Origin of the sequence: Pandoraea pneumonica (assembly GCF_902459645.1) — a bacterium.
GTDB classification, from domain to species: domain Bacteria; phylum Pseudomonadota; class Gammaproteobacteria; order Burkholderiales; family Burkholderiaceae; genus Pandoraea; species Pandoraea pneumonica.
The window spans coordinates 1,437,604-1,668,289 of sequence record NZ_CABPSK010000001.1 but is presented as its reverse complement, the minus strand read 5'-3'; the positions used below and the strand labels follow the sequence as shown (position 1 = coordinate 1,668,289).

General features: G+C 62.4%; 203 protein-coding genes, 6 tRNA genes, 1 other RNA gene and 2 pseudogenes (2 of these 212 running past the window's edge). 129 read left to right on the top strand and 83 right to left on the bottom strand.

All coding sequences use genetic code 11. From position 1 onward, the window contains the following. Positions 1–337, bottom strand: the start of a protein-coding gene (locus PPN31114_RS07270) for a dermonecrotic toxin domain-containing protein (protein WP_150678738.1). Its footprint begins 4,340 nt before the window's first position; only the first 337 of its 4,677 coding nucleotides appear in the window; the start codon lies at positions 335–337; the stop codon falls past the left edge of the window. A gap of 270 nt (positions 338–607) precedes the next feature. On the opposite strand from PPN31114_RS07270, the gene PPN31114_RS07265 reads away from it, so the two are divergent. The 5 genes from PPN31114_RS07265 to PPN31114_RS07245 all read left to right on the top strand — a co-directional run bounded on the left by PPN31114_RS07265 (position 608) and on the right by PPN31114_RS07245 (position 9,149). Next, positions 608–1,063, top strand: a complete 456-nt coding sequence (locus PPN31114_RS07265) for a MaoC family dehydratase (RefSeq protein WP_150678737.1) — start codon at positions 608–610, stop codon at positions 1,061–1,063. Between the two features lie 115 nt (positions 1,064–1,178). Further along, entirely contained in the window at positions 1,179–2,141 is a 963-nt protein-coding gene (locus PPN31114_RS07260; protein WP_150678736.1) for a hypothetical protein, read from the top strand. A gap of 30 nt (positions 2,142–2,171) precedes the next feature. Continuing rightward, positions 2,172–7,079, top strand: coding sequence for an RHS repeat-associated core domain-containing protein (locus PPN31114_RS07255; protein WP_150678735.1), 4,908 nt, complete (start codon positions 2,172–2,174; stop codon positions 7,077–7,079). Positions 7,080–7,116: 37 nt separating this feature from the next. Beyond that, on the top strand, positions 7,117–8,208 hold the full coding sequence (locus PPN31114_RS07250; protein ID WP_150678734.1) for a hypothetical protein: 1,092 nt from the start codon (positions 7,117–7,119) through the stop codon (positions 8,206–8,208). Then, positions 8,205–9,149 (top strand): hypothetical protein, encoded by a 945-nt coding sequence (locus tag PPN31114_RS07245; protein WP_150678733.1) that lies wholly within the window; start codon positions 8,205–8,207, stop codon positions 9,147–9,149. Before PPN31114_RS07250 ends, PPN31114_RS07245 begins: the two co-directional genes overlap by 4 nt. A 57-nt stretch (positions 9,150–9,206) precedes the next feature. Here the strand turns inward: PPN31114_RS07245 and PPN31114_RS07240 are convergent, their stop codons facing one another. The 9 genes from PPN31114_RS07240 to PPN31114_RS07200 form a co-directional block, all read right to left on the bottom strand. Beyond that, positions 9,207–9,542, bottom strand: a complete 336-nt coding sequence (locus PPN31114_RS07240) for a YegP family protein (RefSeq protein WP_150678732.1) — start codon at positions 9,540–9,542, stop codon at positions 9,207–9,209. 218 nt (positions 9,543–9,760) lie between these two features. Next, entirely contained in the window at positions 9,761–10,453 is a 693-nt protein-coding gene (locus tag PPN31114_RS07235) for a glutathione binding-like protein (protein ID WP_150678731.1), read from the bottom strand. A gap of 159 nt (positions 10,454–10,612) precedes the next feature. After that, positions 10,613–11,836 (bottom strand): acyl-CoA dehydrogenase family protein, encoded by a 1,224-nt coding sequence (locus PPN31114_RS07230; protein WP_150678730.1) that lies wholly within the window; start codon positions 11,834–11,836, stop codon positions 10,613–10,615. Positions 11,837–11,862: 26 nt separating this feature from the next. After that, positions 11,863–12,960 (bottom strand): phosphotransferase, encoded by a 1,098-nt coding sequence (locus PPN31114_RS07225; protein WP_150678729.1) that lies wholly within the window; start codon positions 12,958–12,960, stop codon positions 11,863–11,865. Between the two features lie 88 nt (positions 12,961–13,048). Next, positions 13,049–13,804 carry a histidine phosphatase family protein gene (locus PPN31114_RS07220; protein WP_150678728.1) on the bottom strand — a complete coding sequence of 252 codons (756 nt, stop codon included), beginning with the start codon at positions 13,802–13,804 and terminating at the stop codon, positions 13,049–13,051. A 58-nt stretch (positions 13,805–13,862) separates the two neighbouring features. Continuing rightward, positions 13,863–14,642, bottom strand: a complete 780-nt coding sequence (locus PPN31114_RS07215; RefSeq protein WP_150678727.1) for an oxepin-CoA hydrolase, alternative type — start codon at positions 14,640–14,642, stop codon at positions 13,863–13,865. 15 nt (positions 14,643–14,657) lie between these two features. Next, positions 14,658–16,223: a 3-hydroxyacyl-CoA dehydrogenase gene (locus PPN31114_RS07210; protein ID WP_150678726.1), complete on the bottom strand. Its 1,566-nt coding sequence runs from the start codon at positions 16,221–16,223 to the stop codon at positions 14,658–14,660. Between the two features lie 332 nt (positions 16,224–16,555). Continuing rightward, complete coding sequence (locus tag PPN31114_RS07205; RefSeq protein WP_246182426.1) at positions 16,556–17,752, bottom strand: MFS transporter; 1,197 nt, start codon at positions 17,750–17,752, stop codon at positions 16,556–16,558. An 8-nt stretch (positions 17,753–17,760) separates the two neighbouring features. Then, positions 17,761–18,786 carry a zinc-dependent alcohol dehydrogenase family protein gene (locus PPN31114_RS07200; protein ID WP_150678725.1) on the bottom strand — a complete coding sequence of 342 codons (1,026 nt, stop codon included), beginning with the start codon at positions 18,784–18,786 and terminating at the stop codon, positions 17,761–17,763. A 199-nt stretch (positions 18,787–18,985) separates the two neighbouring features. Between PPN31114_RS07200 and PPN31114_RS07195 the strand changes: the two genes are divergently transcribed. Next, positions 18,986–19,888, top strand: a complete 903-nt coding sequence (locus PPN31114_RS07195; protein ID WP_150678724.1) for a LysR family transcriptional regulator — start codon at positions 18,986–18,988, stop codon at positions 19,886–19,888. Between the two features lie 103 nt (positions 19,889–19,991). Continuing rightward, on the top strand, positions 19,992–20,651 hold the full coding sequence (locus tag PPN31114_RS07190; RefSeq protein ID WP_150678723.1) for a glutathione S-transferase family protein: 660 nt from the start codon (positions 19,992–19,994) through the stop codon (positions 20,649–20,651). A 136-nt stretch (positions 20,652–20,787) separates the two neighbouring features. Here PPN31114_RS07190 and PPN31114_RS07185 read toward each other — a convergent pair whose 3' ends face one another. Continuing rightward, complete coding sequence (locus tag PPN31114_RS07185; RefSeq protein ID WP_150678722.1) at positions 20,788–21,978, bottom strand: pyridoxal phosphate-dependent aminotransferase; 1,191 nt, start codon at positions 21,976–21,978, stop codon at positions 20,788–20,790. Between the two features lie 115 nt (positions 21,979–22,093). Continuing rightward, positions 22,094–22,606 (bottom strand): putative toxin-antitoxin system toxin component, PIN family, encoded by a 513-nt coding sequence (locus PPN31114_RS07180; protein WP_150678721.1) that lies wholly within the window; start codon positions 22,604–22,606, stop codon positions 22,094–22,096. A gap of 46 nt (positions 22,607–22,652) precedes the next feature. On the opposite strand from PPN31114_RS07180, the gene yaaA reads away from it, so the two are divergent. Both yaaA and PPN31114_RS07170 read left to right on the top strand, forming a co-directional pair. Then, positions 22,653–23,432: a peroxide stress protein YaaA gene (gene yaaA / locus PPN31114_RS07175; protein ID WP_150678720.1), complete on the top strand. Its 780-nt coding sequence runs from the start codon at positions 22,653–22,655 to the stop codon at positions 23,430–23,432. A 66-nt stretch (positions 23,433–23,498) separates the two neighbouring features. Next, on the top strand, positions 23,499–24,662 hold the full coding sequence (locus PPN31114_RS07170; RefSeq protein ID WP_150678719.1) for a M14 family metallopeptidase: 1,164 nt from the start codon (positions 23,499–23,501) through the stop codon (positions 24,660–24,662). Positions 24,663–24,766: 104 nt separating this feature from the next. On the opposite strand, the gene PPN31114_RS07165 is transcribed toward PPN31114_RS07170, so the two are convergent. Further along, a complete protein-coding gene (locus PPN31114_RS07165) occupies positions 24,767–25,405 on the bottom strand; it encodes a BspC domain-containing protein (RefSeq protein WP_150678718.1) in 639 nt (212 codons plus the stop codon). 603 nt (positions 25,406–26,008) lie between these two features. Between PPN31114_RS07165 and trmB the strand changes: the two genes are divergently transcribed. Further along, positions 26,009–26,734 carry a tRNA (guanine(46)-N(7))-methyltransferase TrmB gene (trmB, locus tag PPN31114_RS07160; protein WP_150678717.1) on the top strand — a complete coding sequence of 242 codons (726 nt, stop codon included), beginning with the start codon at positions 26,009–26,011 and terminating at the stop codon, positions 26,732–26,734. Positions 26,735–26,843: 109 nt separating this feature from the next. On the opposite strand, the gene PPN31114_RS07155 is transcribed toward trmB, so the two are convergent. The 6 genes from PPN31114_RS07155 to PPN31114_RS07130 form a co-directional block, all read right to left on the bottom strand. Further along, positions 26,844–28,022, bottom strand: coding sequence for a DUF2863 family protein (locus tag PPN31114_RS07155; protein ID WP_150678716.1), 1,179 nt, complete (start codon positions 28,020–28,022; stop codon positions 26,844–26,846). Positions 28,023–28,188: 166 nt separating this feature from the next. Beyond that, entirely contained in the window at positions 28,189–28,764 is a 576-nt protein-coding gene (locus PPN31114_RS07150; RefSeq protein ID WP_150678715.1) for a methylated-DNA--[protein]-cysteine S-methyltransferase, read from the bottom strand. Beyond that, entirely contained in the window at positions 28,761–30,248 is a 1,488-nt protein-coding gene (locus PPN31114_RS07145) for a DNA-3-methyladenine glycosylase 2 (RefSeq protein ID WP_150679202.1), read from the bottom strand. Before PPN31114_RS07145 ends, PPN31114_RS07150 begins: the two co-directional genes overlap by 4 nt. Positions 30,249–30,427: 179 nt before the next feature. Next, positions 30,428–33,136 carry an aconitate hydratase AcnA gene (gene acnA, locus PPN31114_RS07140; protein ID WP_150678714.1) on the bottom strand — a complete coding sequence of 903 codons (2,709 nt, stop codon included), beginning with the start codon at positions 33,134–33,136 and terminating at the stop codon, positions 30,428–30,430. A 177-nt stretch (positions 33,137–33,313) separates the two neighbouring features. Continuing rightward, positions 33,314–33,790 carry a hypothetical protein gene (locus PPN31114_RS07135; protein WP_150678713.1) on the bottom strand — a complete coding sequence of 159 codons (477 nt, stop codon included), beginning with the start codon at positions 33,788–33,790 and terminating at the stop codon, positions 33,314–33,316. 537 nt (positions 33,791–34,327) lie between these two features. Beyond that, positions 34,328–35,311, bottom strand: coding sequence for a malate dehydrogenase (locus tag PPN31114_RS07130; protein WP_150678712.1), 984 nt, complete (start codon positions 35,309–35,311; stop codon positions 34,328–34,330). Positions 35,312–35,652: 341 nt separating this feature from the next. On the opposite strand from PPN31114_RS07130, the gene PPN31114_RS07125 reads away from it, so the two are divergent. From PPN31114_RS07125 to PPN31114_RS07000, 26 genes are all read left to right on the top strand, one after another. Then, positions 35,653–36,495, top strand: a complete 843-nt coding sequence (locus tag PPN31114_RS07125; RefSeq protein WP_150678711.1) for a GntR family transcriptional regulator — start codon at positions 35,653–35,655, stop codon at positions 36,493–36,495. A 186-nt stretch (positions 36,496–36,681) separates the two neighbouring features. Next, complete coding sequence (gene sdhC / locus PPN31114_RS07120) at positions 36,682–37,095, top strand: succinate dehydrogenase, cytochrome b556 subunit (protein ID WP_150678710.1); 414 nt, start codon at positions 36,682–36,684, stop codon at positions 37,093–37,095. Between the two features lies 1 nt (position 37,096). Next, positions 37,097–37,462 (top strand): succinate dehydrogenase, hydrophobic membrane anchor protein, encoded by a 366-nt coding sequence (gene sdhD / locus PPN31114_RS07115; protein ID WP_150678709.1) that lies wholly within the window; start codon positions 37,097–37,099, stop codon positions 37,460–37,462. Positions 37,463–37,465: 3 nt separating this feature from the next. Then, complete coding sequence (gene sdhA, locus PPN31114_RS07110) at positions 37,466–39,241, top strand: succinate dehydrogenase flavoprotein subunit (RefSeq protein ID WP_150678708.1); 1,776 nt, start codon at positions 37,466–37,468, stop codon at positions 39,239–39,241. A 12-nt stretch (positions 39,242–39,253) separates the two neighbouring features. After that, complete coding sequence (locus PPN31114_RS07105) at positions 39,254–39,958, top strand: succinate dehydrogenase iron-sulfur subunit (protein ID WP_064675097.1); 705 nt, start codon at positions 39,254–39,256, stop codon at positions 39,956–39,958. Between the two features lie 9 nt (positions 39,959–39,967). Next, positions 39,968–40,240 carry an FAD assembly factor SdhE gene (locus PPN31114_RS07100; protein WP_058379326.1) on the top strand — a complete coding sequence of 91 codons (273 nt, stop codon included), beginning with the start codon at positions 39,968–39,970 and terminating at the stop codon, positions 40,238–40,240. Positions 40,241–40,269: 29 nt separating this feature from the next. Further along, positions 40,270–41,571 (top strand): citrate synthase, encoded by a 1,302-nt coding sequence (gene gltA, locus PPN31114_RS07095; protein WP_150678707.1) that lies wholly within the window; start codon positions 40,270–40,272, stop codon positions 41,569–41,571. Positions 41,572–41,850: 279 nt separating this feature from the next. Next, the gene (gene leuC / locus PPN31114_RS07090) at positions 41,851–43,260 is read left to right on the top strand and encodes a 3-isopropylmalate dehydratase large subunit (protein WP_150678706.1); all 1,410 of its coding nucleotides are present in this window, start codon (positions 41,851–41,853) and stop codon (positions 43,258–43,260) included. A gap of 55 nt (positions 43,261–43,315) precedes the next feature. Then, a complete protein-coding gene (locus PPN31114_RS07085) occupies positions 43,316–43,444 on the top strand; it encodes an entericidin A/B family lipoprotein (protein ID WP_058379323.1) in 129 nt (42 codons plus the stop codon). A 133-nt stretch (positions 43,445–43,577) separates the two neighbouring features. Further along, positions 43,578–44,228, top strand: coding sequence for a 3-isopropylmalate dehydratase small subunit (gene leuD, locus PPN31114_RS07080; RefSeq protein WP_150678705.1), 651 nt, complete (start codon positions 43,578–43,580; stop codon positions 44,226–44,228). Positions 44,229–44,252: 24 nt separating this feature from the next. After that, entirely contained in the window at positions 44,253–45,320 is a 1,068-nt protein-coding gene (gene leuB, locus PPN31114_RS07075) for a 3-isopropylmalate dehydrogenase (protein ID WP_150678704.1), read from the top strand. Positions 45,321–45,380: 60 nt separating this feature from the next. Continuing rightward, a complete protein-coding gene (gene asd / locus PPN31114_RS07070; RefSeq protein ID WP_150678703.1) occupies positions 45,381–46,511 on the top strand; it encodes an aspartate-semialdehyde dehydrogenase in 1,131 nt (376 codons plus the stop codon). A 222-nt stretch (positions 46,512–46,733) separates the two neighbouring features. After that, positions 46,734–49,922 carry a motility hub landmark protein FimV gene (locus PPN31114_RS07065; RefSeq protein WP_150678702.1) on the top strand — a complete coding sequence of 1,063 codons (3,189 nt, stop codon included), beginning with the start codon at positions 46,734–46,736 and terminating at the stop codon, positions 49,920–49,922. A gap of 192 nt (positions 49,923–50,114) precedes the next feature. Further along, positions 50,115–50,927, top strand: a complete 813-nt coding sequence (gene truA / locus PPN31114_RS07060) for a tRNA pseudouridine(38-40) synthase TruA (protein ID WP_150678701.1) — start codon at positions 50,115–50,117, stop codon at positions 50,925–50,927. After that, entirely contained in the window at positions 50,924–51,580 is a 657-nt protein-coding gene (locus PPN31114_RS07055; RefSeq protein WP_150678700.1) for a phosphoribosylanthranilate isomerase, read from the top strand. Before truA ends, PPN31114_RS07055 begins: the two co-directional genes overlap by 4 nt. 56 nt (positions 51,581–51,636) lie before the next feature. Beyond that, positions 51,637–52,836 carry a tryptophan synthase subunit beta gene (gene trpB, locus PPN31114_RS07050; protein ID WP_150678699.1) on the top strand — a complete coding sequence of 400 codons (1,200 nt, stop codon included), beginning with the start codon at positions 51,637–51,639 and terminating at the stop codon, positions 52,834–52,836. A gap of 175 nt (positions 52,837–53,011) precedes the next feature. Next, the gene (locus PPN31114_RS07045) at positions 53,012–53,845 is read left to right on the top strand and encodes a DNA-methyltransferase (protein ID WP_150679201.1); all 834 of its coding nucleotides are present in this window, start codon (positions 53,012–53,014) and stop codon (positions 53,843–53,845) included. Beyond that, positions 53,799–54,623 (top strand): tryptophan synthase subunit alpha, encoded by an 825-nt coding sequence (gene trpA / locus PPN31114_RS07040; RefSeq protein WP_150678698.1) that lies wholly within the window; start codon positions 53,799–53,801, stop codon positions 54,621–54,623. Before PPN31114_RS07045 ends, trpA begins: the two co-directional genes overlap by 47 nt. A 101-nt stretch (positions 54,624–54,724) precedes the next feature. Continuing rightward, on the top strand, positions 54,725–55,600 hold the full coding sequence (gene accD, locus PPN31114_RS07035; RefSeq protein ID WP_150678697.1) for an acetyl-CoA carboxylase, carboxyltransferase subunit beta: 876 nt from the start codon (positions 54,725–54,727) through the stop codon (positions 55,598–55,600). Positions 55,601–55,803: 203 nt separating this feature from the next. After that, positions 55,804–57,102 (top strand): bifunctional tetrahydrofolate synthase/dihydrofolate synthase, encoded by a 1,299-nt coding sequence (folC, locus tag PPN31114_RS07030; protein ID WP_150678696.1) that lies wholly within the window; start codon positions 55,804–55,806, stop codon positions 57,100–57,102. 45 nt (positions 57,103–57,147) lie between these two features. Continuing rightward, positions 57,148–58,218: an SPOR domain-containing protein gene (locus PPN31114_RS07025; RefSeq protein ID WP_246182425.1), complete on the top strand. Its 1,071-nt coding sequence runs from the start codon at positions 57,148–57,150 to the stop codon at positions 58,216–58,218. 10 nt (positions 58,219–58,228) lie between these two features. Beyond that, entirely contained in the window at positions 58,229–58,975 is a 747-nt protein-coding gene (locus tag PPN31114_RS07020; RefSeq protein WP_246182474.1) for a CvpA family protein, read from the top strand. 59 nt (positions 58,976–59,034) lie between these two features. Then, positions 59,035–60,576, top strand: a complete 1,542-nt coding sequence (purF, locus tag PPN31114_RS07015; protein ID WP_150678694.1) for an amidophosphoribosyltransferase — start codon at positions 59,035–59,037, stop codon at positions 60,574–60,576. A gap of 205 nt (positions 60,577–60,781) precedes the next feature. Further along, positions 60,782–61,978 carry an O-succinylhomoserine sulfhydrylase gene (locus PPN31114_RS07010; RefSeq protein WP_150678693.1) on the top strand — a complete coding sequence of 399 codons (1,197 nt, stop codon included), beginning with the start codon at positions 60,782–60,784 and terminating at the stop codon, positions 61,976–61,978. Between the two features lie 16 nt (positions 61,979–61,994). Then, on the top strand, positions 61,995–63,065 hold the full coding sequence (gene hisC / locus PPN31114_RS07005) for a histidinol-phosphate transaminase (RefSeq protein ID WP_150678692.1): 1,071 nt from the start codon (positions 61,995–61,997) through the stop codon (positions 63,063–63,065). A gap of 148 nt (positions 63,066–63,213) precedes the next feature. Continuing rightward, positions 63,214–63,600, top strand: coding sequence for a hypothetical protein (locus PPN31114_RS07000; protein ID WP_150678691.1), 387 nt, complete (start codon positions 63,214–63,216; stop codon positions 63,598–63,600). Between the two features lie 48 nt (positions 63,601–63,648). Here the strand turns inward: PPN31114_RS07000 and PPN31114_RS06995 are convergent, their stop codons facing one another. After that, the gene (locus tag PPN31114_RS06995) at positions 63,649–64,884 is read right to left on the bottom strand and encodes an NHL repeat-containing protein (protein WP_150678690.1); all 1,236 of its coding nucleotides are present in this window, start codon (positions 64,882–64,884) and stop codon (positions 63,649–63,651) included. A 183-nt stretch (positions 64,885–65,067) separates the two neighbouring features. On the opposite strand from PPN31114_RS06995, the gene PPN31114_RS06990 reads away from it, so the two are divergent. Next, on the top strand, positions 65,068–66,501 hold the full coding sequence (locus tag PPN31114_RS06990; protein WP_150678689.1) for an NAD-dependent succinate-semialdehyde dehydrogenase: 1,434 nt from the start codon (positions 65,068–65,070) through the stop codon (positions 66,499–66,501). Positions 66,502–66,620: 119 nt separating this feature from the next. Here PPN31114_RS06990 and PPN31114_RS06985 read toward each other — a convergent pair whose 3' ends face one another. The 3 genes from PPN31114_RS06985 to PPN31114_RS06975 form a co-directional block, all read right to left on the bottom strand. Continuing rightward, positions 66,621–67,859 (bottom strand): MFS transporter, encoded by a 1,239-nt coding sequence (locus tag PPN31114_RS06985; RefSeq protein WP_246182424.1) that lies wholly within the window; start codon positions 67,857–67,859, stop codon positions 66,621–66,623. Positions 67,860–68,028: 169 nt separating this feature from the next. After that, complete coding sequence (locus PPN31114_RS06980) at positions 68,029–69,669, bottom strand: phosphoethanolamine transferase (RefSeq protein WP_150678687.1); 1,641 nt, start codon at positions 69,667–69,669, stop codon at positions 68,029–68,031. A 144-nt stretch (positions 69,670–69,813) separates the two neighbouring features. Further along, positions 69,814–70,476: an ankyrin repeat domain-containing protein gene (locus tag PPN31114_RS06975; RefSeq protein WP_174987760.1), complete on the bottom strand. Its 663-nt coding sequence runs from the start codon at positions 70,474–70,476 to the stop codon at positions 69,814–69,816. Between the two features lie 139 nt (positions 70,477–70,615). On the opposite strand from PPN31114_RS06975, the gene PPN31114_RS06970 reads away from it, so the two are divergent. Further along, on the top strand, positions 70,616–71,158 hold the full coding sequence (locus PPN31114_RS06970) for a peptide deformylase (RefSeq protein ID WP_150678685.1): 543 nt from the start codon (positions 70,616–70,618) through the stop codon (positions 71,156–71,158). A gap of 20 nt (positions 71,159–71,178) precedes the next feature. Here the strand turns inward: PPN31114_RS06970 and PPN31114_RS06965 are convergent, their stop codons facing one another. Both PPN31114_RS06965 and PPN31114_RS06960 read right to left on the bottom strand, forming a co-directional pair. Next, the gene (locus PPN31114_RS06965) at positions 71,179–71,517 is read right to left on the bottom strand and encodes a tRNA-binding protein (RefSeq protein WP_150678684.1); all 339 of its coding nucleotides are present in this window, start codon (positions 71,515–71,517) and stop codon (positions 71,179–71,181) included. A 109-nt stretch (positions 71,518–71,626) separates the two neighbouring features. After that, positions 71,627–72,421: a helix-turn-helix domain-containing protein gene (locus PPN31114_RS06960; protein ID WP_174987757.1), complete on the bottom strand. Its 795-nt coding sequence runs from the start codon at positions 72,419–72,421 to the stop codon at positions 71,627–71,629. Positions 72,422–72,633: 212 nt separating this feature from the next. On the opposite strand from PPN31114_RS06960, the gene ssuE reads away from it, so the two are divergent. The 6 genes from ssuE (at position 72,634) to gltX (ending at position 78,121) form a co-directional block, all read left to right on the top strand. Continuing rightward, complete coding sequence (gene ssuE, locus PPN31114_RS06955; RefSeq protein WP_150678682.1) at positions 72,634–73,227, top strand: NADPH-dependent FMN reductase; 594 nt, start codon at positions 72,634–72,636, stop codon at positions 73,225–73,227. Between the two features lie 16 nt (positions 73,228–73,243). Further along, positions 73,244–74,395: an FMNH2-dependent alkanesulfonate monooxygenase gene (ssuD, locus tag PPN31114_RS06950; RefSeq protein ID WP_150678681.1), complete on the top strand. Its 1,152-nt coding sequence runs from the start codon at positions 73,244–73,246 to the stop codon at positions 74,393–74,395. A 58-nt stretch (positions 74,396–74,453) separates the two neighbouring features. Further along, the gene (gene ssuC / locus PPN31114_RS06945; RefSeq protein ID WP_150678680.1) at positions 74,454–75,344 is read left to right on the top strand and encodes an aliphatic sulfonate ABC transporter permease SsuC; all 891 of its coding nucleotides are present in this window, start codon (positions 74,454–74,456) and stop codon (positions 75,342–75,344) included. Next, positions 75,341–76,282, top strand: a complete 942-nt coding sequence (locus PPN31114_RS06940; RefSeq protein WP_150678679.1) for an ATP-binding cassette domain-containing protein — start codon at positions 75,341–75,343, stop codon at positions 76,280–76,282. Before ssuC ends, PPN31114_RS06940 begins: the two co-directional genes overlap by 4 nt. A 32-nt stretch (positions 76,283–76,314) precedes the next feature. Further along, positions 76,315–76,530, top strand: a complete 216-nt coding sequence (locus PPN31114_RS06935) for a TOBE domain-containing protein (protein WP_010807342.1) — start codon at positions 76,315–76,317, stop codon at positions 76,528–76,530. 199 nt (positions 76,531–76,729) lie between these two features. Next, entirely contained in the window at positions 76,730–78,121 is a 1,392-nt protein-coding gene (gene gltX / locus PPN31114_RS06930) for a glutamate--tRNA ligase (RefSeq protein ID WP_150678678.1), read from the top strand. A gap of 115 nt (positions 78,122–78,236) precedes the next feature. Here the strand turns inward: gltX and PPN31114_RS06925 are convergent, their stop codons facing one another. Beyond that, entirely contained in the window at positions 78,237–79,103 is an 867-nt protein-coding gene (locus tag PPN31114_RS06925) for an inositol monophosphatase family protein (RefSeq protein ID WP_150678677.1), read from the bottom strand. A 299-nt stretch (positions 79,104–79,402) separates the two neighbouring features. Between PPN31114_RS06925 and PPN31114_RS06920 the strand changes: the two genes are divergently transcribed. Both PPN31114_RS06920 and cysE read left to right on the top strand, forming a co-directional pair. Continuing rightward, complete coding sequence (locus PPN31114_RS06920; RefSeq protein ID WP_150678676.1) at positions 79,403–80,227, top strand: RNA methyltransferase; 825 nt, start codon at positions 79,403–79,405, stop codon at positions 80,225–80,227. Between the two features lie 369 nt (positions 80,228–80,596). Further along, positions 80,597–81,376: a serine O-acetyltransferase gene (gene cysE, locus PPN31114_RS06915; protein WP_150678675.1), complete on the top strand. Its 780-nt coding sequence runs from the start codon at positions 80,597–80,599 to the stop codon at positions 81,374–81,376. Between the two features lie 81 nt (positions 81,377–81,457). Here cysE and PPN31114_RS06910 read toward each other — a convergent pair whose 3' ends face one another. The 4 genes from PPN31114_RS06910 to PPN31114_RS06895 are packed head-to-tail and all read right to left on the bottom strand — an operon-like array spanning position 81,458 to position 84,199. Then, positions 81,458–82,297 carry a UDP-2,3-diacylglucosamine diphosphatase gene (locus tag PPN31114_RS06910; RefSeq protein ID WP_281350947.1) on the bottom strand — a complete coding sequence of 280 codons (840 nt, stop codon included), beginning with the start codon at positions 82,295–82,297 and terminating at the stop codon, positions 81,458–81,460. A 28-nt stretch (positions 82,298–82,325) separates the two neighbouring features. Next, the gene (locus tag PPN31114_RS06905; protein ID WP_150678673.1) at positions 82,326–82,820 is read right to left on the bottom strand and encodes a peptidylprolyl isomerase; all 495 of its coding nucleotides are present in this window, start codon (positions 82,818–82,820) and stop codon (positions 82,326–82,328) included. A gap of 57 nt (positions 82,821–82,877) precedes the next feature. Beyond that, positions 82,878–83,480 carry a peptidylprolyl isomerase gene (locus PPN31114_RS06900; protein WP_150678672.1) on the bottom strand — a complete coding sequence of 201 codons (603 nt, stop codon included), beginning with the start codon at positions 83,478–83,480 and terminating at the stop codon, positions 82,878–82,880. Positions 83,481–83,533: 53 nt separating this feature from the next. Next, positions 83,534–84,199 carry a tetratricopeptide repeat protein gene (locus PPN31114_RS06895; RefSeq protein ID WP_174987753.1) on the bottom strand — a complete coding sequence of 222 codons (666 nt, stop codon included), beginning with the start codon at positions 84,197–84,199 and terminating at the stop codon, positions 83,534–83,536. 321 nt (positions 84,200–84,520) lie between these two features. On the opposite strand from PPN31114_RS06895, the gene cysS reads away from it, so the two are divergent. The 8 genes from cysS to PPN31114_RS06855 all read left to right on the top strand — a co-directional run bounded on the left by cysS (position 84,521) and on the right by PPN31114_RS06855 (position 93,559). Further along, entirely contained in the window at positions 84,521–85,924 is a 1,404-nt protein-coding gene (gene cysS, locus PPN31114_RS06890) for a cysteine--tRNA ligase (RefSeq protein WP_150678670.1), read from the top strand. Positions 85,925–85,948: 24 nt separating this feature from the next. Then, a complete protein-coding gene (locus PPN31114_RS06885; RefSeq protein ID WP_150678669.1) occupies positions 85,949–87,139 on the top strand; it encodes a DNA-3-methyladenine glycosylase family protein in 1,191 nt (396 codons plus the stop codon). A 154-nt stretch (positions 87,140–87,293) separates the two neighbouring features. After that, a complete protein-coding gene (locus PPN31114_RS06880; protein ID WP_150678668.1) occupies positions 87,294–88,262 on the top strand; it encodes an acetyl-CoA carboxylase carboxyltransferase subunit alpha in 969 nt (322 codons plus the stop codon). A gap of 124 nt (positions 88,263–88,386) precedes the next feature. Beyond that, complete coding sequence (gene tilS / locus PPN31114_RS06875; protein ID WP_174987750.1) at positions 88,387–89,790, top strand: tRNA lysidine(34) synthetase TilS; 1,404 nt, start codon at positions 88,387–88,389, stop codon at positions 89,788–89,790. Positions 89,791–90,069: 279 nt separating this feature from the next. Further along, positions 90,070–91,320, top strand: coding sequence for an aspartate kinase (locus tag PPN31114_RS06870; RefSeq protein WP_150678666.1), 1,251 nt, complete (start codon positions 90,070–90,072; stop codon positions 91,318–91,320). 314 nt (positions 91,321–91,634) lie between these two features. Then, a tRNA-Ser gene (locus PPN31114_RS06865) sits at positions 91,635–91,728 on the top strand. Between the two features lie 124 nt (positions 91,729–91,852). Beyond that, complete coding sequence (locus PPN31114_RS06860) at positions 91,853–92,194, top strand: FKBP-type peptidyl-prolyl cis-trans isomerase (RefSeq protein WP_150678665.1); 342 nt, start codon at positions 91,853–91,855, stop codon at positions 92,192–92,194. Between the two features lie 132 nt (positions 92,195–92,326). After that, complete coding sequence (locus PPN31114_RS06855) at positions 92,327–93,559, top strand: MFS transporter (protein WP_174987747.1); 1,233 nt, start codon at positions 92,327–92,329, stop codon at positions 93,557–93,559. 248 nt (positions 93,560–93,807) lie between these two features. Here PPN31114_RS06855 and PPN31114_RS06850 read toward each other — a convergent pair. After that, positions 93,808–94,518 (bottom strand): annotated as a pseudogene (locus PPN31114_RS06850) (aspartyl/asparaginyl beta-hydroxylase domain-containing protein); the annotation flags it as partial. A 329-nt stretch (positions 94,519–94,847) separates the two neighbouring features. Here PPN31114_RS06850 and PPN31114_RS06845 point away from each other — a divergent pair. The 5 genes from PPN31114_RS06845 to PPN31114_RS06825 all read left to right on the top strand — a co-directional run bounded on the left by PPN31114_RS06845 (position 94,848) and on the right by PPN31114_RS06825 (position 101,626). Further along, the gene (locus PPN31114_RS06845; protein WP_150678663.1) at positions 94,848–96,782 is read left to right on the top strand and encodes an extracellular solute-binding protein; all 1,935 of its coding nucleotides are present in this window, start codon (positions 94,848–94,850) and stop codon (positions 96,780–96,782) included. Between the two features lie 32 nt (positions 96,783–96,814). Next, the gene (locus PPN31114_RS06840) at positions 96,815–97,870 is read left to right on the top strand and encodes a microcin C ABC transporter permease YejB (RefSeq protein ID WP_150678662.1); all 1,056 of its coding nucleotides are present in this window, start codon (positions 96,815–96,817) and stop codon (positions 97,868–97,870) included. A 37-nt stretch (positions 97,871–97,907) separates the two neighbouring features. Next, a complete protein-coding gene (locus PPN31114_RS06835; RefSeq protein WP_150679199.1) occupies positions 97,908–98,993 on the top strand; it encodes an ABC transporter permease in 1,086 nt (361 codons plus the stop codon). After that, positions 98,990–100,585, top strand: coding sequence for an ABC transporter ATP-binding protein (locus tag PPN31114_RS06830; RefSeq protein ID WP_150678661.1), 1,596 nt, complete (start codon positions 98,990–98,992; stop codon positions 100,583–100,585). Before PPN31114_RS06835 ends, PPN31114_RS06830 begins: the two co-directional genes overlap by 4 nt. A gap of 309 nt (positions 100,586–100,894) precedes the next feature. Further along, complete coding sequence (locus tag PPN31114_RS06825; RefSeq protein WP_246182421.1) at positions 100,895–101,626, top strand: C40 family peptidase; 732 nt, start codon at positions 100,895–100,897, stop codon at positions 101,624–101,626. Between the two features lie 158 nt (positions 101,627–101,784). Here the strand turns inward: PPN31114_RS06825 and PPN31114_RS06820 are convergent, their stop codons facing one another. Beyond that, positions 101,785–102,825, bottom strand: coding sequence for a patatin-like phospholipase family protein (locus PPN31114_RS06820; RefSeq protein ID WP_370865838.1), 1,041 nt, complete (start codon positions 102,823–102,825; stop codon positions 101,785–101,787). Between the two features lie 409 nt (positions 102,826–103,234). On the opposite strand from PPN31114_RS06820, the gene PPN31114_RS06815 reads away from it, so the two are divergent. Next, the gene (locus tag PPN31114_RS06815; protein WP_150678660.1) at positions 103,235–104,290 is read left to right on the top strand and encodes a Fe(3+) ABC transporter substrate-binding protein; all 1,056 of its coding nucleotides are present in this window, start codon (positions 103,235–103,237) and stop codon (positions 104,288–104,290) included. A gap of 134 nt (positions 104,291–104,424) precedes the next feature. Here the strand turns inward: PPN31114_RS06815 and PPN31114_RS06810 are convergent, their stop codons facing one another. From PPN31114_RS06810 to trxA, 3 genes are all read right to left on the bottom strand, one after another. Continuing rightward, a complete protein-coding gene (locus PPN31114_RS06810) occupies positions 104,425–105,459 on the bottom strand; it encodes a tetratricopeptide repeat protein (RefSeq protein WP_150678659.1) in 1,035 nt (344 codons plus the stop codon). A 151-nt stretch (positions 105,460–105,610) separates the two neighbouring features. Further along, on the bottom strand, positions 105,611–106,873 hold the full coding sequence (gene rho, locus PPN31114_RS06805) for a transcription termination factor Rho (protein WP_150678658.1): 1,263 nt from the start codon (positions 106,871–106,873) through the stop codon (positions 105,611–105,613). A 193-nt stretch (positions 106,874–107,066) separates the two neighbouring features. Next, positions 107,067–107,393 carry a thioredoxin TrxA gene (gene trxA / locus PPN31114_RS06800; RefSeq protein WP_150678657.1) on the bottom strand — a complete coding sequence of 109 codons (327 nt, stop codon included), beginning with the start codon at positions 107,391–107,393 and terminating at the stop codon, positions 107,067–107,069. Between the two features lie 306 nt (positions 107,394–107,699). Between trxA and ffs the strand changes: the two genes are divergently transcribed. From ffs to PPN31114_RS06740, 12 genes are all read left to right on the top strand, one after another. Then, an RNA gene (gene ffs / locus PPN31114_RS06795) (signal recognition particle sRNA small type) lies at positions 107,700–107,798 on the top strand. A gap of 333 nt (positions 107,799–108,131) precedes the next feature. After that, positions 108,132–110,054 (top strand): DNA polymerase III subunit gamma/tau, encoded by a 1,923-nt coding sequence (gene dnaX / locus PPN31114_RS06790; RefSeq protein WP_150678656.1) that lies wholly within the window; start codon positions 108,132–108,134, stop codon positions 110,052–110,054. Positions 110,055–110,150: 96 nt separating this feature from the next. Continuing rightward, positions 110,151–110,477: a YbaB/EbfC family nucleoid-associated protein gene (locus PPN31114_RS06785; protein WP_150678655.1), complete on the top strand. Its 327-nt coding sequence runs from the start codon at positions 110,151–110,153 to the stop codon at positions 110,475–110,477. Between the two features lie 47 nt (positions 110,478–110,524). Beyond that, on the top strand, positions 110,525–111,121 hold the full coding sequence (recR, locus tag PPN31114_RS06780) for a recombination mediator RecR (RefSeq protein WP_150678654.1): 597 nt from the start codon (positions 110,525–110,527) through the stop codon (positions 111,119–111,121). Between the two features lie 249 nt (positions 111,122–111,370). Further along, on the top strand, positions 111,371–112,732 hold the full coding sequence (locus PPN31114_RS06775) for a sigma-54 dependent transcriptional regulator (protein ID WP_150678653.1): 1,362 nt from the start codon (positions 111,371–111,373) through the stop codon (positions 112,730–112,732). An 865-nt stretch (positions 112,733–113,597) separates the two neighbouring features. Beyond that, a complete protein-coding gene (locus tag PPN31114_RS06770; protein WP_150678652.1) occupies positions 113,598–114,218 on the top strand; it encodes a hypothetical protein in 621 nt (206 codons plus the stop codon). 5 nt (positions 114,219–114,223) lie between these two features. Next, on the top strand, positions 114,224–114,724 hold the full coding sequence (locus PPN31114_RS06765) for a hypothetical protein (protein ID WP_150678651.1): 501 nt from the start codon (positions 114,224–114,226) through the stop codon (positions 114,722–114,724). Beyond that, complete coding sequence (locus PPN31114_RS06760; protein ID WP_150678650.1) at positions 114,721–115,371, top strand: hypothetical protein; 651 nt, start codon at positions 114,721–114,723, stop codon at positions 115,369–115,371. The genes PPN31114_RS06765 and PPN31114_RS06760 overlap by 4 nt, the downstream gene beginning before the upstream one ends. A 30-nt stretch (positions 115,372–115,401) precedes the next feature. Further along, positions 115,402–116,781 carry a cell wall anchor protein gene (locus PPN31114_RS06755; protein ID WP_150678649.1) on the top strand — a complete coding sequence of 460 codons (1,380 nt, stop codon included), beginning with the start codon at positions 115,402–115,404 and terminating at the stop codon, positions 116,779–116,781. A gap of 52 nt (positions 116,782–116,833) precedes the next feature. Continuing rightward, on the top strand, positions 116,834–117,544 hold the full coding sequence (locus tag PPN31114_RS06750; RefSeq protein ID WP_246182420.1) for a C39 family peptidase: 711 nt from the start codon (positions 116,834–116,836) through the stop codon (positions 117,542–117,544). A 12-nt stretch (positions 117,545–117,556) separates the two neighbouring features. Continuing rightward, complete coding sequence (locus PPN31114_RS06745; RefSeq protein ID WP_150678648.1) at positions 117,557–118,324, top strand: peptidase C39; 768 nt, start codon at positions 117,557–117,559, stop codon at positions 118,322–118,324. Positions 118,325–118,708: 384 nt separating this feature from the next. Next, on the top strand, positions 118,709–120,040 hold the full coding sequence (locus tag PPN31114_RS06740; protein WP_150678647.1) for a hypothetical protein: 1,332 nt from the start codon (positions 118,709–118,711) through the stop codon (positions 120,038–120,040). Between the two features lie 86 nt (positions 120,041–120,126). On the opposite strand, the gene PPN31114_RS06735 is transcribed toward PPN31114_RS06740, so the two are convergent. Continuing rightward, the gene (locus PPN31114_RS06735; RefSeq protein ID WP_150678646.1) at positions 120,127–120,522 is read right to left on the bottom strand and encodes a hypothetical protein; all 396 of its coding nucleotides are present in this window, start codon (positions 120,520–120,522) and stop codon (positions 120,127–120,129) included. A 404-nt stretch (positions 120,523–120,926) separates the two neighbouring features. Here PPN31114_RS06735 and PPN31114_RS06730 point away from each other — a divergent pair, with 404 nt between their 5' ends. From PPN31114_RS06730 to rlmD, 11 genes are all read left to right on the top strand, one after another. Beyond that, positions 120,927–121,652: a helix-turn-helix transcriptional regulator gene (locus PPN31114_RS06730; RefSeq protein WP_246182419.1), complete on the top strand. Its 726-nt coding sequence runs from the start codon at positions 120,927–120,929 to the stop codon at positions 121,650–121,652. A gap of 193 nt (positions 121,653–121,845) precedes the next feature. Further along, entirely contained in the window at positions 121,846–123,180 is a 1,335-nt protein-coding gene (locus PPN31114_RS06725) for a CaiB/BaiF CoA transferase family protein (RefSeq protein WP_246182418.1), read from the top strand. 82 nt (positions 123,181–123,262) lie between these two features. After that, positions 123,263–124,294, top strand: coding sequence for an ABC transporter substrate-binding protein (locus PPN31114_RS06720; protein WP_150678645.1), 1,032 nt, complete (start codon positions 123,263–123,265; stop codon positions 124,292–124,294). Next, on the top strand, positions 124,294–125,106 hold the full coding sequence (locus PPN31114_RS06715) for an ABC transporter ATP-binding protein (protein WP_150679193.1): 813 nt from the start codon (positions 124,294–124,296) through the stop codon (positions 125,104–125,106). The genes PPN31114_RS06720 and PPN31114_RS06715 overlap by 1 nt, the downstream gene beginning before the upstream one ends. Positions 125,107–125,245: 139 nt before the next feature. Next, entirely contained in the window at positions 125,246–126,064 is an 819-nt protein-coding gene (locus PPN31114_RS06710; protein ID WP_150678644.1) for an ABC transporter permease, read from the top strand. Between the two features lie 95 nt (positions 126,065–126,159). Continuing rightward, positions 126,160–126,921: a 5'/3'-nucleotidase SurE gene (gene surE / locus PPN31114_RS06705; RefSeq protein WP_150678643.1), complete on the top strand. Its 762-nt coding sequence runs from the start codon at positions 126,160–126,162 to the stop codon at positions 126,919–126,921. A 41-nt stretch (positions 126,922–126,962) separates the two neighbouring features. Beyond that, the gene (locus PPN31114_RS06700; protein ID WP_370865837.1) at positions 126,963–128,045 is read left to right on the top strand and encodes a protein-L-isoaspartate(D-aspartate) O-methyltransferase; all 1,083 of its coding nucleotides are present in this window, start codon (positions 126,963–126,965) and stop codon (positions 128,043–128,045) included. Between the two features lie 85 nt (positions 128,046–128,130). Next, the gene (locus PPN31114_RS06695) at positions 128,131–128,919 is read left to right on the top strand and encodes a peptidoglycan DD-metalloendopeptidase family protein (RefSeq protein ID WP_150679192.1); all 789 of its coding nucleotides are present in this window, start codon (positions 128,131–128,133) and stop codon (positions 128,917–128,919) included. A 15-nt stretch (positions 128,920–128,934) separates the two neighbouring features. Next, positions 128,935–130,038: an RNA polymerase sigma factor RpoS gene (gene rpoS / locus PPN31114_RS06690; RefSeq protein ID WP_150678641.1), complete on the top strand. Its 1,104-nt coding sequence runs from the start codon at positions 128,935–128,937 to the stop codon at positions 130,036–130,038. Positions 130,039–130,157: 119 nt separating this feature from the next. Beyond that, on the top strand, positions 130,158–130,934 hold the full coding sequence (locus PPN31114_RS06685) for a 3'-5' exonuclease (protein ID WP_150678640.1): 777 nt from the start codon (positions 130,158–130,160) through the stop codon (positions 130,932–130,934). 112 nt (positions 130,935–131,046) lie between these two features. Beyond that, a complete protein-coding gene (gene rlmD / locus PPN31114_RS06680) occupies positions 131,047–132,579 on the top strand; it encodes a 23S rRNA (uracil(1939)-C(5))-methyltransferase RlmD (protein WP_174987743.1) in 1,533 nt (510 codons plus the stop codon). A gap of 127 nt (positions 132,580–132,706) precedes the next feature. On the opposite strand, the gene PPN31114_RS06675 is transcribed toward rlmD, so the two are convergent. Then, positions 132,707–133,405 (bottom strand): Bax inhibitor-1/YccA family protein, encoded by a 699-nt coding sequence (locus PPN31114_RS06675; protein ID WP_150678639.1) that lies wholly within the window; start codon positions 133,403–133,405, stop codon positions 132,707–132,709. A 408-nt stretch (positions 133,406–133,813) separates the two neighbouring features. On the opposite strand from PPN31114_RS06675, the gene ndk reads away from it, so the two are divergent. The 17 genes and pseudogenes from ndk to PPN31114_RS06590 all read left to right on the top strand — a co-directional run bounded on the left by ndk (position 133,814) and on the right by PPN31114_RS06590 (position 151,349). After that, positions 133,814–134,239 (top strand): nucleoside-diphosphate kinase, encoded by a 426-nt coding sequence (gene ndk / locus PPN31114_RS06670; protein ID WP_150678638.1) that lies wholly within the window; start codon positions 133,814–133,816, stop codon positions 134,237–134,239. 59 nt (positions 134,240–134,298) lie between these two features. After that, on the top strand, positions 134,299–135,420 hold the full coding sequence (gene rlmN, locus PPN31114_RS06665; RefSeq protein ID WP_150678637.1) for a dual-specificity RNA methyltransferase RlmN: 1,122 nt from the start codon (positions 134,299–134,301) through the stop codon (positions 135,418–135,420). 261 nt (positions 135,421–135,681) lie between these two features. Then, entirely contained in the window at positions 135,682–136,764 is a 1,083-nt protein-coding gene (locus tag PPN31114_RS06660; protein WP_174987740.1) for a helix-turn-helix domain-containing protein, read from the top strand. A gap of 18 nt (positions 136,765–136,782) precedes the next feature. Next, the gene (gene ispG, locus PPN31114_RS06655; RefSeq protein WP_150678635.1) at positions 136,783–138,063 is read left to right on the top strand and encodes a flavodoxin-dependent (E)-4-hydroxy-3-methylbut-2-enyl-diphosphate synthase; all 1,281 of its coding nucleotides are present in this window, start codon (positions 136,783–136,785) and stop codon (positions 138,061–138,063) included. 64 nt (positions 138,064–138,127) lie between these two features. Then, positions 138,128–139,504 carry a histidine--tRNA ligase gene (gene hisS / locus PPN31114_RS06650; RefSeq protein ID WP_150678634.1) on the top strand — a complete coding sequence of 459 codons (1,377 nt, stop codon included), beginning with the start codon at positions 138,128–138,130 and terminating at the stop codon, positions 139,502–139,504. A 32-nt stretch (positions 139,505–139,536) separates the two neighbouring features. After that, positions 139,537–140,166 (top strand): YfgM family protein, encoded by a 630-nt coding sequence (locus PPN31114_RS06645; protein ID WP_150678633.1) that lies wholly within the window; start codon positions 139,537–139,539, stop codon positions 140,164–140,166. Between the two features lie 85 nt (positions 140,167–140,251). Further along, on the top strand, positions 140,252–141,439 hold the full coding sequence (gene bamB, locus PPN31114_RS06640; protein ID WP_174987863.1) for an outer membrane protein assembly factor BamB: 1,188 nt from the start codon (positions 140,252–140,254) through the stop codon (positions 141,437–141,439). Between the two features lie 78 nt (positions 141,440–141,517). Continuing rightward, positions 141,518–142,855 (top strand): ribosome biogenesis GTPase Der, encoded by a 1,338-nt coding sequence (gene der / locus PPN31114_RS06635; protein ID WP_150678631.1) that lies wholly within the window; start codon positions 141,518–141,520, stop codon positions 142,853–142,855. A 126-nt stretch (positions 142,856–142,981) separates the two neighbouring features. After that, entirely contained in the window at positions 142,982–143,218 is a 237-nt protein-coding gene (gene hfq, locus PPN31114_RS06630; protein ID WP_010807283.1) for an RNA chaperone Hfq, read from the top strand. A gap of 100 nt (positions 143,219–143,318) precedes the next feature. Then, positions 143,319–144,398, top strand: a pseudogene (gene hflX / locus PPN31114_RS06625) (GTPase HflX); the annotation flags it as partial. Positions 144,399–144,708: 310 nt separating this feature from the next. Further along, entirely contained in the window at positions 144,709–146,064 is a 1,356-nt protein-coding gene (hflK, locus tag PPN31114_RS06620) for an FtsH protease activity modulator HflK (RefSeq protein ID WP_150678629.1), read from the top strand. Positions 146,065–146,076: 12 nt separating this feature from the next. After that, on the top strand, positions 146,077–146,976 hold the full coding sequence (hflC, locus tag PPN31114_RS06615) for a protease modulator HflC (RefSeq protein ID WP_150678628.1): 900 nt from the start codon (positions 146,077–146,079) through the stop codon (positions 146,974–146,976). A gap of 72 nt (positions 146,977–147,048) precedes the next feature. Further along, positions 147,049–147,240, top strand: a complete 192-nt coding sequence (locus PPN31114_RS06610) for a DUF2065 domain-containing protein (RefSeq protein ID WP_058379249.1) — start codon at positions 147,049–147,051, stop codon at positions 147,238–147,240. Positions 147,241–147,279: 39 nt separating this feature from the next. Beyond that, a complete protein-coding gene (locus tag PPN31114_RS06605) occupies positions 147,280–148,440 on the top strand; it encodes an ATP phosphoribosyltransferase regulatory subunit (protein WP_150678627.1) in 1,161 nt (386 codons plus the stop codon). Positions 148,441–148,514: 74 nt separating this feature from the next. Further along, positions 148,515–149,855, top strand: coding sequence for an adenylosuccinate synthase (locus PPN31114_RS06600; protein WP_150678626.1), 1,341 nt, complete (start codon positions 148,515–148,517; stop codon positions 149,853–149,855). A 27-nt stretch (positions 149,856–149,882) separates the two neighbouring features. Next, complete coding sequence (locus PPN31114_RS06595) at positions 149,883–150,419, top strand: phosphoribosyltransferase (RefSeq protein WP_039374700.1); 537 nt, start codon at positions 149,883–149,885, stop codon at positions 150,417–150,419. Positions 150,420–150,713: 294 nt separating this feature from the next. After that, positions 150,714–151,349, top strand: coding sequence for a DUF4189 domain-containing protein (locus PPN31114_RS06590; protein WP_174987737.1), 636 nt, complete (start codon positions 150,714–150,716; stop codon positions 151,347–151,349). Between the two features lie 116 nt (positions 151,350–151,465). Here PPN31114_RS06590 and PPN31114_RS06585 read toward each other — a convergent pair whose 3' ends face one another. The 4 genes from PPN31114_RS06585 to PPN31114_RS06570 form a co-directional block, all read right to left on the bottom strand. Then, a complete protein-coding gene (locus PPN31114_RS06585; protein ID WP_150678624.1) occupies positions 151,466–153,544 on the bottom strand; it encodes a M3 family metallopeptidase in 2,079 nt (692 codons plus the stop codon). A gap of 229 nt (positions 153,545–153,773) precedes the next feature. After that, the gene (folD, locus tag PPN31114_RS06580) at positions 153,774–154,628 is read right to left on the bottom strand and encodes a bifunctional methylenetetrahydrofolate dehydrogenase/methenyltetrahydrofolate cyclohydrolase FolD (RefSeq protein ID WP_150678623.1); all 855 of its coding nucleotides are present in this window, start codon (positions 154,626–154,628) and stop codon (positions 153,774–153,776) included. 240 nt (positions 154,629–154,868) lie between these two features. Beyond that, complete coding sequence (locus tag PPN31114_RS06575) at positions 154,869–155,495, bottom strand: response regulator transcription factor (RefSeq protein WP_150678622.1); 627 nt, start codon at positions 155,493–155,495, stop codon at positions 154,869–154,871. Next, positions 155,492–157,975 (bottom strand): PAS domain-containing sensor histidine kinase, encoded by a 2,484-nt coding sequence (locus tag PPN31114_RS06570; protein ID WP_281350944.1) that lies wholly within the window; start codon positions 157,973–157,975, stop codon positions 155,492–155,494. Before PPN31114_RS06570 ends, PPN31114_RS06575 begins: the two co-directional genes overlap by 4 nt. A gap of 342 nt (positions 157,976–158,317) precedes the next feature. Here PPN31114_RS06570 and aceE point away from each other — a divergent pair, with 342 nt between their 5' ends. From aceE to lpdA, 4 genes are all read left to right on the top strand, one after another. Continuing rightward, positions 158,318–161,005, top strand: a complete 2,688-nt coding sequence (aceE, locus tag PPN31114_RS06565; protein WP_150678621.1) for a pyruvate dehydrogenase (acetyl-transferring), homodimeric type — start codon at positions 158,318–158,320, stop codon at positions 161,003–161,005. 97 nt (positions 161,006–161,102) lie between these two features. Beyond that, the gene (aceF, locus tag PPN31114_RS06560; RefSeq protein ID WP_150678620.1) at positions 161,103–162,773 is read left to right on the top strand and encodes a dihydrolipoyllysine-residue acetyltransferase; all 1,671 of its coding nucleotides are present in this window, start codon (positions 161,103–161,105) and stop codon (positions 162,771–162,773) included. 61 nt (positions 162,774–162,834) lie between these two features. Continuing rightward, positions 162,835–163,416, top strand: a complete 582-nt coding sequence (locus PPN31114_RS06555; protein WP_150678619.1) for an Ntn hydrolase family protein — start codon at positions 162,835–162,837, stop codon at positions 163,414–163,416. Between the two features lie 20 nt (positions 163,417–163,436). Continuing rightward, positions 163,437–165,212, top strand: coding sequence for a dihydrolipoyl dehydrogenase (lpdA, locus tag PPN31114_RS06550; RefSeq protein ID WP_150678618.1), 1,776 nt, complete (start codon positions 163,437–163,439; stop codon positions 165,210–165,212). A gap of 262 nt (positions 165,213–165,474) precedes the next feature. Here the strand turns inward: lpdA and PPN31114_RS06545 are convergent, their stop codons facing one another. Further along, the gene (locus tag PPN31114_RS06545) at positions 165,475–166,035 is read right to left on the bottom strand and encodes a phasin family protein (RefSeq protein WP_150678617.1); all 561 of its coding nucleotides are present in this window, start codon (positions 166,033–166,035) and stop codon (positions 165,475–165,477) included. Positions 166,036–166,518: 483 nt separating this feature from the next. Here PPN31114_RS06545 and PPN31114_RS06540 point away from each other — a divergent pair, with 483 nt between their 5' ends. From PPN31114_RS06540 to PPN31114_RS06520, 5 genes are all read left to right on the top strand, one after another. Beyond that, positions 166,519–167,460, top strand: coding sequence for a histone deacetylase family protein (locus tag PPN31114_RS06540; RefSeq protein WP_150678616.1), 942 nt, complete (start codon positions 166,519–166,521; stop codon positions 167,458–167,460). 137 nt (positions 167,461–167,597) lie between these two features. Further along, the gene (locus PPN31114_RS06535) at positions 167,598–168,536 is read left to right on the top strand and encodes a DMT family transporter (protein WP_150678615.1); all 939 of its coding nucleotides are present in this window, start codon (positions 167,598–167,600) and stop codon (positions 168,534–168,536) included. 57 nt (positions 168,537–168,593) lie between these two features. Then, positions 168,594–169,442: a nitroreductase gene (locus PPN31114_RS06530; RefSeq protein ID WP_150678614.1), complete on the top strand. Its 849-nt coding sequence runs from the start codon at positions 168,594–168,596 to the stop codon at positions 169,440–169,442. Between the two features lie 188 nt (positions 169,443–169,630). Then, positions 169,631–170,899: a D-alanyl-D-alanine endopeptidase gene (gene pbpG, locus PPN31114_RS06525; RefSeq protein WP_150678613.1), complete on the top strand. Its 1,269-nt coding sequence runs from the start codon at positions 169,631–169,633 to the stop codon at positions 170,897–170,899. Between the two features lie 379 nt (positions 170,900–171,278). After that, positions 171,279–171,875 carry a hypothetical protein gene (locus PPN31114_RS06520; RefSeq protein ID WP_150678612.1) on the top strand — a complete coding sequence of 199 codons (597 nt, stop codon included), beginning with the start codon at positions 171,279–171,281 and terminating at the stop codon, positions 171,873–171,875. Here the strand turns inward: PPN31114_RS06520 and PPN31114_RS06515 are convergent, their stop codons facing one another. Further along, on the bottom strand, positions 171,876–172,703 hold the full coding sequence (locus PPN31114_RS06515; RefSeq protein ID WP_150678611.1) for an IclR family transcriptional regulator: 828 nt from the start codon (positions 172,701–172,703) through the stop codon (positions 171,876–171,878). A 317-nt stretch (positions 172,704–173,020) separates the two neighbouring features. Here PPN31114_RS06515 and PPN31114_RS06510 point away from each other — a divergent pair, with 317 nt between their 5' ends. The 4 genes from PPN31114_RS06510 (at position 173,021) to PPN31114_RS06495 (ending at position 177,475) form a co-directional block, all read left to right on the top strand. After that, complete coding sequence (locus PPN31114_RS06510; RefSeq protein ID WP_150678610.1) at positions 173,021–173,617, top strand: hypothetical protein; 597 nt, start codon at positions 173,021–173,023, stop codon at positions 173,615–173,617. Positions 173,618–173,823: 206 nt separating this feature from the next. Then, on the top strand, positions 173,824–175,164 hold the full coding sequence (locus PPN31114_RS06505; protein WP_150678609.1) for a hypothetical protein: 1,341 nt from the start codon (positions 173,824–173,826) through the stop codon (positions 175,162–175,164). Between the two features lie 93 nt (positions 175,165–175,257). Further along, a complete protein-coding gene (locus PPN31114_RS06500; protein ID WP_150678608.1) occupies positions 175,258–175,983 on the top strand; it encodes a (Fe-S)-binding protein in 726 nt (241 codons plus the stop codon). A gap of 82 nt (positions 175,984–176,065) precedes the next feature. Then, on the top strand, positions 176,066–177,475 hold the full coding sequence (locus PPN31114_RS06495; protein WP_150678607.1) for a lactate utilization protein B: 1,410 nt from the start codon (positions 176,066–176,068) through the stop codon (positions 177,473–177,475). Between the two features lie 109 nt (positions 177,476–177,584). On the opposite strand, the gene PPN31114_RS06490 is transcribed toward PPN31114_RS06495, so the two are convergent. The 6 genes from PPN31114_RS06490 to PPN31114_RS06465 all read right to left on the bottom strand — a co-directional run bounded on the left by PPN31114_RS06490 (position 177,585) and on the right by PPN31114_RS06465 (position 182,627). Beyond that, positions 177,585–178,244 (bottom strand): amino acid ABC transporter permease, encoded by a 660-nt coding sequence (locus tag PPN31114_RS06490; protein ID WP_150678606.1) that lies wholly within the window; start codon positions 178,242–178,244, stop codon positions 177,585–177,587. A 135-nt stretch (positions 178,245–178,379) separates the two neighbouring features. Further along, on the bottom strand, positions 178,380–179,177 hold the full coding sequence (locus PPN31114_RS06485) for a transporter substrate-binding domain-containing protein (RefSeq protein WP_150678605.1): 798 nt from the start codon (positions 179,175–179,177) through the stop codon (positions 178,380–178,382). Between the two features lie 86 nt (positions 179,178–179,263). After that, positions 179,264–180,292, bottom strand: coding sequence for a quinone-dependent dihydroorotate dehydrogenase (locus tag PPN31114_RS06480; protein WP_150678604.1), 1,029 nt, complete (start codon positions 180,290–180,292; stop codon positions 179,264–179,266). A gap of 112 nt (positions 180,293–180,404) precedes the next feature. Further along, positions 180,405–181,217 (bottom strand): arginyltransferase, encoded by an 813-nt coding sequence (locus tag PPN31114_RS06475; protein WP_150678603.1) that lies wholly within the window; start codon positions 181,215–181,217, stop codon positions 180,405–180,407. A gap of 2 nt (positions 181,218–181,219) precedes the next feature. Next, entirely contained in the window at positions 181,220–181,978 is a 759-nt protein-coding gene (gene aat / locus PPN31114_RS06470) for a leucyl/phenylalanyl-tRNA--protein transferase (RefSeq protein WP_150678602.1), read from the bottom strand. 34 nt (positions 181,979–182,012) lie between these two features. Next, the gene (locus PPN31114_RS06465; protein ID WP_246182470.1) at positions 182,013–182,627 is read right to left on the bottom strand and encodes an NUDIX hydrolase; all 615 of its coding nucleotides are present in this window, start codon (positions 182,625–182,627) and stop codon (positions 182,013–182,015) included. A 210-nt stretch (positions 182,628–182,837) separates the two neighbouring features. On the opposite strand from PPN31114_RS06465, the gene PPN31114_RS06460 reads away from it, so the two are divergent. Both PPN31114_RS06460 and PPN31114_RS06455 read left to right on the top strand, forming a co-directional pair. After that, positions 182,838–182,914 (top strand) — tRNA-Met (locus tag PPN31114_RS06460). A gap of 122 nt (positions 182,915–183,036) precedes the next feature. Further along, on the top strand, positions 183,037–183,501 hold the full coding sequence (locus PPN31114_RS06455; protein WP_150678601.1) for a GNAT family N-acetyltransferase: 465 nt from the start codon (positions 183,037–183,039) through the stop codon (positions 183,499–183,501). Here PPN31114_RS06455 and PPN31114_RS06450 read toward each other — a convergent pair. After that, positions 183,470–184,354, bottom strand: a complete 885-nt coding sequence (locus tag PPN31114_RS06450) for an EamA family transporter (RefSeq protein WP_150678600.1) — start codon at positions 184,352–184,354, stop codon at positions 183,470–183,472. The genes PPN31114_RS06455 and PPN31114_RS06450 overlap by 32 nt on opposite strands. Before the next feature lie 240 nt (positions 184,355–184,594). Here PPN31114_RS06450 and dusA point away from each other — a divergent pair, with 240 nt between their 5' ends. After that, positions 184,595–185,632 (top strand): tRNA dihydrouridine(20/20a) synthase DusA, encoded by a 1,038-nt coding sequence (gene dusA, locus PPN31114_RS06445; RefSeq protein WP_150678599.1) that lies wholly within the window; start codon positions 184,595–184,597, stop codon positions 185,630–185,632. Positions 185,633–185,806: 174 nt separating this feature from the next. After that, positions 185,807–185,882, top strand: a tRNA-His gene (locus tag PPN31114_RS06440). Positions 185,883–186,124: 242 nt separating this feature from the next. On the opposite strand, the gene PPN31114_RS06435 is transcribed toward PPN31114_RS06440, so the two are convergent. Further along, the gene (locus tag PPN31114_RS06435; protein ID WP_150678598.1) at positions 186,125–187,288 is read right to left on the bottom strand and encodes a hypothetical protein; all 1,164 of its coding nucleotides are present in this window, start codon (positions 187,286–187,288) and stop codon (positions 186,125–186,127) included. 149 nt (positions 187,289–187,437) lie between these two features. Beyond that, positions 187,438–188,679, bottom strand: a complete 1,242-nt coding sequence (locus PPN31114_RS06430) for a hypothetical protein (RefSeq protein WP_150678597.1) — start codon at positions 188,677–188,679, stop codon at positions 187,438–187,440. Between the two features lie 476 nt (positions 188,680–189,155). On the opposite strand from PPN31114_RS06430, the gene PPN31114_RS06425 reads away from it, so the two are divergent. Together PPN31114_RS06425 and PPN31114_RS06420 are read left to right on the top strand one after the other, a co-directional pair. Next, complete coding sequence (locus PPN31114_RS06425; RefSeq protein ID WP_150678596.1) at positions 189,156–189,413, top strand: DUF1488 family protein; 258 nt, start codon at positions 189,156–189,158, stop codon at positions 189,411–189,413. A gap of 74 nt (positions 189,414–189,487) precedes the next feature. Then, a complete protein-coding gene (locus PPN31114_RS06420) occupies positions 189,488–189,733 on the top strand; it encodes a hypothetical protein (protein ID WP_150678595.1) in 246 nt (81 codons plus the stop codon). Between the two features lie 43 nt (positions 189,734–189,776). On the opposite strand, the gene PPN31114_RS06415 is transcribed toward PPN31114_RS06420, so the two are convergent. The 4 genes from PPN31114_RS06415 to PPN31114_RS06400 form a co-directional block, all read right to left on the bottom strand. Then, positions 189,777–191,468 (bottom strand): MBL fold metallo-hydrolase, encoded by a 1,692-nt coding sequence (locus PPN31114_RS06415; protein ID WP_150678594.1) that lies wholly within the window; start codon positions 191,466–191,468, stop codon positions 189,777–189,779. A gap of 128 nt (positions 191,469–191,596) precedes the next feature. Beyond that, a complete protein-coding gene (locus PPN31114_RS06410) occupies positions 191,597–192,661 on the bottom strand; it encodes an alpha/beta fold hydrolase (RefSeq protein ID WP_246182417.1) in 1,065 nt (354 codons plus the stop codon). A 69-nt stretch (positions 192,662–192,730) separates the two neighbouring features. Then, entirely contained in the window at positions 192,731–194,314 is a 1,584-nt protein-coding gene (locus PPN31114_RS06405) for a flavin-containing monooxygenase (RefSeq protein WP_150678593.1), read from the bottom strand. Further along, positions 194,311–195,252 carry an SDR family NAD(P)-dependent oxidoreductase gene (locus PPN31114_RS06400; RefSeq protein ID WP_150678592.1) on the bottom strand — a complete coding sequence of 314 codons (942 nt, stop codon included), beginning with the start codon at positions 195,250–195,252 and terminating at the stop codon, positions 194,311–194,313. The genes PPN31114_RS06405 and PPN31114_RS06400 overlap by 4 nt, the downstream gene beginning before the upstream one ends. A 154-nt stretch (positions 195,253–195,406) precedes the next feature. Between PPN31114_RS06400 and PPN31114_RS06395 the strand changes: the two genes are divergently transcribed. Both PPN31114_RS06395 and purT read left to right on the top strand, forming a co-directional pair. Next, complete coding sequence (locus tag PPN31114_RS06395; RefSeq protein WP_370865836.1) at positions 195,407–196,129, top strand: TetR/AcrR family transcriptional regulator; 723 nt, start codon at positions 195,407–195,409, stop codon at positions 196,127–196,129. A 190-nt stretch (positions 196,130–196,319) separates the two neighbouring features. Continuing rightward, a complete protein-coding gene (gene purT / locus PPN31114_RS06390; protein WP_150678590.1) occupies positions 196,320–197,522 on the top strand; it encodes a formate-dependent phosphoribosylglycinamide formyltransferase in 1,203 nt (400 codons plus the stop codon). 16 nt (positions 197,523–197,538) lie between these two features. Here the strand turns inward: purT and PPN31114_RS06385 are convergent, their stop codons facing one another. From PPN31114_RS06385 to PPN31114_RS06370, 4 genes are all read right to left on the bottom strand, one after another. Next, positions 197,539–198,552, bottom strand: a complete 1,014-nt coding sequence (locus PPN31114_RS06385) for a glutathione S-transferase family protein (RefSeq protein WP_150678589.1) — start codon at positions 198,550–198,552, stop codon at positions 197,539–197,541. A gap of 151 nt (positions 198,553–198,703) precedes the next feature. Next, on the bottom strand, positions 198,704–198,907 hold the full coding sequence (locus PPN31114_RS06380) for a cold-shock protein (RefSeq protein WP_010807210.1): 204 nt from the start codon (positions 198,905–198,907) through the stop codon (positions 198,704–198,706). A gap of 313 nt (positions 198,908–199,220) precedes the next feature. Further along, positions 199,221–199,772, bottom strand: coding sequence for a GNAT family N-acetyltransferase (locus tag PPN31114_RS06375; RefSeq protein ID WP_150678588.1), 552 nt, complete (start codon positions 199,770–199,772; stop codon positions 199,221–199,223). 211 nt (positions 199,773–199,983) lie between these two features. Beyond that, positions 199,984–200,550, bottom strand: coding sequence for a hypothetical protein (locus PPN31114_RS06370; protein WP_150678587.1), 567 nt, complete (start codon positions 200,548–200,550; stop codon positions 199,984–199,986). Positions 200,551–200,898: 348 nt separating this feature from the next. On the opposite strand from PPN31114_RS06370, the gene PPN31114_RS06365 reads away from it, so the two are divergent. After that, on the top strand, positions 200,899–201,981 hold the full coding sequence (locus PPN31114_RS06365; protein ID WP_246182416.1) for a GGDEF domain-containing protein: 1,083 nt from the start codon (positions 200,899–200,901) through the stop codon (positions 201,979–201,981). A gap of 7 nt (positions 201,982–201,988) precedes the next feature. On the opposite strand, the gene PPN31114_RS06360 is transcribed toward PPN31114_RS06365, so the two are convergent. Both PPN31114_RS06360 and PPN31114_RS06355 read right to left on the bottom strand, forming a co-directional pair. Then, positions 201,989–203,449 carry an amidase gene (locus PPN31114_RS06360; RefSeq protein ID WP_246182415.1) on the bottom strand — a complete coding sequence of 487 codons (1,461 nt, stop codon included), beginning with the start codon at positions 203,447–203,449 and terminating at the stop codon, positions 201,989–201,991. A 69-nt stretch (positions 203,450–203,518) separates the two neighbouring features. After that, complete coding sequence (locus PPN31114_RS06355) at positions 203,519–204,811, bottom strand: MFS transporter (RefSeq protein ID WP_150678585.1); 1,293 nt, start codon at positions 204,809–204,811, stop codon at positions 203,519–203,521. A 108-nt stretch (positions 204,812–204,919) separates the two neighbouring features. Here PPN31114_RS06355 and PPN31114_RS06350 point away from each other — a divergent pair, with 108 nt between their 5' ends. Next, a complete protein-coding gene (locus tag PPN31114_RS06350; RefSeq protein WP_246182414.1) occupies positions 204,920–205,897 on the top strand; it encodes an Lrp/AsnC family transcriptional regulator in 978 nt (325 codons plus the stop codon). A 16-nt stretch (positions 205,898–205,913) separates the two neighbouring features. Here the strand turns inward: PPN31114_RS06350 and PPN31114_RS06345 are convergent, their stop codons facing one another. The 8 genes from PPN31114_RS06345 to PPN31114_RS26145 all read right to left on the bottom strand — a co-directional run bounded on the left by PPN31114_RS06345 (position 205,914) and on the right by PPN31114_RS26145 (position 212,310). Then, on the bottom strand, positions 205,914–206,861 hold the full coding sequence (locus PPN31114_RS06345) for an AEC family transporter (RefSeq protein WP_150678583.1): 948 nt from the start codon (positions 206,859–206,861) through the stop codon (positions 205,914–205,916). Between the two features lie 2 nt (positions 206,862–206,863). After that, positions 206,864–207,598, bottom strand: coding sequence for a GntR family transcriptional regulator (locus PPN31114_RS06340; RefSeq protein ID WP_246182413.1), 735 nt, complete (start codon positions 207,596–207,598; stop codon positions 206,864–206,866). A gap of 186 nt (positions 207,599–207,784) precedes the next feature. Further along, the gene (locus tag PPN31114_RS06335) at positions 207,785–208,078 is read right to left on the bottom strand and encodes a hypothetical protein (RefSeq protein WP_150678582.1); all 294 of its coding nucleotides are present in this window, start codon (positions 208,076–208,078) and stop codon (positions 207,785–207,787) included. Positions 208,079–208,370: 292 nt separating this feature from the next. Next, a complete protein-coding gene (locus PPN31114_RS06330) occupies positions 208,371–208,559 on the bottom strand; it encodes a hypothetical protein (RefSeq protein ID WP_150678581.1) in 189 nt (62 codons plus the stop codon). 178 nt (positions 208,560–208,737) lie between these two features. Then, positions 208,738–208,944: a hypothetical protein gene (locus PPN31114_RS06325; RefSeq protein ID WP_150678580.1), complete on the bottom strand. Its 207-nt coding sequence runs from the start codon at positions 208,942–208,944 to the stop codon at positions 208,738–208,740. A 485-nt stretch (positions 208,945–209,429) separates the two neighbouring features. Beyond that, on the bottom strand, positions 209,430–209,639 hold the full coding sequence (locus PPN31114_RS06320) for a hypothetical protein (RefSeq protein WP_150678579.1): 210 nt from the start codon (positions 209,637–209,639) through the stop codon (positions 209,430–209,432). A 2-nt stretch (positions 209,640–209,641) separates the two neighbouring features. Next, positions 209,642–211,234 (bottom strand): glycoside hydrolase family 18 protein, encoded by a 1,593-nt coding sequence (locus PPN31114_RS06315; RefSeq protein WP_150678578.1) that lies wholly within the window; start codon positions 211,232–211,234, stop codon positions 209,642–209,644. A gap of 86 nt (positions 211,235–211,320) precedes the next feature. Continuing rightward, complete coding sequence (locus PPN31114_RS26145) at positions 211,321–212,310, bottom strand: helix-turn-helix domain-containing protein (protein WP_174987733.1); 990 nt, start codon at positions 212,308–212,310, stop codon at positions 211,321–211,323. 256 nt (positions 212,311–212,566) lie between these two features. Between PPN31114_RS26145 and fghA the strand changes: the two genes are divergently transcribed. Next, positions 212,567–213,421 (top strand): S-formylglutathione hydrolase, encoded by an 855-nt coding sequence (gene fghA / locus PPN31114_RS06305; protein ID WP_150679186.1) that lies wholly within the window; start codon positions 212,567–212,569, stop codon positions 213,419–213,421. A 91-nt stretch (positions 213,422–213,512) separates the two neighbouring features. Here fghA and pdxY read toward each other — a convergent pair whose 3' ends face one another. Then, a complete protein-coding gene (pdxY, locus tag PPN31114_RS06300; protein WP_150678577.1) occupies positions 213,513–214,370 on the bottom strand; it encodes a pyridoxal kinase PdxY in 858 nt (285 codons plus the stop codon). Between the two features lie 184 nt (positions 214,371–214,554). On the opposite strand from pdxY, the gene PPN31114_RS06295 reads away from it, so the two are divergent. Continuing rightward, the gene (locus PPN31114_RS06295) at positions 214,555–215,916 is read left to right on the top strand and encodes a glycosyltransferase family 32 protein (protein WP_150678576.1); all 1,362 of its coding nucleotides are present in this window, start codon (positions 214,555–214,557) and stop codon (positions 215,914–215,916) included. A 79-nt stretch (positions 215,917–215,995) separates the two neighbouring features. Here PPN31114_RS06295 and fusA read toward each other — a convergent pair whose 3' ends face one another. The 4 genes from fusA to PPN31114_RS06275 form a co-directional block, all read right to left on the bottom strand. Further along, the gene (gene fusA, locus PPN31114_RS06290; protein WP_150678575.1) at positions 215,996–218,095 is read right to left on the bottom strand and encodes an elongation factor G; all 2,100 of its coding nucleotides are present in this window, start codon (positions 218,093–218,095) and stop codon (positions 215,996–215,998) included. Positions 218,096–218,391: 296 nt separating this feature from the next. Next, entirely contained in the window at positions 218,392–220,041 is a 1,650-nt protein-coding gene (locus PPN31114_RS06285) for a methyl-accepting chemotaxis protein (protein WP_150678574.1), read from the bottom strand. Between the two features lie 296 nt (positions 220,042–220,337). Then, complete coding sequence (locus PPN31114_RS06280) at positions 220,338–221,519, bottom strand: WD40/YVTN/BNR-like repeat-containing protein (RefSeq protein WP_150678573.1); 1,182 nt, start codon at positions 221,517–221,519, stop codon at positions 220,338–220,340. A gap of 154 nt (positions 221,520–221,673) precedes the next feature. Next, positions 221,674–221,943, bottom strand: coding sequence for a MoaD/ThiS family protein (locus PPN31114_RS06275; protein ID WP_150678572.1), 270 nt, complete (start codon positions 221,941–221,943; stop codon positions 221,674–221,676). Between the two features lie 298 nt (positions 221,944–222,241). On the opposite strand from PPN31114_RS06275, the gene PPN31114_RS06270 reads away from it, so the two are divergent. Beyond that, positions 222,242–222,649 (top strand): hypothetical protein, encoded by a 408-nt coding sequence (locus PPN31114_RS06270; RefSeq protein WP_150678571.1) that lies wholly within the window; start codon positions 222,242–222,244, stop codon positions 222,647–222,649. A 267-nt stretch (positions 222,650–222,916) separates the two neighbouring features. Here PPN31114_RS06270 and PPN31114_RS06265 read toward each other — a convergent pair whose 3' ends face one another. The 8 genes from PPN31114_RS06265 to PPN31114_RS06230 form a co-directional block, all read right to left on the bottom strand. Further along, positions 222,917–223,105 carry a glycine zipper 2TM domain-containing protein gene (locus tag PPN31114_RS06265; protein ID WP_150678570.1) on the bottom strand — a complete coding sequence of 63 codons (189 nt, stop codon included), beginning with the start codon at positions 223,103–223,105 and terminating at the stop codon, positions 222,917–222,919. Positions 223,106–223,355: 250 nt separating this feature from the next. Next, positions 223,356–223,431: transfer RNA gene (locus tag PPN31114_RS06260), tRNA-Lys, on the bottom strand. Positions 223,432–223,485: 54 nt separating this feature from the next. After that, positions 223,486–223,561 (bottom strand) — tRNA-Lys (locus PPN31114_RS06255). 58 nt (positions 223,562–223,619) lie between these two features. Beyond that, positions 223,620–223,695 (bottom strand) — tRNA-Lys (locus PPN31114_RS06250). A gap of 72 nt (positions 223,696–223,767) precedes the next feature. After that, positions 223,768–223,953: a hypothetical protein gene (locus tag PPN31114_RS06245; RefSeq protein ID WP_150678569.1), complete on the bottom strand. Its 186-nt coding sequence runs from the start codon at positions 223,951–223,953 to the stop codon at positions 223,768–223,770. Between the two features lie 165 nt (positions 223,954–224,118). After that, entirely contained in the window at positions 224,119–224,358 is a 240-nt protein-coding gene (locus PPN31114_RS06240) for a DNA-binding protein (protein WP_150678568.1), read from the bottom strand. A gap of 631 nt (positions 224,359–224,989) precedes the next feature. Then, complete coding sequence (locus tag PPN31114_RS06235; RefSeq protein WP_150678567.1) at positions 224,990–225,607, bottom strand: LysE family translocator; 618 nt, start codon at positions 225,605–225,607, stop codon at positions 224,990–224,992. 129 nt (positions 225,608–225,736) lie between these two features. Next, the gene (locus PPN31114_RS06230) at positions 225,737–226,204 is read right to left on the bottom strand and encodes a rhodanese-like domain-containing protein (protein WP_150678566.1); all 468 of its coding nucleotides are present in this window, start codon (positions 226,202–226,204) and stop codon (positions 225,737–225,739) included. Between the two features lie 486 nt (positions 226,205–226,690). Between PPN31114_RS06230 and glnA the strand changes: the two genes are divergently transcribed. The 3 genes from glnA to ntrC all read left to right on the top strand — a co-directional run. After that, positions 226,691–228,106 carry a type I glutamate--ammonia ligase gene (gene glnA, locus PPN31114_RS06225; protein WP_150678565.1) on the top strand — a complete coding sequence of 472 codons (1,416 nt, stop codon included), beginning with the start codon at positions 226,691–226,693 and terminating at the stop codon, positions 228,104–228,106. Between the two features lie 254 nt (positions 228,107–228,360). Then, the gene (glnL, locus tag PPN31114_RS06220; protein ID WP_150679185.1) at positions 228,361–229,467 is read left to right on the top strand and encodes a nitrogen regulation protein NR(II); all 1,107 of its coding nucleotides are present in this window, start codon (positions 228,361–228,363) and stop codon (positions 229,465–229,467) included. 62 nt (positions 229,468–229,529) lie between these two features. Then, a protein-coding gene (gene ntrC, locus PPN31114_RS06215) for a nitrogen regulation protein NR(I) (protein ID WP_150678564.1) crosses the window boundary here: on the top strand, positions 229,530–230,686 show its 5' portion. The gene runs 433 nt beyond the window's last position; only the first 1,157 of its 1,590 coding nucleotides appear in the window; the start codon lies at positions 229,530–229,532; its stop codon lies beyond the right edge, outside the window.

Genomic DNA, 230,686 nt, shown 5'->3' with positions numbered 1-230,686 from the left:
TTTCGGCCAATGTCTCGTATGGACGGCGTTCCACCAGCGCGCGCTCAAGCGACGCGAGAATGCCGGGGGCGAGATCGGCGTGATCGTTGAGTGCCTGAACGATGGGGTCGTTCTCCTGGCTCAAGAACTCGGCGACTTCGGCCAGCGGCGTGCCGGTGAGCGTGAGCAGCAAACTGACGCGAAGCTCTGGATGACGAGCGCAGGCGTGCTCCATGCTGCTGGCCCACAGCGCCGTGTCCTCGGCGTGCAGCTTGGCAAGCAGGGTTTGGAACGTCTGTCGATCGACGGGAGCGGCAGCGGGAAGCGTGAGTTGCGGTGTGCGTTGTGGCGTGGGCACAGGCGTCGCCGTCGAGGCAGGGATTAAGGTGGTTTTCGTAGCACTAATGTTAGTATTGCTAATCATTTTGACGGGAGCAGCGAAAAGAACGTCGAGAGGATGAGGCGGCGGGGTAGGTGATGGATGGTGCGGGCGGGGAAACAATACCCGCTATCTGAAAACGCTCATTGCGCCGCCGGGTGGGGGTTGGGTAACGGTGTAAAGTGACTGCTTCGCGGGACTGCACTGCCACGCGATTTCGATATCCGCACGCACGAAAAGGAGGCTGTCATGGCGACACTTGATTACTATTTCGAGGACTTTTCCGTTGGCGACACGTTCGATCTCGGGACGTACACGTTCTCCGCCGACGAGATCGTGCACTTCGCCCGTCAGTTCGATCCGCAGCCGTTCCACGTCGACGAAGCGGCTGGGCGCGCGTCCCATTTCGGTGGTTTGGTCGCGAGCGGCTGGCATACGTGCAGCATCATGATGCGATTGAATGTCGACAAGCTGCTTGCGCGCTCGTCGAGCATGGGCTCACCTGGTGTGGAGCAAATCGAATGGCTTGCGCCGGTGCGTCCCGGCGACACGATCAACGTGACCAGCAGCACCTTGGAAGTGCGGGCATCGAAGAGCAAACCCGATCGCGGTATCGTGCGCCAACTCTGGACGGCCACGAATCAGCACGGCGAGGAAGTGTGCCGGTTCCGCGGGACGGGGATGTATCTGAAGCGCGGGGCCTGATTCGGCATGCCGGGCAAACCCGGCGATCGCGGGGTGACCTGTCAACGTTGACAGTTGTGCCGTTTTCCGACGCTCGTAACATGGGTTGCATATTGCCAACAAGGCGAGGTGCGTCATGGATACGAAATCGGTTGGGCGGGCAACGATCGTCACCGTGTTTAAGGTCAGAAGTGCCTCAGGGTCGGAGAGAACGTACAACAACGGGCTTTGCCAGATTAGGCTCGAATTCGAGATCGTCACCGACGCCCCGCTGTCGCGTGAAGAGATCGCGACGCTCACCATCCTCGATGCCAACACGAAGCAGTTGATCCCCATCATCAAGGATGATGAGGAGAATGTGCCCGTGCCGCAGGGCACTTGGGGCTGCACGCGCGCGAAGAACGACTACGATTTCTATTCGCCGGGCTTGGAGATCGAGCCTCAGCAGACCAAGAACTACACCGAATTCCAACACTATTACGTGCAGACGGCCGACTTCGCCAATGCACGCAAGACGATCGGTGCGCGTATCAAGCTGGAAAATAACAGGGAGTTCTTCTCGGCAGAAGTCAACAGCGCCGACGGCAAGATCGACCTCATTCCCGTCGCACCGGCCAACCCGCCGTTTTCGGCGTGGAATCAAGACTGGGAGCAGACGTACAAGTTCAGCGTCGGCGCAAACGTCAATGTGACGATCTACTACCTCGGCATCGTGCTGCCGAGCGGCGCACGCCTGGGGATCAAAACCATGGAGGTCGCCCCCGCAAGCTTTGCCAGCACGTTCAAATGGCTCAGCCCCAACTCGCAAAGCGGCGCGTTCTGCGGTTACGCCGTGCCGCCCGACGACCCTCAGCCGACATCTCCATTCGTCTATTCCCAAGAGCAATTCACGGGTAACTACCGGGTGTCGAAGAACGACTGGCCGCGTTACGCATGCGGTGCCATCGCGTTCGTGTCGAACAATAGCCTTGGCCCATTTCAGGCCGGCGCGAACGGACAAGGCTGCACCTACCTGTTACGCGACCAGTACGGCACCCCGTATCGCGTGCGAGTCGCGATCACGCCAGAGTGCGATGCGCTGACACTCAGTCAAGCCTGATTGCCTTCAGGCCCACAACGACGGGGGCGCATGATGACAGACACCGGACAAGAACGGTCTCAGGCCGATGGCGGCGCACTCTACTCGGGCGCGCAGAGCTTTCTGAGTTATCTCGAGAAGGGTGTCGATCCTCGCACCGGCACCTACCACATGCGGGTTTCGTTGCCGAAACTGGCGATGAATGCGTTGACCGGGCCGGACCTTGCGTTGTCGCTAGGCTTCGACGCCTTGCAAAACGCCGACGTCGGCCTGGGGCGAGGCTGGTCATGGGGGATGAGCCGACTGAGCCCCGATGCGAAGCGCCTGTCGCTGGCCGACGGGGAGACGCAACTGGCGATCATTTACGACAATCGGATCGAGTTTCCTGACATGAAACTTCCGACGTTCATTGCCCAGAAATCGGGCGACATCGTCACGATCACCTACCGCTCGGGTCGCCGTGAGCGGTTGCAGCGGTTCGACAGCCAACCGTTATCGCCTTATGTCCCGATTGAAATCATCTCGCCACAGGGCCGCTCGATCCATCTGGCCTGGGAGCATTTCGAAGGGCATCCCATGCTGGTGTCGATTGCCGATCATGAGCAACGAGAATTGCTGCGAGCCAGCCGTACCTTGCAGGCTGCCACGATTACGTTGGCCGGACCCGGCGGCAACGCCATCGACTTTCGTATGTTGCTTTCCGGCGATCTGGTGACGTCGATTGAACTGCCGATTCCCGGGCAAGTGGCATGGCGGCTGCGCTATAGCCGTTATACCGCCGCCGATCTTGCGATGCTCACCGAGGTGAGTTCGCCGACGGGCAGTGTCGAGACTATCGTCTATGACGACAGGGGGCACGCGTTTCCGCTGCGACTTGGCGAGTTCCCCGACAAGGAGCCGGAGCGGCTGCCATACGTCGTGCGTCATGTGCTCGATCCGGGGGCAGGGCAGCCGCATCGTGTGACGACTTACACCTACTCGACGCATAACTTTCTGGGGTTCGAGGCCGGTGTCGATTGGGAGGATGCGTACGACGCGCTTTACAAGGTCACGCACGACTATCGCTATTCGAGTACGGAATCTAAGCTCGATGCCGACGGGCGCGCGCAAGTCGCGATTTATCGCGAATACGATCGCTTCCACGCCACGCGTATCGAGCGCCGCACCGAAGGGGATTGCGAACAGACCCAATTGACCGATTTCCACGACGAGACGGGGAAGTCGTGGTACGAACAGCCGGCCATCGTCGGCCTGATCAAGCAGCGCACCGTGCGTTATCGCCGCGGTGGTGTGTCGCGCGACGATGTCACCACTTATACCTATGACGCTTGGGGCAACACGACCGAGGAGATGGGGCCGGACGGTATTGCAGAGCGCACGACTTACTACGCACCCGCTGGCGAAGACGGCTGCCCGCCCGATCCGATATGGGCGACGCCACGTACTGTGAAGACGACGGTCATGGTGCCGTCGACGCTGATCGAGAGAAAGGCAAATACGAAGGCCGACACGGTCACCACTCGTTACCGCTACGCGTTGTTGCCGTCGATGGCACCGCAAGCGCCAGGCTATCTCGAATGCAGCCAGCAAACACTCGAAACGCCTGATGGCGTTCAGAAGACGATCACGTACGAGTACGACGACAACGTGCTTTCGCTGCTGCTGCACGGTCGCTTGTGGCAGCAAGTCGAGACCATGGGCGGACGCAGTATCACGACGGAATTCGCTTACGACGTCAACGACGGCGCCTTGATCACCGACGAGTCGACCTACACAAATTTCGACGACACGGTCAGTCAGGCGACCCGGCACGAATCGGTGATTTCCGGGGAGGAAACGCGGCGCGAGAACGGCGACGAAATCGTGACGTTCGTGCGCGATGCGCTCGGCCGCGTGGTCGAAGAGACCATCACGCCGAAATCGGGCGAGACCGCATACACCACCACGCTCAAGCACACGTTTTCACTGGCGGGGCAGACGGGCGGTGACGTGAGTCAGACGACCACGACGGCGTCGGGTGTCGTCATCACGCAGCATTTCGAGGGCACCGGTCAACTGGTGCGCGAGACGCGCATGGCCCCCGACGTTGCGCAAGGGGCGCATGTCGAAGTACGCCGTATCGACTACGACGCGCTCGGCCGTGCGCAGCGCGAGGTTCAGCGCGACCTGCACGACACGCAGACCATCGCTGTGGAGACGCATTTCCACTACGACAACTGGGAGCAGCAGGTGGCGGTGGAAGGGCCGGGCGGTTTGACGGAGCACACCGAGTTCGATCCGATTACGCGGGTCGAGACGCGCTGGACGTCGGCGGGCGAGGCGCGCAGCGCTCGCGTGACGAGGCAGATGAATCGTTTCGAAGCGGCGGATTGGGAAGAGCGCCACACGGTGGACGAGAAGTTGATCAGCCGCACGGCCTACACCTATGACGGACTCGGGAGGTTGGCCAGCGAGACCGATACCCGTCAGCGCCGCACCGAATACACCTACGATTTTGCCGATCGCGTGATACAAACGAAATTGCCCACGAGCGATGTGATCGAGACCGGCTACGCGCCGCATGCCGACACCGAGGAGGTCGCCTCGATTCGCGTGAACGGTATCGATCTGGGCCAGCGCGAATTCGACGGTTTGATGCGCGTGCATTCGCAGACGGTCGGGGGGCGCACGACGACGTGGGAATTCGATGCCGATCGCACCCAACCCCGCGAGGCGCACATTCCTGGCGGCGAGGTCGTGATTTACGAGGTCAACCCATCGCTGCCGTCGAACGTGAAGAGCCGTGCAAACGGTGGGGTGCTCACCGATTACGGCTACGACGAGCACTCCGGGCTGTTGCTGCACGCGCGCAGGCAGACGACCGGACAACCGGAAAGCGACTATACGTGTAAGCGGTACGCCGCCGGGAACCTGCTCAGCGAGACGTGGCGCGAAGGTGATACGTCGCGCAGCGCATCGCATACCTGGTCGATACTGGGCGCGCCGCTGAGTTACACGGACGTGACCGGCCGCGAGCATAAGTATGACTACGAGCCTGACACCGGCCGCCTTGACACCGTGCATTGTGGCGACGTCACCGTCGAGATGATTTACGACGCACTAGGCCGGATCGGTGAGCAATGGGTGACGCAGGCGGGCCAACGCAAGTTGACCACGACGTTCACTTACGACGACGCGGGCCGCGAAACCTTGCGCGAATATGTTGCCCCCGGATATCCGACGTTTTCCATCGGGCACCAGTACGACGGTTTGGATCTGATCTCCATGCGTGAGCGCAAGCTCGGTGCGCAGCCGATGCTGGTCGAGAACTTCGAATACGACGCGCGTGGTCGGCTGATCTTGTATTCCGCCGTCGGCGCAGAGACGGCGCCTCACGATCCCCATGACCCGGCACGGCGAATTGAACTCCAGCAATGGGAATACGATGTGCTCGACAACATCACGCGTGTCATGACGTGGCATTACGGCCCTGCCGCGCCCGTCGGAGTGGCCGAGTATCACTACGAAAACGCCGATGACCTGACCCAACTCACGTCGCTCGTGTACGAAGGCTACGGCGCGGCAGACGGCACGCAGTCGTTCGAGTACGACGACGCCGGTCGAATGGTCGTGGCCGAGAGCGGCTACCGCGTGCAGTACAACGCGTTCGATCAGGTGCTCTCCGTGTCGCGCGGTGACACGGCGCTTGCCGCCTATCGTTACAACGGGCTCGACGAGCAGTGCATCGTGACACCGGCGGGGCAGCCGCCCCGCGAGCGCGTGTTTCGAGAGAACCGGCTGGTCACGGAGATTCGCGGTGCGCTGTCGCGCGTGTATCTCGACGGTGGTGCGGGCGACATCGATCAGTCCGGCGCGTTGCGGGTCTACGCCGTCGATCAAAAAGCGAGCGTGATGCAAACCTACGACGCGCAGGCAGCGCGCGTGCTGGTCTATTCACCGTCGGGGTATCGCGAGGCAAGTGCCGCGCTCGACGGCGTGCCCGCCTTCGATGGGGAGACGCCCGATCCGGTCACGCAATGGCTATGGCTGGGCAATGCGCGGATGTACTCGCCGGTGTTGGCGCGGTTCCTCGTGCCCGACACTTATTCGCCGTTCGATGGCGGAGGGTTCAATCCGTATGCGCGCATCGATCCGGTCAATGCGACAGACCCCAGCGGTCACCTTCCCAGCTGGTTGAGCGTTTTGGTGAGCGTCGCAACCTCAGCGGTGGCGATCACCATCAGCGTCGCGACGGCGGGCGGCCTCACCGGCGTGGGCATTGCGCTTGCCGTGACGGCGAAGGCGGCGCTGGGGCAGGTGGGATTGGTGGCGGCGGGAAGTGCCACTGCGCTGGCCGTTGCCAAGGGGACGACCGTCGCCACCGCCGTCTACACAGCGGCCAAAGTCACGTTGGGCGTGATGGGCTCGGTCACGGCGACCACTTCGGTCGGGGTCCGATCGACGGGCGATCATGAAACGGCGGCGATACTCGCGTTCGCGGGCGGCATCATGACGCTGGGGTCGATGGCGGCGGGCTGGAAAGGAGTACTCCGAACGTATCGAGGGCTGACCAAAACAAGGCTGGATGCCGGTGCTGCCGCGAGACAAGCGAGTCAGGAAACGGGCCGGCGTGCCAGTTCGGTTTCGACGCAGGGTAGAGCGAGTCCTATCGCGTTGCGTCGACTGCGCAAGGCGTCCGACTTTGGACGCGGACGCGCGAATTCGCTGGATGCCACTCGTGGCCACACCCCGCGGACGTTGGAGCGGAGTACATCGATGATGAGGTCACGAAAGATCAGCTCAACATGGCCGCGTGTCGTCGACAGTGTCACCAGCGCGTTACCCGTCGGCCTGTCCAGCGTTGAGCCCGGTGTGCGTACAGAAGGGGCGCCGGTCAACGTTGAAACGGTACCTGGTGCGTCGTCGAATATTCGTACCTTCGGCAACTCCTCGAAGGTTTCTGAAAGCATGTTGTTCTGACGAGGCACTTGCCATGCTTCTCGCGAGGGACATTCGTATGACGCAAGCCACATTTTTTCCATTGCTGTTCGACTCAGAAGTCGAAACCAATGGCGTGAGCGAGGCGTATCTCGCTGCCAACGAAAATAAGGTACCTGCCCAGATTCGCGTGTTCCCGCAAAACACGGAACCCGGCGACGGCCTGTTTTTCATGATCGACGGGCAAGATGTACCGTCGATGGCGCGCGTGTTGACGGAGGACGACAAGCTCAATATCCCGATCCTCGTGCACTTCCCGGGAGACGTATTGCGTGCGTTGTCAGAAGGCGAGCACAACTTTGCTTACCGGTGCGAGAAGGTCGACGGCACCGTGATCGGCATCTCGCTCGACAAGAGTATTCAGGTGGTGCTGTTGCCGCCGCTGGACTTGGTGCCACCCTCCGTATCCGATGCGCCGGACGGACGGCTCAATCCGATCAATGCACTGAGTGGCACGGGGGTGCATGTGCGCTATGGCGGCATGCGTGCGGGGCAACGGGTGCAAGTGCACTGGCATGGGACTAGCGGTGCAGGCAGCATCGATACCGCTTGGCTGACCGTGCCTTCGAGCGTTCCCGATTTTCTGTCGTTCGAGATTGCGCCGTTTTTGGTGGCGGCGAACGTGGGGGCGACGGTCCACGTGTCTTACACGGTGGATCGTGGCGGCGACATGAGGGAATCGCAGCCGTTGTTGCTCACGGTGACACCATTCGAACTGCGCGACATGCCGACGCCGCAATTGCCCGATCTGGCCGGTGGCGATCGTATCGAGCCCGACAAATTACCGAACGGCATGCGCGTCGATCTCCCGAGCTGGAAGTTGGCGTTTGAGGGGCAGCAGCTCTGGTTTTGGTGCGATGGGGAGCGCGCGGGGCAGTCGGGTGAATACCTTCACCACATGCGCACGGCGCATCGGGTGACCTCGACAGAGGCCGCGCAAGGCGTCTTCACGACGGTGCCCGCGTCATGGCTCAAGCCGCTCAAGCATGGCTCGCGGCTGTTCATTCAATACGAGATCGGGTTCCACGAGGGCGGTCGACAGAACGCGCCGCGACTGTCGTTTGAAGTGATCAACCCCGCGCAAGACACGGGCAAGGGAGAGGCATCATGACCAGTACCATGCGATTCAGCCTTTGGAACGCGTTGAAGGGTTTGCTGATCGTCAGCGTCGGATTGCTCGGCGCATGTCAGTCGGTGGTGCAGCCGACGAACTACGCGTTGCCGACGATTACGATGCACAACAAAAACGGCGACCAAAAGTGTTCGTTCTCGCTGTACGACGGCGGCGAGATCAATTTCAAGAACACGAGTAACTGCGACAACGACAAGTACTACAGCTTCGAGATCACCGGTGCCCACGAAGGCATGGCGATCGAATTCCACGATGCCCCAACGTGCAACGGCTCGGAGCCTCATGCCAATTACGTGGTGTCGTTCAAGAACGGCGCCGGGCCGATCGGGAGCGTGGCCAGCACGAGTGTCGAGCAGAGCATGGGTAAATCGGTGGGCACGCGGTTGACCGATGGCGCGGGCAACGACGTGCTGATTGCCGACGGGTATAAGAGCGGGCAGCTTGTGGACAAGGTGTCGTGCGTGAAAGTGTCGATGCTGCTGCCCGATGGGCCATTCCGAATTCGCTCTCGGAGATTTCCCGATATGTGCCTGACAGGCAATCCTGCAATGGGCAATCGCATTAACTTGGCGGCGTGCGCCGATGGCAACGCCTATCAGATGTTCTTCGAGAAAAATGACGCGGAACGCACCATTTATGCCGTGTGGGTGCCTCGTGAGAAGAATTTCATCCCGTTCATGCGATATGCGTTCTCGTCGGACACCTCGCCTTGGTTCGTGGATCTGCTGCCCAGAGCGGGCGTCGTAGGAGACCCTTTGCGCTACCTGGCGAGAAACGGGCAATTGGGTACCTGGCAGGGGTGTGTCTGGGGGGTCAACCACGTCGAGGGGGGCATTGTTGTGACGACCTGTAGCGGCGACGACCCTGTCGCTGGCGACAAATGGTCGATGGAACTCACCACCAAGGCGCAGAAAAAGTGATGCGACGCGTGCGGGGGCGCCCAGTCTCGTCTGGGGCCTCCGCGATTGCGTTCGACATCAATGCGATAAATCGCTCACTGAAGCCGCCGGCGCATCGCGCTTCACTTGCGTGATGCCGTCTTCCATTTGCTCGGCGGACGAGAACATCTGACTTTGCCCGATGATTTCGCCGTTGCGCGCTTTGAGCACGAAGTAGGGGCGCCCGGAGGTGGACGTCTTGCGTTCGAAGCGATGGTCTTCAGCGGAGTTTTTGCGCACGGACTCGATGCCGTTCTGCGCCGAAGCGCGCGCCTTATAGGTTTCGGAAGACAGGATGATATGGCCGCTGTCGGCCAGCAGGTGAAAGTGGAATTCACCGTTGGGACTGCGCTTGAGTTCGAATTTGCCTGACATATGTGGATCTCCCGGATCTTCCAAAAGCCAGTGGCGGGCAATGCGAATGGCAAGACAGCATCCGGTGTCGCCCATGCGGCGCAGACACCGGGAATTTTCGCTAGATTAGCACCGCCGTCGCCTTGGCGATACCTCGCGATAGGTGCACATTGTTTCGAAGTGTAAACGACTTGGCGCGGGACAGGCCCCGCAGCGGGGCCTGTGGCGCTTATCAGTGGTTAGCGGCGCGCGTACTGCGTGGCGCCGAACAGCATCTCGCGCGCCTTGTCGTCCTGCAACGGCTTGCGGGCATCGGCCAGCACCTTGATGCCGCGCTGCACGGCCGGGCGCGCCTCGATCGCCTCGAACCAGCGCTGCACGTTCGGGAAGTCCGACATCTCCACGCCCTGATTCTTCCACGAGCGCAGCCACGGCCAGATGGCGATGTCGGCAATGGTGTACTCGTCGGCGGCGACATAGGGGTGATCGGCCAGACGCTTGTCCAGCACGCCATACAGACGCCGCGCTTCGTTCGTGTAGCGCTTGATGGCGTAGTCGATCTTCTCCGGCGCATAAATGCGGAAGTGGTGCGCCTGACCGAGCATCGGCCCCACCCCGCCCATCTGGAACATCAGCCATTCGAGCGTTTCGTACTTGCCGCGAACGTCTGCGGGCAGGAAGCGGCCGGTTTTCCCCGCGAGATACAGCAGGATCGCCCCCGACTCGAACAGCGAAATCGGCTTGCCGTCCGGACCGTCCTCGTCGACGATGGCCGGGATCTTGTTGTTCGGCGAAATGGCGAGGAAAGATTCCTTGAACTGGTCGCCTGCGCCGATATCGACGGCGTGGGCGTGATAACCCAGCCCGCACTCCTCCAGCATGATGTGGACTTTATGACCGTTGGGCGTGGCCCACGAATAGACCTGAATCAATTGCAGCTCCTCGAAATCAAAGGGCGTCGGAAGCGCATCGACACTGCACATGCGCTTGGCACGGTGACGAAAAGGGGGTAACTGAGGCGTCAAAACCCGGAAATTACACCACAGAACGCGCCGGGCCGCCGCTGACGGGTCTGCCCGTGCCGTCCGGCCTCAGCGCGCCGCCGCGTACTTAGCCAGTTCCAGCTTAGCGATGGCGTCGCGGTGCACCTCGTCGGGGCCGTCGGCAAAACGTAGCGTGCGGGCGCTGGCGTAGGCGTAGGCCAGCGGGAAATCCCCCGACAGGCCAGCGGCACCGTGGGCCTGAATCGCCCAGTCGATCACCTGACACGCCATATTGGGCGCCACCACCTTGATCATCGCGATTTCCGCGCGGGCGGCCTTGTTGCCGACGGTGTCCATCATGGACGCCGCCTTGAGCGTGAGCAGGCGCGCCTGCTCGATCAGGCAACGGGCCTCGGCAATGCGCTCGCGCGTGACGCCCTGCGCCGCGATCGGCTTGCCGAAGGCCTCGCGCGAGAGCGTGCGCTGGCACATCTGCGCGAGGGCGCGCTCCGCCAGTCCGATCAGTCGCATGCAGTGATGGATGCGGCCCGGCCCGAGACGCCCCTGGGCAATCTCGAAGCCGCGTCCTTCGCCGAGCAAGATGCTGCTGGCAGGCACGCGGACGTCGTCGAGCACGATGTCCATGTGGCCGTGCGGCGCGTCGTCGTAACCGAAGACGGTGAGCGGACGCACCCGCGAGATACCTTTCGTATCGGCCGGGATGAGAATCATCGACTGCTGGGCATGTTTCGGCGCATCGGGGTCGGTCTTGCCCATCACGATGTAGAGCGCGCAACGAGGGTCACCCGCGCCCGTCGACCACCACTTATGGCCATTGACGACGTACTCGTCACCGTCGCGCCGGATACTGCATTGCACGTTGGTGGCATCCGATGAGGCCACATCGGGTTCGGTCATCAGAAACGCCGAGCGGATTTCGCCGCGCAAGAGCGGTTCGAGCCATTGCGCCTTTTGCGCGTCGGTGGCGTAGCGCTCCAGCGTTTCCATGTTGCCGGTGTCGGGGGCGTTGCAGTTGAAGACTTCCGGCGCCCACGGCACTTGGCCCATGATTTCGCACAGCGGCGCGTATTCCACATTGGTCAGCCCAGCGCCGCGTCCCGAGTCGGGTAGGAACAGATTCCACAACCCCGCTTGTTGTGCGAGCGGTTTCAGGCGCTCGATGACTTGCGACGGCTGCCACGCGTCGCCGTGGCGACGGGCGATCTCGATCTCTTCGAGATAACGGCGTTCGTTGGGGAAGATGTGTTCGTCGAAAAAGGCGCTCAGACGCGCACGCAGCGCTTCGACTTTCGGGCTATAGCTGAAATCCATAGATGGGCTGTGCTCCAGTGGTCTCGTCAATCGCTTTTCTGTGCGTACTGCCACGCGAGTTCGGCCATCGGCCGGGCACGTTTGCCTGCGTCGAGCGCTTGTTGGCTCGCTGCCGTGCCGTCGGCGACGCGCTTCATGATGCCTTGCAGAATCGCGGCAATACGGAACATGTTGTACGCGAGGTAGAAGTGCCATTGCGCCGGGCGCGCGATGCCCGTGCGCTCGCTGTAACGGGCGACGTAGTCGTGTTCGTCGGGAATACCCAGTGCGGCCCAGTCGAGCCCCGCGATGCCGCGAAATACGCCCGGGCTGACGTGCCACGCCATGCAGTGATAGCTGAAGTCGGCAAGTGGGTCGCCCAGCGTCGATAGTTCCCAATCGAGCACGGCGAGCACACGCGGCTGCGTGGGATGGAAGATCAGATTGTCGAGCCGGAAGTCGCCGTGCACGACGGTCGTGCGCTCGGGTTCACCGGTCGGCACATGGGCGGGCACATGAGCAGGCAGCCATTCGATGAGGCGGTCCATGGCCTCGATCGGCTCGGTTTCTGAGGCCCGGTATTGCTTGCTCCAGCGCGCGATCTGCCGCGCGATGTAGTCGCCGGGCTTGCCGTAGGTCTCCAACCCGATGGCGCGGTAGTCGACGCGATGCAGCGCGGCGATCACGCGATTCATTTCGTCGTAAATAGCGCTGCGTTCTTCTACCGACATGCCGGGCAGCGCGGGGTCCCACAGCACGCGCCCGGGCACGTAGGCCATGACGTAGAACGCGAGACCGATGACGCTCTCGTCGTCGCACAGGCCAAGCATGCGTGCAACGGGGACGTCGGTCGCGGCCAGCGCATGCATGACGCGATACTCGCGCTCGATGGCGTGGGCCGATGGCAGCAATTTCTCGGCTGGCGCGGGTTTGGTGCGAAGCACGTACTCTGCGCCGGGCGTACTCAGCCGGTAAGTGGGATTCGATTGGCCGCCGTTGAACTGCGCGATGCGCAGCGGCCCGGCGTAGCCGTCGATGTGGGCGGCCAGCCACTGCGCCAGCGCTTCGGCGTCGAACGGCGGGGCATCGCCGAGCGAACGCTCGCCGGCGAAAGCGGAAAAGTCCTGCGCAAGCTCCTCGGCCATGCTGTCTCCTGCATATCCGGTGGGACGGGGGCGGTGGGACGGCGACTGCGCTTGTTGCTAGTGCTTTTTTCTTCGCGTTTTTCTTTGCTTATTTCGGCTGACGCGATCGAATAAACGACGCGAAGATTTTCTCCATGACGGTCAGCCGGTTGTCGCGATGCAGCGGCTGCGGCGGCGCGAAATTCATCAGACGTACGACCCAGTCTTCTGGCTTGTCGCCGACGTCGAGCGCATTGATGCAGGCGGGCGTCTGTGCCAGTTGGCCAATGAAGAGACGGCCCAGCGGATGCATCGCATGCGAGAGAATCGCGCGGTTCACGCCACCGTGCAGCACGAGCAGCACCGTGTCCCACGACTTGTCGGCACGAAGCTCAGCGAGCGGGGGCACCACGCGATCGAGCAGTTCGCGCACCGATTCGCCGTTCATGAAGCGTGTGTCTTCGGCCACCAGACCGTCGAAGGCGCCAAGGAACGCCTGCGCAATTTCGGCGGGCGGCAGATCGGCCAGACTGCCCGAGCGAATCTCCTGCCAGCAAGTCCACGTTTCGATATCGATTTGCTGCCCCGTCTCGGCCAACACGCGCTGTGCTGTCTCACGCGTGCGCGGCAGACCGCTGACGATGACGCGATCGAAGCGAATGTTCTCGGCGGCAAATGCTCGCCCGGCGGCGCTCGCCTGTGCCCGGCCGTTCTCGTTGAGCGGCACGGTGTCGGCATCGATGGGTTTGCCACTGTCGTCGAAATACGTCACGTCGCCGTGACGCATCAGGTAGATGCGGCGGCGGTTCGGCGGGGTGAAGGTAAGCGGACCTGTGTCGGGTCCGAGACGTCCAATCGTGCTCATGCGCAATGTCTCCGAAGCGGCGTTAGGGCAAACCGGCCCTAGCGCAATGACCGTCAGTCTATCGGTAAGTTGCTGGCCGCTTCTCGAGAAATGCGGTGATGCCTTCCAACCCGTCGGCATGATGCAGCGACGCGACGAAGTTATCGCGCTCGGCGCCCAACTGCGACGTGAGCGTCTCGCTCGCGCCGCTGTCGATCAGCGACTTGATGCGGCCCACGGCGTTGGGCGACAGTTGCGCAAGATCGGTGGCCCAGTTGAGCGCTTCGGCGCGCGCTTGACCCGGGGCGACCACACGATTGACCAGACCTGCGGCGGCCAACCGCGCAGCGGCCACGGGCTTACCTTCGAGCAGAATTTCGGTGGCGAGCGGTCGCGGCAGCGCTTGCGAGAGGAACCACGAGCCGCCGCCATCGGGCGTGAGGCCCACTTTGACGTAGGCCATCACGAACTTCGCGTTATCGGCGGCGACGAGCAGGTCGCAAGCCAATGCCAGCGAGAAGCCCGCACCGGCCGCTGCGCCTTCGACCGCCGCGATGATCGGCTTTGGGCACGAGCGCAGGGCTTCGATCCATTCGGCCAGAGCATCGATGCTGGCGGCTTGCACCGAGGGGTCTTTCTGACGGTTTTCCAGCAGACGGTTCAGGTTGCCACCGGCGCAGAAGAAGTTGTCGGCACCGGTGAGCACCACCGCGCGAATCGACGGATCGCGCTCGGCGGTGGCGAGGGCTTCGACGCCTGCGGCGTACATGTCCGGGTGCAGCGCGTTGCGCGCCCCCGGGTTGGACAACGTGAGAACCAGCGTCTGGTCGACGCGTTCGGCAAGCAGTTCGGCGCTCATGTCAGGGCCTCCGGATCACTGTTCTTCGGTGAGCAACGACACGCCGAGTTGCGCGCGACGCGTGAGCCACGGCGACGGACGATAGCGCTGGTCGCCATAGAACGATTGGAGATTGCGCAACACGGTGAGCAACTGGCGCGCGCCGACGGCGTCGCCGAGCGCGAGCGGCCCTTTCGCGTAGCCGAGGCCGAGCGTGACCGCGCGGTCGATGTCGCCCGGCGTCGCAATGCGCTGTTGGGCGATATCGGCACCGATGTTCACGATGGTCGCGATTACGCGTTGGGCCACGAAGCCCGCCGAGTCGCGAATGACCGTCACCGGCGTGCCGCCTTGGGCGAACAACGCATGCGCCGCGTCGCGGGCTTCCGGCGTCGTCACGGGGGTAGTCATCAGCGTGTGACGCTTGGCTCCGGCGAGCGGTAGCAGCGTGTCGATGGCGACGGTACGCGTGGCGTCGAGCCCTTGGTCGACGGCGCAGGTGGTGGCATCGAGGCCGAGCGGCGTGACGACGATCAGTGCCGTGTCGGACGGCTTGTCACCGGTCTCGATGGTGACGCCGGTGGCGCCCAGCAATTCCACGACGGCGGCGAAGCCGCGCGTGTCCGCACGGCTGACCCACACGGTCGCGGGCAGCGTCGCAGGGGCCGGGGTTTCTGCGGGCACTTGCTGCTTGCCGTCGACATAACGGTAGAAGCCTTCACCGACCTTGCGCCCGAGCAGGCCACCGGCGAAACGCACGGCAGTGATCGGCGACGGACGGAAGCGGGCTTCTTCATAGAACTGGTGATAGATCGATTCCATCACCGGGTGCGAGACGTCGAGGGCGGTCAGGTCGAGCAACTCGAACGTGCCCAGACGGAAACCGGCTTGTTCGCGCAAGATGCGGTCGATATCGGCAAAGCTCGCCACGCCTTCGCTGGCAACACGCAGGCCTTCGGTGTTCATACCGCGCCCGGCGTGGTTGACGATGAACCCCGGCATGTCTTTGCAACGCACGGCCGTGTGGCCCATGCGCTGGCCCAGGGCGAGTAGGGCGTCGCCGACTTCCGGCGCCGTGCGCAGGCCGTCGATGACTTCGACCACCTTCATGAGCGGCACGGGGTTGAAGAAGTGATAACCGGCTACACGCGCCGGGCGCTCGCAAGCAGCGGCAATGGCCGTGATCGACAGCGACGACGTGTTCGACGCGAGAATCGCGTCGGGCGACACGATGGCTTCGAGCGCACGGAACAGGTCGCGTTTGATCTCCAGCTTCTCGATGATGGCTTCGATCACGAGGTCGCAATCGGCCAGATCCTCCAGCGCGGCGCAGGCGTGCAGGCGGCCCATCGTCGCGTCGACGGCGGCCGCGTCGATCTTCCCCTTGGCTGCCAGCTTGTCGAGCGTCTCGCGCAAGGTGTCCAGCGCGGCTTGTACGGCCTTCGCGTTGGTGTCGTAGAGCTTCACACGCAGGCCAGCCTGGGCGGCGATCTGAGCGATGCCACGGCCCATGGCGCCCGCGCCGACGATACCCAGCGTGTCGATGGACTTGGTCGCCGCGTTCGCTGCGTTCACCGCGAGCGGGGAGGAGGATGCAGTCATTCGGAATGTCTCGAGATAGGTGGAATTGTCGGTGTGCGGCGCGGGGTTCCGCGACCTCGGAAAGGTCAGGGAAACCTGCGGCACGGACATCGCTCGCCATTCTATCGTCCGACCGGTCGGTCGGGAAATGAATTTCCTTCCCGATGGCCGACGATGCAAACCGATGCCCTTATCGCGTTGCCGCTATTGTCGCCTATCTCGCGGTCACTGCCAGCGGTTGTTCCGCGCAGCGGTCGAGCGCTGGCGGAGAGCCTCCAGGCCGTGTGGGCGGCCGAGTGCGAGGCCTCGGACGCTACTCCCGGCGTCCCCGTATGCAGCGCCCAGGCGACCCCTTAATGCGCCGCGCCCACGGCACCGATGCGCAGCGGTGTTTCCCGGTAAATCCACGCCGTGACCCCAATCACCACCACGGACAGCCCACAGAACAGCGCGCCACACGCGATCACTCCTGCGATGCCGAGATGGTCGATGAACACGCCGCCCAGCGCCGAGCCGAGCACCACGCCGCCGTTGGCCGCCGACACAAACAGGCTCGTGCCGAACTCGGGCGCTTCCGCCGTGGTGGCGGTCAGCCACATTTGCGTGACCAGCAGCCCGCTCGTGTGCGCGGCACCCCACAGCACGGCGATGACCGTCATGCTCGCCACGTTGGCGCTGCCGCCGTAGTACAGCACGCCGTAGGCGATGCCTAACGCGACCGGATGCAGCAACGTGGTTCGCACCAGATGGCGTGCCAGCAAGCGCCCCGCGTAGAGATTCCCGGCGACGCCCCCGACGCCGAAGATCACGAGGATCAGGCTGATCGTGGTGGCGTTCATGCCCGTCTCGGTTTTCAGATATTCCGCCGCGTAGCTGTAGACCGAGAACATGGCGGTAAAGACCGTGACGGTGGCCGCCATCGTCAACCACAGCACCGGCTTGCGCAGCACGCTGAGCTGATGGCCGAAACTCATTGCGACCGGCTTGCCCTGCGACGGCAGCATCGCCCACAGCCCCACGCCCGACAAGCCCGTGAGCGCCGTGCAGAACAGGAACGACGCTTCGTACGACAGGTGATCGGCCACCCACGTGGTAGCCGGTACGCCGAGCACGAGCCCCATCGACGTGCCTACGAACGCGAGCGAGATCGCATGCGCGCGCTGCTCCTTCGGGTAAAGCGAGGCTGCCGCCGTGAACGCCGCCGACAGGAACACCGGATGCAGCATCGCCGGGATCACGCGCAGCGCCATCAAGCTCGGGAAGTTCGGCGCGTAGGCCGCCAGCGCGCTGCACACCGCAAAGCCGAAGAGGGCTAGCACCAGCACCTTCTTTCGGTCGAAACGCGAGGAGATCAGCACCAGCACCGGGCCGAGCGTGGCGACCACGAGCGCAAACACGGCCATCAGCCAGCCCGCTTGCGAGACGGTGATGCCGAAGCGCTCGACGATCATCGGCAGAATGCCGACCACGCCGAATTCCAGCGTATAGAGCCCGAACAAGCCAAGCATGATGGCGGGCATGGCGGCAGCGGATTTGACACGGGTTGTCATGCGCTCGCTCATGACGGTTTCACCTTCACGACCACCTTGCCGAACGCGCCGCGCTGCAAGTGGGCGAACGCTTGCGGGGCTTGCGAGAACGGATACACCGCGTCGATGACCGGCTTGATGCCCAGCAGATCGACCGCGCGCACGAGGTCTTCCAACGCGCGGCGCGGGCCGACGGCGATGCCGACAATCGAGGCACGGCTGGCCAGCAGCGAAAGAATGCGCAAGCTGATGCGATCCGCGTCGAGCAGACCGATGACGGAAATTCGGCCGCCTTGCTTCACCGCCTGAAGCGAGCGCTCGATGTTGTCGCCGCCGGTCATCTCCAAGATGTGGTCGGCACCGCGCCCCTCGGTCAGATCGAGGACGGCGTTCTGCCAGTCGGGCGTGGTGTGACGATTGATGCCGTGGGTGGCACCAAGCGCGAGCGCACCGGCAATCTTCTCGTCGCTGCCGCTCGTCACGATGACGCGCGCCCCGTGGGCGGCGGCCAACTGCACCGCGAACAGCGATACGCCGCCGGTGCCCTGCACGACGACGGTCTGCCCGGCGTGCAGGTGGCCGAGTTCGATCAGCGCCATCCACGCGGTGAGGGCGGCGACGGGCAGCGTACTGGCTTCGGCGGCGCTCAAAGTCGTGGGGGCGAGCACACAGCCGTCGGCTTGCGTGACCACGTACTGCGCGAGCATGCCGGGCAGGGGGCCGCCACGCGTAGGCGCATCGGTCCATGAGCGCGGTGCGCCATCGACCCAGCCGGGCATGTACGTGGCGATGACACGCTCGCCCACGGCGAAGCGCGTGACGCCGTCGCCGACGGCGACTACGCGGCCCGCCATGTCGGAGGCGGGCGTGAACGGGAAGCTCAGCGCATTGCCCATGCCCGACTCGGCCACTTCGGCGTCGCGGTAGTTGAGCGAGACAGCTTCGACTTCGATAACGACTTCACCCGGGCCGGGTGGTGGTAGCTCGATTTCCTGCAAAGCCAGTTTGTCGAGGCCGAGGGACGGGATTTCCCAGCGTTGGAACGTACGGATCATGGTGCACCGGCGAATGTCTGGCATTCGTGAGAGAGAGGAGCCTCGATGCTAGGGAGATGCCGATTGAAGAGTAAGTGGGGTAGAGTTCCGGTCTATGCGGAGGAATGGTTCCGTAATGGGATCGAACGGGCAGCGCAACGTGCTATCGGGCAACCGGGCGATCGGAAGGGCGGGCGGATGGCAGTGAGCGAGGAAGCGAATGGAAAGCGCAGCGGTGAATGTGTTCGTGCAGGTGGCCGAGACGGGCAGTTTTGTGGCGGCCGGGCGGCTGCTGGGTATTTCGGCGTCGGCGGTGGGCAAGCGGGTGAGTGCGCTGGAGGACCAACTGGGCGTACGGCTGTTTCATCGCAGCACCCGTAGCCTGACGCTCACGGCAGAAGGCGGGCTATTTCTGGCGCGCGGGCGGCGCATTCTCGCGGAACTGGAGGCGGCGCAGGCCGAGTTGTCGCAAGTCAATCTCACCCCGCGCGGGCGCTTGCGGTTGAGCGTGCCGCTCGTCGGCGAGCCGTTCCTCACGGCGATGGGGCAATTCAAGCTGGCCTATCCCGAGGTCGATCTCGAACTCGAATTTACCGACCGCCGTGTCGACATCATCGAAGAAGGTTTCGATGCGGTGATTCGAACGGGCGACGCGCCCGATTCGCGTCTGACGGCGCGACGTTTCGGTGAACTATCGATGCTGCTGGTGGGCGCGCCCGACTATTTCACCCGGTGCGGCACGCCGCGTACGATCGGCGATCTTGGCCAGCATGCCTGCATTCAATTCCGCTATCCGAACACGGGCAAGCTTCAAGCGTGGCCACTGGGCGAGAGCGGCGAAGACGACGATGCCGCAGGCTTCCCGCTATCGACGGCCGTTGTTTGCAACAACCTCGAAGCGCGCATTGCCTTCGCGTTGCAGGGCGTGGGCATCGCCTATCTGCCGGATTTTTCGATTCGGGGCTATTTGCGCACGGGGCAGTTAGTGCAGGTCTTGCCGCAGTGCACGCAGACCGGCATCCCGTTCCACATCATGTGGCCCTCGGGCGGTCACGTGCCCGCCAAGCTGCGCGTGTTCATCGATTTCATGCGCGAGCAAGTCTTCCCGTCACAGGACGCATGAGGTCGTCGTCGCGATTTTCGAGACGTTCGTCGAGTGACATTCGTCGCAAGGGGCGGTGCGAGGCCTTACACTGCGCTTCGGAGAACACACCATGGGAGACATCATGTTGAAGTTGTACGGATTTCCGATCAGCAATTACTACAACAAGGTCAAGGTCGTGCTGTACGAGAAGGGCGTGCCCTTCGAAGAATCTGAATCGATCCCGAGTCAGGACGAGCCGCTGCTGCAATGCTCGCCGCTAGGCAAGGTGCCGTATCTGCAAACGGAAAACGGCTATCTCGCCGAGTCGCAGGTGATTTGCGATTACATCGAAGTCACGCATCCCACGCCCGCGTTGTTTTCGCAAGACCCTTGGCAGCAAGCCAAGGAGCGCGAGCTGATCACGATGCTCGAATTGCACATGGAATTGGTCACGCGCGAGGTCTACGGACAGGCGTTCTTTGGCGGTACCGCTTCGGAAGGCACGCGTGCGCGCACCGAGAAGCTGCTTCGCCGCAATATCGTCGCGTTCAAGCGCATTGCGAAGTTTGCGCCCTACGTCGCGGGCGATAAGTTCACGATGGCCGATGTCGCCGCCGGGATTCACCTGCCGATCATCGGCATGGCCACGCAGGCCGTTTTCGGTGAAGACTTCCTGCAAGCCGCAGGCGTCGACTGGAAGGGCTACGGCAAGCTGCTCGCGGAGCGTGAGTCGTTCCAACGCACGCGCGCCGAGATGAAGGCCTATCAGCAGGCGCAGCAGGCGAAAAAGTCGGAAGCGTAATTCGAATGGCGCTTTTGGTGCGATCGCGCTGAGTGCGTCAGAACAACAGAAGGGCCGCAGGATCGGGCGTCATCGACGTCCCGACACTGCGGCCCTTCATCATTTGGCGTTGGGCTGATAGGTCCAGCCCGAAGCGTTAGATCTTCGCCAGACGTGCCAGCGCTTCGCGCAGCGTGTCGTCTTGCTTGGCGAAGCAGAAACGCACCACGCCCGACTCATGCGGTGCGTGATAGAACGCCGAGACCGGAATGGCCGCGACGCCGATTTCACCCGTAAGCCACAGCGCGAAGTCGGCTTCGCTCATATCGCTGATCGCGCTGTAATCCACGCATTGGAAATACGTGCCTTCGCACGGCAGCAGCTTGAAGCGCGTGTTGGCCAAGCCTTCGCGGAACAGGTCGCGCTTCTTTTGGTAGAAGCCCGCGAGTTCGAGATACGGGGCCGGATCGCGCATGTAATCGGCGAGTCCCACCTGCATCGGGGTGTTCACCGTAAACACGTTGAACTGGTGCACTTTGCGGAATTCCGCCATGAGCGAGGCGGGCGCCGCCACGAACCCCACCTTCCAGCCAGTCACGTGATACGTCTTGCCGAAGCTCGACACGATGAAGCTGCGGCGGGCCAGTTCCGGATGCCGCGCCACGCTCTCGTGACGCTTGCCGTCGTACACCATGTGCTCGTAGACCTCGTCCGAGAGCAGCAGGATGTCGGTGCCAGCCACGATCTCGGCAAGTTTCGCGAGATCTTTCTCATGCCAGACGGTGCCGCTCGGATTGTGCGGCGTGTTGAACAGAATCAGGCGCGTGCGCGGCGTGATGGCCGCGGCGAGCTTGTCGAAGGGAATGCTGAATTCGGGCGCTTCGAGCGTGATGAACACCGGCTTGCCGCCCGCCAGTTCGATGGACGGCACGTAGCTGTCGTACGTCGGCTCGAACACGATGACTTCATCGCCCGGATGCACGGTCGCCAGAATGGTCGTGAGCAGTGCCTGCGTGGCGCCTGCCGTCACCGTAATTTCGGTGTTCCAGTCGTAATGCTGGCCGTACAGTTGGCCGATCTTGGCCGCGATGGCCTGACGCAGTGCCGGTACGCCTGCCATCGGCGGGTACTGATTGTGGCCGTCGCGCATGGCGCGCGAGACCGCGTCGACGATCTGCGGATCGCACTCGAAATCGGGGAAGCCCTGGCCGAGGTTGACGGCCTGCTTCTCGGCCGCGAGGGCCGACATCACGGTGAAAATGGTGGTGCCGACGTTCGGCAGGCGGGAAGCGAGCACCGGCGCGGCCAGTGAGGCCGGGGCGCTAGAGGCAGTATGGGGCGCGTTCATTGAGGCGAGGCTAGAGCGGAGTCGGATTGGACGATGGCGGTCATTTTACCGCCGCAGCGCGCGGCGTGCCGGTGGCGGCGGCTTTAGCGGACTTATGGCCTAGTGGCCTAGCGACCTAGCGACCATCCACGAGCAGAGAAACGAAGGCGCTGGCGGTCACGATGCGAAAACCGAATTGGCGCGCGACCCGGCTGCGCAGCTTGAGCACGGCCTTATCTTTGCTCACGAGCCAATGGGCATGGCCGTCGCGGGCAGCTTCGAGAAACTTCTGATCGTCACGGTCGCGGCATAGCGGCAGTTGCGCGGGCGGCGGGGCGTCTTCCGGCACCACGATGCGATGCGTGTGGGCGTCAACCCACGCCAGCGCAGCCTCGTTGTCGACGGCGCGCGAGACGAATTGCGGGTAAGTGAGTACCACGGCCAGTTCGTCGCGGCAGCGTTGCGCCATGAGCGCGGTCAGCCGGTGTTCGAGCAAGGCGTCGCGCACGGGGCGCGCCACCGGGTCGTCGAAGACGAGCAGGTCGATCCAGACATTGGTGTCGAAGACCACGCGCGGCGGCGTCGCGAGCGTATCGAGGTGTTCGGCGAAGGCCCGTTCGGCGGGCGTGGCAACAGCGTTTTGAAGCATTGGATAGAATGACGGTTTTCGTTTTCGCAGGAACGCTGCACCCCATATGATAATTGTTCTCTCGCCGGCCAAATCGCTCGACTACGAAACACCCCCGCACGTGAAGACGCACACCGTGCCGCAATTCGTCGACGAAGCCGCCGAACTGATCGAGGGTTTGCGCGAACTGAGCCCGGCACAGGTCGGCTCGCTCATGAGCATTTCGGACCAGCTCGCCGCGCTCAATGCCACGCGCTACGCCGACTGGACCCCGCGCTTCGATACTTCCAACGCCAAGCAAGCGGTGCTCGCCTTCAATGGCGACGTCTACGAAGGCCTGTCGGCGCGCACCCTTAGCGCCCCCCAGCTCGAGTTCGCCCAGCGGCACCTGCGCATTCTCTCGGGGCTCTACGGCGTACTGCGTCCACTCGATCTGCTGCAACCGTATCGTCTCGAGATGGGCACCCGGTTTGCCAACAAGCGCGGGCGCGATCTTTACGCCTTCTGGGGCGAGCGCGTGACGCAGACGATCAACGCGTCGCTCACCGAGCATCCGGAAACGCGCCGCGTGCTGGTGAATCTGGCGTCGGAAGAGTATTTCAAGGTGATCAAGCGCCGTCTCGTGGCGGCACCGGTCATCACACCGGTCTTTGAAGACTGGAAGAGCGGCAAGTACAAGATCATCAGCTTCTACGCCAAGCGGGCACGCGGGTTGATGGCGCGTTATGCCATCGAGCGCAACGTCACCGATGTGCAGCAGTTGAAGGCATTCGACAGCGAGGGGTATGCGTTCGACGACAGCGTGTCGAACGACGCGCTGTGGGTGTTCCGCCGTCGCGTGGCCTGATACGAACCTACTTTTAGCCCCGGGCCCTGTCCCGGGGTTTTTCATTTGCAGCCAGTGAGGCGAGTCATGACCGTATTCATCAGCAGCACGTTCGACAGCGGTGCGATCCACGTGGTGAGCGCCGAGCGCGCCGACGATATTCACGTGCGCATTCCGCAAGACAATGCCGCCGAGTTTTCGCAGTGGTTCCATTTTCGCGTGCAGGGCGTGGCCAACACGCCGTGCCGGATCGTGTTCGATAACGCGAGCGAAACGTCGTATCCGCGAGGCTGGCAGGACTATCGCGCGGTGGTGTCGTACGACCGCGTGAACTGGTTTCGTGTGCCGACCACCTACGACGGCCGTGTGATGACGGTGTCGTTCACGCCGTCGCACGACAGTGTGTATCTGGCGTATTTCGAGCCGTACGGCGAGGAGCGCCATCTGGCATTGCTGGGCACGGCGCAGAATTCGCCGCGCGTTCGTTCACGCTCTATCGGTGCCACGGTCGATGGCCGCGATATGACGGTGCTCACCGTGGGCGAGCCGGGCGCGGGCAAGCGCAATATCTGGGTCATTGCACGACAGCACCCCGGCGAGACGATGGCCGAGTGGTTTGTCGAAGGGTTGTTGCGCCGTTTGCTGGGCGCGGGCGATTGGGCGGGCGACCCGCTGGCGGCGGCGCTGCTCGGTGAGGCCGTGTTCCACATCGTGCCGAACATGAACCCCGACGGCTCGGCGCGCGGCAACCTGCGCACGAATGCCGCCGGTGCGAACCTGAATCGCGAGTGGCTCGAACCCGATCTTGCGCGCAGCCCGGAAGTCTTCCACGTGCGCGCGGCGATCGAGGCGGCAGGCTGCGACATGTTCTTCGACATTCACGGCGACGAAGCGCTGCCGTACGTGTTTGTGGCAGGCAACGAAGGCGTAGAAGGGGCGAGCGACGCCCTGCTGGCGCGTGAGCGTGCCTTTATCGACCGCTTCAAGGCGGCGAGTCTCGACTTTCAGGACAAGTTCGGCTACCCGCCGGGCAAGCACGCCGCAGAGTCGCTCAAGCTGGCGTCGAAATGGATCGCACGGCGCTTCGACTGCCTGTCGCTGACGCTGGAGATGCCGTTCAAGGACAACGCGAACCGCCCCGATGCCAACGTCGGCTGGAACGGCGCGCGTAGCGCTTCGCTGGGCGCGTCGATGCTTGCCGCTATCGAGTGGCAGATGCAGGCAGACAAAACGCAGGACGCAGGCGTGTGACGACACTTGCCCGGCATGCGTGCCGGGCAATGTCTAATGGCGTGCGATCTGAGCGAGGGCTGAAGTCGCGGCGGTGAAGCTCACCGCAACAACGTCGTTTGCCGTCAGTTCGTCGCTTTCTTGGTCGTCGTGCTCTTCTTGGTGCTGCTCGACTTCGCCGTCGACTTGCTGCCCGACGACTTGCTCGTAGCACTCTTCTTCGTGGTCGACTTACCGGTCGCGTGTGCAGCTTTGCCTCGCGTGTTGCGCGCTGCGCGCTTGACCGGTTGTTCGACCTGCGGCAGCGGCGACGTGTAGTCGAAGCCCATCATGCGGCCATCGGCATAGCCACAGCGAATGTGGATGTTGTCCGTCTGGCCGTTGGTGCGCTTGCCGACGCCGTCGAGCTGCACCATCTGCGTCACGTCTACGCGTTGCTTGCGATCGTCGAACGGGCCGGTCCACGGCTCGACTTTCGCATGCTCGGGGTCGAGTGCCGTGTCGCCGTATTCCACACTCTCGTAACCGGGGAGCGTCGCGACGACGAAACTTGCGTGTGCGGCGCAATCGGCCACCAGCGGATCGGCATGGCGGGTGTTGACGAATTGCTCGACCAGCGCACGGTGCTGTTCGAGCGTAAAGGCTTGTGCCGGTGTCGGCAGCGCCGACAGACACAGCGGCGCAGCGATGGCTGCCAGACCGGCGACTTGGCGCACGGCTCGCAAAACCACGCCTGCGGCGCGTTGAAAAAATCGATTCGACATTGCTAGATGTATTCTCGGGGGCGCTTGGGCGCAAACTGACGCGAACACAGAAGTACGGCGGCAATGCTCTGGCATGTTGCTGCGGAGCAATGCGTACGCGCGATGACTCATGACCTGAGCTCTATAGGCGTAACGCTCGCGAAGAGGCTTGGCCGCTATTTGAAAGACAACGGCGAAAGCGAGTTCAATCTTAACCGAAAAAATGTCGCTGACGCCCTAAAGACGGGCGCGCCAGCATGTGCTGCGAATTCCGGAAAGTTACGGCGCGCTACAATGCAGGCCGTATTGCACTGGCTTCGCGCGTGCTTTTCGCTTGCGACGTGTTGAATTCGCGGCTGCTTCGCGACGTAGCTTGCGGTGCCGATGCGTCGTTGTGCCGCGATGATCTCGATCGCGTGTTTTCGCAAAGGACCGCGATTGTGGCATCGATGGGCGCCGCGCAATCGCTCGAATACCGGCGGTTTTTCCGCGTGTATTTCGCGTTTTGTGCTGCGGCACGATGTCGATGCTCGGCGCTCACCGACACGTTTTGTTACCACTTGGCGCGCCCGTTTCATTGCAACGCGTGCCATGTGTGCGTTCTCACTACTCGCTTTTCTTCGTATGTTTGCCAACTCTCGCATCGTTGCCAGCGCACAGCCCGGCCCGCACGACAAGCTCGCTGAGCTCGTGGCGCGGCATCGCGATGCCACCTTCCGCAAGCCGCTCGCCGCGTACAGTGCGGCGGCGTTCGACAAGGCGATTGCCGTTTGGCGCGCCGCAGGGTCGCCGCCGCTCATCATCGATGCAGGATGCGGTGTCGGTGAAAGCACGCTGCATCTCGCGACGCAATTTCCCGATCACTTCGTTATCGGCATCGATCAGTCGGAGAGCCGCATCGTGCGCGGCAAAGATTGGTGGGGCGAGACGTGGCCGGAGAATTTTGTGTGGGTGCGCGCAGATCTCGTCGACTTCTGGCGGCAGTTGCTCGATGCCGGTATTCGCCCCGCGCGTCACTACATTCTTTATCCGAACCCGTGGCCGAAGATCGGACAACTGTCGCGCCGCTGGCAGGGGCATGCAGTGTTTCCGGCGATCGTGGCGCTCGGTGGCGTGCTGGAATGCCGCAGCAACTGGCATGTCTACGTCGAGGAGTTTGCGCTGGCGGTCGAATGGCTCTCGGGCGTGAAGCCCACGGTCGAGGTCTGGACGCCCGAGTCACCGGTCACGCCGTTCGAGCGCAAATATCTCGCGTCGGGACATTCGCTGCATCGCTGTGTGGCGACGCTGCCGAGCACAGACAAGCACGACCATCAGCAGGACGGCGGGCACGACGATAAGCAGGACTAGCGCCGGCAAGCACGCCAGCGAACCGCTGCAATGACAAAGGCCATGCGTGAGGTGCGCATGGCCTTTGTTTTGTCACCGGCATCGCACGCGCGTAGCGCGCAGTGCCCGCTTAGTGGAAGTGCGGGCGGCTCGGCTCGGCGTCTTCCGGCATCTCGGCGTGAACGATCTCACCGACCGGGTCCGGATACAGCGGCACGCCGCAATCGTCGCAATACTCGGGATCGAAACGCCCCGGATGCTTGCGAATTTCCGTCACGCCGCAAGCCTTGAGCAGGTCGGTCACTTCATCGAGTGCGCCGCCTTCGACTTCGCCGTTCTCGCGTCCGTACAGCGGCCACACCACGCCATAAATCACGTCGTTGCTGCCACGTTGCGTGAAGCCGATGCGGTACTCGTCGATGTTTTGCTCGCCGAAGCCTGCGACCACGGCACGCAACTCGGTCGGCGTGAGCGTGAGCACGTCTTCCAGATAGCGCAGCGCCGTGCGAATCGTGTGCGGACGAATGCGTTCGTCAGCTTCGCGGCAGCTCGCGTAATAGGCGTCCGGCAGCAGGCACTCGATCTCGCAGCCCGGCAGCAGGGCGTTCAAATTCGGGCCGCCTTGTGCCGTCCATGCTTCTTGGCATTGACCGCGTTCGGCATGACGCGCGTCTTCCTCTTGCCAGCGGAACATCGGCGTGCCCTTCGGCACAACGACAGCGGCAAGCAGGAAACGCGGATCGGCGAGGATCGGGGCCGTCTCGGGCAAATCGTTACCGGGGTGCTTCACCTCGGCATTGTCGACGGCGGCGCGTACGAGTTGTTGCGTGACCTTCCACGACTCGCAGTGCGTGCGCGGCAACTGATCGATGCTGTAGAGATACGGCGAGATGGCCACGCGTGCCGTATCCGCCAGCACGTGCGCGTGCAGGTGCGCGCGGATCGGCATCAATGCGTCGTCTTTCACCGGCCCCGAGGGAATCGCATAACGCGTCCACGCGAGAATGGGAATCGCGATGAGCAGGCCGTCCCACGTCTGGCCTTCGGCTTCCGGTTCCGCCGATTCGCTTTGCGACTCGATCAGATCGGCCAGCGCGCCGTAGGCCTCGCTGTGATTGGCTTGCAGATGGTCGAGCGCAGCGTCGATGGCCGGTTGGTTGCCGGTGCGCAGCACGCGCGTGAGCAGCGTGTCGAGTTGGGCTTCCCAAAAGCGGTCTTCGATACGGCTGCCCGAGGCAGCGAGCGCGAGCGCGTGGCCGACCAGCTTTTCGGCGTCGGGAGTCAGTCTTTTGGCGGTGCGTGAGCGCATAGTCGAGCGAAGCAGAAACACATGAACTCACGATTGTACGGCATGCGGCAACGCGATTGAGGGGACGGTGGCGCGCAATGCGCAGGAATGCCGTGAATATGCGCTCTATGCGGCACAAATTGCCCGGATTTCGGCGGGCGCATGGGCCGCCCGCCAAAGTGCGACATCAGAAATCGAAAGCGAGATTCGCAGGCGCAGAGAGTCGCGTGCGGGCCGTGGCGGCGTTGCGTTTGGCGTCGACGGCGGCGAGTGCGGCCCCTTCGAGCGAGAGCAGGGCGAGTTTGCGCTCGACGCCGCTGGCGTAGCCCGTGAGCGTGCCGTCCGCGCCGATGACGCGGTGGCAGGGCACGATGATCGTGATCGGATTCCGGCCGTTGGCGGCCCCTACGGCGCGCGATTTGTTGGCGTCGCCGAGCGCATGGGCGAGGTCGCCATAGCTGCGGGTCTCGCCGAACGGAATGCGGCACAACTCGGCCCAAACGCTTTGCTGAAACGGCGTGCCTTCAGGGGCCAGTGCGAGATCGAACGCGCGGCGACCGTCGTGAAAGTATTCGTCGAGTTGTTGCATCGCGTCGGTCAGGACGGTGACGTCGGCGCCGTCGCGACGCTGCGCGTCGTCGTCCGGGCAATACTTCTGGCGGGAGAAATAGACGCCCGTGAGTGCATCGCCGTTCGAGACCAGCAGCATCTCGCCCAGCGGGCTGTCGTAGAGGGCTTCATAAAGTGCTTTCACGCGTGTCATACACAAACCTCCTGCAATGAGACGACCGGCAACCCTGCCGGTCCCTGCGCCGCTGCGCGCCAGACATGCAGCGCCGCGTAGGCTCGCCACGGGGCCCATTGGGCCGCGCGTTCGGCGACGGCGCGCCCGTCAGGCACACCTAACGCCTGTCGCAGCACCAGATCGTCGACCGGCATGGCGTCCGGCGAGCCCAGCGCACGCATCGCGATGTACTGCGCTGTCCAGGGGCCGATGCCTTTGATGGCGAGCAAGGCCTTCACCGTGGCTTCGGGGGGCGCCAATGGGTCCAGACGGAGTCCGTCTTCGACGATGGCGCGCGCAACGCCATGAATGGCGGCGATACGACTGCGAATGATACCGGCTTCACCGAGCGAGTCGACGGGCACCGCAAGCATTTGTGCGGCGCTCGGAAACGTGTGCGTCAGCCCATGGACAGGCGTCGTCAGCGGCGTGCCGAAGCGTTGCGCGAGCCGTCCTAACAGGCGCCTTGCCCCCTTCACCGTAATTTGCTGGCCGACGATGGCACGCACCGCAATTTCGAAGCCATCGACCGCGCCGGGCACGCGCAGGCCGGGCGTTGCGTTCGCGAGCGTACCGAGATGGGTATCGATCACATCGGGGCGGGCACCGAGATCGAATAGATGCCGAAGTTTGCCGAGCACTTGCGGCACGCAGCCAGCAAGTGATGGCGGCAAGGTTACTTGCAGCGCATGCCGATCCGGCAACGGCCGGATGCGGCACCAGCCGACGAGTGTCTGGCCGTCTTCGCGTGCGATGCGCAGCGTGCGCGTGTAGGTATCGCCTTCGCGCAGTTCCACACCTTCGATCGCGCGGTCGCCGAGAAAGTCGAGCAGGGCGTCCCATGCGAAGGGCGGGCGATAAGCGAGTTGAAACACGAGGTCGCCATCGGGGATAGCCGCGTGGCGGGCGTTCAGGCGCAAGCGACCCGGGGCGAAACCGTAGCGGGTTTTGAATAGCCCATTAAAACGCCGCACGCTGCCGAAGCCAGCCGCGAGCGCCACTTCGGTGACGGGCAGCGCGGTATCCGTCAGCAGGCGCTTGGCGAGCAGCAGGCGCTGCGTTTGGGCGTATTCGACGGGGGAGACGCCGAATTCGTCGGCAAAGATGCGGCGCAGGTGGCGTTCCGTGATGCCGATGCGCGCGGCGAGGGCGGGGAGGTCGGCGCTGTTCAGAAAGCCTTCGTCGATCATCGCGGCGGCGGCGTCGGCCAGTTCACGCGTGGCGTCGAAGCGAGCGATGCCGGGGGCGAGTTCGGGGCGGCATTTCAGGCACGGGCGGTAACCGGCCTTTTCGGCCGCGGCGGCGCTGCCATAGAACGAGCAGTTCTCGAAGCGGGGCGTGCGCACGTTGCACACGGGGCGGCAATAGATGCCCGTCGAGGACACGCCGACGAAGAACCACCCGTCGAAGCGGCGGTCGCGGGCCGAGACGGCTTTGTAACAGACTTCGGGGTCGAGCGTCATGGTCGGGGAGGGCGGCGAAAGTATGGATGTCACTTTACGCGCGGGGCCTCGCCGTCGCTAGTCATTTTCGGACATGACAGCCAAAACGACAAAACCCGGCCGAAGCCGGGTTTTGTCTTCTGACCGGTAACGCCGAAGCGTCGCCGGTCAGTCCATCTGCGAGATGTCGCTGATGCCGCTTATGCAGCCGCGAGCAACTGACGCAGCACGAACGGCAGGATACCGCCGTGCTTGTAGTAATCCACTTCGATCGGCGTGTCGATACGCAGCAGGGCTTCCACCTTCTGCGTTTCGCCGTTCTTGCGGTGGATGACCAGCGTGACGTCTTGTTGCGGCTTGATATCGGCGCTCAGGCCTTCGATATCGAACGTCTCTTCGCCGGTGATGCCGAGCGATTGTGCGCTGTCCGAGCCCTTGAATTGCAGGGGCAGCACGCCCATGCCGACCAGGTTCGAGCGGTGGATACGTTCGAACGAGCGCGCGATCACAGCCTTCACGCCCAGCAGTTGCGTGCCCTTGGCTGCCCAGTCACGCGACGAGCCCGTGCCGTACTCTTCGCCACCGAACACGACCGTCGGCGTACCTTCGGCCACGTACTTCATTGCGGCGTCGTAAATCGACAGCTGTTCGCCGCTCGGCTGGTGAATCGTCAGGCCGCCTTCGACGCGCGAACCGTCTTCCTTGGCCGGAATCATCAGGTTCTTGATACGCACGTTGGCGAACGTGCCGCGCATCATCACTTCGTGATTGCCGCGACGCGAACCGTAGCTGTTGAAGTCGGCCTTGAGCACGCCGTTCTCGAGCAGCCACTTGCCAGCAGGCGACGTTTCCTTGATCGAACCCGCCGGGCTGATGTGGTCGGTCGTGACCGAGTCACCAAACACGCCCAGGGCGCGCGCCCCGTTCACCGGCTTGATGTCGGCGTTCGGTTCCATGGCGAAACCGTCGAAGAACGGCGGCTCGGCAATGTACGTCGACGTCGGCCAGTTGTAGACCTCGCCCTTCGAGCCCTTGATCTTCGCCCACAGCGGGCTCGGTTCCTTCACCGAGTCGTAGTTGGCCTTGAAGACCTTGGCGTTCATCGCGAACTTCATCAGCTTGTGGATTTCTTCGCTGGTCGGCCAGATGTCGCCCAGGAAGATCTCCTTTCCGCCCTTACCCTTGCCAACCGGCTCGGTCATCAGGTCGCGCGTCACGTTACCGGCGATCGCGTAAGCGACGACCAGCGGCGGCGAGGCCAGGAAGTTGGCGCGAATGTTCGGGTGAATACGCGCTTCGAAGTTACGGTTGCCCGAGAGCACGGCCGACGCGACCATGTCGTTCTTCGTGATCGTATCGTTGAGTTCGGCGGTCAGATCGCCAGCGTTACCGATACAGGTCGTGCAGCCGTACGCCGTTACGCCAAAGCCCAGCTTCTCGAGGTACGGCAGCAGACCCGCCGCTTCGAGGTACTCGGTCACCACGCGGCTTCCCGGGGCGAGCGACGTCTTGATGTGCGGGGCCACCTTCAAGCCAGCTTCCACGGCCTTCTTGGCCAGCAGACCGGCGGCGAGCAGCACGCTCGGGTTCGACGTGTTCGTGCACGACGTAATGGCAGCGATGAGCACGTCGCCGTTCTTCACGTCGATGCCGCTGGCCGTCTGGTACGTCGTTTCGAGTTGTTCGGTCGTCTTGTTGAAGCCGTTTTCTGCCGTCGGCTTCGTGAACAGGTCGGCGAACGTCGACTTCACGTGACCGATTTCGATACGGTCTTGCGGACGCTTCGGGCCAGCCAGCGACGGGGCCACCGAGCCCAGATCCAGCGTGAGCGTCTTCGTGTAATCGATTTCGTTGGTCTTCGGAATACCGAACAGCTTCTGGGCCTTGAAGTACGACGCAAAGGCGTCGATCTCGGCCTTCGTGCGGCCCGTGCCCTGGAAGTAGTCGATCGTCTTTTCGTCGACCGGGAAGAAGCCCATCGTGGCGCCGTATTCCGGGGCCATGTTGGCGATGGTGGCGCGGTCTGGCAGCGCCAGGCTGGCCGTACCTTCGCCAAAGAATTCGACGAACTTGCCGACGACTTTCTCGCGACGCAGCATTTCGGTGATCGTGAGCACGAGGTCGGTTGCCGTCACGCCTTCGCGCAGGCGGCCCGTCAGTTCCACACCGACGACGTCCGGCGTCAGGAAATACACCGGCTGGCCGAGCATGCCGGCTTCGGCTTCGATACCGCCCACGCCCCAGCCCACCACGCCAATACCGTTGATCATGGTCGTGTGGCTATCGGTACCGACGAGGGTATCCGGATAGAACACGTTGTCTTTCTTGTGCACGCCACGTGCCAGATATTCCAGGTTCACCTGGTGCACGATGCCGTAGCCCGGCTGCACGACGCCGAACGTGTCGAACGCCTGCATCCCCCACTTCATGAACTGGTAGCGCTCGTTGTTGCGCTGGAATTCCAGTTTCATGTTCAAGTCGAGCGCTTTCTTCTCGCGGAAGTGATCGATCTGCACCGAGTGGTCGACCACCAGATCGACCGGCACCAGCGGCTCGATACGCTTCGGGTTCTTGCCCTGACGCTCGGCGACGTTACGCATCGCGGCCAAGTCGGCCAGCAGCGGCACGCCGGTGAAGTCTTGCAGCACAACGCGCGCCACGACGAACGGAATTTCGTCGACGCGATCGGCATTCGGCTTCCAGTTGGCGAGCTGCTTGACGTGCTCTTCCGTCACTTTCTTGCCGTCGCAGTTGCGCAGCACTGACTCGAGCACGATACGGATCGACACCGGCAGGCGTTCGACGTTCACACCCAGGGCTTTGCCCAGTTGGGGCAGCGAGTAGAACTTGCCTTTCTTGTCGCCGCTGAGCTTGAACTCTTTAAGCGTTTTGTGGAGGTTGTGGGCCATGATCTTTCCTTGAGTGATACAGAAAAACGAAGCGGTGTTGATACTTTTAGTGGGGGCCGGCGTCGTGCGAATTCAAGGCTGTGAATGCCGTGAATCCGCGCTCGCGCCGGTACTTCTCAATTGCGGTGCAACAGGAAAGGGGCTGGTGCCGCATGCGTCTCTTGTGCGCGAGACGTCTTACTTCAGCAGTTCGACCGACTGCGTCGGGGCCAGCTTGTTCTGATCCGACATCGCTTGCGTCATGCATTCGTCAGCCAGACGGCTGCCGCCATCGCGGTGCGTGAACAGCATCGCCTTGGTCGGGATCACGACCAGATCGAGGCCGCTCGCAGCGTCGAAGAAGCGGTCGGCGCCCGTCGTCGTCTGTTGGCGCGGCAGCTTGTAATTACGACCTTCCCAGAACATCGTCAGAATCTGGTCGCGCTTCATGTCGCCTTTGATGTACAGCTTGTTGTTCTCTTTGCAGCTCCAGAGTTCCGAGCCTTCGTCCGGTTGTGCCGGTGCCGCAGCCGCCGCAGCTTTCTTCTTGGCCGGGGCTTTCTTCTTCGGCGCCGCCTTCTTGGTCGTCGTGGTGGACGCATCAGCAGCAAATGCCGCCGGCACCATGGCTGCGGAACACAGGGCGACCAGCGCGGTCAGGCAAAGCTTCTTCATGGTGAGTCTCCAGTCGGTAAGAAATCGAAAGCGCAGATTATCGTACGAAGTCTGCGTACTTCGGCATCACCATACAAATTTTTTCATTTCGGCACGGGCAAACGCAGTCGGCGGCGGCGGTGTGGACCGGCGTCGCTGATGTTGGTGTTGCGGTGCGGAATGGGCCTGCGAGGTGTGAGGCGGGCGGGATACTTGGCGAAACGAACGCTGGCAAGGCGCGGAAGCGGAGAAAGTGCCGGAATCCAGTGCTGCCATCGGCGTACCGGCGCCCGGGGTCGGGTGCGGCAGGCTTGCGGCGGCTTTGAGGATTTGCATTCGCTTGGCCAAAAATTCGCTCTCTGAGTCGCTTATCGGATGCGCCGGGGGATGCGCTGACGATACGCGAAACGTCGTGACTGCGGGGGTGCTTCTGCTGATCCGTTTCGGGAATAATCCTTCGATCGGATGAGTCGCGCCGACATGGGGGTGTGCCGCCGGCGCTGTTTCGGCCCCCCGCGATGCTTATGGCAGCGCTTGGGGCCGAGGTCTCCGAGGGGATTAGCCCAGCAGATGTGCTACGCCAGCACGCTCTTCTTCCAACTCATTGAGCGTGATGTTCATCTTTTCGCGCGAGTAGGCGTCGATTTCGAGGCCTTCCACACGCTTGTACTTGCCGTTTTCGCAGGTGACCGGCACGCCGTAGATGACGTCTTCCGGAATACCGTACGAGCCGTCCGACGGGATGCCCATCGTGACCCACTTGCCGTTCGTGCCCAGCACCCAGTCATGGATGTGGTCGATGGCAGCGTTGGCAGCCGAAGCAGCCGACGACAGACCACGGGCTTCAATGATGGCGGCGCCGCGCTTGCCGACGGTCGGCAGGAACACGTCGTTGTTCCACACGTCGTCGTTGATCAGGGCCTTGACGTTCTGGCCGTCGATCGTGGCGAAGCGGTAGTCGGCGTACATCGTCGGCGAGTGGTTGCCCCACACGGCCAGCTTTTCGATGCTGGCGACCGGCTTGCCGGTCTTGGCGGCGATTTGCGACAGGGCACGGTTGTGGTCCAGACGCAGCATCGCGGTGAAGTTTTCCTTCGGCAGGTTCGGAGCCGACTTCATGGCGATGTAGGCGTTCGTGTTGGCCGGGTTACCGACCACGAGCACCTTGACGTCACGCTTGGCGACTTCGTCCAGGGCCTTGCCTTGCACCGTGAAGATTGCGCCGTTGGCTTCGAGCAGGTCCTTACGTTCCATGCCCTTCGAGCGCGGACGGGCACCGACCAGCAGCGCGACGTCGGCATCCTTGAAGGCGACCTTCGGGTCGTCGGTCACCACCACGCCGGCGAGCAGCGGGAAGGCGCAGTCTTCGAGCTCCATCACGACGCCCTTGACGGCGGCTTGAGCTTGCGGGAGGTCGAGCAGTTGCAGGATGACGGGCTGATCCTTGCCGAGCATGTCGCCATTAGCGATGCGGAACAGCAGGGAGTAGCCGATTTGGCCAGCGGCGCCGGTGACGGCGACACGCATTGCGGGTTTTGCCATGAGAATCTCTCCAGACGTGTACAAATTCCTGCGAAGCTCAAGGTAAGCTCGCCGTCCGGGTGGCTTTTTGCCAGGCTGACAGCGCCGCGTCACATGAAGCTTCTAAAATTCCTTGACCTACGGAAGCTTACGGGCTGCGGGGTATGCTGCCAGCGATATGTGCGAAGCGCCGGACTCTCTTATAAGATAGCCGTGCTGCGGCTGCGCAGGCCCCTATTAGCCCGCGCCAGTGTAGGAGTCGCCACACTGAATGTCAACTCTATCTTATGTCTTATATAAGACATAGGATTATTGCTGTTATTCGATGGACGAAGGTCTTGATTTGTGGTCAAATCCCCGCCATGAATGCGAACGTTCGCGACACATCCAACACCACGCCGCCTGTCGATGCCCCGCAGCGGCCGGACAGCGCGCGTGACGCCGCACCGGCACCTCAGGGCCCGTCGGGCGTGGCTGCGGCAAGTGCGTCGCCCACGTTCAGTCCGCTTTATCAGCAGATCAAAGGGCTCATTACCCAGAGCCTTCAAGCCGGCGAATGGAAGCCCGGCGAAATCATTCCGAGTGAAGTCGATCTGGCCGGCCGCTACAAGGTCAGTCAGGGCACGGTGCGTAAAGCCATCGATGAGCTTTCGGCCGAAAACCTGCTCGTGCGCCGTCAGGGCCGCGGCACGTTTGTCGCGACTCACCATGAAGACCGGGTGCAATTCCGGTTTTTGCGTCTCGCGCCCGATTCGGGCGAACAACACCATCCTCCCAGCCGCCTGATCGAGTGCCGCCGTATGCGCGCACCGGCAGAGATCGCGCGTCAGCTTGAGCTGCGCGCTGGTGACGGGGTGATTCTAATCCGCCGCATGATGGATTTCTCGGACCGTCCCACGGTGCTCGACGAAATCTGGCTGCCGGGCACGCTGTTTCGCGGCCTGACGGCGGAGAAGCTTAATGAATACAAGGGGCCGATGTATGGGCTCTTCGAAGACGAATTCGGTACGCGCATGATTCGCGCCGTGGAAAAAGTCCGCGCCGTGGCCGCAGACGACATGACGGCGGATCTGCTCAAGGTGCCGAAGGGGTTCCCGCTGCTGAGTGTGGAGCGCGTCTCCTACACTTATGGAGACAAACCGGTGGAAGTGCGCCGGGGTTGGTATGTCACCACGGAACATCATTACCAGAACGAATTAAGTTGAGAGGGTAGGGCGGTCGAGGGTGTTGGCTGGCGTCGTGGCCGGCAAACGCCTGATGGCCGGAGGCATGAGGGGCGGCGTGTCGTGCGCCGTTGGCAGGGAATTTCCGGGTCATTGGGAACCGTGATGGTGCAACGCACTAGAAACGGCGCTAAAATCCGGGGCTGATGTAACTACATGGGGTCTAGCATGGCTGAAGTGGTAAAAAAAGAGCGGCCAGTCTACAGGAATATCGGTATCGGACAGATTGTCACGTACCGTCTCCCGCTGGCTGGTATCGTGTCTATCCTGCACCGTATTAGCGGTGTGATCTTGTTCCTGTTGTTGCCGTTCGCACTGTACTTGTTCGAACAGAGCCTGACATCGGAACTCAGCTTCGACGTTCTGCGAAGCATCGCCTCCAACTGGTTTGCCAAGCTCGTCATCCTTGCGCTGTCGTGGGGCTTCTTGCAGCACTTCTGTGCTGGCGTGCGCCACCTGCGCATGGACTTCAACCACGACGCCGTGAGCAAAGAAGGCGGCAAGAACTCGGCCGTGGTCGTGCTGGTCGTGTCGCTCGTGCTGACGCTGGCCGTCGCCCTCAAGCTGTTCGGAGCGTTCTAAGATGGCACAGAACAATATCGGTTCCAAGCGCCTGGTCGTCGGCGCCCACTACGGGCTGCGCGACTGGATTGCGCAGCGCATGACCGCGGTCATCATGGCCGTGTACACCGTGATCCTGCTGGTGTGGTTCTTCCTCGCCAAGGATTTCTCCTACGAAGGCTGGGCTGGCATCTTCTCGCATCAGTGGATGAAGCTGGCCACGTTCGTTACGCTGCTCGCGCTGTTCTATCACGCGTGGGTCGGTGTGCGCGACGTGTGGATGGACTACGTCAAGCCGGTCGGTGTGCGACTGGCGCTGTACGCACTGACGATCGTCTGGCTGCTGGCTTGTGCCGGCTACGCCGCGCAGATTCTGTGGAGAGTGTAAAGAATGGCTGCAATTAAAAATTCGCTGCCGCGCCGCCGCTTTGACGTTGTCATCGTGGGCGCAGGTGGTTCGGGCATGCGTGCGTCGCTGCAACTGGCCAAGGCCGGTCTGTCGGTGGCCGTGCTGTCCAAGGTGTTCCCCACCCGTTCGCATACCGTTGCTGCCCAAGGCGGCATCGGCGCTTCGCTCGGCAACATGAGCGAAGACAACTGGCACTACCACTTCTACGACACCATCAAGGGCTCCGACTGGCTCGGCGACCAAGATGCGATCGAGTTCATGTGCCGTCAGGCACCGAACGCCGTGTACGAGCTCGAACACTTCGGCATGCCGTTCGACCGTAACCCGGATGGCACGATTTATCAGCGCCCGTTCGGCGGCCACACGGCCAACTACGGCGAGAAGCCGGTTCAGCGCGCTTGCGCGGCTGCCGACCGTACCGGTCACGCGCTGCTGCACACGCTGTATCAGCAAAACGTCGCGGCCAAGACCCACTTCTTCGTGGAGTGGATGGCGCTCGACCTGATTCGTAACGAAGAGGGCGATGTCCTCGGCGTGTCGGCGCTGGAACTCGAGACCGGCGAAGTCTACCTGCTCGAAGCCAAGTGCACGTTGTTCGCGACCGGCGGTGCCGGCCGTGTGTACGCCGCCTCGACCAACGCGTTCATCAACACCGGTGACGGTCTGGGGATGGCAGCGCGCGCAGGCATTCCGCTCGAAGACATGGAATTCTGGCAATTCCACCCGACCGGCGTGGCCGGCGCGGGCGTGCTGATCACCGAAGGTGTGCGCGGCGAAGGCGGTATTCTGCGCAACTCGAACGGCGAGCGCTTCATGGAACGCTACGCACCGACGCTGAAGGATCTGGCGCCGCGTGACTTCGTGTCGCGTTCGATGGACCAGGAAATCAAGGAAGGCCGCGGTTGCGGTCCGAACGGCGACTACGTGCTGCTCGACCTCTCGCACATCGGTGCGGAGACGATCATGAAGCGTCTGCCGTCGATTCGCGAAATCGCGCTGAAGTTCGCCAACGTCGACGCGATCAAGGAACCGATCCCGGTCGTGCCGACCATCCACTATCAGATGGGTGGTATTCCGACGAACTACCACGGCCAGGTCGTGGTGCAGAAGGAAGGCAGCTCGGTGCCGGTCAACGGCTTCTACGCAGTGGGCGAATGCTCGTGCGTGTCGGTCCACGGTGCGAACCGTCTGGGCACGAACTCGCTGCTCGACCTCGTGGTGTTCGGCCGTGCGGCCGGTAACCACATCGTCGACTTCGTGAAGAATCACGGCGACCACAAGCCGCTGCCCGCCGACGCCGGCGAGAACGCCCTGGCACGTCTGGGCCGTCTCGATGGCTCGAGCTCGGGCGAGTACGCCCAAGACATCGCCAACGACATCCGCGCGACCATGCAGAAGCACGCTGGCGTGTTCCGTACCGCCGACCTGCTCAAGGAAGGCGTGGGCGAGATTCTGCAAGTGGCCGAGCGCGTCTCGCACGTCCACCTGAAGGACAAGTCGAAGGTGTTCAACACGGCGCGTATGGAAGCGCTGGAAGTCGACAACCTGATCGAAGTGGCCAAGGCCACCATGATCGCAGCCGAAGCCCGTAAGGAAAGCCGCGGCGCACACGCGCACAGCGATTATCCGGAACGCGACGACGCTAACTGGATGCGCCACTCGCTGTTCTTCAGCGAAGGCAATCGTCTGGATTACAAGCCGGTGCAACTCAAGCCGCTGACCGTCGACTCGGTTCCGCCCAAGGCGCGGACGTTCTAAGGGATTCGCAAGATCATGAAACGCATTTTCGAAGTCTACCGCTACGATCCGGACAAGGACGCCGCACCGTACATGCAGACCTACGAGGTCGAACTCGACGGTCACGAGCGCATGCTGCTCGACGCATTGGTCAAGCTCAAGAAGATCGATGAAGGCATCGCCTTCCGCCGCTCGTGCCGCGAAGGCGTGTGCGGTTCGGACGCGATGAACATCAACGGCAAGAATGGTCTGGCCTGCCTGACCAACATGAAGGATCTGCCGAACAAGATCGTTCTGAAGCCGCTGCCGGGCCTGCCCGTCATTCGCGACTTGATCGTCGACATGACGCACTTCTTCAACCAGTACCACTCGATCAAGCCGTACCTGATCAACCCCGAGCCGGCACCGGAGAAGGAGCGCCTTCAGTCGCCCGAACAGCGTGATGAGCTCGATGGCTTGTACGAGTGTATTCTGTGCGCATCGTGCTCGACGTCGTGCCCGAGCTTCTGGTGGAACCCGGACAAGTTCGTCGGCCCGGCTGGCCTGCTGCAAGCGTATCGCTTCATCGCGGATAGCCGCGATACGGCGACGAGCGAGCGTCTGGACAACCTGGAAGACCCGTACCGACTGTTCCGCTGCCACACCATCATGAACTGTGTGGACGTGTGCCCGAAGGGTCTGAACCCGACGAAGGCCATCGGTAAGATCAAGGAGTTGATGGTGCGTCGCGCCGTCTAACTATTGATCATGCCGGACACTACTCACCAGTCTGATCCGGTCAAGCGTGCCCGCCTGCGTTGGCGGGCACGTCGCGGCTTGCTGGAAAACGACCTCATTCTCGAACGGTTCTTCGCCAAGTACGAAGCCTCGATGACCGATGAGGACGTCGGCGCCCTGACCAGGCTGCTCGATTTGAGCGACAACGATTTGATGGATCTGCTGCTAGCGCGTAAAGAGCCCGAGGCGGATCTGGACGGGCCGGACGTGCAGCGCCTGCTGGCGCTTCTGCGTGCCGTGTAGGGGTTTAAGTATTTTTTTGAGGAAGCGATATGACTCCGTCTGATGTTAAAGCCACCCTATCTTTCTCCGACGAATCGCCCAGCGTAGAGCTGCCGATTTACAAGGGTACGATGGGTCCGGATGTGATCGACATCCGTAAGCTGTACGGCCAGACCGGCAAATTCACGTATGACCCGGGCTTTATGTCGACGGCGTCGTGCAATTCCGCCATCACTTACATCGATGGCGACAAGGGCGAGCTGCTGTACCGCGGCTACCCGATCGAACAGTTGGCCACCAACTGCGACTTCCTCGAGACCTCGTACCTGCTGCTCAAGGGCGAACTGCCGAGCGCGCAACAAAAGGCCGAGTTCGTCGACACCGTGACCCGTCACACGATGGTTCACGAGCAGATGAATTTCTTCTTCCGTGGCTTCCGCCGTGACGCGCACCCGATGGCTGTGCTGACCGGTTCGGTCGGTGCCCTGTCGGCGTTCTACCACGACTCGCTGGACATCAATAACCCGAATCACCGCGAAGTCTCGGCGATTCGCTTGATCGCCAAGCTGCCGACGCTCGTCGCCATGGCGTACAAGTACAGCATCGGCCAGCCGTTCGTGTACCCGCGCAACGACCTGTCGTACAGCGCGAACTTCATGCGCATGATGTTCGCCAACCCGTGCGAAGAGTACAAGGTCAACGACGTGCTGGTGCGCGCCCTCGACCGTATCTTGATCCTGCACGCCGATCACGAACAAAACGCTTCGACCTCGACCGTGCGTCTGGCCGGTTCGTCGGGCGCTAACCCGTTCGCCTGTATCGCTGCTGGTATCGCATGTCTGTGGGGCCCGGCGCACGGTGGTGCGAACGAAGCCGCGCTCAACATGCTTGAGCAGATCGGTTCGCCGGACAAGATTCCTGAGTTCATCAAGCAAGTGAAGGACAAGAACTCGGGCGTGAAGCTGATGGGCTTCGGTCACCGCGTGTACAAGAACTACGATCCGCGTGCCAAGCTGATGCGCGAAACGTGCTACGAAGTGCTCAACGAACTGGGCCTGCACGACGATCCGCTGTTCAAGCTGGCTATGCAGCTCGAAAAGATCGCCCTGGAAGACGAATACTTCGTGTCGCGCAAGCTGTACCCGAACGTCGACTTCTACTCGGGTATCGTTCAGCGCGCGCTGGGTATCCCGACCTCGATGTTCACCTGCATCTTCGCGCTGGCCCGTACCGTGGGCTGGATCGCGCAGTGGAACGAGATGATCGGCGAGCCGGACCAGAAGATTGGCCGTCCGCGTCAGCTGTTCATCGGCCACACGCCGCGCGAAGTCGTGGCCATCGACAAGCGCTAAGCGCGTCGAGGCCTCCGGCACGGCCCCCGCTTGCCGTGCCGGCACCGCAACCTTGCCGAAACGGCAAGGCGGTGCGGCCCGCAACGAGCCCTCGTTGCGCTATATTCGAATCCACGGCACACGCTGCCGTGATTCGCACAAATCCCCGGTTGATCGTGCGTTTACCGCCCGGTTTCCCGGGGATTTCGTATTCCGCCGGCGCGAAAGCGCTATGGCATAATCAAAAGTTCCCAGAACGATTTTTGTTCCCAGAACGATATTTAGCCCCGCGTTTTTATCATGGCCCAAACGCTGTATGACAAGTTGTGGGATGCACACGTCGTGCATACCGAGGACGATGGCACCACGGTGCTCTACATCGACCGTCACCTGCTGCATGAGGTGACCAGTCCGCAGGCGTTCGAGGGGCTAAAACTCGCACAGCGTCCGGTCTGGCGTCTCTCGGCCAACCTTGCGGTCTCCGACCACAACGTGCCGACCACCGACCGCACGCAAGGCATCGCCGACCCGATTTCGCGTTTGCAAGTCGATACGCTCGACAGCAACTGCGACAGCTTCGGCATCACCCAATTCAAGATGAACGATCTCCGTCAGGGGATCGTGCACGTGATCGGCCCTGAGCAGGGCGCCACGTTGCCCGGCATGACGGTGGTGTGCGGCGACTCGCACACGTCGACGCATGGCGCCTTCGGGGCGCTGGCCTTCGGCATCGGCACGTCGGAAGTCGAGCACACGCTCGCCACGCAGACGCTGCTCATGAAGAAGAGCAAGAACATGCTGGTGAAGGTCGAAGGCACCCTGCCGCGCGGCTGCTCCGCCAAGGACATCGTGCTGGCTGTGATCGGCAAGATCGGTACCGCAGGCGGCACCGGCTACACGATCGAGTTCGCCGGTTCGGCCATTCGCTCGCTGACGATGGAAGGCCGCATGACCGTGTGCAATATGGCGATCGAAGCGGGCGCTCGCGCCGGTCTGGTCGCCGTGGACGACACCACGATCAACTACGTGAAGGGCCGTCCGTTCTCGCCGAGCGGCGTGGAATTCCAGCAGGCCGAAGCCTACTGGCGTACGTTCCACACCGACCCGGGCGCGAAGTTCGACCACGTTGTCGAGATCAACGCCGCCGACCTGCGTCCGCAAGTGAGCTGGGGCACGTCGCCGGAAATGGTGGTCAGCATCGACGACCGCGTGCCGGACCCGGAGAAGGAAAAAGACCCGGTTAAGCGCAACGCTATGGAGCGCGCGCTCGAGTACATGGCGCTCACGCCGGATACGCCGATGTCGAGCATCAACGTCGACAAGGTGTTCATCGGCTCGTGCACCAATTCGCGCATCGAAGACATTCGCGCTGCGGCTTACGTGGTGAAGAAGCTGGGCCGTCGCGTGGCATCGAACGTGCGTCTGGCGATGGTCGTGCCGGGCTCCGGTCTGGTGAAGCATCAAGCCGAACAGGAAGGGCTGGATCAGGTCTTCAAGGCCGCCGGCTTCGAATGGCGCGAGCCGGGTTGCTCGATGTGTCTGGCGATGAATGCCGACCGTCTGGAGCCGGGTGAGCGTTGCGCATCGACCTCGAACCGTAACTTCGAAGGCCGTCAGGGCGCCGGTGGCCGTACGCACCTCGTTAGCCCGGCCATGGCGGCAGCCGCTGCCATCGAAGGTCATTTCGTCGACGTGCGCCGCCTGGTCTGAGGGCAGGGCATCGATTTATCCGTCGTTTAACACTTTCTTTTAAAGAGATAAAACCATGAAGAAACTGTGGATGCTGATCGGTGCGGTGCTGCTGCTGGGCGTGACGGGCTGCAATACGATGGCCGGCCTGGGCAAAGATACGCAGGCGGCTGGCTCGGCGCTCGAAAACGCGGCGAAGAAGTGATGCGACGGTGCGCGTCGCGCGGGTTTCGACCCCGCGACGGGCACCTTTGAGATTCCGGCGTTGGCGGCCGCAACCGTTCACCCGATGGTGACGGGGCCGCGACTGCCGAACTGATTTAATCAGGTGGTTTGTGATGGAAAAATTTACCGTCCATACGGGCTTGGTGGCACCGCTCGATCGCGAAAACGTCGATACCGACGCGATCATCCCCAAGCAATTTCTGAAGTCGATCAAGCGCACGGGTTTTGGCCAAAACCTGTTCGACGAGTGGCGCTACCTCGATGCGGGTGAGCCCGGGCAAGATTGCAGCACGCGTCCGCTCAACCCGAACTTCGTGCTCAATCAGCCGCGCTACCAAGGCGCGACGATTCTGCTCGCACGCAAGAACTTCGGCTGCGGTAGCTCGCGTGAGCACGCACCGTGGGCCTTGCAGCAATACGGCTTCCGTGCCGTGATTGCGTCGAGCTTCGCCGACATCTTCTTCAACAACTGCTACAAGAACGGGCTGCTGCCGATCGCGCTGTCCGAGATGCAGGTTGACCACCTGTTCAACGAGACCGCTGCATTTGCCGGCTATCAGTTGACCATCGACCTCGACAAGCAGGCGGTGATTACGCCCGACGGCCGTGGTTACGAGTTCGACATCGCACCGTTCCGCAAGTACTGCTTGATGAACGGTTTCGACGACATTGGCCTGACGCTGCGTCACGCCGACAAGATTCGCGCGTATGAAGCGGAGCGGCTTGCCAAGCAGCCGTGGCTCTCGACGCGCCTGCCGGGCTGAGCCCCGCACCCCCTAGGAGATCGCATGAAAATCGCTGTGTTGCCGGGTGACGGCATTGGTCCGGAAATCGTGAAGGAAGCCGTCAACGTGCTGAATGCGCTTGGCGAGACGTTCGAGCTGGAAGAAGCGCCCGTTGGTGGTGCTGGTTACGAGGCGTCGGGCCACCCGCTGCCGGAAGCCACGCTCAAGCTGGCCAAGGATGCGGACGCTATCCTGTTTGGCGCCGTGGGCGACTGGAAGTATGATTCGTTGGAGCGTGCACTGCGCCCCGAGCAAGCCATTCTGGGCCTGCGCAAGCATTTGCAGCTGTTCGCCAACTTCCGCCCGGCCATTTTGTACAAGGAACTGGCCGACGCGTCGAGCCTGAAGCCGGAAATCGTGGCAGGCCTCGATATCCTGATCATTCGCGAGCTGAACGGCGACATCTACTTCGGTCAACCGAAGGGCTTCCGCCAATCGCCGGATGGCGCTTTCGAAGGCGCGCGCGAAGGTTTTGATACCATGCGCTATAGCGTGCCGGAAGTGGAGCGCATCGCGCACGTCGCGTTTCAGGCGGCGGCCAAGCGCGACAAGCGTTTGTGCTCGGTCGACAAGGCCAACGTGCTCGAGACGTCGCAGCTGTGGCGCGACACGATGATCGAAGTGGCGAAGCAGTACCCGGAAGTCGAGTTGTCGCATATGTACGTCGACAACGCCGCCATGCAACTGGTCAAGGCACCGAAGAACTTCGACGTGGTGGTGACGGGTAACATGTTCGGCGATATCCTGTCGGACGAAGCCGCGATGCTCACGGGTTCGATCGGCATGCTGCCGTCGGCATCGCTGGATGCCAATAACAAGGGGTTGTACGAACCGTCGCACGGTTCGGCCCCCGACATCGCCGGTAAGGGCGTGGCCAATCCGTTGGCAACGATCTTGTCGGCTGCCATGATGCTGCGCTACACGCTGGGTAAGGCTGAACAGGCCGACCGCGTGGAGAACGCAGTGAAGAAGGTGCTGGCGCAGGGATTGCGCACGCCCGATATCTGGCAGGAGGGCGCGACCAAGGTCGGTACGCGCGAAATGGGCGCGGCGGTAGTTGCCGCGCTATAACGTTGACGGGGCGTCGTGAGACGCCCCTCGGCGCAATTGCAACGATAAGAGAGTGGATAAATGAAAACCGTAGGTCTGGTAGGTTGGCGGGGCATGGTCGGTTCGGTCCTGATGCAGCGCATGCAACAGGAGAACGACTTTGCTTTGATCGAGCCGGTGTTTTTCAGCACCAGCAACGCGGGCGGCAAAGCCCCGTCGATGGCGAAGAACGAGACTTCGCTGAAAGACGCCAATGATGTCAACGAGCTGAAAAAATGCGACATCATCATTACCTGCCAGGGCGGTGACTACACAACAGAGATCTTCCCGAAGCTGCGCGCTGCGGGTTGGAACGGCTATTGGATCGACGCGGCTTCGACGCTGCGTATGAAGGACGATGCCATCATCGTGCTCGATCCGGTCAATCTCGACGTGATCAAGAATTCGCTCACCAAGGGCACCAAGAACTTCATCGGCGGCAACTGCACGGTGAGCTGCATGCTGATGGGCCTGGGCGGCCTGTTCCAGCACGGTCTGGTCGACTGGCTGACGTCGATGACGTATCAGGCAGCCTCGGGCGGCGGTGCGCAACACATGCGCGAGTTGCTCACGCAGTTCGGCAGCATCAACGCCGAAGTCAAGTCGCTGCTCGACGATCCGCATGCGGCCATTCTCGAAATCGACCGCAAGGTGCTGGCTAAGCAGCACGCCCTGACGGCCGACGAAACCAAGCAATTCGGCGTGCCGCTGGGCGGCAATCTGATTCCTTGGATCGATAAGGACCTGGGCAACGGTCAGTCGAAGGAAGAGTGGAAGGGCGGTGCCGAGACCAACAAGATTCTGGGTCTGGGCGACGGTTTCCCGGGCACGCGTGAAATTCCGGTCGACGGTCTGTGCGTGCGTATCGGCGCGATGCGTTGCCACAGCCAGGCACTGACCATCAAGCTTACGAAGGATGTGCCGTTAGATGAACTGACCGACATCATCGGTCAGGCGAACGACTGGGTGAAGGTTGTGCCGAACACGCGTGAGGCGTCGATGAAGGATTTGACGCCTGCGGCAGTGACCGGCACGATGTCGATTCCGGTGGGCCGCCTGCGCAAGATGTCGATGGGTCCGGAGTATTTGTCGGCATTCACGGTGGGCGATCAGCTCCTGTGGGGTGCGGCAGAACCGCTGCGTCGTATGCTGCGGATCCTGCTGGACGCTTGAGCGTTACAGTGCATCGGTAAGGCGTGAAGAACGGCGGCCCGCGAGGCCGCCGTCCGCGCTTTGGGAGGCGCCCCTTGCAGCTTGCGGGGCGGCCAGTGACAAACACGCTGACAGGCTTGATAAGACACAGTGCGGAAATACTCCATCGGCAAGCGCGCAAATTCGTCCCACTCGTCCCCTTCGTCCCGCAAGTCGTTTCGACTGACTGCGGCGGCGGCCGTCTTGTGGAGCCTCGGGCTTCTCAATGCCGGTGCGGCCGAGTTCGGTCCGCAACAGGTGCGTTCTGCCGCAGGGCAGCCGCTGCGTGCGGTCATCGTGCTGGGCAATGTGTCGCAAGCCGAGGCCGATGGATTGTCCGTGAAGCTGGCTGGGCGCGATGCGTTCCGCCAAGCCGGGCTGCGCTACGATCCGTCGCTCGAGAAGCTCTCGGTCTCCGTCTCCCCGACGGGCGGACGCGAGCCGGGCTACAGCGGCACGTATCTCGTGCATGTCGACTCGGCCGAGCCGATCAATACCTCGTTCCTCGATTTGTTGCTGGTGCTCGAATGGCGCACTGGCCGACAGTCCAATGCCGTGACGCTCTCGGCGATTCCCGAAGCCAGTACCGCGCAGCCGCAGGCCGTTGTGCCAGCGGCTACGCCGTCGAGTGCACCCGCGCCGTCGGCCGCACCTGCGCAAGCTGTGCAGGGCGGTGTTCCGGCATCGGGCGCGGCAGGGGCGGCAGGGGCGGCCAAATCGACGACGGGCGGCACGCCTGCTCGGCCCGCCAATGCGGCCAACGCCGCAGGTGAGGGCGCACGGACGGTGGAACGTGGTGATTCGTTGTCGTCGATTGCCCGCGAGTTCACCGGCGGCGAAGGTGGCACGACGCTCGCGCAGATGATGACGGCGTTGTTCGAATCGAACCGCTCGGCATTTATTGGCAACGATCCCAACCGGTTGCGGCAGGGCGCGACACTCGCGCGTCCGACCGATGCACAAGTTCAGGAAGTCCCGCCTGCGCAGGCACGCAAGTTCGTGTCGGCGGCGCGGGAACAGTTTGATGCGTATCGCGCGCGGCTGGCCGAATCGACGGCTCAGCAAGCCGCACCGGCGAATAGCCGTAGTGCGCAAGGTGCGATCGAAGCGGGGAAGGCGCCAGAGGCCGCTGCCCCCGCCGCGCGTGATGAATTGAAGCTGTCGCGACCCGGTAAGGGGCGCGGTGCCGGCAAGGCTGGCAACGGCGAAGAAGAACAAATCGCTCAGGGCAAGGCGCAGACCGAGGCTCAGGGCAGGGTGAACGAGTTGCAGAAGAACGTAGCAGATCTCCAGAAGCTGTTGGCGATGAAGAATCAAGCCGTCGCCAATCTGGAGGAACAAGCCGCCGCCGCATCCGGGGCGAGCGCACAAGACAAGCAAGCGAATACCGCCAAGGGGCGTGACACCGCCACGGCCAAGGGCGCGAAACCGGCTGCGAATGCGGCGAATCAGGCCGCAGGGGCGGCTGCGACGGCGTCAGGCGCTGACGCGGCATCGGCCGCTGCTGCGGGCAGTGCATCGGACGCGCAAGCCCAAGCGGCGACGGCTTCCGACGCCGCCGCACAGGCCGTGGTCGCCAGCGAAGCGGCAGCATCCGCGACACAAGCGGCGAGTGCAGCCGCTGCCGACACGAAACCGGCGCCGAATGCCGCGATGAACTGGCGTGCGGTGCGCGACAACCCGTACGTGCTGCCGGGCGCAGGCATTCTGGTGGTGCTGATGGGCCTTTGGTGGCTGATGCGCCGCCGCCGTGCCGAGCCGCCGGTCGGTCAGGATGGTCCGTACGACGACGGTGGCGATGGCCGTGCCCCGCACGATGGCCAGCCCGGCGCAGAGCCGCAACTGTCGCAAGGCGGTTCGACGGTCGCTGGCGTGGCGACCGGTGCCGCGGTGGCCGCAGGCGCTGCCGGTGCTGCTGCGATGTATGCGGCGCATCAGGCCGAAGCCGACGAGCATTTGCATCCGACGGCCGACGACACGTGGGCAGAACCCGCTGAAGGCGTTGCCGAGCTGGACGCCGAGCACCCCGACGCGACCGTCGCCGGTGCAGCGCTGCCCGGCGAGTGGGATGCCGAGCAAGAACATCTGACGGATGAACTGGCGGATACCGCCCGTGAGGCGTCACACGACGCGATAACGGATACGGAACCGGCGGAGACGGCAGAGTCGTTCGACACGGCGCCTGCCGCCGAGGCCGCCAGCGAGCCGGAAATCAACTGGGACGACGCGTTTGCCGAAGAGGCGGGCGGGGCGGCCGAAGTGGGCAATGCAAGCGAAGTACCGGCGGCGACCGCCACGAACGACGAAAAGGCTGATGCCAGTCTGTCGGCGCTCGGCGCATTGGGGGCAGCGGCGGCTGTGGGCGGCATTGCCGCAGCGGCACACGCTGGTGGGCATGCGCCTGCCGAGCCGACCCATGAGGCCGCCGAATCTGAAGGTGCCAACGAAGGTGCCATTGAAGGGACACCTGACGGCGCAACGCAAGAGGAAGCTGTGCCGCAAAACGGCGTAGCGGGCATGCTGGGCGATCTGGATCTCGGCCTGCCGGGCCAGCCTGCCCACGTTGGCACGATCGCCAGCGACGCATTGCCTTCGCTTTCCCGTGGCATCGGGTCGGTGCAATTCACGATGGCACCGCAAGACGGCGAGGCGAATATCCACGCGCCGTCGGGCGACCAAGGCGATTTCGATGGCGACGATGGCGAACTGAGCGACGCGGACTTCGATGCAGCCCTCAAGGCGGCAGCGACGCCGGACGCCGCGCGGAGCTACACCGATGCCGCGCACGAAGCGCCGTCCCTCAAGCCGCTGTCGTTCGATCTGTCGGATTTCAGCCTGGACTTGAAGGGTGACGACGCCTCGGCGACGACCATCGCCCCGGCGTTTGTCAGCGCGCCGACGTTGCCGGCCGCCACTGGCGACGAAGCGCTGGTCGAGCACGACGCGTTTGCACAGCCGACGCCGTCGACCGGCTACGCACCGCACGCGGCCCCGCAAACGCCGTCGTTCGAGCAAGTGGAGACGAAAGTAGACGCGCCGGTGGCAGCGCAGCCGACTGCATCGGCCCCGGTGGCGGACGAATTCGAAGCCGCTGTCGCAGCCGCAGCAACCACAGCAACCACAGCAACCACAGCAACCACAGCAACCGCCGCCGCTGCCACCGCAACCCCGGCCCCGGCTGCCACACCGGCCGCCGCGCCCAGCGCCAACCCATCGCAACTGGCTGAACTGGAAGTGCCCGACGAGTTCCATACGAAGCTCGAATTGGCCGCGGCTTACCAGACCATTGGCGACGACGAAGGCGCACGCGAATTGCTCGAAGAGGTCATTGCCGGGGGCGATGCTGCGCAACAATCGGTGGCGCGCACCCGTCTGGCCGAGTTAGGCAAGTAATGAAGGCGGTGCTATCTCCGATGAGATGCGCCGCGAGTACGACACCGTGATGCCGGCCCCGGCCGGCGAACACACCGCAGGTTGACCGTAGTTTGGGGCGCTCGTTGGTTGGGCGCCCGTTTTTCTTTTCAGGCAGGCGTGCCGTTTCGGCCCGCTTCAGCAACAGATCTGGCAGCAGATCAGGCATCAGATATGCGAATCGCACTGGGCATCCATTACGACGGGACGGCGTTCTCCGGCTGGCAATCGCAGCCGCACGGCAACACCGTGCAGCAGGCGCTCGAAGCGGCATTGCGCGAGTTCGGCGGCGTGGCCTTGCCGACGACCGTGGCCGGACGCACGGACACGGGCGTGCACGGCATCGGGCAAGTGGTGCACTTCGACACCGAACTCGACCGCGCCATGTTCTCGTGGGTGCGCGGTGTGAATGCGTTCCTGCCGAAAACGGTGGCCGTGCAGTGGGCGCAAGCGATGCCCGACGATTTCCATGCGCGCTTTACCGCGTTCGAGCGCACGTATTTTTATGTGCTGTACGTGCATCCGGTGCGCTCGCCGCTGCTCGAAGGCCGCTGCGGCTGGCTGCACACGCCGCTTGATCTCGACGCGATGCGCACCGCCGGTCAGGCGCTGGTGGGCGAGCACGACTTCTCGGCGTTCCGTTCGTCGGAATGTCAGGCGAAAACCCCGGTGAAGCATCTGTACGCCATCGATATCGAGCAGCAGGGGAATTTCTTCGTGTTCCGGTTCCGCGCGAGCGCGTTCCTGCATCACATGGTCCGCAACATCATGGGGTGTCTGGTGGCGATCGGCCGTGGCCGTCAGTCGGCTGACTGGATGGCGGAAGTGCTTGCGAGCCTCGACCGCCGTCAGGCCGCGCCGACGTTCATGCCGGATGGCTTGTATCTGGCGCGTGTGGGGTATCCTGAGCGCTTCTCGGTGCCTGAGCCCAATTGGGCCGCGTGGCCTTTCCCGATGCCTTGGGCGCAAGACGGAACTCCCTCATGACATCCCGTACCCGAATCAAGATTTGCGGCCTTTCGCAGCCGGCGGACGTCGACCACGCGGTCGCCCTCGGCGTCGACGCGATCGGTCTCGTGTTCTACCCGCCCAGCCCGCGTTACGTGGACCTCGCCCGCGCCGCCGAACTGGCGCGCCGCGTGCCCCCTTACGTGAGTGTGGTGGGGCTGTTCGTGAACGCTACGGCTGATGACGTGGCGCGCACCGTCGAGGCCGTGCCGCTGACGACTTTGCAGTTTCATGGCGACGAGACGCCCGAAGTTTGCGCGGCGTTGTCCGCTGCCGCTGGGCACCGTCCGTACACGCGCGCTATGCGTATCGGTCCGGAGACGAAAAGCAGTAGCGATTTGCTACAATTCGCAAACGCATACGCCACCGCGCAAGGTATCTTGCTCGACGCCCTCGTGGAGGGCTACGGGGGCGGGGGAAAGGTTTTCGATTGGTCACTTATTCCAAAAGACATCGCGCGTCGGGCCGTTTTGAGTGGTGGCTTGAACGCACACAACGTTGCTGAGGCAATCCGCCTGGTGACGCCGTACGCCGTCGACGTGTCGAGCGGTGTAGAAGCGTCGCGGGGCGTGAAAGATCCCGCCCGTATGACGGCGTTCGTGCACGCAGTGCGTGCTGCCGACGCCGAATAGCAACCTGCCGGCGCGCCCGCAAGGGGCTGCACCCGGTTCTGCGAAGAGTGACGACCATGTACGATTTACCCGATGCCCGTGGCCATTTCGGCCAATACGGCGGTGTTTTTGTGGCCGAGACGCTGATTCACGCGCTCGACGAGCTGCGTGAGGCCTACGCCAAGTACCAGCACGATCCCGCCTTCCTCGAAGAATTCAATTACGAACTGAAGCACTACGTCGGCCGTCCGTCGCCGATTTATCACGCCAAGCGCTGGAGCAGCGAACTGGGCGGTGCACAGGTTTATCTGAAGCGCGAAGACCTGAATCACACCGGTGCGCACAAGGTGAACAACGTGATCGGTCAGGCGTTGCTCGCCCGCCGCATGGGCAAACGCCGCGTGATCGCCGAGACCGGTGCCGGTCAGCACGGCGTCGCCACGGCCACCATCGCCGCCCGTTTCGGCATGGAGTGCGTGGTGTACATGGGCGCGGAAGACGTCAAGCGTCAGGCCGCCAACGTGTATCGCATGCAACTGCTGGGCGCGACCGTCGTGCCCGTGGAATCTGGCTCGAAGACGCTCAAAGACGCGCTCAACGAAGCCATGCGCGACTGGGTGACGAACGTCGAGAGCACGTTCTACATCATCGGCACGGTGGCCGGTCCGCACCCGTACCCGATGCTCGTGCGCGACTTCCAGCGCGTGATCGGCGACGAATGCAAGGTGCAGATGCCTGAGCTCGCCGGCCGTCAGCCGGACTACGTGCTGGCCTGCGTCGGTGGCGGCTCGAACGCCATGGGCATCTTCTACCCGTATATCGACCTGCCCGACGTGAAACTCGTGGGCGTGGAAGCGGCGGGCGACGGGATCGAGACTGGCCGTCACGCCGCGTCGATCATCGGCGGCACGCCCGGCGTGCTGCACGGCAACCGCACGTATCTGCTGCAAGACGCCAACGGACAGATCACCGAGACGCATTCGATCTCGGCCGGTCTGGATTACCCGGGCGTCGGCCCCGAGCACGCTTGGCTGCACGACATCCATCGCGCCGAATATGTGGGCATTACCGATAACGAAGCCCTCAAGGCGTTCCATGACTGCTGCCGGATCGAAGGGATCATCCCGGCCCTGGAGTCGAGCCACGCCCTCGCGTATGCATGCAAGTTGGCCCCCACGCTGAGCAAAGACCAGATCGTTCTGGTCAACCTCTCCGGCCGGGGCGACAAGGACATGCACACCGTGATGGCATTGGCCAAACCGGCCAGCGACGCCTGATCGGCGCCGCGAGACTCCACCGATCCGACAGGTAACCAGAACCCGCATGACCGACCGCAACGCGCCGCCGCAAGAGACCATCGCTCAGGGCGAGGCACAAAATGACGTCCTCGGGACTGTGCGTCCCGATCGTCCTGTTGATGCCACCGAAGCCGCGGCTGCGCGTCTCGAAGCCATGGAGGCGGCCGGCGAGCTTCGCGCCCGCTGGGCGCCCGGCGACATTGCGTTACGTCATGCCGACTTCCTGCAACACGTGCATGAACTGGCAGACGGGTCCGTCGACCTGATTCTGGCCGATCCGCCTTATGGGCTCGGCAAGGATTACGGCAACGATTCCGACAAGCGTTCGGGCGAGGACTTCCTCGGCTGGACGTACGGCTGGCTCGAAGCGGCGATTCCGAAACTCGCGCCGCGCGGCTCGCTGTATCTGTTCTGCACGTGGCAATACGCGCCCGAGCTGTTCGTGTTCCTCAAGCAGCGCATGCTGATGATCAACGAGATCATCTGGGATCGCCGCGTACCGAGCATGGGCGGCAGCACGCGACGGTTTTCGTCGGTGCACGACAACATCGGCTTTTTCGCGATTTCGAAGGACTATTACTTCGACCTCGATGCCGTGCGTGTGCCGTACGACGCCGCCACGAAGAAGGCGCGCTCGCGTCGTATCTTCGAGGGCAGCAAGTGGCTGGAACTCGGTTACAACCCGAAGGATCTGTGGTCCATCTCGCGATTGCACCGGCAAGACCCCGAACGCGTCGATCATCCGACGCAGAAACCGCTGCATATCATCGAGCGCATGGTGCTGGCGAGTTGCCCGCCCGGCGGTCTCGTGCTCGACCCGTTCATGGGCAGCGGCACGACTGCCGTGGCCTGCGCGCTGCACGGCCGACGTTTTGTCGGCTACGAGCTGAACGCGCATTACCACGCGCTCGCTAACCAACGACTTCAGAGACTTTCCGATCATGTCCCGCATTCAAGCGACGTTCCAAGCCTTGCAAGCGCAGGGTAAGAAGGGCCTCATCCCGTTCATCACTGCCGGCGACCCCGAGCCGGGCTGGACGGTCAAACTGATGCATGCACTGGCCGATAACGGCGCCGACGTCATCGAACTCGGCGTGCCGTTCTCCGACCCGATGGCCGACGGTCCGGTGATTCAGCGCGCCTCCGAGCGCGCGCTCGCGCGCGGCGTGAGCCTGGCCGAGGTGCTCGGCTACGTGGCCGCCTTCCGCCAGACCAACGACCGCACGCCCATCGTACTGATGGGTTACGCCAATCCGATCGAAGCCATGGGCCTCGAAGCCTTTGCCGAACGTGCGGCGGCCGCGGGCGTGGATGGCGTGCTGGTCGTCGACTATCCGCCCGAGGAAGCCGAGGACTACGCCGGTGCCATGCGTGCGCGCCACATCGATCCGATTTTCCTGCTCGCGCCGACGTCTACCGACGCGCGCATTGCGGCGGTGGCCAAGCAGGCGAGCGGCTATCTGTACTACGTCTCGCTCAAGGGCGTGACGGGGGCAGCAAGCCTGGATTTGGGCAGCGTCGCGTCGAAAATCCCCGAAATCAAGGCCGTGGCGCCGCTGCCGGTGGGCGTGGGCTTTGGCATTCGCGACGCCGAAACGGCCCGTGCAATTGCCAGCGTGGCCGACGCCGTGGTGATCGGCAGTGCCATCGTGCAACGGCTTGAAAACACGCCGCGTGATCTGGAGGGCCAGAACGCGGTAAAATCGCTGGCTGAATTCATCGGCGAAATCCGCCAGGCGCTCGACGAGGGCCTGAAAGCGGCCTAATCAGGCTGCTGGCGCGTGCCGGTGAAACGCTGAATTGAAACGGTCGTCAGACCGCTGAGACGCCCGTCCCTGTTGGGGCGGGCGTTTGCCAAGGAGAAACTATGAGCTGGCTCGATAAGCTGCTGCCCCCGAAGATCAAGCAAACCGATCCGACGCAGCGCAACAAGAGCATCCCGGAAGGGCTGTGGATCAAGTGCCCGTCGTGCGAGGCCGTGCTGTATCGCAACGACGTGGAAGCCAATCTGCATGTCTGCCCGAAGTGCGACCATCACATGCGCATCGGTGCGCGCGCCCGTCTGGATGCGCTGCTTGATCCGGAAGGCCGCTACGAGCTGGGTCAGGAAATCGTGCCGGTCGACCCGCTGAAGTTCAAAGACAGCCGCAAGTACCCGGACCGTATCAAAGAAGCCATGGACGACACGGGTGAAACCGACGCCATGGTGGTGATGGGCGGCGCGATCCACACGCTGCCGGTCGTGGTCGCTTGCTTCGAGTTCGCCTTCATGGCGGGCACGATGGGCTCGGTGGTCGGCGAGCGCTTCGCCCGCGGCGCGCAAAACGCGCTGGAGCAGGGCGTGCCGTTCATCAGCATTGCCGCTTCGGGCGGTGCGCGTATGCAGGAAAGCCTGCTCTCGCTCATGCAGATGGCCAAGACGACCGCGATGCTCACGAAGCTGGCCAACGCCAAGCTGCCGTACATCTCGGTGCTGACCGACCCGACGACGGGTGGCGTGTCGGCAAGTTTCGCGTTCCTGGGTGACGTGGTCATCGCGGAGCCGAAGGCACTGATCGGCTTCGCCGGTCCGCGCGTGATCGAGCAGACCGTGCGCGAGAAGCTGCCGGAAGGCTTCCAGCGTTCGGAATTCTTGCTGCAAAAGGGCGCGATCGACATGATCGTCGACCGTCGCAAGATGCGCGAAGAGATCGCACGCCTGATCGCGCTGATGCAATGCCAACCGGCTGACGCCGTGGCCTGATGTCGTGCCCTGAGGCAGGGGGAGCGGCGCTGCCGATCTTCGCTGAGCCGCCCCCAAAGGCGCGCGCATCGGCGTAAAATGTCGCCACGCCACGCGGTGCCACGCTTAGTGACACTTAGCGCCTCATGCCGCCTTATGCATCACTTAGCAGGATCGCAAGCGCGGACGTTACGTCCGCGCTTTGTTTTTCTGCCCGCACATTCATGCCGACATACTCCACTCTCGACGCCTGGCTCGCCCATCTGGAAACCGCTCACCCTGTGGGCATCGACATGGGGCTTGCGCGCATCGGGCGCGTGAAAGAGGCCCTCGGTCTGAAATTTCCGTGTCCTGTCTTCACCGTAGGCGGCACGAACGGCAAAGGCTCGACCTGCGCCATTCTCGAAGCGATTCTGCTCTCGGCGGGTTACCGCGTGGGCTGCCACACGTCACCGCATTTGCTCACCTTCAACGAGCGCGCGCGCATCAACGGCGAGATCGTCGACGACGCGACGCTGCTGCCGCATTTCGAAGCGGTCGAGCGTGCGCGCAATAGCTTCGACGAACCTGTCTCGCTTACGTATTTCGAATTCACCACGCTTGCGATCATGCAGATGTTCGCGACGGCCGGGCTCGATGCCGTGATTCTCGAAGTGGGGTTGGGCGGCCGACTCGACGCCGTGAACATCATCGATGCCGATTGTGCTGTCATCACGAGCATCGATATCGACCACGCCGAATATCTGGGCAACACCCGCGAAGCGATCGCGATCGAAAAGGCGGGCATTTTCCGCGCGGGCAAGCCGGCGGTCTGCGGCGATCCGATGCCGCCCGCCACGCTGGCCGCTGAAGCCGAGCGCATCGGTGCCGATCTGTGGCAATTCGGACGCGACTTCAACTATCAGGGCGACAAACAGCAGTGGAGCTATGCCGGTCGCAACATGCGACGCCCGGCGTTGGCGTATCCGGCGCTGCGCGGTGCCAATCAGTTGCTCAACGCATCGGCAGCGCTGGCGGCGCTCGAATCGATGCGCGCCGAGCTGCCGGTGTCGGCACAGGACATCCGTCTGGGGCTCGCGTCGGTCGAATTGCCGGGGCGTTTTCAGGTGCTGCCGGGCCGCCCGGCCATCGTGCTCGACGTTGCGCACAACCCGCATGCGGCGGCGGCACTGGGCCACAACCTCGACGGCATGGGGTTCTTTCCGTACACCTATGCCGTGTTCGGGGCGATGGCCGACAAGGACATCGAAGGCGTTTTGCGGCATTTGGTCGACAAGGTCGATCACTGGCGCTTGTGCGGCTTGCCGACCCCGCGTGCCGCGAGCGCACAGGTGCTCGAAGAGAAGCTGCGGGCGGTTGGGTTTGTCGAAGATGCTGATCATTCGGTCGAAACCTTCGAATCCCCTGAGAAAGCCTATGCCGCCGCGCTCGAGCAGTGCGGGGAGAATGATAGAATTGTGGTTTTTGGATCGTTCTTTACGGTGGCGGGTGTGATGTCACACCGCAAATTGCAGCGCCACTGACGCCTGACGGTGTCATCGCCGTGACATTTTCTTACGAGAAATGTCATGCGCAGGACGCACCTGATGCGCGATGATCAGTCCAACGACGCGAGTTACGACCTGAGCCAAGGGCCTATGGGATTGTTTTCCTTCCGCAAGAAAGACGCCGAAGCCGTTTCCCCGAAGCGCGGTAGCCGCAAGAGCGGCCGCACCGGCAGCCGTACGGCGGGAGGGGGCGAATACAGCGAGCACGAGCAACTCGACCCGCTGCTGCCCGAGAAGCAACGCGCGCGCCGCCGTCTGGTAGGCGCGCTTGCGTTGGTGCTCGCGGCCGTCATCATCCTGCCGATGGTGCTGGCGCCCGAACCCAAACCGGCCGCCGACGACATCGCGATCCAGATTCCCGGTAAAGATGCCAATACGCCGCCTGTGCGCGTGAAGCCGCAGGCCGCCGCGACATCGACCGATGCGTCGCTCGACAAGGGCGAAGAAACCGTCGACGGCAATTCGCTCGCGAATAGCAATTCGAGCAATTCGAACAAGCCGTCGTCGTCGCAGGCGCCCGTGGCCGCTGCGGCTGCTGTGCCGCCCGCACCGACTGGCGTGCCGCCGTCCTCCCCGGCCCCGGCAGCCTCGGTCGCGCCAGTGGCACCTGTTACGCCGCCGGTCGCACAGGCCAAGCCCGAATCGAAGCCTGAATCGAAGCCCGAGGCGAAGAAGCCCGAGCAGCACGCCGATGCGAAACCTGCGGCCAAGCCCAGCGAATCGCACGACGCGCCCAAGGCGGCGAACAAGCCCGACCCGAACGCGGCCGATCCGATCGCGCAGTTCGCGCAGAACAACAACGCGGCCAAACCGGCAGCAAATCACGACACAACGACCAAAGCGGCCGCACCGGCGGGCAATGGCAAGTATCTGGTGCGTATCGGCGCGTTCTCGACGCAGGACCGTGCGCAGGCATGGCTCGTCAAGCTCAAGCTCGTGAACGTGCCGAGCTACATGGTGAAGGGCAATGTCGATGGCCGCGAGTTGTATCTGTTGCGCGCTGGCCCGTTCCCCGACCGCAATAGCGCGGAAGCCGCGAGCAAGAAGATCCGTGACGCGGGCCTGACGGCCATGGTCGCCGAGGCGGGTTGAGTTGAGTAATGTGACGCAGGGCGGTCTGCTGACCGTAGTGGATTACGCGGCGATCGCCATTTTGCTCGGCTCGATGGTGCTGGGCATGCTGCGCGGTTTGGTGCGCGAGTTGTTCAACCTGGTGGGCTGGGTGGTGGCGTTCTTCGTGGCGCGCGCCTTTGGCCCGAGCGTGGCGCACTGGCTGCCTGCCGACCTGCCGGGCGGCGAGATGACGCAAGGCGCGCTCGGTTTCCTGCTGGTGCTGGTGGCCGTCGTGTTCGGCGCGGGCATCGTCAGTGCGCTGGTGGGACGCATGACCGACATGATCGGCCTGCGTCCGGCCGATCGCGGTTTAGGCATGCTGTTCGGCATCGTGCGCGGCATGTTGCTCTTGATGTTGCTGCTAGTCGCCTCCAGATTGACGGCATTGCCGCACCAACCGGCATGGCAGCAGTCGATGGTGCGCCCGTGGGTCGAGGCTGGGCTGGAGCGCCTGATGCCGTATCTGCCCGAGCCGGTGCAGCACTACCTTCATAAGCCCGAAGAGGCGGTGCCGAGCGTGAATTCGCTGGGGACGCCGATCCCATTGCCACAATTGGAACCTAGCCGCCGGATGCAAGAGATGCTCGGCGGGCCGGGGGCTGGCACGGCCGGTGCTGCGGGTGGTGCAGGGACTGCGGCGGGCACGGGGGCGATCGAAGGGATACAGCAGGGGTGGGGCATGCGCAGCGGCGGATCGGCCGCGCCGTCCACCGGCCTGCACAAGGTTACCGAATGACGGATAATACTGTCCGTTCGTTTGACGCAGATTTCGATGTTTTTTGAAGGATTCATGCCATGTGTGGCATCGTCGGTGTAGTCTCCAAGTCCCCCGTCAACCAGTTCATCTACGATAGCTTGCTGCTCTTGCAGCATCGCGGCCAGGACGCCGCAGGTATCGCAACGACGGACGGCCAGTCGTTCTACATGCACAAGGGCAACGGCATGGTGCGCGACGTGTTCCGCACGCGCAACATGCGCGATCTGCCGGGTCACGTGGGCATTGGCCAGGTGCGCTACCCGACGGCTGGCTCGTCGAGCGCCGCACAAGCGCAACCGTTCTACGTCAATGCCCCGTACGGCATCGTGCTCGCGCACAACGGCAACCTGACGAACTGGGAACAGCTCAAAGACGAGATGTTCCGCATCGACCGCCGTCACATCAACACCACCTCCGACTCTGAAGTGCTGCTCAACGTGCTTGCGCACGAGTTGCAGCAAAGCTCGCTCGAAGGCCTGAGCGTGCCGTCGCTGTTCGAAGCGGTGCGCGGCGTACATCGCCGTCTGCGCGGTTCGTACGCGATTGTCTCGATCATCTCCGGCTTTGGTTTGCTCGCGTTCCGCGACCCGAACGGTATTCGTCCGCTGTGCATCGGCCGCTTCGAAGGCCCGAACGGCACGGAATGGATGGTGGCGTCGGAATCGGTGGCCCTCGAAGGCATGGGCTTCGCGTTCGAGCGCGACGTCAAGCCGGGCGAGGCGATCTTCATCAGCAACGACGGCGAACTGACTTCGCAGCAGTGCGCCGAAGCCACCTCGATGCATCCGTGTATTTTCGAACTCGTGTATCTGGCGCGTCCGGACTCGGTGCTCGACGGCGTGGCGGTCTACGATGCGCGTCTGCGCATGGGCGACTACCTGGCTGAGAAGATTCGCCGCGAGATCGACTACAAGGACATCGACGTCGTGATGCCGATTCCGGACTCCAGCCGTCCGGCGGCCATGCAGGTCGCGAAGCGTCTGGGCCTCAATTACCGTGAAGGTTTCTTCAAGAACCGCTACGTCGGCCGCACGTTCATCATGCCCGGTCAGGCGATGCGCAAGAAGTCGGTGCGTCAGAAGCTCAACGCCATGCGCGTCGAATTCAAAGACAAGAACGTGCTGATCGTCGACGACTCGATCGTGCGCGGCACGACCAGTCAGGAAATCGTGCAGATGGCGCGTGACGCCGGTGCCCGCAAGGTGATTTTTGCATCGGCCGCGCCGCCCGTGAAATTCCCGAACGTGTATGGCATCGACATGCCCACGCGTAGCGAACTGGTGGCCCACGATCGCAGCGACGAAGAAGTGGCGCGCATCATCGGTGCCGACGAGCTGATTTATCAGGACGTCGAGGACATGAAGGCCGCCGTGCGCGACATCAACCCGGCGCTGAGCGACTTCGATGCGTCGTGTTTCGATGGCAACTACATCACGGGCGACATCACGCCGGAGTACCTGAACCGACTGGAGCAGCAGCGCAAGGCGCCGAAGGCACCGGTCGAGCGCGATTCAGGGGACAACGGCGATGGCGGCGAGGGCGACGAAAACGAGCCGCGCGGCGCGCAACTCGGTCTGTAAGCCGAGGAAGGCATGGGCGGCATGAGGGGGATTTTCCTCGTCGCCGTCCAACGTGCTACACTGCTTCTCACGTCGATTTGATTTCAGCTTGCGGACGTGGGGGAACATCCCCGAAACAGCTAAAGCGAGGCCTAGACAGATGGATTTCGAGCCCGTTTTGCTGACAAGCGAAACGGGCTTTTTCTTTTTTGAAACGAGACACACGATGGACTCCTTCGATTTCGATACCTTGGCGGTGCGCGCGGGCACGCAGCGCTCCGAGTTCGGTGAGCATTCCGAGGCGCTGTATCTGACCTCGAGCTTCGTATTCAAGAGTGCGGCCGAAGCCGCCGAGCGCTTCGCGCACTCGGAAGAGGGTTTCACGTACTCGCGCTTCACCAATCCGACGGTATCGATGTTCCAGGACCGTCTGGCCGCTCTCGAAGGCGGCGAGGCCTGCATGGCCACCGCTTCGGGCATGGCAGCCATTGTGTCGGTCGTGATGACGGCCCTCTCGGCGGGCGATCACCTCGTTAGCTCGCAAAGCATCTTCGGTTCCACCCTGAACGTGTTCTCGACGATCTTCAGCCGTTTCGGCGTGGAGACGACCTTCGTCGACCCGACCGATCTCGACGCCTGGCGCGCCGCGATCAAGCCGAACACGAAGATGTTCTTCCTCGAAACTCCGTCGAACCCGCTCACCGATATCGCCGACATTGCCGCCATTGGCAAGATCGCGAAGGAAGCGGGCGCGTTGTTCGTGGTCGACAACTGTTTCTGTTCGCCCGCGTTGCAGCGCCCGATCGAATTCGGTGCCGACGTGGTCGTGCACTCGGCCACCAAGTACCTCGACGGTCAGGGCCGTGTGCTGGGCGGTGCCATCGTGGGCACGAAAGATTTCATCATGGGCAAGGTGTTCCCATTCGTGCGCAGCGCCGGCCCGACGCTCTCGGCGTTCAATGCGTGGGTGATTCTGAAGGGCATGGAAACGCTGTCGCTGCGCATGGAGCGCCAGTCGGCCAGCGCGCTCACGGTAGCGCAGTGGCTGGAACAGCAGCCGCAGGTGGCTCGCGTGTTCTATCCCGGCCTGCCGTCGCATCCGCAATATGAATTGGCGAAGCGCCAGCAGAAGGCAGGCGGCGCTATCGTCGCGTTCGAATTGAAGGGCGCGACGCCTGCCGAGCAGCGTGAGAACGCGTGGCGCGTGATCGACAACACGAAGGTGCTGTCGATCACCGGCAATCTGGGCGATACGCGCACGACGATTACGCATCCGGCCAGCACGACGCATGGCCGTATCACGCCCGAAGCGCGTGCCGCGGCAGGCATTACGGAAGGGCTGATTCGTCTGGCCGTGGGCCTCGAATCGCCGGACGACATTCAGGCCGACTTGGCGCGTGGCTTTGCGCCGAACGCGCAATAAGCGGAGCGCAGCGGACATGAGTCGATTCTGGAGCGCGGGCGTTGCCGATCTGATGCCCTATGTGCCCGGTGAGCAGCCGCAGATGCAGCGGCTCATCAAGCTCAACACCAACGAGAACCCGTACGGCCCGTCGCCGAGCGTGCTCGCCGCCATTCGCGACGCACTCGGCAGCGATGCCGATGCACTGAAACTGTATCCGGACCCGGATGCGCGTCGCTTCAAGCAGGCCATCGCGACGCGTTTCGGACTGGAGGTTGCCAACGTGCACGTGGGCAACGGTTCGGACGAAGTGCTCGCCAACGTGTTTCAAGGGTTGCTCAAGCACGACAAGCCGATTCTGTATCCGGACATCACGTACAGCTTTTACCCGGTGTATTGCGGGCTGTATGGCGTGGCCTTCGAGACGGTGCCGTTGTCGGACACGTTCGAGATTCGCGCGGACGATTACCGCAAGCCGAACGGTGGCATCATCTTCCCGAATCCGAACGCGCCGACAGGCCGCGCTTTGGCCTTGGGCGAAATCGAGCGTGTACTGGCGGCGAATACCGATTCAGTCGTCGTGATCGACGAGGCGTATATCGACTTCGGCGGCGAGACGGCGGCGGGGTTGATTGCGAAGTATCCGAATTTGCTGGTGGTGCAGACGCTCTCGAAATCGCGCTCGCTGGCAGGGCTGCGGCTTGGTTTCGCCATCGGGCATCCCGATTTGATCGAAGCGCTGGAGCGCGTGAAGAACAGCTTCAACTCGTATCCACTCGACCGGTTGGCGCAAGCCGCTGGCGTGGCGGCGATCGAGGACGAGGCGTACTTCGAGCAGACGCGTCAGGCGGTGATCGCGAGCCGTGAGGCATTGGTTGCGCGTATGACGGCGCTGGGTTTTGAAGTGCTGCCGTCGAAGGCAAACTTCGTTTTCGCCCGCCACCCGTCGCACGATGCCGCGCAACTGGCGTTGTCGTTGCGCGAGCGTTCGATCATCGTGCGCCACTTCAAGAGCGCACGCGTGGCGCAGTTCTTACGCATTACGGTGGGGACAGACGCCGAGTGCGAAGCTTTCACGTCGGCATTGAAGGAAATTCTGGCGGGCTGAATCTCCGCAGCGGTGTTGGCAGGTTGAAAGGGCCGGTATTCGGCGACGCGTTGCACGTGTCGCAGGGATACCGGCCCTTTGTGATTTCACGCTATAGCGAGTCTGTGCGCGGGTCGCTACGATGGCAAACATTCGATCCGAGACGCCTATGAAAACCTATTTCCCGCGCGCAGGTTGGTACGTTGCACTGCTGCTCATGGCCGTGGTGTTTTGGCTGGCCGGTTGGACGCAAGTGCTGCAAAGCTATGTCCCGGCGCTGTTCAGCTACGTATTCAGTTCGATCTTCATGGTCGTGTTCCCGAGTTGGTTCTATGGCAAGCATCGACAGTCGCGTACGACGTTCGGTGTCGAAACTACGCGCTTTTGGCTCGGTGCAGCCGTAGTCGGGCTGGGTGGTGCGGTCGCAAGCTTATTGGCAGGCAGCACGCTCGGTGCGCAGCTCGGCATGTTTCTGGCGATGTGGGCCGGGGACAGCCTGCTCAGCGTGCGTGAAGTCGGCTACCGCGCCGAGCGCTCTACAGCAAATAGCGACTGAGACGCATGCCAGTCGGCGGTGCCGTAGCCGAACAACGGGACCGGCGGCCTACAGCAGATATCGAGTCAGTAACATCCCGAAGAATCCGTCAGGCGTGCGGGTGGCAGCGCTGCCCACCCGCAAGGACAGCAGCAGTTTGCCGTCGGCTTGCAGCATTGCGGATGCACCGCTCATGATCACTGAACCCTTGGCTGGGGTGATGAACGCAAGGCCACCATCGCCAAACGTCGGATCACGAGACCCGTCGGGCATACGTCGTTCAATGACTGACGAGTTTTCGGAGAGGTTCTTGCCCTGCATGACGATCTTGCCGTCAGCCTGGAGAATGTGCCTATCTTCTCGGTAGCCAGTTGTCGTGATGACGAGTTGGCCGTCGTTGAAGGCCATGTCGGTCGCGCCGTCCGCCTGAAGACGCGTTAGCCAGGCCGTCTGGTTGCGCACGGGTGGTGAGACTAGTCCGGCCATGAGAATCTTTCCATCGGATAACGTCACCAGTGAGAGGGCCTGCCAGAACAACGTGCCCGGATACGCTTCCAGATAATCGAAGAAGCGATGTCCGTTGTCGCCAAACGAAGGGAGCGGTTTGCCTCCACGGTCGTAGCGAGACGCCACGGGTTGCATGGCTTGCGGGTCGACCCCTGCATAGCCACATAAGAGCAACGTGCCGTCACGCTGCGGCGAAATGTTGAGGAAATGCACTTGCGGCGGAACGTCCAGGGAGATGCCGACCTTGCCAAACGAAGGGTCGAATGTGCCATCTGCGGCAAGCTGAACGAGCGCACCGTAACCGACGCCTGACTGGATATCGCCCCACACACTCATGACGATGCGATCGTCTGGCAGGACAGCCACACTCTGCGCATCATCGGATTGGGTGTCCTCCAAACGGACCAGCGTGTAGCCAGCGTTGCCGAACGACGTGTCGACCTCACCCTCTTCGTGCAGCCTCGCGAGCAGGATCTTGCGGGAAATGCCCGGGCCGTGCAGATGGCCGAACACGATGATCTTGCCGTCGGACTGGAGTGCGCAGCCCGTCACGTTGTAAAACGACACCCCCGTGTGCGGGAAATGAATCAGCTTTCCATCGGCACCGAACAGGGGGTCTGGGGTGCCATCCGGTAAATTGCGATAGACCTGAACGCCGATCCCTTCCCAGAGGGTTGCGACGGTCACGATTTTTTGATCCGGGCGTAGTACCGACACGCCCACCATTCCGGTGACAGTGACCTGCCCGCCGTTACCGAAAGACGGGTCTATGTCTCCCGCGCGCAAAGTCTGGTTCATGATGATCACCTCCGTGTTTGTGAGGAGAGTCTCTACGCCCGGCGAGTGCGCAACAACTGTCAACGTTGACAGGCACCACCGCAACGAGCCCACACGAACGCGATGACATTTCGGCGCGCCGACGCACTCCACGAGACTACGCTATGCTTGCGGGATTCCCCCTGAAGTCATCGGAGACGTCGCATGTCGCACAACGTAGAACTTTTCATCAATGGGCAGTGGAAAGCGGGCGTCGAAGGCCTGACGCTGCCGATCGAAAACCCGGCCACCGGTGAGACCATCGGCACCGTCGCCCGCGCTACGCAGCCGGATCTGGACGCCGCGCTCGCCGCCGCCGAAGCCGGTTTCGCCAAGTGGCGTGAAATCGCCCCGTTCGAGCGCGCCAAGCTCATGCGCAAGGCGGCTGGCCTGCTGCGCGAGCGCGTGGGCGACATCGCCCGCCAAATGACATTGGAGCAGGGCAAGCCCATCGGCGAAGCCAAGGGCGAAGTGCTCTCCGCCGCTGACATCATCGAATTCTTTGCCGAAGAAGGTAAGCGTGCCTACGGCCGCCTCGTCCCGGCACGCGTGCCGAACGTTACCCAGTTGGTGATCCAGTCGCCGGTGGGCGCTATCGCTGCCTTCACGCCGTGGAACTTCCCGGTCAATCAAGTCGTGCGCAAAGTCTCCGCTGCGCTGGCCGCCGGTTGCTCGGTGATCGTCAAGGCGCCGGAAGAAACCCCGGCATCGCCCGCTGCGCTGATTCGCGCGTTCGCCGACGCCGGTCTGCCCGATGGCGTGTTGAACCTCGTGTACGGCGTGCCGGCCGAAATTTCCTCGTACCTGATTCCGCACCCGACGATCCGCAAGGTGTCGTTCACGGGCTCCACGCCGGTGGGCAAGCAACTGGCCGCCATGGCCGGTCTGCACATGAAGCGCGTGACGATGGAGCTCGGCGGCCATGCCCCGGCGCTGATCTTCAACGATGCCGATATCGCCGCAGCCGTACGCAATCTCGCCGGTGGCAAGTTCCGCAACGCCGGTCAGGTGTGTATCGCACCGACGCGTTTCCTGGTGCAACGCGGCGTGTACGACCAGTTCGTCGACGCCTTCGTGAAGGCCGCCGAATCGATTCGCGTCGGCAACGGTCTCGACCCGGAAACGACGATGGGCCCGCTCGTGAACGGCAAGCGTTTCGAAGCCATCAGCGCCATCGTGGACGACGCCGTAGCCAACGGTGCCGTGCTCAAGACCGGTGGCAAGCGCGCTGCCGAAGGCGGCCACTTCTACGCGCCGACCGTGCTGTGCAACGTGCCGCTGACCGCCAAGATCATGCACGACGAGCCGTTCGGCCCGGTGGCGATTATCAATCCGTTCGACACGGAAGAAGAAGCCATTGCCGAAGCCAACCGTCTGCCGTACGGTCTGGCCGCGTACGCTTACACCACGTCGGCGGGCACGGCACAGCGCCTGTCCACGCGCGTGGAAAGCGGCATGCTGACGATCAACCATTCGGGCCTCGCCCTGCCGGAAGTGCCGTTCGGCGGCGTGAAGGACAGCGGCTACGGTTCGGAAGGCGGCCCGGAAGCGCTCGAAGCGTATCTGCAACCGAAGTTCGTCACGCGTCTGGACGTCTGATCGTTTGATCGCCTGACACGAAACACGCGGTAGCAAAAAAGCCGACGCAGGCAACTGCGTCGGCTTTTTCTTTTTCGATGCGTCCCGGCACTATCCGGCGCTATCCAGCCCTTTACCGATCACGTCGCGGACGCCGCCGCGTCGGCAGGGTGTGACGGCACGGCATCGATGGCTGTCAGTCGCGACGCGGGCGAGAACACGATGATGCCGAGTTGCACGGCGAAGCCGACGGCCATGGCAATCAGGCAATACCGTGTGCCGAGCGACGCCGCGAGCCACGCGCCAAGGAACGCCCCGAATGGCCGCGCGCCTGCCGTGGCCGTCATCGTCACGGCCGACACGCGAGCGATCAATCCTCCGGGTGTCACCACCTGACGCAGCGATGTCGTGGAAATCGTCCACACGATCGGACCGAAGCCGAACAGGAAGAACGCGGCGAACACGAGCACGTAGGTCGCCAAGCCGCCCGACATTTGCCACGTCGCCACCATCAGCAACGACGCGAGCGCGGCGCACGCGGGCCCTAGCACGATCTGACGGCCGAAGGACAGCCGCTTTGCCATGCGCTTGTAACCGAATGCACCGCAGATCATGCCAAAACCGTAGACGCCGAGCGAGATGCCGACAGCTTGCGCAGTGAACGCGAGCGAGTGAATGGCGTAGTAAGCAAAGATCGCGAGCAACAGATACCACGACGTATTGAAGACAAACGCGGTCGCGACGATAGGCCGCAGATACGGACTGCGTGCAATGAAGCGCACACCTTCGCCCAACTCGTTCAGAAAATGACGTTTCGACACGGCACGCGGTGCCTCGGCGGGCAAGCGTGTCATGCAGTAGACGCTGACGAGCGAGAGCACGAACGCCGCCGCAAACGCGAGCGTGCCCGAGGCCCAACCCGCCAATAAGCCGCCCAGCGCTGGGCCCGCCGTGAAGGCGATGCTGCGCGCAATCTCCAGCCGCCGGTTTGCCGTGAGTAGATCAGCCGGGTCGATGAGCGCGGCGACCAGCGAGGGCGCGGCTGCACCGAACACCACCGTGCCTGTGGCCATCGCAAAGCCGAGCATGCCGAGGGCGGGCAGGGTCAGCAGATGCGCACGGAATAGGGCGAACAAGCCGAGCAGGGCGAGTGCCCGCAGCAACTCGGTGGCGATCATGAGGGGCTTGCGGCGGTAGCGGTCCGCCAGCACGCCAGCGGGCAGCGAGAGCAGAAGAAAGGGGAGTGTGGTGGCCGCTTGTAGCGAAGCGGTCTGCTCGGCTGACGCGCCGAGCGCGATGACCGCCACGATTGGGATGACCGCCAGCGTCATTTGCTCGCTGAATTGCGCCGCGAGATTCGCATTCGACAACGATGTCACCAGCGTTGCCGCAGACGCTGTCACAGATGGTGCAACAGGCGGTGCCTTCGGGCCCCGCGCAAACTCCCCAGCCATACCGATCCCCTAGACGTTGGACTGACGAGGGGAGTCTAGGCGGGGTGTCGTTAGCGAACGATCCGTTTCTTGCGATTGAATTCGGGCGGGCCTGTTAGCCGTTCTGTTGATCCCACTTGTACGCCTGCCCGTTGATGTGACGCGCGCGAGGGGTGAACGCAGGGCTAAGCAAGTCGTCAGCGGCGTTGTAGTAAGACGTGTCGACGCCGAGCATGCCGAGCAGCGTATGTTCGAGGCGGTCGGTCTGATAGGGGCGGGCTTCCAGCGCGGTTTGTGTTGGCGTGTCGGCATGCCGCTCGCCGTTGCGCGTCCACACGACCATGGGAATTTCGTAACCGGACGCATCGGCGGCAGACTGTCCGGCGTGATTGCGCGTGTGGCCGACTTCTTGCGCGTGATCGGAACTGAACAACAGGCTCGCGTCCGTTTGCGCATTGGCGGCCATGGTCTTGCGGATCAGGCTCGAGACCACGAAATCGTTGTAGGCGATGGCGTTGTCGTAATCGTTGCGCAGGTGACGCACCCACAGCGACCGGCCCTGCGCCGCAAGCGAGGCCATCACCGCATCGTCGGTATTGTCGAACCGCGCGAAGTCCTCGGGGTAGCGCATGTCGTAAGTCGGATGCGCACCGAGCAAATGCACGATGATCAGTTTCTTCGGGGCGTCGCTGGCGAGTGCGGCGTCGAAGGCAGGCAGCAGATTGCCATCGACATTGTTTTCGCCACGGCCGTATCCCTTGTTGATGAACACTTGTTCGTCCGCGCGATTCGCCACCAGCCCGAGCCAGCCGTCGTTGGGCACCTGATTCGAAATCCAATACGTGCGGTAACCGGCTTCCTTCGCGAGCATCACCACGTCGGGTTGGCGAGTCCAGGCCTCGGGATCGTCGAGGCTGGCGGGCGTGAGCATTTTCATGAGCGAGGACATCGTCGCGGGCTCCGACGACACGACGTCACGAAACACCGTGAGATCTCCGCGCAGAGAGTCGAGCATCGGCGTGGTGTTGCGCGCATAGCCGTAGAGCGACATGTTGTTGCGGTTCAGGCTCTCGCCGATCACCCAGACGACGGTGTTCTGGTCCGGCCCCCGGTATTGCACGCGCCAGTCGGCACGTTGCGCCATATTGCGTTCGAGATCGCGCTGGAGTTGGGCCGCGTGATCGGCTTGCCCCTTGTAATCGAGGTAACGCATCGGCCAGTAGAGCAGCGGATTCTCTTTGGCCATGGTCGAGTTGAAGTGCAGTGCGAGAAAGGCCGTGAGCAGTGTCACGACGGCCGTTTTGCCCGCACGGCGCATCGGTGCGGGCGGTTGCGCGGCTTCGGCGCGAGCGATACGTCTTTCGCCGAACACCACAGCCCCGAGCAATACGGCGAAAGCGGCGCTGGCTTCGAAGACATCGCGCCAGTTATGACGGAAAAACTCCCCGGTTTCCGACGGATTCGTATTGAAGACGGCTTGCAGCACCAGCAAGTGATTGGGGCGCAGCCCGAAATAGTCGCGCAGGAAACCCTTGGTCGCGGCATCGAGAAAGAACACCGCAATGACGCTGAGCGTCGTGGCGCTCAACCACACCGGTCGGGCGCGCAGCAGCAGACAGAGGCCCGCGAGGCCGGGCAGGGCGGTCGCCATGAGGGCGGCGCTCTTGCCGAATTCGCTCGCGCTCAGCATGCCGAGCGCCCAGAAAGCCGCCAGACCGCCCAGTCCGAGGTAAAGCCGATGTAATAAGGGTCTCAATCGAAATCTCCGCCACACGTTTTTTTGCGGACGTTTCGACTGGTGAGACTCGGGAAAGTGTCACTCGGGTGCGACTTTTTTAGGCGAATTGAAGTCGTTATTCCCGTTTTTGGACCTGTTTGGGCTTTTTCTCATGCCGGGCATTTAGCTGAGTGCGGACTGCTTTGGGCGGTTGCCATGCAGTGTCTGTTGCAGCGACACCAGCTTTTCGATGATTGCCTTGGGAAGCTTGCGCTCACGGGCGATGGCGACGCTGTCGCGGCCCTTCGCGTCGACAATCGACGGGTCGGCGCCCGCGTCGATCAGCAGGGCAAGCGTCGCCAGCCGCTTGAGCCGTGCCGCATAGAACAGCGGGGTTTCCTCGTGGGCTTTGAGATTGAGCTCCGGTTTCGCTTTCAGGAGGGCGCGGCAGACATCGGCGTCGTCGCGCCAGACCGCCGCCCAGAGCGAATAGCTCGCGTTGGCGCCTCGGCGAAGCAGGTAGTCGACCAAAGGGAGGTTTTCGCCGCGGGCCACCGCATACCAGAGCGGGTTGGCGCGAAAGTCGCCTTCGTCCTCGTCCATCGGGACGAACCGTTCGAGTTCAGCCCCGGCGTCGAGTAGCACAGCGACCGTTTTCAATCCGTTCGGCTCATGCAGCCCGGCGTTGCTGCCGGGTTTGACGGCGCAAGCCCGATGCAACGCCGTATGGCCTTGCGGATCGCTGGCATCGACGAGTTCGGGGGCCGCGGCCAAAAGCGCGGCAACCGTCTGCCAATCCCATGCGCGGGCGGCGGTGAGTAAAGCGGTCTTGGAGGGTTTCGCCACGGTCGCTCCGCATCGATAGATTCGCTGCAATGAAAGATTGTTGACGTGAGGCGCTTGCGAATGAAATTGCATTGCGCGGCATATGCCTACAATCGTCGAATTCGCTCAATCGTTAGCTGTGGACCCGAGGTTGTCAAGAATGAAGCGCGAGATCTTACGTGTGGGGGCGCCGTCGCTAAGCCGGGTTGCCGAGGCGGTGGGAGAGGTGGACGATCCAGCCGTGCGCCGCGATGCGGCCGACCTGCTTGAGGCGCTGATGGCGTTTCGCGAGGCGCACGGTTTCGGCCGGGCGATTGCCGCGCCGCAAATTGGCATCGACCGGCGCATGATTGCGCTCGCCGTGCCGGGTTGGCCCGACGTCATCGTCAATCCGGAAATCGTGTGGACGAGCGCCGAGCGCGTCACGCTCTGGGACGACTGCATGTGCTTTCCCGACACGATGGTGAAGGTCGCGCGTTATGCGTCGATTTCGGTGCGCTGCGTCGATCTCTCGGGCGAAGTCCATCTGAAGGCACAACTGCCGCTGGCCGAAGCCGAACTGCTACAGCATGAAATCGACCATCTCGACGGCAAGTTGTCGTTTGATCGGGCCGTCGGGGAGAACGCTACGGTGCCGCGCAGCGAATTCGAGGCGAATCGGGCGGCCTTTGCACGGCAGGTCGACTACTGCCCCCAGCCGTGAGGCGTCGTGATGAATCGTGATTAGTGCAGGCGCGCGCCGTTGGGCACCGCACGTTCCACGCCCGCGAGCACGATAGCGCCGTTTTCATCGGCGAAGCCGGTCACCAGCACTTCGGACGCGACGCCCGCGATGCGCTTCGGCGCGAAATTGCACACACAGAGCACTTGTCGCCCGACGAGCGATTCAGGCGTGTAATGCACAGTGATTTGCGCGCTCGATGTCTTTACGCCGAGTTCACCCAATTCGACTTCCACCACATAGGCGGGCTTCTTCGCCTTCTCATTGACGCGTGCGGCGACGATCGTGCCCACGCGCAATTCGATCTTCTCGAAATCCTGCCATTCAATCGTATCGGCCATGTTTCGCTTCCCGTATTGCCAGAAAAGCGTCAGCGTAGCGCGCCGACCGCTTGCGGAGATTGTGAAAAACGGCAGACAGGCGATGCAGTGGCGGCACAGCGGCGCGGCGTCAGCCGATGCGCTCACGCCGCCATGCCGCAGGCGTCTGACCGTAGTGCTGCCGGAAGGCGTGCGTGAGGGCGCTTTGATCGTTGAAGCCAACGTCCAGCGCAATCTCGGCGAGCGGGGTGTCGCTGGCGCTCAGCAACGCGGCCGCGCGCGCCAAGCGCAGGCGCATCAGATGCCGATGAGGCGTCTCGCCCGTCATCGCCACAAAGCAATCATGGAAATGCCGCACGCTCATGCCTGCCTCGCGCGCCAACGTCGCGGTATCGAGCGGCGCGGCCAGATCGGCGTGTAGTTGCGCGTCGACGGCGGCCAGATCGAGCTTCAGTGTGCGCAACGCGGGCCGTGCTGGTGCCAGCTTCGCGGTGAGCGCCGCGAGCATTTCACGCACCCCCGGATCGTTGGCACTGAGTGCCGGGGCGTGATCGTGATGTGACGACGCGTGCGCCGCATGCGCCGATACGTACGCAGAAACTTGTCCGACCAACGCCAGCATCGGTGCATCGAGCGCAAAGAACGTTTCGTACTCGAACGCGCGTTCGCTACGTGTCGTGGCCACGAGCGATACCGGCACATCGAGCACCACCTGACAGTTCGGCCCATCGCCCCGGTAGTCGTGCCGCACCCCTGCGGGAATCACGACGCCATTGCGCTCCCCGACGCGTCCGTAGTGCGTCTGCTCGCCGTCGAGCGCAATCGCCATCCGTCCCGAATACCCGATCACGACCTGATGAAAGTCGTGCGTATGGGTGCTGTCGGTCGGATGGTATTCGCGGAGTTCGAGGATGGCGCTGTGCATAAGGCGCGCGGAAAGCATGACTAGGGGTTATGAAAAAACGCGCAAAGCTATCCCGGATTCATTGGTTCGGGCGCACGGGTCGCGTCGCTACACTGATTCTCCAGTGGTCGGGGCGTTCCGGCCCGCATCGGCGTGAAGGCGCCGGTGTGCTTCGAATCCTCAGGGTGAGCGGCGCGTCGATCTGCGCAGACACCCGTCTTTGGCAGGGAAGTATGACATACGCCGTCACGATCTCCGGCAGCCCCTCGGCCGCCTCGCGCAGCGCACGCTTGCTGCGCTTTATCGAATCCGATCTGGCCGCCGCCGGCATTGCCGTGCGCCGCATCGACATCCGGGCACTGTCGCCCGCCGCGCTACTCGCCGCCGATACCACCCACGACGACTTGCGCCACGCGCTCGCACAAGTGGCTGGCGCGCAGGCCGTGATCGTCGCGACGCCCGTCTATAAAGCGGCCTACAGCGGCCTGCTCAAAGCGTTTCTCGATGTGCTGCCGCAGGACGGTCTGGCGGGCAAACTCGTCGCGCCGTTCGCCACCGGTGGCAGCCCCGCCCATTTGCTCGCGCTCGACTATGCGTTGAAGCCGGTGCTCTCGGCGCTCGGTGCCCAGCACATTCTGCGCGGCGTGTTCGCCGTCGATCAGCAAGTGCCGAAAGAGGAGGGCGCAACGCTCGACGCCGCCGTTGCCGAACGCCTTGGCGCGACCGTCGATCAGCTTTCGCAATGGCTGCACGAGCGCGAAGTCATTCGTCAGTGGCCCGCTCGCCAGGCACGCGCCGGGGCGGCGCAAGTCACGCTCGCCGCTTGAGTCGGGAGCCGTTGCGATGCAAGTCTTCTGGTTCATTCCGACACATGGCGACACGCGTTATCTCGGCACGTCCGACGGTGGCCGTGTTTTCGATTTCGACTACGCGCGCCAGATTGCGAGCGCCGTCGATTCGCTGGGTTACGAGGGGGTATTGCTGCCCACGGGCCGCTCGTGCGAAGACGCGTGGGTGACCGCATCGAGCCTCATCGGCGCGACCAAGCGCCTGAAGTTTCTCGTGGCCATTCGCCCGGGCATTGCGTCGCCCGCGCTCACGGCACGGATGGCTTCCACGTTCGATCGCTTGTCGGGGGGCAGGCTGTTGATCAACGTGGTCACAGGGGGCGACGCCGGTGAGCTCGAAGGCGACGGTTTCTTCGCCGATCACGCCGAGCGTTATGAAGTGACCGACGAGTTTCTGCAAATCTGGCGTGAACTGATCGAGAAGTCGCACACCGGCGAAACGGTCGATTTCGAAGGCGAGCATCTGCGCGCGAAGGGCGCAAAGCTGCTGTACCCGCCTGTGCAGAAACCGTATCCACCGCTGTATTTCGGCGGGTCGTCAGAAGCCGCGCGTCAAATTGCGGCCGAACAGCTCGATGTCTATCTGACGTGGGGCGAGCCGCTGGCCGATGTGGCCGAGAAGATTGCCGACGTGCGTGCGCGCGCCGCCAAACTCGGGCGCACGCTGCGCTTCGGGCTGCGCTTGCACGTGATTGTGCGCGAGACGGAAGACGAGGCATGGCGTGCGGCCGATGCGCTCATTAGCAAGCTCGATGACGACACGATTGCGCGTGTGCAAACGCAGTTCGCCAAGATGGATTCGGAAGGCCAGCGGCGCATGGCGGCGCTGCATGGCGGACGCCGCGACAAGCTGGTGGTCGCACCGAATCTCTGGGCTGGCGTGGGACTCGTGCGCGGCGGCGCTGGCACGGCACTCGTCGGCGATGGTCCGACCGTTGCCGAACGGTTGCGCGAATACGCGGCGCTGGGCATCGAGACGTTCATCTTGTCGGGCTATCCGCATCTGGAAGAAGCGTACCGCTTCGCCGAACTGGTCTTCCCGCATCTGCCGCGCGAGTTGCGCGACAAGCTGGGCAACGTGGAACTCGGCGGCCCCGTCGGTGAAGTGATGGCCAACAACATCTTGCCGCAAGCCTCGCAAAGCTAACAGGCCAATACGGGTGACGTGGGTCCGAATCGGCCCGCGCGCCCGGGGAGAAATTCACATGACGCAATCCACACTCGCGCCCGCCACGACGGCAGATGGCGCAATCAGTGCAAGCGGTGTACCCGCTGCATCCGTTGCATCTGGTGCCGAATCCGGCGCATGGCAACGCCTCTGGCGTGTCACCGCTCGTCGGCTCGCACCGTGGCTGGTGCCCATCGTGCTCGTCACGGTCTGGCAAATCGCCGCCGAAGCCGGTTGGCTTTCGACACGCGTGTTACCGGCCCCGTCGGCTGTCGTCGACGCCGCGTGGCAACTCGCTGTGAGCGGTCAGATTTGGCGAGACATCGGTGTCTCCACCGGCCGCGCTGTGCTCGGCTTCGTGATCGGCGGCGGGCTTGGTCTGTTGCTCGGCATGCTCACCGGGTTGTCGCGCGTGGCTGAGACCGCACTCGATTCGTCGTTCCAGATGCTGCGCAATATCCCGCATCTGGCGCTCATTCCGCTGGTGATTCTCTGGTTCGGTATCGACGAGAAGGCCAAGTTGTTCCTCGTCTCGATCGGGGTGTTCTTCCCGATGTATCTGAACACCTACGCCGGGATTCGCGCGGTCGACGGGCAACTTGTCGAGATGGCGCGCAGCTACGGTTTGCGCGGCTGGGCGCTCTATCGCGATGTGATTCTGCCGGGTGCATTGCCATCGATTCTCGTTGGCGTGCGCTTCTCGCTGGGCCTGATGTGGGTGACGCTGATCGTGGCGGAAACCATCTCCGCACAGTCGGGTATCGGCTATCTGACGATGAATGCCCGTGAGTTCTTGCAGACCGACATCGTGCTGGTGGGCATTCTGCTCTACGCGCTGCTGGGCAAGCTGGCCGATGTGCTGGCCAAGGAACTGGAGTTTCGCTGGTTGCGCTGGCATCCGGCCTTTCAACGAGGAACTGCCGCATGAGCGCACAACAACTCGCCCCCGTCGCGGGCACCGATCTCGAAGCGGAGTGGACCGCCGAACAACGGGCGCAATGGGCGCAATCGACGATAACGCCCGCCACCGTCGGGACCAATCTTAAAGTCGTGCGTCAGGCCAATGACAGCGCGGCGTCGTCCGGCCTGCGCATCGACGGCGTGAACAAGCACTACGGCGCGCGCTCGGTACTCAGCGATTTCTCGCTGAACATTCCGCGCGGCGGCTTCGCTGCGATCGTGGGCCGCAGCGGTTGCGGCAAGTCGACGCTGCTGCGTCTGATCGCGGGGCTCGAAGCGCCCGACGCGGGCACCATCGCCCTCGATGGGCATGCCCTCGGGGCGACGTCGAGTCAGGTGTCGACGCGCATCATGTTTCAGGACGCGCGACTGCTGCCGTGGCGCACCGTGCTGCAAAACGTCGCTATCGGGTTGCCCAAGTCGGCGTATCCGCAGGCGCTGGAGGTCTTGCGCGAAGTGGGTCTCGCTGAACGCGCTCACGATTGGCCGAGCCAGCTTTCCGGCGGACAGCGTCAGCGGGTGGCATTGGCCCGGGCGCTCGTGCATCAACCCGATCTGCTGCTGCTTGACGAACCGCTCGGGGCGCTCGACGCACTCACGCGTATCGAAATGCACGCGCTGATCGAGCGGTTGTGGCGCGCTCATGGCTTTACGGCGCTGCTCGTCACGCACGACGTGCAGGAAGCGGTGGCGCTGGCCGATCGCGTCGTGCTGATCGAGCAGGGCCGTTTGGGTTTGAACCAGCCGGTTACGCTCGCTCGCCCGCGCGCTCGCGGCAGTGTGGACTTCGCGCAGTTAGAAGCGCAGGTGCTCGACCGCGTGCTGCAAACCGAATCGAACGGCATGCCGCCAGCGGCTGCCCCTGAACCCAGTTGGCCCGCCGCAACGGTGCGTTGGGCAGTTTGAGTCACACCACTTACTGAACGCAGGAGTTCATCATGGGTATCACCGCCATCAACGTCCGTAACCAGTTCAAGGGCCGTATTCGCGAAATTCTGCGCGGGCCGGTGCTCTCCGAAGTCGACGTCGAAACGCCGAGCGGCATCGTCACTTCGGTCATCACCACGCGCTCCATCGACGAGTTGCGTCTGGACGTCGGCTCCGAAGTCGTGGCGCTGGTGAAAGCCACGGAAGTGTCGCTCGCCAAGCTCTGAGGCCGCCGTCCGGCATGGCTTGCCGGATGAGGTCCGAGGCCGGGGCTGGGAATTTCCGATGCCCGGCTCGGACTGTGCCGCGAATGCACGCACTCGGCTGATATAATGACGGCTTCCGAATGTCGGCGACCCGCCTGCGCGAGACCTACCGCTGCGGGCGTTTTTATTTGTTGCCGACGCGATGCACCGAAGCCAAACCATGACCACTGTCCGCACCCGTTTTGCGCCTAGCCCGACCGGATTCATCCATCTGGGCAACATCCGTTCCGCTCTCTACCCGTGGGCCTTTGCGCGTCACAACCACGGCGCGTTCGTGCTGCGTATCGAAGACACCGATCTCGAACGCTCGAGCGCGGAAGCCGTGCAGGTCATTCTCGAAGGCATGGAATGGCTCGGCCTCGACTACGACGAGGGCCCGTTCTATCAGATGGAGCGCATGGATCGCTATCGCGAAGTGCTGCAACAGATGAAGGACGCCGGTTACGTCTACCCGTGCTACATGAGCATGGAAGAACTCGACGCGCTGCGTGAACAGCAACGCGAGCGCGGCGAAAAGCCGCGTTACGACGGCCGCTGGCGTCCGGAGCCGGGCAAGGTGCTGCCCGAGCCGCCCGCTGGCGTGCAACCGGTGCTGCGCTTCAAGAACCCGCTCGCCGGTAGCGTGGTCTGGGAAGACGCCGTCAAGGGCCGTATCGAAATCTCGAACGAAGAACTCGACGATCTCGTGATCGCGCGCCCCGACGGCACGCCGACGTACAACTTCTGTGTGGTGGTCGATGACATCGACATGGACATCACGCACGTGATTCGCGGCGACGACCACGTGAACAACACACCGCGTCAGATCAACATCTTCGAAGCGCTCGGCAAGAAGCCGCCGATTTACGCGCACTTGCCCACCGTGCTCAACGATCAGGGCGAGAAGATGAGCAAGCGTAACGGCGCGATGAGCGTGGTGCAGTACCGCGAAGAGGGCTTCCTGCCCGAAGCCGTGGTGAACTACCTGGCGCGTCTGGGCTGGGCACACGGCGATGCGGAAGTGTTCTCGCGCGAACAGTTCGTGACGTGGTTCGACCTCGATCACCTGGGCAAGTCGCCCGCGCAGCACAATCCGGAAAAGCTGCTGTGGTTGAACAATCAGTACCTCAAGCAAGCCGATAACGAGCGTCTGGCCGGGCTGACCGAGCCGTTCCTCCAGAAGGCGGGCGTGACGGTCGAAGGCGGCCCGTCGCTGGCTGGGGTGGTGGGGCTGTTCAAGGATCGCGCGAACACGATCAAGGACATCGCGGCGAGCGCCGAGATGTTCTATCGCCATCCGCAGCCGACCGATGAGGATGTTGCGCAACACCTGACCGATACCGCACGCGCTGCCGTGAAGGATCTTGCGACGGCACTGGCTGCGCTGCCGGAGTGGAAGAAGGAAGCCATTTCGCCTGCGTTCAAGGCTACGCTCGCGCAGCACGGCATGAAGATGCCGCAACTGGCGATGCCGGTGCGCTTGCTGGTGGTGGGCACGACGCACACCCCGGCGATCGACGCGGTGCTCGAACTGCTGGGCCGCGAGACGGTGTTGGCGCGTCTGGGTGCCTGACGAGCCCGGCGAGCGCATCGAACGATAGCGCTCGCAGGACAACAAAAAACCCCGGGATGCCTTGGCATCGCCGGGGTTTTTTGTTGCTGCCGTCGCCATGGACGGCAAGCCAAACTTACGCTTGCGGGTTCGCTTCCGAAGCGGCGGCGCTGGCCTTTGCCGGTGCAGCCACGCGCTTGGTGCGCGAGTAGCCTTCGAGCAGCTTGACCATTTGCGCGTAGATCTTCGGGTTGCCCGCGAGAATTTCGCCTTCGAACAGGAAGTCCGACTCGCCCGTGTAGTTGCCCACGAGACCACCGGCTTCGCTCACCAGCAGGCTGCCAGCGGCCATGTCCCACGGGTTCAGACCTTGCTCGAAGAAGCCGTCCATGCGGCCGGCGGCAACGTATGCGAGGTCGAGGGCAGCAGCGCCCGGGCGACGGATGCCGGCGCAATGCTCGGTCATCGTGCCGAACATCTTGAGGTAGTTTTCCACGCCTTGCAGATCGCGGAACGGGAAGCCCGTGCCGATCAGGCCATCGGCCAGACGGTCGCGGCGCGACACGCGAATGCGCTTGCCGTCGATGTAAGCACCACGGCCACGCGAGGCGGTGAACAGCTCGTTGCGCGTCGGATCGTAGATCACGGCTTGCGTCACGATGCCCTTATGGGCGAGCGCGATCGACGTGCAGTAGTACGGCATGCCGTGGATGAAGTTGGTGGTGCCGTCGAGCGGATCGATGATCCATTGGAATTCGGAGCCCGAGTTGCCGTGTTCTTCGCCCGATTCTTCGGCGAGGATGGCGTGGTCCGGATAGGCTTGCAGGAGGACGTCGATGATCGCTTGCTCTGCCGCTTTGTCCACTTCCGTCACGAAGTCGTTGTGCTGCTTCTTGCTGACCTTGACGGTGTCGAGGTCGAGGGTCGCGCGGTTGATGATCTTACCGGCGGCGCGGGCGGCCTTCACCGCAATATTGAGCATGGGATGCTGCGAATGCTGCATGACAGATTCCTGTTAAGGCCACGGCCCGCGTCGAACACGACCCCCTCTGGGCCGGTTGGCAGGCATGGCAGACAAAGCGAACGAATTGGGCAAGAGCGATGCCCGGCAAGTGCCGCAGCTGACTTAGCGGCTCGATTGCAGGGACGAAAACGCGCATTTTAGCAAAATTTGGCCAACCGCGCTGCGTTCTGGGTTCGTTCTGACCCTTATTCGGCGCCACGGCCCCGGCGAATCAGGGCAAAATAGCGGCCTGCGTTGTTTTCCTCCAAGAACGTCACCCCAACTCCTGCCACCTGCTCATGTCCCAATCTGCTGCTCCCGTCACGCCGTCGCTGTTCGATCAAGTGCGTTTTGTTCTCAACGAGACGAGTCACCCGGGCAATGTCGGCTCGGCCGCGCGCGCGATCAAGACGATGGGGTTCGGGCAGTTGGTGCTGGCCGCACCGCGGGCGGGTGCCGATGTGCTGCGCGACCCGGAAGCTGTGGCGCTGGCGAGTGGCGCAGACGACGTGCTGGCAAACGCGCGTGTGGTGCCGGATCTCGATGCGGCATTGCAGGGCGTGAGTTGGGCGGTGGCGCTCTCCGCGCGCACGCGCGAATACGGCCCGCCGAATGCCGAGCCGCGCGAGAGCGCCGCGCTCGCCGTGCAGCATGCCGGGCAGGGCGAGGCGGTGGCCTTTGTCTTCGGCAGCGAGCGCACGGGTTTGTCGAATACCGATGTCGAACGCTGCAATGCGCTCGTACATATTCCGGCCAACCCGGTCTACAGTTCGCTCAATCTGTCGCAAGCGGTGCAACTGATCGCGTACGAAGTGCGCATGGCGTGCCTTGGTGTGGAGCGCGGAGGGGCGGCGGCGTCAGCCGTGACGGCGCTGGCGGCGAGCGCATCGATCGCGACGAGCAGCGCCCCGCACGATCACTTGGCCACCCGCGACGATGTGGAAGGCATGCTCGCGCATCTGGAGCGCGCGCTGGTCGATCTCGACTATCTCGATCCTGAGAACCCCAAGAAGCTGATGACGCGCCTGCGTCGTCTGTTCGCCAAGAGTCATCTCGAGCGCGAAGAGGTCAATATTCTGCGCGGCATCTCGAAACACATTCTCGAGCGTAAGATTCGGCGTTGATCGCTGACGGGCTGAAATAGGTAGCAGGGGAGGTGGGGCCGACGATGCCCTTACCGCGTGTCCGGTCATTTTCCGGGCGTCTGCACGCATTGTGAAAACCCCATACAATTCTCAGTCACAAGCTTATTAGCCCTTCGCGAATATGAACCGTTTGCGCGAGCGTTGCGCCGCTTCCCTGCCTTATCACGTGCACTGTTAACGCACGCCCCCGCTCAGCGGCGTGGCGCGAACGGGCACATCCCATGTGTTTGTCTCGCGTTCCTCGCGCCTCGCAATGTCTGCTGACCTCCGTCGGCACGCTCTCCGGTGAATTCGCACGATCCTGCCCCAAGACGGCAGGACGCGCACTACAGGATTGAAATCAGGCTCATGTTGACCCGTCTTCGCGAAGATATTGCCGCTATCCGGCAAAAAGACCCCGCCGCTCGTAGCAACTGGGAAGTCTTCACCTGCTATCCCGGCTTGCACGCCGTGATGCTCCATCGCGTAGCGAACCGTTGCTGGACGTCCGGCTTCAAGTGGCTCGGGCGCTTCGTGTCGCATTACGCGCGCTTTCTCACGGGCATTGAAATCCATCCGGGGGCGACGCTGGGCCGTCGCGTGTTCATCGATCACGGCATGGGGGTGGTGATTGGCGAGACCGCCATCATCGGCGACGACTGCACGATCTATCAGGGCGTCACGCTCGGCGGCACGTCGCTCTCGCGCGGTGCCAAGCGTCACCCGACGCTGGAGGCGGGCGTCATCGTGGGAGCCGGTGCGAAGGTGCTAGGCGGCTTCACGGTGGGCGAGGGCGCGAAGATCGGCTCGAACGCTGTGGTGGTCAAGCCGGTGCCTGCGGGCGGTACGGCAGTGGGCAACCCGGCGCGCATCATTCGTCCCGATGCGCCGCGTGAGAACGCCGAAGGAAAGCCTAGTGGCAACGGTCGGAAGCAGGAGTTCTCGGCCTACGGCATCACGCCCAACGCGGACGATCCGGTGTCGCTCGCGATTCACGGACTCATCGAGAATGCGACCGATCAGGCGCACAAGATCGACGTGATGGTCGCGGCGCTCAACCAACTTGGCGCGCATCTCGAAGCGCTCGGTGCGAGCAAGATCGACACGGCAGAACTGCGCAAGCTCGGGCGCGAAATTCAGGATATGTAGGGCTTGGTACGTCGGCTTGATGGTTGGGCTTGCGTGGGCCTAATACGTAGGCGCGCACTACGTAAGCCGAATGCGTGAGCGTTAAGCCGACGTCACGAGATCGATCGCACGCAACCCGTGCGAATCCCATTGCAGATAGCCGCCGCGTGGCGGCTCGATATCGAATTCCCAGTCGGGCAGCACCCAGCGTACGCGGCGGCCGTCGGCATGCCGTGCAGGGCGATGCGTATGGCCGTGCACGAGCGTACGCTCGCCGGCTGCATCGAGCAGTGCAGCGATCGCCTGCGCATTCGCATCGGCATACGCCATGCGATGCGCGCCCTTAGCGGCACTGCGCCGCCGGATGCGATCGGCAATCGCCATGCGCAGACGCAGCGGCAACGCAAGAAAGAAGGCCTTGCCCAGCGGCGAATGCGCAACACGCCGGAAGCGCTGATAGCCCACGTCGTCGGTGCATAACTGATCGCCGTGACTAAGCACCAGCGCTTGCCCGAGAAACGAAAACACACACGGATCGTCGAGCATCACCGCGCCTGCTGCGCGCGCGAAGCGCTTGCCCAGCAGAAAATCGCGATTGCCACGCATGATCGCCACGGGCACACCGCTGGCCGACAGTTCCGCAATGGCGGCCGTCATACGGCGAGCGAACGCGCCGAGCGGCTCGGTATCGGGCGTGCCGGTGTGATGGGCGGGGGCATCCTTGTCGACATCGAGCATGTCGTCGCCGACCCAGTATTCGAACAGGTCGCCAAGGATGAAGAGAACGGACGCTTCACGCGCGGGACCGCGCAGGAAGTCTTCGAAAACTTGCACCGTACGCGGCAGGGCCGGCGCGAGGTGAAGATCGGAAATGAAAAGCGCGGGCCCGTCGCCCCGTGGTGTCACGGGACATTGCGGGCACCGCGCAGTCGATACAGGCATCGAGTGTCGTCGGTGACGAGATGGGCGCTTACGCGACGATCACAGCCTTTTCGATGATGACGTCGTCGACCGGCACGTCTTGGTGCATGCCGCGCGAACCGGTCTTCACGCCCTTGATCTGGTCAACGATGTCCTGACCTTCGACGACCTTGCCGAACACGGCATAGCCCCAGCCCGACGGCGTCGGTGCGCTGTGGTTCAGGAAGTCGTTGTCGTTCACGTTGATGAAGAACTGAGCGGTGGCCGAGTGCGGATCGTTCGTGCGGGCCATGGCCAGCGTGTACTTGTCGTTCTTCAGGCCGTTGTTGGCTTCGTTCTCGATCGGGGTCGCGGTGGCCTTTTGTTTCATGCCCGGCTCGAAGCCGCCGCCTTGAACCATGAAGCCGTTGATCACACGGTGGAACACCGTGTTGTCGTAGAAACCTTTTTCGACGTATTCGAGGAAGTTCTTGACCGTCTTCGGTGCTTTGGCTTCGTCGAGTTCGATGCGAATGACGCCGTGATTCGTTTGCAGTTCAACCATGATGCTTTCCTTCTGATGAAATGGTCCCGGCGAGCCGGAGGAGTTCAGTGTCGTGCTTTACCGTTTGACGACGCTGGCCGATTCGATCACGACGGGCGTGACGGGCACGTCCGCGTACATGCCTTTGCGGGTCGTGGGAACACCCTTGATCTTTTCCACGGTGTCCATGCCCGCGACCACCTTGCCGAACACTGCGTAACCATAGCCGTCCGGGCTGGGGTAGTCCAGTGACGAATTATCCGACACATTCACGAAAAATTGCGCGGTCGCCGAATTCGGATTCGACGTGCGCGCCATGGCGATGGTGCCTTTCAGATTCTTCAGGCCGTTTTGCGACTCGATGGGAATCGGCGCGCGCGTGGTCTTTTCGTTCATGTCCTTGTCGAACCCGCCGCCCTGAATCATGAAGCCGGGAATGACACGGTGGAAGACCGTACCGTTGTAGAAGCCGCTGTTGACGTATTGCAGAAAGTTTTCGACCGTCTTCGGGGCTGCCTTCGGATTGAGTTCGACCGTGAAGTTACCGGCCGACGTCTTGAACTGCACCTGCGGCTGAACGTTTTGCGCGAACGCCGACAGGCTGGTGGCGGCGCCGGTAAGGGCAGCCGCCGCGACGGCACCGCCGAGCAGTGCGCGGCGCAGACGATTCGGAAGGGACATGCGGGTCTCCTGGGCTATGAGTCTAGGTGTGTCTGTGACTGCGCAACCGGCGATCAGTTGCCCGACTTGCCGATATTCTTCAGCGCGGCGGCGTCGTTGGGCTTCGCTGGCGAAGGCGTTTGCGCGACCGGCGCGGCACGTTGCGGTGCGAGCATATCGGCAAGCACCTTCTCGCGGGCCGACACGCGCGCGGTCGGCGAAATCTTGAGGGCCTTCTGATATGCCTGCTGTGCGAGCTTGGCGTAGACGTCGCCGAGGTTCGAGTACGCGACGGCAAAGCCCGGGTTGTTGCGGATCGCGTTTTCGAGCGCGGCGCGCGCCTTGTCGTACTCACCGGTTTGCGCATACAGCGCGGCCAGATTGTTGTACGGCTCCGGCAGTTCCGGGAAGTCTTGCGTGAGCGCGGTGAAGGCGTCGATGGCCTCCGGCGTGCGGCCCATTTCCATGAGCACGCGCCCGCGCGTGAAGCGCACTTGCGCGTCGCGCGGGTATTGCTTGATGTGGTCGTCGATCTTTGCGAGGGCGTCGCTGTACTTACGCGCTTCCACGAGCTTGTTGATGGCCGACTCGCTGGCTTGTTGCGGCGTTTGCAGCGGCGCGGGCGGCGGCGGATCGATGATCGCCTGCGCGCCGGCCGGCAGCGCAAACAGTGCACCGGCGAGGCCCAGCGTTGCGCCCGCGAGGGTCAGGGCGTGGGCACGACGACGGGCAGCGTTCATGGAGAAAGCGCTTGTGCGCAGGCGGGAAAGAAGGCGCGTTGCATTGCGCGAAAGGGACCGGCTTCGTTGCGTCATGGTGGGTGCTTGGGATACCTGAGAGGTGCGCAAGAGATGCTATACTCGGCCGCATTCTAACAAAACACCTGCGCCCGGCCTGCGCCATTTGTTCCGATGGCGGCTGATACGGTTCGCAGGTTCGTTTTTTCTACCGCACGGCGCGCAGCCCGCCTCGCGATGTCGCTCCCGCCCGCACGCTTTAAAACGTGTCCGGAGGCATCGTCGCAGCGCCCGGCGCTGTCTCGCCCGGTCAAGCACTTATCTATGGATTCACTCCGCGTCTACAACTCGCTCGCGCGAGACAAACAGCCGTTCGTGCCCCTCGTTCCCGGCGAAGTCCGCATGTATGTTTGCGGCATGACCGTGTACGACTACTGTCACATCGGCCACGCGCGCGTGATGGTGGTGTTCGACATGGTGCAACGGTGGCTGCGCACGCTCGGCTACCGCGTGACCTATGTTCGCAACATCACCGACGTCGACGACAAAATCATCAAGCGCGCCGTCGAGAATGGCGAAACGATGCGCGAACTGACGACGCGTTTCATCGCCGCGATGCATGAGGATGCCGACGCCCTCGGCGTGCAGCGTCCCGATCACGAGCCGCGCGCGACCGACTACATTCCGCAGATGGTCAATATGATCGGCATGCTGCAAAGCAACGGTTATGCGTATCAGGCGGAAGACGGCGACGTGAACTATGCCGTGCGCAAGTTCGCGAACTACGGTCAGCTTTCCGGCAAGTCGATCGAAGACTTGCGCGCCGGTGAGCGCGTTGCCGCGAACACCGCTAAGCAAGACCCGCTCGACTTTGTGCTGTGGAAGCGCGCGAAAGATACCGAGCCCGACGAATCGAAATGGGCTTCGCCGTGGGGCGCGGGCCGTCCGGGCTGGCACATCGAGTGCTCGGCGATGAGTTGCGACTTGCTCGGCAGCCGCTTCGACATTCACGGCGGTGGCGCGGATCTGCAATTCCCGCACCACGAAAACGAAATCGCCCAGAGCGAAGCGGCCACCGGCGAAACGTTTGTGAACTACTGGTTGCACAACGGCTTCGTGCGCGTGGACGACGAGAAGATGTCCAAGTCGTTGGGCAACTTCTTCACCATTCGTGAAGTGCTGGCGAAGTTCGATGCGGAAGTCATTCGTTTCTTCATCCTGCGTGCGCAGTACCGCAGCCCGCTCAATTACAGCGATGCCCATTTGGACGACGCCCGCGGCGGTTTGACGCGTTTGTACACCGCGCTCAAAGACGCCCAAGGCGATGGGGCGCCGCTCGATTGGAACGAACCGTTTGCGCAGCGCTTTGCGGCCGCGATGAACGACGATTTCAATACGCCGATCGCGATTTCGGTGCTGTTCGAACTCGCCGGTGAAATCAACAAGCAGCGCGATCCGGTGCTCGTGCGTCAATTGCTGGGGCTGGCAGGTACGCTCGGCTTGCTCGAACGCGATCCGCAGTCGTTCCTGCAAGGGGCGGCGGGTGCCGACGAAGCCGGTGATGCAGATGCCTTGCGCGCATCGGTCGAGGCGCGCATCGAAGCGCGGGCTCAGGCCAAGCGCGAACGTAATTTCGCAGAAGCCGATCGCATTCGCGCCGAGTTGCTGGCCGAAGGCATCGTGCTGGAAGATCGTCCCGGAGGCGCCACCGAATGGCGTCGTGCCTGAGCGCGGCGTATCGAGGCGAATCTCATGGTGACTCGTAAATCCGTAGCCACGAAGGCTGCGACCCAAACCGCCGCGACCGGGCGTGCCGTCAAGGCCGCCAGGCCCGCGGCCAAGCGCGCCAGTGCTGCGCCCGCCAAGATCACGAAGGCGGACGGCAAGGCGCGCAAGGTCGACGGCAAGGCTGGCGTGAAGACCGCGGCGGGTAAGTCGGGCGTGGTTCCGACTAAACGTGCCAGCAGTGGCAATGGCGCGGCGGCGACTGCCGACAAGCTCAAGAAGCCTGTGAAGGCAGGGAGTGGGGCAGGTGGCGCGGCGACCAAGGCCGTTGCTGGCACCGCTCGCAAGGTGCCGGTCAAGACGACCAACGCCGATACCTCCAGCAAGCCTGCAAAACCTGCATCGCCCGCCAAGTCGACGCGTGCCGCCGGTTCGGCCGCGAAGGGCAATGGTGCTGCTGGCGCCGCTACCACGCGCCGCGTGATCGCCAAGCGCGATGGTGAAACACGCATCGTCACGCCGGAAATTGCCCGCATCGAAGCCGATGTGGTGGAGCAGGCCGTCACTGGCGTGGTGCCGCTGCCTGTAGCGCCCGGTGCGACGCGTCCCGACTTCTGGGATCAGGCCTGCGCCGACCTGATGCGGCGCGATCGCATCCTCAAGAAGCTCATTCCTCAGTTCGGCCCAGCACATCTGACCGGACGCGGCGAGCCGTTCGTCACGCTCGCGCGCTCGATCGTGGGCCAGCAAATTTCGGTGAAAGCGGCGCAAGCCGTGTGGGACCGCGTGGTCGCCATCTGCCCGAAGCTCACGCCGGTGCAGTTCATCAAGGCCGGGCACGACGCACTCGCCGGTTGCGGGCTGTCGCGCCGTAAGGCCGAGTACATTCTCGATCTGGCCACGCACTTCAAGTCGGGTGCGTTGCACGTCGACGCTTGGGCGAGCATGGACGACGAGGCCGTCATCGCCGAGCTGACCGGCATTCGCGGCATTGGCCGCTGGACCGCCGAGATGTTCCTGATGTTCAACCTGCTGCGCCCCGACGTGCTGCCGCTCGACGACGTTGGGCTCATCAACGCCATCAGCGTCAACTACTTCAGCGGCGAGCCGGTCACCCGCAGCGAAGCCCGTGAAGTGGCCGCCAATTGGGAGCCCTGGCGCTCGGTGGCCACTTGGTACATGTGGCGAAGTCTCGAACCGGTGCCCGTCGAATACTGATTGTTCCGCTTAGGACGTATAATCCGCGTCCAATTCCGTCTCATTAGTCATTGTCGGTGTCTATTGTTGGCCAAGAAATGATGAAAGTTGTCTATCTTGGCCGGGTAATCGTCGCCGGCGGTACAATACGCTGCCGCATTTCCGGGGAAACCTGATGAAGAACACCTTTTTGGATTTTGAACAGCCGATCGCCGAACTCGAAGCGAAGATTGAAGAATTGCGCTTTGTGCAAGACGATTCTGCCGTCGATATTTCCGAAGAGATCGAGCGCCTCTCTAAGAAGAGCCAGCAGCTCACCAAGGACATCTATACGAACCTGTCGCCTTGGCAGGTTTCGCAAATCTCGCGTCACCCGCAGCGTCCTTACACGCTCGACTATGTGCGCGACATCTTCACCGACTTTCATGAGCTGCATGGCGACCGGACGTTCTCGGACGACCACGCCATCGTCGGCGGCATGGCCCGCTTCAACGGTCAGGCTTGTATGGTCATCGGTCACCAGAAGGGCCGCGACACCAAGGAGCGCGCCATGCGCAACTTCGGTATGCCGCGCCCCGAGGGCTATCGCAAGGCAATGCGCCTGATGAAGATGGCCGAGAAGTTCGGTCTGCCGCTGTTCACGTTCGTCGACACGCCGGGCGCTTACCCGGGTATCGATGCCGAAGAGCGCGGTCAGTCGGAAGCCATCGGTCACAACCTGTTTGTGATGGCCGAACTCAAGACGCCGATCATCACCACGATCATCGGTGAAGGCGGCTCGGGCGGTGCACTGGCGATTGCCGTGGCCGACTCGGTCTCGATGCTGCAATTCTCGACGTACTCGGTGATTTCGCCGGAAGGTTGCGCGTCGATTCTGTGGAAGAGCGCGGCCAAGGCGCCGGAAGCTGCCGAAGCCCTGGGTCTGACGGCCCACCGTCTGAAGGCACTCGGCCTGATCGACAAGATCATCAACGAACCGCTTGGCGGCGCACATCGCGACCCGCTCGGTATGGCCGGCATGCTCAAGCGTGCACTGGCCGATTCGCTGCGCCAGTTCCAAGGCATGAGCCACAAGGAACTGCTCGAGCGTCGCTTCGAGCGCATGATGGGCTATGGCAAATTCAAGGAAGCCGGCGCCAAGTAAGTCGTCGCCCAGCGCATCGCCACCACTCGTGGCGATGACGCCCGGCGCTACACCGCCCGTGTCCTCCTCGCCGCACACCGCTGCCGCGTTCGCATCCACCCGATGCGACGCGGCAGTTGTTCATGTGGACGTCGCTTTGCGCGTCGCGTTGGCGCATGCTTTCGCGCAGTCGGATCTCGTCGCCCCACGACTCGCATTAGCCCTTAGCGGCGGACTCGATTCCATCGTGCTGCTCGACGCGCTCGCGCATTGGGTGCAGGCGCGGCGTGATGCCGGTGAGGCGGTGGCTCAGCCGCTCGCGATTCATATTCATCACGGTCTCTCCGAACACGCCGACGCGTGGCTCGCCACATGCGAGCGCGAAGCGCGTCTGCGCGGCTTTGCATTTGAATCGCGTCATGTGGATGTGCCGCGCAATGCCCGCCAGGGCATCGAAGGCGCGGCACGTACCGCGCGCTATGCAGCGCTGGCCGAATGCTGTGCAGCGCACGGCATCGACGCGTTGCTCACAGCGCACCACGCGAACGATCAGGCCGAGACGGTGCTGCTGCAAATGCTGCGCGGCGCGGGGCTACCGGGCGTCGCAGCGATGCCTTCAACGGGGACGCTGCCCGTTGCCTCGCGTGCTATGTTGCTTCGCCCACTGCTCGACGTATCGCGCGAGACGATGCGCGCCTATGCCAAGGCGCGTTCGTTGACATGGGTAGAAGATCCCTCGAATCAGGACCGTCAGTACCTGCGCAATGCGCTGCGTCATGACGTGATGCCTGCCATCGCGGCGCACGTCCCGGCGTATCGCGAGACGCTTGCCCGGTTCGCTCGTCATGCGGCGCAAGCGCAGTCGCTGCTCGATCAACTGGCGCAGATCGATTTCGATGCGGCCCACGTCGTTGGGACGGGTTTGCAGCGCAGCCGATTACAGGGACTCGATGTGGCGCGTTTGGCGAATCTGCTGCGGTATTGGGCTGCGCGCGAAGGGCTCGCCGCGCCGCCGGAGGCGCGTCTCGACGAGTGGGTGCGGCAGATTCGCGATGCGCAACCCGACGCCTCGCTCACGTTGCCGCACGGCGATGCGGTGTTGCGCTTGTATCGCGATGTTCTGCAATGGACACCCGTCTACGACGCTGCCGACGACGATCATTCTGCCGACGATGTCGCGCTGCACTGGTCGGGAGAGTGCGTCTGGCCGCTGCCGCAATGGCAGGGGAGTGTGGCGTTTGCGCCGGTGACTGAATCCGGTGAGTCGGGCGTTGCGGGCATCGCCGAAGCGGTATTGCGCAAGCATCCGCTGATCGCTCGCGAGCGGGCAGGGGGCGAACGCTGGCGCGAACATCCCGACGGGCATTCCCGTTCGCTCAAGCATTGGTATCAGAACAAGGGCGTGCCAGCGTGGCAGCGTCATGTGCCGATCATCTGGCAGGGCGCGAACATCGTGTTCGTACCGCGTCTTGGTATCGACGGCACGGCTCTGGGTGACGAGGATGCCGATGGCCCGCGCTGGCAGATGACGTGGCGCGACGAGGCCTGAGCGGCATCGAGGGCTGCGCCGCACCACACGATGCCGTTATCTCCGTCTTTGATCGGGCTGTACGGCATATCCCCTCGCAACCCCGGTAATCTGCGGCACACTCTGCTGCCGGATGCGGCGCATGAGGCGCTTCACGGTGCAATCTGCGCCAAACCGGCTCATGCGCGATACATTCGTGCGATAATCAAAAGTTCCGCGAATCGAAACGTCATCGATACCCCTTTCAAGGTATCCGCGCAGGATTCATAAACGGTTTTAAATCAATGTGTTAGCAATGTTATGGCTCTGATCGTACACAAATACGGCGGCACGTCGATGGGCTCGGTGGAGCGCATCAAGAATGTCGCCAAGCGCGTGGCCAAATGGCATAAGGCCGGTCACAAGATGGTGGTGGTGCCGTCGGCAATGTCCGGCGAAACCAATCGTCTGTTGGGTCTGGCCAAAGAGATTTCGGCCGAACCGGATCCGCGCGAACTCGACGCGATTGCCGCCACAGGCGAGCAAGTGAGCGTCGGCCTGCTGGCGATTGCCCTCAAAGAGCAGGGCGTCGATGCCGTGAGCTACGCCGGCTGGCAAGTACCGATCAAGACCGACAGCGCACACACCAAAGCCCGTATTTCGGAAATCGACGACGCACGCGTGATGGCCGATCTGAACGCCGGCCGCGTGGTGGTGATTACCGGTTTCCAGGGCATCGACCCGAACGGCAATGTGACCACGCTCGGCCGTGGTGGCTCGGACACCTCGGCGGTTGCCGTGGCCGCTGGCCTGAAGGCTGATGAATGCTTGATCTACACCGACGTGGATGGCGTGTACACGACTGACCCACGCGTGGTCGACGAAGCGCGTCGCCTCGACAAGGTGACCTTCGAAGAGATGCTGGAAATGGCCAGCCTCGGTTCGAAGATATTGCAGATTCGCTCGGTGGAATTCGCCGGCAAGTACCAAGTCAAGACTCGCGTGCTCTCGAGCTTGACGGATCCGATGATGGCGCTCGACGAAGAAGCGCGCTCGGGCACGCTGATTACTTTTGAGGAAGACGAACAAATGGAAAAGGCCATCATTTCGGGTATCGCATTTCAGCGCGACGAGGCCAAGATCACTGTGCGTGGCGTGCCGGACCGCCCGGGCATCGCTTATCAGATCCTCGGCCCGATCGCCGATGCGAACATCGATGTCGACATGATCATCCAGAACCAGAGCGTGGACGGTAAGACCGACTTCACGTTCACGGTGCCGCGTGGTGACTTCCAGCGCGCGATGTCGCTGCTGCAAAACGACGTGCAAGGCCATATCGGTGCCGCCGAAGTGTCGGGCGACCCGAAGGTCTCGAAGGTCTCGATCGTCGGCGTGGGCATGCGCTCGCACGTGGGTATCGCCAGCAAGGCGTTCCGCACGCTGTCGGAAGAAGGCATCAACATCCAGATGATCTCCACTTCGGAAATCAAAATCTCGGTGCTGATCGACGAAAAGTACATGGAGCTCGCCGTGCGCGCGCTGCATAAGGCTTTCGAACTCGATCAGGCGTAAAGAAGTGAACACGTCGCTCGCGTAGGCGCGCGACGTGTGCGTTATTCGGTAGGGCGAGTGACATCGACGCACTCGCCGTATCGCGAAGTGTTTGAATCGGCAGTAAAAAATCGCGTCGGATTTTGGTGAGCCGGATGCGGCGCGAAACGACATTGCGGTGTCGTGATGCGGGGAAAACTCCCCGTACGTGGCGAAAGCATGACAGGTGCGCAAAAAAAGTTGGATTTTGATGCGCATAATGTTTGACGGCACGCGGAACACTAGGTAATATCACGCCTTCGTTACATCACCTCCCTGATGTGACGACAAGTTTGGGAGACGTGGCCGAGAGGTCGAAGGCACTCCCCTGCTAAGGGAGCATCTGGGCCAAAACCTGGATCGAGGGTTCGAATCCCTCCGTCTCCGCCAAGTCGCCTTGGCGGAACACCCCCGGCTCTTCGCGGAGAGCCGGGGGTTTTTTCTTTCCCGAGTTCGCGCGTTGGCGATACCTCGCGCGTCGATTTCTTCCCCCCCTCTTCGAGCGAGAACCACGATGTCGATCATCACTACCGATTCCGGCCTGCAATACGACGACCTCCAAGTGGGCGACGGTGCAGAAGCCACCCCCGGCCAAACCGTGACCGTGCATTACACCGGCTGGCTCACCGACGGCAAGAAGTTCGATTCCAGCAAAGACCGCAATGATCCGTTCGCCTTCGTGCTGGGCGGCGGCATGGTCATTCGCGGCTGGGATGAAGGCGTAGCCGGCATGAAGGTCGGCGGCAAGCGCAAGCTCATTATTCCGGCCGAACTGGGCTACGGCGCACGCGGCGCCGGCGGTGTGATTCCGCCGAACGCGACGCTGGTCTTCGAGGTTGAACTGTTGGACGTCTGAACCATCGAACGCCGTATCTGACCGATACGGTCGATGTCACAGACACCCCCGGTGCCTCGCAGGCACCGGGGGTGTTGTCTTTTTACGTGTGCCATCGTCATGAGCGCTGGACACACAAAGGAGCCTTACGAGGTGTCTCACTCAGCAACTCCTGTTTCACGATTCTGGTTTCCCTTCTCGCTGGTGCTCTTCGAGTTCGCGGTTTATATCTCGAACGACATGATCATGCCCGGCATGCCGCTGGTGACGCGCGAATTCGGCGCGTCGGCGGAAATGACCACCCTGGCACTGACCGCCGCCATGCTCGGTAACGCGAGCTTGCAATGGCTGCTGGGCCCGCTCTCCGATCGCTTTGGACGCCGACGCGTATTGCTCTCGGGGCTCACGATGTTCGTGCTCGCGTGCTTTGCCATGCACTTCGTGCAGAGCATGCCGCAGTTCATCGCGCTGCGTTTCCTGCAAGGCATGGGCTGTTGCTTCGTCCTGACCGTGGGCTACCCGACGGTGCATGAAGCGTTCGAAGAGAAGACGGCGGTGCGCGTGATGGCGCTCATGGCGAACGTGTCGCTGCTCTCGCCGTTGTTCGGTCCGCTTGCGGGGGCTGCCGTGGTGTCGTTCTGGCCGTGGCGCAGCATCTTCTGGCTGATTGCGCTGGTGGCGGTGGCGTCGTTTATCGGGCTGTATCGCACGATGCCGGAGCTCTCGCGCTTCGACCGCAATTCGCTCAATGCGAAGACGCTGTGGGCCGGTTACAAGCTGCCGCTCTCGAGTGCACGCTTTTGGCGAGGCGCGGTGCTCACGGGCGTGGCGATCACACCGCTGCTCTCGTGGATTGCGCTGGGGCCGGTGTTTTTGATCGAGCGTGCGGGCCTGTCGCAGATGCATTACGCGATGTTGCAGGTGCCGGTATTCGCGGCGCTGATTCTTGGCAACGTGTTGCTCGCGCGTCAGGTGGGGCGCTGGTCGAACGGCCGCCTGCTGGCGACCGGTGTTGCGGCGATGCTGATCGGTGCGGCGGTGTCGCTCGTGGGTACGGCGATTCTCGCGCCGGGGTATCCGGCCTTGCTCGTGGGGACGTCGTTGCACGCGTTCGGCATGGGCATGAGCTACGGGGTGGTTTACCGGCAGTCGTTGTTTGCTGTGGATAGCCCGAATCGCGCGACGGTCGCGGGCATGCTCAGCATGATTACGATTGTGGCCGCCGTGATTGTGATCGAAGCCATGAAGGTGGCGTATCTGCACTTCGGCGATGCGGCACTCGGCATCGGCGCGATGATGGCGGCAGCGTTGGTTGCTGTGCTCGCCGCGAACTTCGTGCCGCCGCCCGCGCAAGACGTGCTCGCTCAACCGGGACGTCAGACGTAATCGCATTAGCGCAGCAAAAAACAAAACGCCAGCGAAAGCAATTTCGCTGGCGTTTTTTATCGGCGTTCGTTGCCGGAGGCTTCCGCATGTTCGGCGTGTTGTACTTCGCCATCATGCGCCGGGGCCGTGCGCGATTTGCTCGTGGATGGCGATGCAGCACCGGGTGCCGATGCTGTCGAAGCCGGGGCCGTTGCAGGCGGGGCTTCCGGTGGTGCGCTGCTACCGCCATCCACCGCCGCACCATCCGCGTAGTAATCGCGCTCCCACTTCTCGTGATTCGTCTTGGCTTGCTGCAACTCGGGCGTGAGCGGGGCAAAGGCGAGCAGCAGGCGGTTGAGCCACGACACCGGCACTTTGCACGGGCGCTCGAAATCCACGAACAGCACCACACGCGTCTCGTCGGTGTCGTTGTGCACTTCATGCGGATAAGCGTCGTCGAAGATCACCGCACGATTCGCCTGCCACACGTAGCGCTGCCCGTTCACTTCGATCCAGCATTGCTCGCGCTCACGCGGCACCTTGAGGGCAAGATGCAGACGCAACACGCCGTTATAGGGGCCGCTGTGCAAAGGAATTTGTTTGCCCGGCGAGAGGATCGAGAAGAAGGCCGTGCGCAGGCCGGGGATGCCATCAAGTGCCGCCGCCGTAGCCGGGCACCGCGCGAGATTGCGCTCGGCACGCATGCCATAGCCGAGAAACACGAAGGTCTGCCACTGATGGTCTTGCGTGATGGTGGCGACGTCGGGCGAGATTTCGTGGAAGGCAGGCAGACGACCCGGGGTGGCTAGCACCGCTTCGAGTTCTTTGGCGATCGCAGGTGCCTGCGCTTCGAGTGCGCCAACCCACGGGAACAGGGCGTTGTCGAAGATCGGCCGGTCACCGACCAGTGAGCCTCGGGCAATGCGCCGTTGCGCGGCTTCAACACACTGGAAAAAAAACTTGGCAAGCCAGCGGGGCAGGGTACGGTTGGGGTTCTGCACAGGCGATCGTGTAGCACTCAACGGCGGCCTCCAGGGCGGAAACGGGGGAACCTCTCCGGCGCATATGTGTCTCGGATAGCGGCATACTTACCGGGCTTTTGGGTACAATTGTCGCGCGGTCCGGCCCTATCGCCAAGCCTCGCGGGGAAATCCCTGCGACAGACGCGTTACGGGAGGTTACGGCACAAAGGCGCTGGTGTGCATGCCACACGGCCACGATGTCGATGGATCGAAGGGGAGGGGCCAGGTGCGTCAGGCCCCAGACAAGTGGGTGCAAGCAATGCCGCATCGACGATGACAGGAGACGCATGAACGCGCGAACAACTCAGCATCCACGCACGGCCGACGATGTATTGCCTCGGCGGCCCGTGTCTCTCAAAGCGTTTTTTGCTGCGGTTGTGATCGCGTTATCCACGGCTTTCGGTCTGAACCCCGTCGCCCATGCCAAGTACGCCATCGCGCAATACGGCGAGCCCAAATACCCGCAGGGCTTCACCCACTTCGATTACGTCAATCCCGATGCCCCGCGCGGCGGCACGCTCACGCTGGCCAACCCCGACCGGCGCACCAGCTTCGATAAATTCAATCCGTTCACGCTGCGCGGTTCAGCCCCGGCCGGTGTCGCCAGCCTCATGTTCGAGACGCTGGGCATCGGCAGCGGCGACGAACCGGCAACCGTCTACGGACTGCTCGCCGACGATATCGCCGTCGCACCCGACGGCATGTCGGTCACGTTCCATCTGAACCCGGCGGCGCGCTTTAGCAACGGCGACCCCGTCACGGCGCAGGACGTCAAATACTCTTTCGACACGCTCATTAGCCCGCAGGCAGCCCCCGGCTTCAAGGTGATGCTCTCCGACGTGAAGGGCGTGACGGTGCTCGACAAAAGCCGCGTGCGCTTCGACTTTCGCCGGATGAGCCCCGACTTGCCGCTGCTGGTGGCGGGCGTGCCGGTGTTCTCGCCGAAGTGGGGCATGGGGCCGGATGGCAAGCGCAAGCCGTTCGACGCGCTGACCTTCGACACACCGATTGGCAGCGGGCCGTATCTGATCGAGTCCTACGACGGCGGGCGGCGCATCACCTTCAAGCGCGATCCGCACTACTGGGGCGATAACCTGCCGGTGCGGCGCGGCACCTTCAACTTCGAGCGCATCGTCTACAAGCTCTACACCGACGACATCGTGCGTCTGGAGGGCTTCAAAGCGGGCGAGTTCGATGCCATCACCGAGTACCGCGCCCGCAGTTGGGTGCGCAGCTACGTCGGCAAGCGGTTCAAGAGCGGTGAACTGGTCAAGCGTGAGTTCGGCCATCACAACGCGGCGGGCATGCAGGGGTTCATCCTCAACACGCGCCGCCCGATGTTTCAGGATGTGCGTGTGCGTCGTGCACTCGATCTGGCGCTCGACTTCGAATGGTTGAATCGCCAGTTGTTCTACGACCAGTACCAACGCATTTACAGCTACTTCACGAATAGCGATCTCGCGGCGCGCGGCATGCCGTCACCGGCTGAATTGAAGCTGCTCGAACCGTTGCGCGCAAAGCTCGATCCGGCAGTATTCGGGCCGATGGTCGTGCAACCGACCACCACGCCGCCTGCAAGCCTGCGTGAGAACCTGCGTCAGGCGCGTGAGTTGCTGGCGCAAGCCGGATGGACGTACCGCGACGGCGCGTTGCGCAATGCCAAGGGTGAGCCGTTCGTTTTCGAGTTCATCGACGACGGCAGTTCGATGGGGCCCGTCGCGTCGGCTTATGCGCGCAATTTGGCCAAGCTCGGCATCACCATGACCTTCCGCACGAGCGACTTCGCGCTCTATCAGAAGCGCATCGAGACATTCGATTTCGACATGATTTCGCTGCGCTTTCCCGACTCGCAGATTCCGGGCACGGAGTTGATCGACCGCTTCGGCAGTCAGTCCGCAAATGTCGACGGCTCGGATAACGTGATCGGCCTGAAAGACCCGGCCGTCGACGCGCTGGTGGCGGCCCTCGTGCGTGCGCATACGTACGAAGACTTGGAGGCGTCGGCGCGCGCGCTCGATCGCGTGCTCTCGCACGGCTACTACATCGTTCCGCACTGGTTCTCGTCGACGCATCGCATAGCGTACAAGCAGTACCTGCGCTTCCCCGACACATTGCCGCTGTACTACACCGCCGATGGCTGGCTCATCGCGATGTGGTGGGATTCACGCGTTGGCGCGCAGAACGCCGCCACCGATTCGCGCGCGCCCGCTGGGCGCAACTGAACGCCGGGTACTTACAGGAGCTGTCTCCCACTATGTGGTCCTACATCCTCAAGCGCCTGCTCATCATGATCCCGACGCTGCTCGGCGTGATCACGCTGACCTTCGTCGTGATTCAGTTCGTGCCCGGTGGTCCTGTCGAACAGGTGTTGCTGGAGATCAAGCATCGCGGCGGCGGCGGTGAGGCGAGCGGCGGCGGCAGCGGTAACAACTACCGTGGACGCAACGGCGTCGATGCCCAGCAACTCGCGCAGATCAAGGCGCTCTATGGCTTCGACAAGACGCCGATGGAGCGCTACTGGCTCATGCTCAAGCGCTTTGCGCAGTTCGATCTCGGCCAGAGCTATTTCCACCATCAAAGCGTGTGGTCGCTGATCGTCTCGAAGCTGCCGGTGTCGATCTCGCTCGGGCTGTGGACTTTCTTTCTCACGTATCTGATATCGGTGCCGTTGGGCATTGCCAAGGCGGTGCGCAACGGCTCGCGCTTCGACACGCTGACGAGTCTGGTCGTGCTGGTGGGCTACGCCATCCCGGGCTTCGTGCTGGGCGTGTTGTTGCTCGTGCTGTTCGGCGGCGGCACGTTCTGGCAGGTATTCCCGTTGCGCGAACTCGTCTCCGATAACTGGAGCGAGCTGTCGTGGCCCGCGAAGATCACCGACTATCTGTGGCACATCACCCTGCCGGTGACGGCATCGGTCGTGGGCAGTTTTGCGGTGGTGACCATGCTCACCAAGAACGCGTTTCTCGACGAAATCCGCAAACAGTACGTGCTGACCGCGCGCGCGAAAGGGCTCTCCGAGCGCAAGGTGCTGTTCAAGCACGTGTTCCGCAATGCCCTCATTCCACTCATTACCGGCTTTCCGGCGGCGTTTATCGGCGCGTTCTTCGCGGGCAGTCTGCTGATCGAGACGCTGTTCTCGCTCGACGGGCTTGGGCGGCTGTCGTTCGAGTCGGTGCAACGCCGCGACTATCCGGTGGTGCTGGGCTCGCTCTATCTGTTCACGCTGATCGGACTCGTGACCAAACTCATCTCCGACCTGTGCTACGTGCTGGTCGACCCGCGCATTCAATTCGACCGACTGGAGCATTGACGTGAACCGATCCGACACGCCATCGCCGCGTCCGTCGCTGCCGCCAGCGGCGGCACCTGCATATGCTTCGCGTAATGCCCGCTCGCCGCGCTGGCGTGTCTGGCGGCGCTTTCGCAGCGAACGGCTCGGCTACTGGAGCCTCGTCGCGTTCGTCGTGCTGTTCGGCATCAGCCTGTTTGCCGAAGTGCTTTGCAACGACAAGCCGTGGGTCGTGCGCTATGAAGGGCAGTGGTATTTCCCACTGGTGAAGACGTATCCCGAACTGACCTTCGGCGGCGACTTCCCCACGCCGACCGATTATCTCGATCCGTTCATCGAAAAGCGCATTCGCTCGGGCGACAATTTCGCGATCTATCCGCCGGTGCGTTACAGCTACGACACCATCAATTACTTCGCGAAGGTGCCTAACCCGGCGCCACCGTCGTCCGAGAACTGGCTCGGCACCGACGATCGCGGGCGCGATGTGTTTGCGCGCCTGCTTTACGGCTTCCGGTTGTCGGTGGTTTTTGCGCTGGCGCTCACCATCTCGGGCACGTTGCTCGGCATTCTGGCCGGGGCGGTGCAAGGCTTTTACGGCGGGCGTATCGATCTGACGCTGCAACGGCTCATCGAAATATGGGGCTCGTTGCCTGAGCTCTATCTGCTGATCATCTTTGCCTCGATCTTCGAGCCGCAGTTGTGGCTGCTGTTCGTGCTGCTGTCGTTGTTCGGCTGGATTGGCTTGTCGGATTACGTACGGGCCGAATTTCTGCGCAATCGCCAACTCGATTACGTGCGCGCGGCGCGGGCGATGGGGCTGTCGAACTGGCAGATCATTCGGCGGCACGTGCTGCCCAATAGCATGACCCCCGTGATTACGTTTTTGCCGTTCCGCATGAGTGGGGCGATTCTCGCGCTGACCAGTCTCGACTTTCTCGGGCTGGGTGTGCCGCCGCCGACACCAAGCCTCGGTGAGCTGTTGAGTCAGGGCAAGGCGAATCTCGATGCGTGGTGGATTTCGCTCGCGACGTTCGTCGTGCTCGTGCTGACGTTGCTGTTGCTCACGTTCATGGGCGATGCGTTGCGTAATGCGCTCGATACGCGTGTAGCCGACAAGCAGGCCGCTGCCGGGGGGGTAATGTGAGCGCGCCGTTGCTGAGTATCGAACACTTGTCGGTGCGCTTTGGCGATACCGAAGTGGTGAAGGATCTGAGCCTGGCCATCGGGCGCGGCGAGCGTGTGGCGCTGGTGGGCGAGTCGGGTTCCGGCAAGAGCGTGACGGCGCTGGCGATTCTGCGGCTGTTGCAAGACGCGCAGATGGAAGGAAAGATTCTGCTCGACGGCGTGGATCTCGCGTCGCTGCGCGAGCGCGAGATGCGTGCGCTGCGCGGTAACGACGTCGCGATGATCTTCCAAGAGCCGATGACGGCGCTCAATCCGCTGTATCCGATCGGCGAGCAGATTGCCGAGGCGCTTGAGTTGCACGAAGGGTTGTCGCCGAAGGATGCCAAGGCACGCGCCATCGAACTGCTGCGCCGCACGGGCATTCCGGAGCCAGAGCGCCGCGTGTCGCACTTTCCCCATGAATTGTCAGGCGGCCAGCGCCAGCGCGCGATGATCGCGATGGCGCTGGCGTGTCATCCGAAGCTGCTGCTCGCCGACGAGCCGACGACGGCGCTCGACGTCACCATTCGCGCGCAGATCATGGAGTTGCTGCTGGAGTTGCAGCGCGACGCCGCCGAGAAGCGCGGCATGGCGGTGCTGCTCATTACGCACGACCTGAATCTAGTGCGCCGGTTTGCCGAGCGCGTGGCGGTGATGGAGAAGGGCGTGCTCGTGGAGTGCGCCGACACGGAGACGTTGTTCTCTCAGCCGCAGCATCCGTACACGCAAAAACTCATTAACAGCCGCCCGCAGCGCGAAATTCATCCGGTGCTGCCGATTGCGCCGGTGCTGCTCGAAGCGAAGGGCGTGACGGTCGATTATTCGGTGGCGCAACCGGGCATGCGCGGCTGGTTTAAGCGCGGGCATTTCCGGGCCGTGCATCCGGTGGATCTATCGCTGCGGCAGGGCGAGACGCTGGGCGTGGTGGGGGAGTCGGGTTCGGGGAAATCGACGCTGGCCATGGCGCTGCTTGGGTTGCAGCGGGCCAGCGCCGGGCAGATCGAGTTTCTCGGGGAGCCGTTGGCCAGCTATCGCGGCACGGCGCAACGCACGTTGCGCTCGCATATGCAGATCGTGTTTCAAGACCCGTACGGGTCGCTGTCGCCGCGCATGACCATCGAGGAGATCGTCGGCGAAGGGCTGGCGCTGCATCGGCCGCAGCAGTCGGAAGCGGATCGCCGTGCGCGGGTCGCCGACGTGCTGCGCGAGGTGGGCATCGACGCGCGTGCGATGTCGCGTTATCCGCATGAGTTCTCGGGCGGTCAACGGCAACGTATTGCGATTGCGCGGGCGCTGGTGGTCGATCCGCAGATTCTTGTGCTCGATGAGCCGACCAGTGCACTCGACGTGTCGATTCAGCAGCAGGTGCTCCATCTGCTCGCCCAACTTCAGGTGAAGTACAACCTGAGCTACCTCTTTATCAGTCACGATTTGGCGGTCATGCGGGCCATGGCGCACCGGGTGCTGGTGTTCAAAGACGGGCATCTGGTGGAGCAGGGCGATACGGAATCAGTATTTTTTGATCCGCAAAACGATTACACCCGGGAACTGGTCGCCGCTGCCATGTTGTAGTGAGCCGATCTGGCGTGACACGGCGGCGAAACATCGGCTAACGCCGCGAAACGTCGGCTAAATCGCAAGGGCTTGATTGTTAATGAAAATTTTTTCATTGAACTGATTGTTTTTTTCTATTACCTTTTGACATCGTGTGACGTTCACATTACTATCGCGTACCAATTAAGTTGAATATTCAACGAGTTAACGTAAGCGGAAGCGGCAAGCGGATGCGAGGGTTACTCCGAGGTATGCGACTCAGCACCAACGAAGTTGCACTTGAAAGAGCGACACATCGGCCATCCGACACCCTCAACCCGGCGACCAATGCAGACGAAACCTAAGCGCACCCGCAAGACACTCCTTCTCGCGTTCACTGCCGCTGGGCTCGTCACCGCCTCGTTGACGGCAAAGGCTGACGACTACAACAACGGTCCTTCCGCCGCCGCTCGCGCCGCTGCTGCCGCCATTCAGGCCGCTTCGCAAAATTCCCAGTCTTCCCAATCGGCTTCGACGAGCAATGCTGCGTCGATGCAGGCCATTTCCGGCAGCGATGTGCCGATGGCCGCCGTGGAAGAGTCGCGTGTGCAGCGCGCCCAAAAGCTGCTCTCGAATGTGACGGATAAGGCGTCGGACGTCGTACTCGGCGCGCTGAACTACATCGGCGTTCGCTATAAGTACGGTGGCAACACGCCGGACAGCGGCCTCGATTGCAGCGGTTTCGTGCGCTATGTGTTCCAAGACACGCTCAATTTCATGCTGCCGCGCCGCTCGGAAGAAATGAGCCAAGTCGGTGAGCGCATTGCCAAGACCGATCTGAAGCCGGGCGATCTGGTGTTCTTCAACACCATGCGCCGCAGCTTCTCGCACGTCGGTATCTATATTGGCGGCGACAAGTTCGTGCATGCCCCGGCCACCGGCGGCAAGATTCGTGTGGAAACGCTGAGCGAATCGTACTGGTCGGCCCGCTACAACGGCGCGCGTCGCGTCGAGACCCTCAAGGCCAGCGCCGATCTGTCGCGCGTCGAGCAAATCTTCAAGAACGATCACCCGATGTAAGTTGCCGATGCCTGTCTGCATGACAGGCGCCGCAGTAAAAAGAAATGCCGCCTTCGAGGGCGGCATTTTTTATTTCCGGTGCGGACGGAGGGTGCGGAGGGTGCGGAGGGTGCGGATGGCGCGGGCGGGTTGAGGCCCGCCCGCCTGCGCCGTGGCGATCAGCGTGCGGCCTGCTGCGTGCCGTTGGCGGCTTGCGCCTGCGCTTCTGCGATCTTGCGTTGGATCTGCGGCCACATCTGCGACACGGCTTCCTCGCCCGCCAGAATGGCGCGGTTGCGCCCCTGGAAGTCCGATGCGCCCATCTTGGCGAGCGACGGGCGAATGACCACGTCCGCGTTCTTCTCCAGTTCGTACTGCTTGATCGACTGGCCCATGATCGTGAACGTCTGCATCAGGATGTCGAACTGGCCTTGCGTGGCTTGCACGGTCGGATTGGCCGAGATGTCCACGGCGATCACGAAGTCGGCGCCCATCTGGCGGGCGTACTCGGCGGGCACCGGGGCGACGAGGCCGCCGTCGACGTAATCGCGGTTGCCGATATGCACAGGCTCGAACACGCCCGGCACGCTGCTGGAAGCACGCACGGCTTGGCCGGTATTGCCACGGCGGAACAGAATCGGCGCACCGCTTTGCAGGTCGGTCGCCACGATGCCGAGCTGGCGTGGCATCTGTTCGATCGGGCGGTCTTTGAGAATCTTATTGACGTACGACTGAAGGGCTTCGCCACGCAGCATGCCGCGCGAGCGGAACGGCATCGTCCAGTCGCTGATGGATGCCTCGTCCATGGTCGACGCTAGACGGTTGAGCTGGAACCCATTCAGGCCCGAGGCGTACATCGCCCCCACGACACTGCCTGCGCTCGTGCCCACGACGATATCGGCATGAATGCCGCGCGCTTCCAATGCCTTGATCACGCCCACGTGTGCGAAGCCACGTGCAGCACCGCCACCGAGCGCGAGACCGATCTTCAGCGGGCGCACGACCTTGGGCGGCGCGACCGGCGCGGTGGGTGTTGTCGGCGTTGTCGGCGTCTGGGCGAGCGGCGGCGTGGTCGGCGTGGCCGGGGCATTGCCACCATTACCACCGTTGGCACTGATATCGACAGAGGGGGCGCTGGCGCAACCGGCCAACACGGCGGCCACGGTCAATGCCGCAAGCGTGGGGCGCACACGGCGCAGGGTGTGAAACAACGGCAACAAGGGGAGAACTCCAACAGGGCAGGACAAGCACGTTCGGCAGCAGATGCGCCGACGCGCAATTTTACGGCGATTGGAGCCCCGCGAGTACCGTTCGGTTCACTTTTGGTGGGGAAGCTCGACGGGCGTTGACTTTCTGATGGTGTCGTTGCGCAGCGAGGGAACCTTCGCCAGCAGTGACCGTCTTATCTGGCGCAACACGTCACATCCCCCGCCTGTTTCATCTCTCCCGCGCTGTCAGTCCGCATGACTTCACTCCGGAATTGGTGAACATCGAAACCAATGCGAATGAGAATCATTTGCTTTGAAATCGATATTTCATTATCCTGTTCCTTTGTGCAAAACCGCGTCCATCGGTTTTGATCGATTCCCATCTCATTCCACGCTCACTATTTCTCCGGGGGAACTGCCCATGAAGGCGACGACGATCGGCAAACTGACGCGACTGACGGTGCTCGGCGCCGCGATGACCGCGGCATTCGGCGCATACGCCGATACCGACAAAGTGCTGAATCTGTACTCGGCACGTCACTATCAGACCGACGAACAGCTTTACGGCACGTTCACTAAGCAAACCGGCATCAAAATCAATCGCATCGAAGCCGACGACGCAGCGCTGCTCGAGCGTCTGAAAGGCGAGGGCGCGAAGAGCCCGGCCGACGTCATTCTGATGGTCGATGCCGCGCGTCTTGCCAAGGCCGACGAGGCTGGCCTCTTCCAGCCGGTGAAGTCCGCCACGCTCGACGCACGCATTCCCGCCAAACTGCACGCGTCCAGCTCGGACAAGGGCACCGATTGGTACGGCTTCTCGACCCGCGCACGCGTGATCGTCTACAACAAGGACAAGGTCGACCCGAAGACCGTGGCGTCGTACGAATCGCTGGCCGATCCGAAGCACAAGGGGCAGGTGTGCACGCGCTCGGGTTCGCACCCCTACATGCTGTCGCTGGTCGGCGCGCTGATCGCGCGTGACGGTGCGGCGGCCACGACGAAGTGGGCGGAAGGCATGGTGGCGAACTTCGCCCGTGCACCGCGCGGCGGCGATACCGATCAGATCAAGGCAGTCGCGACCGGCGAATGCGGTGTGGCACTGGCTAACTCCTATTACTACGTGCGCATGGCACGCTCGGATAAGCCGGAAGATAAGGCGCTGATGTCGAAGGTCGGCTTCTTGTGGCCGGATCAGGCCGGGAAGGGCACGCACGTGAACGTCGCCGGGGCAGGCGTGGCCAAGCACGCGCCGAACCGCGACAACGCCGTGAAATTCCTGGAATACCTTGCCAGCGACGAAGCGCAGCAATATTTCGCCAACGGCAATAACGAGTGGCCGGCCGTGCCGACGACGAAGGTCGACAACCCGGCGCTCGCGTCGCTGGGCGACTTCAAGGCCGAAACCGTGCCCATCGGCACCATTGCGAAGAACCTGCCGGAAGCGCAGCGCATTCTCGATCGCGCGGGCTATAAGTAAAGCGATGCCGCGGCGCGTTTGATGCGCCGCGCAGTCGGAAAGGACAAAGGGCGCCGGAGATTTCCGGCGCCCTTTGTTTATGGCGTATCGGTGTGAGCTGTTACCGCGTTAGCGGGTTACCGGGCTACCGGCGCTCAGTCGACTTCTTCTTCGTCGTCGCCCGGCTGATACATGTGATAGTCGCCGGTCGCGTACACGCCCTTGTACGGCGTCGGCGACTCGTCTTCATGATCGACCGGGTGCGTCTCGACGATACGCAGCGAATCGCGCACTTGCGGCGGCTCGCACTCGGCGATCAGACGCAAGGCTTCCTCTTCGTCGTCGGCCACCACGTCGTACGTGGTGACGAATTCCGGTGCGGGGCCATCCGGATCTTCGTCTTCGAGCGGCTCGTACCACTGGCCTTCCACGATCAGATGCATGGCCTTGGCCGTGTCCGACTGGGCTTCGCGTGCTGCGCGCAGCGACCACAGGACGAGCTCGCTCCACTTGTAAAGCTGGACGGCGTCCTGCGCGGTGGACAGTGCCTTGGCGTCGTCGCCCGATTGCTTGTAGGCGAGAGACAGTTCCGCGTAGACATCCGCCATGGACTCGTTGCTGCCTTCCTCTTCGCCTTCGGCGTTGTGCAAGGCGTTGAAGGTGTCGATGGCCGCCTTGGCGTTGCCCTGCGCATTGAACAGATGCATGCGCAGCGCGATCGCCGCTTCGACGAATGCGTGGCCGTTATGCGCCAGATAGGGGCTCTCGAAGACGCGGTCGAGGCGCTGATGGGCCGCCTCGCGGTCGCCGTGACGCGAGAGGGCGTTGGCGTGGTTGAAGTCGATGATGACGATGTCTTCGTCGGGGGCGGTGTTGCCAGCGGCTTCGTACGCTTCGAAGGCGGCGGGGAAGCGGTCGAGGTCGGCGCGGTAATTGCCGAGCAGTTGCCACAGGCGCCAAACGCTAGGCGTGCCGGCTTCCGCTTGCGCAACGCCGGATTCGAGCACCTTCACCGCTTGTTCCATCTCCTCCATCTCGGCATAGGCGGCGGCCTGAATCTCATAGCCGCTCAGTTGCTTCATCGATTCGAGACGTTTGCCGATTTCCAGTGCAGACTCGGGGTCCCCGGCCTCAAGATGGTTAGCCGCTTCGGCTATCAGTTCGTGCGACAGATCGTCTTGGTCAGACATGGCAGATTCTCCGTGGGGGCGAGGGGGATTGCGCCCCATCATATAACAGGCTCCGTGACAGCCCGAAGCGTGTCGGGGCGGTCGCGGAATGTCGGGCAAAAAAAAGCCGCGACCGGTGTCGCGGCTTCTTTACTTGATGCGCGGGAGGCGATTAACCGCCGCGGCGCATCAGGTCGAAGAACTCGGCGTTGTTCTTCGTCTGCTTGATCTTGCCAAGCAGGAATTCCATTGCTTCGGCCTCGTCCATGTCGTAGATCAGCTTGCGCAGCACCCAGATCTTTTGCAGGATCTCGGGCTTGATCAGCAGCTCTTCGCGACGCGTGCCGGACTTGTTCAGGTTGATCGACGGGTAGACGCGCTTTTCCGCGAGGCGACGCTCGAGGTGCACTTCCATGTTGCCCGTGCCCTTGAATTCTTCGTAGATCACGTCGTCCATGCGGCTGCCGGTTTCGATCAGCGCCGTGGCGATAATCGTGAGCGAGCCACCTTCTTCGACGTTACGTGCTGCGCCGAAGAAACGCTTCGGACGTTGCAGCGCGTTGGCATCCACACCGCCGGTGAGTACCTTGCCCGATGCCGGGATCACGGTGTTGTAGGCGCGTGCCAGACGCGTGATCGAGTCGAGCAGAATGATCACGTCCTGCTTCATTTCGATCAGGCGCTTAGCCTTCTCGATCACCATTTCGGCGACCTGCACGTGACGCGTGGCCGGTTCGTCGAAGGTCGATGCGATCACTTCGCCGCGCACCGAACGCTGCATTTCGGTCACTTCTTCCGGGCGCTCGTCGATGAGCAGCACGAAAAGCTTGGCTTCCGGGTGGTTGGTGGCAATCGCGTGAGCGATGTGTTGCAGCATCACAGTCTTACCCGACTTCGGCGAAGCGACGAGCAGACCGCGCTGGCCCTTGCCGATCGGGGAAATCATGTCGATGATGCGGCCCGTCACGTTTTCTTCACCGCGAATGTCGCGCTCGAGCAGCAGCGGCTTGTTCGGGTGCAGCGGCGTGAGGTTCTCGAACATGATCTTATGTTTCGAGGCCTCGGGCGGGTGGTCGTTGACTTTGTCGACCTTCACGAGCGCGAAATAGCGTTCGCCGTCCTTCGGTGTGCGCACTTCCCCTTCGATCGTGTCGCCGGTATGCAAGTTGAAGCGGCGGATCTGCGACGGGCTGATATAGATATCGTCCGTGCTGGCCAGATACGACGTTTCAGGCGAGCGAAGGAAACCGAAGCCGTCCGGCAGCACTTCGAGCGTACCGTCGCCATAGATGGTTTCGCCGGTCTTTGCGCGCTTCTTCAGAATGGCGAACATCAGCTCCTGCTTGCGAAGGCGGTTGGCGTTCTCGATTTCGAGACCGTTCGCCATTTCTAGCAGCTCGGAGACGTGCTGGGACTTTAGTTCGGATAAATGCATACGGAGGTGCCGTCCGTTGGACGACAAGTGAAGGATCAGGGAAAAGTGAGCGAACGCTCGAAGAACTTTGGGATGCTTTCTGGCGGATTATATAGCAAGCAGCGCGCGGCGCAAGCGTGGCGCCGTCTGCCTGATGCCGGGGTGTCGCTCTGCGGCGACAAAGGCCCCGGCACCTGCTGCCATCGGCCTGCGATTACAGGTGGCCGTCGAGGAACGCCGTCAGTTGCGACTTCGACAGCGCGCCGACCTTTTGGCCAGCCACTGCGCCGTTCTTGAACAGAATCAGCGTCGGGATACCGCGGATGCCGAACTTGCCCGGCGTCGCTTGGTTGCTATCCACGTCGAGCTTGGCGATCTGCACCTTGTCGCCGTATTCCTTGGCCACTTCTTCCAGGATCGGGGCAATCATCTTGCACGGACCGCACCATTCTGCCCAGAAGTCGAGCAGCACCGGCTTGTCGGAATTGATGACATCCGCTTCGAAGCTGCTGTCGGAAATGTGTTTGATATTTTCGCTCATGAGTGTTTTACGCCTCGTCTAGCTATTCGGAAACGCTTGGCGAAAACGGTGCATTTCCACTTCGTTTTCGCCTGCGCCGGAGATGTCGCTCGGCCTCGTGTCCGGGCGTGCATTCTCCATATGGAGGCTGCAATAGCGTGATTCAATAGGACGCGTCATTGCAGTTTGCGGTCATATTAACGGAAATCGCCAACGCTTGCGCGCACCGCCCCATAAGGCGAATACCCCTTGCCGGACGTGCGCCGCAGGCAAGCGGGCGAGAATACCGCTTCTGTTGGCGCGTCGACTCTGGTAGAATCTTTTCCTGACGGGCCTCCTCGCATGGTGGCGCGGCCAATCTGGTCAGGTCGGGAACGAAGCAGCCACAGCCGTTTTCTACCAGTGCCGAGGGTCAGGCTCGTCACCTACCTCCTTGTTTTATCGATGTTCTCCGCGCGTTCTGCGCATCGCTTTCTCCCTCTCGCTCCCTTGGATTTAAATCGCATTCGCAGCGATGCCTTGTCGTTTTCGCTGGCTCATGGGCTTGCGGCCATGCACGTTCGCTATCGAGGCGATTGTCTTTTCACGCGTCTCGCGTGGGGCGGAAGGGCGCGGTAGAATCGCGCAACATTTTTTTCTATCGCACCGATAGCCTGCGCATTTCAGCGCGCAGGCAAGCGATGTTCCCGGCGCAATCGACGCCCGATCGGACGACGCTCGACGGTGCGGAAGCCCAACGCCGAACTGTTACAATTTGGCATGACCTATCAAGTACTCGCGCGCAAATGGCGCCCCAAAGGCTTCTCGACCCTGGTGGGCCAGGAGCATGTCGTGCGTGCGTTGACGCACGCGCTCGAGCAACAGCGCCTGCATCACGCCTATCTGTTTACCGGCACGCGCGGCGTGGGCAAGACAACGCTCTCGCGCATTCTGGCCAAGGCGCTCAATTGCGAGACGGGGATCACGGCTGAGCCGTGCGGCGTTTGCCGCGCTTGCCGTGCCATCGACGAAGGGCGCTTCGTCGACTACGTGGAAATGGACGCGGCCTCGAATCGTGGTGTCGACGAAATGACATCGCTGCTCGAAAAAGCGGTCTACGCACCGGCCGATGCGCGCTTCAAGGTCTACATGATCGACGAAGTGCACATGCTCACCGGCCACGCGTTCAACGCGATGCTCAAAACGCTGGAAGAGCCGCCTGCCCACGTCAAATTCATTCTCGCGACGACCGATCCGCAGAAGATTCCGGTCACCGTGCTCTCGCGCTGCCTGCAATTCAATTTGAAGCAGATGCCGGCCGGGCACATCGTGTCGCACCTCACAAATATTCTGGGCGAAGAAGGCATCGACAACGAGCCGCAGGCGTTGCGTTTGCTCGCCAAGGCGGCGAGCGGCAGTATGCGTGACGCGCTCTCGCTGACCGATCAGGCCATCGCCTATGCCGCTGGGCCGATCACGGAAGTTGCCGTACGCGGCATGCTTGGCGCCATCGATCAGAGCGTGCTCGTGCGCCTGCTCGACGCGCTGAAAGACGGCTCGCGCACCGATCTGATGGCGGTCGCCGACGAGATGGCCGAGCGCAGTTTTTCGTTCGCCGCCGGTTTGCAGGATCTGGGCAGTCTGCTCCACAAGATCGCGCTCGCGCAGTTCGCGCCGGACGCCGTCTCGGACGACTGGCCCGAAGCGGCCGACGTGCGCCGACTCGCCGAAGCGATTTCCCCGGAAGCCGTCCAACTCTATTACCAGATCGCCACGCGTGCGCGCGGCGAGTTGGGTCTTGCTCCCGACGAATACACCGGTTTCTCGATGGCGTTGCTGCGCATGGCGGCCTTTACGCCGCTGCTCGCTGGTGGCACGTTAGCCGAGCCGCCGACGCCGCAGGCAGCAACTCGCATCGCGGCACCCGCTGCCGCGCCCGCACGCGCTGCGGCTGCACCCTCCGAACCGATGCGTTCAGCCGCGCCCGCAGCACCCGCCGCCCAACCCGAGGCACGCCGTGCCCCGGCCGCGCGCACGAGTGCGCCGACCGACGGGGCAGGCGCGCCGATGTCGCCCGCTCGTGCCGCGTTGGCAGCGCTCAACGCCGGTCGCAAGGGTACGGGCGGACGCACGTCAGGCGGTGCCGGCAGCACGGGTTCAACGGCAGGCCGCAACGCCTCACGCCCGGCAGACGATGCCCCGGCAGGCGCCGACCCGGAGCCCGAGCCTGCGGGAACCGCCCCGGCCTCCGCTTCGACCGATTCGACAGCCACCCCCGCGCCAGCCCCTCGCGCTTGCGTCTATCGTGAAGCCGATGGCAATGCGCCCGTCTTTACCGGCGAGTGGCCGGTATTGGCGGCGGAACTGCCTGCCCGCGGCTTGGCCCGCGAACTGGCGTTCCAAAGCGAACTGACCGAAGTGGCGGGCCGTGCGCTGCATTTGCGCGTGCCGCTGCGTCAGTTGGCGGATTCAGCGACCGCAGACAAACTGCGGCAAGTGCTGAACGAGCATTTCGGCGGAGACGTTCAGGTGCACGTCGAACTGGGGCAGGTGGGAACCACTGCCGCGTCGTTGGCCGCCGAGGCTGCGGCAGCCCGTCAACGGGCGGCCGAGCAGGCGATTGCCGACGATCCGCTGGTGCGAGAACTCATCGACGAATTCGACGCGCAAATCCTGCCGAATAGCATTCGCCCGGTACAATAAGCGGGTTCGTACTCTCGCAGTCGACGCGATTCGCTGTACATCCAATATCTCTCTATTTGCCCCTACGCGCCCGGTGCGCATGACTCAGGAGTCAAGATGCTGAAAGGAAATATCGCGGGCTTGATGAAACAAGCTCAGCAAATGCAAGAAAACATGAAGAAGATGCAGGAGCAACTGGCCCAGATCGAAGTCGAGGGTCAGTCGGGCGCCGGTCTGGTGAAGGTTGTGATGACCTGCAAAAACGACGTGCGTCGCGTGACCATCGACCCGAGCCTGCTCGCGGACGACAAGGACATGCTCGAAGACCTCGTGGCTGCGGCGTTCAACGATGCTGTGCGCAAGGCCGAAGCCACCGCGCAAGAAAAGATGGGCGGCATGACCGCTGGTCTGCCGCTGCCGCCGGGCTTCAAGCTGCCGTTCTGAGCCCCGCCGGTCGACGGTCTTAGGAAATAAAGAAGGAAAGACGACGCATGCGCCAGCTATCGAGCCTGCAAGAACTCGTCGACGCCCTGCGCGCGTTGCCGGGTGTCGGGCCGAAGTCCGCCCAACGCATTGCTTACCATCTGCTGCAACGCGACCGTCAGGGCGCCGTGCGGCTGGGTGAGGCGCTGGTGCAAGCGTCGGAGCAGATTCGCCATTGCGCGCGCTGCAACACCTTTACCGAAGTGGAAATCTGCGAGACGTGCCTCGATCCCGAGCGCGACACGAGCCTGCTCTGCGTGGTGGAAACCCCCGCCGACCAGAACATGCTCGAGCAGACGATGACCTTCAAGGGTCTGTACTTCGTGCTCATGGGCCATCTTTCGCCGCTCGACGGCGTGGGCCCGGGCGAAATCCATTTCGAGCAGTTGATTCGCCGCGCCACCGATGGCGTGGTCAAGGAAGTGGTGCTGGCCACCAACTTCACCAACGAAGGCGAAGCTACGGCCCACTACCTCGGGCAGATGCTCAAGGCCCGCGGACTGCGCGTGAGCCGACTCGCTCGCGGCGTGCCCGTAGGGGGCGAATTGGAGTACGTAGACGCCGGCACCATCGCCCGAGCAGTGCTCGACAGACATACGCTCTGAGCATGACGCGGGCGTGACGCCCGTGGTGTTTGCGCGTAGGTACTGCTCCTCTCATCCAATCGGATTAGCTGTTTCTCGCTATTTCTGGGCATATCCCTACCTCCTAGACTGAACCTGCCGACTCGGGGACCCAGCGAACACGGGGCAGACCATAACTCTCAAGCGGCATGGGGCCGTATACCTGTAGCGTCAAGCCGGCGAATAACCCGGTCACCTCGCGCAGGCACTGCTTAGGCAGGGAGTTAAGGTATGGCTAACGATACCGGGCGCACCCTGATTTACGCTTCCCGAAAGCACAACGACGGCTTGCTGTCGTTTTTGGGGGAGCAGGGCTGGCAGGTTGTGCCGGCCAAGAGCGCCAGCGACGTCAGTCGCATTCTCAATCCCGGGGTTACCAGCGCAGCACTCATCGACCTGGCGAGCGGTTATACCGATCGCGAGATGGGCGCGTTTGAGTCCTGTATGCAGCCGGCAACGGTCGGCTGGGTGGCTGCGACGAATCCGCAACAGTTGACGACCACTTCGGTACGTCGGCTGATCCGCGACTATTGCTTCGACTATGTGAACGTCCCGTGCACGAACGATCAGCTCGCGCATTCGATCGGTCACGCCTGGGGCATGGCCTCGCTCTCCGAGGTGCCCGTCATCTTCACGCCGCAAGTCGGTGGCGATCAGGAAATGGTCGGCACCTGCGAGGCGATGCAACTGCTGTTTCGCACCATCCGCAAAGTGGCCAATACCGACGCGCCCGTGTTCATCTCGGGCGAATCGGGCACTGGCAAGGAACTGAGTGCGGTGGCGATTCACGAGCGCTCTTTGCGTGCCAAGGGGCCGTTCGTCGCGATCAATTGCGGCGCGATTCCGCCGCACCTGATGCAATCCGAACTGTTCGGCTACGAGCGCGGCGCTTTCACGGGGGCTAACGCCCGCAAGATCGGCCGGGTGGAAGCGGCCAACGGCGGCACGTTGTTCCTCGACGAAATCGGCGACCTGCCGATCGAGAGCCAGGCCAGTCTGCTGCGCTTTCTGCAACAAGGCGCGATCGAGCGTCTGGGTGGCCACGATGTCATTCCGGTGAACGTGCGCGTCATTTCGGCCACGCACGTCGATCTCGAGGAAGCCGTGAAAGACGGGCGTTTCCGCGTCGATCTGTATCACCGCCTGTGCGTGCTGCGCGTCGACGAACCGCCGCTGCGTGCGCGCGGGCAAGACATCGAAATTCTGGCGCACCACGTGCTGCAACGATTCAAAGGCGATAACCATCGCAAGATTCGCGGCTTCACGCAGTGCGCGGTGCAGGCGATGTACGAATACCACTGGCCCGGCAATGTCCGGGAGCTCATCAACCGCGTTCGCCGTGCCATCGTGATGGCCGACAGCCGCATGATTTCAGCGAAGGATCTCGACCTGTTGCCGTGGGTGCCGACGCTGGTTCGCACGCTCGAAGAAATTCGTACGGAGGCCGAACGAATTGCCATCGAGCAGGCATTGTTGCGCCACTGTCATCGTCTGACCGACGTGGCGGCGGAGTTGGGAATTTCTCGGATTACCCTGTATCGGCTGATGTGTCGATATGGATTGCGTGGTGACGAATCGGGCGTGCCGGCCTGATATCTTCTGGCGAAGAGAGGGCGACCGTCCTGTGATGAGCAGGGCGGTCGTTTCTTTTTGGGCTCCTGAATATGCCGCGTCGGCAGCACGTTATGCCATCCATCTCGGCACAAAAATGCCGTCGCCATCGCCCTACGAAACGCCTCGATCGTCTGACTTTGGGCCGCATTTTTCCCCGCATTTTCCCGTCGATTTTCCTGCTGATTTCCCGCCAATTTCCCGCGTATTCGCGATTCGCGAATCGTGCCATCGCCAAAAACGTTGCGCCGCCGCAGGCCCGTGGGGCGGGCCTCCCAGCGGGTATTGCCGTACGCATTGCGTTGTCTCGAATCACGAGGGATCGCACGTCGAGATGGCGGCGCGCGCATGGCCGCTGCCATCTCGGTGTCATCACGTTGCCATCACGGTGAGGTCACAGCGTCGTCACGTGGCGGACATGTCGAGAGGGGTACGAAGTTTTGGCGGTGGCGGGTGCTACGGGTAGACCCGCGAAGTCATCAAAGATGAAACATCCGGGGCGCGCGCGGGCTTCGTGTTTCCCGGCGCCGCGTGTGACGCTCCGATGTCGTTTACGCGGAGCGGGCGGATTCTGCCGCAAATCTGTCACGCGAGACCCTTGTGTATAGGGCATTTCCGAAAGACGTCGTTGACCACGCCGACATCCCTCGTGGTTCGGAACGTCTCCCGGCGACGCCACAAGCGTGACAAAAGTGGCCGGAACCCCCCCACGTATCAATGCTGAAACGTTTTCGGACGACGCACCCGCCGCGCGCGCCTCTCGAAAATAAAAGTCCCCATGTTTTCAAGCACTTGAGCGTTGTGGCACGGAAGTCGCTTTATAGACCCGGGCAAGGAGGGCACAGCGATGCGAATTCTCACCACCGAAATGCAATACCGAGTACGACAAGGCGCGAGCGCCGTGGGCGCTGCCATCGTCGTGGCACTCGGTCTGTGCGCTGCACCCGCGCAGGCGCAGGATGCAGTACCCGCACTGCGCGCTCCGCTCATGCAGATTGCGATGCTCACGGGCTCCATGGTGCCGCAGTCGATGACGCTCTCGACGCCCATGATGACGGCAGCCCCGATCAGCGATGCTGACGTGGCCGTGCCCGCTGCACCGATCGCCATGCAAGCGCCGGCCGCCGTCAGCACGAATGACGTCGCCAACGGCTCGGCCTCCGAATCGGCCACCGAACCCGCCGCCGTCGCCAGCAGCGACGACAGCAGCACGAATAGCAGCAACGATGCCGTCCTGAGCAAGGTACCGCTTGCCGCCGCGCGCATCGACGACGAACAACTCGGCAACCAACGCGGCCGCAATTTGCAGGGCGGCACGATGGTCAAGTCACCCGGCATGACGCTCGCCAATGGCGTGACGCTGTGGGACGAACTGCCCGGCGCTGTGACGCCGACGCCGCGTCCGCAGCAACTGTCGAACGGTGTGAACAACGTTCAGGTCACCCGCGTGACCTACACCACCCGGTGAACGACATGATCAACATTTCAGCGATGCAGGCTGCCAGCGGGTTTGCCACGATGCTCTTGGCACTCGCCCCGGCACTGCTTCCTGCCACGGCACGCGCTGAACCGGCGGCCCCTGGCGACATCGTGGTCGAGCGCAACATCGGGCCGGAATACGTGGGCCGTGGGTTGCCGCGAGTGGAAAACCCGATCGCTGTGTCGGTGCCTGCGTTCCCGATGGGGCCGTTCAGCTCCGCGATGGGGGCAGTCAATCAAGTAACGGATGGTGAGTTGACGGGCCGTGGCTCGGTCGGCTTGGTTTCCGGCGCGGTGCAATCCGGTATCAGTCCGGTCATGGGTGTGCTGGTGGGTAACGCTAGCGGCGGCAACGCGCTCAACGCGTCGAGCGTCGGCGGTGCGGTTGGCGGTGGTGCGGGCGTGGTGGGCAGCATCGGCACGCTGGTGCCGTCGGTCATCAGTTCGGCCCTGGCGCCGCTGATGAGCTTGGGTGCAGCAGGAGCCGCCAAATGAGCGCCCATCGCAATCTCCGCCGTCTGAATCGCGTCAGTCTGGCCGTCGCCATGATCTTGGCCGCGGGTTTCGCGACCGGCGCATCGGCCGAAGACGTGTGGATCGTGAACGGCCAGCTCGCGGGTACGACCGCGACCATCGAGGGCGGCGTGGCAGTGGGCGCAACCGGCGCACTGACGGTGAATCAGGCGGCTGGCTTGAATAACGCACAGGCCAACAGCGCAATCATCGTCAATGGCGGTTCGGTGACCGTCGGCGGCTCGAGTACCAATCAGGCTGCAGTCGTCACGAGCACCACAGGCGCTGCGAGCGCATCAATTCAAGGCAACGCATTTTCAGGCACGTCCGGACTGGTGCAGGTGAACCAGGCGAGCGGTGCCGGCAATCTTCAACGCAACGCCACAGTCATTGTGATGGGCGATGCGACTGGAGTGGCGAGCGTATCGGATACGGCACTATCCGCTGCGATCTCCAAGGGTGGCCCGGCTGGGCACGACAACCTCAACGATCAGTTCCGTACGGCGTCCATTTCCGGTGACGCTTTCCGGGGCGCGAGCGGGGTGGTGCAAGTGAACCAGTCGGCTGGGATAGGCAATGTAACCGCAAATGTTTTTGTGCTCCGTCCCCCGGCGGGCACATCTTTTTAACTGGGTAACTCTCTCGTCAAGGAGATGGTCATGAAAACGAAAGCCATTGCAGCAGCGGCACTGCTGGTAGCAACGGGTACCGCCATGGCGTCACCCCATCATGAGCAGTACAGCTTCTCATTCGTCGGCAATGAAACCAACGTGCTGAACCTGGTCGGCATCTTCGGTCTGGTCGGCATTCGCGGCTGCGTCACGGTGGATAACACCGGCAACGCTGTCGTGCAAAGCAGCCAGTCCGTAGACGTCTACAACGTGAACCTGAAGGGGCCGCTGCTCGGCAACTACACGACGGGACACGTGACGTATGGCGTCGACTCGAAGACCACCACGGTGTCTGATACCGGCGGTGCCTACCTCATCGGCGGTGTGACCACGAAGACGTTCAACAACACCGACTCGTGGGTCAATGCATCGGCCAACGGCCACCTGAACACGAACAGCTCGTTCCAGGCTGGCGCTGGTTACATCGCAGGTCAGTCGAGCTCCGGCTCGGGCGGCTTCATCGCTGGCGGCGGGTATCAGTATTCCAACATTGCTGCCGCTGGCGGCATCATCGGTGGCGGCGTTCTTCCGCTGCCGGGTGGCCTCGCACTCTATGGCGGCTACATCGTTGGTAACGCAGGTGCCGGTCAAGGCTCGATCTGGGGCGGCTACGCTTACGGTCAGCAGTCGCAGTCGGCCGCAGGCTTCCTCGCCGGTGGGTTCCTGAATACCCAGAAGAGCTTCGATGCGGCGTTCCACGCCAATGTCGATGAAGGCAGCGCGTCGGTCAACTCGGCGTCGATTGCCGCCGGTGCTCTGTGGGGCTTCTCGAATACCTACACGATGGCAACGACGTGGGAAAAGGGCGCGATCACGTACCACACCAACACGGCTGTGTACCAAACGATGGGTGCCACGCTGGGTAGCGGTGCGTTGGCCGGTGCTAACGGCAACATGGGCGTGAACGTGGCCGCAGGTGCTGACAACGCACAGGCCAACAACGTCGCGATCGCTTCGCTCAATGCTCAGCCGGTGTATGCGTCGGCTCAGGTGTTTGCGAACCAGTCGTCGAAGGGTTCGGCCAGCCTCTCGCAATACTATGTGAACGCCAGCGTGGGTGATGGTGCCCTTGCCGGTGCGAGCGGCAACGTCGGTGTGAACGTGGCATCGGGTATCGGCAACGTGCAGCAAAACGGCCTGGCCGCAGCTGTCTCGCAAGGGGCAAGCGGCTGGTACTCGGGTGGTGCAGCTAACTCGACGGCGCAAACCGACCAAAAGGCCGGTATGGCAGCTTCGGGCAACTTCATCGCGACGGCATCGCTGGGCGCAGGTGCCCTGGCTGGCGCAACCGGCAACATCGGTGTGAACGTGGCATCGGGTATCGGCAACGTCCAGAGCAACAGCCTCGCAATCTCGGCAATCAAGTGAAGTGCATAACCGGTCCGGGGCTTCCCGGACCGGTTTTTTCATGAGGTGTGTCATGAGTGATGCGCGTCGTGCCGTAGTACGGATCGCTACTGTTTGCGCTCTGGCGTGCGCAAGCGTGGCCGGGCACGCGCAGTATGCATCGGTGAACCTGGATTCTTCGACTGGTGTACCGGCGGTCAAGAAGATGCGGTCATTCAAATCGATGCACTACGTGAATCTGGTTCAGCAACAGTACGACTTCAGTTGTGGTTCCGCAGCGCTCGCAACGCTGCTGCAATACGGCTACGGGATCGATATTCCCGAGGCGGAAATGATCAAGCGAATGATGGTCTTCTCCAATCCGGAGACCGTCATCAAGAATGGGTTCTCGATGCTCGATATGAAGAAATTCGTCGAGACACTCGGACTCGAGGGGCGTGGCTTCAAGGTAGACATCAATGCGCTTTACGACCTGAAGATTCCGGTCATCGCGCTCATCGATGTCAACGGTTATCAGCACTTCGTGCTCATCAAGGCGGCGAAAGACGGACGCATCTTCGTGTCCGATCCCGCATTGGGCAACCGAATTATCGAGCAGGCCGATTTTGCCAAGCAGTGGAATGGCTTGGTGTTGGCGGTGATCGGCAAGCCGTTCCTGGAGGATTCTCCGCTACTCAAAGGAAACGAGTCTCAGGCGATCAAGTTGCGCGACAGCGCCTTGTCGACCGGGACGACAGCGACCCCGATGGTGGACTTCGGCATCATCCGGTCGAACCTGTTTTGAGACCAGAACATCATGAACCGTTACGTCCCGATGCTGGCCATTCCGTTCGTTGTGAGTGCCGTGCCGGCATTCGCGTCGGGCGTGGTGCCCGATAGCTGGCAGGCCGTCGGTGACGACGTGCTTGCACAAGCCACCGGCAAATACGCACAGCAGAACATGATCACCGGCTTTCAGCTCGTGATGCAGTCGCAATGGCAAATGCCGACCGGGGCCAGTCTCGCGGCCACCGGCGTGCTCGGTGTGAACCAGAACGCCAACAACACGGGCTATCAAGTCCAGACCGCTGCCTCGACCGGCATCATCCCGGGCGTGGTGAACGCGACCACCCCAATTACCCAGGCCGTCGCCGGCGCCGCCAGCGTACTGGTCAACGGCGTGGCGCAGGTCTCGCAAGTGGCGGGCAATGCCAATAACGCGCTCAACACGGCCACCATCCAGTACGCCCCCGGCGTGTCGCTGACGACATTGGTGCCCACCAGCGCACAAGGTCAGACCAACTCGCAAACCACGGTGGGCAATTTGAGCGCGAGCGTGGCGATCACGTCCGCAGGCATGCAAATTGCATTGAATACGCCCAACGGCAATCTCGGCCAGAGCGTGGCGGGCGGTGCCGGTGGCGCGATGAATCAAATCATGCAGGTCGTACAGGTCGCAGGCAACGCGCAGCAGGTGATGAACACGCTGCAATTGAACTTGCAATCGAATCCGCTGACGTCGAATGCCCTTCGACAGCTCGGCATTCAGAACGCAATGGCGAACATGGTCGTCGTGCGTCACTGAAACCCAGCTCGCGTGGTTGCGGCGGCACAGCAGTACGGCCGCAGTCACGCGAAGCCAGCAGCGCCCGGTGTCGGTTAGTCGGTTAGCGGGCGCAATGACAACGAAAGGGGCAACGCTGCTTTGTACTTGAGTCCGGCAAACGATACGCACACGCGAGGATGTCTGCGGCGGGCGTAACGGATGTTACGGATGTAACGGGTACAGAGGTGCGCAGCGAACAAGAGGGTGACGTCGGCAGGGTCGCGAATCACGGCAAAAACAACCTGCATGCGTCGCTCCGCAGTCGAGCAGCTAGGACAACCGTCGTTCGGTAACACGTGTTTGTTGGATTGCGCGCGGCATGCCGTCGCAAGGCGCTCGCCGCACTTTCACCCGGGGGGGATCATGAAGACTCACCGTTTTTTTCCCGTTGCCGCCATTACTTGGGGTGTACTGCTTTTCACGCTATCGGCCCAGGCTCAGGAGCATACGGACCCATCGCCGGACAATCGTATTCAGATGTTGATGGATATGGTCGACCGGCAGCAGCGGGAAATTTCTTCTCTGAAGCAACGCCTGACCGACATCGAGATGGCGCAACGCGGACGCGGGCTCACGGCCTGGGATACCGCGCAGATCGCGCAAGTCTCGCCCGGTGACGGCTCCGCCGCCGGCTCGGCAGGCACACCGGCAGGCGGCTCGGCAGGGGCGGCAGGCCCCACGAGCGCCACGCCGATCGGCGAAACGCAGCAGATGCAAAAGAGCGAGAGCGACTCGCAACGCACACCGGCGGAAGAGGCCGTCGTGCAAGCGCAGCACGCGCCGCTCTTCGACCACAAGCTCACCATCGATGCCGGTATCAGCTACAGCTACTACGATCGTCGGCAACTGGTGCTGAGCGGCTTTCTTGCGCTCGACGCGATCTTTCTCGGTCAGTTGAATCTCGGCGAAACCAAAGCCAACGTGTGGACGTTCGACGTCAACACGCGCTACGGCATCAGCGACCGGATGAGCGTGGCGTTCGACGTGCCGTATCTGTATCGCAATTCCGACTTTATTGCGGGCGGTGTGGGCGGTGCGGCGTCGTCGATCAGCGACATCAGCAAGAACTCGGCGAACATCGGCGACGTGAATGCGGCGTTGTATTACCAGATCGTCAAAGAGTCGCAGAACTGGCCTGACATCGTCGCGTCGTTGCGGGTGACGGCACCGACCGGCACGTCGCCGTTCGGTATCAAGCTCGGCACGCCCGACCCGACCAACAACAACCTGACCACGCCGTCGCGTCTGCCGACGGGTAACGGTATTTGGGCGTTCACGGCCGGGTTGTCGTTCCTGCGTACCTACGATCCGATCGTGCTGTTTGCGAACGTGGCTTACACGTACAACGTGGCACGCTCGTTCGACGACATCTCGACCATCGAAGGCACGGTGTCGCCGGCGAAGGTCAAGCTGGGCGACATCGTTCAGGTGGGCGCCGGGATGGCATTGGCACTCAACGACAAGACGGCGCTCTCGATCTCGTACTCGACGGCCATTTCGCGCGCGACGAAGACGCAGTCGCCGGGCTCGAGCTGGACGACGGTGGCGGGCAGCAACACCAACGCCGCGTCGCTCAACTTCGGCATCAACTACGCGATCGACAAGCACTGGACGATCAACGGGTACGTCAACGCCGGTATGTCGCCGGATGCCCCGAACTATGTGATCGGTGTGCGGTTCCCGTACACGTTCTGATCGCAAAACAAAAGGCCCGGCCGAAGTTGGCCGGGCCTTGTTTTTGCAGAAAGTGGTCTAACGTCGCCGCGTAGTCGTTTTGTCAGTTAGCGCGGCATGCGCGACGAACTGGCGCTGACGTTCAGACTGGTGGATTGAAGATTACTTTGTGAGCTGGCGACGACGGTACGTGGCATGCCCGACGTCGATGCTTGTGTGGGTTTGGGTGATGGTGCGGGCGGGATCACTTCATCCCACAGACGCACGTTGTTCGCGACCGTCGTGGCAGTGAGCGGGGCGATCGCCGAAGGGGCGGCACCTGGCAGGCTGGTGACAAGTGCGCGTTGCGCGTTGGTCGCGCGAGTGCTGTTGAGCAGCGCATCGCTGACGGCCACCGGCACGGCACTCACGTCGAACGAGTCGGCGTGGACCGGTGCGGTGAAGCACGCAACGGCCACGCAGAACATGGCAGTGCGCGTCGTACTGACGGATATGTATGACATGGCGTGCCCCCCGGCCTCCGCATGCTGTTCTCGCGACATTGGCTGTATTTTATGGCGCGTTTTCAGAAAGGAAAGGGGAAAAAAGTAATAGCGCGGTTTTGTTCGTTTGAGTAATTAATTTACGCAAATTGCGGTTTGTCGCGCAAAGGCAACAACGGTGGGCGTCACAGGCCCGCGGGCTCGCCGTTGCGCGGGCTTCGCGCATAAACTGGTCGGACAACGAGGTGACGCGTCGAACGTACAACCGGATAGCGCAAGACCGAAGACTTCTTCGGTTTTTGGCTGATGGACTGCGCAAAGGGTGGCCGCAGTCCGTAGACAACATGACAACACGACGCGCGTCACAAAATTAGCAAGTACGGGGAACGGCGGCTCAGGGGGCGGCCGTATCGACAGGGGAAACCATGCGTGTGCTGGTCGTGGGTGAGGCTGCCACCTGGCTGAGCGGCCTGCAAGTCGCGTTGCATACCGAAGCGAACGCGACACTACCGGTACTGCGTCACGTTGACGACGTCACGGGACAGGACTGGCTTTGGCTGCGCGAACTGCCGTCGCGGCGCGCGCTCGTGCTCGACGAGTCGGTGGCGCGCACGCCGGTCATCGATACCTTGTGTGCCATGGCTGGCGAATGTACGCCGCCGGTGCCGGTCATCGTGGTGGGCGATGCGGGTTTTCCCGACGAGATCATTCGCTGGTTACAGGCCGGTGTGACCGCGTGTCTGCCGTGGCCGAACTCGCTCGCGCGGATTCGTTCGGTCTTCGACGTGGCGTTTTCGGGCGGGCGTTACGTGCCCGAAGAAGCACTCTCGGCGTTGCTCGTGCTCTGGCGCCAGGAGGCGCTGGGCGAAGCGCTGCCGCTCTCGCGCATGCCGGTGTTTCCGTTGGGCGGCGACAAGGCGACCCAATTGGCGGAGTCGGCGCTGCTCGGCATCTCGCAGCGGCAGTATGAAATTCTCGCGTTGCTCTCGCGCGGTCTCTCGATCAAGACGATTTGCCAGCAATTGGTGATCTCCGAGGGGACGGCCAAGACGCACGTGTCGGCGTTGTACCGGCGGCTCGGTGCCCGCAATCGCGGCGAAGCCATTTACATCGCGGCGCAACGCGGCGCGCGCCATTTATTCGAGACGTGAGCGGGGCGAGCTGGCGTTTGGTGACGCCGCGCCTGATGCTGCCTGATGTCTCCTCAAGTCGCCTGAATTTGCCTATTTCGCACAGCAAAACAACGCGTCCGCCGGATAGTACTCATGCGGATGGCCGAGTGCGTGCACTCGCATTAACATAGGCGTTCGTTTGCAAACATCGGCAACCTTGAATTTGACGGTGATGTCCGTCGACGAAGCACAGGAGTCCACGTTGTCCAAGCCGTTCGAAGCTTCCGTGTCGCCACAGGCCGCCCAGGCCGCCACGACTGCCTCCCCCCAATCTCCGTCTGAAACCGCTCCCGCCGCCACCGGCTTGCCCGGCAAAGGTGCGCTCGCCGGGGTGAAGGTGCTCGAACTGGGCACGCTCATCGCCGGACCGTTCGCGGCGCGCATGCTCGGTGAGTTCGGCGCCGAAGTCATCAAGATCGAAGATCCGGAACACGGCGACCCGTTGCGCAAATGGCGCAAGCTGCATCCCGATGCGGGCGGCACGTCGCTCTGGTGGGCGGTCCAGGCGCGCAACAAGAAGTCGGTGACGATCAATCTCAAGTCGCCGGAAGGGCAGGAGATTGTGCGCAAGCTCGCGGCGCAGGCCGATATCGTGGTGGAGAATTTCCGCCCCGGCCTGCTGGAGCGTTTCGGGCTTGGCTACGAACAACTTTCCGCCGAGAACCCCGGGCTGGTGATGGTGCGTCTTTCGGGCTACGGACAGACCGGTCCCTATCGCGACCGTCCGGGTTTTGGCGCGATCGCCGAATCGATGGGGGGCTTGCGGCACATCACGGGCTATCCCGATCTGCCGCCACCGCGTATCGGTATCTCGATCGGCGATTCGATTGCCGCATTGCACGGCGTCATCGGCGCGATGATGGCGCTGCACCATCGCAACGTGAATGGCGGGCGAGGGCAGGTGGTCGATGTCGCGCTGTACGAGGCAGTGTTCAATCTGATGGAGAGCGTGGTGCCCGAGTACAGCGTGGCCGGTATGGTGCGCGAGCGTACTGGGGCATCGCTGCCGGGCATCGTGCCGTCGAACACGTATCCGTGCGCCGACGGCATGATCGTCGTGGGCGGCAACAGCGATCCGATTTTCAAGCGGCTGATGCATGCCATCGGGCGCGCCGATCTCGCGGAAGACCCGGGGCTCGCACATAACGACGGACGTGTGCCGCGCACCCAAGAGATCGACGATGCGATTGGCGGCTGGACCCGCGTGCGCCCCATCGACGAAGCCCTCGCTGTGCTGCAAGGGGCCGATGTGCCCGCGAGCCGCATCTACACGGTGGCGGATATGTTCCAAGATCCGCAATTCGCCGCGCGCCAGATGATCCAGCGCTTCCAGTTCCCTGACGGCACACCGATCGATTTGCCGAATATCACGCCCAAGCTGTCCGAGACGCCGGGCGAGACCCAATGGCTCGGCCCGGAACTCGGCGCCCACACGGACGAGGTGCTGGGGCAACTGGGTTATGATGCCGAGCAAATCAAACGGCTGCGCGAGAACAAGATTATTTAGGGCTGAGTAAGAACAAACCGGCAACAAGCCCTACGCATGTCGAAATAAAGAAAGCACGCTGTAACCACGGAGACAAAACCCTATGCAACGACGTCAGTTCGTGTCGGCCCTGGCCGCCACCGGTCTGCTGAGCGCAGGCATTCGCCCGGGCTTCGCACAAGCGAAACTCGAGAAGACCAAGATCGCCATCGCGGTCGGCGGCAAGAACCTGTTCTACTACCTGCCGCTCACCATCGCCGAGCGTCTGAACTACTTCAAGGACGAAGGGCTCGACGTCGAAATCTCGGACTTCGCCGGTGGCTCGAAAGCGCTGCAAGCGCTCGTCGGCGGCAGTGCCGATGTGGTCTCGGGGGCGTACGAACACACCATTCTGTTGCAGGCCAAGAACCAGTTCATCCGCGCGTTCGTGCTGCAAGGCCGTGCGCCGCAGATCGTGTTCGGCGTGTCGAACAAGACGATGCCGAACTACAAGTCGCTGGCCGATCTGCGCGGCAAGAAGATCGGTGTGACCGCCCCGGGTTCGTCGACCAACATCATGGCGAACTTCGTGCTGGCCAAGGGCGGCGTGAAACCCAACGAAGTGTCGTTCGTCGGTGTCGGGGCGTCCTCTGGCGCGCTGGCCGCGATCCGCTCGGGCAACATCGACGCCATCGTCAACCTCGACCCGGTGATCACGATGCTCGAGCGCGATAAGGAGATCCGCGTGATCTCGGACACGCGCACGCTCAAGGAAACGGTGTCGGTGTTCGGCGGCAATATGCCCGCTGGCTGCCTCTACACGAACGAGTCGTTCATCCAGAAAAATCCGAACACCACGCAGGCCCTCACCAACGCCATGGTGCGCGCGCTGCGCTGGTTGCAGACCGCCGGTCCGTCGGATCTCATCAAGACGGTGCCCGAGGCCTACCTGCTCGGCGACCGCGCGCTGTACCTCGACGCTTGGGGCCGCGTGAAGGAAGCCATCTCGCCGGACGGCATCATCCCGGCCGATGGTCCCGCGACGGCGCTGCGCACGTTGCAGGCGTTCGATGAGACGGTCAAGGGCAAGACGATCGATCTGTCCAAGACGTTCACGAACGAGTTCACGAAGAAGGCCGACGCCAAGTACAAATGATGACTGCGCCGGCTCTGAGTTTCGACAGCATTACCTGCACGTTCGTCGCACGCGACGACCGGAGTCAGCGCTACACCGCCGTGGCCGACACCTCGCTCGACATTGCGCCGGGCGAGTTCGTGTCGGTGGTCGGCCCGACCGGTTGCGGCAAGTCGACGCTGCTCAATGTGGCGGCGGGGCTGCTCATGCCGTCGTCGGGCACGGTGAAGGTGTTCGGCGAACCGTTGAAGGGCATCAACTCGCGCGCAGGCTACATGTTTCAGGCCGAAGCGCTGATGCCCTGGCGCAACGCGATCGACAACGTGACGGCAGGCCTCGAGTTTCGCGGGGTGCCCCCCGACGAAGCGCGCGCGCGTGGCGACGAATGGCTCAAGCGCGTGGGGTTGGGCGGGTTTGGCGATCGCTACCCGCATCAACTCTCGGGCGGCATGCGCAAGCGTGTGGCCATGGCGCAGACGCTGATTCTCGATCCCGACATCATTCTGATGGACGAGCCGTTCTCGGCGCTCGATATCCAGACGCGTCAGCTGATGGAGAACGAGTTGCTCGAACTGTGGGCCGCCAAGCGCAAAGCGGTGCTCTTCATCACGCACGATTTGGACGAGGCGATTGCCTTGTCCGACCGCGTGGTGGTGCTCGCCGCCGGGCCCGGCACCCATCCGATCGGGGAGTTTCGTATCGATCTGCCGCGTCCGCGCGATGTGGCAGAGATTCGGAATCATCCGCGCTTTACCGAGCTGCATGCCCAGATCTGGGATGTGCTGCGCGAAGAGGTGTTGAAGGGCTACGCCCAACAGCTCAAGGCGGTCTGAACGTCATGGGGCAAATCTTGAACTTTGTGAGCGTCGCCTGTGGCTTTGCGCCGTGGTTCGACTGGCTGGATTGGTTCGATTTGCCCGACGGCTTTGGCTTCTTTGATTGGCTCGTCTGATTTCCCGGAATTCGTTCGTCATGCGTAATCGTTCGATCATGCGCCATTTGCGGTTGTGGCAATGGCTGCTGCTGGTAGTGAGTTTTCTGGTCTGGTACGTACTGACCAGCCCCACGCTGCTACCCGCGTTTTACTTCGATAGTCCCGACAAGGCCGCCTTCTTCTTCGGGGAACCGCAGAAGGTGCTGTGGCAGATTTGGCAGTGGTTCGCCACGGGGGAAATCTATCTGCACCTCGGTGTGACCTTGCTCGAGACCGTGCTCGCGTTTGCCATCGGCACGGTGGCCGGGTTGGCGGTCGGGCTGTGGCTTGCGCTCTCGCCGAGTGCCGGGGCGTTGCTCGATCCGTATATCAAGGCCGCCAACTCGATGCCGCGCGTGATTCTCGCGCCGATCTTCGGCGTGTGGTTCGGGCTCGGTATCTGGTCGAAGGTGGCGCTCGGTGTGACGCTGGTGTTCTTCATCGTGTTCTTCAACGTCTATCAGGGCGTGAAGGAAGTCAGCCCGGTCGTGCTCGCCAATGCGCGCATGCTTGGCGCGAATCAGCGTCAGTTGCTGCGTCGCGTGTATCTGCCGAGTGCGACGAGCTGGGTGTTCTCCAGCCTGCACAACTCGGTGGGCCTCGCGTTCGTCGGGGCGGTGGTGGGCGAGTATCTGGGGTCGGCGCGCGGCGTGGGCTACCTGATTCTGCAAGCCGAAGGCACGTTCGACATCAATGCCGTGATTGCCGGGGTGTTGATCCTGACGGCGTTCGCGCTGGTGCTCGACGGTCTGGTGGGTGTGGTGGAGAAGCGACTGCTCGTCTGGCAGCCGCAGGCGGGCGAAACCGAGAAGATGTAGCGGGGCGGCATGGGCGCCGGAGACTGCCGCGCCTGTGCGTCTGACGCCTTGTGAGCGTCATATCCGGGGGGCTTTCCTCGGTTACAATTGCCCACATGCGAATCCTGCTCAGCAACGACGATGGGTATCAGGCGCCAGGCCTGGCCGCGCTTTACGAAGCGCTGGCCCCGCTTGGCGACATTACCGTGGTGGCGCCCGAACAGAACTGTAGCGGTGCGTCCAATTCTCTGACCCTCCAACGCCCGCTGTCCGTCTTCAAAGGCAGCAACGGGTTCACGTTCATCAACGGCACGCCGACCGATTGTGTTCACGTGGCGCTGACCGGGCTGCTCGACGAGCGGCCCGACATTGTGGTCTCCGGTATCAACAATGGCCAGAACATGGGCGAAGACACGCTGTATTCCGGCACTGTCGCAGCGGCGACCGAAGGCTTTCTCTTCGGCATTCCGTCGTTCGCCTTCTCTCAGGTCAATAAGGGCTGGGATCACCTCGATAGCGCCGCTCGTGTGGCGCGCGACGTGATCGAGCGCTATATGGAAAGGCCGCTCGGCGCGCCGTTTCTGCTCAACGTCAATATCCCCAATTTGCCGTACGACAAGCTCAAGGGCGCCCAAGCGACGCGTCTGGGCAAGCGGCATCAGTCGCAGCCGGTGATCCGTCAGGAAAGCCCGCGCGGCGAAACTATTTACTGGATCGGTCCGGCCGGCGACGCGCGCGATAGCAGCGAAGGCACCGATTTTCATGCCGTGGCGCACGATTACGTCTCGGTCACCCCCTTGCAACTGGATCTCACGCATAACGCACGGCTTGGAGTCGTGCATGACTGGCTGGCCAGCGCAGGGGTGGCCCAACGATGACGACACCGCCGAAGCGTTTTCCTCTTCCTCTTTCCGAAGTCATGACCCGTCGCCAACGCAAGGCGCCGGTGCTCGACAAGGCATCGCGGGCGAGCCCCGCCGGTGCCCCACCCGCCGCGATGACGCGTGCGAGTTCGCCGCCCACACAGGGCACGAACGGGGCCAATGGGTCCAATGCGGCTAGTGGGGTGAAAGGGGTAGGGAAGACGCCTTCGGCTGGTCATGCGGCGAATCCGCATAGCGGACTGCGTCCGGCGGCCACGCCCATGGCAGGCGCGTCGGCGCGCCCGGTTGGGGCGCTGCGCCCCGGTCACGGTCCGACAACCAGTTTGCATGGCACGGCGCGGCCGACGCCGGTCACCGATACGAAAGTCAAGCCGGTGACCACGGTGAAGAGCAAGGCGCACGTGGCGCCCGTCAAAGTTTCAACAGGCAACACCGGGCGGCATGCGAAGCCGGCGCCGGTGCCATCGCCCGACGGCATCGGGCTTACGTCGGAGCGTGTGCGCGTGCGCATGGCTGAACGCGTTGCCGCATCGGGCGTCAAACACGCTGGTGTGCTGGCGGCGCTGGCCACGGTGCCGCGTCACGGGTTTGTCGACGCAGGCTTGGCGAATCAGGCTTACGAAGACGCGGCGCTGCCGATCGGTCACGGTCAGACGATTTCGAAGCCATCGGTGGTCGGGCGCATGATCGAGTTGCTGCTCGCGAGCGGCCGTCCGCTGGAGAAAGTGCTCGAGATTGGCACGGGCTGCGGATATCAAGCTGCCGTGCTGTCTTGTGTGGCGCGCGACGTGTACTCGATCGAACGGGTGCGCCCGCTGCACGAACGGGCGAAAGCCAACCTTCGGCCGTTGCGCGTGCCGAACATTCGACTGCATTACGGCGACGGTCGGCTCGGTTTGCCAGCCGTCGCACCCTTCGACGGCATTGTGATCGCCGCCGCCGGACTCGAGATTCCGGATGCGCTGCTCGATCAGCTTGCCGTCGGTGCACGCCTTGTCGCCCCGGTGGGCGGCGAGCAACAGATTTTGACCCTCATCGAGCGTGTCGGTGCGCGCCAGTGGCGCGAGACGCAACTTGATAGGGTGTTATTCGTCCCCTTAAAATCGGGCATCATCTAAGCCCGTCGGGCCTATTCTGCGGAGGAATTGAGTGAATTTGCGAGCGGGTATTCAACAACGCGTCGCCAGTGTTCTGTTGCTGAGCATGCTGGCCGCATGCGCATCGCGACAGGTGGGCGCACCGGTCGTTGACCGTACCGTAGGCGGTACAACGACCGACAGCAGTGTGACGGGGGCTCCCGTCATCGACAACACCCCGGTGCCGCCGGGCTTTTATCGCGTCAAACCGGGCGATCGACTCTATCGGATCGCGCTGGAGAACGGTCAGAACTATCGCGACATTGCGCGCTGGAACAATATTCAAAACCCGGATCAGATCGAAGTCGGTCAGGTCTTGCGTGTGAAGCCGCCTGTTGGCGACACGGGGACGCCGCTGCCGGCGCCGATCGCATCGAATGGCGGTACGCCGATGACTACGAGCCCGAACCCGGCATCGGTGCCGCCTGCGGTCGTGCCGCCGCCGAGCAGCTCTGCGGCAACCGCTGCGCCGAGCGCAGTGTCGAGCGGCGACTTGGCCCTGTCGTGGCCGGCGAAGGGCAGCGTGGTCGGCCGCTTCGACGACTCGAAGAACAAGGGGCTGAACATCGCGGGCAATGCGGGCGACCCGGTTTTTGCAGCCGGCGCGGGCAAAGTGGTGTACTCGGGGGCTGGTCTGCGCGGTTACGGCAACCTTGTGATCATCAAGCACGACTCGACCTTCTTGACGGCGTATGCGCACAACCGCACACTGTTGGTCAAAGAAGGCGACAGCGTTATGCGCGGTCAAAAAATTGCCGAAATGGGCAATTCCGATGCAGACCGTGTGATGTTGCACTTCGAGGTGCGCCGTGATGGCAAACCTGTGGATCCGATGAAGTATTTGCCGCCTCAATAAACAAGGCAGGGTCGAATGCTCAAGAGAAAGCGTCGTACTTCGCAAGAGGAAGACCTCGCTGCCCCGGAGCCCGATCAAGAAGTCGACGATCGGCAATCCCGGCAGGACGAGGACGTGGACGACGCTTTCGACGAGCGCGAGGCGGAGGAGGATGACGCCTCGTCATCCGATGAAGACGGCGGCGAAGGCAGCAGTGAAGGCTCGTCGAGCGGACGCAAGCGCAAAGCTGCCGATGCCGACGACTTCGGCACCGTGCTTCAGGCCGAACTTACTGCCGATACCGTCCAGCACTATCTCAATCGCATCAGCGTCAAGCCGCTGCTCACGCCCGCCGAGGAACTCGATTACTCGACGCGTGCGCAGGCCGGTGAGTTCGCTGCACGTCAGGTGATGATCGAGCGCAATCTGCGCCTCGTCGTGAGCATCGCCAAGGGCTATCTCAATCGCGGGGTCCCGTTGCTCGATCTCATCGAAGAGGGCAACCTCGGGCTCATGCACGCGATCGAGAAGTTCGACCCGGGCCGCGGCTTCCGTTTCTCGACCTACGCGACGTGGTGGATTCGCCAGAGCATCGAGCGCGCCATCATGAATCAGGCGCGTACGGTGCGCTTGCCGGTGCACGTCATTCGCGAACTCAATCAGGTGCTGCGCGCTAAACGCCATCTCGAGAAGAGTGCCGCTTATGTGGATGGCGGCGAACAGCGCGACGCCAGTATCGAAGACATTGCCGATCTGACCGGCAAGACGCCCGACGAAATTACCGACATTTTGGCGCTCAACGAGCATGTGGCCTCGCTCGATGCGCCGCTCGAAATCGACCCGGGCAGCAGCCTGCTCGATTTGCTCTCCGACGATCACAGCCAAGCGCCCGAGCAGGAAGTGCAGCACCGCGAGCTGGAAGATCTCATGCGGTTATGGCTCTCGCGGCTCTCGACTAAGCACCGCTATGTGATCGAGCGTCGCTTCGGTCTCAATCGTGTTGAGCCTGCCACGCTTGAAGAGCTCGCCGACGAGATGGGGCTGACCCGTGAGCGCGTGCGCCAGATTCAGCAGGAGGCGCTGGTCAAGCTCAAGCGCTACTTCGCCTCGAACGGCGTGCGTAAGGACGCGGTGCTCTAAGCCCTCCGAGTCGTTAGCGCCCGCGGCGCAAGCTGAGGGCGCGTCGGGCTTTCCGGCACCCGTGACCTCTGCGGTCGTGACGGTCGACGGCCTTTTCTCTTCCTTTTCCGATTTTCATCATGGCATCTCCCGTACTCGTCTTCGACATTGAAACGATTCCCGACGTCGATGGCCTGCGCCGTCTCGAACCGGCGTATGCCGGGTTGTCGGACGACGCCGTGGCCGAAGCCGCCTTCGCCGCGCGTCGCGAAAAAGTCGGGCACGACTTTCTCCCTTTGCATCTGCACCGGATTGCCGCGATTTCGTGCGTGTTTCGGGATCGCGACGGCTTTCGTGTGAAGTCGCTCGGCACGCTCGAAGATGGCGAGGCGGCGCTCGTGTCGGGCTTCTACCGCACGATCGAGAAGTACGCGCCGCAACTCGTGTCGTGGAACGGCGGCGGCTTCGATCTTCCCGTGTTGCACTACCGCGCGATGATTCACGGCGTGGCCGCGCCGCGCTATTGGGACATGGGCGAAGACGATCGCGAATTCAAATGGAATAACTACATCAGCCGCTATCACCAGCGCCATCTCGACCTGATGGACCTGCTGGCGATGTATCAGGCGCGCGCCAATGCGCCGCTCGACGATCTGGCGAAGTTGTGCGGGTTTCCCGGCAAGCTGGGCATGGACGGCAGCAAGGTGTGGGAAGCGTATCGCGATGGCAAGCTCGAAGAGATTCGCAACTATTGCGAGACCGATGTGGTGAACACGTACCTCGTGTATTGCCGCTATCAACTGATGCGCGGCGGCTTGCGTCAGGCGGAATACGAGCAGGAAATCGAGTTCGTGAAGCGCTCGCTGGGCGACGAGGCTGCACCGCACTGGAAGGAATATCTCGACGCTTGGGTGTAAGTCGGCGCGGGGTGCGACGACCGATGCGCGGCAATTGAGGGTTCGCGCCTGCATACTGCGGGCGCGAATCGATTAAAATGCCGGGTTTGCTGTCGCACATGAGAACAAAGACGTGACCCGCTCCTCCCGAAACTCCTCGCGTGGCCGGCCGAGTGCTGAGCCCGGCATTATCGATATCGAATCGCTCGACATGGAAGCGCGCGGCGTTGGCCGCACCGCCCCGGAAGGCGAGCCGGATACGCCGGAATACAAGCCCGGCAAGGTGATCTTCGTCGAGGGCGCGTTGCCGGGAGAGCGCGTCAAGTACCTAAGCTATCGCCGCAAACCCAAATTCGAACAAGCTGACACGCTCGAAGTGCTGCGTGCCAGCCCGATGCGCGCCAAGCCGCAATGCCCGCATTTCGGCAAGTGCGGCGGCTGCTCGATGCAACATCTGGAGCCGCGCGCACAGATCGCCATCAAGCAGCGCGTGCTTGAGGACAACCTCGCGCGACTGGGGAAGGTCAAGGCCGAGACGATGCTGCGCCCGATTCAAGGGCCGGATTGGGGCTACCGTTTCCGTGCGCGTCTGACCGTGCGCTACGTGCCCAAGAAGGGCGGGGTGCTTATCGGCTTCCATGAGCGCAAGAGCAGCTACGTCGCCGATATGGATTCGTGCGAAGTGCTGCCGCGCCATATTTCCGACATGCTCGTGCCGCTGCGCCGCTTGGTGGAATCGCTGTCGATTCGCGAGCGCTTGCCGCAGATCGAACTGGCCATCGGTGCCGATGTGACGGCGCTGGTGCTGCGCATTCTCGAGCCGCTCACGCCGGAAGACGAAGCGATTCTGCGCACGTTCGCCGACGCCAATCGTGTGCAGTTCTGGGTGCAGCCGAAGGGGCCGGACACGGCGGTGCCGTTCTACCCGCTCGAACCTGAGCTGCACTACACGCTGCCGGAATATCAGATTCGGATGCCGTTCAAGCCGACGGATTTCACGCAGGTCAATCATCAGATCAATCGCGTTCTCGTGCATCGCGCGCTGCGGTTGCTCGCGCCGGAATCGAACGAGCGCGTGCTCGATCTGTTCTGCGGGCTGGGTAACTTCACGTTGCCGCTGGCGCGGCGTGCTGGCACGGTCATGGGCATCGAGGGCAGCACGGCGCTCACCGAGCGCGCGCTCGCCAATGCGCAGCGCAATGGTGTTGCGGCGCATACGGAATTCGCGTGCCGCAATCTGTTCGACATCACGGCAGACGATATTCGTGCGCTGGGGGCGTTCGACCGGTATCTGATCGACCCGCCACGCGAAGGCGCGCTTGCGGTGTCGAAGGCGTTGGCCGAACTCGCGCAGCAGGGCTATGAGGGCTTGCCGAAGCGCATCGTCTACGTGTCTTGCAGCCCCGCGACGCTTGCGCGCGATGCTGGACTGTTGGTGCACGAAGCGGGCTATCGCCTGACGCAGGCGGGTGTGGTGAATATGTTCCCGCACACGTCGCATGTGGAGTCGATGGCCGTGTTCGAGCATGAAAGCATCGGTCAGCCGTGGGTGCCGCGTGTGCGCGTATCGGAGGAAGACCCGGCGGCGGCCGCGCAGACCGACGAAGGCGTGGAAGCCATTGCGGGTGTTGCCGACGGCGAGGGCGTGATTCACGAAGGCGCGTAATATCCTCAGGGCCTTATTAAGGCCCAATCAAGGCCAGGCCGACACGCCAAAGAAAAAAGCCAGTCCCGAAGGACTGGCTTTTTTTGTACTGCCAAGGCCGTGACGGGCGAGAGCCCGCCGCGTCCGGTTAGTTGCGGTTGCCGCCCAGCACGCCGAGGATGGCGAGCAGGTTGGTGAAGATGTTGTACAGGTCGAGGTAGATCGCGAGCGTGGCCGTGACGTAGTTCGTCTCGCCGCCGTTCACAACGCGCTGCACGTCGAACAGGATGTATGCCGAGAAGATCGCGATGGCGAGCACCGAGACAGTCAGCATCAGCGCCGGCAGTTGCAGCCAAATATTGGCGATCGAGGCGACGATAATCACCAGCACGCCCATGAACAGCCACTTGCCCAGACCGCTGAAGTCGCGCTTGCTGACCGTGGCGACGGTGGCCATCACGCCGAAGATGACGGCGGTGCCGCCGAACGCCAGCATGATGAGCGACGCGCCGTTCGAGAATCCGAGCACAAAGCTCAGCATGCGCGTGAGCATCAACCCCATGAAGAAGGTGAAGCCCAGCAGCAGTGCGACGCCGACGCCGCTATTCTTGAAGCGCTCGATGGCGAACATGAAGCCGAAAGCGATCGCAAGGAAGGCAATGACGCTGACCATCGGGCTGCCCGCGAACAGCGCGAAGCCGTAAGTCACGCCCAGCCAGGCTCCCGCAATCGTCGGCAGCATCGACAGCGCGAGCAGCCAGTACGTATTGCGCAGCACCTTGTTGCGCACCTGTACGGTCGTCACGCCTTGCCCGCCGTAGCCGAAACGTTGGAAATCCTGGTTCATATATGGTGTTCTCCGTGGTCATTGTGTCCGCCAGCGGGGCCGGTGGACGTCTTGTGACGCTTTTTACGATGACCGGCGAATGCCGGTGTATCCCCCGCAGCCGTTGGTCTGGCTTGTCGTCGATGTCACAGGATATCGAAAGATGTCCCGGAATGCGCTCAGAAGATGCTCTGAATGTTTGGGCAAATGCCCGAAAATTCAAGCCGGCTGGATGCCGTCAACCTTTCCATGGCGGGAAGGTGGGGAATCCCGATGCCACGCAAATCTCGCTAACAAGCCGGACAGTCCCGGCCGTCCTGCGTTTGAGCGGTGCGCGCACTGTAGGTTCCATCACCATCATAACAGCCTTCGTGCTACAATTACGGGTTCATGTTGGTTATATAACTGCTTAATTTTTTGGAGTTTTTCATGGCAGTCGAACGCACTCTTTCGATTATCAAGCCCGATGCCGTTGCCAAGAACGTGATCGGCCAGATTTACAGCCGTTTCGAAGGCGCGGGCCTGAAGATCGTTGCTGCCAAGCTCGTGCAACTGTCGCGCGCTGAAGCCGAGCAGTTCTACGGTGTTCACAAGGAACGTCCGTTCTTCAAGGACCTGGTCGACTTCATGATCTCGGGTCCGGTCATGATCCAAGTGCTCGAAGGCGAAAACGCTATCGCCAAGAACCGCGATCTGATGGGCGCTACCGATCCGAAGAAGGCTGAGAAGGGCACGATTCGCGCCGATTTCGCCGACAGCATCGATGCGAACGCTGTTCACGGTTCGGACGCCGCCGAAACGGCTGCTGTCGAAGTGTCGTTCTTCTTTGCTGGTTTGAACGTCTACGCGCGCTAATGCGCGTTTAGCCGCTCAATCGCAGGAAGTTACCGAAGGGATGTTGACGGACCAGGGCCATGACCAACCTTACGAATCTGCTTGATTACGATCCGGACGGTCTGGCCGCCTATTGCGGCACGCTCGGTGAAAAACCGTTCCGTGCGCGACAGCTCCAGCGTTGGATCCACCAGAACGGGGCCGCCGATTTCGACGGCATGACCGATCTGGCCAAGTCGTTGCGCGAGAAATTGCACACCCGTGCAACGATCGCGGCACCGGCGATCATCACCGACCACGTGTCGACCGATGGGACGCGCAAATGGCTGCTGGACGTGGGCAACGGCAATGCCGTCGAGACCGTCTACATCCCTGAGGAGACGCGTGGCACGCTGTGCGTTTCGTCGCAGGCGGGCTGCGCTGTCAACTGCCGGTTCTGTTCGACCGGCAAGCAAGGTTTCTCGCGCAATCTCTCGCTAGGCGAGATCATCGGCCAGTTGTGGATGGCCGAATTTGCGTTGCGCCGCGATCTCGGGCGCGAAGGCAAGAACGAGCGCGTCATCACCAACGTGGTGATGATGGGCATGGGCGAGCCGCTGCTCAATTTCGAAAACGTGGTGGGCGCCATGCGCCTCATGCTCGACGACAATGCCTACGGGCTGTCGCGTCGCCGCGTGACGTTGTCGACGTCCGGCGTGGTGCCGATGATGGACCGCCTGGGCAAGGAGCTGCCCGTTGCGCTGGCCGTCTCGCTGCACGCACCGAATGATGCGCTGCGCGATGTTCTCGTGCCGCTCAATAAGAAATATCCGCTACGCGAACTGATGGGCGCGTGCGAGCGTTACCTGGAAGTGGCGCCGCGCGATTTCATCACGTTCGAGTACTGCATGCTCGACGGTGTGAACGACACCGAAGCGCATGCGCGCGAGCTCGTCGCCCTTACGCGCGACGTGCCGTGCAAGTTCAATCTGATTCCGTTCAATCCGTTTCCCGAATCCGGCCTGCTGCGCTCGAAGGATCCGCAAATCAAGCGGTTTGCGCAGATCCTGCTCGATGCAGGCCTCGTCACGACCGTGCGCAAGACGCGCGGCGATGACATCGACGCGGCGTGTGGTCAGCTCGCCGGCGAAGTGCAGGATCGCACGCGGCTTGCACAGCGCGGCAAGTTCGGGAAAATCGCGGTCGAGGTGCGTACCGTATGAGGTTGCGCATGGGCGGGCGCGGACCGTGGCCAGGGCCGTCGGCCCGGCACGTGCCATGCCGCCCGGCGAATCAGTCACGCACTACAGCATTCCTCGCGCGGAGCATCGACGATGCTTCGCGCGATTTCGTCAGTTCCACACCGAATCGTCCGAAGCGTCGCGCAGATCTTCACGCCGCGCGCAAGGTGGGTGACGTGATGGAGTTGTCGTCAGCATATCCTCAGCCGCGGCATGCGGCTGCTTACGAACGGGGGCGTATCGATGGATAACCAGAATCAGGCGGACGCAGGCGGGCAAACCGGGGCTCAGGGCCAGGGAATGCCGTCGGGATCGGCCGCCGGATTGGCTGAGCTGGGCGCGCAGGTGGGTGCGCAACTGGCGGCATTGCGCGAGAAGCGCGGCATGTCGATTGAAGACGTGTCGGCGCGCCTGAAAGTCTCGGTGCAGAAGCTGCAACGTCTGGAATCCGGCCAGTGGGATGCCTTGCCGGAAATGCCGTTTATTCAAGGGGTCGTGCGCAGCTACGCGCGCATGCTCGGCGGTGACCCGGAACCGATGATCGAGCCGCTGCGCCGTTTTGGCCGCGCGGCACCGATCGATATTCCGCAGGCACCGACCGGCCAGCCCAGTATTCCGAAGAGCCCTGTGCGCTTCCGCTCGCCGGTTGCCGCGTCGCAGGCCAAGTGGCCGTGGGCGCTGGCTGCGCTCGTGGTGATTGCCGGTGCCGCGTGGTACTTCGGCAATGCTCACAAGCCGACGCGCGGCGCGACCGAGCCCGCCGACCTGGCGAGCGCGCCGTCTGCACAAGGCGTGGAAGCCGCCGAGCCGGCCAGTCAGCCGGTGGTGGCCGACGCCAACGGCACGCCGCCGGGCGCCGATGGCAGCAATAACGTGAACACCGCCGCGAATAACGGCAATACCGAAAGCACTGTTAATGCGGCAACGGCTAGCTCGGCAACTGCCGGCGCTGGTTTGATCGCTGCTGTCGATCCGACGCATGTGGTGGCGGGTCTGGCGGCGAGTGCATCGGCCGCCAAGGCGGCAGCCGCGCCGGTCGCTTCGGCGGCATCAGCCGCATCGGCGGTAGGCGCGGGTACGCCGGGTAATGGCAAGATTGCGTTGCACCTGAAGGCAGACAGCTGGATCGAAGTGAAATCGAAGGACGGCAAGGTGCTGTTCTCCCAGCTGATGCGTGCAGGTGCCGAACAAGAAATCACGGGCGATGCGCCGCTCAAGATCGTTGTGGGTAACGTCGCGGGCGTCGAGTCGCTGGAGTTCAACGGTCAACCGGTCGAGATCAAGTCCCGTAATGCGGGCAACGTGGCGCGTCTGACGCTCCAGTAAGACCGAAAGAGGGTAATCATGGCTTCTGTAGAATGCATGCCGATCATTGGCGGTCCGGCGCCGCGCCGTCAGTCGCGTAAAGTCGCGATCCGTTGGGGCGGCCAGCTTGTGACGGTCGGCGGCGACTCGCCGATTCGCGTGCAATCGATGACCAACACCGACACCGCAGACGCGATCGGCACGGCCATTCAAGTGAAAGAACTGGCGCAAGCGGGTTCCGAATTGGTGCGTATCACCGTCAACACGCCGGAAGCCGCGGCGGCGGTGCCGGCGATTCGCGATCAACTCGATCGTATGGGCGTGATGGTGCCGCTGGTGGGCGATTTCCACTACAACGGGCACAAACTCCTCAACGACTATCCGGCCTGCGCCGAAGCGTTGTCGAAGTACCGTATCAACCCGGGTAACGTCGGTCAGGGCGCGAAGCGCGACACGCAGTTTGCGCAGATGATCGAAGCCGCCTGCAAGTACGACAAGCCGGTGCGTATCGGCGTGAACTGGGGCAGTCTGGACCAGTCGCTGCTCGCACGCATCATGGACGAGAACGCTGCGCGTGCGACCCCGTGGGAAGCGCAGAGCGTGATGTACGAAGCGCTGATCACGTCGGCGCTCGAATCGGCAGAGCTCGCGCAACGTGTGGGGCTGTCGGCCGACAAGATTTTGCTGTCGTGCAAGGTCAGCGCCGTGCAGGACCTGATCGCTGTGTACCGCGAGTTGGCCAAGCGTTGCGACTACGCGTTGCATCTGGGCCTGACCGAAGCGGGCATGGGATCGAAGGGCATCGTGGCATCGACGGCGGCACTGTCGGTGCTGTTGCAAGAAGGCATTGGCGACACGATCCGTATTTCGCTGACCCCGGAACCGGGCGGCGCGCGTACGGGCGAAGTTGTGGTGGCGCAGGAAATCCTGCAAACGATGGGCCTGCGCGCGTTCGCGCCGATGGTCATCGCTTGTCCGGGTTGCGGTCGTACCACGAGCACGGTGTTCCAAGAACTTGCCTCGAAAATTCAGACGTATCTGCGTGAACAAATGCCGGTGTGGAAGGCTCAATATCCGGGCGTCGAGAACATGAACGTCGCGGTCATGGGCTGCATCGTGAATGGCCCGGGCGAATCGAAGCACGCGAACATCGGCATCAGCTTGCCGGGTTCGGGTGAATCGCCGGCGGCGCCGGTGTTCGTCGATGGCGAGAAGGTGCGTACGCTGCGCGGCGACCATATCGCGGAAGAATTCCAGCAGATCGTCGACGACTACGTGAAGACCCGCTACGCACAGACCGAAGGCACCGTTGCCGCCTAAGTCGGGCGATATCTAACGATATCCATCGAACGACGCGAGATCGCGCGGGCAGGACAAAGAGAATATGACTGAAGAAAAGAAGAAGCGCCTCCCCAAACTGGCTGGCGTGAAGGGCATGAACGACATTCTTCCGCAGGACGAAGCCCTGTGGGAGTTCTTCGAAGAATCGGTGCGCGCGATGTTGCGCGCCTATGGCTATCAGCAGATCCGTACGCCGATCATCGAGCACACGCAGCTCTTCACGCGCGGCATCGGTGAAGTGACCGATATCGTCGAGAAGGAGATGTACAGCTTCACCGATTCGCTCAACGGCGAACAGCTGACGATGCGCCCGGAAGGCACGGCCGCCGCCGTGCGTGCCACGCTCGAACACAATCTGCTGTACAGCGGCCCGAAGCGCCTGTGGTACTTCGGCCCGATGTTCCGTCACGAGAAGCCGCAGCGCGGCCGTTATCGCCAGTTCCATCAGGTGGGCGTTGAGGCCCTCGGTCTCGCCGGCCCGGATGCGGACGTCGAAATCATTCTGATGTGCCAGCGCCTGTGGGATGATCTCGGCCTGACCGGTATTCATCTGCAACTCAACTCGCTGGGGCAAGGCGAAGAACGCGCGCGTCACCGTGCCGATCTGATCGCTTACCTCGAGAAGCACGTCGATCTGCTCGATGAAGATGGCAAGCGCCGTTTGTACACGAACCCGCTGCGCGTGCTCGATACGAAGAACCCGGCGATGCAAGCCATGGTCGAAGGCGCACCGAAGCTGATCGATTACCTCGGCGAGGCGTCGATCAAGCACTTCGAAGGCGTGCAGTCGCTGCTCAAGGCGAACAACATTCCATTCACTATCAATCCCCGTCTGGTGCGTGGTCTCGACTACTACAATCTGACGGTGTTCGAGTGGGTGACCGACAAGCTCGGCGCGCAGGGCACGGTTGCCGGCGGTGGACGTTACGATCCGCTGATCGAGCAACTCGGCGGCGACGCCACGCCGGCATGCGGCTGGGCGATGGGCGTGGAGCGCATTCTCGAACTGCTGCGTGAAGACGATCTCGTGCCGCAAGCCGAAGGTGCGGACGTGTACGTGGTGCACCAGGGCGAAGCCGCCGTGGCACCGGCCATGATCGCCGCAGAACGTATGCGCGACGCCGGCCTGAACGTCGTGTTCCATTGCAGCCCGGACGGTAAGGGCAGCAGCTTCAAGTCGCAGATGAAGCGTGCGGACGCGAGCGGTGCGAGCTTCGCGATCATCGTTGGCGAGAACGAAGTGGCATCGGGCACGGTGGTGGTCAAACACCTGCGTGCGGCCGATCCGTCGAACAATCAGACGAGCGTGCCGTTCGACGGTCTCGCCGAGCACTTGATCGACGCCATCGTCGCGAGTGCCGACGAAAGCGTGAACGAAAGCCTGGCCAGCGATGGTGCAGGCAACGAAACGATTCACTAATCCAAGACGCCAGACACGGAGAGCCCCGGCGAATGAGCAGCTATCACGAGGAACAGGAACAGATCGAGAACGTAAAGGCCTGGTGGAAGCAGTACGGCAATTACGTTGTCTGGACGCTGGTCGTCATCATGCTGGCCTATGGCGGCTGGAATCTGTGGCGCTATTACGAGCGCAAGCAGACGGTCGAGGCGGGCGTGTTGTACGGCGAGCTGGCCACGGCCATCGACGCGAAGGATAAGGCGCGGGTCGCTCGCATTGCGTCCGATATGGAAGGCAAGTTCGGCAGTACGCCGTACGCGCAGATGACGGCGCTGCTTGCGGCAAAGTCTCTCTCGGACGCGGGCGACGTGGCGGGCGCGAAGGCGCAACTGCAATGGGCCGTGTCGAACGCGAAGGACGACGAGTACAAGCAACTGGCCAAGCTGCGTCTGGCGGGTGTTCTGCTCGACGAGAAGGCGTACGACGAAGCGTTGAAAATGCTCGACAACCCGCCTGCACCGTATGAAGGGCTGTTTGCCGATCGTCGTGGCGACGTGCTCGTTGCGCAAAGCAAGGTGGCCGACGCACGCACCGCGTACAAGTTGGCGCTCGACAAGCTCGATAAGCAGGATTCGGGCATGCGTCAGTTCGTGCAGTTCAAGCTCGACGCGCTGGGGGCCTGAAGCGCGCCGGTATTTCATTGGCAGTATTACCCTCCCATAACGCATAACCGGGTACATGATGATCCTTAACGACTTCCGTCGATCGATGTCGAACACGCAGGCTGAGTCGCAGTCCGAAGCGGCGCGCCGTGGCCTTTTCCAGCGCGCGGGCAGCGCCGTGCTGACGCTCGCGGTGCTCGGCACGCTGGGTGGTTGCGGAATCTTCACGAGCAAGCCGGCGCATGAGCCGACACCGCTCACGGAGATCAAGCAAGCGTTGACCGTCAAACAGATCTGGACGGCGAGCGTGGGCAAGGCGGGTGCGTATAGCTTCGCCCCGGTAGCGGTGGGTAACGCCGTGTTCGCGGCTGGCGCCAATGGCAGCATCGTGCGTGTGGATGCCGACACGGGTGCGTCCAACTGGTCGGCGAAGGCCGATACCGGTATCACGGCCGGCCCGGGCAGCGATGGCGAGACGACGGTGGTCGCCACGCAAAAGGGTGATGTGATCGCGTTCGATCACGACGGCAAGCAGTCGTGGAAGGCCAACGCGGGCAGCGAAGTGCTGACCGCGCCGCTGGTCGGCCGCGGCCTGGTCGTGGTGCGGGCGATCAACAATCGCGTGACGGCATTCGATTCGGGCACCGGTTCGGTGCGCTGGTCGTACTCGCAGCCGACGTCGACGCTGACGCTGCGTACCGGCACGGGCATGACGTTCTTGGGCGATCGCGCCGTGGTGACGGGCTTCCCCGGCGGCAAGATGGTGGCGCTCGATGCGAACACCGGCAATCCGCTGTGGATGACGCCGCTGTCGTATCCGAAGGGCGTGACCGAAGTCGAGCGTGTGAACGACGTGACCGGCGCGCCGGTCGTGTTCGGTCGCCAAGTCTGCGGTGCAACGTTCCAGGGCCGTGTGGGGTGTGCGGACGTGCAGACCGGCAACGGCCTGTGGGCGCGCGACTTCTCGTCGCCGAACGGCGTGACGCAAGACGAGCGTGTGGTGGCGGCGGTCAATACCGACGGTGCCGTCTACGCGTTCAATTCGTCCGATGGCAGTACACTGTGGCAGAACGACAAACTCAAGTACCGTGACCTGTCGGCACCGCTGGCCATTGGCCGTGTGGTGGTGGTGGGCGACAAGCAGGGTTATCTGCATTTCCTGTCGCGTGACAACGGCGATATTCTCGCCCGCGTGAAGCTTAGCGGCGCAATCAGCGCACAGCCGGTACTCGCCGGCCAAACGCTGGTGGTGCAAACGCGCGACGGCAACATCTACGGCTTCCGTCCGGAATAACCGGTTAGCGGCAGCACCCGGGCATTTTCCGGGAACGGCCGGCAGCGCGCCGGCCGTATTCGTTTTTAGGGCTTATTCATGAAACCCGTGATCGCGCTCGTAGGGCGCCCCAACGTCGGCAAATCGACGCTATTCAACCGTTTGACCCGCTCGCGCGACGCCCTCGTCGCCGACATGCCCGGGCTCACGCGCGACCGTCACTATGGCGAGGGGCGTGTTGGCGAGCATCCGTATCTGGTCATCGATACCGGCGGTTTCGAACCGGTCGCCAAAGACGGCATCTTCCATGAGATGGCCAAGCAAACGCGTCAGGCCGTGGTCGAAGCCGATGTGGTGATCTACATCGTCGACGGCCGTCAGGGCCTCACGCCGCAAGACCAGATCATTGCCGAATATCTGCGTAAGACCGGTCGCAAGATCATGCTCGTGGTCAACAAGGCCGAGGGCATGAAGTACACCACGGTCGCCAACGATTTCTACGAACTCGGTCTGGGTGATCCGTTGGCGATTTCGGCGGCCCACGGCGATGGTGTCAGAGAAGTCATCGACGAGGCGATTGCGCCGTTCTACGCGAACCAGGACGAGAACGAAGCCGAAGAGAAGGGCGACGGCCGCGTGAAGATCGCCATCGTCGGCCGTCCGAACGTCGGCAAGTCCACGCTCGTGAACACGCTGCTCGGCGAAGAGCGCGTGATTGCGTTCGATATGCCGGGGACGACGCGCGATTCGATTCACATCGAGTTCGAACGGCAAGGCAAGAACTACACGCTGATCGACACGGCGGGTTTGCGTCGTCGCGGCAAGGTGTTCGAGGCCGTCGAGAAGTTCTCGGTTGTGAAAACGCTTCAATCGATTGCCGACGCCAACGTCGTGATCTTGATGCTCGATGCCCGTCAGGACATTTCGGATCAAGATGCCCACATCGCTGGCTTCATCGTCGAATCGGGCCGTGCACTGGTGGTGGGTGTGAACAAATGGGACGGTCTGGACGAGTACACACGCGATCAGACCAAGCAGGAATTGGAGCGCAAGCTCAAATTCCTTGGCTTCGCCAGCTTCCACTTCATTTCCGCCGTGCGTGCGACCGGCATCGGTGCGCTCATGCGCTCGGTGGACGAGGCCTACGCAGCAGCGATGAGCAAGCTGCCCACGCCGAAGCTCACGCGTGCCCTCGAAGAGGCCGTGGAGCACCAGCAGCCGCGCCGTTCAGGCTTCTCGCGTCCCAAGCTGCGCTACGCACACCAAGGGGGCTCGAATCCGCCGATCATCGTCATCCACGGGAATAATCTGGATGGTGTGACCGACAGCTACCGTCGCTACTTAGAGAACCGTTTCCGCGAAACTTTTAAGTTGAAGGGGACTCCATTACGCATAGAGTTCCGGAACAGCGCGAACCCTTACGCCAAGGGCGAGTGAAAGCCCGCCTGGGGCGGGGTTTTGCTGGCGACGCTAGCAAAATCGGCTATAGTGTGGGAGTCAGGGTGGGAAGCGCGCACACGCCCTGGCGTACGGTCATTTGCTAAAAATACAATGGAGTAACTTATGAGCAACAAAGGGCAACTTCTACAAGACCCGTTTCTGAACGCCTTGCGTAAGGAGCATGTTCCCGTCTCGATCTATCTGGTCAACGGTATCAAGCTGCAGGGAAACATCGAGTCGTTTGACCAGTATGTCGTCCTGCTGCGTAACACGGTCACCCAAATGGTTTATAAGCACGCCATTTCGACGGTCGTGCCTGCGCGTCCGGTGAATTTCCATCCGGAAGCCGAGCAGTCCTGATTCAGGCTCGCCCGACCGGGAGTCTCTCCGGCCGGGCGAATTTCTCTTCCCGCCATCCCGCCTCTTGTCCAACAGTCACGAAACCCATCCCCTGCGTAGTTTGACCACAAACGCCGCCCTCGTCGGCATCGATTTCGGCAAGCTCGATTTCGAAGCCAGCCTCCAAGAACTTGACCTTCTGACGAAATCCGCAGGCGCTAAGCCTGTCGTGAGCATTACTGGTCGTCGCCATAGCCCCGATGCCAAGCTGTTTATCGGCAGCGGTAAAGCAGAAGAACTGCGCGCTGCGATCGCCGAGTACGACGTCGATCTGGTCATTTTCAATCACGCCCTGACCCCGGGTCAGCAGCGTAACCTCGAACACCTGCTGCAAACTCGCGTCGTCGATCGCACCAGCCTGATTTTGGACATCTTCGCCCAACGTGCGAAGAGTCACGAAGGCAAGTTGCAGGTCGAGCTCGCACAGTTGCAGTACTTGTCCACGCGCCTCGTGCGCGCCTGGACTCACTTGGAGCGCCAGAAGGGCGGTATTGGCCTGCGTGGCCCTGGTGAAACGCAGCTTGAAACCGACCGCCGTCTGCTCGGCGAGCGCGTGAAGTCGCTGGGCATCCGGCTTGAGCGTCTCAAGCGCCAGCACGATACGCAGCGTCGGGCGCGTCAGCGTAGTGGCACGATGTCGATTTCGCTCGTCGGGTACACGAACGCGGGGAAATCCACGCTGTTCAACGCGATGACCAAGGCCAATGCCTACGCGGCTGACCAGCTTTTCGCGACCCTCGACACGACATCGCGTCGCGTTTATCTGGGGGACGTCGGGAACATCGTGCTATCGGATACTGTCGGATTCATCCGCGAGTTGCCTCACCAGTTGGTGGCGGCATTCCGGGCGACGCTTGAGGAGACGGTACACGCCGACATGCTGCTGCATGTGGTGGATGCCTCGAGTCAGGTGCGCAAGGAGCAAATGGCCGAGGTCAACGCCGTACTGGCGGAGATCGATGCGGCGAACATCCCGCAGATTCTCGTCTGGAACAAGATCGACGCGGTGCCGGAACTGGCCGCACAAGGGCCGAGAATCGAGCGGGACGAGACCGGACGCATCACGCGCGTGTTTTTGAGCGCGCGTGCCGGTCAAGGCCTCGACCTGCTGCGCGAGGCCATTACCGAGGCGGTTGTGGCCGGCACTGCTGGGTTACAATCGCAGCACGAAGCGCCCGATGTCCGGCTCATCGACCGTTGGGAAGATGTGCCGCGCGCAGAAGACAGATAACACGAGACGTCGCACCGTGAGGGTGAGGCTGCCGCGGGGATCACTGGCAGCGCAGCTTGAAACGAGCGACGAACTGGCAAGAGACTAGACGGAGGCCGGGCAAGGCCGCCGATCGGCAAACCAGATTCGGGAACCACGCGCGAACCGGCAACATGCGCGCTCCGAAACGCGGCGCGCCGGTCGCAACGCCAAGACCGCTTCAGTCACCACGCTTCTACCTATGCTTCCAAGAGCTTTGATGCGACGAGTTGGCTTGACTTTCTCCCTGAACGACCCGCGCTGGGGGCGGGACGGCGGCGGCGATACGCCGTCCGGCAATCAGGAACCGAATCGGCCCGACCGTTCGAATAATCCGAATTCTCAAGATCAGAAAGAGCCGCCGCGTGGACCGCAAGGTCCGCAGCAGGACGGCCCGCCCGATCTCGACGAACTGTGGCGTGACTTCAATCGCCGTCTTAACCGCATCTTCGGCCGTAAGAACGGCGGAGGCGGCAATGGCGGTGGTACCAACAACTACTCGGGCGGCTCGCGCGGCTCGGGCATTGGTGTGGGTATCGTTGTCGCGATCGCTTTCCTGATCTGGCTCGCCACTGGCGTGTTCATCGTGCAGGAAGGGCAGGTCGGCGTCGTCACGCAATTCGGTAAGTACAAATACACGACGACGTCGGGTATTCAGTGGCGCCTGCCGTATCCGATTCAGGCCGTCGAAATCGTGAACATGTCGCAGATTCGTTCGGTCGAGATCGGCCGTTCGAGCACGGTTCGCGATACCGGTCTGAAGGACTCGTCGATGCTCACGGGCGATGAAAACATCATCGACGTGCGCTTCGCCGTGCAGTACCGGATCAAGGACGCGACCGAGTTCCTGTTCAATAACGTGGACGCCGAATCGTCGGTGAATCTTGCCGCGCAGACTGCCGTGCGCGAAATCGTGGGCAAGAACAAGATGGACTTCGTGCTCTATTCGGGCCGCGAAGAAATCGCCAACGAATTGGTCACCTCGATCCAACGCATCCTCGACGGTTACAAGACGGGCATTCTCGTCACGAGCGTGACGATGCAAAGCGTGCAACCGCCGGAACAAGTGCAAGCCGCGTTCGACGACGCCGTGAAGGCCGGTCAGGATCTGGAGCGTTCCAAGAACGAAGCACAGGCCTATGCCAACGACGTGATTCCGCGTGCCAAGGGTACTGCGTCGCGTTTGACGGAAGAGGCGGCCGGTTACAAGGCGCGTGTCGTGTCGCAGGCACAAGGTGATGCCGATCGCTTCAAGTCGGTGCAGGAAGCCTATGCGAAGGCACCGGGTGTGATTCGCGAGCGCATGTATCTCGATACGATGCAGCAGATCTACTCGCGCACCACGAAGATCATGGTGGACTCGAAGAACAACAGCCTGCTGTATTTGCCGTTGGACAAGATCATGGATCGCACACGCAGCGATGCCTCGACGCCGGCACCGGCTTCCGGTGCGGGAACGAACGCTGCGACGGGCTCGGCGGCTGCCGACGATGCCACGGATGTCGACCATGATCGATCGCGCGCGGCACTGCGCAACCGCGACCGCGATTCACGCTAAGGGGATAAGCGCATGAACCGTATTGGAACCATTATTGTCGCGCTGATCGTCTTGTTGATCGTGCTTGCCTCGACCATGTTCGTGGTGGATCAGCGTCGTTATGCAGTCGTGTTTTCGCTCGGCGAAATCAAAGATGTCTACGGCCAGCCGGGCCTGAAGTTCAAGTTGCCGCCGCCGCTCCAGACTGTGCTGTATCTGGACAAGCGCATCATGACCATCGACAACCCGGAGCCGGAGCGCTTCATCACGGCTGAGAAGAAGAACCTGATCGTCGACTCGTACGTGAAGTGGCGCATCGTCGATCCGCGTAAGTTCTACGTGAGCTTCAAGGGCGACAACCGTCTGGCGCAAGATCGTTTGACGCAGCAGATTCGCTCGGCGCTGCAAGAAGCCTTCACGAAGCGTACGGTGACCGAAGTGGTGTCGTCGCAGCGTGAGCAGGTGATGCAGTGGGTGAAGCAGAAGGTTGGCGAAGATGCCGCGCAAGTGGGTATCGAGATCGTCGACGTGCGTATGCGTCGTGTCGACCTGGCCGCTGGCATCAGCGATTCGGTGTACAGCCGGATGGCTGCCGAGCGTAAGCGCGTGGCGAACGAACTGCGTTCGACCGGCGCTGCGGAAGCCGAGCAGATTCGTGCCGATGCCGATCGTCAACGCGATGTCGTCGTGGCCGAAGCCTACGCCAAGGCGCAGCAGGTGAAGGGCGAGGGCGATGCCGCCGCCGCCAATATCTATGCGCAAGCGTTTGGCCGCGATCCGCAGTTTGCACAGTTCTACCAAAGCCTCGAGGCTTACAAGGCGACCTTCCGCGACAAGAAGGACGTGATCATTGCCGATCCGAACAGCGATTTCTTCCGTTTCATGCGGAGTTCGGGCGGTGCTGGCGCGTCAGCCGGAAAAGCGGGAAAATAGCCCCCTTGACACCCGAGTAGCCGTCACCGCCCGCGTCAACCGCGGGCGGTGGCATTTTGGCCGAGTCCCCCTGTGACCAGCAGCACCCTCATTCTCGCTTTGGCCCTCATGCTGATTGTCGAGGGCTTGTTTCCGTTTGTCGCCCCGGACCGGTGGCGGCAAAGTTTTCGTAAAATAACGGAAATGCCGTCCGGCCAGATCCGATTCTTCGGTCTGGCCGCCGTGTCGCTGGGGCTGATTCTGATGCTGCTGGCCGATCACTAAAAGGTGCGCTCCGCGCGCCGTCTGAATACCGAAATACCCATGCCGAATTGGCTACTCCCTGAAAATATCGCCGACGTGCTGCCGTCCGAGGCGCGCAAGATCGAAGATCTGCGCCGGCTCATGCTCGATCGTTTCCGTACCTACGGCTATGAACTCGTGATGCCGCCGATGCTCGAGTACGTCGAATCGCTGCTTACCGGCACCGGTCACGACCTCGATCTGCGCACGTTCAAGCTGGTCGACCAGCTCTCGGGCCGCACCATGGGCCTGCGCGCCGACATTACGCCGCAGATCGCGCGTATCGACGCTCACTTGCTCAATCGCAAGGGCGTGACACGCCTTTGCTACGCCGGCAGTGTGCTGTTCACGCGCCCGCGTAATCTGCTCGCCACGCGTGAGCCGTTCCAGATCGGCGCGGAAATCTTCGGTCATGGCGGCTTGGAAGCTGATCTGGAGATTCAGGAACTGTTGCTGTTCTGCCTGCGCCTCGCGGGCCTCAAGCAGATTCGTATCGACCTCTGTCACGCAGGCGTGCTCGAAGCGCTGATCGAAGGCGTGCCGGTGGCTGAAGCCATGGAAAGCGAGTTGTTTGGGGCGCTGGCCACCAAGGATGTGCCGCAACTTCAGGCACTGACGCAGGATTTGCCCGCGCACGTGCGCGATGCCTTGCTGGCGTTGACCACGCTGTACGGCGAGCCCACTGAGACGCTGGCGCGTGCGCGTAAGGCGCTGCCTGACCTGCCAGGCGTGAAGGCTGCCCTGGACGATCTGGCCTATCTGGCGGCATCGCAGAGCAAGGACGGACAGGCCGCGTTGTCGATCGATCTGGCCGATCTGCGCGGTTACCAGTACCACAGCGGTGTGATGTTCGCGGCTTACGTCGACGGCATTCCAAACGCCATTGCGCGCGGCGGCCGTTACGACAAGGTCGGTCAAGCCTTCGGTCGCGACCGTCCGGCCACGGGTTTTTCGCTCGATTTGCGTGAATTGGCAGCAATTTCGCCGGTGGAAGCGCGTAGTAACGCGATTTTGGCGCCCGCGGACGACGTGCCGGGGCTGCGCGCCAAGATCGAGAGCCTGCGCGATGCTGGTGAGGTGGTCATCCGCATGCTGCCAGGCCACGATCAAGACTTCGAGGAGTTCACGGGAGACCGCGTTCTCGTCGAGAAAGATGGCCAGTGGGTTGTGACGCCTCGGTGAAATCCGCTGAAAAAAGCGGCACTAGCGTACCCCAACACGGGTAGAATACGTTTTTAACCAAACCAACTATTGTTATGTCCGGCAATGCTTTGAATCAGGGACGCAATGTCGTCGTTATCGGAACCCAGTGGGGCGACGAAGGGAAGGGTAAGGTCGTCGATTGGCTGACCGATCACGCGCAAGGCGTGGTGCGTTTCCAAGGGGGCCATAACGCCGGACATACGCTCATCATTGGCGGCAAGAAGACGATTCTGCGCCTGATCCCGTCGGGCATCATGCATGAAGGCGTCACCTGCTACATCGGCAACGGTGTGGTGCTCTCGCCGGAAGCCCTGTTCAAGGAAATCGAAGAACTCGAAGGCGCTGGCCTGAATGTTTGCGGCCGTCTGCGCATTTCCGAAGCCTGTACCCTGATCCTCCCGTACCACGTGGCCATCGACCAGGCGCGCGAAGCGCGTCGTGGCGCCGGTAAGATCGGCACGACCGGTCGTGGCATTGGCCCGGCGTATGAAGACAAGGTCGGCCGCCGCGCACTGCGCGTGCAGGATCTGTTCGATCCGGAAACGTTTGCCGCCCGTCTGCGCGAAAACCTCGATTATCACAACTTCGTGCTGACCCAATATCTGGGCGCGAAGGCCGTTGACTTCCAGGAAACGCTGGACACGATGCTCAGCTACGCCGATCGTCTGCGTCCGATGATCGCCGACGTGTCGCAGATGCTCTACGCCGCGAACCGCGAAGGCCAGAAGCTGCTGTTCGAAGGCGCGCAAGGCACGCTGCTCGACATCGACCATGGCACGTACCCGTTCGTCACCAGCAGCAATTGCGTGGCAGGTGCTGCATCGGCTGGCGCTGGAGTGGGTCCGCAGCAACTGCACTACGTGCTTGGTATTACCAAGGCTTACTGCACGCGCGTTGGCGCAGGCCCGTTCCCGAGCGAACTGTACGATGCGGATAACCCCGCCCGTCAGGAAGCCATTGGCTTGCAACTGGCCACCGTCGGCAAGGAATTCGGTTCGGTCACCGGCCGTCCGCGCCGTACCGGCTGGATGGATGCCGCAGCCCTCAAGCGCTCGATCCAGATCAACGGTGTGACCGGTCTGTGCATGACCAAGCTCGACGTGCTCGACAATCTCGAAACCGTGCGCCTGTGCGTGGGTTACAAGATCGACGGCAAGACGGTCGATATTCTGCCGCGCGGTGCGGTGGATGTGGCCCGTTGCGAGCCGATCTACGAAGATTTCCCGGGCTGGACGCAAAGCACGTTCGGCGTGAAGTCGTGGGATCAACTGCCGGTAGAAGCGCAGAACTATCTGAAGCGCATTGAAGAAGTGAGCGGTATTCCGATCGATATGGTGTCGACCGGTCCGGATCGCGAGGAGACCATTCTCCTGCGTCACCCGTTCAAGAACTGAGACCTCGTAGGATTGGCAAGGCACACCATGAATCTGCCCCAAAACGACGATAAGAACCTCTGGGTTTCGTGGGACGAATACCATCGACTGATCGAGCGCCTGGCGCTCAAGGTCTATGAGTCCAACTGGAAATTCGACAAGATCCTGTGTCTGGCCCGTGGTGGCTTGCGTGTGGGCGATCAGCTCGCACGCATCTACGACGTGCCCCTCGCGATTCTGGCGACGAGCTCGTATCGTGAGGCCGAAGGCACCGTTCGCGGCGATCTCGACATTGCTCAGTACATCACCATAACGCGCGGCGAGTTGGAAGGCCGCGTGCTGCTGGTCGACGATCTGGTCGATTCGGGCGTGACGCTGGAACGCGTGGGCAAGCACCTGAAGGAGCGTTTCCCGAAGGTGACCGACGTGCGTTCGGCTGTGCTCTGGCACAAGGCTTGCTCGAAGGTGGCGCCGGATTACGCCGTCGATTTCCTGGCGACGAACCCGTGGATTCACCAGCCGTTCGAAGAGTACGACACGCTGCGCCCGCACAATTTGTCGGCGTGGATCAAGCGCGGTACCTAAGCGGTTGAACGTGTAAAAGGCGCGCCGACAGGCGACGCCAGCGAGGCTAGCCCTCGCAAAGCAGGCGGTGGCACTGTGACAGGTGTGCCGCCTGTTTTGTTTTGTGGGCTGGCTTGGGTCACGGCGAATGACCTTGGTGGTGGGGCCGTCTGTGAACCCTAAAACCGTCGGTTTGGGCCGGAAAGGTCCATAAACGGCGACAAATCTCCCTTCTTCTCGCCGCATCGCCGCACCCAGCGATGTGGTCTCATGGCGCTATTCGGTCCCCGCAGACGCCGTGCGAACGGCACCGTCATGACGATACGGCTTCGTTTCCTTTCCCTAATCAGTCTTGCGATACTGGGCTGCGTGATGGCGCTTGCCAGCACGCAGAGCTTTGCTGCGGCTGCGGTGGCGGGTATCCGTTCAGGCGGGACGTTGCGTTACGTCTTTGTGGGCAACCAGACGTCGATGGCCAAGGCGAAGCTGGCGGCGTTGAACAAATGCCGTAGCCAACTCGGTGCAGGCAGGCGGGGCGGGCACTGCGAGATCATCATGGCAGGCAATGGGCCAGCCTATTGGTCCGTTGTGCACGCGACCAACGGTGAGATCGGCGTGGCGCTCGGCGACGAAGAAGCCGCAGCGGTGCAGGATGCATTCGTAGTTTGCCAACGCGGAGGTGAGTGCTCGATCAGCAACGCGCAAGTCTGGTATGACAGCGGCCAACGGCCTGGCAAGCGTCCACCGCCGCCGAAGGCGGCACAGGCCCCCCAGCCGCAATGCCGAATCCCTACGGGGCAAGTGGTGCGCATGCAGACGCGTTGCACCAACGGCGATTGCGTCCGCACCTACGAGAATGGCTGCACAGTGCGCTTTCAAGCGGCGCGATGTCTCGATCGGGAGACGAATACTTACGTGTGGCGTCCGAACGGCTGCGACGACGACAGTTGAGTGGCTTATCAGAAGTCACTCATGCAAATGAAACGGGCCGGAATATCCGGCCCGTAGGGTAGTGCGAGTCGGCCATGAAGGCCGTCTTGGGTTCGCCGATTAGGCAGCCCTAACCATCAATTGGCCGACATACCGCTGTGTCGCAGCAAGGCGTCGACCTGCGGTGCCCGTCCACGAAACGCGATAAACGACTCCATCGCTTCGCGGCTACCACCCACGGCCAGAATCTCGTCGCGATAGCGCGTCCCAGTTGCCGTGTCGAGCACCGTGCCGCTGACCTTCGCGGCTTCCTCGAATGCCGCGTAGGCATCGGCGGAAAGGACTTCAGCCCACTTGTAGCTGTAGTAACCCGCCGCGTAACCGCCAGCAAAAATGTGGCTGAACGTGTTCGGCCAGCGCGAAATTTCCGCTTGCGGCGTCACATGCAGGCGATCGTTGATACGGCGCGAAACTTCGAGCACCGACTCCGTGCCACGCGGGTCGAAGTCGTAGTGCAGGTGCATGTCGAAGTCCGAGAAGACCAACTGACGCAGCATCATCAGCCCGCTCTGGAAATTACGTGCAGCGATCATCTTATCGAACAGTGCGCGCGGCAGCGGCGCACCGGTATCGACATGCGCGGTCATGTGCTCGAGCACATCCCATTCCCAGCAGAAGTTCTCCATGAACTGCGACGGCAATTCCACCGCATCCCATTCGACGCCATTGATCCCCGCGACGCCCGCATCTTCAACTTGCGTCAGCATGTGATGCAGGCCGTGACCGAACTCATGGAACAGCGTGATGACGTCGTCGTGCGGCAGCAGCGCTGGCTTGTCGCCGACCGGTGCGGGGAAGTTGCACACGAGATAAGCGACGGGGGTTTGCAGCTTGCCGTCGTGCAGGCGCTTGCGCGTACGGGCGCTGTCCATCCATGCGCCGCCACGCTTGCCTTCACGAGCAAACAGATCCATGTAGAACTGGGCCACCAGTTCACCATCGCGCTCGATGCGGAAGAAGCGCACGTCCGGGTGCCACGTCTCGGCATCTTGCGGGCGGATCGTCACGCCGAACAGCGTGCCAGCCACGCGGAAGAGGCCGTCAAGCACTTTCGGCAGCGGGAAATATTGGCGGACTTCCGTCTCCGAGAACGCATAGCGCTGCTGGCGCAGCTTTTCTGAGGCGTAAGCCGTGTCCCACGGTTCAAGCTTGTCGATGCCGAGCGACTTAGCGGCGAAGTCTTGCAACTCTGCCCAATCCTTTTCGGCATACGGACGAGCGCGTTTGGCGAGGTCTTCGAGGAATTCCAGCACCTGTGCGGGTGACTCGGCCATCTTCGGCTCGAGCGAGACTTCGGCGTAGTTCTTGAAGCCGAGCATCTGTGCTTCTTCGCGGCGCAGTGCGAGTTGTTCGACGACGATCTTTGTGTTGTCCCAATCGGCTTCACCATCGCCGAATTGCGGGCCGAGCTCCGAGGCGCGTGTCACGTTCGCACGATAGAGTTTCTCGCGCAGCGCGCGGTTGTCTGCGTATTGCAGCACCGGGAAGTACGAGGGGAAATGCAGCGTGAATTTCCAGCCTTCGACGCCGTCGCGCTCAGCCGCAGCACGGGCCGCGGCTTTGTCGTCTTCGGGGACGCCTGCAATTTCCTTCTCGTCGGTGATCACCAGCGAAAACTTATTGGTCGCGTCGAGCACGTGATCGGAAAAGGCCTTGCCGAGGTGGGCTTGTTCCTCTTGAATCTCGGCGAAACGCGGCTTTTGGTCTTCGGGCAACTCGGCGCCACCCAGGCGGAAGCCGCGCATTTCGTTGTCGAGAATCTTCTTGCGAGCCGTCGTCAGGCCAGCGAATTCCGGACCTGCGGCGATGGCCTTGTATTTGTCGAACAAGGCCAGATTCTGACCAACACTGGCGGAGAATTCAGTGACGCGCGGCAGGTTGTCGCTGTAAGCGGCACGCAATTCCGGCGTATCGGCAACGGCATTCAGGTGCCCGACGATTTCCCACGCGCGGCCAAGGCCTTCGGTGCCATCTTCCACGGCGTCGAGAATGTTGGCCCAAGTTGCCGGGGTCGACGGATCTGCCGCGCGGTCCACCGCTGCACGCGCCTGTTCGAGCAGAACGTCGACGGCAGGCGTCACGTGCTCGGGGCGAATATCGGCAAAGCGGGGGAGTCCTTCGGTATCAAGCAGGGGATTGGTTTGCGGCTTGTTCATGCGATCGATGTCCACTTGAAAGGGCTTACGAAGAGTGTGGGGGCATCCCTGCGATTTTTCCAGTCGTTTTTTTCAACCGAAACGATTGGGGATTGCCATGGCGGCAGGTGTGCGCAGGTGTGGGTGGGGCGGGGATCGGCGCAATGGGGTGCTGCGCCTCAAAAAGAAACGCGGCAGACGGTGTCCCGCCTGCCGCGTTTTCCCCTCAAGCCTTTGAGGGCGGGGTGCCTCAGGCGCCCAGCGTGCGTTCCGCCGCTTCGATCGTGTTGACCAGCAGCATGGTGATGGTCATCGGGCCGACGCCGCCCGGCACGGGCGTGATGTACCCGGCCACGTCCTTGACGCCGTTGAAGTCGACGTCACCGCACAGCTTGCCGGCGTCATCGCGATTCATACCGACGTCGATCACAGCGGCGCCAGGCTTGACCATGTCGGCCGTCACGATATTGCGCTTGCCCACGGCGGCGACGATCACGTCGGCGTTGCGGGTGTGGGCGGCGAGATCTTTGGTCTTGCTGTTGCAGATGGTGACGGTAGCGCCGGCTTGGAGCAGCATCATGGCCATCGGCTTGCCGACGATGTTCGACGCGCCGATCACGACGGCAACGGCGCCGCGCAGCGGGAAATCGACCGATTCGAGCATCTTCATGCAGCCATACGGCGTGCAGGGACGGAACAGCGGTGCGCCCGTCATGAGGGCACCGGCGTTCGACACGTGAAAGCCATCGACATCCTTTTCCGGCGCGATCGCTTCGAGCACCTTGTGGCTGTCGATATGCTTGGGCAGCGGCAATTGCACCAGAATGCCGTTGATCTTCGGATCACGGTTGAGTTCGTCGATGCGGGCGAGCAGGGCGGTCTCGGTCAGGTCGGCCGGGTAGCGGTCGAGCGACGAGTACAGGCCGTTGTCCTCGCAAGCCTTGACCTTGTTGCGCACATAGACCTGGCTGGCCTGATCTTCGCCGACCAAAATCACGGCGAGACCGGGCTGGTGGCCGCGGGCGGTGAGAGCGGCAGCGCGCGTAGCGACTTCGGCGCGAATGCGTTTGGCGAGGGCGTTGCCGTCGATGAGGGTGGCGGTCATGGTGCGTGGATATCGTGTGAAGGAAGGGGGCTGGCCCGAGAGGCCGGATACGGCAGCGTCTACCAGGCAGGTGGTGGACGGCAAAGACCGTATTATAGCGGCGCGCCGAAGGCGGCGGGAGGGGCCACCTTGCGCGAGTCGGCGAGATGCCGGCTCTGGGGGAATGCAAGGTGGGTATTGTTGCTGGCCCGCTAGTTCCGGCAGATTCACCGGTTCCAGCAGGCTGTCATCGGGCGAGACTTACGAACGTTTGGACAAGGCGAGACGCAGCAGGTCGGCAACTGTGTTGACGTTGAGCTTCTCCATGATGTTGGCGCGATGGGCCTCGACCGTCTTGATACTGATGCCGAGATCGTCGGCAATCTGCTTATTCAAGCGACCGGCGATAATCCGCTCGAGCACTTGTTGCTCACGGCCGGTGAGGCGTGCGAGCAGTTCCTCGGCTTGTTGTTGCTCGCGTTGGCTGCTGGCATCCTGCCGGGCCTTCGAGAGCATGCGCTCCACCAATGCCCGCAGTTCCGCTTCATCGAAAGGCTTTTCGATGAAGTCCATCGCGCCTTTCTTCATCGTATTGACTGCCATCGGCACGTCGCCGTGGCCCGTCACGAAGATCGTCGGGATGTTGATCTTTTGATCGATCAGCCGCTCTTGCAACTCCAGGCCGCTCATGCCCGGCATGCGCACGTCGAGAATCAAGCAGCTCACCTGACGTTTGTCGTAGTGCGCAATAAATTGCTCGGCGCTCTCGAAGCCGCGAACGTGGTAACCATTGGCTTCAAGTAGCCAGCGCAGTGAGTCGCGCACTGCTTCGTCGTCATCGACAACAAAGACAGTTTCTTGATCGATATTGGTGTTTGGTGTCGTCATAGTCCTCCCCCGGATCCGGATGTCGTATCGCCTTCTAACGGTAACAGAATACAAAAAGTACAACCATTCCGCACGCCGTCGACTTCATTGTTTTCTACCCACAGACGGCCGTGATGCGATTCGATGATGGAACGGCAGATGTTCAGGCCCATGCCCATGCCGTCCGATTTGGTGCTGAAGAACGGTTCAAACAACCGTTCGATGGTGGCTTCGTCCACGCCTGGGCCGTGGTCGGACACCTGAAATTCAATCGACTTGTCACGCCGCTCGACATGCAAGCGCACCGTCAGATCCCGGCGCTGGCCGGGCGGCGGCGTGTAGCCGTGCATGGCCTCGGCCGCATTCTTCAGCAGGTTCACCAGCACTTGCTCGATCAGCACCGGGTCCACGTAAATCTGTGGCAGTCCTGCCGGAAGCTCGGTCACGATGCGCACCCGGCGCTTGCGGGCCTCGATTTCGGCCAGCCCGACAGCGTCCGCCACGATCTCATAAATAGATGACGGCTGACGCTTCGGTTCACTACGTTTCACGAAAGCGCGAATGCGCTTAATGATCATGCCCGCCCGAACGGCCTGCTGCGAAGTCTTTTCCAGCGCTGGCAGCAGCGTCTCGGGCGATGTGCGGCCCGCGCGCACCAGCGCGGCCGTTCCCATGCAGTAGTTATTGATCGCGGCCAGCGGCTGATTCAATTCATGCGCGAGCGACGAAGCCATTTCGCCCATCGTCGTCAGACGGCCCGTGAACTGTAACCGTTCTTCCTCTTGCCGTGCCAATTCTTCCGCGTGCCGGCGCGCCGTAATGTCGGTAGCGACCTGCAATTGCGCCAGATGGCCGTCCACCCATTGAATGTACTGACGGCGCACTTCGAACCACTTCTGATGCGTGGGCAGATAGATTTCCTGCGTTTCGGCGGCCGTGTCGGTCAGCGACGCTGCGGGCAATCCGGCGAACGCGTCGACCATATCGATATGGTCGAGCGAGGTCGGCGAGAGTTCGCCGCCGCCGGAGAGTTCGAGGTGACCCTCAGGGCGCGTGCCGAACAACTGGCGATAGTAGCGGTTGGCGAAGAGCAGCTCGGCCTTATCGACGGCAAGCACCGACACCGACGCATCGAGACTTTCCAACACGGTGGTGAAGCGCTCGTGCGCGGCGGCGAGTTCTTCGCGCGCGCGCTTCGGCTCGCTGATATCGGTCAGCGACGACATCCAGCCAGTCTGCCGACCGTGCGCGTCGACGAGCGGCGAGACAAACATTCGGGCGTAGAAGATCGTGCCGTCTTTGCGCTGCACGCGTATTTCAAATCCATGCGAGGGAGCCTTGCCGCGCAACGTCATGTCGATGCGGCGCTGCATCTCGTGGATATCGTCCTTCGGCCAATACGGGTAGGGCGGTGCACGGTTCATGAGGTCCGGCTCGTCCCAGCCCGTCATGCGGCAAAACGCCGGATTCACATAGGTAATGTGCCCTTGCAGATCAAGCACGCGCATCCCGATCACGATGGAGTTTTCCATCGCCCGGCGGAACGACGTTTCATTGAACAGGGCTTGCTGGGCCTCGAAGCGCTGGCGCGTATGCCGCCAGAGACTCCAAAGGCTCCACAGCACGAAGCACGACAGCCCGGCAATCAGCCAGACCAGCGTGTTGTTGACGAAGTTGCCGACGGCCGGATACGAATAAATGCGCACGGCCAGGCTGTGGCCGGGCGGGTCGAGCAGGAGTTCGTAGGAGACGTCGCGAGGTAGTGGCGGACGTGTCGATGTCGTCGCCAGTTCGTTGTTGTGCGTGTCGATGAACGACACTTTGAATTTGTCGCCGAGCTCTTGCGGCAGTTCGTGAATCAGCAGGCCCTCGACGGAGTACACCGCACTGATCGTGCCGAGGAACTCGCGCTCACGCAACACGGGCACCTGAACGACGATATAGCTCGCGCCCGAGGCGTCATAGATCAACGTGGAATAGGCCGATCGACGGGAGTCACGCGCCGCGCGAAACGCCACCAGGAGTTCGTCTTCCATCGGATGCTGCGCCGAGCCCTGTAGGCGGGACGCAAACGGCGAGTCGGCAGGCACGGCCCATTTCGGTCGCTGCCCCGCGTCGAGCCAGTTCATGAAGACGATGTCTGCATGGTTTTGCATCAACTCGCTCGCCGCGTTCTGGAAGTGCGCGATGTCCTGAGGCTTCGCCGCGGTGTCGCGCGCAAGGGAACTGATCTGATCCTGAATGGCCAGCATATTCAGGCGGATCTGTTGCTGTGCCCAAGCAACGTTGCGATAAAGCGTGTCCTGCTGCTGTTCCGTCTCGCGGCGATTCAGGCTCCACAGGATCAAACTCATGACCACGAGGAAGATCACAATGGAGACCAGCGGCACCAGCAAGTAGTAGTGCGACTCCGCGAACCCTTGCAGCCAGCGGTTAGAGCGGGCAGGCGTGGCGGCGGTCCGGGACGGTGGGGCGGAGTTGGCGAGGCGTGGCGAAAGCATGGCGAGATTGTAGCGCAGGCAGACCGGTTTCCCGCTGCTTTAGCCTTTCATGCTCTGCTTTTCGGAAGCGTCCGATCTTTTTGCTAAGACGCCCGCTTAAAACGCTATTGAGACCGATCGGTACGCAATCAAACCGTGTTGAGATGTCGTCTCCAAGCCCTTGATTTTATGTGCACCGCAACAGAATTTCGCACTATGAAATTTACTATCGTAATCTGAAATTTCGCTTGCGAAGGCGGGAATATCCTTCGTACAATGCCCCGGTAAAAATGCCGGTGGGCCCGTCCATGAAGCGGGTATCAACCGTTACGCCAACCCGCTAACGACAGACAAGGAGACACCATGTCCGCCGTACCTGAAGAAGCCCTGAAGATCGTGTCCCCTGCGGACGCCGATCCCCAAGAAACGCAAGAATGGCTGGCCTCGCTCGAAGGCGTGCTGGCTGCCGAAGGCCCGGAGCGTGCCCACTACCTGCTCGAGAAGCTGATTGAATTCGCCCGTATCAATGGCGAACATCTCCCGTTCTCGGCCAACACCCCCTATATCAACACCATCCCCGTCGACCAGCAGGCCCGTATTCCGGGCGATCAGGAAGTCGAGCACAAGATTCGCTCGTACACCCGCTGGAATGCGATCGCGATGGTGCTGCGTGCCGGCAAGGACACGAACGTTGGCGGTCACATCGCCTCGTTTGCCTCGGCCGCAACGCTGTATGACGTCGGTTTCAACCACTTCTGGCACGCCCCGTCGGACAAGCACGGTGGCGACCTGGTGTTCGTGCAAGGCCACTCGTCGCCTGGCGTCTACAGCCGTGCGTACCTGTTGGGCCGCCTGGAAATGAGCCAGCTCGAGAACTTCCGTCAGGAAGTCGACGGCGGCGGTCTGTCGTCGTACCCGCACCCGTGGCTGATGCCGGACTTCTGGCAGTTCCCGACGGTGTCGATGGGTCTGGGCCCGATCATGGCGATCTATCAGGCTCGCTTCATGAAGTACCTCGAGTCGCGCAACATCGTGCAGACCGAAGGTCGTAAGGTTTGGGCGTTCCTGGGCGATGGCGAAACGGATGAACCGGAGTCGCTGGGCGCAATCGGCATGGCCGGACGCGAACACCTCGATAACCTCGTGTTCGTGATCAACTGCAACCTGCAACGCCTGGACGGCCCGGTGCGCGGCAACGGCAAGATCATTCAGGAACTCGAATCGGAATTCCGCGGTGCCGGCTGGAACGTCATCAAGGTTATCTGGGGCAGCCGCTGGGACGCGCTTCTCGCGCGCGACAAGAAGGGCCTGCTGATGAAGCGCATGATGGAATGCGTGGACGGTGAGTATCAGACGTACAAGTCGAAGGACGGCGCGTTTGTGCGCGAGAACTTCTTCAATACGCCTGAGCTGAAGGCCATGGTGGCCGACTACTCCGACGAAGATATCTGGGCGCTCAATCGCGGCGGTCACGATCCGCACAAGATCTACGCGGCCTATCAATCGGCAACGCAGCACAAGGGTCAACCGACCGTCATCCTCGCCAAGACCATCAAGGGTTACGGCATGGGTGAAGCCGGTCAGGCGATGAACATCACCCACCAGCAGAAGAAGATGCCGGTGGAGTCGCTCAAGAAATTCCGCGACCAGTTCAAGCTGCCGCTCACCGACGACGAAATCGCCGACGTGCCGTACGTCAAGTTCGAAGAAGGCTCGAAGGAACTCGAATACATGCGCGCTCGCCGCATGGAACTCGGTGGCTACCTGCCGCAGCGCCGCACCAAGGCCGCTTCGCTGCCGGTGCCCGCGCTGAACGCCTTCGATGCACTGCTCAAGGCGACTGCCGAAGGCCGTGAAATCTCGACGACGATGGCATTCGTGCGCATTCTGAATGTGCTGCTCAAGGACAAGGCGCTGGGTCAGCGTATTGTGCCGATCGTGCCGGACGAGTCGCGTACCTTCGGTATGGAAGGTCTGTTCCGTCAGATCGGTATCTGGAGCCAGGTCGGTCAGCGTTACATCCCGCAAGATCAGGATCAACTGATGTTCTACAAGGAATCTGAGAACGGTCAGATTCTGCAAGAAGGCATCAATGAAGCGGGTGGTATGTGCGACTGGATCGCCGCCGCAACGTCGTACTCGACGCACGGCGAGACGATGATCCCGTTCTACATCTTCTACTCGATGTTCGGCTTCCAGCGTATCGGCGATCTGGCCTGGGCGGCTGGCGACATGCGCGCCCGCGGCTTCCTGGTTGGCGGTACCGCCGGCCGGACCACGCTCAACGGTGAAGGTCTGCAACACGAAGACGGTCACTCGCTGCTGTGGGCGTCGTCGATTCCGAACTGCCTGCCGTACGATCCGACGTTCGCCTTCGAACTGGCTGTGATCGTTCAAGACGGTCTGCGCCGCATGGTGCAGGATCAGGAAGACGTGTATTACTACCTGACCGTGATGAACGAGAACTACGCCCACCCGGCCATGCCGGAAGGCGTCGAACAGGACATCCTGAAGGGGATGTACGCGTTCCGTCGCGGCGAAGACAACAAGAAGGCCCCGCGTGTGCAACTGCTGGGTTCGGGCACGATCTTCAATGAAGTGATCGCTGCGGCCGAGATGCTCAAGAACGACTGGGGCGTCGAATCGGATCTGTGGAGCTGCCCGAGCTTCACCGAACTGTCGCGCGAAGGCAATGACGTCGCACGCTACAATCTTCTGCACCCGACCGAGACGCCGCGTCTGTCGCACGTCGAGAAGTGCCTGAACGATACGCGTGGCCCGGTCATCGCATCGACCGACTACATCCGTACGTACGCTGACCAAATTCGTCCGTTCGTGCGCGGTCGTTACGTGGTGCTCGGTACCGACGGTTATGGCCGTTCGGATACGCGTGAGAAGCTGCGTCACTTCTTCGAGGTGGATCGTAACTGGGTGACGGTCGCTGCGCTCAAGGCGCTGGCCGACGAAGGCACGCTGCCGGCAAGCAAGGTTGCCGAAGCGATCGCCAAGTACAACCTGGATCCGAATAAACCCAACCCGATGACCGTCTAAAGGCCGCTTCGCGCGGCAGTCGCGTCCGCCAGCCGCCCCCCAGCGGCAGGCGGATGCGCGCCGCACGACAAGCGCAGCCTCGAGGAGACTGTGGAAAATGAGTCAAGTGATCGAAGTGAAAGTCCCGGACATCGGTGACTTCAAAGACTTGCCCGTCATCGACGTGCTGGTCAAAGCGGGTGACAAGATCGACGCCGAGCAGGCGCTGATTACCCTGGAGTCGGACAAGGCCACGATGGATGTGCCGAGCCCGGCCGCTGGCGTTATCAAGGCGCTGAGCCTGAAAGTCGGCGATGAAGTTTCGGAAGGCTCGCTGATTCTGACGCTCGAGACCGTGAATGGCTCGGGCGCGCAAGCCAACGGTGCTGCCGCGCCGGCCGCTGCTCCGGCAGCAGCACCGCAAGCTGCTGCACCGGCCCCGGCAGCCCCCGCGGCGCCGGCTGCCGCTGGCGGTACGAGCAAGATCGATGTGAAGGTGCCGGATATCGGCGGCTACGACGACGTGCCTGTGATCGAAGTGCTGGTCAAGGTGGGCGATACGGTGACGGCAGAGCAGTCGCTGGTCACGCTGGAATCGGACAAGGCGTCGATGGACGTGCCGAGCCCGGCCGCTGGCGTCGTCAAGGAAATCAAGGTTAATGTCGGCGACAAGGTCTCGGAAGGCTCGCTGATCGTGGTGCTCGAAGGTGCCGCTGCTGCACCGGCCAAGGCTGCCGCTGCGCCCGCGCCTGCACCGCAAGCCGCCCCGGCACCTGCCGCAGCAGCCCCGGCCGCTCCGGCACCGGCGCCCGCCGCAGCACCGGCTGCCGCGCCTGCCGCTGCCGTCGCAACGGGTAGCCAGCCGATTAGCCACGCTAGCCCGTCGGTGCGTAAGTTTGCGCGCGAGCTGGGTGTGGAAGTCACGCAAGTCAAGGGAACGGGGCCGAAGGGCCGTGTGACCGTCGACGACGTGCGCAACTTCATCAAGAGCGCGCTGGCCGGTGGCAATCGTCCGGCTGCGACGGGTGGTGCGCCCGCAGGCGGTGGCGAGCTGAATCTGCTGCCGTGGCCGAAGATCGACTTCTCGAAGTTCGGTCCGGTCGAACCGAAGGCGCTCTCGCGCATCAAGAAGATTTCGGGTGCCAACCTGCACCGCAACTGGGTCATGATCCCGCACGTCACGAACAACGACGAAGCGGACATCAGCGAACTGGAAGCCTTCCGCGTGCAGTTGAACAAGGAAAACGAAAAGGCCGGCGTCAAGGTGACGATGCTCGCGTTCGTGATCAAGGCCGTCGTGATGGCCCTGAAGAAATTCCCGACGTTCAACGCCAGCCTCGACGGCGACAACCTCGTCTTCAAGCAGTACTTCCACGTGGGCTTCGCTGCCGACACGCCGAACGGTCTGGTCGTGCCGGTGGTCCGCGATGCCGACAAGAAGGGCGTGTTCGAAATCGCACGCGAGACGTCGGACCTGGCCAAGCTCGCCCGCGAAGGCAAGCTCAAGCCGGACCAGATGCAAGGCGGTTGCTTCTCGATCTCGTCGCTCGGCGGTATCGGCGGCACCACGTTCACGCCGATCATCAATGCGCCGGAAGTGGCCATTCTGGGTCTGTCGCGTTCGTATCAGAAGCCGGTGTGGGACGAGCGTAAGCAACAGTTCCTGCCGCAACTGACGCTGCCGCTGTCGCTGTCCTACGATCACCGCGTGATCGACGGCGCCGAAGCTGCACGCTTCAACGCGTACTTGGGCCAACTGTTGGCGGACTTCCGTCGCGCAATGCTGTGATGGCGCATGCTGCCGGCCGCGCGCAAGTGCTGGCCGGCGGCTGCTGACGAGGAGGGGCACCATGACCACCGTGGTAGTCGTCAAGAAAGCGGGCGAAATCGCGATTGCCGCTGATTCGCTCGTGACGTTCGGCGACACGCGACTGTCGCAGTCCTATGAGGAAAACCGCAAGGTGTTTCTCGTGGGCGATTCGTATATCGGGTTAGCCGGTACGACGGCGCATTTTCCGGTCATGCGAGCCATTCTGTCCGGCATGAGCGACGAGTGCCGTCTGCATTCGCGCGACGAAGTATTCCGCACGTTCTGCCGCGTCCATCAGAAGCTCAAGGAAGAATATTTCCTCAATACGAAGGAGGAAGAAGACGATCCGTACGAGTCGTCGCAGATCACCTGCGTGATTGCGAATCCGACCGGCATTTACGGCGTTTATTCCTACCGGGAAGTGTTTGTTTTCGATCGGTTCTGGGGCATCGGTTCGGGGCGTAATTTCGCGCTCGGTGCCATGTATGCCCTCTACGATCAGGATCTGAGCGCAAGCGCCATCGCCGAGGCCGGCGTCAAAGCGGGCGCGGAGTTCGATAAGAGCTCTGCGGGGCCGTTTCAGGTGCACACGTTTCCGATCGATACCACTATCAAGTCATAAATGCGACAGGGAGACCCCGCATGAGTCTCATTGAAGTCAAGGTGCCGGATATCGGCGCAGAGGGCGTGGATGTCATCGAAGTGATGATCAAGCCCGGCGACAAGATCGCCAAGGATGCGTCGCTCATTACGCTGGAGTCCGACAAGGCCTCCATGGAAGTGCCCTCGGAAGTGTCGGGCACGGTCAAAGAAGTGAAGATCAAAGTGGGCGACAAGGCGAGCCAAGGCACGCTGATCGCTATCGTCGAGGCTGAAGACGCAGGTGCTGCGAAAGCCGCTGCACCCGCGGCTCCGGCGGCGGCACCCGCCAAGCCGGCCCCGGCAGCGGCACCTGCCGCACCGGCAGCGCCTGCACCGGCCGCCGCCACGCATAGCGGCGGCGCCGACACCGAATGCGAAGTGCTCGTGCTGGGCGCTGGCCCGGGCGGGTACTCGGCCGCATTCCGTTCGGCCGATTTGGGTCGCAAGACCGTGCTCGTCGAGCGTTATGCCACGCTCGGTGGCGTGTGTCTGAACGTGGGCTGCATTCCGTCGAAGGCACTGCTGCACACGGCTGCTGTGCTGGAAGAGGCGCAGTCGCTGGGCCACCATGGCATCTCGTTCGCCAAGCCGGAAGTCGATCTCGACAAGCTGCGCGCGTACAAGGAAAGCGTGGTCGGCAAGCTCACCGGCGGTCTGGCCGGCATGGCGAAGATGCGCAAGGTCGAAGTCGTGCGCGGTGTGGGCACCTTCCTCGATCCGAACCATATGGAAGTGGTTGCCGAAGATGGCAGCAAGCGCGTGGTGAAGTTCGCTCAGGCGATCATCGCCGCGGGCTCGCAAGCCGTGAAGCTGCCGTTCTTGCCGGAAGATCCGCGCATCGTCGACTCGACCGGGGCGCTCGAACTGCGCCAACTGCCGAAGAAGATGCTGGTCATCGGTGGCGGCATCATCGGTTTGGAAATGGCCACGGTGTATAGCGCACTCGGCACCGAAATCGACGTCGTCGAAATGCTCGACGGCCTGATGCAAGGCGCCGATCGCGATCTGGTCAAGGTCTGGGAGAAGATGAACGCCAAGCGTTTTGGCCGCGTCATGCTCAAGACCAAGACGGTGGGGGCTGAAGCCAAGGACGACGGCATTTACGTCAAGTTCGAAGGCGAGGCCGCTCCGGCAGAGCCGCAGCGTTACGATCTGGTGCTGGTCGCAGTGGGCCGCAGCCCGAACGGCAAGAAGATTGGCGCTGAGAAGGCGGGCGTGTCGGTGGGTGATCGCGGTTTCATCTCGGTCGACAAGCAGATGCGCACGAACGTGCCGAACATCTTCGCCATTGGTGACGTCGTCGGTCAGCCGATGCTCGCGCACAAGGCCGTGCACGAAGCGCACGTTGCGGCAGAAGCGGCTGCGGGTGAGAAGGCGTATTTCGATGCCATTCAAATTCCGTCGGTGGCATACACCGATCCGGAAGTGGCATGGGCCGGCAAGACCGAAGATCAGTTGAAGGCCGAAGGCGTGAAGTATGGCAAGGCCGTGTTCCCGTGGGCCGCTTCGGGCCGTGCCATCGCCAATGGGCGCGATGAAGGTTTCACCAAGGTGCTGTTCGATGAAGAGACGCACCGCATTGTGGGTGGCGCCATCGTTGGCACACACGCAGGCGACTTGATCGGTGAAATCTGTCTGGCGGTCGAAATGGGCGCCGACGCGGTGGATATCGGTAAGACGATTCACCCGCACCCGACGCTGTCGGAATCGGTCGGCATGGCCGCAGAGATCTACGAAGGTGTCTGCACCGACGTGCCGCCGGCTCGCAAGAAGTAATTAGCGACGTAGCGGGCATCCGATGTTGGGTGCTCGTTTGAGTGCTGAGTCGAATAAAACCGCCACTCCCTCACGGGATGGCGGTTTTGTTTTTTGTGCGGGTAGGGTGGAACCGTGTCGCGCCCCAAAAAGAAAACCCGGCGCGAGGCCGGGTTCGAAAGGTACCTGCGGTACCGAGGAGACAACTGGTGTCGCGGCATCCAACGGGACTACCGCGATCAATTTTCAAGCGTCCCTCGTACAGCTAATTGGACGCAGACGATTACTTCTTGGCGGTTGCGGCGCGCGAGGCTTGAGCAGCAGCCTTCGTTGCAACGTTGGTCGCCGCGGCGAAGTTCGTTTCAGCGATTTCAACGGCTTGCTTGGTCGCCTTTTGCACGCTGTCGAATGCGCTGTTGGCAGCGGACAGGGCCGACTTGGCGAGTGCAACGGCCGACTCGGAACCGGCCGGGGCGTTCTTGGCCAGGTTGTCGAACAGCGCTTGCACATTCTGCGAGCTCTCAGCCAGTTGGGCTTCGGCCACCTTGGTCACTTCGGCTTGCGTCGACGAAGCGATTTCGTACAGGTGACGGCCATAAGCGAGTGCCTTTTCGGCAGCCGGTTGGACGAGGTTAGCTTGCAGAGCGAGCAGTTCCTGCGCGTCCTTCACAGCGAAAGCCTTTTGCGCGGTCGATGCGGATTCTGCGAGCGATGCCTTCACAGCTTGCAGGTTCAGTTCGACGAGCTTTTCAACGCCTTCAAAGGCTTTGTTGGTCAGGCCAAACAGGGTTTCGAGGTTGGCCTTGTGGGCGGCAGCGAGTTGCTCGGGGGTCAGAAACGACATGGCGTTCTCCTATGATGTCATACACAACATATCGACCCACTCCGTGTTCGCTTGTTGGTTCTCACCTTATTTCGGTGAAAACACGGTTGGGGCCTTTCGGTGAGTGCGATGTTCTTTGCTGCATCGCACAATTGCAAGTGTAGAGATATTTTTGTCGCTGTCAAGTCTTTTTTGTGCGGCGCAGCAATTCAACAAAAGCTTACAAAATCAAAAGGTTGGGGCGTGTGTGAACAATGCGTGACACCGCGCTGCGGCGAACCTGTGCACCTCCCTGGAAAGCCTTGATTGGTGCGGCTTTGCACCGATTGGGGGCGCGGCGAACCCGGCGCGGCGGTGGTACTATCGCTGGGTTCCGGCACTGGCGGAGCGGTGACTCGCAGCGAAAATCCGAAGGGTTTTTCTAATCGGCTGCGACGGATCGCGCGCCGGTGCCGATGTCGTTCAACGCCTTTTGCGTGCCGCGTCCGCCGGCCAAACGTGTCGATGCAAGCGTTTTACAGCGACCATTTCGTCCTGCCTCTCCCCCCCGGGCACCGTTTCCCCATGGAAAAGTACGCGCGGCTGCGCGAACGGGTGGCGGCCGAGTTGCCGCAGGTGACCTTGGCGGAAGCGCTGCCTGCCGACGACACGATGCTGCGGCGAGTCCATTCGGCCGATTACGTGGCTCGCGTGAGTGCAGGGGCACTCGACGCCAAAGAACAACGCGACATCGGTTTTCCCTGGTCGACACAGATGGTCGAGCGCTCGCGCCGGTCGGCGGGCGCGACCGTGGCCGCATGCCGGGCGGCGCTGGTCGATGGCGTGGCCGCCAACTTAGCCGGCGGCACGCATCACGCCTACGCCGACCGTGGTGAAGGGTTCTGTGTATTCAACGACGCCGCCGTGGCGGCGCGTGCGATGCAGGCCGAACTCGGCGCCGGTACGCGCGTGGCGATCATCGATCTCGACGTGCATCAGGGCAACGGCACGGCAGCGATCTTCGAACATGACCCCAGCGTGTTCACGCTATCGATGCATGGCGAACACAATTATCCGTTTCATAAGGCGCGCGGCGATCTCGATATTGCGCTGCCCGACCGGTGTGGCGACGACGAGTATCTGATTGCCCTCGGGCATGCGTTGACGGACCTATTCGCGCAATTCACACCGGCGCTCGTGATTTATCTCGCCGGTGCCGACCCCTTGGAAAACGATCGGCTTGGCCGACTGTCGCTCACGCACGATGGTTTGCTCGCGCGCGATCGCAAAGTGCTCACGGCGTGCGTCGAGCGTGGGCTGCCGGTGGCCATTGCGATGGCCGGTGGTTACGGGCGCGACATCGATCAAACCGTCGCAGCACACTTTGCGACACTTCGACTGGCCAGCCAATTCCAGCGCTCCGGTCGTCGACTTCAGGAAGTGACGATGCAGAGCATTCTCGTATGACCGAGCGGACTGAGGGGGCTGTACCCACCGCCGCAGATTTGACGAACCCGGCAACTAGTGGGGCAACCAGCCCAGCGTCTCACCCGGCAACGTCGACCTCACTTTCAAGCGGACGCGCATCGATCTGGTCGGCCGCCATGCCCTGGTGGTTTGTCCTGATATGGAGCACGGGCTTCATCGTCGCCAAGTACGGCATGCCGAATGCCGAGCCGCTGACATTTCTCACGTTGCGCTATGGCGGCACGCTGATCGTGATGCTGCCGATCGCATTGCTGACAGGCACGCCATGGCCGCGCCGTGAAGTCGCGGGGCGGCAGGGGGCGTCTCAGGTGAATTGGGCGCTCTACGGCCGCCTCGCCGTGTGCGGCATTCTCATTCAGGCGGTGTATCTCGGCGGTGTCTGGGCGGCCATCAAGCACGGGGTGCCTGCCGGGTTGGCCGCACTGATCGTCGGCATTCAGCCGCTGCTCACCGCGCTCTTCGCTAGGCTCATCGGCGAGCCTGTATCGCGGCGTCAGTGGTTTGGGCTGCTGTGCGGGTTTGTGGGCGTTGGGCTAGTCGTCGCCAATAAGGTGGGCGTTCGCGGTGTGGGCCCGGCAGCAATCGCGCTGTGTGTGCTGAGCCTGGTCGCCATCACCGCGGGCACGCTCTATCAGAAGCGCTTTTGCGCGCACTTCGATTTGCGTGTCGGCACGATCGTGCAATTCGGCGCCGCCTTCGTGGTGACGCTGCCCGCCGCATACCTGCTCGAAACCATGCAAGTGCGATGGAACGTCGAAATGCTCGGCGCGTTGGCATGGTCGATATTGGCGCTCTCGATCGGCGCCATCTCGCTCTTGTTCTTGTTGATCCGGCACGGCGCCGCGACCAAGGTGTCGAGCCTCATGTACCTGACGCCGCCGACCACGGCGGTCATGGCCTGGTTGTTGTTCGGCGAGACGCTCTCGCCGTTGAGTGCGGCAGGGATGGTGGTCGCTGCGCTGGGCGTAGCGCTGGTCATCGAGCGCACCGAACGGCGTTCGGTATCCGCCTCGGGATCGACGTCTGCCTCCGCCGCTGCGAAGCGTAGAACGTGACGTCGACCGTACATCACGCTGACAAACCCCATTCGTAAGAGCTACGTAGAAGACGCTATGAAACACGATCATCCGCACGGGGCGGCCCCGCAGAACGGACAAACGTCGCAAGCGCACGCCGCCACCCAATTGCACGCGAGCGACCGGATACCTGATGGGGCGGGCGTGACAGGCGGCCTTGGGGAAAGTACGCCCCCGGCGCTTGTCAACGGCTTGACCGGTCCGCGCGTGGAACATGTCGACGAGGCCATTCGCAGCCGCCGCTCGATTCGCGCTTTCCTGCCGACGCCGGTGCCGCAGCAAACCGTGGCCGACATGCTTTCGGTAGCGTCGCGTGCACCGTCCGGCAGCAACATCCAGCCGTGGCAAACCTACGTGCTGACGGGAAAGTCACTGACCGCGCTCACGACGCGCCTGCTCGACACGTTCAACGACCCGGCACAGCGTGTGATGCATGAAGAAGAGTATGCGTACTACCCGCGCGAATGGACCGAGCCGTATCAGGCGCGGCGTCGCAAGGTGGGCTGGGACTTGTATGGCTTGCTCGGCATCGGACGTGAGGACAAGGAGCGCATGCATGGTCAGCATGGCCGCAACTTCCGATTCTTCGATGCGCCGGTCGGGTTGATTTTCACCATCGACCGGCATCTGGAGCAGGGGAGTTGGCTGGACTACGGGATGTTCCTGCAAAGCATCATGGTCGCAGCGCGGGCTCGCGGTCTCGACACGTGTGCGCAGGCGGCGTTTGCCATGTATCCACGCGTGATCGCGGAGGTATTGCGCTTGCCCGAATCTCGCATGGTGGTTTGCGGTATGGCGTTGGGTTATGCCGATCCGGCCGCGGCCGAGAACCAACTCGTCACCGAGCGTGCGCCACTCGACGACTGGGCGCACTTTTTGAATTAACGTATATCAAGATTTTGGAGTTATTTGGCATTTTGTGGCGAGTGTTGCATTTGCCTGGTTGCGGTGCACAAAACTGCCAGATGCCGGTTTAAGTATTTCAGCTAAGTCATTCATATTGCTTATTTTTTGGGAAGTTACTAAACTTCTCCCAAACTCGTTGCCTGCCAACCTTTCGCTACCCCCAATCTATGTACGCGATCACCACCCTTGCACGTTTGTGCCGCGCCCGCCTCTGGGGTGCTGCCGTCGTGGCGATCTCGCTCGCTGCCGGTGCGCCGGCCGTTGTCCACGCAGCCGGTAAGACGAGCGAATGCTCGCCCAAGACTGCCAAGACTGCGGCTCAGAAGCGCGCCTGCGCGAACGCCAAGCCCGTCGCTAAATCCACCACCAAAGTCAGCGCGAAACGCGCCGTCGCCACCACGGCCTCGCGCGATACCAAAAGCGCGACGAAAGCCGGCGGTAAAGCGCGCAAGCTCGCTGCCGTCGACGACGACGGACCTGCGGCGAAGCGTGTTGCCGTCAAACGTGTCGTCTTCAAAAACGGCAAGCGTCATGTCGTGACGTCGTATCGCACCGTCAACTTTGCGCCGCAAGCGCCGGAACGTCTGTCGACGGGTCGTGCGTTCGGTCTGCATGAAACGCCTGACGCGCTCGCTCTGCGTTCGTCGGTGGCTTATGTGATCGACGAGCGTACCGGCGAGTCGCTGTTCGACAAGAATTCCCAAGCGGTGCTGCCGATCGCTTCGATCTCGAAGCTGATGACGGCGATGGTGTCGCTCGACGCCGGCATTCCGATGACGGAACCCATGGAAGTGACCGACGAGGATCGCGACTACGAGAAGGGTACGGGATCGCGTCTGTCGGTGGGCTCGCGCCTCACGCGTGAAGACATGCTGCACATCGCGCTGATGTCGTCGGAAAACCGTGCGGCGGCGGCGCTCTCGCGTTACTTCCCCGGCGGACGCCCGGCGTTCCTGGCGGCGATGAATCGCAAGGCCAAAGAGCTCGGCATGAACGACACGCACTTCAACGACCCGACCGGGTTGTCGAGCCAGAACGTGTCGAGCGCGCGTGACCTCGTGAAGATGGTCAAGGCTGCGTATCAGTACCCGATGATTCGCCGCTTCTCGACCGATACCAACTACGACGTCAACACTGGCCGTCGCGAGTTGCATTACGTGAGCACGAACCATCTGATCGGTCACCCGGGCTGGGAAATCGGTCTGCAAAAGACGGGCTACATCAACGAAGCGGGACAGTGCCTCGTGATGCAGGCGAACGTCGACGGCCGACCGGTCATCATGATTCTGCTCGACTCCACCGGCAAGTATTCGCGCTTTGCCGACGCCACGCGCGTTCGCAAGTGGCTGCTTGAAGGTGGCGGTACGGCGCCGCAACGCACGGCGGGTAACACCCCGACCGCGCAAGTGGCAACCAACGGCGCGCACGCGCTGTAAGTCACATCGCTTGTCGGCGCGCCTCGCGCGCCGCGGCTCTCAAAAGGCGCTCCTTCGGGAGCGCCTTTTGTTTTGCGCGCGTGAAATAGCGTTTTGGATTCCTTATCGGTGTATTGCTGCCCCATCCAACGTAAGTCGACGCCCGATTGTCAAAGCGAGCCAAGCGCGGACATCTACGCTTGCGTCTGCCAATCAGATGGCATTGACGTACCGATCACGCCGACGCTCGGTAACGGTAAAAGCAACGGTGACGGCAAAGGTAACGAAACGGGAAAGCGGAGGCGATATGCATGTTGGAAGGATGGGGGCAATCACGCATGAAGAAGCGCGCCAATGGGATATGCCGAGCATGCGCCCGGCGGTACAGCGTACGCGAAGCATGGGGCAGATTTACGAGCAGATTGCCGCAAACCTGGAACAGGCGCACCAGCACGTGATAGCCACCGATGGTGATCGGGCATCGTCACATATGGGGCAAGAGATCGACGTCTTCCAAGGGCGTGTTCACAAGCGTATCCAGCGATCGTTTAAGCGTAGCGATTTCTGCTTTGCTCGCGGCATGCGCGGAGGCGGCTTCAACCGGTCGGTGCAGGAGCAGTGGGACGTGGCGAATCCGTCAAAGCTGACAGCTTCCGCGCGAAATCTGTATGACTTTCTTCAGGACGTGGATGCGCGTAGCGGGGCGATCTTGTCGCGGGCAGCGCGGTATCAGGCGAGCGCCGCGCTGTCGATGATTGCGCACGACAACGCGATCTACGAGCAGGCCCGTTCCTCGCTGATCGCGGAATTGATGGTGGTCTCCGCGCAGGCCATGATGCACACGAACGACACCCGTGCGCAGTTCGGGCCTGAAAGGGCATCGGCGCTGCCGCCGGAGGAGGGGCCGCCACCGTATTCGCCACCGTATGCGCAACCCGAGGCGCCACCGGCTCCGATGGCGTCACCATCGGCTCCGGTACTCCCTGCGCGCTTGTGATTACTCGGCCGTCACCACGTGAGACGCCATGTGACCGGCGTCAGGCGTGGGGACATGAAAGCCCAGCGATGCCGAGATCAGCAGTGCCGTCTCGTTCAGATTGGCCAGCCACGCGTCTTGAAGGCGATCTGCCGGTGCCGAGAGCGACAACCCGGCGACGAGCTTGCCGCTGTCGTCGTAAATGCCCGCCGCGATGCAGCGCACGCCGAGTTCGAGTTCTTCGTTGTCGCGCGCGTAACCCGACTTGCGCACGTGACTCAGTTCTCGTTCGAGCTTTTGCAGATCGGTGATGCTGTTGCGCGTGTGCCCCGACAACCCGGTGCGCGTCGCATACGCACGCACACGTGCTGCTTCGTCCGCCGCCAGAAACAGTTTGCCGACCGACGTCAGATGCAAGGGCGCATGGCCGCCGATGGCACGCACGACTTGCATGCCGGAGCGCTCGCTATAGGCGCGTTCGATGTAGACGATTTCATCGCCCTGACGCACCGACAGGTTGACCGTTTGTCCCGTGATGCGGTGCAAGCCGCGCATCGGCGAGAGGGCGGCATCGCGTACCGAGAGGCGCGCCTTGACCAGATTGCCGAGCTCGAGCAAGCGCATGCCGAGCCGATAGGTGCCCGGGTCGCAACGGTCGACAAAGCGGCAAGCCACCATGTCGTTGAGGATGCGGTGTGCGGTGGAAGGATGGAGTTCGGTGGACTGCGCCAACTCCTTGAGACTGACGGGGTCGGCATGTCCGGCCAGCGCATCGAGCAGTCGCATCATGCGCTCGATCACCTGAATGGACGTGCGCGATTCCGCGCCTTGCGTGCTGTCGTCTTTCATGGGGTAGGGCCGAGTTTCGTATAGCGTCGATTCTATATCATATGGTGAAAAATTCGCAGGACTTCCCGTAGAGGAGTCTTGCGAATTGCAGAAGGAGCAATTGGATGGAAGCGATGAACGCCCGTCAGGCGAGCCACCAGCGACCGCGCGTGGGTACCCGGCGCTCAATCGCAGGCACACCTGCCACGCAGCGCGGGCTTTGTGGCGCAGCCTTTGCCCGAGACGTTCGAAAGTGCCTTCAGGCAGGCAGAGGTGACGTGCCAGTGTCGTTCCCCGTGCGATTCCCCCAGACGATTCAAGAGGCCCGGCACCTGTTGATGGCCGATCTTCGCGAAGTCATGCGACAAGTGTCGTCGCCCAATCGGTGGCAGGCGCACGGCGCGCCGAAAATCGAAACAGTAACGGTCTTGCTCAATACGGTGGATGCAGAGGTCTGTCGCTTGGGTGACGTCACGGACCCTGCTTCGTTACTGGGCAAGGTGCTCGGGGGGACGACGCCGAGCGTGAGAGAACAGTTCGGCCGCATGGGGCACCTCACGCCTACGGCCAAGGCGTTGTTCGACGAGCTCGTCTGCATGCAAGCGGCCACGCATGGCCTGCGATACGCATTGCAATGCCGCAGTCTCGACTGGCGCGGCGCGCCCAACGCCTGCCTCACGCCCGCGGGCAGCAGCGTGTGGATTGCGCAACATGCCGCTATCGACGGCGTGAAAATGTCGCGCCAGGCCATGTTGATGGCGTTTGCTGCCGGGCAGCGACGCAAGGACGAGCGGCTTTCGGCCTCCTTCAATGGCATCGCCAACGCCCATCGGCAATTGGCGGCGATATGCGAACAAAGCGCCGACGCGATGGAGTTCATTCGCGACGATGCGCGGCGCCGTGAGTGGCAATCGCGCATCAGTACCGATCTCTAGACGGACGAATGTTGTCTTGGATTCGCTTTGGCGTTGCATCGGGGAGTGCGTCGATTCCAAGGACTCTGACGACGTAAACCGAAAGTGGACGCTACCCAGTCTCGTTACGATTCACTCCGTTTCCCTTTTCACGCACGGTGCTCAATGGCGGCGACAAAGTGCAGCCGCTTTGCCGGCGCCGCGGCATCACAACGGAGATAGCTGTCATGACGTACTTGGCGAGTCACCCTGGCGTCGCGATGTGGGCGTTGGAGTCGTTGAATTTCTTTGGGAAGGAGCGGTATTCGAAAGGGGAGCCGCTGATCTATGAGCCAGCGACGATCGGCCCTCGAAAGGAGGGCATCGCGGAAGCCACGGGGCAGTCGATTGCAGAAAAGCGCGCAGCGATTTGCGCGAAATTCGAAGCGTTGAAGAATACAAGGCGCGAGCCGAGCCATGACATGCGATATGTCGAGGCTTTGGAGAAGACATTCGAGAAGACTTTTGAGAAGGCGACGTCGGGGTATCGGAAGGGTGGTTTGTGGGACGGGTTCTGGCGCTATTCGAAGCAGCCGGGCAAGTGGATGCCGCATTATCTGGTCGGCAATCAAATTCACGAAAAAGATACTGATCAACTAACGCCGTCGGCTAAGCGTTTCGCCCTAATTCTGGATCAGCTTATCGAGGCGTTAGAGCGGGGCCGGCAATCGATGGAGGCGAGCGAGCAGGTCCGAGCCCTGCATCACCCTTCCAGCTTGGCAGAACGCGCAGGCACCTCCGGGCAGAGGGGGGACCCTGTTGAGACTGCTGAGCACGTCTGTCGGCTCGTTGACATCAGCCAGCAAAGCTGCGAGTTGGCCCGTCAGGCGCTTGAGGAGGCAAGTGGGCAGGTCTGGCCCGATAAGAAACATTACGGAAAACGCCAGATCCTCTCCTTCGTCCTTGCTTCTGTCGCAACAGCCATTGCCATTCTCGGTTTGGCGATTTCGGCGCCTATCCTGTCGTGTCTTGGCGTCACCATGACGGCAGCGACTAGAGGGGTAGGTCTGGCGAGCATTCGCGGTTTTGACCGCGAGCGAAGTTGGAAGGCCATAAAGGGCCTGCTAGATGCAACCAAGCAATTCATCACCCTTGAAGGAGACACAATGAAAACGGACGTTAGCTTGGCGCAGTTACGATCGACGGCGCGCCTTTTTGAAGGTCAGGAAAACTTGAGGATGCGCATTGATGATGCTCAGGCGAACCTGAGGGGAGGGCAGGAAAACCTGAGTGTGCGCATTGATGATGCTCGGGAGAGCTTGAAAGGAGGGCAGGAAAACTTGAGCGGCAAGCTCGACGAGTTTCGAGAAGAGTTGCGGCGTGTTGCGATAGCAGCGGGAGTCTACGCGGCAACATCCAACGTGACGGCACCTAGCGCACCCTCGAGTGCACCGTCGGGCGAGTCGTCCAGTGTGATGTCAAGCGCTACGGCGACACCGGTCGGCACGCCGCCGAAGCCTCTCCCCGCCCCGATGCTTCGGACGCAATCTCTTCAAACTTTCACCGCTGCCCCCACCCGATTCGCCTAACCCATCCTCCATCCGCCGCATGCGGGAATCCACGCTGGGCCGTCACGGCCCAGCGGCCTATAATGGCGCATTATTCCCAGAAGAGGATTCCCCATGCGCGTCGGACTCTTTGTCACGTGTCTGATCGACCTGATGCGTCCGGAGATCGGTTTCTCGACGCTCAAATTGCTCGAGACCGCCGGCTGCGAAGTCATCATCCCCGACTCCCAGACCTGCTGCGGTCAGCCGGGCTACAACTCCGGCGAGCGGGCCATCGCCCGTGATCTCGCCCAGAAATTCCTCGACGAATTCGAAAGCTTCGACTACGTGGTCGTGCCCTCGGGCTCGTGCGGCGGCATGGTCAAGTCGCATTACGGCGACCTCTTCGCCGACGATCCCGAACTCATGGGCCGCTACGAGCGCCTGCGTCCGCGCGTGTTCGAACTCACCGATTTTCTGGTGAACGTGTTGCACGTCGAGACGGTGCCCGGTGACTACAACGGCGTGGTGACCTATCACGACTCGTGCTCCGGGCTGCGTGAGCTTGGCGTCAAAACGCAGCCGCGCGCGCTGCTCGCCAAGATGCCGGGCGTCAAGGTGACCGAGATGAAAGACTGTCAGGCCTGCTGCGGCTTTGGCGGCACCTTCGCGCTGAAATACGGCGACATCTCCACGGCCATCGTCGACGAGAAGTGCGCCAATATTGCCGCCTCCGGCGCACCGGCCGTGGTGCTGGGCGATCTGGGCTGCATGCTGAACATCGAAGGCCGTCTGCGCCGCACCGGTGACACGAAGACGCGCGTGCTGCATATCGCGCAAGTGCTCGCTGGCGATGCCTGAGCGCACGGTGCTTCTTCCGACTATTCCGCCCACCTGCGCCGCCGTTGCGCGCGGGTGCGCTCATCATTTCTCGTGAGCCGCGATGCAAGTTCAATCGATGCAATTCAAGGCGCGTGCGGGGCAGAAGCTCGCCGATCAGCGTCTCCAGGCCAACCTCAAAAAGCTCTCGACCAAGTTCGTCACGGCTCGCGCGACGGCAATCGAAGAAATCGATTTCGATGCCACGCGCGAAGCGCTCAAGGAACGGCGTAACCGCGGGCTCGAAAACCTCGATGTCTGGCTGGCGATGTTCGAGCGCGAAGCCACGCGCCGCGGCGCGACGGTGCTCTTCGCCGAATCGACGCAAGACGCTGCACGGCTAATCGCCGAGATCGCGCGCAAGCACGAGGTGAAGAAGGTCATCAAGTCGAAGTCGATGGTCACCGAAGAGCTTCAGCTCAACAAGGTGCTCGCTGACATGGGCGTGCAGTCGGTGGAAACCGATCTGGGCGAATACATCCTTCAGATCAACGACAACGAACCGCCGTCGCACATCATTGCGCCGGTGGTGCACAAGGATAAGGACGAAGTTGCCGACTTGTTCGCGCGCGTGCACCAGAAGCCGCGCCTGACAGAAATTCCGGCGATGACGCGTGAGGCGCGCGAGATGCTGCGCCCGCAGTTTCTGTCGGCAGACATGGGGGTCACGGGCGGTAACTTCCTCATCGCCGAGACCGGCTCGGTTGCCGTGGTGACCAACGAAGGCAACGAGGGCATGTGCACGATCATGCCGCGCGTGCACGTGGCGGTCACCGGTATCGAGAAGGTGTTGCCGACGCTCGAAGACTTGGCGACCGCCATGCGCTTGTTGCCGCGCTCGGCGACGGGGCAGGGCACGTCGAATTACTTTTCGCTGCTGACCGGCACGCGTGCCGAGGGCGAAGTCGACGGGCCCGATCACATGTACTTCGTGCTCGTCGATGGCGGGCGCACGGGGTTGATCGGCGGTGCTTTTCAAGAAATGTTGCGCTGTATCCGCTGCGGCGCGTGTATGAACCACTGCCCGGTGTATCAGAAGATCGGCGGCCATGCGTATGGCTGGGTGTACCCGGGGCCGATGGGCTCGGTGCTGACACCGAGTTATGTCGGGCTGGAAAAGACACTGGACTTGCCGCAAGCAGCGACGCTGTGCGGCGAGTGCAACCGCGTGTGTCCGGTGGGCATTCCGATTTCGGATTTGCTGCGCAAGCTGCGCGAGCGTCAGGTCGAGCGCGGGTTGCGTCCGTGGCAAGAGCGGGCGGCGCTCGCTGCATGGGGTTTCGCGGCACGCCGTCCGCGGTTGTACTCGGCGCTGTCGGGGCTTGGCACGTGGGTGCTGGGCCGCATGGGACGCGATCGCGGCAGCATTTCGAAGCTGCCGTTCGCCGGTGGCTGGACCAACACGCGTGAGATGCCCGCACCGAGCGGCAAGACGTTCCGGGCGATGTATCGGGAGCGTCGCGCGCCGCGTTGAGTCGGCCGTATTAGACGGCGGTTGCTACAGCGCGAAAAAAAGGCCGGGACTTCAGAAGTCCCGGCCTTTTTCGTATTTGAGAATCCCCAGCGGGGGCGCGTTCGGTGCCTCAATGCCGCGACGGCAGTGCCAAGCGCTTTTCGATGCGTCGTTGCAGCGCTGAGAGTCCCGTCGACAACACCCAATAAATCGCGGCACACGCGAGATAGAGGGGCAGCGGTTGATACGTCGACGCGATCACTTCCTGTGCCGAGCGAAGCAACTCGGTCACGGTAATCACCGACACGAGCGACGTGTCTTTGATCAGGCTGATCAGGCTGTTGCCGAGGCTCGGCACAGCCATGCGCAGCGCTTGCGGGCCGATCACATAGCGCAGCGTCTGCCAATACGACAACCCGAGACTGTACGACGCCAGCCACTGACCGCGCGGCATGCCTTCGAGCGCGCCGCGCATGCTCTCGGACAGATACGCGCCCACGTTCAGGCTAAGCGTCAGCACACCGGCCGGGGTTGGCTCAAGCGAGATGCCGACGCTGGGCAAGCCGTAATAGATCACGAAGATCTGCACCAATAGCGGCGTGCCGCGCATGATGCTGACGTACCCGCGAGCAAGGGCGCGGAACACGCGGATCTTGCCGATCCCCATGATCGCGACGACGATGCCCAGCGCCAGACCGAACACCATCGACATCACGGCGAACTTGATCGTGAGGACGGTGCCCTGCAACAGCACGGGCAGGGATTGTGCGGCGAGTTCGAATGGATCCATGGCGGGGGATAGATCGTTTTAGATCGTGCTAAACGGCAAAGGCCGACGCCCGCAGCTTTGCGTGACGTCGGCCGTGTTTATGCGCGATGCGGCGTTGCCGTCAGGCGCGTTCTTATGGTTTTCAGCGTTGCTCGATTACTTCGCCGGCTTTGAGGTGTCTTCACCGAACCACTGCTGCGAGAGCTTGGCGAGCGACCCGTCTTGCTTCATTTGCGTGAGCGCATCGTCGATGGCCTTCGCAAATTGCGGATTGCCCTTGCGGAACGGGATGCCCACCGACTCGTTGGCACCCTGCAACACGGCGCCCGGGCGCAGCGGCAGGTTCGACGTCTTGATCAGGTATGCCAGCATCAGGCGGTCGTTGAGCGCGGCGTCGATACGCTGCGATGCCAGATCGCGCAGATACTCGGGCGCACCCGGATACGTGCGTACGTCGATGCCCGCCACCGATTTGGCCAGCGTGTTGTAGTTGCTGCCCAGGCTTACGCCGAGTTTCTTGCCCTTGAGATCGTCAAGCGACTTGAACTCGCGCTTGTCGTCCTTGCGCTGAATCAGCTGCGCGGCGGAATACACATACGGCTGGCTGAAGTCGACCGACTTCTTGCGCTCGTCGGTAATCGCGACCTGATTGACGATGACGTCGAACTTGCCCGAGACGAGCCCGCCGATGATGCCGCTCCATTCGGTCGTCACGAACACCGGCTTCACGCCGAGCTTGGCAGCGACGGCTTTGGCGACGTCGACATCGAAACCTTCCAAGTCACCATTCGCGCCGCGATAGTTGAACGGCGGGTAGGTGCCCTCGATGCCGATCTTGAGCACGCCGGCCGATTTCACGGTGTCGAGCAAATCGGCAGCACGCGCGGCGGACGTGCCCACAAGGGCGGCGGCGGCCAGCGGCACGAGGCACAGCGTCTTGAGCCAGGTTTTCATGGTGATGGATTCTCCGTCGAATGAAAGTGCGCCGCTTGCTGGCGAGATCGCCTCGCTCGGACAGGCCTGAACAAGCTTGGGACAGATCAGGCCGGTCGCAGCGCTTGCACGCATTCTCGCACTAGCTCGGGGCCGCGGTAAATCAATCCGCTATACACCTGAACCAGGCTGGCGCCTGCGTCGAGTTTTGCACGGGCGTCGGCCCCCGAGAGAATGCCGCCCACACCGATAATCGGCAGCGCGCCGCCCAGTTCCTTCGCCAGCGCACGGATCACGCGGTTCGACGCGTCGAACACGGGGCGTCCCGACAGCCCGCCGGTTTCATTGGCGTTCGGTTGACCGGCGACGGCTTCGCGCGAGAGCGTGGTATTGGTGGCGATCACGCCGTCGAAGCCATGGCGCGTGAGCGTACCGGCAATGACCTTGATTTGCTCGTCGTCGAGATCCGGCGCGATCTTCAGGGCAATCGGGACGTACTTGCCGTGCCGGTCGGACAGCGCGCGCTGCTTTTCCTTGAGCTTGCCGAGCAACGCGTCGAGTTCGTCGCCGCCTTGCAGTTGGCGCAAGTTCTTCGTGTTGGGCGACGAGATGTTGACCGTGACGTAGGTGGCGTAAGGGTAGACCTTCTCGAGGCAGATCAGATAGTCGTCGACCGCGCGCTCGATCGGCGTATCGGCGTTCTTGCCGATGTTCAGGCCGAGCGGCCCTTTATAGCGCGCCGATTGCACGTTTTGCAGAAACTGTTCGACGCCGCCGTTGTTGAAGCCCATGCGATTGATGATCGCTTCGGCTTGCGGCAGACGGAAGATGCGCGGCTTCGGATTACCGGCCTGCGGGCGCGGCGTGACCGTGCCCACTTCAACGAAGCCGAAACCGAGTGCGGCCAAGCCGTCGATGCAACTGCCGTCCTTGTCGAGACCGGCGGCCAGCCCGACCGGGTTCGGGAAGCGAATGCCCATCACCGTGCGCGGATCTTCCGGCAGTGACTGGCCGACGAGACCGGCCAGGCCGAGCGAGGCAGCGCCGCGCAGGGTTGCCAGCGTCAGATGGTGGGCTTGTTCGGCATCAAGGCAGAACAGGGCGCGACGAGCCAGGGGATAGAGGGGCGCAAGCACGATGTCGGGTTCGGCGGAATCGGAAAGCCGCCATTTTACCGGTATCCCGGACGCAGAACGCGTCTTTTTCTACGCTCTGCGTACGTCCGGGGCACGGCGCAGCGCACATTGTCTAGCTGGCGCTGTCGCTATTCGAGGGTGGCGGAGTGGGCTCACCGGCGGCGTCGAGCAAGGCGTCGGCCATGTCTTGCCATTGCCCGTCGATCAGCCCTTGCAGCGGGCGGAAGTTCGCCTTGTAGACCATCTTGCGGCTCGCTTGAATCCAATATCCCAGATAGACATGGGGCAGCCCCAGCGCGCGGGCCTGCTCAATTTGCCAGAGGATGTTGTACGTGCCGTACGAAGCGCCTTCGACATCGGGGTCGAAGAACGTGTAGACCGACGACAGGCCGTCGCTCAGGATGTCGACCATGCTGATCATGCGCAGCGTGCCGGCCCCTTGATGACCCGGCGGCTCGCGGAACTCGACCAGACGCGAATTCACCCGGCTTTGCAGCAAGAACTGCTCGTACTGCTCGCGGCTGTCGTGATCCATGCCACCACCGGCGTGACGCCGCGACTGGTAGCGCATGTAGAGTTGGTAGTGCTCTTCGGTGTAGTGCAGGCCCGACACATTCACCGCGAGACCGGCGTGACGTCGCCAGATGCGGCGTTGGGTCCGGTTGGGGCCAAAGCGATCGATCGGCACGCGCACCGGCACGCACGCACGGCAGCCATCGCAATACGGGCGATACGTGAACACACCGCTGCGGCGAAAGCCTGCGCGAACGAGTTCACTGTAGACGTCGGAGTTGATCAGATGGCTCGGCGTGGCAACCTGCGAGCGCGCCGTGTGATTGTCGAGATAGCTACACGGATAGGGGGCTGTTGCGTAGAACTGGAGGGCAGACAGCGGGGAGAGCGGCAGTTCGTTGGGATGGGTCACTGCTAAACCTCGTGAGCCTTATCTGCTGCGTTACCGTAGGCCAGGCCGGTGAGGATCTGTTTGTCGAGATGCCAGACCGGCGCGGGGGCCGCGACCGCCTTTTGCACGTGGGTCAGAAACGCGTGGCGGGAGATCTCGCCGCCGCCGAGTGACGCCAAGTGGGCGGTACTTTGCTGGCAGTCTATCACCTCTATTGCGTGTGTGCGTGCAAAGGAGACGAGCGCGGCCAGCGCGATTTTCGAGGCGTCGGTGCGTTTGGCGAACATCGATTCGCCATAGAACATGCGTCCGAGCGCCACGCCATAAAGGCCGCCGACGCGCTCGCCGTCGTACCACGTCTCGATGCTGTGGGCGAGACCGGCGTCATGCAATGCGCGGTAAGCGGCAACGATGGCGGGCGTGATCCACGTGCCGTCCTGTCCGCGGCGCGGTGCTTCTGCGCACGCCCGCATGACGGCGGGAAAATCGGCATCGAGGCGGATTTCCCAGGCGTCTTCACGCAGCACGCGGCGCAACAGCTTTCGGAAGTTATGGCTGACGACGAACTGCTCGGGGCGCAGCACCATGCGCGGGTCGGGGCTCCACCACAACACCGGCTGGCCCTGCGAGTACCACGGGAAGATGCCTTGCCGGTAGGCGGCGAGCAGCCGCTGCGGCGAGAGGTCGAGGCCAGCGGCCAGCAGGCCGGGCGCTTCGCTGGACGCGGGGAGCGCATTGTCGGCCGGGGGGAAGGGATCGTTAGCTTCGAGCCAGACAACCATGTCGGGGCGGCGAGGGGAGCGCGATGTGACGCGCTTAGCCGCGCAACATCGGCGTGAGGATGTCCTCGGTGTGTGCCGTGTTTACGGGCAACGCGGGCACCGGGACGCCAGGAACTCCCTCTGCCGTGGTGGCTTCCATATGCACGCCGAATGCGCCTGCGCGGCGATCTTCAAAGAAGAACCGCAGCGTCTTGGCCACCGTTGGGAACGCGATATCGTCCCAAGGGATCTCGTCTTCGGAGAACAGGGCGACTTCCAGGCTTTCTTCGCCGGCGGCAAATTGCGGCTCGCGCATTTGGGCCAGATAGAAGATATGGATTTGATTGACGTGCGGGACGTTGAGCAGCGAGAAGAGGGCGCCGACGTCAACGACGGCACCGGCTTCTTCGAGCGTTTCGCGTGCGGCGGCTTGCGACGTCGTCTCACCCATCTCCATGAAGCCTGCGGGCAGCGTCCAGTAACCCAAACGGGGCTCGATCGCGCGCTTGCAAAGCAGGACTTGATCGCCCCAAACCGGCACCGTGCCGAGCACGTTGCGGGGGTTCTGATAGTGGATCGTGCCGCAGTTCACGCAGACGTGCCGCTCGCGGTTGTCACCGGGCGGAATGCGCAACTCGACCGGATGGCCGCAGGCGGAACAGAATTGGATGGGAGGGCGTCGGTTCATGGTTGCTGCGAGTGTATCATCGGCGGCGCGCGCTGTGCGGCGACGCATGCAGCGTTGCGGGATAACCCGTTCTATATAGGAAGCGTGCGGCATGTCGAAGCGGTGGAAGCGGTGGCGACGCGCCTCAGGAAAAATAATCCCACGCATTTGTTGCACTGCGATGGCGATTGTCATATAATCTATTTCTTCAGACGCGGGGTGGAGCAGTCTGGCAGCTCGTCGGGCTCATAACCCGAAGGTCACAGGTTCAAATCCTGTCCCCGCAACCAAATTTAAAAGCCTGATTTCCACAAGAAATCAGGCTTTTTGCGTTCTGCCTTAGTCGTTTTGCATCCGTCGCGCGTCATGCGCATTCCACGTCAACGCAAGCGATATCCGATCCGGGTCTCTCATGTCAGGCATCTTCACGACCAACGAAAGCGAATTCGACGCCATTACCGAATTGTGGGAAGCGTCTGTGCGTGCAACGCACGATTTTCTGAGTGACGACGATATTGCGTGGCTACGTCCCCGCATTCGCGACGACTATCTTGCGGCGGTAACGCTGCGTGTCTTTCTTGACGACGCGGGTGCTATCCGTGGCTTTCTTGGCGTGGCACAGGGCAATGTGGAGATGTTGTTCGTGGCGCCCGAAGCGCGCAGGCAGGGTATCGGCGCCGCATTGCTGGCGTACGCGGTGCGCGAGCTCGATTGCACGAGTGTCGACGTCAATGAACAAAACCCTCAGGCGCTGGCGTTCTATCAGCGTGAGGGTTTCGAAGTGATTGGCCGCTCAGAACTGGACGGGCAGGGCCGTCCGTTCCCGCTGCTGCATATGCGGTTGGCTACTGCGAAGACGGCAGCAGACGCTGTTTGATTTTCGCGCCGAACACGTTGACGGCGAGGCCCGCCATCACCAGCGCGGCGCCCGCGATTTGCGGCATGGTGAGTTGCTCGTCGAGCAGCAGCGCAGCCGAGGCGAGGCCGATGATCGGCACGAGCAGTGAGAACGGCGCGACCTGACTGGCCGGGTAGCGCGTCATCAATCGGCCCCACAGACTGTAGCCGACGAGTGTGGCGATAAATGCCAAGTAGGCGATGGCGAAGATCGACGCACCCGAGATGTGCGAGAGCGACGCGCTGATTTGCTCGGGGCCCTCGAACCAATAAGACAGCAGCGCGAAGGGAATGGGCGGTATCAGGCTCGCCCACACGACGAGCCCGACGAGATCGACCTGCCCGATCTTCTTCGTCACGATGTTGCCCGTGGCCCAACTGAGCGACGCGCACAGCGTGAGGACAAAGCCGAGCAGCGTCATCGCGCCGCCGCCTTGCGCACCGATGATGGCGAGGCCCGCAGCCGCGATGAGCAGGCCAACGATGTTCTGCGCGCGGAACCGCTCGCCCAGACACATGACTGCCAGTCCGAGCGTGAAGAAGGCCTGCGCCTGAAGTACGAGCGAGGCGAGGCCTGCGGGCATGCCGACGTACATCGCGGTAAACAACAGTGCGAACTGGCCGAACGAAATGCTCGCGCCGTACGCGATCAGCCAGCGCCACTGCACATTGGGTCGTTTGACGAAGAAGATGGCCGGAAAGGCCGCCAGCAAAAAGCGCAGGGCACCGAGCAGCATCGGTGGCACGCCATGCAGGCCGACTTTGATGACCACGAAGTTCACGCCCCAGGCAAGAACGACGATCAGTGCCTGCAACAGATCCTTCGGGGCCATGGCGGCGTCTCCTTGTGCTTGTTTTTACGACATTGGCGAAGGCGAAAGTGTACTCCCCGAGCGTCTACGCTGTCGTGTGAAAAAGTATCGCCAAGTCCCGCCCACAACGCCGGGGCGCCGTCGGCGAGGCCGATACGCATGACGTATACTTCGTGTTTTGTATCGTAAAAGACGCCGTGCGCGAGCGCGTGTCGGCGTTGGCTGTTCGAAAGATCACATAAGAAATACCGAGGAATTTGCATGAACTTGCCTGCCCGCCGCGTTTCTGTGGCGCCGATGATGGATTGGACCGATTCGAATTGTCGAGTCTTCCATCGCCAGCTTTCGCGCCACACGTGGCTGTATACAGAGATGGTGACCACCGGTGCGCTATTGCACGGTGACGTCGCGCGTCATCTGGATTTCGATGCGATCGAGCATCCGGTGGCATTGCAGCTCGGCGGAAGCGAGCCGCAGGATCTCGCGCGTGCGGCGAAGCTGGGTGAGCAGTGGGGTTACGACGAAATCAATCTGAATTGCGGCTGCCCGTCGGAGCGCGTGCAGCGCGGGGCGTTTGGTGCGTGCCTGATGGCGGAGCCGGAATTGGTGGCCGATTGCGTGAAGGCGATGCGCGACGTTGTGCAGGTGCCGGTCACGGTCAAGCACCGCATCGGCATCGACGACGTTGAGTCGTTCTCGTTCGTCGAAGACTTTGTCGGCAAGATCGCGCAGGCGGGGTGCAGCACGTTTATCGTTCATGCACGCAATGCCATTCTCAAAGGGCTGAGCCCGAAAGAGAATCGCGAGATTCCCCCGCTCAAATACGACTACGCGTACCGGTTGAAGCAGGCGTTCCCGCATCTCGAGATTCTGATTAATGGCGGCGTGAAGACGCTCGACGAAGTCGCGCTGCATTTGCAGCACGTGGATGGCGTGATGCTCGGCCGCGAGGCGTACCACAACCCGTACGTGCTAGCCGAAGTCGATGCGCGTTTTTACGACGACCCTGCGCCCGTGAAGTCGCGTGAAGCCGTGGAAGATGCGTTGATCGAATACGCCGCCGCGCAAGTCGGGAAAGGGCAGTATCTCGGCGCCATTACGCGCCACGCGCTGGGACTGTATCGCGGCGTGCCGGGCGCGCGCGGATGGCGTCGCATTCTGTCGGATCCGAAACGACTCAAGGCTGGCATCGGTGCCTTCGAAGAGGCGCGCGAGCAACTCCGCGCTGGCGCATTGGCGGACCGCGATCGCAACGACGCGCGCGATGGGCACGAAGTGTCGTCGTTAGCGTCGGCGTGATGTGTGGGACGCGCGGCGGGTCATCGCCGCGCGAGATGAGCGCGACGCGCATCGATCGCGCGTGTGAGCCAAGAAATATTTAAAAGAAGTGAAAAAAGTGCTTGGCAACGCGCTAATAACGTCGCTATAATCTTGTTTCTGTTCAGCAAGCAAGTCATGTTGTTGATCACGGCGGTGGCCGTAGCTCAGTTGGTAGAGTCCTGGATTGTGATTCCAGTCGTCGTGGGTTCGAGTCCCATCGGTCACCCCAAAATCCCCTTCGCGGATTTTTGCCGCCACCCGTAGTTCTTCTGTAGTCCTTCCCACTTTTTGTTGCAACGTGCCATTGGGCGCTCGGCTGTTATCGGCTTCATCTCGCGCTTTCGTCGCGCTGGTGCCATGCGCAGCAGCTGTCCGTGCTATCCGCTATGTGCGGTATGCCCCAAAAGCAAAACGCCACGAACGCGTCGATGTACTGACAGGTCCGTGGCGTCGTCGCTTGGGCGGCGAAAGCTATACCGTGTGAGTTTTGCGTTGCCGCGCAACGTCGACCAGCAATGTGAGGGCGGTCGCGAACAGCAGGCCTGCTAACACCGAGAGCGCCATCAGCACGATGGACGGCGGTCCGGAGGGATTCGCGGGCGTCGTCGGGCCAGACGAGAAACGCGGTGCGTCGATGTTCTGCGCGTTGATGCGTTGCACTGGCAGCATCAGTTTGTTGCGCACTTCACGGGTCATGTCGTCCGCAATTTCGGCATCGCCAAAAAAGGCCTTGAGCGCGTTGAGATAGGCCTGCAGCAGTTGGCTGCCCGTCAACGTCGGCTTTGCCGTCTCATTAAACGCATCGTAGAAGCGCAGGGCAATGTCATTCTGTGCAATACGGCGTTTGAGCCGCTCGGCGTCCGCTCGGGTCGAGGCAATTTCCGACTCGATACCAATCATCTGTGACATGGGCGACAGGAAACGTGCCGATTCCGCACCGTTTGTACTCAGTAACTGGTGCTGCTCCAGCTTGGCGGCGTCGGGATAACGGGCGGCAATGTCCTTCGTTCGGGCCAGCCGCTCGGTCAGATCAGCCTGTTTCACGCCGTTCTGGATGAGCAAATTGTCCAGCGTTTGTTTGTCTTCAAGTGCCTGCATGTTCGCGCGCCGCACGTCGTTCGTGAGCGTTTGGCGCAGCATCGTGTCGGTCAGAAAACCAGCAAGCAATCGAAGTCGGGCAGCCGCTTCGGTGCCGGACAAGCGACTGGGAATCGTCAGGTCGAGACCCACCGACGTCAGATTCTCGTTGTCTTTCAGATTGAGAAAGGCGAGATCGTTCTTGCCGTAAGGCATCACCAGCGCGACTTGCTTGCTGAGAAAGCGCTCGCTCAGGGCGTTGGTGAGGAATTTCCCCGCAGGCGAATCGATGGCGTTATTGAGGGTCAGATATTGTCTGAGCAACGCATCATCGTAAAAAGCAGGGCTTTCGGCCTTGTACTGCGTCAGATTTTGCTTAACAAGCAATAGGCCCTGACTCTCGAAACGATAGAGCAGTGAGCTCATCAAAAAGTACAACGCCATTGGGATGGCAATGGCGAGCGCTAACCAAAGAGCCCAGTATCGCTTGATGCGTTCATACAAAATGATCCCGATATTCCCTTCGGGATTAGATGCGTACCCAGCCAAATTCACCATCGTTTATTCCTGACGCCAGCGCAATAGAGTTATACCGATCTGCGAAAGCCGCCAAGGATATCAGAGCAAAATGTCTGTTGTGCTGCTTCCGACGAAGAAGCATGCACAAAAAAGCCGCTCAAGGGAGCGGCTTTTTCAATTTGTTTCGTTTAGGCCCGTCGCGCTTCGCGAGGCGGATCGCGGTGAGGCATCTCGGTCACGGTGGGCAAGACGGCATCCGGCAACAGGTTCCCGGGGCCCCGTGCGCGCTTTCCGATGACGACCAGATCGTAGGCCAACGTGGCGAGTGCGGCGAGAATCGCGGCAATTGCCGCCGCGGCGAACATCAAAATCGGTGCCGCGGGGCCTTGCATTCCCGACGGAACGGTGGGGCCAGACGTAAATCTCGGCGCGTCAAGCCCTTGCGAGCGCATGCCCAGAACAACCAGCAGTTGGCCGTTGTACACCTCTCGGCGAGCGTCGTCGGTCGGGCTGATATTGGCGAAATACTTGTTGATCGCGTCGACGTACGTGCTCAGCAGCTGTTCGCCCGTGGGGTCCGCCGGAATTTTCGTGAACAACCCCTCGTAGAACTGAAGGAGGATGTTGTTCTGCTTTTCCTGGCGCTTGAGGCGATCGAGGCCAGTCTTGAGCGAGGCAATATCGGACTCGAGGCCAATCATCTGTGCCATGGGCGACAGGAATCGCCCAGAGTCGCCCGACGTCGTCAGCAACTGACGCTCGTTCATTCGAGCCGCTTCAGGATAACGCGCGGAAATCTGACGCAGATCGTTCAAGCGAGTCGTCATGTCGCGCAGATTCAGTTCGTTCTCGATCAATTGGTTGTCGATCGACTGCTTCTGGCTTCGTGCGGCCATGAGCTTGCTGCGCAGTTCCGACGTCAGCGTTTGCTTGAGCATTGCATCGACGACGAAGCCGGCGAGCAGTTGCATGCGCGCGGCGGCTTGCTCGCCCGACGTGCGGCTTTGCACTGCCAGATCCAGGCCGGTGGAGATCAGCGCGGAGCGGTCTTTGTCGCCGACATAGCGTGCGTCGTCCTTGCCATAAGGCATCGTCAGCGTGACGTGTTTAGCGATGAAGGCGGCACTGAGTGAGTTCAGGAGGAACTCGCCTTCGGGGGTGTTCAGCTTATTCTTGCTCGCCAGATAATGGCGCAACAATGCGCCGTCGTAGAACGCTTGGCGTTGTGCGTTATAGAGCGAAACGTCGCGACGAAGCAGCACGAAACCCTTGCTCTCGTACTTGTACGCGAACGTATGAATGACCACATACAACACTGCTGCCAGCGCAACAGTCAAAAGAAGAAACGGCTTCCATCGTGCTGCGAGTCGGTAAGCCCAGTTCGGGATCAACGGCTCTTCAGCTTCCCCGTTGTGAATGTTCGCATTCATTTTGAAATCTCTTGACCTCGTACGAATTTTTCTTACTCGGTCGGCACATTAACAGATTAAGTACCCTGAGTAAATGTGGAGGCCGAAGCAAAAATATGCACTGCACTTTCATAAATAATCCATATTTGCCCGTTATTTGCATCTACGAACGCATGAGATTTTTGGCAATGCAGCAAACTTTGGCGCGATGGTTTCAGGCACGCATTTTTGTTGATCTAGATCTAACTCCTTGTCGCAAAAGCTTCGCCGTCCGTGCTCGCGCGCCGCATAATGAATTCGTCATGTTTTCATGACCCTGTCTTCCCGGGATTGCCATGGTGCCCCATGCGTTCCGGACTTCTCAGCCCGCCTGACTCAGGCGGGTTTTTTTATGCTGCCAGTTTTGACAGGGGTTGAAATACGGGCCTGCTCTCAAAGTGATAGGATTTTTGTCAGAATTTTGCTTTTGAGCATCCTCCAAATGACGGAGAAAACGGATGGACGCGATTTTGCATGGCGGCATTGGACTTTTCGATGAAGACCGGTCGGTACGTTTTTACGTGAACGTCGACGGCAGAGTCTGGACGTGTGTCATCGAAGGGGAGGCGCTCAATCAGCTCGCCGGCATTCATGCCACCGGGGAGGCGCTTTTCGATCAATTCATGGAGCACGAAGACGCCATCGTGGCGAGGGCTGCCGATGCCATTGCCGACGGCGCGCCATCCGAACCCGTTTTGCTACGTGCCATCAACTGATCGGCACGCTTTTCACCACGGCCTCGCTTCATTAAGGCCGACTTTTATTACGGCGTTGAGAACCGGAGTCTGTCATGAGCTATGCGTCCCATGAGCAGGTGTACGACTATCGCGCAGGTTACGAGATTCGCGTTCGGGCGTTTCAGAATGAGTACGCTGGGCCTTGGGACTATCTTGTCCAGGTCTCGCGGCATGGTAAGCCAGAGGGGCCCGAAGTCCGCTCGCCTGATGGACATCGGGACAATCGCGTCGACGCCGAAATGGCAGGGCGCAAAGCCGGGGAGCGAATCGTCGATGAGCTGCTTGGCGACGGCGACTGACGCATTACCGCCTCGCATTTCACACACCGCCACGCAGCAATTTTCAGACTGAGCTTGCTTTCCAAAGGGCATCGCCTTGGCGCAGCGCCAAGTGATCTTCCTCCAGCTTCTCGAGATGCGCGCGCAGTGAACGCTGCGCGACAGCATGACGCGCAGCGGATACATCGTCGTATACGATCGGCGTGAGCGTATCGATTGTCGACGGACCGTGTCGGCGCAGCGCATCGAGCACGCGTGCTTCGCGTCGCATGCGGTGGGCAACGAGCCGGGCAATACGCTCTGCTGGCTGATCCATCACAAACCCATGCCCGGGCGCCAGCCACTTGGGAGCCTCGGCTGCCAGCTTTTCCAGCGATGCCAGATACGTCGCCATATGCCCATCGGGCGGATTGATGACGACGGTCGAACCCTGCATAACGTGATCACCGGTGAAGACGAGGTCAGCACCGTCGAGCGCATAGCAAAGGTGATTCGCCGCGTGCCCCGGTGTGTGAATCGCGCGCAGTGTCCGGCCATCGGGCAACACGATCGCGTCGTTATCCGAGAGCACCACATCTGGCACAAACGTCAAATCTTGCCCTTGCGCGTGTTGCGCTGGCATGCCGTAGGTCGTCGCGCCGGTGCGTGCGGCCAGCGTGCGTGCTGCCGGAGAGTGGTCGCGATGGGTGTGCGTGACAAAAATCTGCCGAATGTCTCCCGGCACCGCCTGCAAAATCGCCTCGATATGCGATGCATCGTCGGGCCCCGGATCGATCACGGCCCACGCATTGTCAGGACCACCGCCGATGAGATAGGTATTCGTGCCCGGGCCGGTCATCATGCCCGGGTTGGGGGCGCTCACACGCAGCACGCCTGGCATCAGCGTCACGACGCGTCCCGGCACGATGTCGTAGTGGCCGGTGCCTTGCTCTTCCGGATCGGTCAGCGACAATTCGGCCCACGCGGGCTCGTCGGGCGTGACCGGCCACCGGCCGCGTTTGCCATTGGCCAGACGCGGTTGAATTCGCGGCACGTCGGCGAGTGCCTGCGCGGTGCCCATCGCGTCGTCTACGTCCTTCATCGATTCGAGCCACTGGAGAATCTTGCGTGTCGGCGGCAGCAGACGCAGTTGCTCGGCGTGCGCGAGGGCATAGCCGGGACGCATCCAGCGATGTGCAGCGGTCTCGATTTGATCGACTTCGGCCTGTTGGCCGTCAGGCAAGACAGCAAGAAAAAAGCGCGTGTCGAAGCGCTTGGGCAGTGCGAGCGGTGTGACCCAGTGGCTCAGATAGTGCAGCCGTGCGGGGGCCAAGTGGATAGCGAACGTTCGGCAGAGGGAAGCGATGTCGACTGTCGTATCGTGAAGCGCTTCACGTTGCGCGCGGATGGCCGTCAGGCTGACGCTGTCGATCGGGCCATCCACGCTGTCAGCGAACAACACGCCGGTTTCTTCGAAGCATTCCCGAATCGCCGCGATGTAGTAATCGAGCCCGCCTTCCGGTAAGTGCAGACGTTCACTCGCTTCGGCATCGGTCAGCCCATGGCACGCCGCGTGCGCGTGGCGGTCGGCAGCATCGACCACACCGCCGGGGAAAACATAGGCGTCGGAACTAAAGTCGTTGGCGCGCACGGCACGGCGTAACAGCAAGACTTCCATGCCGCTTGGCCGTGCACGCAGCACGACGAGGCTGGCAGCTAACCGCAAGGACGGCGGGGCCGAGGGTGACGAATCGTTGACGTTGCTAGCGTTGGACATGGCGTCGCCGGCGCACAGGCCAGGCAGAATCGCGAAGCCCCTAGTGTGCCATTGGACGCGTCGACGGACCCAAGTCCCCGTGTTTCGCCCCGTCTCATTTTGCTTCGATCCGCTATCGGGTCGCGAGCTCAGGCGGCGTCATTGGCCGCGAGCGTCGACACGGTCATCGAGGCTGCATCGGGGGCACGCATCTCGCCGTGCGTGCCGTGTGTTCTGGCGGCCACCGCTTGCAACCAATGCATCGTTGCCTCAGGTTGCGTGACGGGCAGCATGTGCCCGCCGTCGACCAGCGTCAGCCGTGCCGCAGCGTAGCCTCGCGGCAGCCCTTCGCCATGCACGCGGTAATCGAGAATCCGATCGCCGCGTCCGTAGAGCACATCGACCGGCACGCCGAGCGAGCCGTAGCGGGCAGCAATGCCCGGCATATCGCGCTCGGCGGCCAGCATGTCGACCGACGCGGCGTAGAAGTTGCCCGGTCGAAATCCCAACACGCCGCCCCCGCGAATCAGGAAGTCCTTCGGCGCCGGTTCGGGGCCGAAGACGTAAGTGAGCGTGGTGCGGCCGGTCATCATGCCGACCGGCACCGCAAGCGTGCGTCCGATCCACCGGCGCCACCAAGCGCTGCGTACGGCCAATGCGCGGAATGCTTTGGGCGGCTCCGATACCGGCTGCGTAAGGGGTGCGATCAACGCGAGCGCACCGACTTGGGCGCTGTGGTTGAGCGCCAACGTCAAGGCGACCGCGCCGCCGAGCGAGTGTCCGACAACGAGCGGGCGCTCCAACGCCAACACCGTCATGAGTTTGGCGACGGCGGCGGCCTGTGCCGCAATATTGCCGTCGCGATCGGGTGAGCGCGTCGAGTAGCCCGAACCCGGACGGTCGATCAGCACCACGCGATAGGTGCGTGCCATCTCGGCGAGCGGCAAGTACGCGAAGTTGCGCAACTGACCGCACAGGCCGTGCACGAACACGACGGCGGGGCCATGGCCGAAGTCGACGTAGTGCAGCCGTTCGCCGTCAATCTCCAGAAACTCGCCGTCGGGCGGCACGGCGGCTTCCGCGCGCTGGGCAACGCGCTTGGTAAAGCGAACCAGCACCAGCACGACGACAGCGAAGGCAATAGAGAGACAAGCGAGACAAGCGAGTAAGTAAGCGATGAGCATGATGTCGGGCGGTGAGTGGATAGCAATCATGCGCACGGGCGGTCAAACCAACGCCCGTGCACGCCAACGGCAATTCGACGGCGCATTCACGACGTTCGGTTAGCGAGCGGACGCCTTGGCGGCACCGGGCGTGCCGGGCTCACCGGACATATCGGCGGCCTGCGGGGCACCCACCTCACGCGTGGCGCGCCGCTCGAAACGCATGGCCCCGTCGTCGACGCGCCCCCAGCGCATGAGTCGCACGTCTCGGAAGTAGCTTTGATAAAACACCCACGGCTTGCGTCCGCCTTGTTTCGGCAACTCGCCGGCGGCGCGCTGAATGTAACCCGAGGTGAGTCCAATGGCGGGCAACTCGGCATGCTCATGCGGACGAAGCTGCGGCACACAGGTGTCGTAGCCATGCGCGTTCATGTGATTGACGAGACGGCAGACATATTGGGCGATCAGTTCGGCCTTGAGCGTCCACGACGCGTTCGTATAACCGAAGATCGACGCCAGATTGGGCACGCCGCTGTACATCATGCCCTTGTAAGCGACGGTGTCGGCCAGCGCGATCGGCTGACCGTCGACGAACAATCGCGCGCCGCCCATCAGTTGCACGCGCAAGCCGGTGGCCGTCACGACGATGTCGGCATCCAGCGTTTTGCCGCTCTTCAGCGTCAGGCCCGTCGGGGTGAACGAGGCGATTTCGTCGGTGACGATGGACGCGCGGCCACTGCGCAGCGCTTTGAAGATGTCGCCGCCCGGTGCCAGACACAAGCGCTGGTCCCACGGGTTGTATCGCGGCGACAGATCGCGCGCGACATCCACATGCCCCTGCGCTTGTCGTGCCGCGCGACCGATCAACACTCGGCGGATGGCGTTGGGCCAGCGCCGCGCGGCGTTGTAGAAGCCGAGTGTCACCAGTACGTTCTTCATCCGCACGATGCGATGTGCCAGCCCGGCGGGCAGCAGCGCGCGCAGCCGTTCGGCCACGCCGTCGCGTGACGGCATCGACAAGATGTAGCTCGGCGAGCGCTGCAACATCGTGACGTGGGCAGCGCTCGGTGCCATGTTCGGCAGCAATGTCACGGCGGTGGCACCACTGCCGATGATCACCACGCGCTTGTCGCGATAGTCGAGATTGGCCGGCCAGTGTTGCGGATGCACGAGCTTGCCCCCGAAGGTCTCCATGCCGGGCCACGCCGGTGAGTGACCGGCGTCATAGGCGTAGTAGCCGCTGCACATGAAGAGAAAGCGGCACGTCAGCTGTTGTGTTTCCTGGCGGCCATCGGGATGCGTGCGCTCGATGTCGAGTGTCCAGCGGGCGATCGATGAATCCCACCGCGCTTCGCGCAACTTATGGCCGTACCGGATCAGCCCGTCGAGCCCTTCGGCATGCGCGGTGTCCTTCAGGTAGTCGAGAATCTTGCTGCCTTCAGCGATGGCCTGATTGCTGTTCCATGGCCGAAAGCTGAAGCCGAGCGTGAACATATCCGAGTCGGAGCGTACGCCGGGGTAGCGAAACAGGTCCCACGTACCGCCCAGGGACTGACGCGCTTCGAGCATCGCGAAGCGCGTGCCGGGGCAGCGCTCGCGCAGGTAGTGGGCTGCCGAGATGCCCGAGATCCCGGCACCCACGACGATGACGTCGAGATCGGTGGCCACGCTGGCGATATCGGTCGGGTGACGGGGAGCGGTCATGGCAGGTTTCCTGGCGGGGTGTCTTGCGACGGGCGAGCGGCCGAAGCCGATGACGTGAGCGACGAGGCCGCCGTCGAAGGCGCAGGCGCGGGGCTGCGCGCGACGGCCGTGCGTCGATAGAACCAGACGACCAGCGCCTGATAGCTCGCGCCGAAAAGGCGCGCCAGCTTGTCGACGCGGCGGGCGTCGGCCCCCACGAGTACGCGCCGGGCATTGCGTGCGACGCCCGCGAGAATCTGTTTAGCCGCCGCATCGGCGCTCGTCACGTCGATCAGCTTGTTGGCGCGGCGGCGGTGCGTTTGCGCATCCATGCCGGTGAGCGAAGCGATGCTGTCGTCGATTCGCGAGGTATGCACGATGTTCGTTGCCACGCCGCCCGGATGAATGCACGTCGCGGTCACTGGCGAGCCCGCCAGATCGAGCTCCATGCGCAGTGCTTCGGTAAAGCCGCGCACGGCAAACTTGCTGGCGTTGTAGGCCGACTGGGTGGGCATGGCAACGATGCCGAACAAGCTCGACGTGTTGACGACGTGGCCTTCGCCCGAGGCAGTGAGATAGGGCAGGAAGGCCTGCGTACCGTGCACCACGCCCCAGAAATTGATGTTCATCAGCCACTCGACATCTTCGAGCCGAGCGGTTGCTACCGGCACGGACAGCGAGACCCCGGCGTTGTTGAAGATGAAATTGACCTTGCCGTGAAACTGCGCGGCCTCACTGGCCCACGCGAAGACGGCTTCGCGCTCGGACACATCGAGCCGCCGGGCGCTCACGCGAACGCCGAACGCCCGGCAAGCCTCTGCGGTGTGCGCGAGACTGGCGTCGTCGATATCGGATAACGCGAGGTGCGCCCCTCGACGAGCGAGTTCGAGCGCGAGCGAGCGACCCATGCCGGAGCCTGCACCGGTGATGGCCGCCACCTTATCGGTGAACGTCTTCATGCGATGTCTCCCAACGATGCTGTGACCGACCTGCGGCCTGATATTCGCCGCTTTTGTGTCGTCTTTCGGTCACCTTTGGGTGGCCTTTGTCACTCGTATCGCGTTGCGTATAATTTGGTGTTGTGTGTCACCACTTTAGTTTTCCGCTCTCGTGATGTCAAATAGCGAAATGGAACAAGGACTCGAATCGATAGCGGCCGCCGATCAGGCGACCGATGCGCTGGCTGACGGCTCGCCGTCGGCCGCAGGTGACGACACGGCTTCCGCGTCGGGAGGGCGCCGCTATGGCGGCGTAGGGCAGGCGCAGCGAGAAGCCGCGCGGCGGGCCGCACTCATCGATGCCGGGACGGAGGTTTTCGGCACCGTTGGCTTCCGACGGGCGACCGTGCGCTCGGTATGCCGTCTGGCGAAGCTCAACGACCGGTATTTCTACGCGGCCTTCGACACCATGGAGCATCTGCTGCGCGCGACGTATGCCCATCACGCGCAGACGTTGCTCGGTCAATTACAGGCGGCGGTCGACGCGGCGCAGCCAACGCTCGATGCGCGGCTCGATGCGGGCCTGCATGCGTTCTTCACGTTCTTGCGCGATGGGCATGCGGCGCGCGTGCTGTTGCTCGAAGTGATGGGCGTGAGCCCGGAGACCGACGCGACGTATCAGCGGTACATCTTCGAATTTGCACGGCTGATTGTCGGGATGTCCGATGCACCGCCGCCGTCGACCGACGACGCTGCGGCCGACGCGCGTATCGTCGGGCTGGCGCTCGTTGGCGCGATGACGAACGCGGGCACGGCTTGGGTGCTCACCGGGTATCAAGATACCGAGGCGCGCATGGTCGCGTGCTGCCGCCGCGTGTTGCGCGGGGCGCTGGCTTAGCACACGCGTTTAGCGGGCAGGATCAGCTGGCAGGTTCAGCGAGCAAGTTCAGCGGGCAGGTTTTGCAGTGGCCCCGATAGGGCGGCGCTCGCTACAATACGTCTTTCGCGTTTTGCGCACGTTCGCGAGTTATTACTGGCAGCAACGTGGCGCAGCGCGCCCCTCTTTCCTCACTCTCCAAGGGTCGAAAATGACCACTATCGGAACCCCGCTGTCGCCGAGCGCGACGAAAGTCATGTTGTTGGGCGCTGGCGAACTCGGCCGCGAAGTGCTGATCGCGTTGCAGCGGCTCGGCGTCGAAACGATTGCCGTCGATCGCTACGAAAACGCGCCCGGTCAGCAGGTTGCGCACCACGCCCGCACGATCGCGATGACCGACCCGGAACAACTCAAGGCGCTCATCCTGGCGGAAAAGCCGGATCTCGTCGTGCCGGAAATCGAAGCCATCGCCACGCCGATGCTCGAAGCGCTCGAAGCCGACGGCATTGTCCATGTCGTCCCCACGGCACGCGCTGCACGCCTGACGATGGATCGCGAGGGCATTCGCCGTCTGGCGGCTGAAACGCTCGGCCTGCCGACCAGCCCGTATCAGTTCTGCGACACGCTCGAACAGTTGCAAGCGGCGATCGACGGTGGCATCGGTTACCCGTGCGTGGTCAAGCCGGTCATGAGCAGTTCTGGCAAAGGGCAGAGCAAGATCGACGGCCCTGACGACGTGAAGGCCGCGTGGGATTACGCCATGGCCGGTGGCCGTGTGAGCCACGGCCGCATCATCGTCGAAGGCTTCATCGACTTCGACTACGAGATCACGTTGCTCACCGTGCGCGCGCGCGGTGCAGACGGTCAGGTCGAAACCCACTTCTGTGCGCCGATCGGCCACAAGCAAGTGAGCGGCGATTACGTCGAGAGCTGGCAGCCGCACCCGATGCCGGTCAATGCGCTCGAGCGTGCGCGTCTGATCGCCCGCGAAGTGACGCAGAATCTGGGCGGGCAGGGCATCTTTGGCGTGGAGCTGTTCGTGAAGGGCGACGAGGTGTGGTTCAGCGAAGTGAGCCCGCGTCCGCACGACACGGGCATGGTGACGATGATCACGCAATGGCAGAACGAGTTCGAACTGCACGCCCGCGCGATTCTCGGCCTGCCGGTCAACACCACGCTGAAAACGCCGGGCGCGAGCGCCGTGATTTACGGCGGTGTCGACGCCACGGGCATCGTCTTCGACGGCGTGGACCACGCGTTGCAAGTGCCGCAGACGGACATCCGGTTGTTCGGCAAGCCCGAGAGCTTCGTCAAGCGCCGCATGGGCGTGGCCCTGGCTTACGACGACGATCTCGACGTGGCGCGTGCCAATGCATTGGAAGCCGCCAGCCGCGTGAAGCCTCGCGCGGTTTGAGCGTTATCGCCGAGCGTCAAAGCCCCTGCACCGTGATCATCTGCGCGCGGTCGTGAGGGGCGTCGAAATCTTGTAGCGGTCCCATCGGTACGATCCCCGTCGGATTGATCGTCCGATGGCTCTCGTAGTAATGCCGCTTGATGTGGGCGAAGTTGACCGTCGCCGCCACGCCGGGTTGTTGGTAGATGTCGCGCGTATAGCCCGATAAATTCGGATAGTCCGCAATGCGGCGCAGGTTGCACTTGAAGTGCCCCACGTAGACCGCGTCGAAGCGGATGAGCGTGGTGAACAACCGGATGTCGGCTTCGGTCATGCGCTCGCCGGTCAGAAAGCGGCGAGTGGCGAGCCGCTGCTCCAACATATCGAGCGTCTCGAAGAGCGGCGCTACCGCCTCCTCGTAGGCGCTTTGCGTGGTGGCGAAGCCTGCCTTGTAGACGCCGTTGTTCACGGTGTCGTAGATGCGGGTATTGAGGGCGTCGATTTCATCGCGCAAGGCCGCCGGATAGTAGTCGCCCGGCGTTGCCCCGAGGCCGTCGAATGCGCTGTTGAACATGCGCAGAATTTCCGACGACTCGTTGTTCACGATGGTGCCGGTCACGGTGTCCCAGAGCACGGGTACGGTCACGCGGCCGGTGAATTGTGTGTCGGCAGCCAGATACACATCGCGCAAAAATGCCGCGTGATTGACTGGGTCGCCCGTCACGCCAGGGCCCGGTGCGAAGGTCCAGCCATCGTCGAGCATCAGCCAGTTCACGACGGCCACGGCAATCATGTTCTCCAAGCCCTTTAACGCTCGCATGATCAACGTGCGATGCGCCCACGGGCACGCATAGCTCACATACAGCACATAGCGTCCACGCTCGGCAGCAAAGCCGCCACGCGGGGGCGTGCCATCGTCCGTGCCCGGACCGGGTGTGCCGTCGGGCGTAACCCAATGCCGGAAGGTGGCGGGGCGGCGCTCGAAGTGCCCACCGGTGGCGCGCGTGTCGTACCAGTCGGTGTGCCACTTGCCGTCGACGAGTAAGCCCATTCGATACCTCCAATGCAAAGGGGGAAGCTCACAGCATAGCTGCATAACGAAAAAACCCCGCCGGAGCGGGGTTTTCAGTTCGGGCAGACGGTGAAGTACTGCCCGAGGCGCGTCGATCGTGTTAGCGATCGCTCAGCACATGGTCAGTCGCTTACAGCGGCTGGATGTTGCTGGCTTGACGGCCCTTCGGTCCCATCTTCACTTCGAAGCTGACCTTTTGGTTTTCTTGCAGGGACTTGAAGCCCTTCGATTGGATTTCCGAGAAGTGCGCGAAGAGATCTTCACCACCTTCGTCCGGCGTAATAAAACCAAAACCCTTGGCGTCGTTAAACCACTTGACGGTACCAGTTGCCATTTCTTAAATCCTTAAAGTTTTCAAATGAGCGAGCGAGAAGCTCAGCGAGCGCATGACATTAAAGCTGATCAGGTACAACCGAGGTGACGCAGAGGGCGACATTAGATGAACACAAGACTCGCCATACAACGTTCATGCACCCGTTTTTTTACGGGAAAGGTGGGAAGGTGTCAAGCGGGGAAACTTTTAGATTGTTGATCCATGCCAGTTTCGGGCCACTTTTCGTTGCAGTGCGACATGTTTATGGCGTGACCGGACGACCGGTTAGTGCACGCAAACGTGTCCATGCATGCGTTGGCTTTATGCATACCGTCTATCTATCCATCTTTCGGATGCTTGACTCGCGTGACATCGGTGCCCAGAGATAACGCAATGCCGGAACTTCAATACCCGGAGAGACAGCGATGGGGTGAACCGGCCCGGGTAACCCGCCCATCCGGTCATAAAACCGGCGTGCGCGTGTGTTCTGCGCGAGTACCCAGAGATAGAGCGGCGCATTCGGATCGAGCGCACCCGCCCAGTCGCGAACGCGCATGAATAGGGCTTGTCCGATGCCCCGGCCTTGCCACGGCGCGGCCACGTGAAGGTTATCGATGAGAATGCCATCGGCACCCGATAAGGCGCAGATGAAGCCCGCGAGCGGGCCGTCGTCGACACCGGCGCAGGCTTTCCAGATGCGTAGCGCAGGGTCGTCGGCACCGGAAAGGCGCGCCCGCCAGAGCGACGCGTGCTCGCATTTGAGATGCGCAAGCAGGGGGCCGGCCGGTAACGTTTCGCCATAGGTGGCCCGCCAGCTATGGGCATGCAACGCGGCAATGGCGTCGACGTCCGACGGCGTGGCGCACAGGATCCGGGCTTCGCTCATGCCAGACTTCCCGCCCGATGAGAGCCAGTCGTCACAAAACAAGAACGACGCGTGCCGCCAAAAAACGAAGCGAAATAATTCGGCTGTCGCGCCGACACAACGCCTAACCGGATGCGCCGGAATGTCATGGACATGTCACCACCCTGTGCACCTCACGAAAATGAGAGGGTGGCGTCAACTCATGGCGTCACCGCCCGATCACTATAGCGCGTCAGCTTTGCGTTTGCGAAGGGCGGTGGCTGGCGATCGTGGCGCGTTGTCGATGCGTCGTTTTAGGTGGCAACGGGTGGTGCGTTTTGACGATCTTCGGCCCCTTGCTGCCCTTGGCGGGTTTGCCCGCGGCGGCAACTTTCGTGCGTTTGCCGTTGCTGGCGGTCGCAGTACGGGCTTGCGACTTCCGGGTCGCACTATGCGATGCACGGCCTTTGGCGGGGTGTGCGCTGGCGGTCTTCACCGACTTGTGCGCAGACGCGCCATGCGGCTTGGCCGACACTTGTTTAGCGGGTGCTTTGACGTGGCCGTTGCGATGCGACGCGGCCTTCGACGCGCTGGCATGGCTTGCCTTAGTGGCTTTCCCTGCTTTGGCAGACTTCGTGGGTTTTGTCGCTTTGGTCGAGGTGTGAGTCTTGTGCGGTTTGGCCGCCTTCGTCGTGTGATGCTGGGGCGCGGTGCTGGCAGCCTGTGCGGCGTGGGGCGTGACGACAGAAATTGCGAGCGTGGCGAATGTGAGGGTGGCGGCGAGCGCCTTGCGCGAGGCGCGCAGGTAGGACGTGAACAACAGTGTCTCCGTGGATATTGTGTCGAGCGGGCGCGATTGTAGGGCGGCTAAAATGCGTTGTCGAGATGGCCGGTCGGCCGTCCAGGTTGGCGTGAGGGGGTGTTGTGATGTGTTGCGCAGAAATATTGTGCGCTGCCACATGGCCGACTTGTAGGGTAGGTACTTTCCCTAGGGCGTGCGAAAACCGCGCCACGACTTAATTTGCGGGCGGCAAAATTCATACCTGAAGCCCTCAAATTTCACAGGTGAGTGCCGTTAAAGGCCTCAATGCCCGGCACAATGCCGAAATCAAATCCGGGCAATCACGCTACGCGGCCGCGAAGTGCCGCGCGTCTCTCGAGACCACAAGTGGCAACCAACCAGGCACCAACGCCCGATGCTCTGCAATCGCTGCTGGCGACCGTGCAGCGCAACGAGCGTTCGCTAAAACGTTTTCAGGACATCGAGCTGGCGTTGATGGGAGCGCCCGACTTCGGGCAGTTTCTGGAGGTGGTGCTCAACCGGCTGCGTCACGACTTCGACCTCTCGGGCGTGCAACTGATGCTTGCGGAGATCGACGACACCCTGCGCGATCTCATCGACACAGCGGAAGGTCTGCGCGCGCTCGATTCCGGGCTGGGTATTGCGGCAGATGCCGGTACCTTCGCGGCGATCTGTGGCGACGGACGCCTCTGGATCGGCGCGCCGCGCGAGCGTCACGCGCCGCTCTTCGGTGCCCGCGCACCAGCCAGTGCCGTGGTCATCCCACTCTCACGCAATGGCCGCTATATCGGTGTGATTGCCCTCGGCAGCCGCGACGCGAAACGTTTCGCGCCCGAGATGGCGACCGATTTTCTCGAACGTTTCGGTGCCGTGGTCGCCGTGTGTCTCGAGAATATGTGGAATCGCGAACGGCTCAAGCGCATTGGCCTGACAGATCCGCTGACGGGGTTGTCGAATCGCCGCTATTTCGATCAGCGCTTGCGCGAAGAGGTGGTGCGTGGCGTGCGCTACGGCGCACCGCTCGCGTGTCTGTTGATCGACATCGATCACTTCAAGCGTGTGAACGATAGTCATGGCCATGCCACTGGCGATCGTGCATTGCGCGCGGCGAGCGCCTGCATGCGGGCGCAATTGCGTGTGACCGACACCCTGGCGAGATACGGCGGCGAAGAGTTCGCTGCACTCCTTGTGCAGACGGAACAGAACTGGGCGGGGACGGTTGCGGAGCGGGTGCGGCGTGCGGTGTCGCGCCTCGAAGTGCCCGACGACGATGGGGTGCTGGTGCCGCTGACGATTTCCATCGGGCTCGCCAGCATCGACCCGCGCGACAGCGCCGACCCGGAAGCGTTGCCGATGCGCTTGCTCGGCGCGGCCGACGCCGCGCTTTACGCGGCCAAACGTGCTGGCCGCGACCGCGTGATGGTGGCGTCGCCCGCGAGTCTGCGCTAAATCCCTTCTACAAACCCCAGTGACTCAGATCGGGGTTGACCGGCCCCGGCGCCTGTAGCGCGGGCGCCAACGCCGCAGCGGCAGCGAGCAATTGACGGTCCGCCAGTGGCGGCGCCATCAGTTGCACGCCGACCGGCATACCGCTGTCGTCGAAGCCAGCGGGCAGCGCGATGGCGGGCGTGCCCAGAAAGTTGCCCGCGCGGCAGAAGCGGCCAATGCTGACGTGGGCGCTGTCGGCTGCATCGAGCGGCAGCGCACCGTGACCGGTGGCGGGCATCAGCAGCACGCCTTCGCGGCCGATGGCTTCGGTGAACGCGGCCGCCACTTGGGCACGGTGGGCAATGGCCTCTTCGTAGGCGGCGCGAGGGATCTGGCCGCCGGCCAGAATGCGCTGCCGTACGACATCCCACAGCGGCTGTTCGGCGTCCTCGGCCAGATGACCGTGCAGTTGAAAACCTTCGTAGCCGAGGATCACAGAGTTCGCTTCGGATAGCTCACCGATATCCAGTTCCGCCGACGGCGTCCAGCGCCGCAATGTCCACCCGGCATCCGCGAGTCGAGTGAGTGCATCGTCCCAGACACGTTGTGCGCCACCCGAGAGTGTGGCGGGGAATGCGTGCGCGTCGAGGACATACAGCGCAGGCAGGTTGTGCGGCGCGAGGACAGGCAGCGTGTCGCGCAGGCCTTCGCTGATGGCGTCGGGGACTTGCTGTGTCAGCGCATCGGCGTCGTCGTGTCCGGTCAGGATGGCGGTGATTGCATGCGCGTCGGCCACGCTGCGCGCGATCGGACCGAGCACATCGAGTGTCGGTGCGAGCGGCACCACGCCTGCACCGCTGCTCACGCCGCTGGAGGGTTTGAAGCCGACCAGATGATTGAGCGCGGCGGGCGCGCGTACCGACCCGCCGGTGTCGCCGCCAATGGCAATGGGCGCGAGACCAGCGGCGACGGCAGTGCCGCAGCCGGACGATGAACCACCCGGCGCGCGATGCTGTGCGGCATCCCACGGGTTCCATGGTGTGCCGCGCGTGGGGTTCTGCCCGGCCAGACCGAAGGCGAACTCGGTCATGTGCGTTTTGCCCAGAACGATCATCCCGGCAGCACACAGCCGTTGCACGGCGGTGGCGGTGATGTCGCTGGTGATGGCGAGTCGACTGAGCGAACCGGCCGAGGCGGTGCTGCCAGCAACTTCGATGCTGTCTTTGATCGCCACCGGTACACCGTGCAGCGGGCTGGCCGGGCCCGCACCGCCCGGGCGCAGGGCGGCATCGGCGGCGTCGGCCTGCGCCAGCGCCTGCTCGGCGAAGACTTCGGTAAAGGCATTGAGCGCTTGAGCGCGAGCGATGCGATCGAGGAAATACTGCGTGACCTGACGCGAACTGATCTGTCCGCTAGCGATCTGGCTGGCGATCGACAGGGCGCTTTGGAAATGAAGGGGAGCGGAGAATTCGCGCATAACAATTGGCATGAAATCGAACACCGCCGCCCGAGCGAAGCAGGGCGGCGGTGGAAAGGCGGATGGCGCGTGAGTGGCGCGTTACTTCAAAGGCCGACCGTTGGTTTCCGGCATGCGGATAAACGTGAGCAGCGTGATGACCGCGCCTGCCAGCACGTAGTAGAAGAACCAGCGCTCTTGGCCGATGCTTTGCAGCCACGTCAGCAGATACGGCGTCGTGCCGCCAAGCAGGGCGACCATGAAGTTGTACGGCGCACCGATACCGACGGCGCGCACGCGGGTCGGAAACTGTTCTGACATGATCGCGGGCGCGATCGACGTATAAAGCGCGTACAACACCAAGCCGAACAACTCCACCGCCAGAATGGAGGCGAACGTCGGCTGCATGCTCGTGATGACCGGGTAGAAGAACAGCAGATAACCCGCGGCAAACACGATGAGCTGCGGCTTGCGGCCAATGCGATCGGAGAGCATGCCGAGCAGCGGATGCAGCAGCATGAACACGATCATCGCGATGGTGTTGGCACCGAAGGCGACTCGGGAGTCGGCGTGCAGCGCGCGGATGGCATACGTCGGCACATAGGCGACAAACAGATAGAAGGCGAACGTCGTCAGCACCGAGAAGCCGATGATGCGCAGCGTCTCGCGCGGGTATTCACGCAGCAGCGTGCGCAGCGGCTGTTTGACCGGCTGCTGTTTAAGCTGCTCGGCGGAAGCCTCGGTCTCCGGGATGGACGTACGCAGCCACATACCGGCCACGCCGCCCAGCGCGCCCAGCAGGAACGGGATGCGCCAGCCAAACTCCTTCATCTGCTCGATCGAGAGATAGGTGGTGAGCGCCCAGCCGATAGCCGACGCGATGAGGATACCGGCGGCCGAACTGAAGAAAGCGAAACTGGAGAAGAAGCCGCGGCGATGGTTGGGCGCCATCTCGGCAAGGAAGGTCGAAGCCGAGGCATACTCGCCACCCAGCGACAGGCCTTGGATCAGTCGTGCGATCACCAGCAGCACCGGCGCGGCCAGCCCAATGCTTTCGTAGGTGGGCGTGACGCCGATGATCAGCGAACCTCCGGCCATCATTAGAATGGTGGCGGCGAGCGCAGCCTTGCGACCGTAACGATCGGAGAAGATGCCCAGCGCCCAGCCGCCGATGGGGCGCATGAAGAAGCCGACAGCAAAAATGGCGAAGGTGGCCAGCAGCGACGCGGTCTCATCGGTCTTGGGGAAGAACTGCCCGGAAAAGAACACGGCAAAGGACGCGTAAATGGTCCAGTCGAACCATTCCACGGCGTTGCCGATACTGCCCGCGGCGATCTTGCGTGCATTGGATGCCTCGGCCCGCACCGGGGGAGCCATCGAGGTTGCTTGGGTCATGGGAAAAGCCCTTGTCTCGGTTTGGTTGTTGAATTTTGTCGTGTTAATGCCAAAATACGTTGAATATCGACATTTGAGTTGAATGCTACATCGAATATGGACAATTGTGTGGAGTCTTTGTCAGAAGAAGGGAATGTCGAGATCGATGCCGCCGATCTGGCGTGTCTCGCGGCGTTACAGGTCAACCCGCGCGGAACGTGGCGCGATCTGAGTTCGGCCTGCGACGTACCGGAGCGCACGCTGTCGCGCCGGTTGCAGCGACTGATGGAAGGCGGCTACGCCAAAGTGATTGGCGAACTGGACCCCGTGGCGGCTGGCAGCGGCCCTGTGCTGCACGCGTGGTTGCAGGTGGAAAACGGTAAAGAACAGCAGGTCGCCAGTCATTTGGCGGCGCTACCGCAGACGCAGGTGGTGTTGGCGACGACGGGCGCGTCGGGCTTGTTCGCCGAGATCAACGCGCAGACGCAGGATCAGTTGTCGGATCTGGTGGTGCGGGTGCTACCGCAGGTGCCGGGGCTGCGGCAGGTGGAGTCGCGCATCGTGTTGCGTTCGTTCCGGCGCGCGAGCCGCTGGCGCATCGACGGCACGGTGCCGGCCGAGCCGGTGTCGCCGGGCGACGGCCGGTATGTGCTGGGTGCCGACGAGGCGCGATTGCTGGCGGTGCTGGCCTCCGATGGCCGGGCCAGCTTGGGCGTGCTGGCGGAAGCCTGCGGCGTGAGCGAGCCCAAGGTGCAGCGGCTGATTAGCGGGTTGGTGGAACGCCATGTGCTGACCTTTCGCGTCGAGCTCGAACCTTCGCTCGTTGGCTACGGCGTCGAAGCCATTCTGTCGGTGCAGACTCGCCCCGGCCAAGCCGAGAGCATCGCGATGGAATTGGCGCAGGATCGGCACACGCGGTGCTTGTTCGGCACCAGTGGCCACTCGCAGTTGTTTTGGCACGTGCTGTGCCGCGACATCCAAGACTTGTGGATGGTATCGACCGAGCGCATCGGCGCGCTGGAGGGCGTGCTGTCGTGCGACGTCAGCACGGTGGTGAAAGCCTACAAGCGCGCAGGGCGCTTGCGGCATGGGTTGCGGGTGGAGTAATTGCGGGTGGAATAACTCAGCGCACGCTAAACCAGCCGATCAGCAGCGACACCGTGACGACGGAAAGCACTGTCGAAATCAGAATGGCGCGCGAGGCCACGGCGGCTTCGCGCCCGTAGAGTTGCGCGAGCATGAACGGGCCGGTGCCGATCGGTAGGGCCGAGAGCAACAGCGCGCTGTGCGCCCAGATCGCGGGCAAGTCGAAAACGCGGAACGCCAGAAACGCAGTGATCGCCGGTTGAAAGATCAGCTTGAGTCCCACTAAGCGCCCCACCGCACGTGCGACATGCGGCTCGCGCGCGCCGCCCGAATTTTGGGCGAGGAACATGCCGATGGCCACCAACGCGCATGGGCTCGCGGCGCCGCCGAGCAATGTCGTGAAATGCAGCACGGGGGCGGGCAGGGCGATGCCTGCTGCGGCAAACGCCATCCCGACAAACGGCGAGACCACCAGTGGGTTGCGGATCAACGCACGGGCAACGAAGGCCGATGTCCGTCGCCATGACGGCGTCGTCTGCAAATCGGTTTCGATGATGGCGATCGAAATTGCGAACAGCACCGTGGCCGTTAGCAACATGGCCACCACGACCGCGGGCACGCTCGCCGGACCGAAGGCCACCAGACACAGCGGCAAACCCATGAACCCAGCGTTCGGATAGGCGGCCCCCATGCCTTCGATGCTGGCGTCGGTGAGACGCCCGCGCACCGCCCGATCGAGCAAGAACGACAAGGCAAACGTCGCTGCCATGCCACCGCCAAAGGCTCCCAGAAAACCGGGGTTGACCAGTTCGGCCCACGTGATTTGTGCCATCGACTGAAACAGGACGGCGGGCAACGCGAGATAGACGACGAAGCGGTTCAGGGCGTCGAGTGCCGAGGGGCCCAACCATGCGCGCCGGGCACAGAGATAACCAACAAAGATCAGTCCGAAAACAGGCAGCGCTGCGGAGATAACGGCTTGCATGGTCAGTGTTGCTCCGCGAGTCGGATCAGCCATTCGCGACGCGCGTTGCCACCGTCGGCTTCGGTGTGTTCACGGGCGGCCGCTTCGGCCCCCGCCGCATCGCCTGCGGCAATACGCGCGACGATTTCCCCGTGCTCATGCCAGACGACTTCCTGCATTGGCATCGCGCCGAGCGTGGCTGCCATCGCGCGCATGATGTGCGGCCATTGCGGTGCGACCGTCTGCGCGATGAGCGGGTTGCCGGACGCGTCGTGAAGCGCCGTATGAAACGCCACTTCCACCCGGACTTGCCGCGCCACCGGCGTGCCGTGCGTGAGGCTCATGCCAGCCTCGACGGCGTCGCGTAACCGGCGCAATTCGTGCTCACCCAATGTGCCGTCGGCCATGCGCGTTGCGGCCAACCGTGCGGCCAGACCATCGAGTGCCGTACGCACTTGATAAAGCTGGCGCAAATGCGCGGCGTCGATGGGGGCGACTTCCAGCCCTTGCCGACCGCTATCGCAGACGAGGCCGTCGCGCTTGAGCAGTTGCAGCGCGTGGCTCACCGGCTGGCGCGACACCCCGAGCGAGTCCGCCAGTTCCGCCTGCCGAATGCGTTCGCCCGGCGGCAGTGTGAGGTCGGCAATGGCATCGCGCAGGCGCGAGTACACCTGATCGATCAACACGGGGCTGCTGGCGAGCGGGGCGAGCGGGCCTTGCGCGTCGGTAAGCGACGTGGCGGATGGGGCGTTCGACATGGGGAAATCCGGTGTCGACAAGAAAGTCGACGCTCTCGTGATATCTGGAATTCCGAATTCTACGCCGAAGCGCGAAACCGGGTGGCGATTTATCGCCCTGACGGGCGGGTGAGGGGCGGGGGCGGCGGGTGCAGTACGGCGAACGGGGACTTGGCGCGTCGAGTGCCGGGGCTAGGGCTGCGAAGATTACTTGCTGGGATCGAGCTCAGGCGGGGCGATGGGGGTGACGTGCGCGGGCGTTTGCAGCAGCGCCTGCATGGTCGTGCGGGTGCGTTGCAAGCGGCGGGCGAGTGCCCAGGCATCGGCCTCGCGCTCGAACAGTCCGACGATCAGGTGGGCTTCGCCCGCGAAACCGTCGGAAAACAGGCCGATATTCTTCGCGATCATCTCGCTCGCGCGCTCGACCGAGACGGTGTATTGGCGTGGCGAGCGGTACTGATTGACGACGACGGCAAAGGCGTGGGAGAACGCGTCGGACATGCGAAAGCCTCCTCTTTCAAAGCGCGCACTGAACGTGACGCTTCCGGTGATTGTAGGCGATGCGTGTGGGTTTTCGATGGCAAAAAAAAGCCGCCGAGCGGGTCGGCGGCGCAACAGAGAGGGGTGACAGCGCAACCGGAGTTGCCAAACACAGCGTAGTCGCCGGGAATGACAAAGCGATGACCGCAACGGTCACACGCCCCGATGCACTATCGAAAATCGTGAACGACGAAACCACCCCCGGTAGCCAACGCTACCGGACTTGTCGGACTGTGCACGCTGCCTGGGTGAGCTACACGAGTACCGGCAGTGCCTGCACGACAAGCAATCCGACGAGTGCCCCGACGACGGCACCGACCGCGCGCAGGCCATACCGTGTGGCCCGGGTAGTGACGGGGATGCCGCCGACCAGCAGGGCACCGGCGACCGCCATGGGCAGGAACAGCGTCAGGTCGTAAAGATTGAAGTGGAACGTGGGCATCGTTATTGTCTCCTCGCCTGAAGGCCATTCCACTATAGGACGGCTGACAAGGATGCCCAAGTTTGGTGCGCCGCAGCATGTTGCTTCGGCGAGACCGCCCACGCGTGACGCGCGGCGGTCGGTAGTGCTAGCAAGTGCTAGGAAGCGCTAGCGAGTGCTGGGTGGCGCTGCGCGCCGCTCAGTCGTCCTGTCGCACCGCGTGCATTTTGCGGCGGGCGTTCCAGATCGCCATGTCTTTGCGGGTGGGGGTGTGGTCGTTGACGTTGATACCGGCCGTTCGTGCGTTCGCGGTGGAGATCGGTGCGTCGCTCGCCTCACTGCGTGCCTGCACCATCATCACGAGCGTAAATAGCGAGGCGGCAAGCGCCAGCAGGATCAGCTTCATATGGCCCCCGGGTGAAACCTGTATTGCATCTGGTCGGTGTTATCGATCGCTCGGATCGTCTGTGGCGGGCGGCCTTGGCGCAACCCGCTTGCGATCTTCTTGCGACCTCTGGTTTTGGCACTGCTTACCGCGAGACTGCTTCTGTTGCCACTGACGGTCTTGCCTGCTTTTCTAGCCGGGGCTCGGTGCATGTCCTGCATTTTCGCGATGCGAGGCGCATCTTAGCGGCCGATTATGACAACATTCCCGGCCGATCAGAAAACCTTTATCGCGGTATCGGTGTGCAACCGTGTCGATGCCACGAAGCGCCACGATTCCGGGGCCCTGTAGCGTATAGCGACGCGCGTTGCCAAAAGTTTAGAAATCGTGACAATTTTTTTGTTGTCATGCGCCGGCGGCACCGAAATTACCGGATGCCACCGGCATTTGCCCGCAGGTCGGGGGGGCGGGAGCGCACATGCGGGCGACCTACGACAGGGCTGGGGCTATGGCTGCGGCGACGCGTCGTCGTGCGCCATCGGCGCGGTGCCGCGTTTCGTGTTCTCCGGCAACGCCATCGCGGCCAACGATGCCAGCGCCGCACCGGCCTGCGCGATCTCGTGCATCACGTCTGGCGACGTGCCGAGCGAGACCGCCAACCCCGTGAGCCCCGCCCACGTCGACGGTTCCAGCAGTCGGGAAATGAGGAACCCCATGGTCAGCCTCCTTCGGACGCATCGTCGAGGGCCGTTTTGCCGCTGAAATAGAACGGCTGCATGTCGACGTTCGAGACCATCGCCGTCTGGCCCAGCCCCTCATGCGCGGCGTTGGCGAGTACCCCGTTGTCCTGATCGATGGTCCACGTGAACAGACCGCCAAGCCCGTTGCGTTTCACGTAATCGCCTTTGGCCTTCACCGTGCGCGGCGTGTCGAGCGACAGGAACAGCGTGCTCGCAGGGTGATAGAGGAAGTCGGCGTCGGCCACGGTATCCGTGTACAACTCGAAGCCGTTGCGCGCGGCCCCGCCTTCGAGATCGAGATAGTTGAACAGCATGTCGAAGTACTCCGTCGTGCCCGACTCGAACGTCCCGGTGGTGATATCGCTACCCGGCGTGTAGGTGCCCGAGAGCGGTGCCACGCTCGCCAGCTGTGCCTGACAGGCGTTGCGGCTGTAACCCGCGTAGCCGATGTGCACCATCGAGAGCGGCACTCCCGCCTGTCGCAGCCAATTGACCGCCCGGTCGATGGAGAACGCACCGGGCGCGCTCGGGTCGGTGTCGTGCAGATTGGTGTGATGTGCGAGCGCCGGTGCCCACGGGGTGCCGAAAAAGTCGTAGGTCATCAGATTGATGCGCGTGATGCCGGCTGCGACCAGCCCCGGCAGATTGGCTTTCGCCATATCCGCGACGTTCGCCGATGCCGCGATCGAGATTTCCACGTCTTTGCGGCCTGCCGCCACCAGTGCCTTCTTGAGGTCGCTAACGAGCGCGGCGTAGTTCGGGCCGTCGGTGTTGTCGTAGGTATTGCCGTCGTCGGCGGGCGCGCCCGGGTATTCCCAATCGAGATTGATCTCGCTGAACATCGGAAAGCGCTTGAGCAGATCCACCACGCTCGCACAGAACGTTTTGCGACGCGCAGCGCTGCCCGCGACGCCGTGAAATGCCTGACTCATCGTCCAGCCGCCAATAGCGATGGCCAACTTGAGCGCCGGATTCTTCGCATGCAGCAGGCGCAAGCCCCCCAACACCCCTTGGGCGCGCGACTGCTGAAACATCGGCATCACGTCGTTGCTCACCCAGCCAGCAAAGCCACAGTTGCGATACGAGAGCACGTCGCCCCAACTGTCGACGAACGTGGCCTGGTCGGTGGTGCGTTGAAAATCGGTGGCAGCGCGCGCAATCGTCGCTGCCTTCTCGCCCTGATCGCCGACGATGCCGGAAAAGCCGATGATCAGCCGGTCGTAGGCGAACGGATCGAGCAGCATGAGATCGACGCCGCGTCCGGCGGCATCGTTGCTAAAGTCGCCGTCGAGGCGGCCGTCGTATTGCGACCAGTCGGTGTAGTAGCCCGACACCTGAAAGGCGTTCTTGGCGTAGCGGTTATAGGCGGGCCGTGCGACGCGTGCCGACGTGTACGACAGTTGGGTCGTACTGGTGCCCGGATCAAAGCCGTTTTGCGCGTAGGTGGTTTCCGAGGCGCCGTTGAACGGGTCGCTCGGGTAGACGAGGACGGACGTGGCGGGGTCGGAAAGCGAGGTGGCCGGTGCGGCAGCCGCCAACTGGGCGGTCGTCTTGCTATTCGTATCGGACATGCTGAGGCTCCTAAAGGTGAAAGGACATTGCCGTCGCTGGGCGGCGCTCGCCGCGTCGGCTTCGGCGTATTCAGCCTCGGGCACGCTCAATGCCGATGCCAGCGCAAATGCCGTGTCAGCCGTGTCAGCGAACGCTGGAAGCGAGCGCACAGGTCGCGCCAATGCTGTCGGATGAGGCCGGGGCATGACGATGCGGCCGTTGCGCCCGTTGCGCCCATAGGGCACGCTTCGCGCGTTGCGCCCGCTCCGCCCGTTTCAGCCGCTTCGCCCGTTTCAACCGTTTCAACCGCTTCAACCGCTTCGACCGCTTCGACCGCCACGGCCGCCACGGCCGTTGTTGCGCCTGACGTGACCGACGGACTGAGCGACGGCGTGCGCGCCCCCTTCACCGGAGCAAAGCGATATCCCATGCGCGGCACCGTCACGATGTGGCGATGCAGGTCGAGCGGGATGAGCTTGCGGCGCAGGCGCGAGACCACTTGCATGAGGTTGGTGTCGTCCTGATCGGGGCGTTCGGGCCAAAGCTGCGCGATCAGCGTACGTTTGTCATGGGCCACATGCGGCGGCGAGAGTAGGGCGACCAGCAGGCGGTACTCAATCTGTGGAATCCGAACGACGATGCCGTTGCGGCACACTTCGCCATGACCTTCGCGCGCGACGCTGTGCAGCGGCACCGCGTCATGCGTGGCCGAGAGGCTGGCGTCGGTCACTTGGATCTCTGCCGCAGCACCGTCACCTGACAATGGACCCTCGATGGCAGACGCCTGCGACGCGTCGTGAACCGGCGGATCGAACCGGTACCCGATACGCGCCACTGTGACGATGGCGCGTTGCAAACCAAGCGGGGCGAGCGAGCGACGCAGGCGCGAGACCAATTGCACGATCGCGGCGTCTTCCATCCATTGCGCGCGGCGTCCCCACAGCGTGTCCATCAGCACGCGTTTATCGAGCGCAGTGCCTGCATGCGCGGCGAGGAGTACCAGCAGGCGTTTTTCCTGCTCGGAGAGCCGGGCGGCAATGCCGTGACGCTGCACGAGATTGGTGACTTCGTCGAGATCGAACGATGACATCGGCATGAGGCGCTCCTTGTGACGTGAAAAGGGAGGCTCACCGTAGCGACGCGCGATCGCCTGTCACAAGGCCAAAGTCGGCAATATGCCGCGGCATGTGCCGACAAGTCCCAACAAGCGCGGCATGGGTAGGCACGGGCCACGTGTCTTGCGTGCCTTGGTCATGTCACGCGTCGACATGCATCGTCAGACGACGCTGCCGCGCGGTAAGATACTCGTCACTCGCCAAGCGGCGACGCTTCATCGACTCCCGGAACTCGTCATGCTCGAACTCATTGCCGAACACCGTTGCTTCGGCGGCGCACAGCGCTTTTACCGTCATGCCTCCACTGCCATCGGACTGCCGATGCGCTTCTCGGTGTTTTTGCCGCCGCAGGCGCGCGATGGGCGAGCTGTACCGGCGCTGTTCTATCTCGCGGGGCTCACGTGTACGGAAGAGACGTTCATGATCAAAGGCGGCGCGCAGTGGCTCGCGGCCGAGCATGGCGTGGCGCTGATTACGCCGGACACGAGTCCGCGTGGCGCGGGCGTGCCGGGGGAGACCGATGCGTGGGACTTTGGCGTCGGCGCCGGTTTCTATCTCGACGCGACGCAAGCGCCGTGGTCGACGCACTACCGCATGTACAGCTATGTCGTCGACGAGTTGTATGACGTGGTGACCAAGACGCTACCGATCGATGCGAGCCGTGTGGGTATTTTTGGGCATTCGATGGGCGGACACGGTGCGTTGACGATCGCGCTGCGCAACCCTGACAAATTTCACTCGGTGTCGGCGTTCGCGCCGATCGCGGCCCCGATGCATTGCCCGTGGGGCGAGAAGGCATTCACCGGGTATCTGGGCAGTGACCGCGAGGCATGGCGTCAGTACGACGCCAGCGAACTGGTGGCGAAGGCCGGTAAGGCCGTGTTCCCGGGCGGCATTCTGATCGATCAAGGGCTAAACGATCAGTTTCTCGAAGCGCAACTGCATCCGGATATCTTCGAGCGCGCCTGCCGCGACGCCGGACAGCCGCTGAACCTGCGCCGCCATCAAGGCTACGACCACGGCTACTACTTCATCCAGACCTTCATGGCCGATCACCTGACGCACCACGCGGAGCATTTGCGCGCGTATTGAAGGGTGTGATGGGTATCGATGTGTCCTGACAATCGCAACGTCAGGACGCAATCTGCACGACGCCGCGACGCCGACCACGCGTCGCGGGGACTTACACCGCGCGGGCTTCGTAGTGCCGCGGCGGGTTCACGATCTCGTCTTGCGCCCGCACGATTTCCAATTCGTAGCGCCCGGCGAGATGCGTGACCGAGAGCACGGCATCCACCGCCGCAAGCGTATGTTCGAACGCCGCGCGCACCGTATCACCCTTTAACAGACGCGCGAGAAAGATACCCGAGGTCAGGTCGCCCACACCCACCGGATAACGCGAGAACGGGTAGAGCGGCCGCGACCCGAGCCACGCTTCGTCAGCCGTTACCACGAGCATGTCGAAGCGATCGGCGGGCTTGCCCGCGTATTCCAGATGCTTGACCAGCACCATCTTCGGCCCGCGAGCGAGCAGGGCACGGCATGCTGCCATGGCATCGTCGAAGGTATCGATCGGATGCTGTGAGAGCTTCTCCAATTCGAGATGATTCGGCGCCATGATGTCGGCCACTTCGGGCATGTGCTCGACCAGAAACTGCTCGATGCCCGGCTTCACCTGACAGCCTTTTTCCGGATGCCCCATGACGGGGTCGCACAAATAGATTGCCGCAGGGTTGGCTTGTTTGACGCGGCGCACCGCTTCGACCACGAAGCCCGCCTGCTCGGGGGCGCCGAGATAGCCAGAGAGCACGGCATCGCAATTGGCCAGTTCGCCGATGTCGGCAATGCCGTCGACCAGCCGCAGAATTTCTTCGCTTGGCAGCGCCTGACCTGTCCATTTGCCGTATTGCGTGTGATTCGAAAACTGCACCGTGTTGATCGGCCAGACGTTCACGCCGAGGCGTCGCATCGGAAACTCGGCGGCGCTATTGCCGGCATGGCCGAAGACGACGTGCGACTGGATGCTGAGGATGTTTTTCATGGTGACGAAGCGGGTAGGCGCGACCTGAAGTCACGCAAAGCGCGTGACGCGATAGGTAACAAGCGTTCAGCGTAGCACCGCGCCTCGCCGTGGCGCAATGCTAAGGACTGCGGGCGGCCCGCAAAAGCAGGCAGATGGCAGCGGACTAGGCTTGTTGCCCGATCACACTCTCGCATTCGCCTTCATGCTGCCGTCTACTTCGAACGTCCGCTCGACTGCCACGCCAATCGTCACTCAGCCCGGCACGCCTCCCACGCCGCCATCGTCACCCGTCTCGCTGCCCGATGATTTCGACGGCATCGCCAACGTTACATCGGCGGCAAAATCGATCGGGCGCAGCGCCATCGCCCATCGGCAAACCGACGAACTCGACGCGATCGAAGCCGTGAGGAAGCGCGAAACATTGGTTTTCGCTATTCGCTTCGAAGGCAACGAGGTGCCGGTACGTCTCGACCTGACTTACGACGCCTGGTATGGCATGCGGCGAAGTGGGGAACGGCAATATTTTCGCAACGACGGGGCCGACGTTTGGATCAAGCGTGCTCCCCCGACACCGGCCAGCGATCCCGTATTAAGCATTGCGCAGCGGCAGCGCCGACTGATGCGCATGGGATATCGTTCCGCGGCGCGCGCCGCGCCCGTGCCGCCGGAGAACGTGCGCACGCCGCTGCCGCGTGTGGCACATGCCGTGTGGCTTGGCGGGAAGCTGTCGACCGAAATTTTCGCCAATCTCGCGTGGTGGGGACGTAGGTTCGAGAAGGCATCCCCTGCGTACGCCGTGCAGATTTACGTGCTGAAAACGCAGGCGCAGGCCCCTTCGCTGCACCGACAACTCGCGTGTCTTCCGAATGTCACGGTCAAGTTGCTGACCGAACAGCCGTTTTTCCGCACCTACGCAGCCTCGCCGTCGTTCGCCATGTTTCGTGAATTGACGGCGGCGAAGTACTGGAGCGCGCCGCACGATGCGATTCGATACCGCCTGCTGCATGCGCTAGGCGGCATTCTTTTCGATCCGCTCGACAAGCTCCGCTTCGGCGCCCAGACGCTTCCCGATGCGCTCGCGTTCGGCGATGTCACCGTCGGCGTATTTCTCTTGCCGACGCTGCAACGTCAACACAGCCCGTTGCACGTCGGCATCATGGCGTCGCTGCCGGGCAATCCGGTGATGGAAGTCATCAACGACACGATGTGGCAGAAGTGGCGGCGGATGACCTGCGACGATGCGAATCCGCGCTATCGGGAGTGGTTGAGCGCACCGACGAAGGCGCCGGACGTGTGGCTCACACGCGCACTCAGCGAGCTGTGCGGGCCGCACCTGGTCTCCAACGTGTTGTGCGACTGGGTGCCCGGTATTCGCACGATGGTCGAGTTGATGAAGGCGCACGAAGATGGTGTCGAGATGGGGGCCGATGCTCAGCCCGAATACGCACCTTTGATGGACTATTACTTTGCGTTCGACAACCTGATGGCGTCCGTCGACTCGGCCGACGACCGGCGCGACATCAACGCGGATCTCAAGATGGGGGCACTGGCACGCGCGGAATAAATGAAAAACGCCCGCCGCCGGGTCGTCGTGAGGTGTCACGACCCGGCGGCGGGCGCTGTGCGTTTGCGCGTGAAGGCGCTTACTTCTTCGCCGAAATAATCGCTTCGGCCACGTTTCTCGGGGCTTCCGCGTACTGCTTGAACTCCATCGTGTACGTGGCGCGGCCTTGCGTGAGGGAGCGCAACGACGTCGAGTAGCCGAACATTTCCGAAAGCGGCACTTCGGCGCGCACTAGCTTGCCGCCGCCGCCCGCGATATCGTCCATGCCTTGCAGCATGCCGCGACGGCTCGACAAGTCGCCCATCACGTTGCCCATGAACTCTTCGGGCGTCTCGACTTCCACGGCCATCATCGGCTCGAGCAGCACCGGCTCGGCGCGTCGCATCGCTTCCTTGAACGCCATCGACCCTGCCATGCGGAACGCGTTTTCGTTCGAGTCCACGTCGTGATACGAGCCGAACGTGAGCGTGACCTTCACGTTGACGACCGGATACCCCGCGATCACGCCATTGGGGAGCGATTCGCGAATGCCCTTGTCCACCGCCGGAATGTACTCGCGCGGGACCACACCACCCTTGATGGCGTCGACGAATTCGTACAGCTTTTCCTTGTCCGGTTCGAGCGTGATGACCACGTCGCCGTACTGACCGCGCCCGCCCGATTGCTTGACGAACTTGCCTTGCACGTCTTCGACTTTCTTGCGAACCGTTTCGCGATAAGCGACTTGCGGCTTGCCGACGGTCGCTTCCACGCCGAACTCGCGGCGCATACGGTCGACGAGAATTTCGAGGTGCAGCTCGCCCATGCCCGAGATGATCGTCTGCCCCGATTCTTCATCGGTCTTCACCTTGAACGACGGGTCTTCCTGCGCGAGGCGATTGAGCGCGAGGCCCATCTTCTCCTGATCGACCTTCGTCTTCGGCTCGACCGCCTGAGAAATCACCGGCTCCGGGAATTCCATCTTCTCGAGGATGATGATGGCGTCCGGGTCGCACAGCGTGTCGCCGGTGGTCGCTTCCTTCAAGCCGACGGCGGCGGCGATATCGCCCGCGCGCACTTCCTTGAGCTCGATCCGCTGGTTGGCGTGCATCTGAAGAATGCGCCCCAAGCGTTCTTTCTTGCTCTTGGTCGGGTTGTAGACGGTGGCGCCCGATTCGATCACGCCCGAGTACACGCGGAAGAAGATCAATTGGCCGACGAACGGGTCGGTCATGATCTTGAAGGCGAGTGCCGAGAACTTTTCGTCGTCGGCCGGGTGACGCTCGATCACGTTGTCGTCTTCGTCATGACCGGCAATGGCGGGCACGTCGATGGGCGAGGGCAGGTAGTCGATCACGGCGTCGAGCATGGCTTGCACGCCCTTGTTCTTGAACGCGGTGCCGCACAGCATCGGGACGATTTCGCCCGCGACCGTGCGCTTGCGCAGGCCGGTTTTGATTTCGTCTTCGGTGAGCGTGTCGCCGCCGAGGTATTTCTCGAGCAAGGCTTCGTCGGCTTCGGCGGCGGCCTCGACCATCTTGTCGTGCCATTCCTGTGCGCTCTCTTTCAGATTGGCCGGAATGTCGATGTAGTCGAACTTCACGCCCTTGGACGCTTCGTCCCAGACGATGCCCTTCATCTTCACGAGATCGACGACGCCTTGGAAGCCGTCTTCCGCGCCGATCGGAATCTGGATCGGCACGGCGTTGCCGCGCAGGCGCTCGTGAATCTGTTTGTACACACGGAAGAAGTCCGCGCCGATGCGGTCCATCTTGTTGACGAACGCAATGCGCGGCACTTTGTATTTGTTGGCCTGACGCCAGACCGTTTCCGATTGCGGTTGCACGCCGCCGACCGAGTCGTAGACCATGCACGCGCCATCGAGCACGCGCATGGAGCGCTCGACTTCAATGGTGAAGTCGACGTGTCCGGGGGTGTCGATGATGTTGATGCGGTGGCGCGGATAGTTACCGGCCATGCCGGCCCAGAAGCAAGTCGTCGCGGCCGACGTAATCGTGATGCCGCGCTCTTGTTCCTGCTCCATCCAGTCCATCGTGGCAGCGCCTTCGTGAACTTCGCCGAGCTTGTGATTGACGCCCGTGTAGAACAGGATCCGCTCGGTCGTCGTCGTCTTGCCAGCGTCGATGTGAGCGCTAATGCCAATGTTGCGATAGCGCTCGATGGGGGTTTCTCGGGCCACAATGCACCTCTTTTGCCAGACGGTGGGAAAAGCACAGGAGCAGCCATCATACTCCAATGTTGCGTTGCCGCGCAGGCAGTGACATTGCCCCGAAGACGAGCAGCCACGGGGCTTTGCGGTGAGCCGAGGCAGGCGCGTGAGCGGCCTGGCGCCGACGCTGCCGCAGGGGCGGCGTCGGCCTGCCCATCGCCGACGTCACCCGTTCGGCGGGGGCAGTGCGTCGCCGGAGATCAGCGGTTACGCACCGGTCAAGCGAACGGTCAGTGGATCAGTCAGACGCTCATTCCGGCGATCCATCATGCGATATGGCGCTCGCGTGAAAATGCGAGCACGGCACCCCGCGGCATGTTGGCGGCAGACGCGAGTCCGTCATCGTCGTGCAACGTGCTCACCGTGTGGCCGTCGGGCAATTGAAAGACGGCGACGGCTTCGCGCAGGTGCCGTGCCTGATCTTCCAGCGATCCGGCCGCAGCGGTGGCTTGTTCGACAAGCGCGGCATTTTGCTGCGTGACCTGATCCATTTGCATCACGGCGGTGTTCACCTGTTCGATGCCGCCCGACTGCTCGGCCGAGGCCGCCGAAATTTCTCCCATGATGTCGGTCACACGTTGCACGGCCTGCACGATGTCGGTCATCGAGCGGCCCGCATCGCGCACTTGCGACGAGCCGTCTTCGACCTTGCCGACCGACGTTTCGATGAGCCCCTTGATTTCCTTGGCAGCGGCGGCGCTGCGTTGGGCAAGGGTGCGCACTTCACCAGCCACCACGGCGAAACCCCGGCCTTGTTCGCCTGCGCGCGCGGCTTCCACGGCGGCGTTGAGCGCGAGAATATTCGTCTGGAACGCGATGCCGTCGATCACGCCGATGATGTCGTTGATTTTCGACGAGCTGGCCGCGATTTCCTGCATCGACGATACGGCGCGTTCCACCACGCGGCCGCCTTCGCCAGCGATTTCCGACGCGTTTGCCGCCAATTGGCTCGCTTGGCGTGCGTTATCGGCGTTTTGCTTCACCGTCGCGGTCAGTTGCTCCATCGACGATGCGGTTTCTTCGAGCGAGGCCGCTTGCTCTTCGGTACGCGCCGACAGATCGGTATTGCCCGCGAGCAATTCGCCCGATGCCGAGGCGATTGCTGCGGTGCCGCTGCGTACGCGCCGCACAATCTGATCAAGACTTTCATTCATGTGTTTGAGGGCGGCCATCAGTTGACCGGTCTCGTCACGGCTCGTGACGTCGATGCGGCTCGTGAGGTCGCCTTGTGCCACGCGCTCGGCAATCTGCACGGCGCGCGCGATCGGACGCGTGACGCTGCGCGTGACCGACCACGCGGCGCCAATGCCCACGACGGCGGCCACAGCACCGATCGCCGCGAGCAACCACTTCGCAAAGACGATGTCGGCGCTTGTCGCGGCACCGGTCTCGTCGACGATCTTCTGCTGGAGCTTCACGAGGTCGACCGCTTCGGTTTGCATCGCGTCGAGCGCAGGCAACGCCTCACGCTCGACGGTGCCGAGGGCGGCGTCGTGCTGGTCGGCGCTCAGTTGCGCGATCACCGCGCTGCGGGCCTTCTGAAATGCCTCGTTGTGCTGGCGAATGCTGACGAGCAGTTTTTTGCCGTCTGCGCTCGTCACGTACTTGTCGAGCACCTGCAAGGCGTCGGCCGTGCGCGCGAGGTTCACGTCGATGCGTTCGTTGTACGTCTTGCGTTGTGTGGGGTCCGTCGTGGCGATGACTTCGAGCATACGGCGTCCGTTGCCGCGCACCATGGCGTCGATGGTGTGGGCGGCGTCGGCCTTAGACCACGCGCTGGTGAGCAGCATTTCGTTGGCGCGTTCAATAGCGACGAAACGTACCAGCGCAATGACCAGCATGGCGAGCAACAGCACCAGTAGGGTGCCGAAGCCGATAGCCAGTCGGGTCCGGATTTTCAGGTCGGCGATTCGCATAGGGAATGACTCCGTTTTAGGGATGTGGAGCCGGAGCGGCACGGGTGACGTGACGTTTCCGACGTTGCGAGGAGTGGTCGCCGGGCTGCCGCAGCACGCGTCGATACAAGGGATAAGGCACGACGCGGCATTGGCTCACGCGCCGGGAACGACACGTGTGACATGTCCGGCGACGCGTGACGGGGGGATTCAAGGGAAGCCAGTCCGTCTACCTTCGTATACGACGCGAAATACGACTCTCTGAAGGTGTCTGACAAACGAACGGGGTAAACGCCGACATGAATTTGGCTAAAACCTTACCCAAATCGGACGGCGTAAATGGGAGGTAGGTGAGTGCTTAAAACATGCCAGCGCTCGCCGGCGTCCTCGCTGATCCACAGCGCGCCGGTGGTCGAGCCCATGGCGAGCGTGCGCCCGCTGGCGTCGACATCGAGCCCGTGCCGGTAAATCAGGTCGTAGGACGGCGTCTCGGGCAAGCCGTGGGCCAATGAGGTGAATGTCTCGCCACCGTCGCGCGTGCGGGTGACGACAAGGCGGGCATCGACCGGGATGCGGCAGGCATCGCGTTGCGCGGGGACGAACCATGCGGTGTCCGGGTCGTGCGGATCGACGGCAGCAGCGAAGCCGAAACTCGAGGGCAGGGCATGAATTCGGCGCCAGTGCGTGCCGAAGTCGAGACTGCGAAAGATGCCGTTGTGATGCTGTGCCCATAGGGCGTTGGGGGCAGCGCGGCACTGCACGAGGCGGTGCACGTCTTGTGCGTTCGGATCGAGTCGGCGTTCCGGCGGCATGTAATCGGCCTCCATGCCGGTGGCCGCGAGCGACCACGTGGCGCCGTCGTCGCGCGTGCGCCAGACACCGCCCGTCGAGATCGCGACGATGACGTGGCGGCTGTCGTGTGGATCGATGCAAATGGAGTGCAAGCCGGGGTGATCGTAGCCGCCGCCCATCCACTCGGCGCGCTCGGGGCGGTCCCAGAGGCTTTGCACCAAATGCCAATGCTCGCCGCGATCGGGAGACCGGAAGAGGCCGCCCGGGATCGTGCCAGCCCATAGCACGCCGGGGGCGTCGGGGCCTGCGGCTTCGAGCGTCCAGAGCAGTTCGACGCTGGGGGCTTGGGTGGTGGGGACGACGGTTGCGTTGGCACTGGCACTGGCACTGGCGTTGGCCGTTGCAGTTGCCGGGGCGTTGGCGCCGGATTCGGCGTCGTTTCCGTTCACTTGGGGGAAGGCTGGCGGTGCCAGTTCGGACCACCCGCTCTCGTCGGCGGCTTTGCGCCAGAGTTTGACGCCGAAGTGCCCGAGGTTGAGGGCCGCGTAGTCGGTGCCGTCGCGTGCGTCGTGCAACACCATGGTGACGGGCTCGCCGGGAAACTCGGGGGTCAGCGATGCCAGTTGCCAGCCTGACGTTTCGCGATGCCAAGTGAATAGTCCCTTGCGGGTGGCGACCCGGAGTACGGGGCGGGTGTCGTTGTCCACGATGTTCCTCCTCGACTGTGCGCAGTTTGTTCATCGGCGCATCGGTCTGTTCGCTTGCGTTGGCTGGCTGGCTCACCCGCCGGTGCGTTCGCTGGTTCGTTTGCCCGTTGGTTCGCCCGATCGTGATGCGTGGTCGGTTTGCATGGTGACTCGTTCATCCGCCGGAGAGGGCTTGCGCGACGTACACGCGGCTTTGTGCGCCGAGTGCGTCGCTGAGGTGCTGGCGGTCTTTGATGAGATGGCCGTCGACAAAGACAGCGACGTGCGCGCGCAAGCGGCCCTGGTCGTTGAAGAGATAGCCGCGTAATTCGGGGGCGCGGGTCATGCACGTTGCAAGCGCGGTTTGCACGCTCGCGCCGTCGACGTGCTGCTCGTCGACGGGGACGTGACGCTGAATGGCGGGGGCGAACGTGACGGTTGCCATGTCTCAGTGTAGACAACAGCGCGTCGATTCGAAGTGGGTATTGCGGTGTTAATGCCGTGTTGTTGCGGTGTTGTTGCGCGGAGGCTGCGTTGTAAATCGCGGGGAATAACGCTATCGGCGGTGGTAGTGGCTGCCGACTTTGGTTAACGACGCGTGAGTTTCAGTGCGTGTGAAGCGTGGCCCTCGGGCGCGGCATCGTATATCGGACACTCCCCAACCCCATTCACCGCATTATTGTTCACCATTATCGGAGTGCCCGCGAGCGCAGTGCCGCAGGCAAACACCGGGGGTGGAAATCATGGCAAAGAGCAGAGCAAGGGATATCGGGATGGGGCGTTGGTCGGATGCGGCGGTCCGTCGGCAATTGCGTTTGCACAGGGCGGGGCAGCCGTCGCAGACGGAGGATTCGACGGTCAAGCGCCCGCCGGCGGTCGCGAAATGCGAGGGGCATTTTGTCTGGATCGCCCGGCAGGCAGCGTTCATCGGAAAGCAGGATGGCCGTTTACCTGGTGGAGGTCGGCACTACGCGACGTGCACATCGCAGGCCAAGCGCTTCGATAGCGTGGCCGAGGCACGTGCGGTAACGGCGACACTGGCGGGCGACGCGCTGGTGATGTACGGCACGGCCGATAACGGGCCGCTGTTCATTGTTGGCGCGGGAGGGCGCTGGAATACGAGAGGACCGGGCGAGCCGTTTGCGTGCTGATCGCTGTGCACGGTGAGTGCCTGTCCGAACTATTCATGAACTATTCACGAACGATTCACTGCGGGCACTACACCGCGCGCGAAGAAAAGCTTTCTATGCGCAACGTCGCGGCGCGGCGCCTTATCAGCTAAGGCGCTGCGAGGAGAGCGCTTGCCGTGCGCATCAGTTGGTCCATCCGTATGGAGTCCGTGCGGACTTTGCTTGAACTATTCACGGGGCCCACGGCTTCAACCACGCCAAAACTCGACGACGAGCCATGGCGACCGGTTACTTGCCCAGTTCATGCCCGATCACACCGCCGACGACGGCGCCGCCGATGGTGCCGGCGGTACTGCCGCCGGTGGCTTCGTGGCCGATCACGCCGCCGGCTGCCGCGCCGCCGAGTGTGCAACCTACGATCGACGCACCCATAACAAGTGCGGTGGCTAGAGCAAGTATCGTCTTCGCCGTCTTCATGATGAGTCTCCAGTAGCGAGTGTCAGCCGCGCGTTTCAGCCACAAATTTCAGCCACGAACGTCAGCCGAATGCCAAGCGCTTCACATGCCGCGCGGCGGTATGAGTCCAGCTTAGTTGGCGCATCGTGCGTGCACTATCGGTCAGAACTGAATCGACTGTAGGAATTGGACGACAGGGAGGAGAGGGCGGGGAGCGTGGGACCGGCAGAAACGACAAGGGCCGCACATCGTGCGGCCCTTGAAGGGTATCTGGTGGGGCGTGAGTGACTCGAACACTCGACCTACGGATTAAGAGTCCGCTGCTCTACCAACTGAGCTAACGCCCCGGTGTTACCGGGAACAAAAAAGGCTGCAAGTGGCAGCCTTTCTCGGTATTGCGGTGGTGGGGCGTGAGTGACTCGAACACTCGACCTACGGATTAAGAGTCCGCTGCTCTACCAACTGAGCTAACGCCCCGATGCAACCGGGAATAAAAAAGGCTGCACGGCAAAGCAGCCTTCTTCAAAAATTCGTTTGGTGGGGCGTGAGTGACTCGAACACTCGACCTACGGATTAAGAGTCCGCTGCTCTACCAACTGAGCTAACGCCCCAACGAGACCGAGATATTATCGGCTCTTCCGCATGGGGTCAACCCTTAATGATGAAAATCCGCAAAAAAGGTCTCAGGCGAGCAGGGGTACGAGCTCAAACGCCAACACGGCGAGTACCGCACCCACCACGACCAGCAGCGAGCGCCAGCACATTCGAACCGCGCCCTTGCATGGCATCGCGCCGACGACAATGGCGCCGAACACCGCAATGGCGAACATGGTGACGAGTTGCGCATTGGAAAGGTGGGGCATGATCATGGTCCATCTCCCTGCCGATATCACGCACATAAGACGCGATTCGAGTATAGAAAATGGTCCGCCCCAAGCAAAGCGGCGCGGCAACCGGGATTTCCCCAGTGGCCGCGCCGCGCGCGATGCATTCGGTCCTGCGTTGCTAAGCGCCGTTTAGCGCCACGCCGACCCTTATTCCGGCAGATCCAGAATCAGGACGATCGTCCATGCATCTTCGCCTTCGTGATGATATTGACGCTCCACCACCACGAACGGCTGTTTCTTGTCGCCCTGGCCGAGGAACAACACGTCGCCTTCGGCGGGCATGCATTCGATCGGCGGCAACGCGATAGGCGTGTCCTTCTTGATGATCCGCTCGGCCTTTTTCGCTGCGCGCTCGGTCCACTCGATATCGAATTCGATCTGACTCACCGGATGATCCTGTCTATGCAAATTGAAACGGCTGCATGGTAGCACGCAGGCCACGTGCCCCAACGAAAAAAGCCCGCTCCCTGGGCGGGGAACGGGCAAAAGTCCCATGCGATAGCGGGGAACGCATGGCGACAGGAGATGCGCCCAAGGACATCGTCGGCGCCTGCCCCGGCCAGAGGGGAAGTGGACTGGCCGGAATTGCTTGACGATGACCGGTCACGCGGAGGCGCGCGCCTGTCGACGGACCATACGGCAGAGATATCGCGGTGATATCGGATGACGTAGAAGAGGTGACGCAGCGCAAGCCGGAGATGCCATCCGGCTTGCGTGCGTCGAGCCGCGTTGCCGCAGTAAAACTGAGGGAAGCCGCAACGCGACGAGGGCCGATCGCTACCAATGAAGACGAGTCTAGGCGTCTTGTCGCCTTCGAGAAACGTCAGTGGCGCAAATGCACCCTTACGTCTCACGCAACAATGCGCGACGCGTTTTTGTGGCATGAGAGAAAGCGTGCATCCTGCCGGACGGCAGGCGAGGCGGGAGATGCAGGGGATGCAGGGGATGCAGGGGATGCAGGGGGGGCGGGGCAGGCGTGCCGCATTGCGCGGCACGCCGGGTGCAGACGGTGTCGAACTTATCGCGTGGCGATGGCCACGGCGGCACCGGCCATGACTGTGCCGGTGGCCCGATTCAGGCGGCGAACGGCGCGCGCCGAACTGAGCAGACGGCGTGCCCGTGCGGCGAGCAAGATATAGCTGCCGAACACGATGGACAGCACGGCGAGCGTGACGCCCACGACTTCGAAGTACCCGAGCGCGGTGATGCGTTGCAGGTCGAGCAAGTTGGGCAGCAGCGCGAAATAGAACACGACCACTTTCGGATTGCCCAGCGTGACCGACAAGCCGCCGAGAAAGAGCCGCCACGACTTCTCGCGCGGCGCATTCTCCATCGGCTCAGCGGGCGGCACTGCCGGGGCGTGCCACATCTTCCATGCGAGATAGAGCAAGTACGCCGCCCCCGCATATTTGATCGCGAGGAATACGCCAGAGAACGTATGCGCCAACGCGGCGACGCCCAAGACGGCCAGCGTGAGCCACACGACATCGCCAATCGCCACACCGGCCGAAAAAGCGACAGCCCCTTGCATACCGCGTCCGAGTACCCGCGCCACAATCGCGGCGATACCCGGGCCTGGGGTTCCGGCACCCACAAACAAGGCGAGTGCGAAGGTCAGCAAATGCGTCCAGTCCATGCTGGCGTCTCCTTGAGACGATGGGTCGTTGTGCTATTTCCGTGCTTTGCTCGAACTACGTATTCATTGCCAACATCACGAGGTGCATCCGGGGCGGGAACGCTCCGAATATTGCGCCATCGTGGGTACTTATGCGCCCAGCCAAGGCAAGCCGCGGAAGCACCAGCCGCTCACATGTTTGCGATGGCCTGCGCTGTCCTTGTCGCCTTCGAAGCCTTCGAGAATATCGAACGAACTCGTATAACCGGCTTCAAAGGCGACTTTAGCGGCGGCTTTCGAGCGCGCGGCGCTGCGGCACAGGAATAGCAACGGCGTGTCCTTGCTGGCGGCCTGCGAAGCGAGTTGTTCGAGGAATTGTTCGTTCGGTACGCCGCCCGGATAGCGCACCCACTCCACATTGACGTATTGACCGTCCGGCACTTGCGGGCGGCCCACCCAGTCGAGCTCGGCGCGCGTGCGCACATCGATTAGGCGGACATTCGGATCGGCTTGCAGCAGCGCCAGCGCTTCTTCCGGGGTCACGGCACCCGAGTAGGCGAGTTGGCCGGTGGCACGGCGTTGGGCGGCTTGTTCGAGAATGGCGTTCGCGCTTGTCATATTGCTGTGATCTCGTTGGTCGAAGGTTGACTCTCATTCTAGCGTGCACTTTGCGCGGGAGGCGTGTTCGATCGCATTCGTATGATGCGTCGCCATGCCGACCACGGACAGCATTCAGGCGCACAGGCGGTGCATTCCGATGCACAATTCTGGATCGCCGCAAACCGGCAATTGGCACCTAAAAGGTGCATAATCCGGCAACGCACCAATTTGGTGTTGTTTTGGTGCGCAATGCACCAAACCGGCACCAAAGCGGAGAATCGCCGCCCGGGAACGGGAATTCTGCTCGCGAGGGCGGTCAGCGAATTATTTCCTTAGAAATCAGAGGGAGATAAGCCTTGGGCGGACATGCGGCGATAGAAAGGAAGGTGGCTGGCACGCTTCGTGCTAATCACTGGTGAATCCGAACACGGAGTTCGTTAAGAGGGTGCGGCGACGCTGGTGACTAGCGCCGGCAGCGCCAGATTGAATCTTTCGGGAGATAGCATGAGCAAATCAGTGGCAGATGTGTTGAACCTGGTGAAGGAAGAAGATGTCAAGTTCGTCGACTTCCGCTTTACCGACACGCGCGGCAAAGAACAACACGTCTCGGTGCCGGTGTCGCACTTCGACGCCGATAAGTTCGAGAGCGGTCACGCTTTCGACGGTTCGTCGATCGCTGGCTGGAAGGGTATCGAAGCCTCGGACATGCTGCTGGTGCCGGACGCCAACACGGCTTACATCGACCCGTTCTATGAAGAAAGCACTCTGGTGCTGACCTGCGACGTGGTCGAGCCGGCCGACGGCAAGGGCTACGACCGCGACCCGCGCTCGATCGCCAAGCGCGCCGAAGCCTACCTGAAGAGCACGGGCCTGGGCGACACCGCCTTCTTCGGTCCGGAGCCGGAATTCTTCATTTTCGACTCGGTCCAGTGGGGCACCGACATGTCGGGCACGTTCGTGCGCGTCAACTCGGAAGAAGCACCGTGGTCGTCGTCGAAGGACTTCGAAGGCGGCAACACCGGCCACCGTCCGGGCACGAAGGGCGGCTACTTCCCGGTCGCACCGGTCGACACGTTCCAAGACATGCGCTCGGAAATGTGCCTGCTGCTCGAACAACTCGGCGTGCCGGTTGAAGTGCACCACCACGAAGTTGCTGGCCAAGGCCAGAACGAAATCGGCACCAAGTTCTCGACGCTGGTGCAACGCGCCGACTGGACGCAGATTCTGAAGTACGTCGTGCAAAACGTGGCCCACAGCTACGGCAAGACGGCCACGTTCATGCCGAAGCCGATCGTCGGCGACAACGGCTCGGGCATGCACATCCACCAGTCGATCTGGAAGGATGGTCAGAACCTGTTCGCCGGTAACGGCTACGGCGGTCTGTCGGAATTCGCGCTGTACTACATCGGCGGCATCATCAAGCACGCCCGCGCCCTGAACGCCATCGTCAACCCGTCGACGAACTCGTACAAGCGCCTCGTGCCGCACTTCGAAGCTCCGGTGAAGCTAGCCTACTCGGCCCGTAACCGTTCGGCCTCGATCCGTATTCCGTACGTTGCCAACCCGAAGGGCCGCCGCATCGAAGCGCGCTTCCCGGACCCGATGGCTAACCCGTACCTGGCCTTCTCGGCCATGCTGATGGCCGGTCTGGATGGCGTGCAGAACAAGATCCACCCGGGCGAAGCTGCCGACAAGAACCTGTACGACCTGCCGCCGGAAGAGGATGCAAAGATCCCGACCGTGTGCTCGAGCCTCGAACAGGCGCTGGAGTACCTGAACGAAGACCGCGAGTTCCTGACCCGTGGTGGCGTGTTCACGGACGGCATGCTGGATTCGTACATCGCACTGAAGTCGGATGAAGCGCGTCGCATCGCGATGACCACGCATCCGCTCGAGTTCGAAATGTACTACTCGCTGTAATCGAAGCGCTGCGCAGGGAATGCGCCGGCATGACGGAACGCCAGCGGCCGACCGTCATGCTTGCAAGCCAGGGGGGGATGGCCGCGGCCGTCCCCCTTTTTTATCCCTGCGTGCCGTGACCGGCGCAGCCAGTCACCCGGTGATTCACCATGAACTTATCGCCTCGATCCTTGATGAAAACTGTGCGCGCCGGTGCCCGGCCGAAGGGCGAGACTCCATCGACATCTGTACCCACTGACGCGAGCGCCGATGCGTTGCTCGCGCAGGTGACGAGCGTCGATCCGTGGGAAGCGAAGCTGATGGCGACGGGCATTCTGCCGGGCCTCGAAGCGCTGCCGACGGTGTTGCTCGTGCTTGAGAAGCACACGTTGCGGGTGGTGTTCGCGAACCCGGCCGCCGAAGCGTTGCTCGCGCTCTCGCGCCGATCGTTGTCGCAGATGACCTGGAACGATGTGTTCACCAACGGCGACGTGCTCGCGTCGACGATGGTCGAACTGATCGCCAATCACTTTCAGACGACACGCCTCGATTTGGTGCTTGAGCGCACCGCACAGGAGCCTTTGCATACGCACGCCATCGTGGCAGCGCCGGAAGCCGCTCCCGATTTCGTGATCGTCGAGTTGATCGAGAACGAGCAGAAGCTCAAGAACGAACGCGAAGAACGCATCATCGACCAGGCGTTGATGAACAAGCAGTTGATCCGCAATCTGGCCCACGAAATCAAGAATCCGCTCGGCGGCATTCGCGGTGCGGCGCAGTTGCTGGAGTTCGAACTGGAACAGCGCGAATTGCGCGAGTACACGCAGGTCATCATCAAGGAGTCCGACCGGTTGCAAACGCTGGTCGACCGGCTGCTCGAGCCCCATCGCCATCCGTATATCGCCACCGACGTGAATATCCACGAAGTGTGCGAGCGTGTGCGCTCGGTGGTGTTGGCCGAATTCCCGCAGGGGCTGTCGATCGAGCGAGATTACGACGTCAGCCTGCCGGATTTTCGCGGTGACAAAGAGCAGCTCATTCAGGCGCTGTTGAACATTGTGCGCAATGGCGCCGAAGCGTTGCGCGAGCAGATCGCACGCGGCGACGCACGCATCGTTTTACGCACGCGCGTAGCAAGAAAGATCACGATTGCCAAAAGATTGCACAAGCTGGCATTGGAATTGCATGTGATCGATAACGGGCCTGGCATTCCCGCCGACATTCGCGACCGCATCTTCTATCCGCTCGTCTCTGGGCGCGAAGGGGGGAGCGGTCTGGGACTCACACTGGCGCAGTCGTTTGTACAGCGTCACGACGGTCTGATCGAATGCGAAAGCCGGCCCGGACGGACGGATTTCCGAATCCTGCTGCCCCTGGGCTGATGCGGCCCTCACGCCGTCGGCCGTAGCACCTGCGGCCGGGCATAGACGTTACACGGTGAACAATGAAGCCGATCTGGATAGTAGACGACGACCAATCGATTCGATGGGTGCTGGAGAAGGCGCTCTCGCGCGCCAACTTGCCGGTGCGCAGCTTTACGGGCCCGCGCGAAGCCAGCGCTGCCCTCGAACTCGACTCGCCGCAAGTGCTGGTCTCGGACATCCGCATGGCGGGCGGTTCCGGGCTCGAGCTTTTGCAAATGGCGAAACAACGCCACCCCGGCCTGCCGGTCATCATCATGACGGCGTTCTCGGATCTCGATAGCGCAGTCGCCGCGTTTCAGGGCGGGGCGTTCGAATATCTCGCCAAGCCGTTCGACGTGGATCGTGCGGTCGAACTGATTCTGCGGGCCGTCGAAGAAAGCTTGCGCGAAGCGACCGACGACGAGCGCATTACCGAAGAGCCCGAAATTCTCGGTCAGGCCAGCGCCATGCAGGACGTGTTCCGCGCCATCGGCCGCTTGTCGCATTCGAGCGCAACGGTGCTCATTACCGGCGAGTCGGGCTCGGGCAAGGAACTGGTTGCACGTGCGCTGCACCGGCATTCGCCGCGCGCGTCGGGCCCGTTCATCGCACTCAATACGGCCGCGATTCCGAAAGATCTTCTGGAGTCCGAGCTGTTCGGTCACGAACGCGGTGCGTTCACCGGTGCGCAGGCGACCCGGCGCGGCCGCTTCGAGCAGGCGGAGAACGGCACGCTGTTTCTCGACGAAATCGGCGACATGCCGCTCGATTTGCAAACGCGCCTGTTGCGTGTGCTCTCCGACGGCAACTACTACCGCGTGGGCGGCCACAGCCCGATCAAGGCGAACGTGCGCGTGATCGCCGCGACGCACCAGAATTTGGAAGATCGGGTGCGTCAGGGCCTGTTCCGCGAAGACTTGTATCACCGTCTGAACGTGATTCGTCTGCGTTTGCCGTCGCTGCGTGAGCGCAACGAAGACATTCCGCTGCTGGTGCGCCACTTCTTGCAAAAGAGTGCGCGTGATCTGGGCGTGGAGACTAAGCGCATCAGCGAGGCCGCGCTCAATCATCTGACGCGTTTTCCGTTCCCGGGCAACGTGCGTCAGTTGGAGAACCTGAGCAACTGGCTCACGGTGATGGCGCCTGCGCAGACCGTCGAGATCAAGGACCTGCCGCCGGAATTTCAAACACTGGCGCC

Excerpts from the sequence above, each read along its gene's own strand:
- PPN31114_RS07265 (WP_150678737.1), top strand. The coding sequence starts at position 608 with ATGGCGACACTTGATTACTATTTCGAGGACTTTTCCGTTGGCGACACG.
- PPN31114_RS07260 (WP_150678736.1), top strand. The coding sequence starts at position 1,179 with ATGGATACGAAATCGGTTGGGCGGGCAACGATCGTCACCGTGTTTAAG.
- PPN31114_RS07255 (WP_150678735.1), top strand. The coding sequence starts at position 2,172 with ATGATGACAGACACCGGACAAGAACGGTCTCAGGCCGATGGCGGCGCA.
- PPN31114_RS07250 (WP_150678734.1), top strand. The coding sequence starts at position 7,117 with ATGACGCAAGCCACATTTTTTCCATTGCTGTTCGACTCAGAAGTCGAA.
- PPN31114_RS07245 (WP_150678733.1), top strand. The coding sequence starts at position 8,205 with ATGACCAGTACCATGCGATTCAGCCTTTGGAACGCGTTGAAGGGTTTG.
- PPN31114_RS07240 (WP_150678732.1), bottom strand. The coding sequence starts at position 9,542 with ATGTCAGGCAAATTCGAACTCAAGCGCAGTCCCAACGGTGAATTCCAC.
- PPN31114_RS07230 (WP_150678730.1), bottom strand. The coding sequence starts at position 11,836 with ATGGATTTCAGCTATAGCCCGAAAGTCGAAGCGCTGCGTGCGCGTCTG.
- PPN31114_RS07225 (WP_150678729.1), bottom strand. The coding sequence starts at position 12,960 with ATGGCCGAGGAGCTTGCGCAGGACTTTTCCGCTTTCGCCGGCGAGCGT.
- PPN31114_RS07220 (WP_150678728.1), bottom strand. The coding sequence starts at position 13,804 with ATGAGCACGATTGGACGTCTCGGACCCGACACAGGTCCGCTTACCTTC.
- PPN31114_RS07215 (WP_150678727.1), bottom strand. The coding sequence starts at position 14,642 with ATGAGCGCCGAACTGCTTGCCGAACGCGTCGACCAGACGCTGGTTCTC.
- PPN31114_RS07210 (WP_150678726.1), bottom strand. The coding sequence starts at position 16,223 with ATGACTGCATCCTCCTCCCCGCTCGCGGTGAACGCAGCGAACGCGGCG.
- PPN31114_RS07205 (WP_246182426.1), bottom strand. The coding sequence starts at position 17,752 with ATGACAACCCGTGTCAAATCCGCTGCCGCCATGCCCGCCATCATGCTT.
- PPN31114_RS07200 (WP_150678725.1), bottom strand. The coding sequence starts at position 18,786 with ATGATCCGTACGTTCCAACGCTGGGAAATCCCGTCCCTCGGCCTCGAC.
- PPN31114_RS07195 (WP_150678724.1), top strand. The coding sequence starts at position 18,986 with ATGGAAAGCGCAGCGGTGAATGTGTTCGTGCAGGTGGCCGAGACGGGC.
- PPN31114_RS07190 (WP_150678723.1), top strand. The coding sequence starts at position 19,992 with ATGTTGAAGTTGTACGGATTTCCGATCAGCAATTACTACAACAAGGTC.
- PPN31114_RS07185 (WP_150678722.1), bottom strand. The coding sequence starts at position 21,978 with ATGAACGCGCCCCATACTGCCTCTAGCGCCCCGGCCTCACTGGCCGCG.
- PPN31114_RS07180 (WP_150678721.1), bottom strand. The coding sequence starts at position 22,606 with ATGCTTCAAAACGCTGTTGCCACGCCCGCCGAACGGGCCTTCGCCGAA.
- yaaA (WP_150678720.1), top strand. The coding sequence starts at position 22,653 with ATGATAATTGTTCTCTCGCCGGCCAAATCGCTCGACTACGAAACACCC.
- PPN31114_RS07170 (WP_150678719.1), top strand. The coding sequence starts at position 23,499 with ATGACCGTATTCATCAGCAGCACGTTCGACAGCGGTGCGATCCACGTG.
- PPN31114_RS07165 (WP_150678718.1), bottom strand. The coding sequence starts at position 25,405 with ATGTCGAATCGATTTTTTCAACGCGCCGCAGGCGTGGTTTTGCGAGCC.
- trmB (WP_150678717.1), top strand. The coding sequence starts at position 26,009 with ATGTTTGCCAACTCTCGCATCGTTGCCAGCGCACAGCCCGGCCCGCAC.
- PPN31114_RS07155 (WP_150678716.1), bottom strand. The coding sequence starts at position 28,022 with ATGCGCTCACGCACCGCCAAAAGACTGACTCCCGACGCCGAAAAGCTG.
- PPN31114_RS07150 (WP_150678715.1), bottom strand. The coding sequence starts at position 28,764 with ATGACACGCGTGAAAGCACTTTATGAAGCCCTCTACGACAGCCCGCTG.
- PPN31114_RS07145 (WP_150679202.1), bottom strand. The coding sequence starts at position 30,248 with ATGACGCTCGACCCCGAAGTCTGTTACAAAGCCGTCTCGGCCCGCGAC.
- acnA (WP_150678714.1), bottom strand. The coding sequence starts at position 33,136 with ATGGCCCACAACCTCCACAAAACGCTTAAAGAGTTCAAGCTCAGCGGC.
- PPN31114_RS07135 (WP_150678713.1), bottom strand. The coding sequence starts at position 33,790 with ATGAAGAAGCTTTGCCTGACCGCGCTGGTCGCCCTGTGTTCCGCAGCC.
- PPN31114_RS07130 (WP_150678712.1), bottom strand. The coding sequence starts at position 35,311 with ATGGCAAAACCCGCAATGCGTGTCGCCGTCACCGGCGCCGCTGGCCAA.
- PPN31114_RS07125 (WP_150678711.1), top strand. The coding sequence starts at position 35,653 with ATGAATGCGAACGTTCGCGACACATCCAACACCACGCCGCCTGTCGAT.
- sdhC (WP_150678710.1), top strand. The coding sequence starts at position 36,682 with ATGGCTGAAGTGGTAAAAAAAGAGCGGCCAGTCTACAGGAATATCGGT.
- sdhD (WP_150678709.1), top strand. The coding sequence starts at position 37,097 with ATGGCACAGAACAATATCGGTTCCAAGCGCCTGGTCGTCGGCGCCCAC.
- sdhA (WP_150678708.1), top strand. The coding sequence starts at position 37,466 with ATGGCTGCAATTAAAAATTCGCTGCCGCGCCGCCGCTTTGACGTTGTC.
- PPN31114_RS07100 (WP_058379326.1), top strand. The coding sequence starts at position 39,968 with ATGCCGGACACTACTCACCAGTCTGATCCGGTCAAGCGTGCCCGCCTG.
- gltA (WP_150678707.1), top strand. The coding sequence starts at position 40,270 with ATGACTCCGTCTGATGTTAAAGCCACCCTATCTTTCTCCGACGAATCG.
- leuC (WP_150678706.1), top strand. The coding sequence starts at position 41,851 with ATGGCCCAAACGCTGTATGACAAGTTGTGGGATGCACACGTCGTGCAT.
- PPN31114_RS07085 (WP_058379323.1), top strand. The coding sequence starts at position 43,316 with ATGAAGAAACTGTGGATGCTGATCGGTGCGGTGCTGCTGCTGGGCGTG.
- leuD (WP_150678705.1), top strand. The coding sequence starts at position 43,578 with ATGGAAAAATTTACCGTCCATACGGGCTTGGTGGCACCGCTCGATCGC.
- leuB (WP_150678704.1), top strand. The coding sequence starts at position 44,253 with ATGAAAATCGCTGTGTTGCCGGGTGACGGCATTGGTCCGGAAATCGTG.
- asd (WP_150678703.1), top strand. The coding sequence starts at position 45,381 with ATGAAAACCGTAGGTCTGGTAGGTTGGCGGGGCATGGTCGGTTCGGTC.
- truA (WP_150678701.1), top strand. The coding sequence starts at position 50,115 with ATGCGAATCGCACTGGGCATCCATTACGACGGGACGGCGTTCTCCGGC.
- PPN31114_RS07055 (WP_150678700.1), top strand. The coding sequence starts at position 50,924 with ATGACATCCCGTACCCGAATCAAGATTTGCGGCCTTTCGCAGCCGGCG.
- trpB (WP_150678699.1), top strand. The coding sequence starts at position 51,637 with ATGTACGATTTACCCGATGCCCGTGGCCATTTCGGCCAATACGGCGGT.
- PPN31114_RS07045 (WP_150679201.1), top strand. The coding sequence starts at position 53,012 with ATGGAGGCGGCCGGCGAGCTTCGCGCCCGCTGGGCGCCCGGCGACATT.
- trpA (WP_150678698.1), top strand. The coding sequence starts at position 53,799 with ATGTCCCGCATTCAAGCGACGTTCCAAGCCTTGCAAGCGCAGGGTAAG.
- accD (WP_150678697.1), top strand. The coding sequence starts at position 54,725 with ATGAGCTGGCTCGATAAGCTGCTGCCCCCGAAGATCAAGCAAACCGAT.
- folC (WP_150678696.1), top strand. The coding sequence starts at position 55,804 with ATGCCGACATACTCCACTCTCGACGCCTGGCTCGCCCATCTGGAAACC.
- PPN31114_RS07025 (WP_246182425.1), top strand. The coding sequence starts at position 57,148 with ATGCGCAGGACGCACCTGATGCGCGATGATCAGTCCAACGACGCGAGT.
- purF (WP_150678694.1), top strand. The coding sequence starts at position 59,035 with ATGTGTGGCATCGTCGGTGTAGTCTCCAAGTCCCCCGTCAACCAGTTC.
- PPN31114_RS07010 (WP_150678693.1), top strand. The coding sequence starts at position 60,782 with ATGGACTCCTTCGATTTCGATACCTTGGCGGTGCGCGCGGGCACGCAG.
- hisC (WP_150678692.1), top strand. The coding sequence starts at position 61,995 with ATGAGTCGATTCTGGAGCGCGGGCGTTGCCGATCTGATGCCCTATGTG.
- PPN31114_RS07000 (WP_150678691.1), top strand. The coding sequence starts at position 63,214 with ATGAAAACCTATTTCCCGCGCGCAGGTTGGTACGTTGCACTGCTGCTC.
- PPN31114_RS06995 (WP_150678690.1), bottom strand. The coding sequence starts at position 64,884 with ATGAACCAGACTTTGCGCGCGGGAGACATAGACCCGTCTTTCGGTAAC.
- PPN31114_RS06990 (WP_150678689.1), top strand. The coding sequence starts at position 65,068 with ATGTCGCACAACGTAGAACTTTTCATCAATGGGCAGTGGAAAGCGGGC.
- PPN31114_RS06970 (WP_150678685.1), top strand. The coding sequence starts at position 70,616 with ATGAAGCGCGAGATCTTACGTGTGGGGGCGCCGTCGCTAAGCCGGGTT.
- PPN31114_RS06965 (WP_150678684.1), bottom strand. The coding sequence starts at position 71,517 with ATGGCCGATACGATTGAATGGCAGGATTTCGAGAAGATCGAATTGCGC.
- PPN31114_RS06960 (WP_174987757.1), bottom strand. The coding sequence starts at position 72,421 with ATGCACAGCGCCATCCTCGAACTCCGCGAATACCATCCGACCGACAGC.
- ssuE (WP_150678682.1), top strand. The coding sequence starts at position 72,634 with ATGACATACGCCGTCACGATCTCCGGCAGCCCCTCGGCCGCCTCGCGC.
- ssuD (WP_150678681.1), top strand. The coding sequence starts at position 73,244 with ATGCAAGTCTTCTGGTTCATTCCGACACATGGCGACACGCGTTATCTC.
- ssuC (WP_150678680.1), top strand. The coding sequence starts at position 74,454 with ATGACGCAATCCACACTCGCGCCCGCCACGACGGCAGATGGCGCAATC.
- PPN31114_RS06940 (WP_150678679.1), top strand. The coding sequence starts at position 75,341 with ATGAGCGCACAACAACTCGCCCCCGTCGCGGGCACCGATCTCGAAGCG.
- PPN31114_RS06935 (WP_010807342.1), top strand. The coding sequence starts at position 76,315 with ATGGGTATCACCGCCATCAACGTCCGTAACCAGTTCAAGGGCCGTATT.
- gltX (WP_150678678.1), top strand. The coding sequence starts at position 76,730 with ATGACCACTGTCCGCACCCGTTTTGCGCCTAGCCCGACCGGATTCATC.
- PPN31114_RS06925 (WP_150678677.1), bottom strand. The coding sequence starts at position 79,103 with ATGCAGCATTCGCAGCATCCCATGCTCAATATTGCGGTGAAGGCCGCC.
- PPN31114_RS06920 (WP_150678676.1), top strand. The coding sequence starts at position 79,403 with ATGTCCCAATCTGCTGCTCCCGTCACGCCGTCGCTGTTCGATCAAGTG.
- cysE (WP_150678675.1), top strand. The coding sequence starts at position 80,597 with ATGTTGACCCGTCTTCGCGAAGATATTGCCGCTATCCGGCAAAAAGAC.
- PPN31114_RS06910 (WP_281350947.1), bottom strand. The coding sequence starts at position 82,297 with ATGCCTGTATCGACTGCGCGGTGCCCGCAATGTCCCGTGACACCACGG.
- PPN31114_RS06905 (WP_150678673.1), bottom strand. The coding sequence starts at position 82,820 with ATGGTTGAACTGCAAACGAATCACGGCGTCATTCGCATCGAACTCGAC.
- PPN31114_RS06900 (WP_150678672.1), bottom strand. The coding sequence starts at position 83,480 with ATGTCCCTTCCGAATCGTCTGCGCCGCGCACTGCTCGGCGGTGCCGTC.
- PPN31114_RS06895 (WP_174987753.1), bottom strand. The coding sequence starts at position 84,199 with ATGAACGCTGCCCGTCGTCGTGCCCACGCCCTGACCCTCGCGGGCGCA.
- cysS (WP_150678670.1), top strand. The coding sequence starts at position 84,521 with ATGGATTCACTCCGCGTCTACAACTCGCTCGCGCGAGACAAACAGCCG.
- PPN31114_RS06885 (WP_150678669.1), top strand. The coding sequence starts at position 85,949 with ATGGTGACTCGTAAATCCGTAGCCACGAAGGCTGCGACCCAAACCGCC.
- PPN31114_RS06880 (WP_150678668.1), top strand. The coding sequence starts at position 87,294 with ATGAAGAACACCTTTTTGGATTTTGAACAGCCGATCGCCGAACTCGAA.
- PPN31114_RS06870 (WP_150678666.1), top strand. The coding sequence starts at position 90,070 with ATGGCTCTGATCGTACACAAATACGGCGGCACGTCGATGGGCTCGGTG.
- PPN31114_RS06860 (WP_150678665.1), top strand. The coding sequence starts at position 91,853 with ATGTCGATCATCACTACCGATTCCGGCCTGCAATACGACGACCTCCAA.
- PPN31114_RS06845 (WP_150678663.1), top strand. The coding sequence starts at position 94,848 with ATGAACGCGCGAACAACTCAGCATCCACGCACGGCCGACGATGTATTG.
- PPN31114_RS06840 (WP_150678662.1), top strand. The coding sequence starts at position 96,815 with ATGTGGTCCTACATCCTCAAGCGCCTGCTCATCATGATCCCGACGCTG.
- PPN31114_RS06825 (WP_246182421.1), top strand. The coding sequence starts at position 100,895 with ATGCAGACGAAACCTAAGCGCACCCGCAAGACACTCCTTCTCGCGTTC.
- PPN31114_RS06815 (WP_150678660.1), top strand. The coding sequence starts at position 103,235 with ATGAAGGCGACGACGATCGGCAAACTGACGCGACTGACGGTGCTCGGC.
- PPN31114_RS06810 (WP_150678659.1), bottom strand. The coding sequence starts at position 105,459 with ATGTCTGACCAAGACGATCTGTCGCACGAACTGATAGCCGAAGCGGCT.
- rho (WP_150678658.1), bottom strand. The coding sequence starts at position 106,873 with ATGCATTTATCCGAACTAAAGTCCCAGCACGTCTCCGAGCTGCTAGAA.
- trxA (WP_150678657.1), bottom strand. The coding sequence starts at position 107,393 with ATGAGCGAAAATATCAAACACATTTCCGACAGCAGCTTCGAAGCGGAT.
- dnaX (WP_150678656.1), top strand. The coding sequence starts at position 108,132 with ATGACCTATCAAGTACTCGCGCGCAAATGGCGCCCCAAAGGCTTCTCG.
- PPN31114_RS06785 (WP_150678655.1), top strand. The coding sequence starts at position 110,151 with ATGCTGAAAGGAAATATCGCGGGCTTGATGAAACAAGCTCAGCAAATG.
- recR (WP_150678654.1), top strand. The coding sequence starts at position 110,525 with ATGCGCCAGCTATCGAGCCTGCAAGAACTCGTCGACGCCCTGCGCGCG.
- PPN31114_RS06775 (WP_150678653.1), top strand. The coding sequence starts at position 111,371 with ATGGCTAACGATACCGGGCGCACCCTGATTTACGCTTCCCGAAAGCAC.
- PPN31114_RS06770 (WP_150678652.1), top strand. The coding sequence starts at position 113,598 with ATGCGAATTCTCACCACCGAAATGCAATACCGAGTACGACAAGGCGCG.
- PPN31114_RS06765 (WP_150678651.1), top strand. The coding sequence starts at position 114,224 with ATGATCAACATTTCAGCGATGCAGGCTGCCAGCGGGTTTGCCACGATG.
- PPN31114_RS06760 (WP_150678650.1), top strand. The coding sequence starts at position 114,721 with ATGAGCGCCCATCGCAATCTCCGCCGTCTGAATCGCGTCAGTCTGGCC.
- PPN31114_RS06755 (WP_150678649.1), top strand. The coding sequence starts at position 115,402 with ATGAAAACGAAAGCCATTGCAGCAGCGGCACTGCTGGTAGCAACGGGT.
- PPN31114_RS06750 (WP_246182420.1), top strand. The coding sequence starts at position 116,834 with ATGAGTGATGCGCGTCGTGCCGTAGTACGGATCGCTACTGTTTGCGCT.
- PPN31114_RS06745 (WP_150678648.1), top strand. The coding sequence starts at position 117,557 with ATGAACCGTTACGTCCCGATGCTGGCCATTCCGTTCGTTGTGAGTGCC.
- PPN31114_RS06740 (WP_150678647.1), top strand. The coding sequence starts at position 118,709 with ATGAAGACTCACCGTTTTTTTCCCGTTGCCGCCATTACTTGGGGTGTA.
- PPN31114_RS06735 (WP_150678646.1), bottom strand. The coding sequence starts at position 120,522 with ATGTCATACATATCCGTCAGTACGACGCGCACTGCCATGTTCTGCGTG.
- PPN31114_RS06730 (WP_246182419.1), top strand. The coding sequence starts at position 120,927 with ATGCGTGTGCTGGTCGTGGGTGAGGCTGCCACCTGGCTGAGCGGCCTG.
- PPN31114_RS06725 (WP_246182418.1), top strand. The coding sequence starts at position 121,846 with ATGTCCGTCGACGAAGCACAGGAGTCCACGTTGTCCAAGCCGTTCGAA.
- PPN31114_RS06720 (WP_150678645.1), top strand. The coding sequence starts at position 123,263 with ATGCAACGACGTCAGTTCGTGTCGGCCCTGGCCGCCACCGGTCTGCTG.
- PPN31114_RS06715 (WP_150679193.1), top strand. The coding sequence starts at position 124,294 with ATGACTGCGCCGGCTCTGAGTTTCGACAGCATTACCTGCACGTTCGTC.
- PPN31114_RS06710 (WP_150678644.1), top strand. The coding sequence starts at position 125,246 with ATGCGTAATCGTTCGATCATGCGCCATTTGCGGTTGTGGCAATGGCTG.
- surE (WP_150678643.1), top strand. The coding sequence starts at position 126,160 with ATGCGAATCCTGCTCAGCAACGACGATGGGTATCAGGCGCCAGGCCTG.
- PPN31114_RS06700 (WP_370865837.1), top strand. The coding sequence starts at position 126,963 with ATGACCCGTCGCCAACGCAAGGCGCCGGTGCTCGACAAGGCATCGCGG.
- PPN31114_RS06695 (WP_150679192.1), top strand. The coding sequence starts at position 128,131 with ATGCTGGCCGCATGCGCATCGCGACAGGTGGGCGCACCGGTCGTTGAC.
- rpoS (WP_150678641.1), top strand. The coding sequence starts at position 128,935 with ATGCTCAAGAGAAAGCGTCGTACTTCGCAAGAGGAAGACCTCGCTGCC.
- PPN31114_RS06685 (WP_150678640.1), top strand. The coding sequence starts at position 130,158 with ATGGCATCTCCCGTACTCGTCTTCGACATTGAAACGATTCCCGACGTC.
- PPN31114_RS06675 (WP_150678639.1), bottom strand. The coding sequence starts at position 133,405 with ATGAACCAGGATTTCCAACGTTTCGGCTACGGCGGGCAAGGCGTGACG.
- ndk (WP_150678638.1), top strand. The coding sequence starts at position 133,814 with ATGGCAGTCGAACGCACTCTTTCGATTATCAAGCCCGATGCCGTTGCC.
- rlmN (WP_150678637.1), top strand. The coding sequence starts at position 134,299 with ATGACCAACCTTACGAATCTGCTTGATTACGATCCGGACGGTCTGGCC.
- PPN31114_RS06660 (WP_174987740.1), top strand. The coding sequence starts at position 135,682 with ATGGATAACCAGAATCAGGCGGACGCAGGCGGGCAAACCGGGGCTCAG.
- ispG (WP_150678635.1), top strand. The coding sequence starts at position 136,783 with ATGGCTTCTGTAGAATGCATGCCGATCATTGGCGGTCCGGCGCCGCGC.
- hisS (WP_150678634.1), top strand. The coding sequence starts at position 138,128 with ATGACTGAAGAAAAGAAGAAGCGCCTCCCCAAACTGGCTGGCGTGAAG.
- PPN31114_RS06645 (WP_150678633.1), top strand. The coding sequence starts at position 139,537 with ATGAGCAGCTATCACGAGGAACAGGAACAGATCGAGAACGTAAAGGCC.
- bamB (WP_174987863.1), top strand. The coding sequence starts at position 140,252 with ATGTCGAACACGCAGGCTGAGTCGCAGTCCGAAGCGGCGCGCCGTGGC.
- der (WP_150678631.1), top strand. The coding sequence starts at position 141,518 with ATGAAACCCGTGATCGCGCTCGTAGGGCGCCCCAACGTCGGCAAATCG.
- hfq (WP_010807283.1), top strand. The coding sequence starts at position 142,982 with ATGAGCAACAAAGGGCAACTTCTACAAGACCCGTTTCTGAACGCCTTG.
- hflK (WP_150678629.1), top strand. The coding sequence starts at position 144,709 with ATGCTTCCAAGAGCTTTGATGCGACGAGTTGGCTTGACTTTCTCCCTG.
- hflC (WP_150678628.1), top strand. The coding sequence starts at position 146,077 with ATGAACCGTATTGGAACCATTATTGTCGCGCTGATCGTCTTGTTGATC.
- PPN31114_RS06605 (WP_150678627.1), top strand. The coding sequence starts at position 147,280 with ATGCCGAATTGGCTACTCCCTGAAAATATCGCCGACGTGCTGCCGTCC.
- PPN31114_RS06600 (WP_150678626.1), top strand. The coding sequence starts at position 148,515 with ATGTCCGGCAATGCTTTGAATCAGGGACGCAATGTCGTCGTTATCGGA.
- PPN31114_RS06595 (WP_039374700.1), top strand. The coding sequence starts at position 149,883 with ATGAATCTGCCCCAAAACGACGATAAGAACCTCTGGGTTTCGTGGGAC.
- PPN31114_RS06590 (WP_174987737.1), top strand. The coding sequence starts at position 150,714 with ATGACGATACGGCTTCGTTTCCTTTCCCTAATCAGTCTTGCGATACTG.
- PPN31114_RS06585 (WP_150678624.1), bottom strand. The coding sequence starts at position 153,544 with ATGAACAAGCCGCAAACCAATCCCCTGCTTGATACCGAAGGACTCCCC.
- folD (WP_150678623.1), bottom strand. The coding sequence starts at position 154,628 with ATGACCGCCACCCTCATCGACGGCAACGCCCTCGCCAAACGCATTCGC.
- PPN31114_RS06575 (WP_150678622.1), bottom strand. The coding sequence starts at position 155,495 with ATGACGACACCAAACACCAATATCGATCAAGAAACTGTCTTTGTTGTC.
- PPN31114_RS06570 (WP_281350944.1), bottom strand. The coding sequence starts at position 157,975 with ATGCTTTCGCCACGCCTCGCCAACTCCGCCCCACCGTCCCGGACCGCC.
- aceE (WP_150678621.1), top strand. The coding sequence starts at position 158,318 with ATGTCCGCCGTACCTGAAGAAGCCCTGAAGATCGTGTCCCCTGCGGAC.
- aceF (WP_150678620.1), top strand. The coding sequence starts at position 161,103 with ATGAGTCAAGTGATCGAAGTGAAAGTCCCGGACATCGGTGACTTCAAA.
- PPN31114_RS06555 (WP_150678619.1), top strand. The coding sequence starts at position 162,835 with ATGACCACCGTGGTAGTCGTCAAGAAAGCGGGCGAAATCGCGATTGCC.
- lpdA (WP_150678618.1), top strand. The coding sequence starts at position 163,437 with ATGAGTCTCATTGAAGTCAAGGTGCCGGATATCGGCGCAGAGGGCGTG.
- PPN31114_RS06545 (WP_150678617.1), bottom strand. The coding sequence starts at position 166,035 with ATGTCGTTTCTGACCCCCGAGCAACTCGCTGCCGCCCACAAGGCCAAC.
- PPN31114_RS06540 (WP_150678616.1), top strand. The coding sequence starts at position 166,519 with ATGCAAGCGTTTTACAGCGACCATTTCGTCCTGCCTCTCCCCCCCGGG.
- PPN31114_RS06535 (WP_150678615.1), top strand. The coding sequence starts at position 167,598 with ATGCCCTGGTGGTTTGTCCTGATATGGAGCACGGGCTTCATCGTCGCC.
- PPN31114_RS06530 (WP_150678614.1), top strand. The coding sequence starts at position 168,594 with ATGAAACACGATCATCCGCACGGGGCGGCCCCGCAGAACGGACAAACG.
- pbpG (WP_150678613.1), top strand. The coding sequence starts at position 169,631 with ATGTACGCGATCACCACCCTTGCACGTTTGTGCCGCGCCCGCCTCTGG.
- PPN31114_RS06520 (WP_150678612.1), top strand. The coding sequence starts at position 171,279 with ATGGGGCAGATTTACGAGCAGATTGCCGCAAACCTGGAACAGGCGCAC.
- PPN31114_RS06515 (WP_150678611.1), bottom strand. The coding sequence starts at position 172,703 with ATGAAAGACGACAGCACGCAAGGCGCGGAATCGCGCACGTCCATTCAG.
- PPN31114_RS06510 (WP_150678610.1), top strand. The coding sequence starts at position 173,021 with ATGGCCGATCTTCGCGAAGTCATGCGACAAGTGTCGTCGCCCAATCGG.
- PPN31114_RS06505 (WP_150678609.1), top strand. The coding sequence starts at position 173,824 with ATGACGTACTTGGCGAGTCACCCTGGCGTCGCGATGTGGGCGTTGGAG.
- PPN31114_RS06500 (WP_150678608.1), top strand. The coding sequence starts at position 175,258 with ATGCGCGTCGGACTCTTTGTCACGTGTCTGATCGACCTGATGCGTCCG.
- PPN31114_RS06495 (WP_150678607.1), top strand. The coding sequence starts at position 176,066 with ATGCAAGTTCAATCGATGCAATTCAAGGCGCGTGCGGGGCAGAAGCTC.
- PPN31114_RS06490 (WP_150678606.1), bottom strand. The coding sequence starts at position 178,244 with ATGGATCCATTCGAACTCGCCGCACAATCCCTGCCCGTGCTGTTGCAG.
- PPN31114_RS06485 (WP_150678605.1), bottom strand. The coding sequence starts at position 179,177 with ATGAAAACCTGGCTCAAGACGCTGTGCCTCGTGCCGCTGGCCGCCGCC.
- aat (WP_150678602.1), bottom strand. The coding sequence starts at position 181,978 with ATGGTTGTCTGGCTCGAAGCTAACGATCCCTTCCCCCCGGCCGACAAT.
- PPN31114_RS06455 (WP_150678601.1), top strand. The coding sequence starts at position 183,037 with ATGTCAGGCATCTTCACGACCAACGAAAGCGAATTCGACGCCATTACC.
- PPN31114_RS06450 (WP_150678600.1), bottom strand. The coding sequence starts at position 184,354 with ATGGCCCCGAAGGATCTGTTGCAGGCACTGATCGTCGTTCTTGCCTGG.
- dusA (WP_150678599.1), top strand. The coding sequence starts at position 184,595 with ATGAACTTGCCTGCCCGCCGCGTTTCTGTGGCGCCGATGATGGATTGG.
- PPN31114_RS06435 (WP_150678598.1), bottom strand. The coding sequence starts at position 187,288 with ATGGTGAATTTGGCTGGGTACGCATCTAATCCCGAAGGGAATATCGGG.
- PPN31114_RS06430 (WP_150678597.1), bottom strand. The coding sequence starts at position 188,679 with ATGAATGCGAACATTCACAACGGGGAAGCTGAAGAGCCGTTGATCCCG.
- PPN31114_RS06425 (WP_150678596.1), top strand. The coding sequence starts at position 189,156 with ATGGACGCGATTTTGCATGGCGGCATTGGACTTTTCGATGAAGACCGG.
- PPN31114_RS06420 (WP_150678595.1), top strand. The coding sequence starts at position 189,488 with ATGAGCTATGCGTCCCATGAGCAGGTGTACGACTATCGCGCAGGTTAC.
- PPN31114_RS06415 (WP_150678594.1), bottom strand. The coding sequence starts at position 191,468 with ATGTCCAACGCTAGCAACGTCAACGATTCGTCACCCTCGGCCCCGCCG.
- PPN31114_RS06410 (WP_246182417.1), bottom strand. The coding sequence starts at position 192,661 with ATGATTGCTATCCACTCACCGCCCGACATCATGCTCATCGCTTACTTA.
- PPN31114_RS06405 (WP_150678593.1), bottom strand. The coding sequence starts at position 194,314 with ATGACCGCTCCCCGTCACCCGACCGATATCGCCAGCGTGGCCACCGAT.
- PPN31114_RS06400 (WP_150678592.1), bottom strand. The coding sequence starts at position 195,252 with ATGAAGACGTTCACCGATAAGGTGGCGGCCATCACCGGTGCAGGCTCC.
- PPN31114_RS06395 (WP_370865836.1), top strand. The coding sequence starts at position 195,407 with ATGTCAAATAGCGAAATGGAACAAGGACTCGAATCGATAGCGGCCGCC.
- purT (WP_150678590.1), top strand. The coding sequence starts at position 196,320 with ATGACCACTATCGGAACCCCGCTGTCGCCGAGCGCGACGAAAGTCATG.
- PPN31114_RS06385 (WP_150678589.1), bottom strand. The coding sequence starts at position 198,552 with ATGGGCTTACTCGTCGACGGCAAGTGGCACACCGACTGGTACGACACG.
- PPN31114_RS06380 (WP_010807210.1), bottom strand. The coding sequence starts at position 198,907 with ATGGCAACTGGTACCGTCAAGTGGTTTAACGACGCCAAGGGTTTTGGT.
- PPN31114_RS06375 (WP_150678588.1), bottom strand. The coding sequence starts at position 199,772 with ATGAGCGAAGCCCGGATCCTGTGCGCCACGCCGTCGGACGTCGACGCC.
- PPN31114_RS06360 (WP_246182415.1), bottom strand. The coding sequence starts at position 203,449 with ATGCCAATTGTTATGCGCGAATTCTCCGCTCCCCTTCATTTCCAAAGC.
- PPN31114_RS06355 (WP_150678585.1), bottom strand. The coding sequence starts at position 204,811 with ATGACCCAAGCAACCTCGATGGCTCCCCCGGTGCGGGCCGAGGCATCC.
- PPN31114_RS06345 (WP_150678583.1), bottom strand. The coding sequence starts at position 206,861 with ATGCAAGCCGTTATCTCCGCAGCGCTGCCTGTTTTCGGACTGATCTTT.
- PPN31114_RS06340 (WP_246182413.1), bottom strand. The coding sequence starts at position 207,598 with ATGTCGAACGCCCCATCCGCCACGTCGCTTACCGACGCGCAAGGCCCG.
- PPN31114_RS06335 (WP_150678582.1), bottom strand. The coding sequence starts at position 208,078 with ATGTCCGACGCGTTCTCCCACGCCTTTGCCGTCGTCGTCAATCAGTAC.
- PPN31114_RS06330 (WP_150678581.1), bottom strand. The coding sequence starts at position 208,559 with ATGCCCACGTTCCACTTCAATCTTTACGACCTGACGCTGTTCCTGCCC.
- PPN31114_RS06325 (WP_150678580.1), bottom strand. The coding sequence starts at position 208,944 with ATGAAGCTGATCCTGCTGGCGCTTGCCGCCTCGCTATTTACGCTCGTG.
- PPN31114_RS06320 (WP_150678579.1), bottom strand. The coding sequence starts at position 209,639 with ATGGGGTTCCTCATTTCCCGACTGCTGGAACCGTCGACGTGGGCGGGG.
- PPN31114_RS06315 (WP_150678578.1), bottom strand. The coding sequence starts at position 211,234 with ATGTCCGATACGAATAGCAAGACGACCGCCCAGTTGGCGGCTGCCGCA.
- PPN31114_RS26145 (WP_174987733.1), bottom strand. The coding sequence starts at position 212,310 with ATGCCGATGTCATCGTTCGATCTCGACGAAGTCACCAATCTCGTGCAG.
- fghA (WP_150679186.1), top strand. The coding sequence starts at position 212,567 with ATGCTCGAACTCATTGCCGAACACCGTTGCTTCGGCGGCGCACAGCGC.
- pdxY (WP_150678577.1), bottom strand. The coding sequence starts at position 214,370 with ATGAAAAACATCCTCAGCATCCAGTCGCACGTCGTCTTCGGCCATGCC.
- PPN31114_RS06295 (WP_150678576.1), top strand. The coding sequence starts at position 214,555 with ATGCTGCCGTCTACTTCGAACGTCCGCTCGACTGCCACGCCAATCGTC.
- PPN31114_RS06285 (WP_150678574.1), bottom strand. The coding sequence starts at position 220,041 with ATGCGAATCGCCGACCTGAAAATCCGGACCCGACTGGCTATCGGCTTC.
- PPN31114_RS06275 (WP_150678572.1), bottom strand. The coding sequence starts at position 221,943 with ATGGCAACCGTCACGTTCGCCCCCGCCATTCAGCGTCACGTCCCCGTC.
- PPN31114_RS06270 (WP_150678571.1), top strand. The coding sequence starts at position 222,242 with ATGGCAAAGAGCAGAGCAAGGGATATCGGGATGGGGCGTTGGTCGGAT.
- PPN31114_RS06265 (WP_150678570.1), bottom strand. The coding sequence starts at position 223,105 with ATGAAGACGGCGAAGACGATACTTGCTCTAGCCACCGCACTTGTTATG.
- PPN31114_RS06245 (WP_150678569.1), bottom strand. The coding sequence starts at position 223,953 with ATGATCATGCCCCACCTTTCCAATGCGCAACTCGTCACCATGTTCGCC.
- PPN31114_RS06235 (WP_150678567.1), bottom strand. The coding sequence starts at position 225,607 with ATGGACTGGACGCATTTGCTGACCTTCGCACTCGCCTTGTTTGTGGGT.
- PPN31114_RS06230 (WP_150678566.1), bottom strand. The coding sequence starts at position 226,204 with ATGACAAGCGCGAACGCCATTCTCGAACAAGCCGCCCAACGCCGTGCC.
- glnA (WP_150678565.1), top strand. The coding sequence starts at position 226,691 with ATGAGCAAATCAGTGGCAGATGTGTTGAACCTGGTGAAGGAAGAAGAT.